General features: G+C 58.2%; 212 protein-coding genes, 20 pseudogenes and 2 other annotated features (1 of these 234 cut by a window edge). Of the genes and pseudogenes, 98 read left to right on the forward strand and 134 right to left on the reverse strand.

All coding sequences use genetic code 11. From position 1 onward, the window contains the following. Positions 1–151: 151 nt before the first annotated feature. From atzF to ACSQ2Z_RS22295, 8 genes are read right to left on the reverse strand one after another with little or no spacing between them, the layout of a single operon-like run. Positions 152–1957 carry an allophanate hydrolase gene (gene atzF, locus ACSQ2Z_RS22260; RefSeq protein WP_436083423.1) on the reverse strand — a complete coding sequence of 602 codons (1806 nt, stop codon included), beginning with the start codon at positions 1955–1957 and terminating at the stop codon, positions 152–154. Further along, positions 1954–2307, reverse strand: coding sequence for a cupin domain-containing protein (locus ACSQ2Z_RS22265; RefSeq protein WP_436083424.1), 354 nt, complete (start codon positions 2305–2307; stop codon positions 1954–1956). The genes atzF and ACSQ2Z_RS22265 overlap by 4 nt, the downstream gene beginning before the upstream one ends. Next, a complete protein-coding gene (locus ACSQ2Z_RS22270; RefSeq protein ID WP_436083425.1) occupies positions 2300–2968 on the reverse strand; it encodes a cysteine hydrolase family protein in 669 nt (222 codons plus the stop codon). The genes ACSQ2Z_RS22265 and ACSQ2Z_RS22270 overlap by 8 nt, the downstream gene beginning before the upstream one ends. Then, the gene (locus ACSQ2Z_RS22275) at positions 2968–4518 is read right to left on the reverse strand and encodes an ABC transporter ATP-binding protein (protein WP_436083426.1); all 1551 of its coding nucleotides are present in this window, start codon (positions 4516–4518) and stop codon (positions 2968–2970) included. Before ACSQ2Z_RS22275 ends, ACSQ2Z_RS22270 begins: the two co-directional genes overlap by 1 nt. Beyond that, entirely contained in the window at positions 4515–5234 is a 720-nt protein-coding gene (gene biuH, locus ACSQ2Z_RS22280) for a biuret amidohydrolase (RefSeq protein ID WP_436083427.1), read from the reverse strand. Before biuH ends, ACSQ2Z_RS22275 begins: the two co-directional genes overlap by 4 nt. A gap of 11 nt (positions 5235–5245) precedes the next feature. After that, positions 5246–6172, reverse strand: a complete 927-nt coding sequence (locus ACSQ2Z_RS22285) for an ABC transporter permease (RefSeq protein WP_436083428.1) — start codon at positions 6170–6172, stop codon at positions 5246–5248. Next, entirely contained in the window at positions 6172–7338 is a 1167-nt protein-coding gene (locus tag ACSQ2Z_RS22290; RefSeq protein WP_436083429.1) for an ABC transporter permease, read from the reverse strand. The genes ACSQ2Z_RS22285 and ACSQ2Z_RS22290 overlap by 1 nt, the downstream gene beginning before the upstream one ends. Positions 7339–7355: 17 nt before the next feature. Further along, on the reverse strand, positions 7356–8486 hold the full coding sequence (locus ACSQ2Z_RS22295) for a BMP family ABC transporter substrate-binding protein (protein ID WP_436083430.1): 1131 nt from the start codon (positions 8484–8486) through the stop codon (positions 7356–7358). Positions 8487–8546: 60 nt separating this feature from the next. Between ACSQ2Z_RS22295 and ACSQ2Z_RS22300 the strand changes: the two genes are divergently transcribed. After that, positions 8547–8765, forward strand: a complete 219-nt coding sequence (locus ACSQ2Z_RS22300; RefSeq protein WP_436083431.1) for a hypothetical protein — start codon at positions 8547–8549, stop codon at positions 8763–8765. Positions 8766–8887: 122 nt separating this feature from the next. Continuing rightward, the gene (locus ACSQ2Z_RS22305) at positions 8888–9517 is read left to right on the forward strand and encodes a GntR family transcriptional regulator (RefSeq protein ID WP_436084127.1); all 630 of its coding nucleotides are present in this window, start codon (positions 8888–8890) and stop codon (positions 9515–9517) included. Positions 9518–9813: 296 nt separating this feature from the next. Here ACSQ2Z_RS22305 and ACSQ2Z_RS22310 read toward each other — a convergent pair. Further along, a pseudogene (locus tag ACSQ2Z_RS22310) lies at positions 9814–11290 on the reverse strand (SulP family inorganic anion transporter). Between the two features lie 68 nt (positions 11291–11358). Next, positions 11359–11414: a sequence feature (sul1 is cis-regulatory element that is thought to sense ions involved in sulfur or methionine metabolism; They are found in Alphaproteobacteria), on the reverse strand. A 490-nt stretch (positions 11415–11904) separates the two neighbouring features. On the opposite strand from ACSQ2Z_RS22310, the gene ACSQ2Z_RS22315 reads away from it, so the two are divergent. Further along, a complete protein-coding gene (locus ACSQ2Z_RS22315; protein WP_436083432.1) occupies positions 11905–13632 on the forward strand; it encodes a cation:proton antiporter domain-containing protein in 1728 nt (575 codons plus the stop codon). A 528-nt stretch (positions 13633–14160) separates the two neighbouring features. After that, positions 14161–14241, forward strand: a pseudogene (locus ACSQ2Z_RS22320) (arsenical resistance protein ArsH); the annotation flags it as partial. A gap of 497 nt (positions 14242–14738) precedes the next feature. Here the strand turns inward: ACSQ2Z_RS22320 and ACSQ2Z_RS22325 are convergent. From ACSQ2Z_RS22325 to ACSQ2Z_RS22335, 3 pseudogenes are all read right to left on the reverse strand, one after another. Continuing rightward, positions 14739–14900: pseudogene (locus tag ACSQ2Z_RS22325) on the reverse strand (aldehyde dehydrogenase family protein); the annotation flags it as partial. 638 nt (positions 14901–15538) lie between these two features. After that, a pseudogene (locus ACSQ2Z_RS22330) lies at positions 15539–16344 on the reverse strand (D-amino acid dehydrogenase); the annotation flags it as partial. 31 nt (positions 16345–16375) lie between these two features. Then, positions 16376–16507, reverse strand: a pseudogene (locus ACSQ2Z_RS22335) (alanine racemase C-terminal domain-containing protein); the annotation flags it as partial. A 187-nt stretch (positions 16508–16694) separates the two neighbouring features. Between ACSQ2Z_RS22335 and ACSQ2Z_RS22340 the strand changes: the two are divergent. Further along, positions 16695–16863 (forward strand): annotated as a pseudogene (locus ACSQ2Z_RS22340) (sulfite exporter TauE/SafE family protein); the annotation flags it as partial. A 385-nt stretch (positions 16864–17248) separates the two neighbouring features. Here the strand turns inward: ACSQ2Z_RS22340 and ACSQ2Z_RS22345 are convergent. The 4 genes and pseudogenes from ACSQ2Z_RS22345 to ACSQ2Z_RS22360 form a co-directional block, all read right to left on the reverse strand. Continuing rightward, positions 17249–17572 (reverse strand): annotated as a pseudogene (locus ACSQ2Z_RS22345) (Fic family protein); the annotation flags it as partial. Between the two features lie 433 nt (positions 17573–18005). Beyond that, positions 18006–18482, reverse strand: a complete 477-nt coding sequence (locus ACSQ2Z_RS22350; RefSeq protein WP_436083433.1) for an MgtC/SapB family protein — start codon at positions 18480–18482, stop codon at positions 18006–18008. Beyond that, positions 18454–18675, reverse strand: coding sequence for a DUF1622 domain-containing protein (locus ACSQ2Z_RS22355; RefSeq protein ID WP_436084128.1), 222 nt, complete (start codon positions 18673–18675; stop codon positions 18454–18456). The genes ACSQ2Z_RS22350 and ACSQ2Z_RS22355 overlap by 29 nt, the downstream gene beginning before the upstream one ends. Positions 18676–18685: 10 nt before the next feature. Then, complete coding sequence (locus tag ACSQ2Z_RS22360; RefSeq protein WP_436083434.1) at positions 18686–19357, reverse strand: protein-L-isoaspartate(D-aspartate) O-methyltransferase; 672 nt, start codon at positions 19355–19357, stop codon at positions 18686–18688. Positions 19358–19991: 634 nt separating this feature from the next. On the opposite strand from ACSQ2Z_RS22360, the gene ACSQ2Z_RS22365 reads away from it, so the two are divergent. Both ACSQ2Z_RS22365 and ACSQ2Z_RS22370 read left to right on the forward strand, forming a co-directional pair. Next, positions 19992–20936 (forward strand): complex I NDUFA9 subunit family protein, encoded by a 945-nt coding sequence (locus ACSQ2Z_RS22365; RefSeq protein ID WP_436083435.1) that lies wholly within the window; start codon positions 19992–19994, stop codon positions 20934–20936. 67 nt (positions 20937–21003) lie between these two features. Beyond that, positions 21004–21240 (forward strand): hypothetical protein, encoded by a 237-nt coding sequence (locus ACSQ2Z_RS22370; protein WP_436083436.1) that lies wholly within the window; start codon positions 21004–21006, stop codon positions 21238–21240. Here the strand turns inward: ACSQ2Z_RS22370 and ACSQ2Z_RS22375 are convergent. Both ACSQ2Z_RS22375 and ACSQ2Z_RS22380 read right to left on the reverse strand, forming a co-directional pair. Beyond that, positions 21221–21796, reverse strand: coding sequence for an integrase core domain-containing protein (locus ACSQ2Z_RS22375; protein WP_436083437.1), 576 nt, complete (start codon positions 21794–21796; stop codon positions 21221–21223). The genes ACSQ2Z_RS22370 and ACSQ2Z_RS22375 overlap by 20 nt on opposite strands. Before the next feature lie 150 nt (positions 21797–21946). Further along, complete coding sequence (locus ACSQ2Z_RS22380) at positions 21947–23008, reverse strand: LacI family DNA-binding transcriptional regulator (RefSeq protein WP_436083438.1); 1062 nt, start codon at positions 23006–23008, stop codon at positions 21947–21949. Positions 23009–23243: 235 nt separating this feature from the next. On the opposite strand from ACSQ2Z_RS22380, the gene ACSQ2Z_RS22385 reads away from it, so the two are divergent. The 9 genes from ACSQ2Z_RS22385 (at position 23244) to ACSQ2Z_RS22425 (ending at position 32431) form a co-directional block, all read left to right on the forward strand. Next, positions 23244–24221: a substrate-binding domain-containing protein gene (locus ACSQ2Z_RS22385; RefSeq protein ID WP_436083439.1), complete on the forward strand. Its 978-nt coding sequence runs from the start codon at positions 23244–23246 to the stop codon at positions 24219–24221. Between the two features lie 96 nt (positions 24222–24317). Then, a complete protein-coding gene (locus ACSQ2Z_RS22390) occupies positions 24318–25832 on the forward strand; it encodes a sugar ABC transporter ATP-binding protein (RefSeq protein WP_436083440.1) in 1515 nt (504 codons plus the stop codon). Next, positions 25825–26826: an ABC transporter permease gene (locus ACSQ2Z_RS22395; protein ID WP_436083441.1), complete on the forward strand. Its 1002-nt coding sequence runs from the start codon at positions 25825–25827 to the stop codon at positions 26824–26826. Before ACSQ2Z_RS22390 ends, ACSQ2Z_RS22395 begins: the two co-directional genes overlap by 8 nt. Next, the gene (locus tag ACSQ2Z_RS22400) at positions 26823–27818 is read left to right on the forward strand and encodes an ABC transporter permease (RefSeq protein ID WP_436083442.1); all 996 of its coding nucleotides are present in this window, start codon (positions 26823–26825) and stop codon (positions 27816–27818) included. The genes ACSQ2Z_RS22395 and ACSQ2Z_RS22400 overlap by 4 nt, the downstream gene beginning before the upstream one ends. 5 nt (positions 27819–27823) lie before the next feature. Beyond that, positions 27824–28672: a sugar phosphate isomerase/epimerase family protein gene (locus tag ACSQ2Z_RS22405; protein WP_436083443.1), complete on the forward strand. Its 849-nt coding sequence runs from the start codon at positions 27824–27826 to the stop codon at positions 28670–28672. Positions 28673–28734: 62 nt separating this feature from the next. Further along, positions 28735–30222, forward strand: coding sequence for an FGGY-family carbohydrate kinase (locus ACSQ2Z_RS22410; protein ID WP_436083444.1), 1488 nt, complete (start codon positions 28735–28737; stop codon positions 30220–30222). Then, the gene (locus ACSQ2Z_RS22415; protein WP_436083445.1) at positions 30219–30923 is read left to right on the forward strand and encodes a class II aldolase/adducin family protein; all 705 of its coding nucleotides are present in this window, start codon (positions 30219–30221) and stop codon (positions 30921–30923) included. Before ACSQ2Z_RS22410 ends, ACSQ2Z_RS22415 begins: the two co-directional genes overlap by 4 nt. A gap of 689 nt (positions 30924–31612) precedes the next feature. Further along, positions 31613–31915, forward strand: a complete 303-nt coding sequence (locus ACSQ2Z_RS22420) for a DUF1778 domain-containing protein (RefSeq protein ID WP_436083446.1) — start codon at positions 31613–31615, stop codon at positions 31913–31915. A gap of 27 nt (positions 31916–31942) precedes the next feature. Then, positions 31943–32431 (forward strand): GNAT family N-acetyltransferase, encoded by a 489-nt coding sequence (locus ACSQ2Z_RS22425; protein WP_436083447.1) that lies wholly within the window; start codon positions 31943–31945, stop codon positions 32429–32431. Between the two features lie 57 nt (positions 32432–32488). Here the strand turns inward: ACSQ2Z_RS22425 and ACSQ2Z_RS22430 are convergent, their stop codons facing one another. Continuing rightward, the gene (locus ACSQ2Z_RS22430) at positions 32489–32866 is read right to left on the reverse strand and encodes an EamA family transporter (RefSeq protein ID WP_436083448.1); all 378 of its coding nucleotides are present in this window, start codon (positions 32864–32866) and stop codon (positions 32489–32491) included. Between the two features lie 800 nt (positions 32867–33666). Here ACSQ2Z_RS22430 and ACSQ2Z_RS22435 point away from each other — a divergent pair. Together ACSQ2Z_RS22435 and ACSQ2Z_RS22440 are read left to right on the forward strand one after the other, a co-directional pair. Then, the gene (locus tag ACSQ2Z_RS22435; protein ID WP_436083449.1) at positions 33667–35679 is read left to right on the forward strand and encodes a HAMP domain-containing methyl-accepting chemotaxis protein; all 2013 of its coding nucleotides are present in this window, start codon (positions 33667–33669) and stop codon (positions 35677–35679) included. A gap of 103 nt (positions 35680–35782) precedes the next feature. Next, positions 35783–35875 (forward strand): annotated as a pseudogene (locus ACSQ2Z_RS22440) (chemotaxis protein CheW); the annotation flags it as partial. 200 nt (positions 35876–36075) lie between these two features. On the opposite strand, the gene ACSQ2Z_RS22445 reads toward ACSQ2Z_RS22440, so the two are convergent. The 14 genes and pseudogenes from ACSQ2Z_RS22445 to ACSQ2Z_RS22510 all read right to left on the reverse strand — a co-directional run bounded on the left by ACSQ2Z_RS22445 (position 36076) and on the right by ACSQ2Z_RS22510 (position 49442). Continuing rightward, complete coding sequence (locus ACSQ2Z_RS22445) at positions 36076–36162, reverse strand: Tn3 family transposase (protein ID WP_436084129.1); 87 nt, start codon at positions 36160–36162, stop codon at positions 36076–36078. A gap of 302 nt (positions 36163–36464) precedes the next feature. Then, positions 36465–36896 (reverse strand): annotated as a pseudogene (locus tag ACSQ2Z_RS22450) (IS110 family transposase); the annotation flags it as partial. 131 nt (positions 36897–37027) lie between these two features. Beyond that, complete coding sequence (locus tag ACSQ2Z_RS22455) at positions 37028–39049, reverse strand: type IV secretory system conjugative DNA transfer family protein (RefSeq protein ID WP_436083450.1); 2022 nt, start codon at positions 39047–39049, stop codon at positions 37028–37030. Next, complete coding sequence (gene virB11, locus ACSQ2Z_RS22460) at positions 39046–40074, reverse strand: P-type DNA transfer ATPase VirB11 (protein WP_436083451.1); 1029 nt, start codon at positions 40072–40074, stop codon at positions 39046–39048. Before virB11 ends, ACSQ2Z_RS22455 begins: the two co-directional genes overlap by 4 nt. Next, complete coding sequence (virB10, locus tag ACSQ2Z_RS22465) at positions 40040–41290, reverse strand: type IV secretion system protein VirB10 (RefSeq protein WP_436083452.1); 1251 nt, start codon at positions 41288–41290, stop codon at positions 40040–40042. The genes virB11 and virB10 overlap by 35 nt, the downstream gene beginning before the upstream one ends. Further along, on the reverse strand, positions 41290–42099 hold the full coding sequence (locus tag ACSQ2Z_RS22470; RefSeq protein ID WP_436084130.1) for a TrbG/VirB9 family P-type conjugative transfer protein: 810 nt from the start codon (positions 42097–42099) through the stop codon (positions 41290–41292). Before ACSQ2Z_RS22470 ends, virB10 begins: the two co-directional genes overlap by 1 nt. After that, on the reverse strand, positions 42099–42791 hold the full coding sequence (locus ACSQ2Z_RS22475) for a virB8 family protein (protein ID WP_436083453.1): 693 nt from the start codon (positions 42789–42791) through the stop codon (positions 42099–42101). Before ACSQ2Z_RS22475 ends, ACSQ2Z_RS22470 begins: the two co-directional genes overlap by 1 nt. 36 nt (positions 42792–42827) lie before the next feature. Further along, positions 42828–43853, reverse strand: coding sequence for a type IV secretion system protein (locus tag ACSQ2Z_RS22480; RefSeq protein WP_436083454.1), 1026 nt, complete (start codon positions 43851–43853; stop codon positions 42828–42830). 205 nt (positions 43854–44058) lie between these two features. Beyond that, entirely contained in the window at positions 44059–44760 is a 702-nt protein-coding gene (locus ACSQ2Z_RS22485) for a type IV secretion system protein (protein ID WP_436083455.1), read from the reverse strand. Positions 44761–44771: 11 nt separating this feature from the next. Next, complete coding sequence (locus ACSQ2Z_RS22490; protein ID WP_436083456.1) at positions 44772–45854, reverse strand: lytic transglycosylase domain-containing protein; 1083 nt, start codon at positions 45852–45854, stop codon at positions 44772–44774. Continuing rightward, positions 45851–48265 carry a VirB4 family type IV secretion/conjugal transfer ATPase gene (locus tag ACSQ2Z_RS22495; protein WP_436083457.1) on the reverse strand — a complete coding sequence of 805 codons (2415 nt, stop codon included), beginning with the start codon at positions 48263–48265 and terminating at the stop codon, positions 45851–45853. The genes ACSQ2Z_RS22490 and ACSQ2Z_RS22495 overlap by 4 nt, the downstream gene beginning before the upstream one ends. 5 nt (positions 48266–48270) lie before the next feature. Continuing rightward, a complete protein-coding gene (locus tag ACSQ2Z_RS22500) occupies positions 48271–48570 on the reverse strand; it encodes a type IV secretion system protein VirB3 (RefSeq protein WP_436083458.1) in 300 nt (99 codons plus the stop codon). Positions 48571–48573: 3 nt separating this feature from the next. Further along, a complete protein-coding gene (locus tag ACSQ2Z_RS22505; protein ID WP_436083459.1) occupies positions 48574–48912 on the reverse strand; it encodes a TrbC/VirB2 family protein in 339 nt (112 codons plus the stop codon). Between the two features lie 17 nt (positions 48913–48929). Beyond that, on the reverse strand, positions 48930–49442 hold the full coding sequence (locus ACSQ2Z_RS22510) for a lytic transglycosylase domain-containing protein (RefSeq protein WP_436083460.1): 513 nt from the start codon (positions 49440–49442) through the stop codon (positions 48930–48932). A 136-nt stretch (positions 49443–49578) separates the two neighbouring features. Between ACSQ2Z_RS22510 and ACSQ2Z_RS22515 the strand changes: the two genes are divergently transcribed. From ACSQ2Z_RS22515 to ACSQ2Z_RS22540, 6 genes are all read left to right on the forward strand, one after another. Then, positions 49579–49857 (forward strand): hypothetical protein, encoded by a 279-nt coding sequence (locus ACSQ2Z_RS22515; RefSeq protein ID WP_436083461.1) that lies wholly within the window; start codon positions 49579–49581, stop codon positions 49855–49857. Between the two features lie 162 nt (positions 49858–50019). Continuing rightward, entirely contained in the window at positions 50020–50601 is a 582-nt protein-coding gene (locus tag ACSQ2Z_RS22520; RefSeq protein ID WP_436083462.1) for a hypothetical protein, read from the forward strand. Next, positions 50598–51137 carry a thermonuclease family protein gene (locus tag ACSQ2Z_RS22525; RefSeq protein ID WP_436083463.1) on the forward strand — a complete coding sequence of 180 codons (540 nt, stop codon included), beginning with the start codon at positions 50598–50600 and terminating at the stop codon, positions 51135–51137. Before ACSQ2Z_RS22520 ends, ACSQ2Z_RS22525 begins: the two co-directional genes overlap by 4 nt. Beyond that, positions 51134–51802 carry a thermonuclease family protein gene (locus ACSQ2Z_RS22530; protein WP_436083464.1) on the forward strand — a complete coding sequence of 223 codons (669 nt, stop codon included), beginning with the start codon at positions 51134–51136 and terminating at the stop codon, positions 51800–51802. Before ACSQ2Z_RS22525 ends, ACSQ2Z_RS22530 begins: the two co-directional genes overlap by 4 nt. Positions 51803–51828: 26 nt before the next feature. Continuing rightward, entirely contained in the window at positions 51829–52380 is a 552-nt protein-coding gene (locus ACSQ2Z_RS22535; protein ID WP_436083465.1) for a hypothetical protein, read from the forward strand. Between the two features lie 154 nt (positions 52381–52534). Beyond that, the gene (locus ACSQ2Z_RS22540) at positions 52535–53014 is read left to right on the forward strand and encodes a helix-turn-helix domain-containing protein (protein WP_436083466.1); all 480 of its coding nucleotides are present in this window, start codon (positions 52535–52537) and stop codon (positions 53012–53014) included. A gap of 384 nt (positions 53015–53398) precedes the next feature. On the opposite strand, the gene ACSQ2Z_RS22545 is transcribed toward ACSQ2Z_RS22540, so the two are convergent. The 6 genes from ACSQ2Z_RS22545 to ACSQ2Z_RS22570 all read right to left on the reverse strand — a co-directional run bounded on the left by ACSQ2Z_RS22545 (position 53399) and on the right by ACSQ2Z_RS22570 (position 59514). After that, positions 53399–54643: an aminotransferase class I/II-fold pyridoxal phosphate-dependent enzyme gene (locus ACSQ2Z_RS22545; RefSeq protein WP_436083467.1), complete on the reverse strand. Its 1245-nt coding sequence runs from the start codon at positions 54641–54643 to the stop codon at positions 53399–53401. 109 nt (positions 54644–54752) lie between these two features. Then, entirely contained in the window at positions 54753–55466 is a 714-nt protein-coding gene (locus ACSQ2Z_RS22550) for a winged helix-turn-helix transcriptional regulator (protein WP_436083468.1), read from the reverse strand. A 98-nt stretch (positions 55467–55564) separates the two neighbouring features. Continuing rightward, complete coding sequence (locus ACSQ2Z_RS22555; protein ID WP_436084131.1) at positions 55565–56569, reverse strand: ABC transporter substrate-binding protein; 1005 nt, start codon at positions 56567–56569, stop codon at positions 55565–55567. Positions 56570–56631: 62 nt separating this feature from the next. Beyond that, a complete protein-coding gene (locus tag ACSQ2Z_RS22560; RefSeq protein ID WP_436084132.1) occupies positions 56632–57354 on the reverse strand; it encodes an ABC transporter permease in 723 nt (240 codons plus the stop codon). 157 nt (positions 57355–57511) lie between these two features. Further along, positions 57512–58405, reverse strand: a complete 894-nt coding sequence (locus tag ACSQ2Z_RS22565; protein WP_436083469.1) for an ABC transporter permease — start codon at positions 58403–58405, stop codon at positions 57512–57514. After that, positions 58405–59514: an ABC transporter ATP-binding protein gene (locus ACSQ2Z_RS22570; RefSeq protein WP_436083470.1), complete on the reverse strand. Its 1110-nt coding sequence runs from the start codon at positions 59512–59514 to the stop codon at positions 58405–58407. The genes ACSQ2Z_RS22565 and ACSQ2Z_RS22570 overlap by 1 nt, the downstream gene beginning before the upstream one ends. A 214-nt stretch (positions 59515–59728) precedes the next feature. Here ACSQ2Z_RS22570 and ACSQ2Z_RS22575 point away from each other — a divergent pair, with 214 nt between their 5' ends. The 5 genes from ACSQ2Z_RS22575 (at position 59729) to ACSQ2Z_RS22595 (ending at position 65056) form a co-directional block, all read left to right on the forward strand. Beyond that, positions 59729–60385, forward strand: a complete 657-nt coding sequence (locus ACSQ2Z_RS22575) for a GntR family transcriptional regulator (protein WP_436083471.1) — start codon at positions 59729–59731, stop codon at positions 60383–60385. A gap of 103 nt (positions 60386–60488) precedes the next feature. Continuing rightward, positions 60489–61844 (forward strand): aspartate aminotransferase family protein, encoded by a 1356-nt coding sequence (locus tag ACSQ2Z_RS22580; RefSeq protein ID WP_436083472.1) that lies wholly within the window; start codon positions 60489–60491, stop codon positions 61842–61844. A gap of 5 nt (positions 61845–61849) precedes the next feature. Then, a complete protein-coding gene (locus tag ACSQ2Z_RS22585; protein ID WP_436084133.1) occupies positions 61850–63556 on the forward strand; it encodes an acetolactate synthase catalytic subunit in 1707 nt (568 codons plus the stop codon). Beyond that, complete coding sequence (gene fabG / locus ACSQ2Z_RS22590; protein ID WP_436083473.1) at positions 63556–64329, forward strand: 3-oxoacyl-ACP reductase FabG; 774 nt, start codon at positions 63556–63558, stop codon at positions 64327–64329. Before ACSQ2Z_RS22585 ends, fabG begins: the two co-directional genes overlap by 1 nt. Before the next feature lie 16 nt (positions 64330–64345). Continuing rightward, on the forward strand, positions 64346–65056 hold the full coding sequence (locus tag ACSQ2Z_RS22595; RefSeq protein WP_436083474.1) for a winged helix-turn-helix transcriptional regulator: 711 nt from the start codon (positions 64346–64348) through the stop codon (positions 65054–65056). On the opposite strand, the gene ACSQ2Z_RS22600 is transcribed toward ACSQ2Z_RS22595, so the two are convergent. Continuing rightward, complete coding sequence (locus ACSQ2Z_RS22600) at positions 65046–65273, reverse strand: hypothetical protein (RefSeq protein WP_436083475.1); 228 nt, start codon at positions 65271–65273, stop codon at positions 65046–65048. The genes ACSQ2Z_RS22595 and ACSQ2Z_RS22600 overlap by 11 nt on opposite strands. A 740-nt stretch (positions 65274–66013) precedes the next feature. Here ACSQ2Z_RS22600 and ACSQ2Z_RS22605 point away from each other — a divergent pair. The 3 genes and pseudogenes from ACSQ2Z_RS22605 (at position 66014) to ACSQ2Z_RS22615 (ending at position 68229) form a co-directional block, all read left to right on the forward strand. Then, positions 66014–66931, forward strand: a complete 918-nt coding sequence (locus ACSQ2Z_RS22605; protein ID WP_436083476.1) for a nucleotidyltransferase and HEPN domain-containing protein — start codon at positions 66014–66016, stop codon at positions 66929–66931. Beyond that, positions 66909–67204: pseudogene (locus tag ACSQ2Z_RS22610) on the forward strand (SIS domain-containing protein); the annotation flags it as partial. The gene ACSQ2Z_RS22605 and the pseudogene ACSQ2Z_RS22610, both read left to right, overlap by 23 nt. A gap of 122 nt (positions 67205–67326) precedes the next feature. Then, positions 67327–68229, forward strand: coding sequence for a nucleotidyltransferase and HEPN domain-containing protein (locus tag ACSQ2Z_RS22615; protein WP_436083477.1), 903 nt, complete (start codon positions 67327–67329; stop codon positions 68227–68229). Between the two features lie 217 nt (positions 68230–68446). Here ACSQ2Z_RS22615 and ACSQ2Z_RS22620 read toward each other — a convergent pair whose 3' ends face one another. Together ACSQ2Z_RS22620 and ACSQ2Z_RS22625 are read right to left on the reverse strand one after the other, a co-directional pair. After that, complete coding sequence (locus tag ACSQ2Z_RS22620) at positions 68447–68890, reverse strand: hypothetical protein (RefSeq protein WP_436083478.1); 444 nt, start codon at positions 68888–68890, stop codon at positions 68447–68449. A gap of 228 nt (positions 68891–69118) precedes the next feature. After that, complete coding sequence (locus ACSQ2Z_RS22625; protein ID WP_436084134.1) at positions 69119–69313, reverse strand: helix-turn-helix domain-containing protein; 195 nt, start codon at positions 69311–69313, stop codon at positions 69119–69121. Positions 69314–69881: 568 nt separating this feature from the next. On the opposite strand from ACSQ2Z_RS22625, the gene ACSQ2Z_RS22630 reads away from it, so the two are divergent. Continuing rightward, on the forward strand, positions 69882–70715 hold the full coding sequence (locus ACSQ2Z_RS22630; protein ID WP_436083479.1) for an IS5 family transposase: 834 nt from the start codon (positions 69882–69884) through the stop codon (positions 70713–70715). 44 nt (positions 70716–70759) lie between these two features. On the opposite strand, the gene ACSQ2Z_RS22635 is transcribed toward ACSQ2Z_RS22630, so the two are convergent. The 18 genes from ACSQ2Z_RS22635 to ACSQ2Z_RS22720 form a co-directional block, all read right to left on the reverse strand. Continuing rightward, the gene (locus ACSQ2Z_RS22635) at positions 70760–71446 is read right to left on the reverse strand and encodes a DUF1796 family putative cysteine peptidase (protein WP_436083480.1); all 687 of its coding nucleotides are present in this window, start codon (positions 71444–71446) and stop codon (positions 70760–70762) included. 387 nt (positions 71447–71833) lie between these two features. Beyond that, positions 71834–72793 carry an NAD-dependent epimerase/dehydratase family protein gene (locus ACSQ2Z_RS22640; protein WP_436083481.1) on the reverse strand — a complete coding sequence of 320 codons (960 nt, stop codon included), beginning with the start codon at positions 72791–72793 and terminating at the stop codon, positions 71834–71836. A 52-nt stretch (positions 72794–72845) separates the two neighbouring features. Then, positions 72846–75347 carry a glycosyltransferase gene (locus ACSQ2Z_RS22645; RefSeq protein WP_436083482.1) on the reverse strand — a complete coding sequence of 834 codons (2502 nt, stop codon included), beginning with the start codon at positions 75345–75347 and terminating at the stop codon, positions 72846–72848. A 21-nt stretch (positions 75348–75368) separates the two neighbouring features. Beyond that, positions 75369–77063 (reverse strand): glycosyltransferase, encoded by a 1695-nt coding sequence (locus tag ACSQ2Z_RS22650; protein ID WP_436083483.1) that lies wholly within the window; start codon positions 77061–77063, stop codon positions 75369–75371. Between the two features lie 50 nt (positions 77064–77113). Beyond that, positions 77114–77980 carry a glucose-1-phosphate thymidylyltransferase RfbA gene (gene rfbA, locus ACSQ2Z_RS22655; protein ID WP_436083484.1) on the reverse strand — a complete coding sequence of 289 codons (867 nt, stop codon included), beginning with the start codon at positions 77978–77980 and terminating at the stop codon, positions 77114–77116. A gap of 53 nt (positions 77981–78033) precedes the next feature. Continuing rightward, positions 78034–78369 carry a hypothetical protein gene (locus ACSQ2Z_RS22660; protein WP_436083485.1) on the reverse strand — a complete coding sequence of 112 codons (336 nt, stop codon included), beginning with the start codon at positions 78367–78369 and terminating at the stop codon, positions 78034–78036. After that, complete coding sequence (locus ACSQ2Z_RS22665; RefSeq protein ID WP_436084166.1) at positions 78369–78596, reverse strand: hypothetical protein; 228 nt, start codon at positions 78594–78596, stop codon at positions 78369–78371. Before ACSQ2Z_RS22665 ends, ACSQ2Z_RS22660 begins: the two co-directional genes overlap by 1 nt. 86 nt (positions 78597–78682) lie before the next feature. Then, positions 78683–79585: a glycosyltransferase family 2 protein gene (locus ACSQ2Z_RS22670; protein WP_436083486.1), complete on the reverse strand. Its 903-nt coding sequence runs from the start codon at positions 79583–79585 to the stop codon at positions 78683–78685. 54 nt (positions 79586–79639) lie between these two features. Continuing rightward, entirely contained in the window at positions 79640–80473 is an 834-nt protein-coding gene (locus tag ACSQ2Z_RS22675) for an IS5-like element ISRm4-1 family transposase (protein ID WP_436080270.1), read from the reverse strand. A gap of 36 nt (positions 80474–80509) precedes the next feature. Beyond that, on the reverse strand, positions 80510–80752 hold the full coding sequence (locus ACSQ2Z_RS22680) for a glycosyltransferase family 2 protein (RefSeq protein ID WP_436083487.1): 243 nt from the start codon (positions 80750–80752) through the stop codon (positions 80510–80512). A gap of 234 nt (positions 80753–80986) precedes the next feature. Continuing rightward, positions 80987–81319, reverse strand: a complete 333-nt coding sequence (locus ACSQ2Z_RS22685; protein ID WP_436083488.1) for a hypothetical protein — start codon at positions 81317–81319, stop codon at positions 80987–80989. 271 nt (positions 81320–81590) lie between these two features. Beyond that, positions 81591–82286, reverse strand: coding sequence for a cytidylyltransferase domain-containing protein (locus ACSQ2Z_RS22690; protein ID WP_436083489.1), 696 nt, complete (start codon positions 82284–82286; stop codon positions 81591–81593). Between the two features lies 1 nt (position 82287). Continuing rightward, positions 82288–82605 (reverse strand): hypothetical protein, encoded by a 318-nt coding sequence (locus tag ACSQ2Z_RS22695; protein WP_436083490.1) that lies wholly within the window; start codon positions 82603–82605, stop codon positions 82288–82290. A gap of 40 nt (positions 82606–82645) precedes the next feature. After that, entirely contained in the window at positions 82646–84634 is a 1989-nt protein-coding gene (locus ACSQ2Z_RS22700) for a hypothetical protein (protein ID WP_436083491.1), read from the reverse strand. A 282-nt stretch (positions 84635–84916) separates the two neighbouring features. After that, complete coding sequence (locus ACSQ2Z_RS22705; RefSeq protein WP_436083492.1) at positions 84917–85888, reverse strand: hypothetical protein; 972 nt, start codon at positions 85886–85888, stop codon at positions 84917–84919. Positions 85889–85905: 17 nt separating this feature from the next. After that, positions 85906–86949 (reverse strand): GDP-mannose 4,6-dehydratase, encoded by a 1044-nt coding sequence (gmd, locus tag ACSQ2Z_RS22710; RefSeq protein WP_436083493.1) that lies wholly within the window; start codon positions 86947–86949, stop codon positions 85906–85908. Positions 86950–86963: 14 nt separating this feature from the next. Next, positions 86964–87878, reverse strand: a complete 915-nt coding sequence (locus ACSQ2Z_RS22715; protein ID WP_436083494.1) for an NAD-dependent epimerase/dehydratase family protein — start codon at positions 87876–87878, stop codon at positions 86964–86966. 13 nt (positions 87879–87891) lie between these two features. Then, positions 87892–88899, reverse strand: a complete 1008-nt coding sequence (locus ACSQ2Z_RS22720) for an STELLO glycosyltransferase family protein (RefSeq protein WP_436083495.1) — start codon at positions 88897–88899, stop codon at positions 87892–87894. Between the two features lie 278 nt (positions 88900–89177). Here ACSQ2Z_RS22720 and ACSQ2Z_RS22725 point away from each other — a divergent pair, with 278 nt between their 5' ends. Then, on the forward strand, positions 89178–90443 hold the full coding sequence (locus ACSQ2Z_RS22725) for a polysaccharide pyruvyl transferase family protein (protein ID WP_436083496.1): 1266 nt from the start codon (positions 89178–89180) through the stop codon (positions 90441–90443). Between the two features lie 54 nt (positions 90444–90497). On the opposite strand, the gene ACSQ2Z_RS22730 is transcribed toward ACSQ2Z_RS22725, so the two are convergent. From ACSQ2Z_RS22730 to ACSQ2Z_RS22760, 7 genes are all read right to left on the reverse strand, one after another. Continuing rightward, entirely contained in the window at positions 90498–91172 is a 675-nt protein-coding gene (locus ACSQ2Z_RS22730) for a hypothetical protein (protein ID WP_436083497.1), read from the reverse strand. Between the two features lie 51 nt (positions 91173–91223). Beyond that, positions 91224–92555 (reverse strand): glycosyltransferase family 4 protein, encoded by a 1332-nt coding sequence (locus tag ACSQ2Z_RS22735; protein WP_436083498.1) that lies wholly within the window; start codon positions 92553–92555, stop codon positions 91224–91226. Positions 92556–92958: 403 nt separating this feature from the next. Further along, a complete protein-coding gene (locus ACSQ2Z_RS22740; protein WP_436083499.1) occupies positions 92959–93744 on the reverse strand; it encodes an ABC transporter permease in 786 nt (261 codons plus the stop codon). 30 nt (positions 93745–93774) lie between these two features. Next, on the reverse strand, positions 93775–95073 hold the full coding sequence (locus ACSQ2Z_RS22745) for a hypothetical protein (protein ID WP_436083500.1): 1299 nt from the start codon (positions 95071–95073) through the stop codon (positions 93775–93777). Between the two features lie 161 nt (positions 95074–95234). After that, a complete protein-coding gene (locus ACSQ2Z_RS22750) occupies positions 95235–96392 on the reverse strand; it encodes a polysaccharide biosynthesis/export family protein (RefSeq protein ID WP_436083501.1) in 1158 nt (385 codons plus the stop codon). A gap of 166 nt (positions 96393–96558) precedes the next feature. Next, positions 96559–97617 carry a polysaccharide pyruvyl transferase family protein gene (locus tag ACSQ2Z_RS22755; protein ID WP_436083502.1) on the reverse strand — a complete coding sequence of 353 codons (1059 nt, stop codon included), beginning with the start codon at positions 97615–97617 and terminating at the stop codon, positions 96559–96561. A gap of 4 nt (positions 97618–97621) precedes the next feature. Further along, positions 97622–98692, reverse strand: coding sequence for a polysaccharide pyruvyl transferase family protein (locus tag ACSQ2Z_RS22760; protein WP_436083503.1), 1071 nt, complete (start codon positions 98690–98692; stop codon positions 97622–97624). A 253-nt stretch (positions 98693–98945) separates the two neighbouring features. On the opposite strand from ACSQ2Z_RS22760, the gene ACSQ2Z_RS22765 reads away from it, so the two are divergent. The 7 genes from ACSQ2Z_RS22765 (at position 98946) to rfbA (ACSQ2Z_RS22795) (ending at position 107752) form a co-directional block, all read left to right on the forward strand. Further along, entirely contained in the window at positions 98946–100073 is a 1128-nt protein-coding gene (locus ACSQ2Z_RS22765; RefSeq protein WP_436083504.1) for a glycosyltransferase family 4 protein, read from the forward strand. 10 nt (positions 100074–100083) lie between these two features. Beyond that, entirely contained in the window at positions 100084–100797 is a 714-nt protein-coding gene (locus ACSQ2Z_RS22770; protein WP_436083505.1) for a hypothetical protein, read from the forward strand. Positions 100798–101099: 302 nt separating this feature from the next. Then, a complete protein-coding gene (locus ACSQ2Z_RS22775; protein ID WP_436083506.1) occupies positions 101100–103850 on the forward strand; it encodes a glycosyltransferase in 2751 nt (916 codons plus the stop codon). A 435-nt stretch (positions 103851–104285) separates the two neighbouring features. Beyond that, entirely contained in the window at positions 104286–104843 is a 558-nt protein-coding gene (gene rfbC / locus ACSQ2Z_RS22780) for a dTDP-4-dehydrorhamnose 3,5-epimerase (protein ID WP_436083507.1), read from the forward strand. Positions 104844–104883: 40 nt separating this feature from the next. Further along, a complete protein-coding gene (gene rfbB / locus ACSQ2Z_RS22785) occupies positions 104884–105948 on the forward strand; it encodes a dTDP-glucose 4,6-dehydratase (protein ID WP_436083508.1) in 1065 nt (354 codons plus the stop codon). Next, entirely contained in the window at positions 105948–106880 is a 933-nt protein-coding gene (gene rfbD / locus ACSQ2Z_RS22790) for a dTDP-4-dehydrorhamnose reductase (RefSeq protein WP_436083509.1), read from the forward strand. Before rfbB ends, rfbD begins: the two co-directional genes overlap by 1 nt. Then, positions 106877–107752 carry a glucose-1-phosphate thymidylyltransferase RfbA gene (rfbA, locus tag ACSQ2Z_RS22795; RefSeq protein ID WP_436083510.1) on the forward strand — a complete coding sequence of 292 codons (876 nt, stop codon included), beginning with the start codon at positions 106877–106879 and terminating at the stop codon, positions 107750–107752. Before rfbD ends, rfbA (ACSQ2Z_RS22795) begins: the two co-directional genes overlap by 4 nt. Before the next feature lie 284 nt (positions 107753–108036). Here the strand turns inward: rfbA (ACSQ2Z_RS22795) and ACSQ2Z_RS22800 are convergent, their stop codons facing one another. Together ACSQ2Z_RS22800 and ACSQ2Z_RS22805 are read right to left on the reverse strand one after the other, a co-directional pair. After that, positions 108037–108192, reverse strand: a complete 156-nt coding sequence (locus ACSQ2Z_RS22800; protein WP_436083511.1) for a hypothetical protein — start codon at positions 108190–108192, stop codon at positions 108037–108039. A 66-nt stretch (positions 108193–108258) separates the two neighbouring features. Next, positions 108259–108548: pseudogene (locus ACSQ2Z_RS22805) on the reverse strand (transposase); the annotation flags it as partial. Here ACSQ2Z_RS22805 and ACSQ2Z_RS22810 point away from each other — a divergent pair. Further along, a pseudogene (locus ACSQ2Z_RS22810) lies at positions 108525–108666 on the forward strand (IS3 family transposase); the annotation flags it as partial. The pseudogenes ACSQ2Z_RS22805 and ACSQ2Z_RS22810 sit on opposite strands and share 24 nt — an antisense overlap. Positions 108667–108956: 290 nt before the next feature. Here the strand turns inward: ACSQ2Z_RS22810 and rpsU are convergent. After that, positions 108957–109190 carry a 30S ribosomal protein S21 gene (gene rpsU, locus ACSQ2Z_RS22815; RefSeq protein WP_436083512.1) on the reverse strand — a complete coding sequence of 78 codons (234 nt, stop codon included), beginning with the start codon at positions 109188–109190 and terminating at the stop codon, positions 108957–108959. Between the two features lie 195 nt (positions 109191–109385). Here rpsU and ACSQ2Z_RS22820 point away from each other — a divergent pair, with 195 nt between their 5' ends. Continuing rightward, positions 109386–109583 carry a hypothetical protein gene (locus ACSQ2Z_RS22820; protein ID WP_436083513.1) on the forward strand — a complete coding sequence of 66 codons (198 nt, stop codon included), beginning with the start codon at positions 109386–109388 and terminating at the stop codon, positions 109581–109583. A 40-nt stretch (positions 109584–109623) separates the two neighbouring features. On the opposite strand, the pseudogene ACSQ2Z_RS22825 reads toward ACSQ2Z_RS22820, so the two are convergent. Further along, a pseudogene (locus ACSQ2Z_RS22825) lies at positions 109624–109725 on the reverse strand (transposase); the annotation flags it as partial. 40 nt (positions 109726–109765) lie between these two features. Here ACSQ2Z_RS22825 and ACSQ2Z_RS22830 point away from each other — a divergent pair. Next, entirely contained in the window at positions 109766–109966 is a 201-nt protein-coding gene (locus ACSQ2Z_RS22830; RefSeq protein ID WP_436083514.1) for a hypothetical protein, read from the forward strand. A gap of 149 nt (positions 109967–110115) precedes the next feature. On the opposite strand, the gene ACSQ2Z_RS22835 is transcribed toward ACSQ2Z_RS22830, so the two are convergent. After that, entirely contained in the window at positions 110116–110853 is a 738-nt protein-coding gene (locus ACSQ2Z_RS22835) for an SDR family NAD(P)-dependent oxidoreductase (RefSeq protein WP_436083515.1), read from the reverse strand. Positions 110854–111001: 148 nt separating this feature from the next. Continuing rightward, positions 111002–111397: an Ohr family peroxiredoxin gene (locus ACSQ2Z_RS22840; RefSeq protein ID WP_436083516.1), complete on the reverse strand. Its 396-nt coding sequence runs from the start codon at positions 111395–111397 to the stop codon at positions 111002–111004. A gap of 365 nt (positions 111398–111762) precedes the next feature. On the opposite strand from ACSQ2Z_RS22840, the gene ACSQ2Z_RS22845 reads away from it, so the two are divergent. Further along, the gene (locus tag ACSQ2Z_RS22845) at positions 111763–112185 is read left to right on the forward strand and encodes an Ohr family peroxiredoxin (RefSeq protein WP_436083517.1); all 423 of its coding nucleotides are present in this window, start codon (positions 111763–111765) and stop codon (positions 112183–112185) included. Between the two features lie 104 nt (positions 112186–112289). Further along, positions 112290–115139, forward strand: a complete 2850-nt coding sequence (locus ACSQ2Z_RS22850) for an ATP-binding protein (protein WP_436083518.1) — start codon at positions 112290–112292, stop codon at positions 115137–115139. A gap of 66 nt (positions 115140–115205) precedes the next feature. On the opposite strand, the gene ACSQ2Z_RS22855 is transcribed toward ACSQ2Z_RS22850, so the two are convergent. The 11 genes from ACSQ2Z_RS22855 to ACSQ2Z_RS22905 all read right to left on the reverse strand — a co-directional run bounded on the left by ACSQ2Z_RS22855 (position 115206) and on the right by ACSQ2Z_RS22905 (position 125672). Further along, a protein-coding gene (locus tag ACSQ2Z_RS22855; RefSeq protein WP_436083519.1) for an IS5 family transposase occupies positions 115206–115969 on the reverse strand; the annotation gives its coding sequence in 2 pieces (ribosomal slippage) (positions 115206–115654 and positions 115654–115969; 765 coding nt in all). Positions 115970–116710: 741 nt separating this feature from the next. After that, complete coding sequence (locus ACSQ2Z_RS22860; protein WP_436083520.1) at positions 116711–117178, reverse strand: hypothetical protein; 468 nt, start codon at positions 117176–117178, stop codon at positions 116711–116713. A 52-nt stretch (positions 117179–117230) separates the two neighbouring features. Next, the gene (locus tag ACSQ2Z_RS22865; RefSeq protein WP_436083521.1) at positions 117231–117566 is read right to left on the reverse strand and encodes a hypothetical protein; all 336 of its coding nucleotides are present in this window, start codon (positions 117564–117566) and stop codon (positions 117231–117233) included. A 28-nt stretch (positions 117567–117594) separates the two neighbouring features. Further along, the gene (locus ACSQ2Z_RS22870) at positions 117595–117801 is read right to left on the reverse strand and encodes a hypothetical protein (RefSeq protein ID WP_436083522.1); all 207 of its coding nucleotides are present in this window, start codon (positions 117799–117801) and stop codon (positions 117595–117597) included. 266 nt (positions 117802–118067) lie between these two features. After that, positions 118068–118826 (reverse strand): FadR/GntR family transcriptional regulator, encoded by a 759-nt coding sequence (locus ACSQ2Z_RS22875; RefSeq protein WP_436083523.1) that lies wholly within the window; start codon positions 118824–118826, stop codon positions 118068–118070. A gap of 5 nt (positions 118827–118831) precedes the next feature. Then, complete coding sequence (locus ACSQ2Z_RS22880) at positions 118832–119935, reverse strand: four-carbon acid sugar kinase family protein (RefSeq protein ID WP_436083524.1); 1104 nt, start codon at positions 119933–119935, stop codon at positions 118832–118834. Then, entirely contained in the window at positions 119932–120924 is a 993-nt protein-coding gene (locus ACSQ2Z_RS22885) for an ABC transporter ATP-binding protein (RefSeq protein WP_436083525.1), read from the reverse strand. Before ACSQ2Z_RS22885 ends, ACSQ2Z_RS22880 begins: the two co-directional genes overlap by 4 nt. Beyond that, a complete protein-coding gene (locus ACSQ2Z_RS22890; RefSeq protein ID WP_436083526.1) occupies positions 120924–121958 on the reverse strand; it encodes an ABC transporter ATP-binding protein in 1035 nt (344 codons plus the stop codon). Before ACSQ2Z_RS22890 ends, ACSQ2Z_RS22885 begins: the two co-directional genes overlap by 1 nt. Beyond that, the gene (locus ACSQ2Z_RS22895; protein ID WP_436083527.1) at positions 121958–122920 is read right to left on the reverse strand and encodes an ABC transporter permease; all 963 of its coding nucleotides are present in this window, start codon (positions 122918–122920) and stop codon (positions 121958–121960) included. Before ACSQ2Z_RS22895 ends, ACSQ2Z_RS22890 begins: the two co-directional genes overlap by 1 nt. Before the next feature lie 3 nt (positions 122921–122923). After that, positions 122924–123880, reverse strand: a complete 957-nt coding sequence (locus ACSQ2Z_RS22900) for an ABC transporter permease (RefSeq protein WP_436083528.1) — start codon at positions 123878–123880, stop codon at positions 122924–122926. A gap of 139 nt (positions 123881–124019) precedes the next feature. Further along, positions 124020–125672: an ABC transporter substrate-binding protein gene (locus ACSQ2Z_RS22905; protein ID WP_436083529.1), complete on the reverse strand. Its 1653-nt coding sequence runs from the start codon at positions 125670–125672 to the stop codon at positions 124020–124022. Between the two features lie 298 nt (positions 125673–125970). Here ACSQ2Z_RS22905 and ACSQ2Z_RS22910 point away from each other — a divergent pair, with 298 nt between their 5' ends. The 6 genes from ACSQ2Z_RS22910 (at position 125971) to ACSQ2Z_RS22935 (ending at position 132395) form a co-directional block, all read left to right on the forward strand. Further along, on the forward strand, positions 125971–126876 hold the full coding sequence (locus ACSQ2Z_RS22910; RefSeq protein WP_436083530.1) for a dihydrodipicolinate synthase family protein: 906 nt from the start codon (positions 125971–125973) through the stop codon (positions 126874–126876). A 12-nt stretch (positions 126877–126888) separates the two neighbouring features. Continuing rightward, on the forward strand, positions 126889–128079 hold the full coding sequence (locus tag ACSQ2Z_RS22915) for a sialidase family protein (RefSeq protein WP_436083531.1): 1191 nt from the start codon (positions 126889–126891) through the stop codon (positions 128077–128079). A 427-nt stretch (positions 128080–128506) separates the two neighbouring features. Continuing rightward, entirely contained in the window at positions 128507–129640 is a 1134-nt protein-coding gene (locus ACSQ2Z_RS22920; RefSeq protein ID WP_436083532.1) for an iron-containing alcohol dehydrogenase, read from the forward strand. A gap of 65 nt (positions 129641–129705) precedes the next feature. Further along, on the forward strand, positions 129706–130686 hold the full coding sequence (gene pdxA / locus ACSQ2Z_RS22925) for a 4-hydroxythreonine-4-phosphate dehydrogenase PdxA (protein ID WP_436083533.1): 981 nt from the start codon (positions 129706–129708) through the stop codon (positions 130684–130686). Positions 130687–131248: 562 nt separating this feature from the next. Further along, entirely contained in the window at positions 131249–131542 is a 294-nt protein-coding gene (locus tag ACSQ2Z_RS22930) for a hypothetical protein (RefSeq protein WP_436083534.1), read from the forward strand. A gap of 226 nt (positions 131543–131768) precedes the next feature. Next, positions 131769–132395, forward strand: coding sequence for an imm11 family protein (locus ACSQ2Z_RS22935; protein ID WP_436083535.1), 627 nt, complete (start codon positions 131769–131771; stop codon positions 132393–132395). Between the two features lie 148 nt (positions 132396–132543). Here the strand turns inward: ACSQ2Z_RS22935 and ACSQ2Z_RS22940 are convergent, their stop codons facing one another. From ACSQ2Z_RS22940 to ACSQ2Z_RS22955, 4 genes are all read right to left on the reverse strand, one after another. Next, positions 132544–132957, reverse strand: a complete 414-nt coding sequence (locus ACSQ2Z_RS22940) for a hypothetical protein (protein WP_436083536.1) — start codon at positions 132955–132957, stop codon at positions 132544–132546. A 111-nt stretch (positions 132958–133068) separates the two neighbouring features. Then, positions 133069–133272, reverse strand: a complete 204-nt coding sequence (locus ACSQ2Z_RS22945; protein WP_436083537.1) for a hypothetical protein — start codon at positions 133270–133272, stop codon at positions 133069–133071. A gap of 39 nt (positions 133273–133311) precedes the next feature. Further along, a complete protein-coding gene (locus ACSQ2Z_RS22950) occupies positions 133312–133542 on the reverse strand; it encodes a hypothetical protein (RefSeq protein WP_436083538.1) in 231 nt (76 codons plus the stop codon). Positions 133543–133847: 305 nt separating this feature from the next. Next, the gene (locus tag ACSQ2Z_RS22955) at positions 133848–134306 is read right to left on the reverse strand and encodes a WYL domain-containing protein (protein WP_436083539.1); all 459 of its coding nucleotides are present in this window, start codon (positions 134304–134306) and stop codon (positions 133848–133850) included. Between the two features lie 99 nt (positions 134307–134405). Here ACSQ2Z_RS22955 and ACSQ2Z_RS22960 point away from each other — a divergent pair, with 99 nt between their 5' ends. Then, positions 134406–135221 (forward strand): M10 family metallopeptidase C-terminal domain-containing protein, encoded by an 816-nt coding sequence (locus ACSQ2Z_RS22960; RefSeq protein WP_436083540.1) that lies wholly within the window; start codon positions 134406–134408, stop codon positions 135219–135221. A gap of 103 nt (positions 135222–135324) precedes the next feature. Here ACSQ2Z_RS22960 and ACSQ2Z_RS22965 read toward each other — a convergent pair whose 3' ends face one another. Beyond that, positions 135325–135762, reverse strand: a complete 438-nt coding sequence (locus tag ACSQ2Z_RS22965) for a hypothetical protein (protein WP_436083541.1) — start codon at positions 135760–135762, stop codon at positions 135325–135327. Positions 135763–136317: 555 nt separating this feature from the next. Here ACSQ2Z_RS22965 and ACSQ2Z_RS22970 point away from each other — a divergent pair. From ACSQ2Z_RS22970 to ACSQ2Z_RS22980, 3 genes and pseudogenes are all read left to right on the forward strand, one after another. Beyond that, positions 136318–137081, forward strand: a pseudogene (locus ACSQ2Z_RS22970) (IS5 family transposase). Positions 137082–137483: 402 nt separating this feature from the next. Next, positions 137484–137786, forward strand: coding sequence for a cupredoxin domain-containing protein (locus ACSQ2Z_RS22975; RefSeq protein WP_436083542.1), 303 nt, complete (start codon positions 137484–137486; stop codon positions 137784–137786). Between the two features lie 37 nt (positions 137787–137823). Then, a complete protein-coding gene (locus ACSQ2Z_RS22980) occupies positions 137824–138006 on the forward strand; it encodes a hypothetical protein (RefSeq protein WP_436083543.1) in 183 nt (60 codons plus the stop codon). 3 nt (positions 138007–138009) lie between these two features. Here ACSQ2Z_RS22980 and ACSQ2Z_RS22985 read toward each other — a convergent pair whose 3' ends face one another. Then, positions 138010–138192, reverse strand: coding sequence for a hypothetical protein (locus tag ACSQ2Z_RS22985; protein ID WP_436083544.1), 183 nt, complete (start codon positions 138190–138192; stop codon positions 138010–138012). Between the two features lie 764 nt (positions 138193–138956). Between ACSQ2Z_RS22985 and ACSQ2Z_RS22990 the strand changes: the two are divergent. From ACSQ2Z_RS22990 to xth, 10 genes and pseudogenes are all read left to right on the forward strand, one after another. Beyond that, positions 138957–139378, forward strand: a pseudogene (locus ACSQ2Z_RS22990) (hypothetical protein); the annotation flags it as partial. Next, positions 139172–139251 (forward strand) — a sequence feature (AL1L pseudoknot). (Overlaps the previous pseudogene by 80 nt.) Before the next feature lie 320 nt (positions 139379–139698). Beyond that, on the forward strand, positions 139699–140001 hold the full coding sequence (locus ACSQ2Z_RS22995) for a helix-turn-helix domain-containing protein (RefSeq protein WP_436083545.1): 303 nt from the start codon (positions 139699–139701) through the stop codon (positions 139999–140001). Further along, positions 139998–141230 carry a type II toxin-antitoxin system HipA family toxin gene (locus ACSQ2Z_RS23000; RefSeq protein WP_436083546.1) on the forward strand — a complete coding sequence of 411 codons (1233 nt, stop codon included), beginning with the start codon at positions 139998–140000 and terminating at the stop codon, positions 141228–141230. The genes ACSQ2Z_RS22995 and ACSQ2Z_RS23000 overlap by 4 nt, the downstream gene beginning before the upstream one ends. A 122-nt stretch (positions 141231–141352) precedes the next feature. Continuing rightward, a complete protein-coding gene (locus tag ACSQ2Z_RS23005; protein ID WP_436083547.1) occupies positions 141353–141685 on the forward strand; it encodes a hypothetical protein in 333 nt (110 codons plus the stop codon). A gap of 112 nt (positions 141686–141797) precedes the next feature. Then, complete coding sequence (locus tag ACSQ2Z_RS23010; protein WP_436083548.1) at positions 141798–142007, forward strand: dodecin; 210 nt, start codon at positions 141798–141800, stop codon at positions 142005–142007. A gap of 151 nt (positions 142008–142158) precedes the next feature. After that, entirely contained in the window at positions 142159–144609 is a 2451-nt protein-coding gene (gene ligD / locus ACSQ2Z_RS23015; RefSeq protein ID WP_436083549.1) for a DNA ligase D, read from the forward strand. A 38-nt stretch (positions 144610–144647) separates the two neighbouring features. Beyond that, a complete protein-coding gene (locus ACSQ2Z_RS23020; protein WP_436083550.1) occupies positions 144648–145523 on the forward strand; it encodes a Ku protein in 876 nt (291 codons plus the stop codon). Beyond that, the gene (locus ACSQ2Z_RS23025; protein WP_436083551.1) at positions 145523–146608 is read left to right on the forward strand and encodes a tetratricopeptide repeat protein; all 1086 of its coding nucleotides are present in this window, start codon (positions 145523–145525) and stop codon (positions 146606–146608) included. The genes ACSQ2Z_RS23020 and ACSQ2Z_RS23025 overlap by 1 nt, the downstream gene beginning before the upstream one ends. A gap of 1 nt (position 146609) precedes the next feature. Further along, positions 146610–147251: an alpha/beta hydrolase family protein gene (locus tag ACSQ2Z_RS23030; RefSeq protein ID WP_436083552.1), complete on the forward strand. Its 642-nt coding sequence runs from the start codon at positions 146610–146612 to the stop codon at positions 147249–147251. A gap of 13 nt (positions 147252–147264) precedes the next feature. After that, complete coding sequence (xth, locus tag ACSQ2Z_RS23035; protein ID WP_436083553.1) at positions 147265–148035, forward strand: exodeoxyribonuclease III; 771 nt, start codon at positions 147265–147267, stop codon at positions 148033–148035. A gap of 177 nt (positions 148036–148212) precedes the next feature. Here xth and ACSQ2Z_RS23040 read toward each other — a convergent pair whose 3' ends face one another. The 5 genes from ACSQ2Z_RS23040 to ACSQ2Z_RS23060 all read right to left on the reverse strand — a co-directional run bounded on the left by ACSQ2Z_RS23040 (position 148213) and on the right by ACSQ2Z_RS23060 (position 151733). Further along, positions 148213–148617, reverse strand: coding sequence for a type II toxin-antitoxin system VapC family toxin (locus tag ACSQ2Z_RS23040; protein WP_436083554.1), 405 nt, complete (start codon positions 148615–148617; stop codon positions 148213–148215). Continuing rightward, positions 148614–148874: an antitoxin gene (locus ACSQ2Z_RS23045; protein ID WP_436083555.1), complete on the reverse strand. Its 261-nt coding sequence runs from the start codon at positions 148872–148874 to the stop codon at positions 148614–148616. Before ACSQ2Z_RS23045 ends, ACSQ2Z_RS23040 begins: the two co-directional genes overlap by 4 nt. A 164-nt stretch (positions 148875–149038) precedes the next feature. After that, positions 149039–149251, reverse strand: coding sequence for a hypothetical protein (locus ACSQ2Z_RS23050; protein ID WP_436083556.1), 213 nt, complete (start codon positions 149249–149251; stop codon positions 149039–149041). Positions 149252–149325: 74 nt separating this feature from the next. Further along, positions 149326–149802 carry a chemotaxis protein CheW gene (locus tag ACSQ2Z_RS23055; RefSeq protein ID WP_436083557.1) on the reverse strand — a complete coding sequence of 159 codons (477 nt, stop codon included), beginning with the start codon at positions 149800–149802 and terminating at the stop codon, positions 149326–149328. Next, positions 149802–151733 (reverse strand): methyl-accepting chemotaxis protein, encoded by a 1932-nt coding sequence (locus tag ACSQ2Z_RS23060; protein WP_436083558.1) that lies wholly within the window; start codon positions 151731–151733, stop codon positions 149802–149804. The genes ACSQ2Z_RS23055 and ACSQ2Z_RS23060 overlap by 1 nt, the downstream gene beginning before the upstream one ends. A 386-nt stretch (positions 151734–152119) precedes the next feature. Between ACSQ2Z_RS23060 and ACSQ2Z_RS23065 the strand changes: the two genes are divergently transcribed. The 4 genes and pseudogenes from ACSQ2Z_RS23065 (at position 152120) to scpB (ending at position 155715) form a co-directional block, all read left to right on the forward strand. Continuing rightward, positions 152120–153127 carry an AraC family transcriptional regulator gene (locus tag ACSQ2Z_RS23065; protein WP_436083559.1) on the forward strand — a complete coding sequence of 336 codons (1008 nt, stop codon included), beginning with the start codon at positions 152120–152122 and terminating at the stop codon, positions 153125–153127. Positions 153128–153382: 255 nt separating this feature from the next. Then, positions 153383–153671, forward strand: a pseudogene (locus tag ACSQ2Z_RS23070) (Tn3 family transposase); the annotation flags it as partial. Positions 153672–154066: 395 nt separating this feature from the next. Then, complete coding sequence (locus ACSQ2Z_RS23075; RefSeq protein WP_436083560.1) at positions 154067–155017, forward strand: DUF1403 family protein; 951 nt, start codon at positions 154067–154069, stop codon at positions 155015–155017. A gap of 2 nt (positions 155018–155019) precedes the next feature. Then, positions 155020–155715 (forward strand): SMC-Scp complex subunit ScpB, encoded by a 696-nt coding sequence (gene scpB, locus ACSQ2Z_RS23080; RefSeq protein ID WP_436083561.1) that lies wholly within the window; start codon positions 155020–155022, stop codon positions 155713–155715. Positions 155716–155991: 276 nt separating this feature from the next. Here the strand turns inward: scpB and ACSQ2Z_RS23085 are convergent, their stop codons facing one another. From ACSQ2Z_RS23085 to ACSQ2Z_RS23110, 6 genes and pseudogenes are all read right to left on the reverse strand, one after another. Next, on the reverse strand, positions 155992–157092 hold the full coding sequence (locus ACSQ2Z_RS23085; RefSeq protein ID WP_436083562.1) for an ABC transporter substrate-binding protein: 1101 nt from the start codon (positions 157090–157092) through the stop codon (positions 155992–155994). A gap of 50 nt (positions 157093–157142) precedes the next feature. Continuing rightward, on the reverse strand, positions 157143–158207 hold the full coding sequence (locus tag ACSQ2Z_RS23090) for an ABC transporter permease (RefSeq protein WP_436083563.1): 1065 nt from the start codon (positions 158205–158207) through the stop codon (positions 157143–157145). A 22-nt stretch (positions 158208–158229) separates the two neighbouring features. Beyond that, positions 158230–159726, reverse strand: a complete 1497-nt coding sequence (locus ACSQ2Z_RS23095) for a sugar ABC transporter ATP-binding protein (RefSeq protein ID WP_436083564.1) — start codon at positions 159724–159726, stop codon at positions 158230–158232. A 283-nt stretch (positions 159727–160009) separates the two neighbouring features. Next, positions 160010–160552: a gluconokinase gene (locus ACSQ2Z_RS23100; RefSeq protein ID WP_436083565.1), complete on the reverse strand. Its 543-nt coding sequence runs from the start codon at positions 160550–160552 to the stop codon at positions 160010–160012. Further along, positions 160521–160628, reverse strand: a pseudogene (locus tag ACSQ2Z_RS23105) (gluconate 5-dehydrogenase); the annotation flags it as partial. The pseudogene ACSQ2Z_RS23105 and the gene ACSQ2Z_RS23100, both read right to left, overlap by 32 nt. A gap of 288 nt (positions 160629–160916) precedes the next feature. Further along, the gene (locus ACSQ2Z_RS23110; RefSeq protein ID WP_436083566.1) at positions 160917–161945 is read right to left on the reverse strand and encodes a LacI family DNA-binding transcriptional regulator; all 1029 of its coding nucleotides are present in this window, start codon (positions 161943–161945) and stop codon (positions 160917–160919) included. A gap of 122 nt (positions 161946–162067) precedes the next feature. Here ACSQ2Z_RS23110 and ACSQ2Z_RS23115 point away from each other — a divergent pair, with 122 nt between their 5' ends. Further along, complete coding sequence (locus tag ACSQ2Z_RS23115) at positions 162068–162994, forward strand: SMP-30/gluconolactonase/LRE family protein (RefSeq protein ID WP_436083567.1); 927 nt, start codon at positions 162068–162070, stop codon at positions 162992–162994. 154 nt (positions 162995–163148) lie between these two features. On the opposite strand, the gene katG is transcribed toward ACSQ2Z_RS23115, so the two are convergent. Continuing rightward, on the reverse strand, positions 163149–165341 hold the full coding sequence (katG, locus tag ACSQ2Z_RS23120) for a catalase/peroxidase HPI (RefSeq protein ID WP_436083568.1): 2193 nt from the start codon (positions 165339–165341) through the stop codon (positions 163149–163151). A gap of 226 nt (positions 165342–165567) precedes the next feature. Between katG and ACSQ2Z_RS23125 the strand changes: the two genes are divergently transcribed. Beyond that, the gene (locus ACSQ2Z_RS23125; protein WP_436083569.1) at positions 165568–166500 is read left to right on the forward strand and encodes a LysR substrate-binding domain-containing protein; all 933 of its coding nucleotides are present in this window, start codon (positions 165568–165570) and stop codon (positions 166498–166500) included. A 306-nt stretch (positions 166501–166806) separates the two neighbouring features. Here the strand turns inward: ACSQ2Z_RS23125 and ACSQ2Z_RS23130 are convergent, their stop codons facing one another. Beyond that, positions 166807–167397 carry a 6-carboxytetrahydropterin synthase gene (locus tag ACSQ2Z_RS23130; protein ID WP_436083570.1) on the reverse strand — a complete coding sequence of 197 codons (591 nt, stop codon included), beginning with the start codon at positions 167395–167397 and terminating at the stop codon, positions 166807–166809. A 178-nt stretch (positions 167398–167575) separates the two neighbouring features. Here ACSQ2Z_RS23130 and ACSQ2Z_RS23135 point away from each other — a divergent pair, with 178 nt between their 5' ends. The 5 genes from ACSQ2Z_RS23135 to ACSQ2Z_RS23155 all read left to right on the forward strand — a co-directional run bounded on the left by ACSQ2Z_RS23135 (position 167576) and on the right by ACSQ2Z_RS23155 (position 171685). After that, positions 167576–168142, forward strand: coding sequence for a phosphoribosyltransferase (locus tag ACSQ2Z_RS23135; protein ID WP_436083571.1), 567 nt, complete (start codon positions 167576–167578; stop codon positions 168140–168142). Beyond that, complete coding sequence (locus ACSQ2Z_RS23140) at positions 168139–168804, forward strand: HAD family hydrolase (protein ID WP_436083572.1); 666 nt, start codon at positions 168139–168141, stop codon at positions 168802–168804. The genes ACSQ2Z_RS23135 and ACSQ2Z_RS23140 overlap by 4 nt, the downstream gene beginning before the upstream one ends. A 73-nt stretch (positions 168805–168877) precedes the next feature. Beyond that, positions 168878–169582, forward strand: a complete 705-nt coding sequence (gene queC / locus ACSQ2Z_RS23145; RefSeq protein WP_436083573.1) for a 7-cyano-7-deazaguanine synthase QueC — start codon at positions 168878–168880, stop codon at positions 169580–169582. A gap of 205 nt (positions 169583–169787) precedes the next feature. Then, positions 169788–170993: an IMP dehydrogenase gene (gene guaB / locus ACSQ2Z_RS23150; protein WP_436083574.1), complete on the forward strand. Its 1206-nt coding sequence runs from the start codon at positions 169788–169790 to the stop codon at positions 170991–170993. Next, positions 170990–171685: a 7-carboxy-7-deazaguanine synthase QueE gene (locus ACSQ2Z_RS23155; RefSeq protein ID WP_436083575.1), complete on the forward strand. Its 696-nt coding sequence runs from the start codon at positions 170990–170992 to the stop codon at positions 171683–171685. Before guaB ends, ACSQ2Z_RS23155 begins: the two co-directional genes overlap by 4 nt. A gap of 54 nt (positions 171686–171739) precedes the next feature. Here ACSQ2Z_RS23155 and purB read toward each other — a convergent pair whose 3' ends face one another. The 6 genes from purB to ACSQ2Z_RS23185 form a co-directional block, all read right to left on the reverse strand. Further along, positions 171740–173038: an adenylosuccinate lyase gene (gene purB / locus ACSQ2Z_RS23160; protein ID WP_436083576.1), complete on the reverse strand. Its 1299-nt coding sequence runs from the start codon at positions 173036–173038 to the stop codon at positions 171740–171742. Then, positions 173035–174042, reverse strand: coding sequence for an adenylosuccinate synthetase (locus ACSQ2Z_RS23165; protein ID WP_436083577.1), 1008 nt, complete (start codon positions 174040–174042; stop codon positions 173035–173037). The genes purB and ACSQ2Z_RS23165 overlap by 4 nt, the downstream gene beginning before the upstream one ends. After that, complete coding sequence (gene folE / locus ACSQ2Z_RS23170) at positions 174042–174668, reverse strand: GTP cyclohydrolase I FolE (RefSeq protein WP_436084135.1); 627 nt, start codon at positions 174666–174668, stop codon at positions 174042–174044. The genes ACSQ2Z_RS23165 and folE overlap by 1 nt, the downstream gene beginning before the upstream one ends. 31 nt (positions 174669–174699) lie before the next feature. Further along, positions 174700–176154, reverse strand: a complete 1455-nt coding sequence (locus tag ACSQ2Z_RS23175) for a S8 family serine peptidase (protein WP_436083578.1) — start codon at positions 176152–176154, stop codon at positions 174700–174702. Continuing rightward, complete coding sequence (locus tag ACSQ2Z_RS23180; RefSeq protein WP_436083579.1) at positions 176151–177566, reverse strand: hypothetical protein; 1416 nt, start codon at positions 177564–177566, stop codon at positions 176151–176153. Before ACSQ2Z_RS23180 ends, ACSQ2Z_RS23175 begins: the two co-directional genes overlap by 4 nt. A 158-nt stretch (positions 177567–177724) precedes the next feature. Beyond that, complete coding sequence (locus ACSQ2Z_RS23185; RefSeq protein WP_436083580.1) at positions 177725–177991, reverse strand: hypothetical protein; 267 nt, start codon at positions 177989–177991, stop codon at positions 177725–177727. Positions 177992–178341: 350 nt separating this feature from the next. Between ACSQ2Z_RS23185 and ACSQ2Z_RS23190 the strand changes: the two genes are divergently transcribed. The 3 genes from ACSQ2Z_RS23190 to ACSQ2Z_RS23200 all read left to right on the forward strand — a co-directional run bounded on the left by ACSQ2Z_RS23190 (position 178342) and on the right by ACSQ2Z_RS23200 (position 181327). Beyond that, the gene (locus ACSQ2Z_RS23190) at positions 178342–179130 is read left to right on the forward strand and encodes an EAL domain-containing protein (protein ID WP_436083581.1); all 789 of its coding nucleotides are present in this window, start codon (positions 178342–178344) and stop codon (positions 179128–179130) included. Then, positions 179118–179540 carry a helix-turn-helix domain-containing protein gene (locus ACSQ2Z_RS23195; protein WP_436083582.1) on the forward strand — a complete coding sequence of 141 codons (423 nt, stop codon included), beginning with the start codon at positions 179118–179120 and terminating at the stop codon, positions 179538–179540. Before ACSQ2Z_RS23190 ends, ACSQ2Z_RS23195 begins: the two co-directional genes overlap by 13 nt. Positions 179541–179737: 197 nt before the next feature. Further along, positions 179738–181327, forward strand: coding sequence for an ABC transporter substrate-binding protein (locus tag ACSQ2Z_RS23200; RefSeq protein WP_436083583.1), 1590 nt, complete (start codon positions 179738–179740; stop codon positions 181325–181327). 401 nt (positions 181328–181728) lie between these two features. On the opposite strand, the gene ACSQ2Z_RS23205 is transcribed toward ACSQ2Z_RS23200, so the two are convergent. Genes ACSQ2Z_RS23205 through ACSQ2Z_RS23215 form a run of 3 tightly spaced genes read right to left on the reverse strand, consistent with a single transcriptional unit; the run spans position 181729 to position 185326 of the window. After that, positions 181729–183471: a TRAP transporter large permease gene (locus ACSQ2Z_RS23205; RefSeq protein WP_436083584.1), complete on the reverse strand. Its 1743-nt coding sequence runs from the start codon at positions 183469–183471 to the stop codon at positions 181729–181731. Then, a complete protein-coding gene (locus ACSQ2Z_RS23210) occupies positions 183468–184184 on the reverse strand; it encodes a TRAP transporter small permease subunit (RefSeq protein ID WP_436083585.1) in 717 nt (238 codons plus the stop codon). Before ACSQ2Z_RS23210 ends, ACSQ2Z_RS23205 begins: the two co-directional genes overlap by 4 nt. Then, on the reverse strand, positions 184184–185326 hold the full coding sequence (locus ACSQ2Z_RS23215) for a TRAP transporter substrate-binding protein (RefSeq protein WP_436083586.1): 1143 nt from the start codon (positions 185324–185326) through the stop codon (positions 184184–184186). The genes ACSQ2Z_RS23210 and ACSQ2Z_RS23215 overlap by 1 nt, the downstream gene beginning before the upstream one ends. 476 nt (positions 185327–185802) lie before the next feature. Here ACSQ2Z_RS23215 and ACSQ2Z_RS23220 point away from each other — a divergent pair, with 476 nt between their 5' ends. Next, positions 185803–186009: a cold-shock protein gene (locus tag ACSQ2Z_RS23220; RefSeq protein WP_027511051.1), complete on the forward strand. Its 207-nt coding sequence runs from the start codon at positions 185803–185805 to the stop codon at positions 186007–186009. A 199-nt stretch (positions 186010–186208) separates the two neighbouring features. Here ACSQ2Z_RS23220 and ACSQ2Z_RS23225 read toward each other — a convergent pair. The 7 genes and pseudogenes from ACSQ2Z_RS23225 to ACSQ2Z_RS23255 all read right to left on the reverse strand — a co-directional run. Further along, positions 186209–186528, reverse strand: a pseudogene (locus tag ACSQ2Z_RS23225) (integrase); the annotation flags it as partial. A 45-nt stretch (positions 186529–186573) separates the two neighbouring features. Further along, entirely contained in the window at positions 186574–187005 is a 432-nt protein-coding gene (locus tag ACSQ2Z_RS23230; protein ID WP_436083587.1) for a CHRD domain-containing protein, read from the reverse strand. 675 nt (positions 187006–187680) lie between these two features. Then, positions 187681–188640 (reverse strand): BA14K family protein, encoded by a 960-nt coding sequence (locus tag ACSQ2Z_RS23235; protein ID WP_436083588.1) that lies wholly within the window; start codon positions 188638–188640, stop codon positions 187681–187683. A 260-nt stretch (positions 188641–188900) separates the two neighbouring features. After that, entirely contained in the window at positions 188901–189677 is a 777-nt protein-coding gene (locus tag ACSQ2Z_RS23240; RefSeq protein WP_436083589.1) for an ABC transporter permease, read from the reverse strand. After that, positions 189661–190491 carry an ABC transporter ATP-binding protein gene (locus ACSQ2Z_RS23245; RefSeq protein ID WP_436083590.1) on the reverse strand — a complete coding sequence of 277 codons (831 nt, stop codon included), beginning with the start codon at positions 190489–190491 and terminating at the stop codon, positions 189661–189663. Before ACSQ2Z_RS23245 ends, ACSQ2Z_RS23240 begins: the two co-directional genes overlap by 17 nt. 15 nt (positions 190492–190506) lie before the next feature. Further along, positions 190507–191508 carry an ABC transporter substrate-binding protein gene (locus tag ACSQ2Z_RS23250; RefSeq protein WP_436083591.1) on the reverse strand — a complete coding sequence of 334 codons (1002 nt, stop codon included), beginning with the start codon at positions 191506–191508 and terminating at the stop codon, positions 190507–190509. 47 nt (positions 191509–191555) lie between these two features. Beyond that, on the reverse strand, positions 191556–192638 hold the full coding sequence (locus ACSQ2Z_RS23255) for a 4-oxalomesaconate tautomerase (RefSeq protein ID WP_436083592.1): 1083 nt from the start codon (positions 192636–192638) through the stop codon (positions 191556–191558). Between the two features lie 109 nt (positions 192639–192747). On the opposite strand from ACSQ2Z_RS23255, the gene ACSQ2Z_RS23260 reads away from it, so the two are divergent. Beyond that, positions 192748–193650 carry a LysR family transcriptional regulator gene (locus tag ACSQ2Z_RS23260; protein ID WP_436083593.1) on the forward strand — a complete coding sequence of 301 codons (903 nt, stop codon included), beginning with the start codon at positions 192748–192750 and terminating at the stop codon, positions 193648–193650. Positions 193651–194417: 767 nt separating this feature from the next. Here ACSQ2Z_RS23260 and ACSQ2Z_RS23265 read toward each other — a convergent pair. The 3 genes and pseudogenes from ACSQ2Z_RS23265 to ACSQ2Z_RS23275 all read right to left on the reverse strand — a co-directional run bounded on the left by ACSQ2Z_RS23265 (position 194418) and on the right by ACSQ2Z_RS23275 (position 198385). Continuing rightward, positions 194418–195542: an acyltransferase family protein gene (locus tag ACSQ2Z_RS23265; RefSeq protein ID WP_436083594.1), complete on the reverse strand. Its 1125-nt coding sequence runs from the start codon at positions 195540–195542 to the stop codon at positions 194418–194420. A gap of 456 nt (positions 195543–195998) precedes the next feature. Then, positions 195999–196663: pseudogene (locus ACSQ2Z_RS23270) on the reverse strand (ISNCY family transposase); the annotation flags it as partial. A 294-nt stretch (positions 196664–196957) separates the two neighbouring features. Next, positions 196958–198385 carry an ISNCY family transposase gene (locus tag ACSQ2Z_RS23275; RefSeq protein ID WP_436083595.1) on the reverse strand — a complete coding sequence of 476 codons (1428 nt, stop codon included), beginning with the start codon at positions 198383–198385 and terminating at the stop codon, positions 196958–196960. Between the two features lie 435 nt (positions 198386–198820). Between ACSQ2Z_RS23275 and ACSQ2Z_RS23280 the strand changes: the two genes are divergently transcribed. The 3 genes and pseudogenes from ACSQ2Z_RS23280 to ACSQ2Z_RS23290 form a co-directional block, all read left to right on the forward strand. Next, positions 198821–199411 carry a hypothetical protein gene (locus ACSQ2Z_RS23280; RefSeq protein ID WP_436083596.1) on the forward strand — a complete coding sequence of 197 codons (591 nt, stop codon included), beginning with the start codon at positions 198821–198823 and terminating at the stop codon, positions 199409–199411. Then, positions 199411–199830 (forward strand): type II toxin-antitoxin system VapC family toxin, encoded by a 420-nt coding sequence (locus tag ACSQ2Z_RS23285; protein WP_436083597.1) that lies wholly within the window; start codon positions 199411–199413, stop codon positions 199828–199830. Before ACSQ2Z_RS23280 ends, ACSQ2Z_RS23285 begins: the two co-directional genes overlap by 1 nt. 235 nt (positions 199831–200065) lie before the next feature. Beyond that, positions 200066–200426: pseudogene (locus ACSQ2Z_RS23290) on the forward strand (integrase); the annotation flags it as partial. 225 nt (positions 200427–200651) lie between these two features. On the opposite strand, the gene ACSQ2Z_RS23295 reads toward ACSQ2Z_RS23290, so the two are convergent. Continuing rightward, complete coding sequence (locus ACSQ2Z_RS23295) at positions 200652–203072, reverse strand: putative bifunctional diguanylate cyclase/phosphodiesterase (protein WP_436083598.1); 2421 nt, start codon at positions 203070–203072, stop codon at positions 200652–200654. Between the two features lie 87 nt (positions 203073–203159). Here ACSQ2Z_RS23295 and ACSQ2Z_RS23300 point away from each other — a divergent pair, with 87 nt between their 5' ends. Then, complete coding sequence (locus ACSQ2Z_RS23300; RefSeq protein WP_436083599.1) at positions 203160–203963, forward strand: transporter substrate-binding domain-containing protein; 804 nt, start codon at positions 203160–203162, stop codon at positions 203961–203963. 309 nt (positions 203964–204272) lie between these two features. Here ACSQ2Z_RS23300 and ACSQ2Z_RS23305 read toward each other — a convergent pair whose 3' ends face one another. Then, complete coding sequence (locus ACSQ2Z_RS23305; protein ID WP_436083600.1) at positions 204273–204632, reverse strand: hypothetical protein; 360 nt, start codon at positions 204630–204632, stop codon at positions 204273–204275. 153 nt (positions 204633–204785) lie between these two features. Then, a complete protein-coding gene (locus tag ACSQ2Z_RS23310) occupies positions 204786–205358 on the reverse strand; it encodes a TetR/AcrR family transcriptional regulator (protein WP_436083601.1) in 573 nt (190 codons plus the stop codon). Between the two features lie 449 nt (positions 205359–205807). On the opposite strand from ACSQ2Z_RS23310, the gene ACSQ2Z_RS23315 reads away from it, so the two are divergent. The 8 genes from ACSQ2Z_RS23315 to ACSQ2Z_RS23350 all read left to right on the forward strand — a co-directional run bounded on the left by ACSQ2Z_RS23315 (position 205808) and on the right by ACSQ2Z_RS23350 (position 214892). After that, positions 205808–206905, forward strand: a complete 1098-nt coding sequence (locus ACSQ2Z_RS23315; RefSeq protein ID WP_436083602.1) for an ABC transporter ATP-binding protein — start codon at positions 205808–205810, stop codon at positions 206903–206905. Between the two features lie 3 nt (positions 206906–206908). Then, on the forward strand, positions 206909–207811 hold the full coding sequence (locus tag ACSQ2Z_RS23320) for an ABC transporter permease (RefSeq protein WP_436083603.1): 903 nt from the start codon (positions 206909–206911) through the stop codon (positions 207809–207811). After that, a complete protein-coding gene (locus ACSQ2Z_RS23325) occupies positions 207804–208628 on the forward strand; it encodes an ABC transporter permease (protein ID WP_436083604.1) in 825 nt (274 codons plus the stop codon). The genes ACSQ2Z_RS23320 and ACSQ2Z_RS23325 overlap by 8 nt, the downstream gene beginning before the upstream one ends. 37 nt (positions 208629–208665) lie before the next feature. After that, positions 208666–209688, forward strand: coding sequence for an extracellular solute-binding protein (locus ACSQ2Z_RS23330; RefSeq protein ID WP_436083605.1), 1023 nt, complete (start codon positions 208666–208668; stop codon positions 209686–209688). Positions 209689–209770: 82 nt separating this feature from the next. Continuing rightward, positions 209771–211444 carry an amidohydrolase gene (locus ACSQ2Z_RS23335; protein WP_436083606.1) on the forward strand — a complete coding sequence of 558 codons (1674 nt, stop codon included), beginning with the start codon at positions 209771–209773 and terminating at the stop codon, positions 211442–211444. A gap of 175 nt (positions 211445–211619) precedes the next feature. Further along, positions 211620–212978: a glutamine synthetase family protein gene (locus ACSQ2Z_RS23340; RefSeq protein WP_436083607.1), complete on the forward strand. Its 1359-nt coding sequence runs from the start codon at positions 211620–211622 to the stop codon at positions 212976–212978. Between the two features lie 2 nt (positions 212979–212980). After that, a complete protein-coding gene (locus ACSQ2Z_RS23345) occupies positions 212981–214285 on the forward strand; it encodes an NAD(P)/FAD-dependent oxidoreductase (RefSeq protein WP_436083608.1) in 1305 nt (434 codons plus the stop codon). 40 nt (positions 214286–214325) lie between these two features. After that, positions 214326–214892: a cysteine hydrolase family protein gene (locus tag ACSQ2Z_RS23350; RefSeq protein ID WP_436083609.1), complete on the forward strand. Its 567-nt coding sequence runs from the start codon at positions 214326–214328 to the stop codon at positions 214890–214892. Between the two features lie 185 nt (positions 214893–215077). On the opposite strand, the gene ACSQ2Z_RS23355 is transcribed toward ACSQ2Z_RS23350, so the two are convergent. Continuing rightward, positions 215078–215500: a TetR/AcrR family transcriptional regulator gene (locus ACSQ2Z_RS23355; RefSeq protein ID WP_436083610.1), complete on the reverse strand. Its 423-nt coding sequence runs from the start codon at positions 215498–215500 to the stop codon at positions 215078–215080. 96 nt (positions 215501–215596) lie between these two features. On the opposite strand from ACSQ2Z_RS23355, the gene ACSQ2Z_RS23360 reads away from it, so the two are divergent. Beyond that, a complete protein-coding gene (locus ACSQ2Z_RS23360; RefSeq protein WP_436083611.1) occupies positions 215597–216145 on the forward strand; it encodes a DinB family protein in 549 nt (182 codons plus the stop codon). 279 nt (positions 216146–216424) lie between these two features. On the opposite strand, the gene ACSQ2Z_RS23365 is transcribed toward ACSQ2Z_RS23360, so the two are convergent. The 7 genes from ACSQ2Z_RS23365 to ACSQ2Z_RS23395 form a co-directional block, all read right to left on the reverse strand. Next, positions 216425–218197 carry a carbamoyltransferase family protein gene (locus ACSQ2Z_RS23365; protein ID WP_436083612.1) on the reverse strand — a complete coding sequence of 591 codons (1773 nt, stop codon included), beginning with the start codon at positions 218195–218197 and terminating at the stop codon, positions 216425–216427. Between the two features lie 45 nt (positions 218198–218242). Beyond that, complete coding sequence (locus ACSQ2Z_RS23370; RefSeq protein ID WP_436083613.1) at positions 218243–219001, reverse strand: phytanoyl-CoA dioxygenase family protein; 759 nt, start codon at positions 218999–219001, stop codon at positions 218243–218245. Between the two features lie 25 nt (positions 219002–219026). After that, positions 219027–219869 (reverse strand): YqcI/YcgG family protein, encoded by an 843-nt coding sequence (locus ACSQ2Z_RS23375; protein WP_436083614.1) that lies wholly within the window; start codon positions 219867–219869, stop codon positions 219027–219029. 154 nt (positions 219870–220023) lie between these two features. Continuing rightward, on the reverse strand, positions 220024–221376 hold the full coding sequence (locus ACSQ2Z_RS23380; protein ID WP_436083615.1) for an ATP-grasp domain-containing protein: 1353 nt from the start codon (positions 221374–221376) through the stop codon (positions 220024–220026). A 15-nt stretch (positions 221377–221391) separates the two neighbouring features. Next, positions 221392–222582 (reverse strand): MFS transporter, encoded by a 1191-nt coding sequence (locus tag ACSQ2Z_RS23385; RefSeq protein WP_436083616.1) that lies wholly within the window; start codon positions 222580–222582, stop codon positions 221392–221394. Positions 222583–222684: 102 nt separating this feature from the next. Then, positions 222685–223314, reverse strand: a complete 630-nt coding sequence (locus ACSQ2Z_RS23390; RefSeq protein ID WP_436083617.1) for a pyridoxal 5'-phosphate synthase — start codon at positions 223312–223314, stop codon at positions 222685–222687. A gap of 37 nt (positions 223315–223351) precedes the next feature. Beyond that, positions 223352–224194, reverse strand: a complete 843-nt coding sequence (locus tag ACSQ2Z_RS23395; protein WP_436083618.1) for a hypothetical protein — start codon at positions 224192–224194, stop codon at positions 223352–223354. A 717-nt stretch (positions 224195–224911) separates the two neighbouring features. On the opposite strand from ACSQ2Z_RS23395, the gene ACSQ2Z_RS23400 reads away from it, so the two are divergent. From ACSQ2Z_RS23400 to ACSQ2Z_RS23410, 3 genes are read left to right on the forward strand one after another with little or no spacing between them, the layout of a single operon-like run. Further along, a complete protein-coding gene (locus ACSQ2Z_RS23400; protein WP_436083619.1) occupies positions 224912–225538 on the forward strand; it encodes an isochorismatase family protein in 627 nt (208 codons plus the stop codon). Then, positions 225535–227490, forward strand: a complete 1956-nt coding sequence (locus ACSQ2Z_RS23405) for an anthranilate synthase family protein (RefSeq protein ID WP_436083620.1) — start codon at positions 225535–225537, stop codon at positions 227488–227490. Before ACSQ2Z_RS23400 ends, ACSQ2Z_RS23405 begins: the two co-directional genes overlap by 4 nt. Before the next feature lie 55 nt (positions 227491–227545). Next, the gene (locus ACSQ2Z_RS23410) at positions 227546–228400 is read left to right on the forward strand and encodes a PhzF family phenazine biosynthesis protein (protein ID WP_436083621.1); all 855 of its coding nucleotides are present in this window, start codon (positions 227546–227548) and stop codon (positions 228398–228400) included. Between the two features lie 10 nt (positions 228401–228410). Here ACSQ2Z_RS23410 and ACSQ2Z_RS23415 read toward each other — a convergent pair whose 3' ends face one another. Continuing rightward, a protein-coding gene (locus ACSQ2Z_RS23415; RefSeq protein ID WP_436083622.1) for an ABC transporter ATP-binding protein crosses the window boundary here: on the reverse strand, positions 228411–229837 show its 3' portion. The gene runs 337 nt beyond the window's last position; 1427 of the gene's 1764 nt are visible here — the last part of the coding sequence; its start codon lies off the right edge, out of view; its stop codon occupies positions 228411–228413.

Raw genomic sequence — 229837 nt, forward strand, 5'->3', positions numbered from 1 at the left:
GTCGCTCGCGTTTGCGTGAAACGCTGTTGCAAACATCACTTTGGCACATTGCGATGCCGTCGGAGGGGAACCTCAGCTCCAGCAGTTCTGTGGAAATCGACGATATGTGGACTGAGATGTGGACTGAGCGACTCATTCACCAGAGCGAACGTTACGCTGCAATACTGTCGATGAAAGCGCGCCAGCCGCCATAATCGGAGATATCGGTGGCGTTCTCAAGGCCGGCGGCTTCCACCAGAAAGCCCTTGGCGTGGCTACCGTCGCTGAGTTTGATGGTGCCGATGCCGAGCGGCGGGGGGATGGCGGCTACAAATTGGCCGAAGGCTGCGGCAGACAGTCGCCAGACTTCGACGGCGATCATCGCGCCTTCATCATCTGGACAGCGGATCAAACCGGGCTTCGCCGGCGTCTGCCCCGCGAGACTGAAAAGCCGGTAGGCGGGAGCGGTTGTCGCCGTTCTGACAAACCTTGCCTTCAGATCCATCAATTGGCCATTCAGCGGCATGCCGGAGAGATGTGCGCCAACGACAACGAGGTCGATCATCCCGGACTCGTTGACGTCCGCAGCGGTGTTCCTCACAGGCTGTGCCCAGCCGGTTGCGCCGAGCGTCAGGCCGGTCTTCTTGTGGATATTTGCCGCAAGCGCCGCCGTCAGCCCGTCCTTGCCGGACGCCGCCAGAAGAGTCACGCTGGCGGGAAGGCCATCGTTGCGGGTGCCGGTCGGCACAGCGATGCCGCACATATCGAGCAGATTGACGAAATTGGTGTAGGTGCCGAGCCGGCTGTTCTCGCGGATCGGTTCCGCATCTAAATCAGCGCGTGTGTAATGGCGCGGAGCAGTCGGCACGCAGAACAGATCGACGGACGCCATCAGCGGCGCCACCTTCTGCTTCAGCGCCTGTAGTGCATAAAGACCGTTGAACGCGTCGGCGGCCGAGAGCGACTTTGCGCCGCCGTAGATCTTGCGCGTGACCGGATGAAATGACGCTTCATTGGTGTCGAAGAAATCCTTCACTGCCGCGTAGCGCTCGGCCACCCAGGCGCCTTCGTAGAGCAGGTTGGCAGTGGCGTAGAAATCGGAGAAGGGCACCTCGACAATCCGGTGGCCGAGGCCGGCCAGCATGTCGAGCGATGCCGCATAAGCGGTCTCCATGACACCGTCGCCGAAGAACTGCCGATCTCCCTTCGCAGGCACCCCGATCGTGAGGACCGGCGGGAGAGGGCCGTAACCAGTCGCCGGGATCGATTTGGAGTAGGCATCGGTATGATCATGTTCGGCGGCGACGGAGAAAACGCTCCAGGCGTCGTCCACCGTGAGCGCGAAGATCGAGACACAATCGAGCGTGCGGCAGGCGGGGATGACGCCGGTGGTCGAGAGCGCTCCGAGGGTCGGCTTCAACCCGACGATATTGTTGAGACCCGCCGGGACCCGTCCCGATCCCGCCGTATCGGTGCCGAGAGCAAAACTGACGACGCCGTGGGCGGTGGCGACGGCGGAACCGGAACTCGAGCCGCCGGGCACAAGGGAAGGATCGATCGCATTGCGCGGTATGGGGTAGGGCGATCGCACGCCGACGAGGCCCGTGGCAAACTGGTCGAGATTGGTCTTGCCGATAACGATGGCGCCAGCCGCCCTGAGTAGGCGCACGACCGTCGCGTCCTTTTCCGGCATATAGGAATAATCCGGGCACGCGGCCGTGGTCGGCATGCCTGAGACATCTATATTGTCCTTGACCGCGAAAGGGATGCCCCAGAGCGGGCTGGCCACCGGGTCGAAGGGGCCAAGTTTCGCGCTTTCCGCGAGCAAAGCCAGCCGGTCCGCGAGATACAGGAAGATGCCTGGATCGGCGACGGCCTCGATGCGGGCGAACACGGTTTCGATCATTTCCGAAACCGGCCATCCCGCAGCATAGGCGGCATGCAGGGAGCCGATATCGAATGCCTGATTATCAGTCATGCCAGTTCCTCTTGCAGTATTTTTACCAGCCGGTCCCATTGGATCAGCACGACGCAGCCCGTGTCGCTCCAGACCGAATGCTCGGTGCCTTCCTTGTTTACGACGAGGCTGCCCGGACCATAGTCGCCCGCTTCGTCCGACTGGGTGCCTTCGAGCACAAGGATGGTTTCGAGCCCCATGTGCCGATGGCGCGGCACGGAAGCACCAGCCTCGTATTTCAACAGCGCCACGCCAGGCTGATCGCCCTCGAAAGGCTGGATCCAGTGGATCGTCACCTCGTCGCGGAACGGTTCGAAGGGCAGTGTCCGCCATCCCCCGGTCGTCAGATTTTCACGCGTCGTTTCAGGCATGAGCGATTCCCTCCATTATGGCGTCCACCGAAGCGACCCAGCCGACGATGGCACCCTGGGCTGTGATCATCGCGATCGCTGCCTGCTTGAATTCGGGAAAATAGCTCTCGGTTGCCTCCTCGGCGAGCAGGCATTCATAGCCGCGGTCGTTAGCCTCCCTCATCGTCGTCTGGACGCAAACTTCGGTGGTAACCCCGGCAAAGACGAGTTGCTCGATACCGCGCGCCTTGAGGACATCTTCAAGCGGGGTGGCATAGAAGGCGCCCTTGCCAGGCTTCTCGATGACGATTTCGCCGTCGATCGGCGCCACTTCGGAAAGGATCGCGGTTCCGGGCTCGCCTGATATCAACACCCGGCCCATCGGCCCTTCGTCGCCGATCTTCAAGGCTGGATTGCCGCGATTGCGCTTGGCAGAGGGCAGATCGGAGAGGTCGGGGCGGTGGCATTCCATGGTGTGGATGACCGGCAGGCCCGCCGCGCGAAACCCCTCGATCAGCCGCCTGACGTCCGGCACGATCCTGGTGATCCGATTGACATCGTTGCCGAGGCTGGCACCGAAGCCGCCGGGTTCGGCGAAATCGCGCTGCATGTCGATGACGATCAGCGCCAGATTGTCGCGCCGCAGCGGAAAGGCAAACGGTTCGGCCTTGATCTCCCTCATCAGTGATGTCCCGCCATATGGGCGCCGATGACGGAAATGTCGGCCGACAGCGCCGGCGTTTCATAGACAAGCCTGCCGTCCGACATCACCATGATCCGGTCCGACATTTCCAGCAGTTCGTCGAGGTCCTCCGAGAGAAGCAGAACGGCAGTGCCGGAATTGCGCGCCTTCATGATGCGGGCGCGGATTTCGGCGACGGCGGAGAAGTCGAGGCCGAAGCAGGGGTTGGAAACGATCAGGAGATCGACATCGCCCGTCAACTCACGCGCGAGCACCGCGCGCTGGACGTTGCCGCCAGAAAGAGAGGCAATCGGCGAGGAATGCGACGCCGTCTTCACCTTGAAGTCGGCGATCAGCGAGGCCGCGCGCTTGCGCATCGATTTCATGTCGAGCCATAGAGCATCGCCGCCCTGCTTCTTCACGTCGAAGGTGCGAAAAGCGAGGTTTTCCGTGACCGTCATTTTTGGCGCACAGGCGTTGTTCAGCGGCTCTTCCGGGATGAACCGGACGTTGTTGATCCGCGTTTCCAGCCGCGTGGCGCCATAGAACGAGCCTTTCACGGTGATGCTGCCGGCTTCCGGCGGGCGCTGGCCTGCGAGGACCTCGGCGAGTTCCTTCTGGCCGTTGCCGGAAATGCCGGCGATGCCGACGATCTCGCCGGCATGGACCGCCAGGTTGCCGATATCGATCATCTTCAGGCCGGTGCGGTCCGGCGCCTTGACGTCACTAACGACGAGGATTGGCTTGGCATCGGCTGGTACCGGCAGGCGGGTGTCGAGTTCGGCAAGCTTGACGTCACCGATCATCATCGCCGCCATATCCTTGGTCGAGAGGTCCTTGACCAGCCCGCTACCCGCCATCTTGCCGCGCCGAAGAACGGTGACGGCGTCGGTGAACTTCGTCACTTCATGGAACTTGTGGCTGATCATCAGGACGGTGAGTTCCCCTCGCTCTGTCATGCCGCGCACAAGGTCGAGCATTTCGTCGGCTTCGGCCGGGGTCAGCACCGACGTCGGTTCGTCGAGGATGAGGAAGCTGCGGCCGAGATAGAGCTGCTTGACGATTTCGAGTTTCTGCTTCTCGCCTGCCGCAAGCGCGCTCACCGGCCGGTCGAGCGGGATCTTGAATGGCATGCGATCCATGAAGGCTGCAAGGTCCTTGCGCTCCTTCGCCCAGTTGATGATGGCAGGCACATGCGCGCGGTTGATCACGAGGTTTTCGGCGCCGGTCAGCGACGGTACCAGCGTGAACTGCTGGTAGACCATGCCGAGCCCGTAGGTCGCGGCATCTTTCGGGGATTGCACCGACACCTCATGGCCGTCGACCGAGAGCGAGCCGGAGGTCTGGTGGTAGAAGCCCATGATGCATTTGACGAGCGTGGACTTGCCGGCGCCGTTTTCGCCGAGCAGTGCGTGGAAGGTGCCGGCCGGAATGTCGATCGAGACATTGTCTAGCGCTGTAAAGCTGCCGAAGCGCATGGTCATGCCGACCGTCTGGATGCCGACGGCCTTGCCGGCCCTGGGCAACGGTGTATCGCGGATCTGGATCATGGCAATTGCCTCACGAGATTTTCGGAGTTCGAGACGGAGCCGAAGACGCCGCCCTGCATTTTCACCATCTTGATGGCTGCCAGATGATTGCCGTAGTCAGTGGCGCCGCAGCAGTCTTCAAGCAGCAGGCATTCGAAACCGCGGTCGTTGGCCTCGCGCATGGTGGTGTGGACGCAGACATCGGTGGTGATACCGGTGAGGATGATGTTTTCGATGCGCTTCTGGTTGAGGATCAGCTCGAGATCGGTGGCGCAGAAGGATCCCTTGCCGGGCTTATCGATGATCGTCTCGCCTTCGATCGGGTAGAGTTCGTCGATGATGTCCCAGCCGGGTTCGCCGCGCACCAGGATGCGGCCGCAGGGCCCGAAGTCGCCGATGCCGGCATTGATCCGCCGCGAGCGCCAGCGCTTGTTGGCGGGCAGATCGGCGAGGTCGGGCCGGTGGCCTTCGCGCGTGTGGATGATGTGGTAGCCTTTGGCGCGCATGGCGGCGAGCACTTTTTTGATCGGCTCGATCGGGGCGCGCACCAGCGAGAGGCTGTAGCCCATGTGATCGACATAACCGCCGGGGCCGCAGAAATCCGTCTGCATGTCGATGATGATCAGCGCGGTGTTGTCTGGACGCAGGACGCCGTTATAGGGCCATGGGTAGGGGTCGGCGTCGATGTGGCTCAGGTTTTCGCCGGTAGGGACTGCGCTTGCGGCAAGAGGGGTCATGGCCGGATATCCTATTTCGTGATCGACAGGGCGCCGGGTGCGCCTGCGAGCGAGCGGGTGGGCGAGGAAGTGGCGACGAGGATGAGGAGGGTGAGGACGTAAGGGGCGGCATAGAAGAGGTAATAGCCCTGCGTGACGCCGACCGATTGCAGGGCGGGGCCTAGCGCACCGGCGCCGCCGAAGAGCAGGGCGGCCAGGAAGCAGCCGATCGGATTCCAGCGAGCGAAGATGACAAGTGCGACGGCCATCAGGCCCTGGCCCGACGAGATGCCTTCGTTCCAGGAGCCGGGATAGAACAGGGAGAGGTAGGCACCGCCGACCGCTGCGAGCGAGCCGCCGACGGCGGTTGCAAGCAAGCGTACTGTATCCGGATTGAGACCCATGGCGCGGGCGGCGTCGGAGCTGTCGCCGACGACACGCAGGATGAGGCCAACGCGCGTGTTCTTGAAGGCCCACCAGAGCACTACCGATAAGAGCGCACCGATGATAAAGAGCACGTTTATGTTCAACGCCGACTGGATCTGCGGCAGATCCGACCAGCTGCCGAGCGGAATGGATGGGAGATGCGGCGCGACGGGCTGGATGAAGGATTTGCCGAGGAAGAAAGCGAGGCCGAGGCCGAACTGCATCATGGCGATGCCGATGGCGATGTCGTTGACCTTCGGGAACTTGCAGATAAAGCCATGGATAAGGCCGAAGACGGCCCCGGTCGCCATGGCAGCAAGGACGCCAAGCCAGGGCGAATTGCTCATGACGGCGATGGCGTAAGCCGTCATGGCGCCGAAGACCAGCGTGCCTTCGAGGCCGAGATTGATGCGGCCGGAGCGCTCGGTGATCGATTCCCCGAGGCTGACGAAGATGAAGGGTGTCGAGACGCGGATGGCGCCTGCGAAGATGGCGAGCGGGACGCCCCAGATGCCGATGCCGGCTTCGACCATCACGCGATCCTTTCTGAGAGGTTGGGCCTTCCTGAGAGGCTGGGGCTTTTCCAGAGGTCGGGATTGAAGATCTTGAGGCGGCCGTAGAAGGTCTCGCAGAAAAGGATCACGACAAAGAGCGTGCCCTGAAGCACGAGCACCGTCGCGTCCGGCAGTCCCATGCGACGCTGGATCAGCCCGCCCGAGGCGTCGATGCCGCCGAGAAGGATGGCGACGGGGATGATCGCCAGCGGATTGTGCCGGGCGAGGAAGGCAACGAGGATGCCGGTGTAGCCGTAGCCGGCGGCGATCGAGGCATTGGCGGACCCTTGCACGGCTGCGACCTCGACCATTCCCGCCAATCCGGCGAAGCTCCCTGCAAACGCGGTAAACCCGACGATCAGCCGTCCCACAGGCAGGCCTTGAATCTGGGCGGCGCGGACATTGCCGCCGGCGATGCGGGCGGCAAAGCCGAAGCTCGTTGCCTCGATCAGGGTATAGGAAATGATGCAGGCGGTGATGCCGATGACGAGACCCCAGTTGACATCCATGCCGGGGATATTGCCGAGCATATATTCAGCCGGAAGCGGCGCGGTCGAGGGCTTGTTGAGGCTGGCCGGATCGCGCAGCGCCCCCTCGATCAGATGGTTCATCAGCGCAATGGCGATATAGGCGAGAAGCAGCGAGGCGATGGTTTCGTTGACGCCGCGATAGTGCCGCAAGAGGCCGGCAAGGCCGATCCAGATGCCGCCGGCGATCATCCCGGCGATGGCCATCAGCGGAAGGACGACGATCGGCGAGACGGACGCCGTCAGCGGCAGGGCGATGGCGGCTGCGGCGACACCGCCGAGTACCACCGCCCCTTCGCCCCCGATGATGACCAGGCCGAGCCGGGCGGGCAGGGCGACGCAGAGCGCCGTAAGCAGCAGCGGGGCCGCACGGCTGAGGCTGTTCTGGATGGAAAACCCGCTGCCGAAGCCGCCGGTATACATCAGCTTGAAAAGGTCGGCCGGCGATTTGCCGACCACCAGTATGAATATGGAGAAGAGCGCCAGGCCGGCAAGGATCGCGCCGAGCGAGATCGCCACCGGTTCGGCCCGTCGCGCCAGCCATTCAAGCAGAGGCCTGAGGCTGTGCGCATCGGTGGACAAAGGAGAAAGCGTTGGTGTGTTCACCTCGATCGTCATGGCGCTCTTCCTTTCGCTCAGGACGTCGAGCCGACGACGCCCTCGACGAGATAGGCCATGCTTTCCAGCTCGATCGCGTCCTCGGCGAAGGCCTGGCCGGCGGTGACGGCATCGCCGCCCTTGTTGTCCTTGATCGGTCCCTTGAAGACGGAGAAACTGCCGGCCATCATTTCGGCAAGCGTCGCGTCGAACTTTTTGCGGGCTTCCTCCGAGACGCCAGGTCCCAGCGGGCTCATCTTGACGAAGCCGTCCTTCAGGCCGCCGCGGACGAAGTTGCCGAGCGGGGTGCCTGCCTGGGCCTCGGTTACGAATTTCGTGTAGACGTTGCCCCAGGCCCATTCGGCGCCGGTCAGATATTTCTCAGGAGCAAGCGGGCTCTGGTTGGCATGGTAGCCACAGACGAAGGCACCGCGTCCGGCAGCCGTCTCGGCGACCACCTTCGGGCTGTCGACATGGCAGGTGATGACGTCGGCACCCTGGTCGATCAACGCGTTGGTGGCCTCGGCTTCCTTGACGGCCAGCGACCATTCGCCGGTGAAGATGACCTGGCAGGTGATGGCCGGATCGACCGAGCGGGCACCGAGCAGGAAGGAATTGATGTTCTGCAGAACCTGCGGGATGGGTTTTGCGGCGACGAAGCCGATCTTCTTGCTCTTGGAGGCATAGCCGGCGGCAATACCGTTCAGATATTGCCCCTGGCCGATATAGCCGAAATAGGAACCCGTGTTCATCGGGTTGGTGGCCTCCTTCCAGAGACCGCCGCAATGGCGGAACTGCACGTCGGGATATTTCTTGGCCATTTCCAGCATGTGGGGATCGAAGTAGCCGAAGGAGGTCGGGAAGACGAGGCTGGCGCCGTCGAGGTTGATCATCGATTCCATCGTCTTCTGGACGTCGACGGTCTCCGGCACGTTTTCCTCTTCAACGACGGTGACGCCGGACATCGCCTTGATGACGGCGGCGCCTTCGGCATGAGCCTGGTTGTAGCCGTAGTCGTCCTTGGGGCCGACATAGATGAAGCCGACGGTCAACGCAGCCTGGGCGGCGGCAGGCGTCGAAAAGAGCGAAGGCACAAAGCCGATGGCGGCGGCGCCCGAGACGGTTGTTTGCAGGAAGCTGCGGCGATTCATGGGAAGGAGTTTGGTCATGGCAGGCTCCTTGCGGCGTGGGTAGCCGGGGTTCGAAAAGGTCACAGGAAACTGTATGCAATGGGTGTGCCAATCGGTAATATACTGTTCTCAAAGGATTTCGCCGACTGCCTGAAATTCGCTCAGCGTAAACTGTATGCAATTTTACAAGCTGCTGATTTATTTTTAAGCAGAGAAGAAAATTTTACCAGAAATGTGAATCCTGAGTGTCGTTCAATGGGCCAACAGTTGAGAGCAGAATCTATATGCAGTAATAATAATGTAAAATCATGTAGTTGAAGTGCGTATTGACAATGACGGTCACGCATTGCATCTGTATACAGTGTAATTTCAACCAGATTCGACCCGTGAAGCTCGCCAGAAAAAAAGAAGTCATTCGGTCCGGAACAACCGTCGAGCAGATGGTTCGGGCGATTGCCGATCTGATCATCACCGGCGCCATGCAGCCTGGCGAGCGGCTGGACGAGATTTCGCTGGCCAATCGCTTCGAAGTGTCGCGCACACCTGTGCGCGAGGCTCTCGGTCAACTTTGCGCCATCGGTCTTGTCGAGCGTGAACCCAACAAGAGCGCCGTCGTCACCAATGTGTCACAGCAGCACCTCGCTTCGATGTTCGAGGCGATGGCGGAACTCGAGGGGATCTGCGCGCGCCTGTCGGCGGAGCGCATGACTGTGGACGAACGCAGAATGCTGGAGTCCGAACACAAGGCATCGGCACGACTTGTCCATCGCGGCGCGGAAGACGAGTATGAGGCCCACAATACAGAGTTCCATACACGTCTTTACCGAGGCGCGCACAATGACCACGTGTTCGAACTGGTGACGCAAACCCGCGCCCGCCTTGCCCCGTTTCGCCGCGCTCAATTCCGGCTTCCCGGTCGCCTTTTGCGGTCCTATGAAGAGCACGACGCCATCGTCCTGGCAGTCTTGCGGGCAGATGCAGTTAATGCAAGTCGCGCGGCCTACGCACATGTTGCCACCGTTAGTGACGCCAGTATTGTTTTTGCACGCGATGCGGACTCTGCCAGTTGATGATCACCTAATTTTGCATAGGTGGAGATGGCTATTGTGATTTCATCATAAAGTACTGCCGGAGAGATCTCGCCTCAGTCCAACACAACAAGGGTCCAAACGATTTCACAGAGCGATTAGTCGAATTAGCACTTCAGATTGTGTAGGCCTGCGGTTTGAATGCATTCAAGGCGACCATCATGAGGGCCGCTGGCACCCAAACGGACATCAACTTGAAAATAGGAGGGCTACGGCAGCACTCGCGCTCTTCGCGGCCCTGGTGGCGAAAATCTGACTTTGGCAGCCGCCGATTTGAGTCAAGCCTCTTTCAGTTTCATCGACCCGTCGAGGCTACCGATGAGCGTCGAACTTGCCTGGTTCAGTCCCACCACATCCACGGGAATACTGTGCGCCTGGAACCGCTGCGCCACCCGGTCGAGGGCCGCGACGGCGGTGATGTCCCAGAAGTGCGCTTGCGACACATCGACAAGGACCCTCATGCCGCTCGCGTCCTGAATCTCGAACGCCTCGATGAAGATGTCTGCCGATGCGAAGAAGACTTGGCCCGAGACACGATATCTCAAACGACCAGCAGCAGCGTCGGTCTCGATTTCCACCTGCAGCAGGTGGGCAATCTTGAACGTGAAGAACACACCGCTCAGGAGGAGACCCACCGTAACACCCAGTGCCATGTTGGTGCTGAACACCGTGACGAGAACGGTTGCAATCATGACGGCGCTCGACATCTTGGGATGGATGACCACCGTCCGCAATGACGACAAGCCGAACGTGTCGATCGACCACCATCACCATGAATGGCCACCAGTGCCGCCACGGGAACCTGAAAAACCCACGGCTTGAGCAAGACCATCAGAACCAGCAGGAAGGCACCAGCGAACAGGGTGGAGAGACGACCGTGTCCGCCGTACTTCACGTTGCCGACAGTTTGGCCGATCATGCCGCAGCCGGCGATCCCGCCGAACAGGCTCGCCGCAGCGTTGGCGATGCCGAGGCCCGTGCACTCCCTGTTCTTCGAACTCGGCGTGTCGGTGAGGTCGTCAACGACGCTGGCCGTCATCATGGATTCGAGCAAGCCGATCATGGCGATGGCGATGGCGAGTGCAGGTGCGGCGATGGTTGTCAGCGTTTCCCAAGTCAGCGGAACCGCTGGCCACCCGAAGATTGGAAGCGAGTCCGGCAGCTTCCCGAGATCGGCAATGGTCATGACCGGAAGCTGCAAGGCGATCGAAGCGACGATGAGAACGACAATGCAGATCAACGGCGACGGGATCGCCGTCATAATTCTTGGGACAAGGTAGATGACCGCCAGCCCGGCTGCCAGCAGGGCGTAGGCAATCCAGTCTCCGCCGATGATGATGTGCGGAAGTTGAGCCGCGAAGATCAGGATCGCGAGCGCGTTGACGAAACCTGTGCGACCGATTTTGAAACGAACCGCATGAGGACCCCAAGACGCAAGAGGCCGAACAGGATTTGGAAAACGCCCGCCAGCAAACCGGCGGCTAAGAGGTAAGATAGTCCGTGTGCGTGGATCAGGGGCGCCGCAACAAGTGCGACCGATCCTGCGGCGGCAGAAATCATGGCGGGGCGTCCACCCGTGAAGGCGATGACGACGCCGATTATGAAGGATGCGAACAGGCCGACCTGAGGGTCGATCCCCGCAACGAAGGAAAAGGCGATGACCTCGGGGATCAGCGCAAACGTCGCGACTGCTCCGGCGAGCATTTCGCGTATGGGATTGGCGAACCAATCCCGACGGATGGATGAAAGTTGCATATAATGAATTCTCGCAAAGCATGGCGAACGCGCTCTGTGAGCGCGTATCTAAATGGCAGCAGGTTTTGCGTTATCTGGCGGATCGGCGGCCAGAAGAGCCACCCGGAGTTTCACTGGGTCCGTGATGAGTATTTCGTTTTTTTGCCGCAATGCAACTTGAATCGCCTGTCGTTGCTTAAGGGCCAGTGACGGTGCCATCTAATCGCAATGAGTGATACTGACAACAAACCCGTAGAGTACCAGCCGGGTATCATGGTGCCGGGCGGTTTCATCGGGAAAAAGCTCGAACCCGTGGTCCCCCCGACACCAACACCCGTTCATTCGCCCTTCCAGAGTGGACATGGCGACGACCACTACGCGCTCGATATCACCCGTGTTAGTTGCTTGGCAGGGAACCAGCCCACAACGAGCTTCCCGCTATCGTCCCGGCTGAAAGCTGACCTCATTGGCCTGGCACGAGGCTAACGACGTGCCGCCGCCCGCTTGGCTGCATTGGGGATCAGGCCTGCTGTGACCGATAATCGGTGCAGGCAAAAAATACAGCTTGCTCTCGTAATGCCGAATATCTCTATTGAAATAGTTCCCACACCTGAATTCCATACTATGGGGCGGCTTTGGCCAGTTCGATCAATCTGAGTATCTACAGTGACGTAATGGTGGTCCTTGCAACGGCCGGCGTGATCGTCCCCATGGTCAGTAGGTTAGGCGCGAATCCGATTGTCAGTTATCTCGTATTAGGTGCACTTTTGGGCCCCTTGGGCCTTGGTTCTGTTATGGACCAGATGCCGTTTGTCTACTGGATTACGATCGTCGAACCGAAGAACGTCGCCGGCATCGCCGAGTTCGGCGTTGTCTTTCTACTTTTTTTGATTGGGCTCCAACTGTCGCTGTCCCGGCTTCTGGCTTTGCGTCGGCTTGTTTTTGGCCTTGGAGGCCTGCAAGTCGTGATCACGGCGGCCACGCTGACATTCATGGCGGTCTCCTTCGGCGTGAATACACAGCAGGCATTGGTGGTCGGTTTAAGCTTGGCCCTTTCTTCGACCGCGACTGTGGTCGAATTGCTTTCTGCCACGCGGCGTATGTCAACGACCACGGGGCGCGCCACTTTCTCGGTACTTCTCGCTCAAGACCTAGCGGTAGTGCCGCTGCTGCTGCTCGTGGGGATCCTTGCTTCAGACACCAGCGCTAATGTTGCCGCCAATCTCGGAATGGCCTTGCTACAAGCCGCCGCCTCGCTCGGAATGATTGTTCTATTTGGCAGAGTCTTTCTGAGATCGCTATTCCATCTTGTGGGATCATTAGATTCTTCAGACGTTTTCTTGGCTGCCGTTTTGTTTATCGTCGTGGGTGCCGGCTTCGCGGCCGCAATATTTGGGCTGCCCATGGCATTGGGTGCTTTTGTCGCAGGAATACTCCTCTCGGAAACGGAATATCGCAAGGCTGTCGAGGCCATAGTCGAACCTTTCAAAGGCCTGCTTCTCGGTGTCTTCTTCTTCACCGTCGGCATGTCAATCGACATAATCGAATTCGTTAAGGCACCAGTCTTGATCATTTCACTGCTTTGCCTGTTGCTCCTAGTCAAGATCATCGTGCTGGCGCCGCTGGCTCGGCTATTCGGCATCGCCCTGCCAAAGGCGGTAGAGATGACGATGCTATTGGCTGCCGGTGGAGAATTCGCCTTCGTCGGCGTTGGAGCCGGTGTCGCCGCCGGTATCGTATCGCCTCATGTGTCCGGTTTGATTTTAACGACAGTGGCAATCAGCATGGCCCTAACGCCCCTCCTGGCCATGGCGGGTGAAAATTTAGCGAAAAAGATCTCCAAAACCGAGCATGGACCGGAGTTGGACGAAATACCTGATGTAATGACAGGACATGCTATTGTCATCGGTTACGGACGCGTCGGTACGGTGGTGGCAGGTATGCTGGAACGCCATGGACTGGCATACGTGACGGTTGACGTCGATCCGGCGCTGGTATCGCGTGAAAGGCGCAAGGGCAACGCCGTGTTTTTTGGCGATGCTGTTAATAGCGGCTTCCTAAGGACGTGTGGCCTTTCGGAAGCCAGTGCGCTCATTGTTACGATTAATGATGATCATGCTACGGACCGGTTGATCGAAATTGTACGGGCAGCAAGATCCGACCTGCCAATCGTTGCCCGCGCCAGAGATGCTACCCATGCCCGTCATCTTTACGCTATGGGCGTAACGGATGCTGTGCCGGAAACAATTGAGGCGAGTCTCCAATTGTCGGAAGCAACTCTGATCAGCATGGGCATTCCGATGGGTAAGGTTGTTGCCAGCATCCATGAGCGGCGGGATGAGTTCCGGCAGGAGTTGCAATAAACGCCTGATTGTTTCCGCAGATAGCCAGGCCCAACAGATCGGCTGTCCGCAATGTTTCGCAGTCACGTAGCTAGCGTTTAATCGACAATCGTCCCCGACCGAAATCACTTCTCCAGCGCCGTCGGTCATCGGAGTGCGGCCGTCGGCGCACGGTATTTTCCCAGCACCACCATATATCCGAAGCGGCACCCTGGCGACGGTTGGCCACTTGCGGTGCAAGTCTGGAGATCACGCCCGGTGTGGCTTTTACTTCGCGATTTCAATTAAAGCCGTAAGCTGAAATTTCGGCGCGCAGTCTCGACCTTGCGGCTTCCCGCGGGGCAGGGGAAGGGGCGTCTCAAGGCCCGGATGCCTTGGTGAGACTGGCCCGGAATCGGTTGCGCTGGCGTTGGTACTCGCGGGTCATTTAAGCGCTGGCATGGCCAAGCTGGGGGACCGTTCGTCAAGGAGGACGGCGAAGCGGTTCTCGACGAACAGGGTCGGGGTATTGCTTGATCTTCCCGCTGCCAATCCACGCCACCTCCGCAAGCCGAGGAGGCCGGGTGGTTGCTCGAACACTTCGGGGCCGAGGTTCGCTTGTTCGATCCGTCCGGGCTGCCGTTGCCGGACCACAAGGTTCGAACAAAGATCGTAAGCCTTGTGAAGGCTCTCGCCGGCCAGCAGCGATAAGGCCTTCCGCAGATCCGTGTGATATTGCGGCATGAGGCGAGGAACTTGCGTTTCTCATTGTTCGCGCCCTCGGCGTAGATTCTTGCTGTGGCTCAGCGATCAGGCTTTTTGTCGCCTACGAATGGTAGTTGATACAGAATTCGGTGTTTGCATTGGTGGAACGACGTGAATATCGGCTCGAGGGTAATGTAGGCAAGCGCCGAGATCGGCCGTATCGCAGGCTGCGATGACCGGGTGAAGATCAGGTGCAAGCGCAAAGATGCCTTCATCATTGTCGGCTACGAGATCTCTGGCTCGAGCATTTGGCGCAGAACGCGTAAGCGTTTTTCCAGTCGGTACCCTCGGACGATCGATGACGCGGAGGATCGCGCAGGCCGAGGACGACGCGATCCGAATCGATGAATGACGGCACCGGTTGGGAGCAATCCCCCGGCCTATCAACCGCTGATCAGCTTCACCTCAAGGAAGTCCTCGAGGCCCCATTCGCCGCCCTCGCGGCCGTTGCCGGATTGTTTGTATCCACCGAATGGCGTGCCCGGCGCGCGCGCCGCACCATTAACCTGGATCATGCCGGCGCGAATGCGTCGCGATACGCGCTTTTAAGAAGCACGGATTCGACGTGTTGCTCCGCCTTAAAAAATGTCAAAAAAATACCGCCCGGGTGGGCGGCGATTTAAAAAGACGGAGGCAGGTCGGCAAAAAACATGACACCTGCTAAAACGCGATTTTTCTCGCAGCTCCATGCTTCGCTTTGGCCTTCCGGACGCAGCGCTTCATCAACGAGACAGGTAGCCCCCCGATCCCCTGACTTTCCCGAAAATCACCAATACGGTGCGTGACCATTTTCATGCAATATTCGCCACAACGGGCGCACACCTATTCCAACCTCCCTTGCTGCCGAGGAAACGGAATGAAGACGTCGATAAGGAATCTCGCCCAGAAATTTCTCGCCAGGTACAATGGGTTGGTGGATGGTCCACGCAGCGAGCCAGGAGACGCATCGCTCGATCTCGTTCAAGTACTTCAATTCCGGCCTCATCAGCTTCCCCCCTTTGTCACCGTTGTTCCGCCCGAGCCGGGCTTTACAGATCAAGCCGCAGCACACCCGTTGCTCGCGACCTACCGGCGTCAGACGCGCATTCTTATGGACGTTCATTCGGGGAGGTCCGCTGAAGATGGATTGGTTTCGCAACCCCAGCTTCTCAGTTCCTTTCCGAATGAAAACCCCAAAGCTCCCCGGCAGCTTGATGCCGTAGCGCTTGAGGAGCAGTGGCGAATAGCTGCCTAGTGCCACGACAACAGCATTGGCTGCGAGCCTTTCCCAGTTGGTCACGACACCCCGCACCCGGCCGGCCTCGACATCCAATCTGTTGACTTCAGTGCCCCAGGAGAAGCGAACGCCAAGCTGTTCGGCCTTCTTCGCGATGCATTGGTGAACTTGAAACAGTCGCCGGTTTCATCCTTCGGCGTCAGCAGACCGCCCGCAATCTTGTCGCGCACGTGAGCAAGCGCCGGCTCCGCCCGGACGCAGCCGTCGCGATCGAGAACCTCATACGGAACGCCGTCGGCGGCGAGCGCCTTGACGTCTTTGCCGGACGCGTCGAGTTGTGCTTGCGTGCGGAAGAGCTGCAGCGTGCCCTGCATCCGCTGGTCATATTCGATGCCCGTTTCGTTGCGCAGAGCGGCAAGCGAGGTCCGGCTATAGTCCGCGAGGCGGAGCATGCGGCTCTTGTTGATCGCATATCGCTCTGAAGTGCAGTTCGAGAGCATCTTTGCCAGCCAGCAGAGCATGGCTGCGTCCACCTTCGGCCGCAGGATCAGCGGCGCATGCTCCATGAACAGCCATTTCATCGCCTTCAGTGGAATGCCCGGCGCCGCCCAGGGCGAGCAGTAGCCGAAGGATACTTCGCCGGCATTCGCGAAGCTCGTTTCGAGCGCTGGGCCTTTCTGCCGGTCGATGACCGTTACCTCATGGCCCGCTTTCGCCAGTTGATAGGCGGAGGTGACGCCGACGATTCCGGCCCCAAGAACTAAAACTTTCATGATGTCCCCAATGATCGAGCCTCAATGGCTCCTAGCGGTATTGTCGGTGGTAGCGATCACCGAGATTGGTCAGGATTTCATAGGAGATGGTGCCTGCATCGCGGGCCACATCTTCGATCGTTTGATGTGGACCGAGCACCTCGACCAGACTTCCCAGAGTCAAAGTCCTTGTTGCTTTCGTAGCAGGGCAGATTCACAACACATGCAGGCATTGTTGTGCGGACTATTTCGATGGTTTGTTGCTTCTCTCCATCCACCGGCACGCCCGGAATGAGCCGCTGAATGACTGTTTGCTTTTCCATCGACGTACGCGTTTCAGATCAATAGGTTTGGCCGACTACATCGCTCAAATGATTCCAGGATGGCCGAACCCGATCATCGGCACGCTGGACGGCCTGATCGGCTTGGGCGGCGCTGAGTTCCGTCTTCCTCTGTTGATTGGCGTCTTCCGTTTTTGCGGCGCTAGAAGCGGTCATCATGAACAAGGCCATGAGCTTGGCCGTCGTGGCTTCGGCGTTGGTCGCACAGACAAGGTACCCGATGCAATGTCCACGGTCGCTTTGGCGAAGGCATTACTTGACCAAGGTTGCACGGCGGTCCTGGCCTCACCGTGACCCCGGGGTTCCCGCGTTACGTATCATTGGCTTCCAGCGTTTTTAGATTCGTGGACCCACGGAAGTTCGCTTGCGGAAGCGAACTTCCAGGCGAACAGAGCTGTTGCGAATGGTTTGGGCGGCGAACCGGCAAAATGTCTCGCGATGACTTTATACGGCGATCCCTTAAGGACATGCTTGCAATCCGCAGTCGGTCTCAGTTGAACTTACCGCTGATTGGAACCCTCCCGAATCGCCAAGTTTCGTGGGCGTGGGTATTGTTATTGCACCACGTCCGAGACCAGATGATTTTAGGCTGCCGTACTCGTCGACCAAGATGTGCGCTCCGCGATGAGCTCCGCGAACGGTTTGACGTTCATGTGGACGCTCGCCTGCTCAAGGCCAGCCAAATAAGTCGACCGATTCTCAACCCTAACCACTGTCCATGGAAACCCACCCGAGGCGAACATGACGTTCATTAGGAAGCGCGCCATCCGTCCGTTGCCGTCAGGATAGGGATGAACATAGCCTACCAGCCAGTGGCCAAGCACTGCCCTAACTGCTGGTTCGCTTTCGTTCTCCAGTAGGTCGAATAGGGCCTCCATTCCATCCGGAACCGCTTCGGAACGCGGTGGTACATGCCATGATCCGCGGAGATATACAGGGTGAGGAGTAACGCTGTACCCTTCGTCACGGGGTCACATCGGCGATCTCCTCGTCTTGGTAGGAATATTTGACGTCGGACGTCGAGGCATTTGGCGCGCGTCAAAGGCGCCGGTGAAGAGTGAGGATGACCAATGCCCAACGCAAACAAGAAGCATGCCGGTGCAGGTTGACCTGCTCGACATAAACCTGAACGGAGAAACTCCTCCCGCCCCATATGTCGCGAGGAGACGTTCCAGATCGCATTTTGAGCCTGCCGTTTTTAGCGGATCTGCGGTGCCCTTCAAGCGAGGGATGAACAATCGCCTCCTGGCTGACCCATGGGCCAGAGCGTCCCCGGTTGGGCGATACCGGTCGCTCGACCATCCCTCTTCCGGGGCCGGAACGCGCGACCCAAGCGGACTGTTAGTCCTTCTTACTGGAATCACCCTTTAGTTCCGCCGGCTCCTGCTTCCTCTCCCTGACCTCGTCTGGAAAACTGTCGGCAATGAAAAGCACGGCCGCCGTCACGATGCCGACGACGATCCCCAGGCCCCAATAGGAGGTCCCGATCGCAAGGCCGAGTGCACCGGTGATCCAGACCGCTGCCGCTGCTTTGATTCCCCTTACGTCGAAGCCGCTCCTGAAGATGACGGCGCCGCCGAGAAAGCCGATGCCGGAGAGAAAACCCTGAAGGGTGCGGCTGAGAGAACTCGGATCAGTCTCAGCGAGGTGGCGACCAAGCAGCATATAGGTTGTCGACCCGATCGCGATCAGCACCATGCCGGCGATGCCGATCGCCTTGTGATGTACGCGGCGCTCGAAGCCAATGGCAGCGCCGAGCACGGCTGCGGCACATAGCCTAAGTAGGATCTCAAGCGCTTCGGCCGGCAGTTCGGTCATGCGCAGCACCCCTTTTATCCTTCCTGCCGTCCTGCCACGGCCAGCAACCCTCGATCTCGACAGTGAGCGAGACGCTGAGAAAGGTTCTAATCAGAACGATGAATGCGAGGACCAGGACATTTTCCAGCGTCGGCTCCACAGCGACGGTGCCGACAATGTCGGCGGCGACAAGAAGCTCGAGGCCAAGAAGTATCGCCCGTCCATTAGGCCGCCTCGAGCTGGCTGAACCGAACCGAGATCAGTTGCCGCGCCTCGAGCTGTCCTGCCGCATCCTTGTCGATGACAGTCAGCAACTGCACTTCGGATCCCACAGGCAGAACCAGGCGTCCCCGAGGCTTGAGCTGCTCAAGCAAAGCCGGCGGCGGCTCCTCAGCCGCCGCGGTGACCAAGATTTTGTCGAATGGCGCGTGCTCAGGCCAGCCGCGCGATCCGTCGCCGATACGAATGCCGACATTTGATATGCCGAGGGCCTGCAGGAGAGCTTCGGCATGGTTTGCGAATTCCTCGATGATTTCGACGCTCCAAACCTGGCCGGCGAGTTCAGCGAGGATCGCGGTTTGATAGCCTAGTCCGGTGCCGATTTCGAGCACTGCCTCATGCGGTTGGGGATCGAGGAGATCGGTCATGAGAGCGACGATGAAGGGCTGCGAGACGGTTTTATCGAAGCCGATCGGCAGTGGCATGTCCTGGTAGGCAAAGGGCGCGGCCGGGGCCGGCACGAAGAGATGCCGGGGCACCCGCAGCATCGCTGCCATCACCCGTTCATTGAGCACCGCCTTGCCGAGTTCTTCGCTTTCAAGGTCGGCATAGATTGCAATCACCTCGACCATGTGCCTACGCAAAACAGCGAGATGCTCTTCGTTCATTGGCTTCATGCGGGCGGCCTTTCCTCGCCATTGTCATCAGCGGCCATAAGATTGCCTTTCGATAGAGGTGAGTTTGTCCACAACATAGATGGTCGGCATGGACTGGACGTCGGCAACTGTTTGCAATCGTTCGCATGGTTCGTACCTCATCGTTGGCTCTCACCATTTTAGAATACTCTGTAAGAGCTATGGCGCTTAGAGACCTCGACAAGTGTCGGTATGGGGAGAAGCTTGCTGCGAGTTGCTTTGTAAGTGGCATTTCTGTCTGATTACATCGATCGAGCGGCGTTGGCGTCGGCGCTGGTCTCAGGAGAAGGCGGCGGCTCATACCGGAGCATTTCGGAGATCGCGCGATCAGCTGGCATCCATGTGCGCCAACTTCGCGCCCGCGACAGACCCGGAGCCGACCTTCATCAATTCGGCCTATTTGGGGAGGTTCGCGGAACGGATGCCAGTTGGAAACGTTTCCTCAAATCGGCCGTGGAATGGCACGCTGCCGTAAGGTTCGGTAGCCACCGAGGATTCGCGCAACCAGAAGCACTCATTCCGCCGAGCGGATCAAGCGCCTGATGCGGGTATTCCGATAACCGGAGAACGCGACTGACGACGCGCGCCGCTAGTCAGGAGAACGTCAGAGAGCACGATGACTAACCAACATGGTCGAAATGATTTAGCTGACAAGAACATTGTGACGGTGTTCGGCGGAACAGGCTTCGTTGGGTGTCGGATCGTGAGCAGGCTTCTGGATAAGGGTATCAATGTACGTGCCGTCTCGCGTCATCCGCGCAAGAACAAGTTGGACAACAGGGCCGATCAGAGGCCATTTCAGCAGATCGAGGCGGACATACTGGATCCATCCTCGATCGCCGCTGCCGTGGCTGGATCTCGCGCTGTTGTGAATGCGGTCAGCCTTTATGTTGAGCGCGGTAAGGAGACCTTTGAGCGTGTCCATGTAGAAGGCGCGGCCGCTCTGGCGACCGCTTCGCGGGATGCCGGCGTCGAGAGGTTCGTCCAGATTTCGGGCATTGGATCGGATTCGAAGTCCCGTTCGAATTACATCCGGGCTCGGGGCTGCGGTGAGGACGTGGTAAAGGCGGCATTTCCAGGCGCGGTGATCGTCCGTCCCGCTGTCATGGCGGGCCCCGACGACGCGTTCATCACAACGATCGTGAGGCTGGTACGCCTCCTCCCGATCTACCCGCTGTTCGGCGAAGGGGGCACTCGGCTGCAACCCGTTCATGTCGAGGACGTGGCCGAAGCCGTGAGCCGCTTGGCCTCGGGGCAGAATACCACGAATGCATTGATCTTCGAGTGCGCCGGTCCGCGCATTTATTCGTATCGGGAACTCGTCCGGGAGGTCGCCACTCAACTCAAGGCGCGAGTCAGGCTGGTGCCCGTGCCCTTCGCGGTATGGAGCCTATTGGCGACTGCTGCGGAGTTTCTTCCCGCGGTGTCGCTCACGCGCAACCAAGTCGATCTCATGCGTCGTGACAATGTCGCGGCAAGCGATCTGCCGGGCCTGGAAGAACTGGGCATCCAACCCCGCGGCATCGAGGAAGTCGTCCACATGATCGCGCACGAGGCTTGAGCTGGAACCTACGACGGAACCTATCGCTGTTCGCGACGTTGGTCACACTGAACAGGAGGATGCAGCCATGGGCAGATGCGACCAGTGCGGCAACGACTATGACAAGGCTTTCCGGGTGGACCTGGGGGATGTAACCTACACTTTCGATAGTTTCGAATGCGCGATCCAGAAACTCGCTCCGGCATGCCCGCATTGCGGCGTCCGGATCATCGGACATGGAGTCGAGCAGGGCGACATCATTTACTGCTGTGCGCATTGCGCCGAACAGGAGGGAGCCGACGCTCTTACCGATCGCGCGCCTTGAGGCCGTCTGCGCGCCCTGGCCGAGGCCGTTGGGAACGCTTCCCCCTGAGGGAGGTGTCAATCGGCGCCCAAAATTCACCCCTTATTGGAGTGCGCCCCTGAGGGTGGACAATGATCAGGCCCGCGGTTTTGCCAGTCTGCCGGATGTGATGATCCTCGAACTGCTGCGGGCTCAGATAGCCGAGCGCTGAATGAAGTCTGCGTGTGTCGTAAACCTCCTCTATAAAGTGGGGAAGGTGTTCGGTCACCTCTTCGAATGTTTCATAGGCCATCGGGTAGACCGCTTCGACCTTCAGCGTCTTCGTGAAGCTTTCGGCCTTGGCATTGTCATAGAGGTTCCCCCCTGCGGCCCATTGAGCCGACGAGATCACCGCCAGCCAGTGCATCCCGGTATACCTGAGCTGCGTATTGGAAGCCGCGATCGCCTTGTAGTTCGTCGGCGGCAGCGATTCGTGGCAGCGCTGCTGCAGAGGCCGGACGTCTCCCGCTGGCGCGCGGGCGAGGCGGGCAGGGCCAAGCTTGCTGTCACAGTGACCGACACGCTTCCTCGGCAGCAATATACTGGCCGCCGCTTGTAGAGATAGGCGAAGCACACTCCGTGCGTTTGCCCTTCGGCCATGAATCGGCGTCCAGTCTCAATCGCGGGGATGCCGTTTCGCTCGGTTTCGATCCGGCCAGCGCGCATGCCTTTTTGGCGTAGTTGATGCCTAGGCATCGACGTCCCGGATCGAATCAAGCGGCCCGTTCAGCGCCGTTCGCGGATGGACCAGTTCGGGCCGTATCAGGTGAATTTTAACAGCGGGACGGCTTTCCTCGATGAGTTCGAATGCCTTGGCGAGCATGCTTTCGCTATCCTGCCGGATCATGATGACGGGGAAGGGCAGGAAGGATCCGAAGGGATCATAGTCGAAGCAGCCGACGACGATGTCGGCGAAGGTCTCGTGGGGGTGTTGCGCCATGAAGCGGAGCAGGCCCTCGAAGTTGATCGACGAGTTGATGAACATCCCGCGCGGCAGTTTCCCTTCGCGCTCGTAGAAAGCTTCGAAGGCCCTTTGCGTCATGTTCGGCGAGTAGCCTGTCGGCTGGATACAACTATCCGTATCGCCGCCGAGCAACGCTGTCTTGACGTCGCGGAAACCTCTGATGCGTTCCCGGCTCGCATGGTCGTTGCGCCCGCCGAACAGGAAAAGCTCTTCCGGTTTCAGGGGATGGGCGGCGCTGAAACGCTGGGTGATCGCCTCGGTCAGCATCCGGGCGCCTTCGTAGTTGTCGCTGATAACGGATGGGGCCTTAGTCCCAGGGAGATCGATATTGATATGGCGGATGCCGGCCGCCTCACAAAGAACATGGACGCTATCCGGATCGGTTGCGCCGGCGATGAAAAGCTCGTCAATGGAATAGGAAATCAAGGTTTCAACGGTCGACAGTTCTTCCTGGGGATCGCGGCAAGCACTGACGACGATCGGACATTTGCCATGACTGCGCACCTGCGCTTCGAAGGTCTGCGCCATCGACGAGAAGTAGCGGTTGTCATGCACCGGCAGAAGCAGACCGACGAGTCCGGAGCGGGATTTGCGTAAGCCCCGGGCCTGCAGGTTGGCGGTGTATTGATGCTGTTCGGCCAGATTCTGAATGAGTTCGGCCGTGCTTTCCTTGATCCGCCGCTTGCGCCAGGTCCCGTTGAGCACCGCGCTGACGGTCGAAGCAGAGCAGCCGGACAGGATTGAAAGATCGTAGATCGTAGCCTTCTTCTTGCCCTGCTGCTTCATGAAATCCTCCAGCTCCTTAGTGCCAATTTCCTCTTGACGAAAGTTTAAATCCAAAACATATTAATTGCACCATCGATTGTGCAAAAAATATCGATTGTGCACTCGAGGCCCGCTTGAGGAGGCGGTGAATTGGAGGATGAGATTTCCGCGTCGACTTGAACTGGACTGAGAGGGACCGCCAGTGGGCGGCCCGGGAGTGTTTCCCTGTGCGGAAACGTTTAGAGGAGGAAGAAACATGAAAAAGTTTATGATCGCAGTGCTTGCTGCATCATTGTCGCTTGGCGTTTCGTTTGCGGCGATGGCCGCCGACAAGGTTGGCGTCGTCGTCAAGATCGGCGGCATTCCGTGGTTCAATGCCATGGAAGCGGGGATCAAGGAGCAAGGGGCCAAGCTCGGGCTCGACGCCTTTATGATCGGCCCGACCAGCGCCGATCCGGCGCTGCAAGTGCGCGCCATCGAGGATCTGATCGCCCAGGGCGTCAAGGTTATCGGCGTCGTTCCGAACGATGCCAAGGTGCTCGAACCCGTCCTGGCCAAGGCCAAGGAAGCCGGCATCTTCGTCATCACGCATGAATCGCCAGGTCAGAAGGGCGCCGACTGGAATTTCGAACTGGCCTCGTCGACCGGTTTCGGCGAAGCGCATGCCAAGCTTCTGGCGGAGAAAATGGGGGGCAAGGGTGAATATGCCGTGTTCGTCGGCTCGCTCACCGTTCCCCTCCACAATGCCTGGGCGGATGCGGCGATCGCCTACATCAAGTCCAATTATCCCGACATGAAGCTGGTCGGCGAACGATATGGCGTGGCCGAAGACGTCGACAAGAGCCGTTCGACCGCCCTCGATCTGATCTCCGCTCATCCGGACCTCAAAGGCTTCCTGGCGTTCGGCAGTCAAGGACCGATCGGGGCCGGCCGCGCTGTCGAAGAGCGCCGCAAGACCGGCGAAATTTTCGTCCTCGGGCCTTTCTCGCCCGGTCAGGGCCAAAAACTGATCAAGTCGGACGCGATTTCCGGCGGCTTTATGTGGAATCCGAAACAGGCCGGCGAAGTCTTCGTCACCATGGCCGATCGCCTGATCAAGGGCGAGAGCGTCAAGGAGGGAGACGACATTCCCGGTCTCGGCGTGATCAAGCCGGTCGGCAACGACATCATCGTAGATCAGTTGCTGCCGATCAACAAGGACACCGTGGACGAGCTTGCAGGCATGGGTCTGTAACCTTCCCGAACGTGTTCTCCCGGGCTGCTGGGCTGGCTTCGGCCGGCTCGGCGGTGCCCCGGAATTTTCACAGGATAGCATTTACAGGTTAGTGCGATGAGTGGACGTGCGAGCGTGGGGAGCGGCCAAAAGCCCCTTTTGTCTCTGCGCAACATCAATATGACCTTCGGCGGCGTCAGGGCGTTGAAGAATGTCAGCTTCGATGTGCTGCCGGGCGAAGTGCATTGCCTGGCGGGAGAAAACGGCTCGGGCAAGAGCACGCTGATCAAGATCATCACCGGTGTCTATCGGCCACAGGATGGCGCGGTCATCGAATACGACGGACAGACCTATTCGCATATGTCGCCGGTCACGGCCCAAGCCGCGGGTATCCAGGTCATCTGGCAGGATCTTGCCTTGTTTCCGGAAATGACGGTTGCCGAAAACATTGCTTTCCAGACCGTTCTTGGCCGCTGGCCGCGCTTTGTCGACTACAACAGTATGCGCGAGACCGCGGAAAAGGCGCTTGCGCGGCTCGGCGTCACGCTCGATGTCGATCGACCGCTGAAGGACTATCCGATCGCCCAGCGCCAGATCGTGGCAATCGCGCGGGCGCTTATCGGGGAAGCCAAGCTCGTTTTCATGGACGAGCCGACCGCCTCGCTGACGCAATCGGAAACCGATCATCTGCTTGACATTGTACGCACGCTCTCGGCGTCCGGCGTGGCCGTGGTGTTCGTCAGCCACAGACTGGCCGAGGTGCTGGAGATTTCGAGCCGCCTGACGGTGCTTCGGGACGGCGCGCTCGTCGGCGTCTATCCGACCACCGGCATGACCCAGTCGCGCATTACCGAACTCATGACCGGCAAGACCTTCGACCAAATTATCCGCGCCCGCGACGTTAGAGATAATCCGGTGGTGCTGGAGGTCGAGGGTCTCTGCCGCCCCGGCCAGTTCGAGGATATCTCCTTTACCGTGCGGCGCGGCGAGACACTGGGCATTACCGGCCTGCTCGGCGCCGGGCGCACCGAACTTGCGCTGTCCCTGTTCGGCATGCTGAAACCGAAAGCCGGCACGATCCGGCTCGAAGGCAAGTCAATTCATTTCTCATCCAACCGCGACGCCATTGCTGCCGGCGTCGCCTATCTTTCCGAGGATCGGCTGTCGCTCGGTCTCATCCAGCCGCAGTCGATCGCCGACAATCTGGCGATTGCCTCGCTCGACCGGATCACCTCTGGCGGGTTGTTGTCCGATGGCAGCAAGCGGAATCTCGTTGCGCAATGGATCACCGATCTCGGCGTCAAGATCGGCAAGCAGGGCGATGCCATTTCGACGCTGTCAGGCGGCAACCAGCAGCGTGTCGCCATCGCCAAATGGCTGGCGACGGATCCGAAATTGCTCATTCTCGATGCCCCGACCGTCGGCGTCGATGTCGGCGCGCGTGCCGGCATTTTCGATATCGTCGCGAAACTGGCCGACAGCGGCCTTGCGATTATCCTGATCTCCGATGAGGTGCCGGAAGTCTATTTCAATGCCGATCGCGTGCTGCACATGGCCAAGGGCCGTATCGCCAATTGGTTCTTCCCGCGCGACTGCGCGCTCCAGGATATCGAGGCTGCCGTCTATGCGTAAGGTTGTTCAATCCCACGCAACCGAATTTGCGCTGCTCGCGGTGATCGCGGTCATCAGCCTGTTCCTGTCGATAGCTACCGACCGCTTTTTTTCACTCGGCAACGCGTTCGATCTGCTGAATACCAGCTCCGTCAACATCATTTTCGCCGTCGGCCTGCTGGTCGTGCTGATCGCCGGCGGCATCGATATCTCCTTCGCCGTCGCGGCGTCCGTCGTTCAATACGTCACCGCAATCCTGCTCGGATGGATGGGCGGTGGCGGATGGGTGAGCGGCTTGCTGATCGCCGGCTCGCTGGGTATTCTACTAGGCGCGATCAATGCCTTCCTGATCCACAAGTTCCGGATTATCTCGATCGTTGCGACCATCGCCACCTTCAACATCTATTTCGGCCTGTTGATGTTCTTCACCCGTGGGGTGTCGATTTACAATTTGCCGGACTGGCTCACCTCGCGCGTCGTCCTGTTCGAACATGAGATGGCGAATGGCAGCTGGATTGAAATCACCCTGCCGGTGCTGGTCATGCTCATCTGCGTCGTCGCGACTTGGGTGTTCATCACCCGAACGACCACGGGAAGGCAGCTCTATGCCTTTGGCGACAATCCGGAAGGGGCACGGCGGTTCGGCATCAATATCGGCGCGATGCAATTCATCGCTTTCGGCTGGCTCGGCCTGATGGCGGGTATCGGCGGTCTGATCCAGGCACATTATGCGCAGGAAGTCGTTCCGAATGCGCTTTACGGCCGCGAACTCGATGTGCTCGCCGCCGTCGTGCTTGGCGGTGCCCGTCTTGGCGGCGGCAAGGGGTCGGTGCTCGGCTGCGTACTCGGGGTGTTGCTGATCTCGATCACCCAGAACGGCCTTAACCTCGCGGGCGTCTCGCCCTTCGCCTTCAAGATGATTGTCGGCGCCATTATCCTTGTTGCGATTACTCTATCGAACACCAGCATCGAGAAGTTGCTGCCGTTCATGCGCCAGGACGGAGGCCGCAAATGACCGCAATCGTCAATCGCACCAGGACTTTCCTCGGACCGGAAATGGCCGGGCCGGGATTTGCCCTGTTCGCCGTGCTGATCTTCTTCAGCCTGGTGTCGCCGCAGTTCTTGAGCCGTGCCACCTTCGGTTCCGTTGCCTTCCAGCTGCCGGAACTGGGCCTGCTGACGCTCGCCATGCTGCTGCCGGTACTGACCGGCGGCCTTAACCTTGCCATCACCTTCACAGCCAATATTGCCGGCCTGACAGCAGCCTGGGTACTTCAGCAGAATGGCGGCGCGGATGCGGGACCCTTCGCCTTCCTTCTCGGCTGCACTCTGGGTATCGGCGTCGGGGCGCTCAGCGGCGTGGTGATGGGGCTGGTGATTGCCTATACCCGCGCCCATCCGATCCTCGTGTCGCTGTCGATGATGATCTTTTTGCGTGGGCTCGGCGAGTTTTTGACGCGCGGCGGCGATGTCTCGGGCTTTCCGGCCTTCCTCCGGCCGCTCGGCCACGGCAGCATCCTCGGTTTTCCGGTACCGCTGCTGGTCTTCATCGGCTGTGTGCTGATCTGGCATCTGCTTTTGGTGCGGATGAAGCTCGGGTTCAACACCTACATGATCGGCTCGAACATCGAGGCGGCACGATATTCGGGCGTCAATACCCGCAAGGTTCTGGTGCTGGTCTATACGTTGTCGGGCGCGATGTGTGCGGTCGCCGGCATCATCATGCTTGCCCGGTTCAACTCGGTGCGTGTCGGCCACGGTGAATCCTACCTGCTCATCACCGTGCTTGCCTGCTTCCTCGGCGGCGTCAATCCGTTCGGCGGCTTTGGCCGGGTCATTCCGGTCTTCGTCGCGCTCGTCGTCCTGCAGCTTCTGGCGTCCGGTCTCAATCTCATGGGCGCCAACCAGCATCTGGCGACGGCAGTCTGGGGCATCCTGCTCATTGCCGTGATGATCCTGCGCTTTGCGGCCGGGCATCTCAAATTTCTCAAACGAAAAAAAGGATAAGGCACATGGAAGGTTTTGGTGTTCATACCAGCATGTGGACCATGAATTGGGACCGCGCGGGAGCGGAAAAGGCGATTGCCGCTGCGGTCAAATACGAGATGGATTTCATCGAGATAGCACTTCTGGACGCGCCGGCTGTCGATGCGGACCATAGCCGCAAGCTTCTCGAGAAACACAAGCTGCGCTCGGTCTGTTCCCTTGGACTGCCCGAGCATGCATGGGCCTCGGTGCATCCGGAAAAAGCCGTCGAACATCTGAAGGTCGCCATCGACAAGACTGCGGATATGGGGGCGGAAGCGCTCTCCGGCGTGATCTTCGGCGGTATTGGCGAGCGCACCGGCGTTCCGCCAACCGAAAAAGAATATGACAATATCGCCCGCGCCCTGCAAGCGGCGGCAAAACATGCAAAGACACGCGGCATCCAGCTGGGTGTCGAGGCGGTCAATCGCTACGAGAACCATCTGATCAACACCGCTCGCCAGGCTGTGGACATGATCGAGCGCGTCGGCGCCGACAATGTCTTCGTGCATCTCGACACCTATCACATGAACATCGAGGAGAAGGGCGCTGCCAACGGCATTCTCGATGCGCGGGAATATCTGAAATACATCCATCTTTCCGAAAGCGACAGGGGTACGCCGGGCTACGGTAATGTGCCCTGGGACGAGATCTACGCGACGCTCGCAGCAATCGGCTTCAAGGGCGGGTTGGCGATGGAGAGCTTCATCAACATGCCGCCCCAGGTGGCTTACGGCTTGGCCGTCTGGCGCCCGGTGGCAAAGAACGAGGAGGAAGTCATGGGCAACGGCCTGCCGTTCCTGCGCAACAAGGCGCGACAATACGGGTTGATCTGAGCGTCAACTTTTCCCGCTTCGGCGGGAACAGCTGCACATGCAGGCAAGTTCGGGACGCGGAAATGACGGCAGGGCAGACGAACGATCGGATGGAAGGCGCGCGGCCCGCGACGGTCGCCGTCCTTGATGTTGGCAAGACCAACGTGAAGTTCAATGCCGCCACGGCGTCGGGCGCCATTCTTGAAACCCTGTCTGTTCCCAATCCGGTGTCGCAGGACGGGCCATGGAAACATCATGACCTGCAGGCCCTGAGCGGCTGGGTATTCGATACTCTCGCCTATCTCGCGAGGCGCCATCCGCTATCAACCTTCGTTTCGTCCGGCCACGGCTCCGGCGGCGTACTGGTTGGTTCGGACCCCGACGATGATGACGGAACGGCTCTGCCGATGATCGACTACGAACAGGCCTTGCCGGACGAGATCCGCGAACGATACACGCCACTGGCCGGATCGTTCTTTGATCGCGGCAGCGCCATGATGCACGGGGCCACCCATCAGGCCCGGCAGATGTTCTGGATGCAGCAAACAGAGCCACGGGCTTTCGCTCGTGCGCATTGGTTTCTTGGCGTTCCGCAATACTGGGCTTGGCGGCTGTCGGGCGTCGCCGTCTCGGAGGCAACCGTTCTCGGCGCCCAGTCGCATCTCTGGAACGTCCCGGAAAAACACTGGTCGCCAATTGTCCGCTCGCAAGGCTGGGAAAATCTGTTGCCGCCTTTCGCCAAGGCGTGGGAAGCGGTCGGCACCATCCGTCCGTCCCTTGTCAAAAGATATGGCCTGCCGGGGGAGATGAAGGTGCTGGCCGGCATTCACGACAGCAGCGCTAATTTCTACCGTTACCAGGCGGCCGGATTCGATAATGCAACCGTCGTGTCCACCGGCACCTGGATTGTTGCGTTGAGTGGTAAAACGCCGCTCAACCGGCTGGACGAACATCGGGGAATGACCTGCAACAGCGATGTCCATGGCAGGCCGGTCGGTGGCGCGTTGACGATGGGCGGACGGGAATTCACGCATATCGCCGGCCGTGACGACGACCGCCCCAACGCCGATGCAGCGCTTATCAGGCAGATGATTGCGCAGGGCACCATGGCCCTGCCGTCCTTTGGCGACGACGACGGCCTTTTCCCCGGCAGTGCCGGCAAGGGGCATATTACGGGGCCTCAGCCGGTCGATGCAGCCGAGCGAAAAGCTTTGGCGGTGCTCTATACCGCGCTGTTGACGATCGAATGTCTCGACGCTTTGGGCGGCAGCGGTCGGGTTATCCTCGATGGCAGCTTTTTGCGCGATCCACTCTATGCGGCGCTCGTCGCTGCACTGCGCCCGCAGGACGATCCGGTCTCCAACCTCGATACGTACGGCGTCGCATCCGGCGCAGCGCTTCTTGCACGTCATGGAACCCGTGCGGCGCGCGCGGCGATCGCTCTCGAAAAGCCGCCGATTTTTCAACATCCGCCGGCCGAACTGCCAGCCTATGTCCGCCGCTGGCAGGCCATGGCAAGGCAATCGGCAGAGGCGAATTTTAATGCACTTCGTAAAAGGTCCATCCAATGAGCGACAAACACACCGATACAGCGGCGCTGCGCCGGGACATGGTCGATACCTGCCGGCGGATGAATTCGAGCGGCATCAACCAGGGAACGGCCGGAAACCTGTCCGTGCGGGCCGGCACCGGTTTTCTCATAACGCCGTCGTCCTTGCCTTATGAGACCATGACGCCGGCCGATCTGGTGGAGATGGATTTCGACGGCACCTATGCTGGCCGCCGGCCGTCGTCGGAATGGCGCTTCCATCGCGACATCCTGAAGAACCGCCCCGACGTTGATGTCGTGCTGCATTGTCATTCGATCTATGCGACGACGCTTGCCTGTCACCACAAGACCATTCCGAGCTTCCATTACATGATCGGCATCGCCGGCGGCACGACGATCCGCTGCGCCGAATACGCAACCTTTGGAACACAGGCGCTATCCGATCATGCGCTGGTGGCGCTAAAGGACCGGCTCGCCTGCCTGCTTGGCCAGCACGGTCAGATCTCGCTCGGCAAGACGCTCGAATCGGCGCTGTGGCTGGCGATCGAGGTCGAGACCCTGTCGCGCATGTATGTGCAGGCCCTGACCCTCGGCGAGCCGCCGGTGCTGCCCGACGATGAAATGGCGCGGGTGATCGAGCAGATGCGCAAGATGAGCTACGGCCAAGCGCCGGACGCGGAAGGGATCAGCGATGTGGCCCGGCCGCGGGCAACCGCGTCTTGAAACGAAAGACCGCGAGTGCCGGCGCCTGCTGGCATGATCGGCCGGCACGGCCTGATGTCTTTTCGAGGTTCTCGCCGTTTTCGTCCATAGACGAACGGGATGCTGAGATGGCCGAACCGTATGGACAGGTGCACTTCGGCCGTATCCTCGTTCATTGGCAATCTGAAGCAGGCAGACGCCCGCCGGAAGCTGGCTTTTGGATGGATCGCCCTACCGCCAGACATACCAGCGCCGCACTTCGGCTGCGATTTAGAAGTAACGAGAGCGTCGGCAATCGAGAGAGTCAAGATGGCCAGGCGAGCCAACGGAGGAACAGCGATTCTTTACGGTCGGAGTTGTGCAACCCTATGCGCTTGACATTGGGCTTGGCCCGGTGCTCTGGCAGGGAAGCGCGTGTCCCCGGTTTGCGGCCTATTTTCTATACACATCCGCTTAGAGGCGACCTCAGAAGGAAGTAAGTGATTCCAGCCAGTTGTGATTCCCTCGGATTTGCGAAGATTCGATGGAGATCATCATGGCCTGGACTGAAACCACCCGGAAGATTTATGCCCGTAAGACGTTCGGCTACGCAAGCGAGGTCCTTAATGGGGTGCCGGGACCGACAGGACTGAAGAGCGATGGTAGTCATCTCGGCGGACGCCCTTGCAAAGTCCGGCCATTGGCCGTACATTACGGCGAGGAGAATGATGATGACTACACCTGCTTTGAACACCCCTCGTGGTCGAGTCCGTAGTGAGCGTTTGGAAACGCGCGTTACAGCAGACCAGAAGAACCTTATAGAACACGCGGCGGCGCTCCAGGGCCGGACAGTGACGGATTTCGTGCTGACCAGCGTGCAGGAAGCTGCTCGCCGGGCCATCGAGGAGCATCAGCGCCTCGACCTGTCCCTCCGCGACAGCCAGGCATTCGTGGATGCCCTTATGAACCCGCAGCCGGTCAACGACCGCTTGCGCGATACGGTACAGCGGTATCGTCGGGCCACGGGCGTCTGACGGGTGGGGGAGCATGCTGAGGATTCCTTGCGGGTTGAGGTGCTCGGTCTGCAGCACGACCGAGCATCGTTCGATAGCGGCGTAGAGCCGCTCGATCGATATTTCCGCACTCAAGCGGGGCAGGATGCCCGCAAGAACATGGCGGCGCCGTTCGTGCTGGTGCTGCCCGATAGCGCTATCGCTGGCTACTACACGCTGTCCTCGACGGCCGTGAATGTAGGTGAATGGCCTGCCCAGACCGTCCGCAAGCTCCCGCGCTACCCGTTCATTCCGGCGACGCTCTTGGGGCGGTTGGCCGTCGACCGACGTCATCAGGGAAACGGCTATGGCCGTTTTCTTCTGGCCGACGCACTATTTCGGGCGGTCAGCAGCGAGATCGCCTCCTTCGCGGTCATAGTCGACGCCAAGGACGAGAATGCACGTCGCTTTTATGAGCGAGAGAGTTTTTTACCGTTCCCCGAGCAGCCCTTGAAGCTGTTCCGGCCGATGGCGGACATAGCTGAACTATTCAAGTAACGGGGTTGGGGGGCAATTTGGACAATCCGGGAGAGGCCGAAAAGCCAAAGCAGACATTCATTCGCGGAAGCGACGCCGATAATCGCGAGTACGATTGAAGCCGCCGAGCGCTTCGACGCCGACGATCAGGCATGTTCCGATCGACCCCGCCGCAATGCCGAACAGCTTGCTGCTCGTGACAGCTTTATGGCGCGTGATCAGCGCCGTCAGCATGAAGGCGAAGATTGGTGAGGTGGAATTTAGAATAGTAGTAAGACCGGCATCGGTCGTCTGTTCGGCCCACGCGATGAGCGTGAAAGGCACGCGATTTGTTGCCATAGGTTGTTGGAAAAAATATACTCCCCTGATTTCACAACAAAGATAACGCTTGATGATGCCGTCGCATCCTTCGGGGCGGCTGCCGGCGATGCTGGAACGGTTTTGCATCGAAGCCATGGCGGGCCAGCAACTTCAATCGATGGAAATCGCGTTGGCCAGCATTCGCTTCCCCACCAAGCGGGCAAAGGACCGCCGCATTATCAACGGGATCAGATAGGACTGGAGATGAAGCCCAGGCGGCTGCGCGGCATGTAGTGTCCGCCGATTTTCTTTGACCACTGTTGCAACGCAATGGTGAGCGGCAGCGACGAGTTGCCCTCGGTCTGTCATCTACGATTGTTGAAACCTGCAAAATGACTGGTCTGGTCTCAACCCGGGAAGCTATCTCGTCGACATTATCGACCGCATCGCAGAACATCCCACAAAAAGATCGACGAATTGCCCTGGAATTGGACGCCACGGTCACAACGCCGCTTAAATCAAATGTGGACATTTCACCCGTCCTCCGCCCCAGCGGGCGGTCATCACGCCACGCTTACTTGGAGCCGGGGCCATGGCCTGTTCTTCAATTTGGCCGAAATCACATAAGCTGCGGACCGAGTGGCCCTACATTCCGCAGTCCTGAGAAAATTAATATTTTTCAGTTTTCTTTGCTCGTCATGGCCAATGGGTACAAAACAGAAACCGGTCAGCTCTTCGCACTCGGTAACGCATTGGTAATTTTTTGCAGTGCACAATACGTGTAGTGATCCGCCGTCATGCAGCCATAAGTCGTGACGGGCCGCCCGCGGCGATGACTCCGGGGGCCAATGGACACGACCGCTGCCGAGCGAATGACTCGATCGGGATCATTTCTGAGAGTTCTTCAAACAGGAGGCATGACGACTTCCTGTTCTTCGTTTGCACAGGAGTGTCGGATGAAACGCGTATCCCTTTCCTTGAACGCCTCACTCACAGGAGCCTTTGCCCTGCTGCTGCTGCTATTGGTCGGCCAGGGCCTTTTCGCGCTTTCGTCGATAGACGGCGTTTACGGCGAGGTTCAGATTTTGGCGACCAAATGGGTGCCGAGCGTCGACATCGCCAACAAGATCAACATAACGATGGCGGATCTCAGAGGATCGCAGACACGCCTGCTCCTCGCGTCCGATGCGGCTGCCGTAGAGAAGACGGAGCATGCGATTGGCGAGGACACAACCGCGCTTCGCGAGCGAATCTCGACCTATGGAACCCAGATTTCCGCGCCGGAGGAGCGAACGGCGTACGAGGCGTTCAAGGAAAAGGTGGACGTATACCTGAAGCTCAATGAACGTGTCGTTGCACTCTTCAAAGCTGGGCAACGCGAAGAGGCTGGCAAGCTCGTGTTGGGGAATGTACGCAATGCTTATCTTGAGATGGAGGACCTTATCCAGAACCTCGTTCGGATAAGCACCGCCGGAACTGAAAAGAGCCTCGATGACAGTTCCGCCGACTACGCGACCGCCCGCATCGCGGCCTTCGCGTTGCTCGGCATCGCCTGCGTGGTGGGCCTCGGCGCGATGGTCTTTGCCGGCGCCGGCATCTCGCGGCCGATCAACCGGACCACCGACGTCATGCGCACGCTCGCCGACGGCGATCTGTCGGTTGAAATCCCCTTCACCGACCGGACGAACGAAATAGGCGAGATGGCCCGCGCCGTCGAGGTGTTCAAGCAGAATGGCATCAAGGTGCGCGAGATGAACGCGCAGGAGGCGGCGCTGCAGGCCAAGAGCGCCGACCTGCAGTCGGACATCGGTCAGGTGGTGTCGGCGGCGGTCGCCGGCGACTTCACGAAGCGCATCAGCAAGGACTATGACAACGCCGACCTCAACCGGTTTGCGACAAGCGTCAACGAACTGGTGTCCTCGGTCGATCGCGGCATTGCCGAGACCCGGCGGGTGGTGTCGGCGCTGGCCGAGGGCGATCTGACGGAGACGATGCGCGGCGAGTTCCAGGGCGCCTTTGGCGAGCTCCAGGGCAACGTCAATACGACGATGGCCAACCTCAAGTCGGTGCTCGGCGAGGTCCGCGCCGCCATCGACATGATCAACGGCGGCGCCGGCGAGATGCGCACCGCCTCCGGCGACCTGTCGAAGCGCACCGAACAGCAGGCGGCGTCGCTGGAGGAGACTTCCTCGGCGCTGGAGGAGATCACCGTCGCGGTCAAGAGCTCGACCGAACGGGCGACGGAGGCCAGTCACATGGTCGACGAGGCGCGCCGCTCGACCGAGCAGTCCAGTGCCGTCGTCAAAGACGCGGTCTCGGCGATGGGACGGATCGAGCAGGCCTCCGGCGAAATCGGCCAGATCATCAACGTCATCGACGAGATCGCCTTCCAGACCAACCTTTTGGCGCTGAATGCCGGCGTCGAGGCCGCCCGTGCCGGTGATGCCGGCAAGGGCTTTGCCGTCGTCGCCCAGGAGGTGCGTGAGCTTGCCCAGCGTTCGGCCGGTGCCGCCAAGGACATCAAGGCGCTGATCTCGCGCTCGAGCGGCGAGGTTCAATCCGGCGTCAAGCTGGTGACGGCGACCGGCGAGGCGCTCAGCCTGATCCAGGGCCACGTGGTCAAGATCAACGAACATGTGCATTCGATCGCCACCGCGGCCAAGGAACAGTCGACCGGTCTGTCGGAAGTCAGCACCGCCGTCAACCACATGGACCAGGTGACGCAGCAGAACGCGGCGATGGTCGAGGAATCGACCGCAGCGACCAACCGGTTGGCCGAGGAAGCCGCCAACCTCGCCCGGCTGATCGCCCGCTTCAAGCTTGATGGCGCCACGTCGGAGCGCCGTGCCATCGGCCACGACAGCAGGCCGGTTGCCTCGCCCGCCCGCGCGCTTGGCCAGAAACTGGCCGGTGCCTTTGGCGGCGGCAATGCGGCGCTGGCGACCAAGGCTGATTGGGAGGAGTTCTGATGAACGGCGCGACGTTGGAAATCATTGCCTCCATCTCGGCGATCAGCTTTCTGCATCAAGACAACATCAATCTGCGAAATCCGCGGACGGGTAGCGTCGTCGCCTGGTTGTCGATCAGGTCTCGGATATCCTCTCGATCCGAGGCGATCAGATTCAGCCAGTGCCCGATCTCGGAATCGCCTTCGATCCCAGCTTCTAGTAGGGGGCTCCGTGGGCATTTCTGCAATAACACTCGCTAAAGGGGATTGAAGCGGTTGGCGCGGATTGGCCTGAAGCGTTCGATGGGTCGGTCAATTTCACTCCGGAGGTAATGGCCGGTCCGCGCGATATGTGCCCATGGCAGCGGTGCGCCTGGGAAAGCACTTCGTCGGGGATGACGATGCCATGGCTGCGGATTTAATCGACAGCGCGGCTGAGATAGACGGTGTTCCACAGGATGACGGCGTTGACGACGAGGTTGAGACCGGAAGCCCGGTAGGCCATGGTTTCGGCGACACGGTTGCGCAGGGCGAGGCCCTCGGTTCCCCCATCATAGCAAGGGATCTCGCGCCCTAGCGCGCCTAGACCGGCGAGATCTCGCCGGCAGCACGAAGGATCTCACCGGAACCGGCGGAAACCCCTCAGGGGTTCCGTGGAGCTGCGGCAAGGCCGCGGCGGAAAGAGCCTGGTCACCACGGACGGGCCCTTTGGCGCGGAACTTGCCTGCCTTGTGCAGGAACCAGCCATTTTCCCGTCACGCCGCGTTACTTATTGTTTTTTTAGTGTTCCATTGGGTTCAATTGATGTCGCAGACTACGCACGGCAGTCAAGCGCGCCCGAACCAGATCGCGCATCGCCTCATGTGCGCGATCGGGTATCCAAACTGCGCTCAGTTCCCCAGCGCGATGATGCCTTGCCAGATTGTTGGCATCCCGACGGTCTGTCTTGATGCGATCGCCCGGCTTGCGCGGGATCAAAGAGGGGGCGACAACCACGTAGTCATGACCTGCGGCAGACAGCTGCCGTTGAATGCCATAGCCGCAGGGTCCTGCTTCGTAGCAAAACTTCAGCGTCCGCCCTGGCTGCGAAAGCTTCGCCGGCATGCGCGCCAAGGCTGCTGGCGTGATTACGATCTGGCCAAACGTGCGCACGTCACCACGCTTGTCGCCATCAGCAAGTGCGACCGAAATCGTTTCTTCGTGAACATCCAATCCGACATACGTGATAGTCTCTTCCACAACCCGTCTCTCTCCTATGCATGAGGCTCTGTGCGAGGATAACTTCTGCCTTATGCGTCTCGGTTCCCTTCTTTTCGCCATGCCGAAAACAAGGCAGATCGTTGAAGCCTTGAGCGTTGTCGCCTTGGCCACTATACGAGACCTATTTCAACCGCATCGGGAACTGTCTGCTTGAGAACTTCGGCAATACTCAACCGACCACGCGCTGAAATGCTGGGCTCTTGAGCGATTTTAGCCTCAACCATTTCTCGGAGCCGTTCTGCCGTGGGTTTTAGTCGCGCCTCTATCTCAACAATCCGAGCAGCTTCCGTGCGGCCCCCCGTTGTGGCAATACCTTTCCTATAAGGATCTTTTCCAGCCTCGTCGCTCGCCGACAAACCTCGTGCGATCATCAGAGGCACATCCTCATGGTTGATGGTAGCAGCGCTTGGTGTAACGTCGGCGTCACCCGCACGCGGAGCGCCACCGTACTCGGCTTCGGTTGCCGGTACTGGAAGCGAGGGAACAAAATCCGCTTCCGGAACGACGGGCTGGTACTCGACGGATAGGCGCGCGGCCATCTTGAACGGAGCGACTGCGTGGTATCTGAGCTTGCTGCCGAATATAGGACGCTGACCTTCAACCAGCAGGATCATTCGATCCTCGGGCATCTGTCGGACTTCCTGTGGCATCATCAGGTCCCGTTCGCGAATTTGCTCGACTTTTGTCCGGCGCGGCAGGCCCATCAATTCCAGCGTACGGGATTCCGAGTTGTACCGGATGGTTTTCTTGCCAAGCGCGCGGGACGCGTACTCGGCCGTGGCCTGGTCATTGGCGCCGAGTATAAGCTGCAAACCGCAATTGCCGAGGAGGGAATGACGGGACGTCTCGCCATAAATCTCGTCGAGGTTTTTCAGGTCCTGAATGATGAAGGCCATCTTGATGTTGTAGCCAGCTACATAGGGCAGCTTGTTCATGATCTCGTCCATCTTCTTGAGCTGCCTGAATTCGTCGAGGAGGAAATAGGCGGGCACGGCGCCCGGATCAAACTCACGTGTGAGGAGATCCATGCTTTGCTGCACGAACAGGGTGAGGAGCGGCCGCAGGATGGTAATGTCGCTGATATTCGGAGCAAGGTAAATCGTCACGGGCCTGCGGCGAATTGATGCAAGATCGATGTCGGTCACGTTGGTTGCGGCGATCACCCGCTCATTGCGAAACGGCTGCATCGCCCTCTGGATATCCAGGAGCGCTGATCGCGCTGCGCGCTCATTCAGGGAGATATAGGCGTTGAAGCTGTCAGTCGTGAACCTGGAAAGATCGGGTTCCTTCTCCTTGATCAGCTTCATCAGCGTCTGCAGATCAAGGCCTGCATTGAAGATACTGTTCACCTCGCCCAGGTTGCGCCGGTTCTTGTAATGGGTGCTTTCAAGCACGTAGCTGATGACGCCGGCGATCACCTGCTGGGCGGTGCCCTGCCACACCGCGCTTTCCGAACCGATGGTTTCGGGAATGAGGATGCTCGCCATATTCTGGATATCGATCGTGCGGCTTCCGCGATCTTGCCGGACGAAGTCCAGTGGGTTCCATCGATGCGTCTTCTTCCCGCCCGGCGAGAACAGAAAGACCTGATGGCCATTCGACTTTCGATAGCCAGCCGTATGCTGGAAGATCTCGCCCTTGAGATCTGTGACGATCATGGATCCCGAAAAGGTCAGCGCGTTAGGGATGACATAGCCAACGCCCTTGCCAGAGCGCGTCGGGCCGATGACGAGATGGTGCCGATCATCCTGCCGTCGCAGAATGTTGCGGCCGAGCCGTCCCAATATATGGCCTTCCCTGCGAAACCACTTCCCGCGCCGGAGTGAGGCGACGTCCTGAAACGCAGCGTCGCCGAGCGGATTGGAGGGTCTGCGAAGACCAAAGACGGCGGCCGCGCTTGCAATCACCAGCGCCGGCAACAAAGCACCAAGGGCCGCTACCTGCAGAGACCGATTGTCGAAATAGCGCATGAGCTGTTGGAACGGCGCGAACGGATTTGCGGTCACCGTCAACTGCAGCACGCGACCATCGTTGTAGTGGAGCTGCAGGATGACAGCGTAGCTCAGCATCCATACCGCAACCGCGATGAGGCAACAGAATAGCAGGTAAGCCGCCAAAAAGGTCCTGTTCATGCGGCATGCCTGGAGAAGTAAATCTCCGAAACACCGCGGCGTCCGCCATCGCGACGAAGCTGGATGACGACCGGAATGACCATCCGGATGTAAGACATCAGATCCTGCTTGGAGTAACCGGACGACAATCCCGCTTGCTGCATCATCATCGCCAGCTGTTCGTAGGCACCGAGCGGCGTGTCGGCGTGGACGGTCGACATGCTTCCTGGGTGACCGGTATTGATCGCGCGAAGGAAGGCAAAAGCCTCCGCCCCCCTGATTTCGCCGACGAACAGCCGGTCAGGCCGCATACGCAAAGACGCCTCGAGCAATGCCTGGATGCTGACATGTGCTGTGCCTTGATCGCCTCGCGATGCCAAAAGATGGACGGCATTCTTCTGCGGCGGAAACAGTTCGCGCGTATCCTCGAGTGTCAGGATGCGCTCGAATGGGTCGATGGTCTTCAGGCAAGCGTTCAGGAACGTCGTCTTGCCAGTCGAGGTGCCGCCGCTGATCAGGATCGAGACCCTTTTGCGAATGGCAGCGTGAATAAAGTCGTAGATGCGCTCCGCGCGCAGGAGTTCGATCAGCTCACGTTCGACCTCGCTCAGACCGCCAACGGCGACCGACACCTTTTCCAGCGAGCCATTGTCGCGATACTCCTCAAGGGTGAAGTTGTTGGTGACCTGTTTGCGTATCGAGATCGCGCCGCCCTCGACTGCTGCGGGCGGGAGCACGATCTGGATGCGCTCGCCTGACGGAAGTGCAGCGCTCAGGATTGGATTGATGCGGCTGATGAACTGGTGCGTCGCGCCGGCGACGCGCTCGCCGATATTCTCGATCTCTGCCGCTGTGAGCGTTGGGATATGATGATGTTCCATCACCTCCGCGCCGAGACGCTCTATATAGACATGGCCCGGCCGATTGATCGAAATCTCAACGATCGTGGGATCGGCAAGGAATGTGCGCAGCGGATCGAGAGCCCGCTCCAGGAAATAATAAGGACTGTTCTCAGCGGCTTTGATTTTGGAAAAGGCCTCGCTCATGCTTGATCTCCTTCAAGGCTTCCTCGACCGGATCCGGATACATGGCGGAGAAATCGAGGTCCTGGCGGACATAGACGAAGATGCGCTCGCCCTGGTGAACGCTGATCGTCGGCGGGATCTTGAGGTTTTCTGCGAGCGCCTGATTGGCCATGTCAGAGAAGGTCTGGGCGATCGTCTCGCGGGCAAGTTCCGCGGCGCGATCGGAATCAGTCTCGCCGTCCCCGCGGCTACTGAATTGGCCGCTGCCATAGCCGGTCAGGTAGCTTGATCCGGCACCCACAATCGACAAGAGGATCGCCGATCCGAAACGCTCGCGCCATTTGTTGTCGACGAGCCCGGTCAGCCCGGAGCGACCAAGGCTATCGGTGCCGATGCTGTTCAGACGGACCGACACGCCATCGTCGCGAAGAAGACGGGTCCAGATGACAAAGACGCGTTTCTGACCACGGGTGACCTCGGACTGATATTCGCCGATGAGCCGTGTGCCGGTCGGGATCAGCACCCGGCGTCCATCGAAAGAATAGACATCCCGCGAGACGATGGCCCGAATCTGGCCTGGCAGATCACTGTTGATCGCGGTCTCGAGCAGACCAGGAATCAACGTTCCCTCGGGGATCATCGCATCCAGGCGCCCGATTTGCCGCGCCTTTGCCGATCGGTCGCCAATTGCCGATGCGGTCGCGAGGAACTTGCTGTTGCGATCCTCACCCGCGACGATCGGCCTGCCTTCGTCGTTGCCGGACGTGAGAGATCCTTGTCCATTGTCGGCTTTTGCAGTGTCCACCACGACCTGCTTTGACAGGAAACGCTTCGGAAACTCTTCTGCTTTCACAGGCTGGACCGGCGTTTCATCCTCAACCGCAACGACACCTGGCGGAGGCGGAACGTCAAACTCGGTCGTGTCTGCTGGTTCCTCCTTTTTCTCCTCGGGGGGAGGATCCGGCAACGTGATGACCGGATCGGGTTCTCTTTCCGGTTGCTTCTGATCGTCACGCAGAAATGAGGGCGGTCGGAAGGTCGTGGTCGTAAACTCCTCGTCGCCTTTGACACTTTCTGGCAGGCGTTTTTCGGGCGCGAAGACGACGATATAGGCGAGTGCCGCGCCGCCAAGCACAAGTGCTGCACTTCCGACGAACTGCTTTCGCCGTGCTCGGGTGTCCTCCACCGCTGTCTCGTCGCCGGCCAGCATTGCTTCGAGTTCGGGAGACCGTTGCATCAGTTTCCACTCCTGCGGCGTGTCGTCGCCTTTTCATCCGTTGCCGGTGCCATGATGTCGGGGTCGGACATGCCGAAGTTCGGTTTTTTCAGATTGAAGATGCAGGTCCATTGATCGCCATCGCGCAGCGTGTACTGGGTCGCGGTGCCGTCGATGACGAGGTAGTCGCCTTCACGCCTGAAGTTTCGGAGCGTCTCGGTAAAGTCGGCATTCACCGCGAAGATCGCCGGCACGCGTGCGCCGAATTTAAAGAAGGTCTTTTTACCGTCGTCGAAAACCATTAGCGGCTTCAGCTTGCCGTCGCCGGAAAACGAGTAGTCGATATTGACGTTGGCCTTGTCGATCCCTGAGATATTTGGATTGGCCGCGCGCGCTTCAGCCTCCCGTCGCAACGCGGCATTGAGATCCTTTTCGGGGTAGACGAAGCGGATGCCGAAGACCTTCTTGCCGTCCTCGGGCGCATAATCGTTGAGCTCAAGGTAATAGATGCGCTTGGTCGTTACGACATTCATGTTGGTCGTGACTTTTTTCGCCTTGGGTTTGACGAAGAGGATGTTGCCTCTGTCCGTCGGCACGACATCCCAGCTGTCAGTGTCGCCCAGGGCAAGCGTCTCGAATTTTTCGTCTTCGTCGAAGATGATCATTGTCGAGATGCCATAGGTGGCAAACACGCGGACAACATTGTTCGGCTGATAGACGACGCTTGTAACGCGCGGATCGAGGCGACCGGAGGCCGGGGTCTGGGCTGCGAAGGCGGAGGGAAGCGAGACGATTATCACCGTGCCAACAAGAAAACTAAGCCGTATCATCATCGGTTCCCCTCAGTGACCGTCTCCTGGTCACGGCGATAATCGTAGACCTGGAAACCGAGTGGGTTCTCGAAGCGCCACTCATTTGTGGCCGGCGTGTCGGTATAGCGATAACGGACGACAGCGATCCAGTGACGCGGAATGGACTCCGTTTCCGACTGTTCAACGGTCGCAAAGCGCACGATGCCGGTACTGGCGTTGGGAAAGGTGACCGATGCGATATCAGTCGTCACCCGTTTGATCCTGCCGTAGATCCTGGCCGGGTTCTGGACATTGGCGGCACTATACAGGTCCTGCAGCTCGCGAGCGGCATTTCCTGTCGATAGAAGTGCGGCGATACCGAAATTCTGCTCGATCGCATACGGATCATAGCCTTCGCGCGACCGGATGTAGCGGACGATATTGGCCTGGGTCACAGCCTGCTGATCGGTCAGATTGGTCGGTCGCGTCAGGCCAGTCTTGACCTCGACATAGCCGGTATTCCTGTCGACTTCGACGATATAGGGCTCGAAGCTCTTCAAGGGGACGAGCATGGCGAGTGTTGCCAGACTGACGAGGGTAATGGCGCCAAAGATGGTCGTGACGAACCAGGCGAGTGTTTTCGATCGTTTGGCTTTCTTGACGATCTCCTGTTCCCAGATATCCCCGCTTTGATAGTAAGTCCGTAGACGATTATCATTCGTATCCGCCATTGCCGCTCATGCCCTTCAGAAGATTGATCTGGCCGCTCAGGCCGGCGTGCTGTGTTGCGTTATTTTTGTTTGCATCGCAGCCTTGGTGCCGGAGTCGTCGTTGTCGTCATCACCGCGGTATCGATCGCGCAAGGAACGGCCGGCTCGGTAAGCCGCTCGGCCGGCAGAGTTGGCTCCTCGTGCAGCCGCCATGGGCGCCTTGATGCCCACCTTTTTCACCACGATGGTCCCGACGGATCCGACGCCAGCGGCAATGCCGCCAGCGATACCCTGTCCGATCGAGTGGATGTAAAACATGACGAATGCGCCAGCTGCGCAGAGAAGCAGGAACCCGGCAATGTCGGCGAGCCTCAGCGTCCTGGCGCCGCTCGCAGCATCGATCTGGGCGAGCTCGGGGTCCATGGCCGCGATCAGAAACGAGGCGACGACATAGATGAACAAGGGGATCAGCGCGTAGGTCAGGACCTGATTGAACCAGCCGACCCCGTACCCCCTCGTTTTCTCGAACAGCATGCAGGCGATGAAAATCGGCGCGGTCCCGATCAAAACCCACAGCATTACCTTCGCCAGAATGAGGATCGCAAGCGCGACGGCGATGAATATTCCGGCGCCGATCATGATCAACACGCCGATCATACTGGGAAGGACGGAAAAATAGCCGGATTGCTCTGCAAAGGCGGAAGCGGCCTGATTGGCGGTCCTCCAAATCTGCGACAGTCCGTTGGTCGGCTCGGTGATGCCGGTACCGGACGCGGCAAGGATCGCGCGACCGACGTCTTCGGGTGTGTCGTTGATCCAGTGGTAGAACAGATTGTTGAAGTTTGCCCAGGAGCTGACGAGCGCCAGAATGATCATCATCCGGACGATGCGCCCGATGATTTCGGAGACGCCGATCCGGGCGGTGCCCAGAAACAGCTGCAGACCATAATAGGCGACATAGGCCACCAGCATGATTTGCAGCAGCGGCATGATTTCCTGGGCAACGACCGTGTACGCCCTTTCCGAAAACGTCGTCCCGGAATCTTCAATACGCTGCAGCAGGGCGCCGAGAAAGTCTTCCATCGCCTATTGTTCCATTCCAATGGCGGCGAAAGCGGCGGCGGGATCGTTGACGGCGCGCATCGCCCCGCAGGCCTGCCGCGGATCCACAAACGAGCTGAGCTCAACCGGCCGCTTGCACGGAGCGGTCTTTTCCTTGACGGTTCCGCACCCCGATAGGGCTGTCATGGCAAGGATGGCGCTCAAGCAAACAAGCGGCCGCATCGGGTCAATTTCCATAGGTGAGGGCTTTTTTGCTGTTCGAAATGTCTGTCAGGCGGCGCTGGTTCTCCGCCTGCAGCGATGTCACGGCGCCGTTCATCACCCCGATCATTTCATTGAGAGTGAGGCCCGACTGCACCTGCAGCTGGGTGTTCTGGTCGATCGACCCCTTGATATCTTCGGCCTTGCCGATCTGTTGTCCAGCCGCCTCAAAGGCACTGCGCCGTGTTTGCGTTGCCTTTTGCGCCCCATTGATCAGCGCTGAAACGCCGAGCACGGTATTGACCAGTTGTTCGTAGGATTTGTCGCCGGAAAAGTCGCTGTTCTCCTTGCCGGAGAGTGATTTCACCAACCGCAGGCCGTTGATGAAGGCAGTGGCGACTTTCGAGACGTCACCACTCATGTTGCCGAAATCCGGGACGCCGCCTTTGATCAGGCTATCGACGGACGGCATGGACGAGACGCTGAAGCCCTGGCCGATCGCCAGGTTTTGCAAGGGCTCGGCAGTGCTGCCCCGATCGCCGGTGACGGCCTTCAGCGTGTCCTCGACCGTCGTCAGGATATTCTTGTTGGTGTTGAGGATCCGGTCGGTCGTCTCCGCCGTCTGTTTGGCGATCTCGTAATTTTGCCTGTCGATGACCGGCACATCGGCAAGGGCAGTGGCAAATGGCAGAAGGACAAACGCAGCGGTTATCATCGCAGGCTTCATGATCGGCTCCTCTATTGGGGTTGCAGCAACAGTTGAACGTCGGTTTCATCTTCGCGCTTTTCCACGCAAGGCTTGTTCACGGGATCCCAAACCAGCTTTTGTCGCGGGTCGCAGAGACCCGTCGGATCGTCCGGTTCGTCTTCGTCCCGGCCACGCTCCGTGGATTGCGACGAACTTGACAGATCGGAAGCCGCAACAGCGTTGCGGGAATTGATCAGATCGGCCATCGCCGCGCCAAGTTTGATGACGTTGTTCATCATTTCGAGATTGGCGTTGCGCGCGGTGGAGTTATGGTCCCAGCTGTCCTGGATGGTCCCGGTCTGCAGACCCGCCAACTGTTGATACCAACGTCCCACACTGGCAAGGCTCTCCGACGTCGCCGTTGTGGTCCCCATGGCGTTCAGGGTGGAATCCCGCATGGCTGTGTAAGCCGCTTGGCCGCCACCGTAATTCAGGGGGATGCCCGACTTGTCCGAGCCGCCGAAGGCCGGCAACCAGTCCTGGGTGATGCTGCGGACGTAGCCTTGTGTCTCCTTGAATGGGGGAATCCCACCGTACTTGTTGACGTTGCCTGGACCGGAGTTATAGGCGGCAAGCGCAAGGGAGACGTTCCCGTTATAGCGCCACAGCTGCCGCCTGTAGTAGAGGGCGCCGCCTCGCAGATTGTCCTCGATGTTGTTTTCGTCGACGCCAAGGTCGTCTGCGGTGCCGGGCATCAACTGCGCAAGCCCGGTCGCGCCAGCGCCGGATTTGGCGCAAGGGTTGAACCGGCTTTCCTGATAGACGAGCGCGAGGAACTGGTTCTCGTCGATGCCTTCTTCGCGTGCGACACGGCGCACCAGACCCGAAATCTCCGCGTTCTGCCGGGCGGCGCCAACCGGATCGTTTCGTCGGGAGGGGCGGTACATCGAGCAGGTGACCGACGTGTTGATCGTGTGGCGGTCTGTGTCGGTATCCTCGATTTTGCTCGTCGTCTCGTCGCGCGCTGTATCCTGGTCGAGGATCGTCTTGTCGATGACGGGAACGTCGGCGGAGGCAGACCTCGGCATCGCGACCGTGGCAACCATCAAAAGCGGGAGAGCAAGCCGTTTCATGGCCAGGCCTCCCAACTGCAAAATTGCGGGAGCCAGGCAGCCGGAGCATCACCCAGTTCGTGCCTGAGCCGCGCGCATTCCTCGATGGTCTCCTTGCGGCCGGACAACACTTTGATCATGTCCGGCATCGTGCCGAGGTCGAGCCTGGCAATAACGCTGTCGTGGCCATGCTTGATGAGAAATGTTCGCTTCTCCGGCGGCGTGGTCCGGATGAAGTTGAATTCCTTCACCGTCAGCCCGAAGCGCCTGATGTAACTTTCCTCGTCGGCGCGCGGATTGGGGAAATGGATATTGGTCGATGACTGCTCGATCAGCGTGTGGGAGGCGGCCGCGCGCACGATATCGGCCGCCGACTGGGTGCCGAACCCGACGATCCCGTTCAGCTTGCGGATCGTCTTCATCTTGTCGACGATGAAATCGCTGAAAGTCGGATCCCGTAAGAGCCGCCAGCCTTCGTCCATGAAGATCATCACCGGCGAACCATCAAGGAGCTCGTCGAGCCGGTGGAAGATGTACATCAAGGCCGGTGTTCTGAGCTCCTCGTTGTCAAGGATATTGGTCATATCAAACCCGAACACCCTGCGGTCGGACAGGATGAGGACGTCGCGCTGGGCGTTGAAGAGCCAGGCCTTTTCTCCGTCGATCCATGGCCGCAGGCGCGCATGCAGGTCGTTCGGGCCAGCCCGCGATCGCCCGATCAACAGGCCCGAGAGGTTCGCGAGATTTCGCTGGGCCGCCGGCTCCTGCATCAGCCGCAGCAAAGCGCGCTCAAGAATGTCATGCTCTTCCTGATCGAAGTCGCTGCCATCGCCACGGCGAAGCATTGCCTTCAGCAAACGCAACAGGAACTCCCGGTTCGGCCCGGTATTTTCGAGCTGAAGCGGATTGAAACCGGTGGACGTTCCAGGGGTCAGAACCTCATATGCGCCATTCATTGCGCAAACGAAGATCTCACCGCCTCGGTCCTTGTCGAAGAAGACAGCCTTGGGTGTGGGCTGAACCCGGAAGGCCTGGGCAAGCAGGAAGGTGAGGGCGACGGTCTTGCCGGAGCCAGTCGGGCCAGTCACCAGGAAATGGCCGATGTCCCTTCGATGAAAATTGAACCAATACGGCGTCTGGCTGGTCGTCTCCAGGATGGTGATCGGCGTGCCCCAATGTGTGCCGTCGGTCTGACCGGCGGCAAAGTTGTGCATCGAGGAAAGGCCGGCAAAGTTTGCGCTCGAAAGAAGGGCCTTTCGGGCGATGTAGGCATGATTGCCGGGGAGCTGCGCCCAGAACCCGGCCTCGAGGTTAAGGTCTTCTCGCAACCAGTTGACGTTCATATCTGTCAGGCAGGCGCCGAGATCCGAGACGGCCTTGTTGACGCCGTCCAGGTCGCGCGACAGGCAAAGCAGGGTCATGTGATGGAGGCCGAACACCGCCTCCTGGTTCATCAGGCTGTTGAGAGCGAAATTGATATCGTTCTCGACGTCACTGCCTGCTTCGTCGGACGCTGCGATTTGCCGCTTCAGGCGTGAGATGCGCTCCTGAGCGATCGGCTTATCGGCAATCGTGAAGGACTGCGTCAGAACGAATTCATGGTTGACCTGCAAGAGGCCGTCGAGCATGCCTGGACCCGTGAACGGCGGATACTCCTTGATCGACAGCATGGCACCGAAACGGTCGTCAGCGTTTGTCGATCCCTGCGCCTGCAGCGTGCGCCTGGAGAAGTGCAGGCGAGAGCTCCCGACATAATTTGCAATGCTCATGCGGGGCAGGCGCATCTTGCGGGGAATGCCGCAGCTGAGCAGGGCATTGAAGAATTCGCAGGGCTCGGAATAGGGCTCATCATTGCGGCGGGTGATGCCAAGCGGACGAGCGCCGTACTTTTGCAGATCTCGGCAAATATTGCCGACAAGCTCTTCGAGCTCGCTGACGGGTTCCCGCAACTGATCCTCTGCCGCTTGGCGCGATCCTGCCCTGTTTACGAGGCGACGCACCTTGTCGCCGGCCGCAAGCGCTCCTCGCATTCCGGCGCACAGCACACTCAGGTAGAGTTCATTGGCGAACATGCGCTTTTCGCTGAGCTGCGCCATGTAGCGGCGGTTGAGCAGGGCACAGAACGGATCCGCGAATGTGCCCGCGAGTTCACCCTCGACCTGTCGGCGGATTACGGTAGACCACAGCGAGAAGCGGCTGGAGCCAAGTGCCCGGATCATCGTATTTTGGACGACGGACCGCATATTCAGTTCGGCCTGATCCTCGGTCTGAAAAAACAGGCCGTTCAGGCGAATGACGGAGAGGAGAGCACCGCTCTCGAGTTTGACCACCGTGTCGGCGACATGCCGCAGATAGGGGATGTGCTTCGACATCGGCCTTTCCCGACCGGCGATGGTTCCGAAGCCAAGCTCTTCGCGGATGAGTTTCAGCATGACTGTCACGGTCCGTAGGAATTGGCGCCCCAGAACGGCTTGTTGGGCGTCTTCGGGGTCATGCGCGTCGCAACTTGCAGCACGTCGAGAATGCGGCTGTCCCAGGTGCAAAGCGTGAAGAGAACGAGATAGGCAACCGGCGCGGTCAGCAGTGCCCATACGGTGTTGGTCGCCAGCCACACGATAATCGTGAGCCCGATGACAACCACGATGGCCATGTAGGGAACACCCCACAGCGTGGGCGAACGGGTAAGGCCGATGATCACGGGCGTGAGGGTCGGCTTGTCGTCTTTGAACTCGGCCATGACTCAGTTCCCGACTGTCGACATCAGCTGGTCGACGATAGCCGGCGCGCCGAACACAAGCCCGATGCCGAGGACAACTGCTCCTGCCGTGAACCAGCTCAGACGGCCGGCAAATGCCAGGAACCCAAGGCCGATGACAGCGATGATGGCGACCAGGCGACCGAACGGACCGGTGATGAAATCAACCACCGCCTGGACCACCGTCTGGAGTGGCGCGAATGCCTGGTTGGTGGCCTGTGCCATTGCGACATCTGCGGCAACCAGCTGGGCTATCGCAAGCGCAGATACGACCGCAGTGATCTTCCACGCCTTCTTCTGCTGGGCGGACATGACGATTGTCATTTTCTTATCCTCTTCGTTTAGAAGTGCATGACACCGTTGACGAACCGGCTACCTCGTCCACCAATGACGTCGCTGGCCTGCCCGTCGGACAGGGGTGCCTTATTTGCGGTGATCGCTGCACGGGCTTCGCGCTCCGGGGCCTGCAGTTTCAGGCCAAGCTGGCGGTTGATCACCGCCGCCACGTACCGGATCGTTTCGCCGTAGGGCGGGATGCCGCCATTGTCATAAACGGCCTTACTGCCGGCGTTATAGGCCGCGGCCGCAACCAGCGGGTTCTTGAATTCGTCGATGAGGGCTTTGAGGTGACGGATCCCGCCGTCAACATTGGATGCTGGATCGCACAGGTCTCGCACGCCGAGACTTAACGCGGTGTCGGGCATGAGTTGCATTGGCCCGCGCGCACCTTTCGGGCTGTTGCGGGTCCGATCGAACCGGCTTTCCGCCCACGCGATCGCCTTGGCAAACTCGGGATCGACGCCGTAGGCCTTGGCCGTGAAGCCGACAAGATTTTCGATCTCTCCTGGTTTCATGGGAGAGGCGCCGCATGCGCTCCCAGGGCTCGGAAACTGAGCCGGAAGTGAATATAATATCTTCATCATCCTGGGTGAGTGTAGTGGCTCTCTCGTGAGGTCGAGAGCGGCGGTTGGACTTTCATGTGACCATGATGTGTTCATCCATCGTGCCTGCTGGGCTTTGACAACGGTCCCGAAAGGATCGAGCACAGGATCTTCGGATGATCTCGAAGAGCTCCTCTCAAAGATCCGTACTCGTGCGTTGAAAGCCGGGGATGTGCCGGCAGAAAAATGTTTATTATCAGCTGAATATGCACTGTCGACCGGAAAAGCCAGAAGGGCCAAGGCGGCAAAAATGCTGATCCGTTTCAATCTCAAGGCTCGTCCTCCTATTTTTCTGTTGCTGTTCGATCTCGTCCTCAAAGGCAGGTGAATTTCGGGAAAGCGTTGCAATTTTCCCTTTTAATCAGTTACCGAATATGTTCATATCTACAATGAAAATTAAAAGTAGCAAAGAGAAAAAATGCGTCCGAGGGCTGTATCGATGTCAACGAGATTGGTAACGCGAATTTTCCGGAAACGAATAGGCCTTGTCGTGCCAGCCGTTTTCCTGGCCACCCCCGCATGGGCCGGTGGCGCAGTCGATCCCGCTTATGTGAAGTCGCTTGCCGCCCCCGGAAAGGTGGTTCTGGTGGTCGAATACTATGACCCCGCAGGAAAGGTCGTGGATCGAAAGGGGTTCGCCTCACCGAGCGGATTTCGGGCAAAGTCGCCCGTCGATATCGCCGTCGATGCCGGAGTTGATCTGCACCTGTATGGGCTTGAGCCCTGCCGGGGCGAGATGGTCAACCAGAGGGAAGGCTTTGCAGGTAGCTGTGGTGACTATGCGCGTGAGGAACTGGATATCATGCTGAAAGCGGCCAAAGTCATCTTTTGCCGTGCGTTCCTAACCGAACGAAATGCGCCTCTGCAGGATGCCACCTGCTTCGGATACTTCAATTATCCAGGCACCCTGGACACGGTCGACAACCTTGAGGAACAACTCGTTTCGCTTGGAGCCCTTCGACTGTCAAAAAAGCAGGACGGTACTCTGATGCGACCGGATCTCGCCAACGCAGAGAGAATCGGCCGGGGCGGATTTGGCATGTGGGCTGACCCGAGGGTGGCGGCGCAATGAAGCCTGTCCTGATCAAGGGCGCGATTGCGGCCACCCTTTCCGTGACCTTGGCCCATGCTGCGCCTGCGGGTTACTTCGAGCTCCTTCAAGGTGCCGTGTTCGAAACGGGAGGCACCGTCGTTATCGGGGGCAAACGCATAAGGCTCTATGGCCTCCAGTCCTGTTTGCGAGGCACCTCCTACACGGACCGGTCCGGAGCCAGGCGCGATTGCGGCGAAGCGTCGATCGCAGTCCTGGCCGCCTTCATCAAGGGCACAAAACCCGTCTGTGCTCCGGTGGCCGAACGCAACGTTTCAACCTTTGTCGTATGCTACGCCACGGTTGGGAAGCAGCGTCTAGACCTAGCAATGATGATGATCACGGAGGGATACGGCTTCGCGACCCTGAAAGCCGACGGACTGCCGGTTCATGCTCCCTATGCTGTCGCTGAGCAGGACGCACGCGAGAGGCGCAGAGGGCTCTGGCGGTTCTCGGACGTCCAGCATCCGGCAGTTTTCCTCAGCCGTACGGCGAAGAACCCACAGGGGGTACTATGATCCGGAAGGTGATTTTCGCTCTTTCGGTCTTGATGGCTTCCGGCGAGGCCAGGGCGGCCGACGTGATCGGTGGTTCGTCGGACAAGCAGGCGGTTGCCCGACGAGGTACGCTAAAGGGCCAAGTGGCTGTGATCGATGGACGAACGCTATGGTTCGGCAACCACCGCATGCTTTTACGGTTGAGCGAAATCGACAGCTGTGAACTGCCGCAATGGGCCTTTGATCCAAGGGCAACCCAATCCATCAATGGGACTCTCGCCCCGGTGCCATGCGGCGCCCTGGCGAAGGCTTGGTTGAAGCGCACGGTTGGCGGCCACGTCGTCAGCTGCAGCTTTACCGTTCAGAACCCTTCTGGTGTGGCGCGCGCCGTCTGCAAGGCAAACGGTCTGGATCTCGCTCACGAAATGCTGCGTGTCGGATGGGCGAGACTGATCACGCCAGCGCGCAACAGTCGATACATTGAGGCACAAAGCCATGCCGCCGCCGCCCGCTATGGGATGTGGGCGACCTATGTACTCGACATGGCCGAGTGGCGTCAAAAGGCAATCGACAAGACGGTGGGCCGCCGGCCGCTGGCGGATCTCAACCTGCTGTCCGAGCGCCGCAGCGAGATTTCACCGCCGTTCGCGGACGCCCGACGCCAGCCGTCTCGGCGTGACCGATAATCGTTCGTCGCTTGAAGGAAACTTCTATGAAACATCTGCTCGCAGCGATGCTCTCAATCACCCTCGTCAGTTTTTTGACGTCGCCTTCCAAGGCCACTGAATGGGGCTGCGAAGTCCTCCTCTGCGCGGCGTCCTCCAATCCGTCCTGGCACGACGTTCCGGCGTGTCATCCCCCGATGGAGAAACTGATTTCCGCGATGAAGAGGCCCGGATTTTCCTGGCCAACCTGCCCCGAAGGGCGCGCCGGCAAACCAGGTTATGAGAAATATGCGGAGTGCCCGGCGGGTTGGACACCAACCGCCGGCGACGATGGGCGGGGTCAGGGATTTTCGCGTGAACAATCGCAGTGCGCGCGCACAGTGACGACCTGCAAAGGCGGACGCGGCTCTTCCGGCTTCTCAAGCCGCAGCCGCACCGAGACGACCGCCGATGGCATCACGCGGGTCTTCTCCAGAAATAATGCGTGCGTTTTCACGGAATTTAGGCAGCGACCCAGGCGCAGCGATCCCTATTATTTCGATATCAAGGACGGCGCGACCGATCGGTCAGACCGGTTGTGGTTCAATCTGCAAAAGTGACCCGGGTTGAAACGAGCGGTCCGGAGGCGTGTTCAAGTTTCACCGGGGTCGAATCTGACACATCGCTTCAATTGACCACCCCCAACGAAGTGCATAGCCATTCGGCCGCATCGTAATGTATGACTCGCGCCTTGCGGATTGGGTTTAGTGGAATATGACGACAAAATTGGAAAGTCACATCGCGGACTTGGGACTGGTGAAGACATCGGATCCTGAAAATGAAAAGCCCGTCTACCGACGAGAGGGGTTCGACGGTATCTCTGCTTTCACAGAACTCGACGACAAGATCGGTGAGGCTCTCAGGAATTGTCGCCACAGCAAAAACCTGAGTAGAGCTGAGCTTGCGACGCTCGTTGGCCTGAGTGAGCAGGTCTACGGCCGATACGAACGCAATTCATCGAAGATGCATGTCAGCAGACTGATCCATCTGAGCGAGGTTTTGGGCGTCTCACCTCTTGCTATGCTATTCGCGGCAGCCCCCCATTTATGGGGCGCGACCGAAAAGGAAGCCGACACCCGCTTTCGAATGATGAAGTTGCTGGAAGATCTTCCGAATGACACGATGTCATCGATCGTCACGCTCCTCGAGACAGTTTCCGTTCTTCAGGATGGGACCACGACACCCAGCAAGTGAGCTGCGTGCCATGCCGCCATGTTGCCGGAGGTGGTCGACGGTTTCCTGGATTTTCGCGATCGTGGCTGTGTCAAAAGAGCCCTTCGTACTGGCCAGGAAATAGACGAGATAAATCAGCTTCACCTGTGCGTCGCGGACAGAGGGTGGTCGCCAATGGATTATTTCGTTCCGGACCAATTCCTCTTCCGCCACCGCCTGCCCAAGCTTTCCGCAATCCTGGGCGCCATTGGCGACATGCTGCCTTAGGGTTTTCACCGACGCGACGATGTTTGCGTGATGCACCGTTAGCCAAAACAGGTTCTTGCCGGGACAATCGTTCATGGGATCACCTTGGTGGGCTTTGAGCCGCGCGTCGACATTCTGCTTGTCGGAGACCGCATTCGCTCATGCGCCGGCGTGGCGGATCTCTTGCCTGATCCCGTCGATTGCGACGCATAGATCCCTGATCTGCTGCTCGGTATGTGAGGCAGTCAGGCAAATTCGTAAACCCGCCTCGCCACGGGAGACGGTCGGAAAGAAAATTGCCGATGCATAGAATCCGAGCTGCAGCAGTTGCCTTGCCGCAGCGACGGAAAGCAGCTCATCTCCCAACCGTATGGTTCGGATCGGCAGGTCGCTTGTCATGTCCTTTGTCGGGATCAGCCGGTCAAGGAGTGCAAGGTTTCGCCTCAACGTCTCCTGCCGTATGGCGAGCTCATCCGTTCGATGAATTCGAGCCGACGCCTGTGCCGCGCCGATCGCCGCCGTGTTCAAGGATGCCGAGAACGCGTGGGCGACCGCAAAGCGTCTGAACAACAACTCCTGTGCAGCGGTTCCGAGCATCAACATGCCGCCGGATGCGCCAAAGCCCTTGCCGAGTGATGCGGCGACGATCGTCCGCTCGCCAAGCTCCTCAAACACGGATCGCGCAAAACCTGAGCCATTCTCACCGATGATGGAAATCCCGTGTGCGTCATCGATGTAAAGAAAGAGACCGTACTTCTCCTGAAGCGCACGAAGTTCGGCAAGAGGAGCGCTTCCTCCCATCGAATAGGCACCATCACAGACATAAGCGACGGACCTATGGGTACGGCACAGTGCCTCGAGTGCCGCGAGGTCATTGTGAGGGATCGTTTCCACCCCGGTTTCTTCTGCGACCGTTCCCTTGTGGTGCGCAAGCGTCGCATGAGCAAGGCGATCGAAGGCGATCAGCGGCTTTTGCCCTGCCGTCAGGTGACCCGAGGCAAGCAATGGCAAGGCACTCATGTTGGCTGCAAGGACCGTGGTGAATGTCACGACCCGTGCGCGGAACAGGTCGGAAAGATTCTCTTCAAGTTCGCCGAGAATGCTGAAATTGAGGCGCGTCCGGGCGCAAGACCAATGCAGGGAGCCAGCTTCGCTGACCGCCTGCGCCGCGCCGGCGACGATGCCGGGGTGATTGTCGAGACCGAGATAGGAGCACCGCACGAAGTCGACGACTGTCGAACCGTCATGGGCCAACCGGACGCTGCGATCTGCAAGTGGCATCGCATACAGCGCCATGATGCCCTGGTAGTGGGCGGCATCGAAATTGGAGGCAGCCGCGCTGATCATCGCCGCTGTATTGCGAAACTGACCCTGGCGGCTGGTGGGTTGGGATGTATGGCTCATATGACAATCTCTTTCGCTACCTATGCGAGAAGAAGGCCACGGCACACAAGGAATCACAACGAAGCTTCTGTGAAAGAAAATTCAAGATTTGTAGAAGGTGAAAACCGGCTTATTGGTCGTCGTCGGTGACATCTGCAACGTATCCGTTCGAGCGGATCGTTCGGATGATCGTCCGTCCAGTCGCCTGCGCAAGGGTGCGGCGGAGATTTGCAATATGAACATCTACAGTTCGGGCATTGACGTGATGGTTCGAGGGCCAGGCCGTTTCGATGAGATCAGCGCGTGAAAGAACGCGGCCCGGCGCTTCGAGCAGCCGCTTCAGCAATCGGAACTCGATCGGGCTCAGCTCAGCGCAGCCGGACTTGCATCTGACGAGGCGCGTCTGCTCGTCGAGTTCGAGATCGCCAAAACGAAGCACTGGCCGTGTCGGGGTCGAAGACATCGTGGCACCCTTCGCCGTTCCCAAAATTGCGCGCAGGTAAGAGAGGATCCGTTCGGGCGAAACGGGCCGCACGAACGCCTCGTCAATACCGGCTTTCAGAAGACCGAGATAACTGTGCTCGTCGCGGCCCGGAATGAGCGCAAGAAGCGGCAGCTTCGCTGTCGCAGGATTTGCCTTCAGAGCGATGCAGAACCTTGTTCCACCATCGATATTGTCGCCGGTGTCGACAAGCACTGCGACAACGGCCGGCACGTCAGAGGCCACGACAGCGTCGAAATCTTCGGCCAGCAATACACGAAAACCCGCCACTGCCAGGATATGGCTCATCAGAATGTAGAAGTCTGGATCACTGGTATGGATAAACACGAGGTTAGTTGGCACTGGTGAAGCCCTCTTGAGCGGACTGTGTCTTGGGAGCCGGCCGTTTGATCGTTTTTACGATAATCAGCCGGCCAAGCTGTCGGGGTGGCGCCCGCGGATCATCGCACCCAGTTGTTCCACCGCTGCAGCAGCATGGCGGCGTTGGCATTGATCCAGGCTGCGTCGGGAACGATGACGCTATCCTTGATCTCCGCTGTCGTCGGCATGGATTTACGGGCTTCCTCCGACATCAGGGAGATCGCCTCCGTGCTCGGCGGTGTGCAGGATAAAACGTCGCAGGCTTTTGCCTGAACGGCGGGGTTGTCGAGCCAAAACGCAATGAGCTTCAGCGCATTGTCGCGGTGCGGCGCGCCTTTGATCAGTGCAATCCTGTCGCCGACGAGAAACGAGGCTTTGTAAGACCAGCCGATCGGCAAGCCATCATTCTTCATGGCTTTCGCCCGCGTCAGCCAGATCTGGCCGAGGTCGTACTCGTTGTTGCGAAACCCTTGCACGCTCTGATCACCGGTTTTCCACCAAAGCGTGACGTCGTCGCGGATTTCGTCGAGCTTGCGGAAGGCCCGATCCACATCAAGCGGGAAGAGTTCGTCCTTTTTGACGCCGTCGGCCAGCAATGCGGCGGCAAGGACGCGCCAGGGATCGTCGAAATTTGGAAACGCCCGGCCACCGGGGAACCTGCCAAGATCCCACATGTCCGCCCATGTTTCCGGTGCCGCTTGCGATCCATCGTCCTTTCGGTAGACGAGCAAGGTCGCCGTCGACTGGAGGAGCGCGCCTCCCGCCTCGCAAGCGTTGGCTGCCAGGTCCGCCTTGGTCGAAAAGCGCGCGCAAAAGGCAGTGAGGTCTTCGGTGACCTGGCGATGGGCCTCGGAGGCTGATTGGATTTCTCCGTCGAGATAAAGGTCCCAGGTCACATTGCCAGACTTGACCATAGCCGCAGCCTTGGCGCGCATTTCCGCGTTTGTCGCCGATACGATGGTCACGGCGACGCCCGTGGCTTTGGTAAAAGGATCAAACCACGCCTCTTTGAGAGCGCGGTCATAGGCGCCGCCGGTTGAGGCGATGACTACTTGACCCTGGGCGTTCGCCGGGAGTTGGGTCATAAGCGCGGTAGCGACGATGACCAGGCCGCCCAGACTGTATACGTGGTTTGTCCGTCTACTTTTCATTGCTCTTCTACTCCTGTTTGGATTTGGGTGGTTCCGGCCTTCGACAGAAGCTGGACGAAGCCGATCAGAAAAAGCGAGGCGACGACAACCACAGTGGACGCGGCCGCAATGACGGGCGTCAGATTGAAGTCGATGTCTTCGAACATCTTGCGCCCGATCGATTTGCCGCCGACGTCCGAAATGAAGAACGCGACGGTTGCCTCGTCAAACGACGCAAGGAAGGAGAACACGGCTCCCGACGCGACACCTGGGGCAATGTTGGGCAAGGTGACATGGAAAAAGGTCTGCGCCCGGTTGGCGCCGCAATTCAGCGCCGCAAGCTCAAGCGCCGGGTCAAGCCGCTGCAGCGCTGCCGTCACGGTGATGACGACGAAGGGGACAGCAAGAACCGTGTGACCGATCAGAAAGCCGGTGAGGGTTCCGGTCAACTGCAGTGGCGAAAAGACGAGATAGAGTGCGACGCCGAGCACGATGTGAGGAACGATCATCGGACCCAGTGATAGCGCATGCAGCGCTGACTTGAACGGCACATCCCCCCGGACGACGGCGAGCGCCGTCAGCGTGCCGACGACGGTCGCCGTCACCGAAGTGGCAATTGCGACGCGTAGGCTAAACCAGGTTGCCGCCATCCAGTCAGGGTCGCTGAAATAAGCTGCATACCATTTCCAGGTCATACCTTGAGGCGGGAATTGAAGGTGTGACGTCGTGCTGAGCGACATTGGAACGATGATCAATGTCGGCAGGATGAGAAAGAAGAGGATCAGTGCCACGATGAACCCGGCCAGCAGGGTGAGAACGACCTGTTTGGCGGGGCGGCTTCGAGACCGATGCATCGTCGCAGGATGAGTGGCGGCTTCTTGGGCCAGGATGTTTCGGTCAATGAACATTGTGAAATCCTTTGCTGAGCGACAGGGCCCTGCGGAACAGGAAGACGATCAGGAGAGCGACGGACAAGAGAACCGTCGACAGCGCTGCCGCGAACGGCCAGTCCAGAAGAACGGTCGTCTGCTGACCGATGAGCGTGGCCATCAACATGGAACCCGGGCCACCGATGAGGGCAGGGGTGATGTAGAACCCGAGTGCGAGAACGAAGCAGAGGATGGCGCCCGCAAAAACGCCGGGCAGGCTGAGCGGCAGGGTGATCAAAAGGAAGGTCCGCGCAGCTCCCGCACCGAGATTGGCGGCAGCGCGCGCCAAGTCGGGTGGCAGCGTCCGCAACGTCGCATAGATCGGAAGAATGGCGAACGGCAAAAGGATATGCGTCATCGCCAAGACCACAGCGCCCTGCGTGTAGAGGAGCTTTAGCGGGTGAACCGACAGCCCCGCGTCTTGCAGCACATCATTGATGATACCTTTTCTCTGCAACAGGACGATCCAGGCATACGACCTGATCAGAACCGACGTCCAGAGGGGCACGAAAACGCAGGCAGCGGTGATGAGTGCCGCCTTTCCCCGAAGCCGGGTCATGGCCAAAGCGACCGGATATCCGAGCACCAGGCAAAAGCCGGTGACGGCTGCGGCGGTTATCACGGTCGTCGTCATCACACCGAGGTACAGGGCATCCTGTCCGAGCCGGGCGTAGCTTTCGGCGCCATTTTCAAAGCTGAGCGCCACGAGCTTGGCTAGTGGGTACAGAAAGCCGACTGCGAACGTCGCAACCAGCGGAAGGGTCAAGAACCACGAGGTGAGGGGTGCGTAGCGGCTGGCGTCGCGGGGTCTTGTGATGGTGGCAAGCCGGCTTTGCCTCCGGATGGATGCCTGGATGTTCATCACGCAGCCCCCTCGGCGTCAAAGACCCTGAGCGCGTCAACGGAAAAGGAAAGCGCGACATTGGAACCGCGGTCCGGAAGAGATCGAATGCTAGAAGGTAAATCGGCGCGCAGCACGAGCTCCGGAACTTCATGCAGACGCACGAGCGCGGTTCTTGAGGCGCCGGCAAACACCATCGTCTCTATCGTTCCCGACAGGCTCAATGCGTCGCGATCGCGGTACGGCGCGATGGCAATATGCTCAGGCCGAGCGGCAACCCGGACCGTGGCGCCCTCCTCGTGCAGGTGGGTTTGACGCCCTTGCGACTTACGGACCTGGACGAGGGCGTTGCCGACCTTAATCGCCACGTGGAGGTGATCCGTGCCGCAGACGGTGCCTGGAATGAAATTGACCGATCCGACGAAGTCGGCGACGAAAGCGTTGTCGGGATTGGCATAAAGGTCGCGCGGCGTCCCGATCTGCTCCAGCCGGCCCTTATGCATGACGGCCACGCGGTCCGACATGGTGAGCGCCTCTTCCTGGTCATGTGTCACATAGATGACCGTTGCGCCGATCCGTTCCTGAAGCCGTTTTATTTCAAACTGCATCGCCTCGCGCAGCTTCTTGTCGAGCGCGCCCAGCGGCTCGTCCATGAGGATGACAGGAGGGTCGAAGACAAGTGCGCGCGCCACGGCCACCCGTTGCTGCTGACCGCCGGACAGCTGGTGGGGATAGCGGTGCTGTAACGCGCCGAGCTGGACGAGGTCCAGCATCGCATCGACGCGTTTGGCTAAGTCGCGGCCCCTTGCCAGGCGCCGCATGCGCAACGGGAACTCGATGTTCTGGCGCACGGTCATATGCGGGAAGAGCGCATATTTCTGGAACACCATGCCGATGTTGCGCCGGTTCGGCGCCAGCATTGTCACGTCCTGGCCGCCGACCATGATCGAGCCGGCGGTCGGGGTTTCGAACCCGGCAATCATCGTCAGGAGCGTCGTTTTACCCGACCCGGACGGGCCGACGATCGAAACGAATTCGCCCTTGCCGATCTCAAGATCCGTCTCACGCACCGCCCAGACCGCGCCGTAGCTCTTCTGCACCCGGCGAAGTGTCATCTGTTGTCCGATCAAGTCGTTTTTCCTCCTTGCTGTTGGGTTCCCTCATGCGCTGCTGTGAGCGTGTCAGTTCCGGACGGTTCGGGCTCTTTCCGGCGTACCGCGTGAGGAGGCGTGACTTTGCCACCACGAATCGCTACGCTTTGATGCGCCAAAACTTTGCAAAACCTTCACACTTCAATTTTTGTTGCATCAAAAATATGCTGTGTCAACACGTTTAGGATGAAATATGAAAGACGCAAACCTTGGGGATGCAGCCTATGCCGAGTTGAAGGACCGGCTGAGCAGGGGCGCCTACAAGCCTGGCGACAAACTGACTGTGCGTTCGGTCGCCGAAACGTTGGACGTCAGTTCGACGCCGGCGCGCGATGCTATCAATCGTCTGGCCACGGAAAACGCCCTTGTGTATGCAGGGCCGAAAACCGTCATCGTCCCCATCCTCACGGAAGCCGACCTGCGAGAGATCACCCTCATTCGCATCGCGCTCGAGGGTCTGGCTGCCCAACTCGCGGTCGATCACGCCAAGCAGGAACACATTGAAAAATTGCGAGAAATTCAGCTACGCATCAACGCGGCCCTCGAAACTCGGGCTTACGAGCGGGCGCTATGGCACAACAAGGAATTCCATTTTCTTGTGTACCGGCTGTCCGGATTGCCGCATCTCGTCACGTTGATCGAAGCCCTGTGGCTGCGTGTCGGCCCGTCCTTTTATGGCCTCTATCCTGAGTTTGCCGAGGCAAAATACGGGGTGCGCAACCATGAAATGGTGATTGAGGCGCTCACTGATCGGGACAGGGACGGATTGCGCGCGGCGTTCGAAAATGACATTCGTGATGGATATCGACGGTTGCGGTTTGCCGTCCGGGAGCGCGCCGCAGTTCTTTAAGTTTTTTGATATGCCGTCTTGACGAGCGCCAATTTTGTTGCAACAAAAATAAAGCTTGCGCAAAGCTTCTGATTTTCCCTTGCAACAGAAGGCAACAACCCAGATGTCTACAGCAACAGCTGCCGGTGCAGCCGAGCATGTTCGACCGCGCTCGGCCGATCTTTATCATCGCGGCCGCGGGGTATTCCCGAGCGGCGTCACCCGGTCCACGGTCGATCTCGATCCGTATCCGACTTATCTCTTAAGGGGTGAGGGAGCCTATGTCGTCGACGTCGACGACAACCGCCTGCTCGATCTCAACAACAATTTCACCACGCTCCTCCATGGGCACGGCTTTGCGCCGGTGGTTGACGCCGTCACCGATCTGCTGCGACGGGGAACGTGCTTCTCAAACCCGACCGATCACGAGATCGCGCTCGCAGAGCTTTTGGTATCGCGCATTCCGGCAATCGAGCAGGTTCGGTTCGTCAATTCGGGTACGGAGGCCGTGATGTTCTCGATCAAGGCGGCCCGCGCCTTCACGGGCCGCCCGGCGATTGCCCGCTTCGAGGGTGCCTATCACGGCGCCTATGACTGGGCCGAAACCGGGCAGTACGGTTCCTTTGACAGCGCAAGGACCGGTCGCCGCACGGCAAGATCGGCCTACACCGGAGCTCCCGGCACGACGGCCGACACTGTCGTCGTCCTCGATTTCAACGATGTCGACGGGCTGGAAGAGAGCCTGATACCTCATGCCAAGAGCCTGGCGGCAATCCTCATCGATCCGATGCCGAGCCGGGCAGGGTTCCTCAAGCCCCTTCCTCAGTTCATCGAGCGCGTCAGCGCGCTTGCGCAGGAACATGGCATCCTCATCATCGCCGACGAGGTGCTCAATCTCAGGCAAGACTATAACGGAGCCTCGTTTCGCTACCGGCTTGCGCCAGACCTCGTGACGGCTGGCAAGATCATTGGCGGAGGGTTCCCGATCGGCGCCGTCGGCGGACGCCGCGACGTCATGTCGGTCTTTGGTTCGGACGGAAAGGCGCCGCTTGTGCCGCAGGCTGGAACATTTTCTGCCAATCCGGTCTCGATGGTTGCCGGACGTGTCGCAATGGAAGCCATGACGTCGGAGGATTTCGGGCGGCTGGAACGGCTTGGCGACAGGCTGCGTAAACAGTTATCTGAACTTGCGGTAAAGCATGACGCTTCGTTTTCGATCGCGGGAGCGGCATCGCTCTTTCGCATCCATCCAAAGCGCAAGGTTCCCAACACCTATGCCGATGCCAGGATGACGCCGGCGGAGGCAGCGCGGATGCGCAGTCTCAGCCGCTTCTTCCGGGAAAACGGTATCTTGCTTCCGGCCGATGCGGCAGCTTGCCTTTCGACGCCTATGACCGACGGTGACATCGATAGCGTGTCGTCCGCTTTCGAAATGTTTCTGACAACCTCTGACGGTGGCAAAGAGGAGGCGCAGCAGTGAATACCATGTCCATCGAGGAGACTGTGGCCGATCGTGTCGCAAACGCCCTTCTGCGTCACGAGGTCGAATTTCTGTTCGCCCAAAGCTTGCCGTCGGCGGTCGTCCTTGCCGCGGAAGCACGTGGCATCCGTCAGATTTCCTACCGACAGGAAAACATGGGGGGCGCGATGGCCGACGGATATGCCCGGATATCCGGAAAGGTCGGCGTCGTTGCCGCGCAGAACGGACCGGCCGCAACCCTTCTGGTGCCGCCGCTGGCCGAAGCCATGAAGGCAAGCATCCCCGTTGTGGCGCTCGTTCAGGAAGTTGAACGGGACCAGACCGACAGAAATGCCTTCCAGGAGCTCGATCATATCGCGCTCTTCCAGTCCTGCACGAAATGGGTGCGCCGCGTCCAGGCCGAAGAGCGCATCGACGACTATATCGACGCGGCCTTTACCGCGGCGACATCGGGTCGGCCCGGCCCAGTAGCGATACTGCTGCCGGCCGACTTGCTTCGCTCGACGGTCAAGCCTGCGGCAACGGTGCGCCGCGCCAGCCTCGGGCGCTATCCGCTCGATCGCGGGCGACCAGCCGACGAGGCGATCGGACAGGCAGCCGGATGGATCGCGGCTGCAAAAATGCCGGTCGTTCTCGCCGGCGGCGGCGTGCATGGCGCAAACGCCTGGACGCAGCTCGCGCACCTGCAAGAACTGGCGAGCTTGCCGGTTTGCACGACCAATATGGGCAAGGGCGCGGTCAATGAGCATCATCCTCTTTCGCTTGGCGTCCTTGGCTCACTGACGGGCCCCCGGTCTCTTGGTGCCCAGACGCGGCAATTCCTGGAGGAGGCGGACCTGATCATCCTGATCGGCACGCGCACCAATCAGAACGGAACGGACAGCTGGGGCCAGATCCCGAAAACGGCTCGTGTGATCCATATCGATGTCGACCCGATGGAGATCGGACGCAACTTCGAGGCGCTCCGGTTGGCTGGCGACGCGCGGGAAAGTCTGAAAGCGCTGAATGCGGCCCTCGCAGAGCGGAACCTGGATCTCCGGCACGCTGCCCGCCAGGAGCTTGAGGATCGGATCGCCCGCTGCTGGGCGGATTTCGAGGAAGCGCGTCAGCCGGTTGCCCGGTCGAACCAGTCGCCGATCCGGCCGGAAAGGGTCATGCGCGAACTTCAGCCCTGGCTTGACGACGATCTGACTGTTGTCGCCGATGCGAGCTACTCGTCCATGTGGGTCACAGGGCAATTGCGCGGCACAGGCGAGGGCACGCGGTTCATCACCCCGCGCGGGCTTGCCGGGCTGGGATGGGGGCTTCCGCTGGCGATTGGCGCAAAGCTTGCGCAGCCGCAGACCCCAGTCGTGGCCGTGGTCGGTGACGGCGGCTTTGCCCATAGCTGGGCGGAGCTTGAAACCATGGTGCGCCTCAACATCCCCGTCACCACGATCGTGTTGAACAACGGTATTCTTGGCTTCCAGCGAGACGCCGAAACCGTCAAGTTCGGCCGTTATACCTCGGCGTGCCATTTCGCGCCTGTCGATCATGCCCAGATTGCTGCTGCGTGCGGTTGCCGGTCCGCGCGCGTCGATGATCCGGCCGATCTGGCGGACCTGATCAGAAAGGGTATCGAGGCGGATGGACCATTCCTGATCGAGGTGATGACGGATCCGGACGCCCATCCGCCGCTCTCGCTTTTTGCGGGGATGGATCAGGCGGCGTGATGATCGACTTCTCGCAACGCGTTGCAGTGGTGACCGGCGGCAGCTCCGGCATTGGACTTGCCGCCGTCACCCATCTTCTTCATTCCGGCTTCAAGGTTGGTTTTTTCGGGCAAAGTGCCGCCCATGTGGATCAGGCCGTCGCCAGGCTCAGCCGCCAGTTCGATGGCGGGCGCTTCCTCGCACGATGCGTCGATCTGATGTCGCCGCAACAGGTTGCCGGCTTTTTTTCTGATGTCGAGGACCGCTGGCGTGTTCCCGACACACTGATCTGCAACGCCGGCATCTCGCCAAAGAGCCCGGATGGAGCAACGCCCTTTGCGCAAGCCAGCCTCGATGAATGGAATACCGTTCTTTCCGTCAACCTAACCGGAGCGATGCTGTGCTGCCAAGCCGTCGTGCCGGCCATGGCACAGCAGGGGTTCGGGCGCATCATCCTGATCGGATCGATTGCGGGGCGGGCGATCCCCAAGGTAGCCGGAACCGCCTATGTCGTCTCCAAGGCCGCGTTGTCGGGTCTGTCGCGTTCGTTGCTGGCTGCCTGCGCCGGAACGGGCGTGACCGTCAATATCATCGCACCGGGCCGCATCGCAACCGACATGGCGGGCGCCCCCGACAGCGCGGTCAACCGTGCAGCGCTGGCACGCATTCCGGTCGGACGGCTCGGCGAGCCGGCGGACGTCGCCAGCACGATCGGGTTTCTCGTCTCAAGCGATGCTGGCTTCATCAATGGAGCAATCATCGATGTGAATGGAGGGGAGTTCTCTCCCCTCTGACAACCGGAGCCAGGCCATGCCAAAGATCCTCGTCTGCGTGGAGGACGTGCAGCTCTTCCTCTTGCTTCGCCATGTGCTGGTGAACGAAGGTTTTGATGCTCTCCTTGTGACGGAGCCTTCCGAAGTGGTGCGCCATTGCCGGCGCGAGGCGGTCGCGGCCGCCGTGATCGATTGGTCGGAAGGGTCGATTAACAGGGGAGCCCTTTTGGCAGCGGTGAGGTCTGTTGCCCCGCCTGTCGCCGTGATCCTGCTTTTACGCAATCAGGCAGGGCTGACTGTCGCCCCACCCAGCTGTGAATTGCGCCTCGAACGTCCCTTCAATCCGGTCGCTCTGCTGCAGTTCCTGCGGCGTCTGCGCAATCTGCGCCTTGCCGCCGGCCATCCAGGCTCTGCCGGAACGGTGCTTCGGTTTGCCGACCTTGAAATGAACCTTTCGACGGTGAAAGTGCAGCGGGGCGGAAACGATGTCGCATTGACGGCGTTGCAGTTTCGGCTGTTGCGTCGCCTGCTCCAGGCGCCCACGGTCGTTTGCCACCGCAATGATCTTATAGAGAATTGCTGGCCGGAGCATGCCGAAGTCGAGCCGCGAACCGTCGACATCCATATCGGCCACATCCGCCGGGCTCTAGATGCACTCGGCCCGGAACTTATCCGCACGGTGCGCGGACGCGGCTATGCCCTTCAGATGCCATCCGGGATTAAGGCTTCTAAGTCGTCTAGTTCCTGAGCCGCCGAAACAATCCGGCCAGGCGTCGGAATTCCGCCTCCTCGCCGTCGAACCAGGCATCCAGCCCACAGAAGGCGATGGCGGTTGCTGCTTCACCGCCGTAGAGCGCATGGGCGTGGTCGATGATGACTTCATCGGCATCGGCCTGACTGCCTTCGTTGACGATCTCACGGTTTGTTGGCTGCGGTCTCTTCGACCGGGATGGATTGCGCGACATAACAGTCTCCCCGCATCCGGCGCAGGAAGTGATTTTAGTAGATCGCCGGACGTTGCCGCACCCATATCGTCGCATCGTTTGACGCTCGTGCCGTCCCTGGCGAATGTTTCGTCGCGGCATAATCGTAGAGGGCCGTTGCCGCGACGGCAAGCGCAAATACTTCCGAAGTCGTCGTGAACGGCGCAACAGGCATGGCGGCACCCGGATGGCTTGGAACCGGCAGAGCAGGGGCGACACGAGACGGTGACTGCGCTGGCTGTCATCTTGCTTGCCTGGTCGGGGCGTACAAGAGTATTGGGTACCTGAAAAGCGAGATGGGTCCGGGCCACACGGAAGACCAACTTCGTGCGCGGTCGATCCCGATTTCGCTGAGCCGTCGGCGTTGCGATAAACCTCTTGGGGTTGCCTTGGAACCGACGTTGCCTGCGCGAATTCACGAGCCCTGGCTCTGCCGCCGCGATGCTCGATTTTCTGACGCGCTCGTCTTGTCCGGTCGCGTTCACAGCCCGGTTCCTGGGTCCAATCTGTCGCTCGCAATGCAATAACGGATCCGCGCGGCAAACGCGGGCCGTGCGGTGTCGCAAGTCGGATGCGTACGGCTCGGCTTTGTTTGCAAAGCTTGCGTGAAAACATCTTTGCAAACCCTTCGTTGAAACGCGGGCCAGCTTCCGGCACTGTCCCTTATGCCGTAAACCGGCATAGTTGGTTCGAATCAGAGCCGAAGGGGTTATTTATTGCCGATGAAGACGAGCCTCGATCACCTGCCGCCAGTCAAGCAGCACGAGCTCCGCCGCGTCGTCGAGATCATCCTTGAGGAGTTCGAGGATGCGCTGAAAGGGGCCTCGGCAGATTTCAAGAAGCGTGGCCGGATCCTGAAAATCATCCTATTCGGCAGCTACGCCCGCGGCACCTTCGTCGATGAGCCACACACAAAGAAGGGCTACCGCTCCGATTTCGACATTCTTGTCATCGTCAACAATCGCAAGCTCACGGATTTCTCCACTTTTTGGCATAAGGCGGATGAACGATTGATGCGGGCTCCCGAGGTGAGTACACCGGTCAGTCTGATCGTGCATTCGCTGAGGGAGGTGAATGCCGAACTGCGGCGCGGGCGCTACTTCTTCGTCGACATTCGCCGCGATGGTCTGGCGCTTTACGAACTTGACCACGAGCCGCTGGCACTGCCCGGGCAGATCAGCCCCGACGAGGCGTGGCAGATGGCTTCAGGGTATTTCGCGGATCGATTGCCGCATGCGAGAGTATTCCTGAAGACAGCCCGATTTTGCGTAGAGCAGGGTGACTTGAAGGAAGCGGCATTCCTGCTTCACCAAGCGATTGAACAAGCCTATTCGACGCTGCTTCTCGTGCTGACCAACTACAGTCCGGCCTCCCACAATCTGCGATTTTTGCGCAGCCTTGCAGAGGAACAGCACCGCGATCTTGTCGATGTTTGGCCGCGTAGCCAGCAGCGATATGTTTCTTGGTTCAATGTTTTGAACGAGGCCTACGTCAAAGCTCGATACTCGCCGCACTTTGAGATTTCGGGGGAGGCCCTGCAGTGGCTGAGCGAGCGAACAGATGCTTTGATAGCGGCTGTGGAGAAAATTTGCAGAAGTCATCTCGATCGGATTCGTCCCGTCGGAGGCGAGCCACGGTGATTTCGGCATGATCGTGTCGGAAGGCCTTGCTCATTCTCCTTTTCTGGTCGGGCGAGACCGTCGAGCTTGGAAACATGCTGGCCTATGCCAAGCGCTTCAACGTGCTGGTCATTTTCCTTGACATCCAATTCGGAAAGCCTGCCTGGCGCGCAATTCCAGCGTCGCCATCATCCTGCCGAAGTGCAGGAAGCCTGAACGCACGGGCTGGCGCCGACGACATCGGCGATGCTGCAGCTTGTCGTCCGTGATGCGCTAGCAACCGCGCTTCTCGAAAGCTTGTGTGAAAACATCTTTGCAAGCCCTTCGTTGAAACGCGGACCGGCTTCCGGCACTGTCCCTTGTGCCGTAAACCGGCATAGTGGTTCGAATCAGAGCCGAAGGGGTTTTTATTGCCGATGAAGACGAGCCTCGATCACCTGCCGCCAGTCAAGCAGCACGAGCTCCGCCGCGTCGTCGAGATCATCCTGGAGGAGTTCGAGGATGCGCTGAAAGGGACCTCGGCAGAGTTCAAGAAGCGTGGCCGGATCCTGAAAATCATCCTCTTCGGCTCCTATGCCCGCGGCACCTTCGTCGATGAGCCTCACACGAAGAAGGGCTACCGCTCCGATTTCGACATTCTTGTCATCGTCAACAATCGTAAGCTCGCGGATTTTTCCATGTGTTGGAGCAAGGCGGATGAGCGATTGATGCGGCATCCCGAGGTGAGTACACCGGTTAGTCTCATCGTGCATTCTCTCAGAGAGGTGAATGCCGAGCTGCGGCGGGGGCGCTATTTCTTCGTCGACATCCGCCGGGACGGTCTGGCGCTCTACGAACTTGACGATGAGCCTCTGGCGCTGCCGGGGCAGATCAGCCCCGAAGAGGCGTGGCAGATGGCGTCAGGGTATTTTGAGGATCGATTGCCGCATGCGCACAAATTCCTGAAAGGGGCAAGATTTTATCAATCTGAAGGCGATGGCAAGGAAGCGGCATTCCTGCTTCACCAGTCCATCGAGCAAGCCTACGCTGCGCTTCTCTTGGTTTTGACCAACTACAGTCCTTCCTCACACAATCTGCGGTTCCTTCGCGGGCTTGCCGAGGAGCGAGCTGGAGAACTTGTCGGAATTTGGCCGGATAGCCAGCAACGGTACACGTCTTGGTTCAATGTCTTGAACGAGGCCTACGTCAAGGCTCGATACTCCCCACACTTTCAGATTTCGGGGGAGGCCCTACAGTGGTTGAGCGAGCGCACAGAATTGCTGATCGAGGCTGTGGAGAAAATTTGCGAAGATCATCTCAATCGGATTCGCCCCATCTAGACTAAATGGTCGCTCTGGCGCAGTTAGCGAGCAAACCGCGCCACTCACAATTGAAAGGAATGGCTGTCGACACGAGCCGATCGCGCTTCGGCGGTATTTGGGGGATTCGGATCGGAGATCCGCAGTGGCGACCTGCTCCGTGCCGGCTTCACGTAGGCAGCGCAATCGGCGCGGGGCCGGCAAGTCCATGCAATTTTCGACGGTCGCGCGACGTATGTCAGATCACTCTGACGCCGTTGAAGATTACGAGGTACGAAGGGTCGATGAGATGACAGCACTCAACGCCGAGAAGCGTCGCCACGTGCTGGAGCTGGCAACGCAATTCCCGCGGATCTGGAACGACCCGTGTGTCGATATGCGCGAGCGCAAGCGTATCGTCCGCATCCTCGTTGCCGACGTGACGCTCGTCAGGTCCGACAAGATTACTGCCAATGTCCGCCTCTCCGGAGGAGCTACCCGGACGCGGCCTCTGCCGATCGCCCAGATTCGCAAATTTAAGCCTGAGCTTGTTAAAGAGGTCGATGCCTTGCTCAATACTCATTGTGATCGTGAGATCGCTGATATCTTCAACCAACGCGGCCTCCTGACCTGGGAGAAGAAGCCCTTCAATTTGAAGAAGATCGCTTTTATCCGCACAGCCTACAATCTGGCCAGTCGTCATCAGCGCCTGCGCGAGCGAGGCATGCTCAGCACCGAGGAAGTAGCTGCTCGCTGTGGCATTGCTGAGACCACGGTCAATGCCTGGGGCCGACAGGGCTTGATCACAAAGTGCTATAGCGACAGTCTCAATCGCGGCCTGTGGGATATTCCATCTGACCGAACAGTTGCCAAGGGTTGTGGCGGCCGTGGTGCCCGCCCAGCTCGCCTGGTCACTTCCAACGCGCCATTATCAGGACAGGATGCAATCTTGCACCGTGCTTCGGGCGATCCCGAGCATTGCCGCAATCTCGCGCACGCTTGTCCCGCCGGCCGAGAGCCGGAGCATCAGTAATATGTGTCGCATGGTCAGCCTTCCTTTGACGGCATGAAATTCCGCTCGTGAATACCGAGGAGCTTGATGCCAAGGTTGCTGACCCAAAGGCATCTTCAGGACGGAAAAACCGTCCAGCAATTGATTGGAATGCTGTCCGGCTTCACGTCGGAACGCTGTCCGGCTTTTGATCGGAATCCCGTCCGGTTAATTCCCGGAATCCGCAGGCTTTATGGGCAGATGCTGGTGGCTGATGCCCCCGATAGCGGAATGAAGGCGTTATAATTACGATTGGGACGGGGGTCGGTTACGAATGGGAAGCGCATCAGGCGCATGAACATGATGCAGAGTATCGCTATCGGCGCCGTGATCTTGCTCGGGTCCACGTTTTTCGCCGCCGCCACGGCACTCGTGATGGAGTAATCACCGCGACCCAGAGGCCCGGCTCTCGCGTGATCTGCGTAGCTGTCGTTGAACGCACGAGAAAAAAAGCCCCTATTCGGCTAGGGATAGGCGTTATAGATGCGGACAGAGGGACCCCGACCACGCTTCTGGCTCATGCACCAAGATCGTTACTGTCTAAACGGAAAGTTTTGAGGGTTTAGAGCCTGACCGAAAAGGAGTTGAGTGAAATCAGCCAGTTGTGATTCTGTCTGTTTGCTTAGGACGAACGGAGACCACAATGGGCTGGACTGATTTCACCCGTCGGCAATATGCCCGACGCGCAATGCGGTATGCAAGCGATCTGACGGATCGGGAATGGGGATTGATCTCGCCTTGCCTGCCTGGGCCGAGGCGGCTGGGCAGGCCGCGCAGCACCGATCTTCGCGAGGTCGTGAATGCGTTGCTTTACATCGCCACGACGGGGTGCCAGTGGCGGATGATGCCCAGGGATTTTCCGCCTTTTACAACTGTGCAGGCCTATTTCTACGAATGGCGAGCGACAGGCTTATGGGGTCGGATCAACCATCATCTTGTGATGGAGGCGCGTGAATTGGAAGGCCGGGAAGCCTCGCCGTCTGCGGGCGTGATCGACAGTCAAAGCGTGAAAACCACGGAAAGCGGCGGAATTTCGGGCTATGACGCGGGCAAGAAGATCAAGGGACGCAAGCGTCATATCGTCGTCGACACGCTCGGACTGATGGTCGGCCTCATGGTTCACAGCGCCGATATTCAGGATCGCGACGGCGCACCTGCCGTCCTCAAAACCATTCTCAAGCGCTGGCCGTGGCTGAGACATATCTTCGCCGACGGAGGTTATGCCGGACCGAAGCTGAAGGGCGCACTGCAAAAGGTCGATGCGTTCACTCTCCAGATCGTCAAGCGGACCGACAAGGCCAAGGGCTTCGAGGTTCTGCCGCGTCGCTGGGTCGTGGAGCGCACCTTCGCATGGCTTGGCAGATGCCGACGATTGGCCAAGGATTGGGAAAAGTCCGTCGCATCAGCGGAGGCCTGGATCACTATCGCCCACATCCGGGTCCTGACACGACGCTTGGCAAGGTACGGATATTGTTGAAACCTTTTCGAGTCAGGCTCTTAGCTTAGTCGAGATGTTCGCCTTTAGGCCCACCCATGAAAAACCAAATCATCCGCCAAAAATCTCTGCTCCGAAACCGCTGGACGGGATGAACCGTAGAAGAAGTTCTGCATGTCTGAATTAACTATCCGGTCGATATCGAGAAATTCCGAAACTTTGATTTTGAATTTCAATTCGGGGAATTTGGCCTTAATTGCGTTCGCAACCACTCTCCCGTCATCCGGATTTACTCTCATCAGGAATACAATTTCTCTGTTATTTGCGATGCTGTGTTTTATTGTTGAAAGAAAAGCTTCTATCCGCCGGGCATATCGCTCGCGAAACTCATGAAAATCGTTCTGACAAAATCTTATCTGAGACCCCCAACTTTCGGTCGTCGCCAAGAATGGATGCCCGGGAGATTCATGATTAAATATCATCCCGTGTTTAGTATTTACAATCAGATCTCCGTAGGAAGCGTCTCCGACAAAGCTGTAGAGTAATTCTCCAGTGGGCGAGTTAAAGTCTCCCTTGGGGTTACTGATCAACGAGATATCGTTGAAGAAATCGGTGAACTCGGTCTGAATAAAGTGGCAGAGAGCCTCAGTCGTGGTCAAACACAGATCGAAAACAGATGTAAGCCGCCCTCCCGCGCGATCTGGAACGAGCCGGTTTTCGATCGCATGCATGATGGGCTGGCAATTCAGTCCCAGCGACAGGTAGGTTACCATAAATGTCACCGTTACGTGGCGTTAGCGGAAAGCAACTCATTCACTACTGGAATTCCTGTAAAGCGGCAACGTAAATGACTGACCTTTGCGCGGCGATATCCACCAATTAGAGCCTGACTGGAAAAGGGTTCACCGGCGCCGAGGCCTTGAACGTGTCCATGGAAAACGCCGAGCACCGGGCCGTGCAGATGATCGCAGACCCCGTCTCCCGCAAGGCGCCTCAGCTCGGATGCTTGGATGCTTACCAACCATTCAGCACTCAGCTACGGCACTACGCCACTACGCCACCGTAAGCGGTGTGCCGCTGACACACCGACCGACACCCTCGATGTCGGCTAGACGGCCCGTAGCATCCTTCCGATCGGGTCACCGGGGGTATTGGATAGCTCAAGCCTGAATAGCGTTTGGGGGGAAGGTCATAAAGTGACGGTGCTGCATCCATTCTAAAGTCTTCGCTAGGCCTTCCTCAATCGAATGCAAGGGTTCCCAGGCGCACTCGCGCCCAATCAGCGATATGTCCAGATAGTTTTTGCCAACGTCAATGGTGCGATGACCGACATATTTGATTGCAGGTCTACGATCTAATATATTGTTGGCACAATCCATTAATTCGTTAATCGTGAATCCATGTCCACGACCAACGTTAAATATTTTATGCGGCCCCTCATATTTCACTACGCATTCGAAGGCTCGCGAGACGTCATCCACATAGATATAATCTCGCGTAGACGATCCGTCACCAAATATAACGAACTCGTTTCCACTAATAGAAGCGTATAAGTACTTTGCGATTATACCCTGGCCCGTGAAAGGAGACTGCCCCGGGCCGAAAGGATTTGCTATCCTCAATATACTGTATTTTAGGCCATAATTATGGTGAAATAGACTAATATATTTTTCACATACCAATTTATTAATTCCATAAGCAACCAGGGGATTAGTCTGGCTTTCTTCTGATATCGGAAATGATTGCGCGGATCCATATACGGTTCCGCCGGATGAAGCGAAAATGTAATTACGTATATTGTGCCTGATGCACATTTGCATTAAACGTATATTCAATCCAACAGTTCTATTTATATCCTCCATTATTTCGTTATTAGAAAGTGCGGGGATGTTAGCGTTTGCTAGGTTGAAAACCACTTCATTTCTCGAAATCTCATCTTCAAGCGCTTCATTTTCCGTTTCACACGCAGCGACGTAGTGAACTCCGGGATATTGATCAACCTTTTCCGGTAAGCGCCTTGAATACGAAGAAACCGTCCATCCACGCTGAGACAAATGGATGCAAAGCGCACGTCCAAGGAATCCCGTTCCGCCTACAACAAGTGCTTTGCTCAAAGCCATTCTCTTTTCGTCCGCATATGTGTGTGTCAATCTGCCACTACAGATGATCTTCTCAGAAGGCTCTCTCAGAAAGATATTTAGAGCGAGCCTTTTCGAAGCTAAGTTTATACATCTTCGCGATATTCTGCCCGGAATAATCGCGCAGAATGCTACTAGACGCGTTCTCCGCGACTTCTTTTAGCGTTGATAAATTTGCTACGTCGTTGACGAAATTCGTATACAAATCATCAATGTCCGAGTGCACCGGATAAACGTTCCGGCTGTGGTACCGTTCAAGAACTACAGCTATATCGCCGACGTCAGTCGAAAAGACGGGTACGCCGGCGCTCATTGCTTCCAGCATGGCCAGCGGGACACCCTCATACTCGGACGTAATCACCAGCAAATCTGTTGCCGCATAAAGCTCTTCGAGCGGATCGACGTTTGACAGCCGGATCACATTCTCCAGGCCCTCTTCACCAATTTTGTTCCTGATGCTCTCAGATAAATCGCCTTGCCCCACCATGACAAATTGCAGAGGAAGTTTGTCCCTTTTCGCGCGGGCCGCAAGTTCCAGATAAAGCCACGGCCTTTTTTGAGGCGTCATACGCCCAACGAACGAAACGACCCTTAGGTCGGGAGATAGGCCGAATTTTTCTAAAGAGGATCTCCGGTTGAAATTAGGCAAATTTTTGGCAATTCGCTCAGAATTGATCGGATGTGGAATGAGATCGACCTTTGATGTTTCCAGGCTCAAACCGTCGAGAAAGTGCTTCTCGATTCTCTTCGTAACGGCAATAAAGCGATCAGCTGATCGGGAGCTCGGATATTTCAGCCATTCTACCCATCCAAATTCTGCGTCGTAAACCTGTTGATCAACGATTGCCACATCACGGAACAATTTACGCAGCTGCCAGGCGTTGTGAACCTGCCAAGTGCTACCGTTAGTCAAAAATACCATCCGTGGAGAATATGCGGCCTTTAGCCAGGATACTACGCCCATGAAGTTTGAGTGTGAGCTCAATTGTGTCAAATCAAAATAGCCCTCGGCGTGCTCCAGAGCCCTGCCGACCCAGCTGCCCTGGCTCTGTGTAAGCGCCTCTGTGCAGATAATGACAAACCTATACTCATTTTTAAGTTGTTTCATAACCTCGATTAGGACGTTCTCTGCCCCCCCTACGGCGATGACGGCAGGAAACACAAAAATAACCGCGCGTTCGTCCTGAGCACTTACCAACTCGCGGGGAGAAAGGTCCCCGACCTCATGCGCCGGCGATGTCACGGAGCCGGAGAGAGAGGAGCCCGGCAGAGAAAGGAGAATATCTTGGCCTATTTGCTCAAAGTCATGCGAACCAAAAGCATTTTCCAGTGCACTACTACTTTTGCCCTGTATTCTGGGAATGCGAACCACTCTTCCGCGAGCGCCTACAATGGTACGGCCCGCGGCAAAATTCCTAAAAACAGCAGGCCGCCAAATGCTTACATCGCGAATATCACCAAAGATCTCATTCTCGGCTCCAGAAACCAGCGAGCATATGCAGAAATCAAGGTTGTTAATCGTTGCAGCCAGTATGAGGTTCCTGAGGTCATTCGGCTGCAAGAGGTTGTCGCAAGAATTTGGCGAATAGACAAACTGCGCGGCATCTGACAACTCGTCGAATTTTTCCACAATCTTGCTGTTTGGGAAGCTTTGAGCCAGACGAACAGCTTGCGGATGATACGGCTCCGGTAGAACAAACGTTATCACTGCGTCTTCAATGAGATACCTGTTGTATTTGAGAGACGATTCGACCAGCTGCGAACTGTATCGCGACGTCAATGAATGCGATATCGATGGCTGGGCCAAAAGGTCCGCCATCATCTTCCTCACTTCGCTTTTAACCTTAAAAGCGCTTTCGGAAATTGTATTCGATGGGTGGATTCTATAATTTGTCCACATATTGGGATTGTAGGCAACGTTATAGAGTGCCGCCGCGCGGATCATAAAATCCCAATCATGAATATACCTATAGGCCGCAAAGCCATGCAGATCTTCGAATAGCGTCTTCCTGAAAACAATGTTTGAGGTTGTTGCAATAAAATTCTGATTCAATAACGCCAAAAGCCAAAGATTTTCTCGAACTACGCGACCTATATCTAGTGGAGGGGGCGTTTGATACTCAGGATTATAAAGACCGTATTTGTAGCCAAGTAATTCGTTATCTGGACCAACAATTGCGCAGTTCCCAAAAACGAGATCAGCGTTCGTGTAGCGTATAAATTCTTTGAAATTTCTGAAACGCCCAGGTTCAAAGCGGTCATCGGAATTGAGTACCGCTATCCACTCGTTACTTGCCTCTGCGCAAAGTTTGTTGATTCTGTTGTGAGCACCCACATTTGTTGCGGGTTCGTCAGTTAGATCTCGTATCCTTTCAGGAAACTTTTCGGCAAAAAAACGAATGATCTGTCTGCTTCCATCTGTTGAGCCGTCATCTGCGATAAGAATTTCGGAGACTTCGCTGCAAATTAAACAGGAGTGGATCGCATCAGCCAAGTACAATGCATGATTGTATACAGGTATAACGGCAGATATCATCGTAAACCTTTCTTTTGTCTATCAAATCAGGTTCGCGATGGAGAAGTCTCCGAGCAATTCGTTTGCCACGGCCCTTCCCATCTGCATCCTAAAATCGGATATTAGATATCGATATGCTGCAGCCTGTGCGGTTGGGTTCTCTCCCTGCAACATAATGTAGCTATCAAGCAGAGAAAGACGAAACACGGCGCTCAAAAAATCCGGGTGCCAATTTTGGCTTCCAAGGCCATAGTGATGATCTATTACAAGCGCCCATGCCCGTATGCCTTCAATCATCGTTGAATAGTAATGCGTAGGGGCTTGATTTACATGTGTCTGATGCTCTGTTTTCAATATGCGCGATAAATCCGGACCTAGAACGAGTGTTTCCAGTTCAGGATGCTTTCTAACCAGGACGTCAATCATCATTCCACAAGCAACCTGCCGACGCATAAATCCAGCAGTGTTGTATTCATGATAATGCTCAACTATAGCATTTGGCGTGTAAAATACACCAAAGTTACCATGAAGTTTACTCATTCTATATGCAAACTCGGAATCTTCAAATCCGTAGAGAGTAAAATCTTGATCAAACCCTTCAGAGTGCCAATTATTTATGATATTCCTCTTTACCGATACGTTCGCAGTGTAAAAGAGCCAAGGGCCGTATTTCTGCCATGGCTTCATGAATTTGTAACCGAACTGTTGTTGCCCGTCACCTTGGATTAAAGACATTACGGCGTTTGGCATGGTTATTTTGTCATCAGGCCATATGATCTTTCCGAGGACTGCATGCCCTAGATCCTTGTTCACCATATGCGCCTGATAGTGGGCACGGAACAAATCCGAGTTTACCGGTTGTGTGTCATCACCTAGGAAGAGGATGATTTCTCCCCGCGTTAAAGTTGCCCCAATGTTTCTAGCGCTGCCCGGTCCAGCATTCTTGACCGACTTATATGTTAATTTCGCATTCTGAAATGCGATCACCGCGAGGATGTCCGGCGTATTGTCGGTCGAACCGTCGTCAACGACCACGATTTCCACGGGGTCGTCCCTAACTATATCAAGCAATCTGCGTAACGTTTTTTCCAACAATGCGGCACGATTGTACGTAGGAATAACAACGCTCAGCGCGATCCATTCTTCTGAATTCTTTACTGGCCTGGCTTCGGTAAATGGATCGCTCGTAATTGTGTAATGTGTTTCGGCGGCCTTACGCCGTTCCCGCCAACCATAAACTATATAGTGAATCTTTGGATTAACGCCCGATTTCGCAACGTCGGGATTGCTCTTAAGGTAAAATTCCTCGTCAAAGGTATCTTCGATAGCGGATATAAACGCATCATACGATTTCGTAGTGCCCATCAAACGACGGAGTTCATCTTCGACTTTGAGGTCTCGGGTACTCTCATAAACTACGCTTAGCTGGTCAAATGCGCCGATGAGATCGCCCTGACTTTTTAGCAAGTGGCCGAGGTGAAGGCGAGCATCTGGGTTGGCCGGATCTTTGGCGATCGCTGTCTGATAGGCAAGACTTGCCTCTTCAGCCAGTCCTCTTTCTTTCTCCATATGACCCAACTGAACCCAAATCGATGAACGATTGCCATCGATCTTTAATGCTGCGCGATAAAACCGCGCGGCAGACTCCCATTGTTTCAGTCTATTGTGATGATCAGCGAGAGCGATACTGTCGTCTGTCCTGGTTTTTTTCTTTGATTTAAAAGGGTTTTTAAGCATTTCTATAGCCCATTATTTGACTTGTTTACGAATTTGCCGCAGCGATTTGATCAGGCACTTGTTAGTTTCAGAAGATACCTACCGTAGCTGCTCTTGCCATATTTCGTTCCCAGCGCTTCCAATTGGATCGCGTCGATAAAGCCCTTACGATAGGCGATTTCTTCCGGGCAGGCGATCTTGACGCCTTGCCGGCGCTCCAGCGTTGCCACAAACTCGCATGCTTCGAGCATGCTGTCGGGTGTGCCGGTGTCTAGCCACGCGTAGCCGCGGCCCATTAGCTCCACACTCAGCTTGCTGCGTTCTAGATAAGTTCTGTTGATATCGGTGATCTCAAGTTCTCCTCTTGCAGAAGGCTTGAGGTTTGCTGCGATGTTCACGACCTCCTTGTCGTAGAAATAAAGACCGGTGACGGCCCAACTGGAGCGCGGCTTTTCTGGCTTCTCCTCGATTGATACGGCCTTCACGTTCCGGTCGAACTCAACGACGCCGTAGCGCTCCGGATCATTGACATGATAGGCGAACACTGTAGCGCCGTCGGTCCGGGCAATTGCGTTCTGGAACAGGTCGTTAATGCCGTGACCATAGAAAATGTTATCGCCCAGGATGAGGCATGAGCTATGCTGCCCTACGAAATCAGCTCCAATGATGAAGGCTTGTGCTAGGCCATCCGGTGAGGGCTGCTCCGCATAGGAAAGTGAAATACCCCAAGCGGAACCATCGCCGAGCAGGCGCTGGAAATGCGGTAAATCGTGCGGAGTGGAGATGATCAAGATGTCTCGAATGCCCGCCAGCATCAGCGTCGATAGCGGATAGTAGATCATGGGCTTGTCATAGATCGGCATGAGCTGCTTCGAGGTCACCAGCGTCATGGGATGAAGCCGCGTACCGCTGCCGCCCGCCAGAATGATGCCCTTCATGTGACTTTGCTCCTTCATGTCCAGTCCTGACGCGCCCGTGCGGACCAACTGTCTTACATCAATATCAGTGGATGGTAGCCTGGCCGGCAGCGTGACGCCGCAATAGCGGCGAGTTTGCGGCGATACAGCTGAGAACTAGCCCGCCGTCGCACCGGATTTCGGTAGTCGCCACCCAGAATGCGGTTCGATTTGACAACAGCTGTATAGCCAGTCGCAAAAACGATCGCGTCCGGTTTACCCATGCCCCAAGCGGCTTGGGCATCGACCGCTTTGAGCGCTGGGCGTCCGGAAGCAATGATTTTCACCTCTAACCATGCGCGGGCGCGTTCGATCAGCGACCGCCCGACCGGGCCTTCGAACCGAGTCACGAGATAACGTCCGAATGCCATTATTTCGCGCTGGCGGTTTTGAGAAGACCGAGGCGGCTACCGTCATATCCTTTACATAATGGCTGCCACCGCCAATGGTTTTCCAGATACCATTTCACGGTCTTTTCGATGCCCACTATCATGATGGTGACGATGTCGGCAATCTTAAGCGTTTCGAACGTCAACGGCACGGTTCCATCAAAGGCAATCTCGATGGCCGTCTTACACGCCAAAATTATGTCAATCAACCCAAGAGTTTGCCTATGGAATTAGTCTTGATGTGAGCGCCGTCCATTTCTGAATGAAGTGACGGTGTTTCTCCCTGCGCCCATCATTAGCGGCGCAGCATGGATGGCACACGCTGGAGCAACATATGCAACTTCCAGGCTGCGGTCGACCGCATCGCTTCTATCTCATGCGACTGGACGTCGATCCTCTCATTGGCCTCAGCAAGCATTTCACACAGCTTCTGATTAGCGCTTTGCGCCTCCAGAGCATCACCTTCGGCTCGCGTGAGCTTATTTTCCGCGGAACTGGCGCAATCCCACATCTCCGCAAGTTCGCTCTGCATGGTCGAGAGTCTCTCCTCCAACTGCGCCATGGATGGCCGAACCATCTGAATGTCTTCCCATGCCAACCGTGAGATAAGGTCCGCCGTCGAGCTGCGAATTCGCCCGCTCCACCCCTGCGGATCCGCACGCATCAGACCTGCGTAGACGTCTTGTTCAGTTTTCCCGGCGGGCACCGAAACACGCAGGGGAGATGGCCACCAGTTTGCGCGATCTGCAACCTCCAGCGCTGTCGCAAATTCGGGCATTCTCGCGTACCGGGACGCCATTCTTTTGGCGCTGAAATGAAGGATGATTGGCACACGGCAATAGAAGATGGGCTGGCTGGAATTTTCCGATATTATTCTGCGCCAAAGGATCCAGTCAGCGGCAGATTCCACATCCTCAGGCCAAGCAGCTCGGTCCGGAAGGCTATCCGCGCGATAAAGGAAGCAACTTGCCGGTATGCTGTTCCGGCGTTCCATAAAGGTCGCCAGCTCATCGGCGACAGTTAAGTTCGTCATGAACGGTGCGGCAATACCGTCCGTAGAGACCCAGAGAGCTTGACTGTAAGCCAGCGCGGCGCCCGTTTTTAGTCCGTTCAACAATAATTCTAGGTGGTCGGGGAACAGTAGGTCATCGTCGGCGGCGAACCCAATGAACTTCCCTCGCGCCTCCCTCAGCGCCACGTTGCGGTTGGCGTATCCGAACGAAGGTGCCTTAGAGTCGGACTCGAAAAGGCTTCAACGATATCCATATCTTGCAAGGCGTCTTGTGAGCATGCGGATGTGGGCGATGGTTATCCACGCTTCTGCTGAAGCGACGGATTTTTCGAAGTCCTTGGCCAGCCTGCGGCATCGCCCCAGCCAGGCGAAGGTCCGCTCGACGACCCAGCGGCGCGGCAGGATTTCAAAACCCTTGGCCTTGTCGGAACGTTTGATGATTTCGAGTGTCCATTTCCCGATTTTCTGTAGCCGCTTTTTGAGCTTGTCGCCCGCATAGCCGCCATCAGCGAAGACATGAAGCAACCACGGCCACCGGTTTTTGACGGATTTCAGGAGATCGGGAGCGCCGTCGCGATCCTGGATATCGGCGCTGTGCACCATGAGGCCGACCATCAGCCCGAGCGTGTCTACAATGATGTGGCGCTTGCGGCCCTTGATCTTCTTCCCAGCATCAAAGCCACGGATACCACCGCTTTCAGTCGTTTTAACGCTTTGGCTGTCGATCACGCCTGCTGTCGGCGAGGCTTCTTTCCCCTCCAGTTCCCGCGCCTCCATGACGAGGTGATGGTTGATCCGTGGCCAAAGACCCATTGCCCGCCATTCATAGAAATACCGCTGCACCGTCGAACAGGGCGGAAAGTCCTTCGGCAGCATCCGCCACTGGCAGCCTGTCGAAGCGATATAGAGAAGGGCGTTTAAAACATCGCGCAAATCAGTCTTGCGCGGACGGCCCAGACGCCGTGGCGCAGGCATGAACGGCGCAACAAAATCCCATTCCCGATCCGTGACATCGCTTGCATATCCGCTCGTCCGCCGGACATAATTGCGCCGGGTGGTTTCAGTCCAGGCCATCGTGATCTCCATCGAATCTTTGCAAATCCGACGGAATCACAACTGACTGAAATCACTCAAATCTTTTTGAGGCAGCCTCTTAGGAAGATCAAAGAACAGAATTCTCGGGTCGCGGTAGCTAGCGACAATTTCGGCCGTTCCTGGCGCGCAACCGTCGCCGACCACGAGCAGCTCAAAATCACCGACTGATTGAGCTAACACCGCCTCTATCGCGAATCCAATTACGTCAGTGCGAGAGTGGGTCGGCATGAGGATTGAAACGCTAGGGCTACCTACCATCCCTTTGCGTTTCCAAAACTGTAAGGGATCAGATCTGTGTCCAACGGGAGGCGGTACTTGTCGGGGTTGGCATGATCGTATCGAATTGTTGGGAAGTTGATTACCACCACATCAGATGTCCCGATGTTGCGGTCGGCATGCCATACGAACTTCGGGACGTTGATCAACCGAGGGCGGCTACCAGACAAGTAAACCTTACAAACCTTGCCGCATGTGCTCGACTCGGGTCTCGGATCAAACAGCACAAGTTTCCAGCCCACCACTCAGAACGAAGTAGCGGTCCTCATGCAACTTATGTAATCCCCACCCCTTCACGATGCCGGGGCGGATTGTAAAAGCATATGAGAAGACAAGCGGATCACTGTGCCAGCCCCATCGTGGATCGAATATTTCAGTTACGCTGCCGCGATCATCGTCATGTCTGTTGGTATCGTAGAAGGACATCCCATCCAGCAAAGGTGCAGTGCTTCGGCGTCGGTCGTCAACCGTTCGCTGATCCTGAGCCGAGGCTGCCAATGTAGACTGAAGTAACTCTTCTTGATCGGTTGCATCGACGCCGACTCGCATGATCTTTCTTCCTCACATACACACCGGTTTGTTCGCTGCTTGTTCAACCGTTCCCAGTATTTCATATTTCATAGGTGATCTTCGGTATGCCTTTAATGTTCGTGACCTGCTGCTTGAATAGGCTCAAAGCCAAATACCGCTTCCACGGCCCCGAGCGTAGAAAACGTTGCGATTAGAGGGATTTCCTTCCAAACGTGGATGTTTGCAAGGAAATTCAAATAAAAGATGCTCAAATTGTCTGATTGCAGGCATATCTGAAGTATTCAGCGGCTCATTGAACTGAATCATGATAGCGAGGGTCTTCTCCGCTTGTCCTCATCAATGCCTCTGCCATCCTGAAATCTATATCATAGTCAATATCAACGGATTGTTCTTCCGTCATATGCATGAACTCGAGCTTTCCTTTATACAGAAAACTACCAGTCCTTTCATAATGTTCTATTGCGGTAGCTGATCTGAATATACATATTATAAAATTAATGTATACGATTGGCTCAAGATCTTGTGTTCTGGGGCTTGGTCCAGATGGGTCAAAGTTAAGTGGGATCCCATTCATAAGGGCGTGTTTGCGCAAAGTATTTGTACTGAAAAGTGCGTCAGCGCGAGTGGACAAGAACATCTCGATCGCAGCGTCAATAGTCTCCGGCTTTAAAAATGGTGCCGTTGGATTGACTAGAACGACTGCGTCGCAAGGATTCCGTCTGAGAAAGTCTATGACAATTTCATCCGTTTTAGTTTGGGAACCAGCCAATGCTGGATCGCGCAAATAAACATCCATTCCAAGTTCGCGACTTACGTGCGCAATTTCATCGGATTCGGTGTTGACGAAGAATTGCGAGATCATTTTTGAGCTTTTACACGTTTGGATTACGTAGGAAATAAGTGGAGCCCCATTTAAAAGTCTAAGGTTTTTAGCCTTTGTTCGCTCACTTCCAAGTCGAGCTGGAATGTATCCAAGTATATTCATGTCATTCTCCGACATTCATCGTCATATCCAAGATATCCGCTACAGGAAATGTTTCTCGCCCCTCATGCTTACCGTAACGAATATAATGCAACAGAGAGTTCACGTTTGCTGCGGCTACATCTGGATAGCGTTTAATGTAGTCTTTCGTAGAAAACAGAAGCGATGGATTCCGGTTCATTAGGTGCCCAATCCAAAGGAAGTGGTAAGCCGGAGTCATTTTTATTGCGGCTACATCTCTGTAGTAATTACCGTACCAGTTCGCATCAAACAGGGGTGACGAGTTAATTAAATCGATATCCTCCTGATTTATGTTGCGCATATGCTTTTCCAATCAAATAGTATATCTGAATTCCGCATACTTATTCCAATAAACTGTTGGGTGGAATCCCAGTATTTAGACCGTGATTGAGGAAGTGCTTTACCGACGAACCGGATTGAACTCCCCCATATTTTGAACCATACCAATCTTCATCGAACAGACCTGAGGATACCAAGCCGTGCTCCAGCTTTTTAAGTCGATAGTTTTGCAGACCGGGAATAGCCTTGCAATCGACCACAGATGCACTCAGGAATTGGCCGATTTGCCTAGCCAGAGAGCGCTTGACCGTGGCCCAAATCTTCCTTTCGTTTACGAATTCTGTCGTCTCTTGGTCCAAATAATTGGTCAGTGAAGCTATTTCAGCAAACCGCTGCTCAAGACTGGCGGCAAGCTTGTGACACATCGTTTCCGCTGCGCGAAGTGCTTTTTGACTTTCAGCATTCGAGGAAGCGAGCCTATGATTTGAGAGCCGTGATTGCTGCAGTTCCGATCGAACTTGCTCGATCTCAACAAGGAGATCATCTAATTCAATCTTTTGGCGAGCTCTTAAATCTTCGCACTCATTTAGATTTGCAAGGGCCTCTTCGCGCGCCCTAAAAGAATAACTGTTGCTTTCTTCTAATTTAGAAACCTGCAAAGTTAATCTATCAATCTCAGAGAATGGATTTGATCTATTAAATGTTTCGCGAACGCTTGAAACATCAAGTGCGGAAGCGGCGAAATCGATAAAGCTAGCAATTCTGTCTTTCGCGCTCGGGATATCGGACGGTGCGTACATGGCGAAGCGCCAAATTAACTTGGAAAAGTCGGAAAGATCAAATTGGGTCGGCGCGCCTTTCGCAATGCCGACGTGGGTTTGACGATATCCGGCAGCAATAATTGCACGCCCTCTTTTTAGCCTTTCCTCCCATCCGTCTCTGTTCAAGGCTTGCAACAACGTTTCGGACAATTCTTGATGAGATCTGGCTTCATAACAAATGTCGCGGCCTGTTAATTGTCCGTTGCCGAGAGTTACAACAGGTTTGCCTTTAATCAGCGAGAGGATTTGCGTCGAAGACGTTAACGTGACGCAGATGTCCGAGTGTTCAACTAGGCTGTAAACATCTATGTTCGGCATCGCAGCTTTGTAGAATGGGGCATCGCCATTGGAAGCATCAAAGTAAGAGGCGCCGTGAGGCTTGATCCAAAGGCTACCGCCAAAATTTAGTTCAGTCAGCGATTTTTCGACGGCGGCAGCGCCATCCGAACTGCTTTTTATCCAAGTTCCCTGGAGATCTCCGAGAACATCGGGGCTGAAAGATGCGCCGCTGCCGATATCATGTGATCCCAGATAGAGAACACGTGGACGAGGGGAGTTCACAAAATGTGAACGCACCTGGTCGTCGGGCTCACGGTTTATCTCGGGGTAATGGCGATCTGTTGCTGAATTATAGTATTTCTGGATGGCATACCAGGCACTTGATATTTCGGGATCATCCAGGTCTGGATCCACCAGCGCCAAAGTCGTGTTAAAATTAGACAACGTGCCCTGTCCGAGAGACGAATAGGAAATGGTATCTTCAAGCAGCCCTCGCTCAAAAACAAAGGCGGGTCGCTGAAATCGTCTGGCGATATTGAACATCATGCGCGCCATCGGGGCGGTTGCTCCCCAGGATAACATCACTGACGGCTGCATAACCGCGAAAGCCTTCTCCCAGAAAGCGTTCGCACGCAAAACCAGCAACTCAGCTTCCAAGTCCGAGATCTTGCTTCCCCAAGCGCGGTCAATTCCAATCAATTCCGTTAGGGACAACGAAGATTGCGGAAAAGGCACCGCCGCTGCATAGGCTGCATATCTCCGGCCGGTTTCCGCGATATAAAAAGGCACGTCTATAACTGTGATGTTGGGATAGTGCTGTTGGATCGCCGGATCTCCGAACAACACTAGCTCTACATTTTTCTCAGCGAGGTGCTGCTGGATCTCCACAATTGCGTCGTAAACCTTGTTGGGCGGAGACAACCAACAACAGGCCCATGCGACAGCACCCAAGCTAAGCCTCCTCAATCCATGTCACGCATAAACGTTCGTTTCATAACACGAGTTGCGTTATCACTGATATTCCATCCGGGCAATCAGCGCGGTAGGCCTTGTCCCCCCACGTTTGTTCGTTTGTTCGGTGTTGAGTTTGCTCATATGGTTACGGCTGGACCTCACGGACAGGGTCAATTCCGTCATTCCGTTCAATCTGGGCCTTTGGTTAGAAGGAAAAAGGCCCCATTGTTTAGAGGGCCTTTGGCGCAAAGAGAAATGGCGGATATCGTCCAGGGGGTATCAATATCTCAGCATGTTCAGGTTCTTATCGCAGAATCGGACAAGCGCCTGCGGCGAACGATCGAATTCCACCTGTTGATTTTCCCCGTACCGCAGAAAAGCGAAATCCGGATCGCCCTCGTCATTTCTGATAATCACTAGATTGGGGGTCAGATTTGTCAGGCTAGAGTACAGTCCAAAATGCGTATCGGCTTGGCGAACCATCCCAGATGTCCGCGACATCAAGACAATATCAACCAGAGCGTCGCGAGCCGATGACGCCTGGCTCGTGTCCAACGCATTCGAAGACTTCTGGTAGGTTATGATCCTTTCGCCGAACCGTTGCTTGATGAATGACTGCGTTTCATCCGAATTAGTACAAAGTAACACATTAATTTTATCGTCCTGGCGTATCATTTTCTCGATTATGCTGCAGAAATAGTCATCACTGATCGAGCCATACAGCCGCTGTTCATTGGCATGGGCACCATCCGAGATTTTCACTTCCCGGCTATACGGGCGGCGAATATGCAGCGACACGGTATTTCTGGGGTCAAATTGAACTCTGTCGGCGATGTCCGAAACACTTTTTGACGGCCTCAAGATCCGAGCATAACGACCGATGTCGAAAATAACGCCCGCGTCAGGAAAAAAACTTCTATTCCTGCCTTCGTTAGGGTGGGTAATGATAGCATGTGTTGTCAGCCAAAAATCACTACCTGCAGGTGGTTTGGGTAGAACGGGTTCATTGTCCCATCCCGCGCCACCAAATCCTATACGCGTACCATTGGAATACTGTGAGCGCTCCCTGGGCGAAACCAGATCGAATTTATTATCGAATAGTTCCTCGAACTCGGCCCCGCACTCTGTGGCAGATTCCCAAGAAAGCTTAAAACCTAAGCCATAATAGTTTGCTAGACGGAGCCCGGAGGTCAAAGCCATAAGGCGGTTCGTTAGACCGCCAAGGCATTCCACGATCAGATTGTCAACCATTTTTACTAACCTAAAATTCAGACCCTAGGAATGACACCGCTCAAATCAGCATCAACCATTTCCTTAACGAGATCACCAAAGCTTGTGGTATGGCTCCAGCCGAGCTCAGACCTTGCCTTCGAGGGGTCCCCCAAGAGAAGATCAACCTCGGATGGGCGAATGTACTGAGTATCGATACGAACAAGAATCGCGCCGGTCGACGTGTTGATGCCGACTTCATCAAGACCATACCCGCGCCACTCGATTTGAATGCCGACATGGCCGAAGGCCAACTCTACGAACTCCCGCACCGTGTGCGTCTCGCCTGTCGCAAGAACAAAATCCGAGGGTTCGTTGTGCTGCAGGATCCGGAACATGCCTTCAACGTAGTCGCGGGCGTGCCCCCAATCTCTCTTCGCATCAAGATTACCAAGATAAAGGCAGTCTTGGCGCCCTGACGAGATCGCAGCGACAGCGCGCGTAATTTTCCGGGTAACGAACGTCTCGCCCCGAAGTGGAGATTCATGGTTGAACAGGATCCCGTTGGAAGCGTATATCCCATAGGCCTCGCGATAGTTTACGGTGATCCAGTAGGCGTAGAGTTTGGCTGCAGCATAAGGACTGCGTGGATAGAACGGCGTGGTCTCACTCTGAGGTACAGCCTGCACCTTGCCGTATAACTCGGAAGTAGAGGCCTGATAAAATCGGGTCTTTTCCTCAAGCTTCAGAATCCTGATAGCCTCCAGAAGCCGTAGTGTCCCAACAGCATCCGAATTCGCTGTGTATTCGGGCGTCTCGAAACTAACGTGCACATGGCTTTGTGCCGCAAGGTTGTAAATTTCATCAGGTTGGATTTGCTGGACGAGTCGAATGAGATTTGCAGAGTCAGTTAGATCGCCATAATGCAGAAACAAGCGTGTTTCTGATGAATGAGGATCCACATACAAGTGATCAATTCTGGCGGTATTGAAGGAAGACGACCTTCTCTTTATGCCGTGGACCTCGTAACCCTTGGAAAGTAGGAGCGATGCCAGATAAGCACCGTCCTGTCCGGTTACACCGGTTATCATAGCTTTTTTCATAAAGAACGTTCCTGTTATGCTATGGAATTGTCTAGATACCAGCTCCAAGTCTCGCGCAGTCCTTCACGGAGATTGGTGCTTGACGCAAAACCAAGAGATCGGATGGAAGAAAGATCGTATTGACGGAGTAGCTGTCCGTTAGGCTTGTCAGTCGCCCACAGAACTTCACCTGGGAAACCGGAAACCTCCTTCAGCACGTCTACAAGTTGTCTTATAGTACTTGTTGTCCCGCTCGCAATGTTAAATGGGCCGATACCTCTCTCCGCAACAGTGATTAGCGCATCGGCCGCGTCCTCCACAAACAGGAAATCCCTTTGGGGCGTTCCATTTCCCCATACTTCCAACGGAGTGCCTGCCTTCATGGCGTCGTGAATTTTACAGATCAGCGATGGGACAACATGGCCATAATCTTTATCGAACGTATCACGAGGGCCGTAGAGGTTTGTGAGAATGCCGTACCCGTAGTCTAGGCCATATTGCCTCTGATAAGCCTGTAACTGCGTCAGCATGGCTCGCTTAGCGACGCCATAGGCGACCTCAGAGTGATGAGGAGGTCCCTCCCAAATGTCGGCTTCCTTCATTGGGAGCGGGACGGTGTCGGAATAAATTGCAGCAGTCCCAACGGCGACGATTTTTGATGCACCAGCTAGCCTTGAAGCCCGCACAACGTGTGTGTTGATCAGAATATTCTCGTCAAAGAATTCTGCAGGGAAAGCACTGTTGCCGCCAAGGCCTGCTACTTTTGCGGCGCAGTGAAACACGATCTCTGGATTAGACCTCTTAAAGAACTCGATGACATCATCACAGCGGAGAAGATCAACGTCCGATCTACTAGCTGAAATTACACTATATTTTCCGGAACTGGAAAGCCTACGGACGAGCGCCGACCCAAGCATTCCAGATGCGCCAGTAATGAGTGCGACTGTCATTTTGACCTGCCCATCAGAGAAGATGTTCGATGTCGTGCGACCAGGCCAAGAGGAGTGACTTTTCTTCTTTTCCGACCAAGCCCTGACCTATCAACATATCATAACACTTGGCCAAGTTCTCAAGCAGGTTTCCAGCCCCAGGTATGAGTGCCAAATCGAGCAGCTTATTAGCTATTACGTTGTTATTTAGATATCCTGGAACTTCTTCAGCAAAATCGCGCAGAAGGTCATGTTCATTTCGGTCCTGATAAACCGACGGGCTGTGGAATGAAAGTGACCAACCGCATTCCCAGCCAATGCGCTGCGCGATCAAACTCCTCCAAATGTCACACACGCGCCATGAGCAATTAAAGGGCAAATACATGAGTGGGAACGCGTCTCGCCACCAGGTCGTATTTTGGCTGTTGAACGGACACCATACGCCCTGCGCCAGAGAAACCCTCTTGTTCTGATCAAATTTAACGGGAAGCTCGAACAGGAAACGGTAAACCGCGTCGACGTCAGGATCATCATCTGCCAACCCCTGTTGGATCGGGCTGTCGACTTTCACCTCCGAAATCGTGAAATTGCTTTGCTTCGCGGCCTTTACATTTTCTAAAGGCAGACCACGAGGCCAAATGGGGCCCTCGGTGAAATGATTGTATGCGTTGAACCACTTCCCGCCCGCAGCGCTTGGGGATGTAAATTCCCTCTCCCTCGGGCCCCAGAAGTTCGCCATCGGTATATTGTCATCGTCAGTCTCAACGATGATTTCAGAACGCTGCGCAATGGCTTCCAGATAGCCAATATTCTTTCGAGCATAGTGTTTCGTGGGCGCGATACCAGCCAGTCTGTGTCCCAGCTTTCGTTGCTCGTCGACGGAATAGTACGCGCACCTGTCCAAAGAGAAGTCGGTCGGGCTTTTAGTGTCTCCGATCACGATGAATCGCGAATGAAAGTCCGCTCCAGCAGATGCAATTTCCTTCAGAGCTTTTGTCGGATGGTTGATTGACGTCACAACAACGGAAATATTATGTTTCATTTCAAGCCCTTAGAATGAGTTTCGGCAGCTGGATTGTGAGCGCTTATCGCATATCACCACAGTTAAATCCAGCCGCTCCAAATCTAGACCGTGAGTTTATGGCGTTGAAGAATAGAAGGGTGTCTTCCACACAGTGTGCCGGTAGAAGCGGCGATGGGTCGGTCAATCCCGCGCAAACGCTCTTTAAAGCTGACCAACGGCGACGCCCGGCGTACCTCCAACCGGCGGCACCTGCCCGGGCGCTCCTACAGGTATCCGTTCCCAGGACCCGTCGCGAGATGGGCTCAGCTTACCACTTACGGCGGTGCTTGCGTTTGGATCGAACGAATTTGTCCGTCAGCTCTCAAAAATGTCTGCCCGTTCGAGAGCGACTTCAGGTCCATCTTGCAGAAAAGCGAAAGGCCTCGTACGAAACGGACATGAGAGAGCATCTCGGGAGAAACTCAGTGAAGTCGATCTTTAAGGCGCTAACAGCACGCAAAACAGGCGGAAAATCGAACGGGCTGGCAGAATATGTGCGTCGTCATGGTAAGGTTCCCCTGTCCTGGGCCGGCTCCACTTCCAGCATGGACTATCTCAACATCGGTGATGCTCTCAGCGCAGTCATGGTGGCACTTTTGTCGGGTCGCGATATCGAGCGCGTCCCCTCAAAATCGAATTCGCTGCGCATGGCGTGCGTCGGGACGATCGGCCATGGGTTTGCCGGTGGAGAAGTATGGTTCTGGGGAACGGGCGCGTCGATGTGGAAAAATCCCTCCGCACCGCGCAAAGATTGGCAAGGCTTCAGCGGTGCCGGTGAAAAAGGGTTTACAGTGACCGCAACACGCGGCCCGGTGTCGGAGCATCTACTGACGGGCAAGCCGGAGGGAACGGTCGGTGTCTATGGCGATCCGGTGTGGTTGCTGCCACGATTCTATGCGCCGGCGCCGGTCAAGAAATGGAAGTTGGGCGTTATCGTCCATCTGTCCGAATTGGCGGATCGCGATCCCGAGACCCACGTGAAGTCCGAGCTCCAGCGCTATTCCATCCCAGAGAGCCTGAAGGACCGCATCCATCTGATCAATACGGTGACGCCAATCAGCATGACGTCGATCAAAGATAAGATCGATGAGATTTTGGCCTGCGATCGAATCGTGTCCACGAGCCTTCACGGCATGGTCTTTGCCGAAAGCTACGATATCCCGTGCCTGCACTTTCCGCCGCACGGTCCGAAGCAGGGACTTCATGTCCGGAGTCTCGACGCCAACTGCGATCTCGATTTGCGTATCATCGACCTTTATCGAGGCCTGGGAATGACCGAACTGCCGGTTTACGCTCAGGACCGCAACCATGTGACCAATTGGGATGACCTGATGGCTGCGATCGATAGCGTCTGGGTGCCCAAGACATTCAATGCGCAGGCTCTTCTCGATGCCTTTCCGCTCGATCTTGCTCCGATAACGTCACCGGCCGGCGGAACGATCTGGGATCACCCGATCCTGCAAAATCTGGTTCTGCAGCATGACGTCAACGAACTGAAGCGCATGGACAAACTGCGCGCGTAGAGAAAACGAAGGCGCAGCTTTCGAAAACGCTTTTGAGTGTCTTGCACGGCGGCGTCAGCGCGATTTGCTGCTTTCAATCAACGTCAGCACAAGCGCGGAAAGCAACGTCAATGGCGTTGTGGCCGCCGTCTGGGGTTTGGAGCTTTGCGTTGGGGTAAGGCCGACCTTCCCGACCGGTTTGTCACTTGCGTCAACGCCACTATTGCCGAGAGTCCACCAGCCCTCGCGCAGGAGTTTTTCAACAACGAACGCGGCGGCGTCGAGTGATCGCGATGGAGAGCCAGGCGGTAGAATATCAGCGGATGTCGGACTACGATCGGTCATCACCGCGTAATAAACGCGCCTGATATCATTATCGATGTCGTCATTGCCCTCAGGCGCGGTGTTTATTTTCTGCCGCAGTTTGCGCAGATCGTTGACCGTGACCGCCGTACTGCCCGCTATGCCAGACAATTCATCCGCAAAAATGTCCGGATTGCTTCCTTCACCCGTAAACAGTTCGGAGAGCGCTGAACCGGGTGCCGCCTGACGGTTCCGGATCACTTTGGCGGCTCCGCGAATGCCATCCCGAAATGCTTCTTTCCGCATTTCGGCCTGTTCTGCGACCAGGGCCGAAGCTGCGGAACAGATCTCAAGAAGAAGGGCTGCGGCCTGTTGATCACCCATGGTCTGCGCCGCGTTCCTCGCCTTTGCGAGAAGATCGTCTAGGGAAGACTTCTGATCGGTCATCGGCGGTCTGATTTCTTCGTCACGAGAGTGCGTCTGGCGATCCCAAACGTGTCACTTGAACTTGGCATAGAGATTCTGAAGACGCTCAGCGTATTTCTGTGGAGAAAACAGCTTGGCGCGCTCTAGACCGACCGTCTCGTAATGCTCCATCAAGCCGTCGTCGTTTGCCAGGTCTTTGATCGCTTGCGAGATGGAATTAACATTGTACGGATCAACGATCAACGCGCTGTCACCGGCGACTTCTGGGTTTGCGCCTTCGTTGCCTGTGATCACCGCCGTGCCCAATTGCATCGCCTCGAGGATCGGCAAGCCGAAGCCTTCGTACAGCGAAGGAAACACAACTGCCCTGGCGCACCGGATCAATGACGTCAGCAGATTGAGGGGCAAATATTCCAGTCGAATGACCGACGATGTCTTCGAGACATGGCTGATCGTCGGATCCAGAAACGGTTGCTTTCGCGCCGATTTTCCCAAGTCCTGCGGAACGCCGAGAAGTCGGAGCTCATTGGCATTTTTCCAGACCAGCTGACCGACAATCACCAGCGGAAGGCGGGTCTGGCTGGCGAGGTAGGCTTCGATAATCCGAGCGACGTTCTTTTTTGGCTCGATTGCGCCAAAGAAAAGAAAATATTGCTTGTGTTGGAGGCCAAAAATCGATGAGACCTCTTCGCGGACGTCGTCCTCTTTCCGGTTCAAAATGTAGCTGGGAAGATTGACCGCCTGATAGGTGTTCGTCACGCGGCTTTCGTCAACCCCCAGAAGTTCGATGATATCTCTCTTCGACACTTCCGAAACGGTGACGATGTGATCGGCTCTTTCGCTAATACGCCGAACCTTCTTCAAAAACTCCTTCTTGTTGTCGAGCGTCGCATAAGGCAGCCGCAGCGGAACAAGATCATGGATTGTATAAAGATTGGCTGCATTCTTGAGCGTAACCGCCAGCGGATAGGTCCAGTGGGCGATATCGGCGCTGCCCGGATAATCCACGTTCAGAAACTGACCATAGGTCCGAAAATGCCAGCGGGAGACCGTGTACAGATTGCGTGAATTGAAAATCCGGTCGTGTGCGGGAAGGCCGCCTGGCGTGTTTCGGGCGATGACTTTGCCGGTGATCGGGACACGGTTTGCGGTGACCCCAAATGGCGATGTTATCAGACGCTTGACAATGTCCTGCGTCTTCATCGGTTTGACAGATGGGTCAAAAAAGCTCACCTCCGCAAGGAGTTCGTTTTTCCCGGCCGATGACCGTACGCCATACATCAAATCCACCTGATGCCCCAGCGCCGACAGCTGCGCACTCAGGTTTCGGGCGTAAGTGGCAATCCCCGTGCCTTTCTCCAAGGCGAGATTGTAGCCATCGACCATGACACGAGCTTTAGGCATGAAACGTAGATCCTACTTGTGGCTTGTTGCATCGGCCTGCAATGTGCTGAGGCCAGGCCGAGCGATGGTTGTTCGTCTTTAGGCTTAAATGACGGAACCGTCATTGCTGGCCTGAAGAGATGCGACCCGCTATCTATGCGATTGCCATTTTGGAAGCAACCTTAATGCTGTCGCCGGGAATGGTGCGCAGCCGCGATAGAGAGCCTGACCCGCGCCTGGACAGCGTATATCGTGTGCTGGAATGCGCCAATCAGACAAATCCTCATCTATGTCAGCGACCCTGACCAATTCCGGATCTGAACAATACCCGTTTGGCAAAGCCGTGGCGTCATCTGTCTGGACCCTATTTGATAAGTCCGGATGTTCATTTAACTATCGGAGGCCCACCCAAACATTTCTAGCTTTAATGTACCCTGTGGTTTCGCAATGCCCGTTCCAATGCTAATCCAAGCATCATGACGGCAAATGTCCAGCCGAGCATGTAGTTCATTGACATCAGATGGGTGGGGTAGGTTGGATAAAACGCCGTCCGGAACAGGGCGACGAAATGCATGATTGGATTATAAGCCAAGATATCCTTGATTTGCGGCGGCATGTATTCAGGAATGTAGAAGACAGCGCTGAAGAATATTTGGATACGAGAAAAAATCGCGAAGCAAAACTTCCACAAGGGAAACAAATAGGTCAGAAAGGAATTAATCAACCCAATTCCGAAAGAAAACATCGTGATTAATACGAGGAACTGTACGATCGCAATCGGATTGTATGGTATTGCATAGCGCGACAGATCAAAGGCGCTAATCATTGCAAAAAAGCCGAGAAAGGCGAGGGTGAAGGATAGAAACTCTACGACACTACGCGCGATAGAATAGTCAATCGCCTCCACGAACGGAATGCTCGTCACTGCTTTGGATGCCTCGATCGCCGTGGCCGCCTTTATGCTGATCGTTCGGAAAAAGAGAACCGGAAGAATCCCCGTTGTAATAAACAACAGCAGACTGTCTCCGATCATCAAATTGCGGTGTAGAAACGTAAAAATGATCCAGTGACCAATAATGAAAAACAGTGCTTCCAACAAATCAAACAGCTGCATGAATGCATGCTTGCTGTTGCGCAGTCTGACTTCCCGGATCGTCAGCGCACTGACGATCCTCATTTGCCTGGACAGACCGAGCGCAAGTGCATTCATTGACGTAGGAGCTCCAGCTGCCAGCAGCAATTAAGCATGGTCACGGATGCTGTAGTAGACGAGCGTCAATACCACCCAGGCACCAAACACGGACAGAAACACCAGGAGCGTGTCAATAAAGGTGCGCGGATATGACGCGATCTGTGGTAGCCCCGGCTGAACATAGGTGGCGAGATAGGTCTGGTTGCTGTTGGCTCGCATACGGGCATTTTCATAGTTCGTCAGAGACGACTCATAGAGTTTTGTCGCGATTTCGACATCCGTCTGCAACTGATCGTATTTGGTCACCCGTTGCGCATCGTCCAATGCGCCAGGCTTTGATGCGTCGACATCGGTGATCTGGGACTGCAGAATTTCGATCTGTTCTTTCGCAGCGGTGATCTGATTCTTGAGGACGGTAAGCCGCGGAGACGTCGGATCCATATCGCTCGAAAGCGCGGAATATTGCGCTTCCAGCGCCGACAAATCGCCCCGCAGCTTGTTGTTCAGCAGCATCTTTCCTTCGGCTTCCTTGCGAACATCAATACTCTTCTGGCCGGAGCGCAGTTCGGTTTCGCGCTGGCGAACCTCCTTGAGCCGCGCCTCGGCGCGATCCAGTTCATTTTTGGCGAAAGCCATCTGGCTCTGACGTGCCTTTTCGGAAATGTCGTTGACGAGCTTTTCGCATAGTGCCTGCAGTGCGGTGGAAATCTTGAGTGCGTCATGCGGAGAGAACGCCGTGACCTCAATCGTGTTGATGCCCGTCATGATGTCGTAGCTCGTCGAAACCCGCTTGCGCCAGTAATCAATCAGACGTTCGAGAGAGACGTCATCAGAAAGACGGGAGAATCTGTCGGTGTTGTCTCTGGAATAGACTTCGCGCAAACCGACGCTCTTCTCCAGCGCTTCGACAGCATCACGGCTGAGGGCATAGTCGGATACAATATAACTGTTCGACATCGCCAAAGCCGTATCTGCGGCGACGGAGGAGGATGTCATAAAGGCGCTATCCGTTGGCCGAACGGAGAAGCGGAACTCTGACATATACTGTGGAGACGCCACGAAAGCGAAATAGAGAGCGCCAATGATCGTCGGCAGGATGACCATCAGGAGAAAAGAAATCGATGTACCAGAAAGGCCACTTTTAACTTTGGCAGCCATACCCGTAACGCGTACCGATTTGTATGTTACGGTTGTTTTGCGAGGAAATTGCTTGGGAATGGCGACTGGCGCTGCCGCGGGCTGTTGACGGACCGGCCTTACCTCATCGAGCCGCAATACCAACGCGCCCGTCTCATCCGGGCGAGCATGAGACTTTTCGAGCTTCGCCGACCGGTTCGTATCCTTCAACGTCGTCTCCTGAACTGGGCGCAATCATCGCGGCAAGGGAGCCTCATAACACAGTTCCACCAATGGGAAAAGCGCAACGGGAATACCACCGCCAAAGACGTTGACCGATGGCGCTTTAAGCTTAGTAAGTTGGCAGCTTTAAGACGGATCGTCTCTCAATGCTAATTTCTCAAATCAACGAGGGTGTTTGAAACAGATGCAGCTTGCGCGACCGGCGCAGCGGTCGAGCTGACGAGCGTTGCAAACTTGCGAACCTCGGCAAGAGACGAGTTTGCGATGTAGATGAGGTCACGATTGCGCAGATTAAAACTCTTCAACAGGAAGAAGCCACTCGGATCGCTAAGATCAACCTGGTAAATGACGTTGGTGGTCGGTCCATACGCAGAGAAACTCTTTTCCGGCATGAGCTGACGGAGCAAATCCGTCGATTCCGTCCGATAAATGAAGACGCCCTTCGCATTCGCCCGCTCGTCGTTCAGACCGCCGACTTTCGCCAATGCCTGGTTCAGGTAAAGTTGGGACTCGTCAAACTGGATCGATGCGTTGGCCGTAGACGCGCCAAAAACCGTAAAGCTCCGCGGCTGACGGATCAGTGCGACGACATCATCCGGCTGAACGTAGATGTTTTCGTTCGGATCGGAGATCAAGCGCTCCATCGGAATGGTCTCGGTCCGACGGCCACGCGTGATCTGGGCAGAAAGCTGATGGGATTCGATACGCGGGCCTCCAGCCATGGCAATGACGTCGAGCAGTTTTTCACCGCGTGGGGAGAGCGGAATTCGCCCGCTACTTGCCACTTCGCCCGTCACCGTGACCGTGTTGGACACGTTCTTGACCACACTCACAAGAACCTGAGGCTGAACCGCCATGCGAACGAGGGCCTGTTCAATCGATTCCTTGACCTGTTCCGGCGTGCGGTTTGCAGCCTTTATAACACCGGCATAAGGAACGGAGATCGTGCCGGATTCCGAAACCGGCTGCTCGGGTATCTGGGTTCCGCCGCCGCGGCTCGAACTTGAAAACAACCCCTCTGGTGACGCTTCCCAGATGGAAATAATGACTGTGTCACCGACGCCGATTAGCGCGGAGCTGCGTTTTTTGGCATTTCCAAGCGACGCAGCGAGCTGTCTGTCAAAGCCCTGGGCCAGAACGGAGACGACATTGGGTGTCACGTTGATGAGCGTGTAGGGCGCATATTGATCTTTGGCTTCGGCCTGGATCTTGTTCGCGCTTGGGCCGGAGCTCGGCATCGTGCACGACGACATGACAACACAGGCAACAGCCAATGAAAGTTTGGCGAATTTATCCAAAAACAGCATATGAACCCTGTATCGCCGGACTTGCTGCCAAGCCCATTTTCATAATCAAATTCCGATGCCGCATTGGATATATCAACACCAGCACGTAAACAATGACATCAAAGCCGCACTTCAAGAAAACAACAGTTTTGAGTTAAAAGTGACGCAACAGGGTTTGCCATTGCGATCAATAGCGGTTTCCCTGCAACACGTCTTGTGAATACTGCCAAACCTTGTCCTTGAACTGAACCGCGCGAGGAAGGGGAAACGCATTGAAGAGCGCTTCTCCTGTGTAGCTCAGTGGCTGCCAATGATTGTCGATGAACGCCATTGCCTTTTCCCAATCCGTTCCCTGATGAAGCGGGTGAAGATAGCTCAAGACCGTATCCCGATCGGCGCCGCCATAAAAATCGATCATACGATGATCGATCGACCGCGAACCGTCGATGGGCAAAAACCCGGACGCGCCGTGATTGGTTGAAAACCAGGCGCAGGGGATGTTGTACGTCTCAGCAATGACCAAACCGTGAAGACTGGTGGAAAGAATACGCCGACAGGAGACGATCTCCTGAACCTTCTCGCGCATTCCAGCAATATCGGCGCCGGTATATGTATTGATTATCTTGATGTTTTGGGAGAGTTCCGGTGGGATCCTGTAGCGTTCGAGGTTCTTGCGCACGCATGCGCGCGCGGTTGCCTCGTCCAGTTCGGAAATGTGGACGATCACACCCAGTTCGAATTCCTTCTTGAGATCGGCAAACGGAAACACGCGTGGCAGGAACCAGACCGGATCGCCAAAAATGTCGGGAACCTCCACACCGAGCTTCCGCAATCCGGCCGCCGTCTGTTTCCCTCGCACCGCATGGACGACCAGTTCCGTATTCTCCGGAACCTTATACTCGCCGATGACGCCGGTCGGTCCTCGCTTCAAATCGAAGCCGGTGCCCCAAACGTGGACCTTGGCCCCATACTGGGCATGGCCGATGGTTCCGACAGCAGTCATTCTTTCGTTGTCGTGATTGAACGCGGCAGGCTCTATTTTCCGCCCGGAAATGGCCGATACCATGACTGCACTGAGCGCGTCGCCGAGGTTCGCATCGGGATGCTGCCCGGTAGTCCAGACCCAGGAGAGACGGATGCGCTCGCTCTTCGTTTCGTTGTCCTTCGAAAGCACGCCCTCCGCGGGCGACGTAACCTTCCGGCGAAACAGCCGTTTTGCAGCGCCCAGACCCACCGAAACCACCATCCTCTTATCGTGCCCGCCGCAAAATGCGCGAAAGCAGACCGTTCCTAGCACGTACGACCAGCCCCGCTTCTCGTTTCGTCGGGACGGAACGAATTAACGGATGATCGAACGCGCTGCCGGTCGCACCTTTTTCCAGCATGGCCAAAGGAAGCGGAAACGATTCGATGAGTGGATCTTCAGAGAGATATTTCGGCTCCCAGACGTCGTCGATGGTCCGGATCAGGGCGTCCCAATTCGTTTCTTCGGTACGCGGCTGGTACCAGACATCGAGATGATCCTGCCCTAAACCGCGATAGAGATCGACAAAACGCAGATCTAGCCCTTCTTCGCTCACCAGATCGATGCGTCCGAGCCCTGCTGTTTTCGCTCTCGGAGAGAAATAGAGACAGGGGATACCGTAGGATTCTGCGAACACCATTCCATGCAGGCTTGTGGAGACAATGCGTTTGCAAGCCAGAATTTCGTCTAGACGCTCCCTTAGGCCAGCGATCGAAACCGGCGTTACCGTATTGATCAACTTGATCGCCTGGCGATCTTCGGCCGCGATATCGTGGCGCTTCGAACCGGCTCTGGGATGCGCATCGTGCTCACGGTCCGCCAGTTCCGACAAATGAAGAATGACACCCAGCTCATAAGTCTTCTTTTTAGGGGCTTCGTGAAAGCGCGGCAGAAGCCATAGGGGATCACCGTAGACGGCCGGACCGGTTGCATCCGGCGCAAGGATGCGCCGGCTAAACGGTCCGCGGGTAGCGTAGGCATGGATCCTGGTATCTGCAGGCCGGACGTAAGGGACTTTCGGCTGATCGGTTTGATTTGGGTTGGCGTTGGGCGATGTTCCGGTTCCCCAAAACGATACGTTTCCGCCAGCAAACATATGACCGATGGTGCCGACTGCCGCCAGCCGCACCATATTCGACTTGGATGCGGTATGATCGACGGCCAATCCGGACATCATCGATACGATGACAGGTGACAAGGCGTCGCCCAGATTGAGATAATTCTGATCACTGCTGGTCGTCACCCATGAAAGGGGAATTGACTTTTTGGAGTGAACGATTTCAAGGAGTTCTTGCAACAAATTTCACCATTTTCGGCTTTTCCGGATAGAACTGGGATCGTTGATATTCCCGCAGAATCCACCGCCGTTTCAGTTGCGGCGGCGTATACCATATCGATTTAATATGCGAAAGTGGCGCTTGTGGGAGCAAAAAAACGAGCGGTTGGCTGAGACGTCGTTCTCTTCCAATTGTTGAAAATGGCCGTTTCTAGACTTGTAGGCATAGATGTATCGTCTTTCAATGAGGTCACTTTCGATCGAAACACCTCGGGTGCTTTTCGACATTTCACGCCTTGTACGCGGTTACGAGCAACCTTTTGGCACTGGTGTTGACCGAATCGATCTGGCGATAGGCCTGGACCTGGCAAAGCGATTTGGCTCTGAGTGTTATTTCGTACATGCCGGCCGTCATGGCGTTTGCATTCTGCCGCAGGACCTTGGCAATGCCGTTCTCCAACGCCTCCAGCATATGTGGAACGGCGATCCCTCTTCATTGCAAGCGGCAGGCCGGTTGACCAAGCTCCGCCTCAAATATGAACCTTATGTCCGCAGCCGTTTTCTTCCCCAGGGCGACAAAATCGTGTCGCCGCTAACAACCTACGTCGTGGCTTCGCATTCTGGGTTGGGAAAGGTGAAGGATGGGATGAGCCGCCTTGATCCGCTTCGGAAAATGCAGCGTCTGATTTATATCCACGATCTGATCCCCATTGAGTATCCGGAGTACCAACGGCCGGAGACGAAGCAGCAGTTTTCAGACTTTTTGAAGGAGTTGACGAACGCGCCGGTGATTGCCGTAAGCAATTCGAACGATACCGATCGACGCGTCAAGAAATTTGCGGCGGAAAATGCGTGGCAACTCGCTGCAACCGACGTGGTTGTGCCGACGCTGGATTTCAAAAAGACGCCGGCCACGCCCTTGACGCCGCCTGTCAGCGCATTCCTGCAGAACAACAGCCCCTATTTTGTCATTCTTGGAACGATCGAACCTCGAAAAAACCATCTTCTGTTGCTCCAGATTTGGCGAGAACTGTCTCAACGTGAAAACCCGCCGCGTCTCTGCATTATTGGAAAGCGGGGCTGGGAAAACGAAAATGTGGTAGACATGCTGGAGCGTTGCCCGGCCATAACGGACACGGTATTCGAATTCGCTGATCTATCCGATTTTGAAGTTCAAACAATGCTGCAACACGCAACCGCGCTTTTGTTCCCCTCCTTTGCAGAGGGGCTCGGGATTCCCATGTTGGAGGCGGCAGCCCTCGGCGTTCCATCCGTCGCCTCCGACATTCCGGTGTTTCGTGAAATTGCACCAGCCTGCACGACCTTTTTGAATCCTCTGGATGGAGCAGGCTGGCTCGCGGAGATCGTTTCGCGGGTGGGCGATTGCACAGCAACCAGATGAAAGACCAATCTTGACCGTCAGTTTTACGAACGTTCACAAAACGCTGCGCAAGAAGACGTCGCGGACCAAGGTCCTTGAGGGCGCGGATGCGGAATTTGCCGGCGACCGTCTCACCGGCATCCTTGCACCTCCCGGCAGTGGCAAAACGACGATTGCAAATCTGACGACGGGTAAACTGCGCGCCGATACTGGCCGCGTGCGACGATCATCGCTGGTTTCGTTCCCGGTTGCCTCCGGTGGTGTTTTTAACGGCGCTTTGACAGGTCGAGAAAATCTCGCGTTCCTTTGCCGTGTGTTCGGTTTCGATCCTGTTCCAATCATCCGCTTCGTCGTGGATTTCACCGAGATTGGAAAGGCAATCGACAAGCCGTTCAAGGACTTGAACCGCGATGAGCGCACGAAACTTCTGTTCACATCCTGCTACGCTATTCCGTTCGAGACATACATCGTCGATGAAAGTTTGATCGGTGGGCGCGGTTCCTTTCGGGCGCGATGCGAGGAGCTTGTTCTGGAACGAATGCAGTCTGCCGGCTTCCTGATCCTGACTTCCTCTCCCAGCCTGATCAGAAAATACTGCAATGACGTTTTCGTTATCAACCGGTGTAAAATATTGGAGATGCACTCGGTAGATGAAGCGGAATCACTGCTAGGCGCCAACCGTCTGCGCGAGGGAAATGGTGAACTTGAACTTGTCGGTGACACGGAAGAAAGCCAATTTTTGTAATAGACGTCATTTCCGTCATCTGGCTATCTTTCCCGCTCATTCGAAGTCACGAGATTTATCTTTTGCCGTGTCGTGACGTGTGCCCCCAGGGTTTCTTGAAGCATTCGCTTTGATTGTCCGCGGAATCGCTTTGAGTACGCATAAGGGATGCTGTCGAGTTGGTGACGACTATCGCAGTACAGCCCTGCAATTCCGGCACTAACAGAATGGATCGCTCCCAGGCGCAGATCAAAATTTGATAACCCATTCAAAGTGAATTACTCAAACCGGAACCATTTGCGGGTCGAGACAGGCTTTTCTGCATGAGTTTGAACGAAAAGACATCGTCAAATATTGTCGATCAGGCAGATCGCTTTCGAGACCAAGGACATTGGCTGGAGGCCGCTGCACTGTACGGCAGCGTTCTGGAGCAGTGCCTCTCTTCCGGGCAAACCTGGACGCAATACGCCCATATGTTAAAAGAAGGCGAGCTTTTCGAGGAGGCCGCCAGCGCTTATGCGTCAGCCGTGTGTTGTGATGGAACCGACCCTGATCCGCGGCTTCATCTCGCTCATCTACTCAAACGTCTTGGTCGGAGTGCGGAAGCGCTTCAGGCTTTTCGTGCGCTAAGCGCGTTACCGGATGCACCGCAGGTCGAACAGGAAATAGCGGGCCTTGCCATTCAACTGATGCAGACGGAGCAGAAGGCGCAGGCTTTTTTTGCCTCCAATGAAACTCGGCCCGGCTTTGATCTCTGCCTCTCTGGCTTTGAACGTTTGCAAAGGCTTGAAAAGAAACGTGTAGCGGATATCGCTCAGAAAAACAGCCAATACGAGGCGCAAGATAAAGAGCGCAAATTTCCGCTTGCTGCGGCATTCATCGAGCTTCGACGCCTGATGAAGCAACGCTTCATACAAGCGCGCCTCGATCCGAAAGCGAATCTTGTGATTCGTGATGATCTCTATGTCGCGACAACTGGAAATCCGCAATTTGCGGTACGCGTCGATGGCTATTCCCTGCAGCCTGGATGGTTCGAAGTCGAGATTGATCTTCTCGGACACTCTTCCATGTCTTTCGATCCAATCCTCTATATCGAGCACAGGTTTGAATGGGCCGCGTTTTCGACCTTCCGGCTGAAACCGATGGGTGAAGGCAAGTTTCACGCGACCGGGGTTACCGAAAGCCCCGTTCTTCGTCTTCGGCTGGACCCCGCTAGCCGTGAGGGTTTTTTCACCGTCCGGGCCTTCAAACTGCGGCAAATCAGCTTGGCAAAAGGCCTTTGCCAAGCGTATCGCCAAAACCGGGACACTGCGCAAAAGGCACTCCGAGCGGTGGTAACGCACAAGGGTCGAAAACGCTTTGCGCGGAATATCGCTGATAGTCTAAAATATGTCGGCCCTGATCGATATCACGCCTGGATCGCTTTGCACGATACGCCAACCAGCGAAGAAACTGCGCGGCAACGACGAGCTATCGTCGGTTGGCCGACGCAACCGCTGATCTCGCTGATCATCGATACCGAAGACCTTCTCCTGCCCGAGCTGGAAGCAACTCTTCGATCGCTGAAGGATCAAAGTTACGACAATTGGCAGCTGCATCTTCCGGTACCTTCCACTTTTCCAAAAGAAGAGCGCCGGTACCTGATGAGTTGTGCTCAAACCGATCCGCGGATGGTTGTGCATTGGAAAGATAATCAGCCGACGATGAAAAGCGTGCTGTACAAATGCGACGGCCGCTTCATCGTTTTCGCCAAAGCGGGGGACGTTCTGGCACCCTCGGCTATTTATGAAATCGCTGAACGTTCCATAACGAAACCCGAGGCCCGGCTGATCTTCAGCGACGAGGATTCCATTGAAGCAGGCGCGCGGCACTCGCCGCTGTTCAAGCCGGATTGGGATCCAGACTACTTCTTTGCGTCCAATTATCTCGGTCGGTTCGTGGCGTTTGAGGCGGCTCTCATCGAAACCTGCTGCCTTCCATTGCTCACGCTGCCTGAACTCGATGTCCACGATCTCATCTTGCGCACGACCGAGATACTTTTGCCCAATGAGATTACACACATACCGCATGTCCTTTACCATCGAAGATCGCCGGCGCGCGCAAGTGGCCAAAATGTTCTACCCTATCCGATGACGTCTCGCCGCCTTCAAGCGCTGGGCGCCAGCCTGATACGACAAGGCAAACAGGTGACTGTGGTGGAAGAGAAAGGCGGTCTCGCCAGAGTGATCTGGCCGCTGCCAACCCCGGCGCCGCTGGTCACGCTGATTATCCCGACGCGCGACCACCTTCCTCTTCTCCGAGGATGCATCGAGTCTCTTCTGAGCAAGACGGCTTATCCCGCCTTCGAAATCATCGTTGTCGACAATGGCAGCGTTGAGCCTGAAACACTCCGTTATTTCGATGTGTTGCGTGCGATGGACAATGTTCGTGTTCTCAGTGCGCCAGGCCCTTTCAATTTTTCCTGGTTGAATAATCTTGCTGTCGAGCAGGCGCAGGGAAGTGTCGTTTGCCTGGTGAACAACGATATCCTGGCAATCAACAGCGAATGGCTTCAGGAAATGGTATCGCACGCCATACGGCCAGACATCGGGGCGGTGGGAGCCAAACTGTTGTACCGGACCGGACAGGTACAGCATGCAGGTGTCGTCTGCGGGATCGGTCTGGTGGCGGCACATCCCCATAAATATCGCTCTGGCGATGACCCTGGCTATATGGGACGCTTGGCGGTGACCCAGTCGTTTTCGGCGGTCACTGCCGCATGCCTTGTCGTCGAGAAATCGAAATACAATGAGGTCGGCGGCCTTGATGCCGAAAATCTGACGGTTGCTTTCAATGATGTCGATTTCTGCCTGAAACTGGACAAGGCTGGATATCGCAACCTCTACACGCCGTATGCCTCGCTTGTTCATCTAGAAAGTGTAACGCGTGGCCTTGATACCTCGCCGGAAAAAACCCGGCGCTACAAGTCAGAGGCTGATTTCATGCTGAGAAAATGGGGTGATCGAATTCACAACGATCCATTTTATAACGTAAATCTAACAGCCGATAGGGAAGATTTTTCGATTCGAGACTAGGCATCACCCTTCCGCTTCATCAAGGTATACGGTTCGATCAGCCGGAAGGGAATCTTGCTAGAATGAAGGTCGCGCGGGCAGGCAAAGGAGTGGCTTAGACACATTATGTCCGCATTGGCTGGTGGAGAGAAATCAGGCAGGTAGTAAATCTTGCCGGCGTCCTCATTGGACACGAGATTATCATCCGGAGTACCTATCTCGACGGCTTGCGGCGAGATCGCAATCCTTACGACGGACGCGGATCATTTGACGGATAAGTGGGGTACGCAATTGACCTCGGACGGTTTCTATAGTCCATGCCCACTCACACTCATGGAGGAGTTTTCTGTGGTTGTCAAAGATATATGATAACGCGCTTATATTTAAACGCATTGAGCCAAAGAATGGATTTTATTGAATTCTATGGGATTCTTTGCGGAATGATTGGGGGAGTGAATGCACTTTGATAACCTGACCCTGCCGGAGGTCGTACTTATTACACCGAAAAAGTTTGGTGATAACCGTGGATATTTTTCCGAAACATTCCGTGCGGATTTGTTTGAAGAGAAAATAGGGGCGTTCCAATTCGTTCAGGACAATCAGTCTCTTTCGACTGAAGCTGGGACGGTTCGAGGGTTGCACTTTCAACTTCAACCCCGAGCGCAGGGGAAATTGGTACGTTGCATAGCAGGCGCCATCCAGGATGTGGCTGTTGATATTCGCAAGGGGTCGCCGACCTATGGACGCTATGTCAAGGCGGAGCTATCGGCGGACAACGGCTGCCAGTTGTGGGTTCCTCCCGGGTTTGCTCACGGCTTTTGCACACTGGAGCCGAACAGTATTCTGTACTACAAGGTCACCGATTATTACAGTCCGGAGCATGACCGCGGTCTTCTGTGGAACGATCCGGAGATTGGAATCCAATGGCCTGTTATGCCGGAGAGGGCTGTACTTTCGGCTAGAGACGAAGTGCAACCACGCCTCGCTGACCTTGAGACGAATTTCATCTACTAGGATTGAAGTGTCGTCAGGTTGACTGTTTTTGGAGATTTTTATGCGTGTACTTGTTACCGGAGGGGCTGGTTTCATCGGTTCAGCCGTCGTTCGCCATCTCGTCTTGAACAAAGGTTACGATGTCCTGACGGTCGACAAGCTGACCTATGCCGGCACGTTGACGTCGCTTTCGAGCCTCGACAATCAATCCAATCATCGTTTCCTAAGGGCCGACATTTGCGATCGACAGGCGATCGCCGAAGCGTTTAACAGTTTCCGGCCCGACCGGGTGATGCATCTAGCCGCGGAAAGCCATGTCGATCGGTCGATCACCGGCGCCGCCGACTTCGTGCAAACCAATGTGATCGGCACATTCACGATGCTCGATTGCGCCCGTCTCTACTGGCAGTCCCTGGAAGGGCAGCAAAGAGACACATTCCGTTTCCTTCACGTATCAACCGATGAGGTCTACGGCTCGCTCGGCGACGACGGGCTGTTCACCGAGACGACGCCTTATGATCCAAGCTCGCCCTATTCGGCCTCAAAGGCCGCGTCGGACCATCTTGCCAAAGCCTGGGCGCGCACTTATGGCCTGCCGGTCGTGGTATCCAACTGCTCGAACAATTACGGACCGCACCACTTTCCGGAAAAACTCATTCCGCTCGTCATCCTCAATGCGCTCGAGGGCAAGCCGCTTCCGGTCTACGGTAACGGCGCCAATATTCGCGATTGGCTCTATGTTGAGGATCATGCGAGAGCGCTGGACCTGATCGCCGAACGCGGCGTCATTGGTGAAACTTATAATGTTGGCGGCCGCAACGAGCGGCGCAATATTGATGTCGTCACACGCATCTGCGAACTGATGGACATTCATCATGCGCAAAGCGCACCGCATGCCCGCTTGATTACTTACGTTACCGACCGCCCTGGCCACGACGCGCGCTATGCGATTGATGCGACGCGGCTGGAAAGCGAACTTGGCTGGAAGGCTAAGGAGGATTTTGACAGCGGCATCGAAAAAACGGTCATATGGTATCTCGAAAACCGTTGGTGGTGGGAGCCCTTGCGAAATGGTTACGATGGATCGCGCCTTGGACTGCTGCAGCCCGCGCAAACGGGGTCGTGATGACGGTGCAAAAACGGCTTTTGGTGACCGGCCGTGAAGGTCAGGTTGTACGTTCGCTTCTGGAGCGCGCCACCCTTCACCCGGATATCGAGGTTCTTGCCCTCGGTCGGCCCGAATTTGATTTGAGCACTCCCGGAACGCTCCCGGCTGTCATTAAAGACCTCCGCCCCGATGTCGTCATCTCGGCTGCGGCCTATACGGCTGTCGATCAGGCCGAGACCGAGGAGGAATTGGCGAGGGTCATCAACGCGCACGCCGCCGGTGTGATTGCCGAGACTGCCCAGGTGCTGCAAATCCCAATTATCCATCTTTCCACGGATTACGTCTTCGACGGTAACAAGCTGTCGGCCTATGTCGAGACAGATCCCGTCGCCCCGGTCAGCGCCTATGGCCGCACGAAATTGGCAGGCGAAGAGGCCGTTGCATTTGCGACGGACAATCATGTGATTTTGCGCACTGCTTGGGTGCACAGCCCGTTCGGAAAAAATTTTCTCAAGACCATGCTTCGAGTGGCTGAAAGCCGAGACGCCATTAATGTCGTTACCGACCAGTTCGGCACGCCGACATCCGCGCTCGATATCGCCGATGCAGTGATTGCGGTTGCCCGCAATCTCATGGCAAACCGTGACCCGACGCTCAGGGGCGTCTTCCACTTGACGAATTCGGGAAGAGCCAGTTGGGCCGATTTCGCAGAGGAGATCTTCAAGGTCTCTGCCAGCCTTGGCGGGCCATTTGCTACGGTTGGACGCATTCCGGCAACGGATTATCCGACCCCGGCCCGGCGCCCAGCCAATTCGCAGCTCGATTGCACCAAGCTCGCTGCCGTTCACGGCGTGAGACTGCCGGACTGGGCTCAGTCGACCAAAACGGTGGTGGGTCGTGTGCTACAGCCGCTCCCTGCTTCAATCCTGACCGGAGACACACAGTCATGAAGGGTATCATCCTCGCAGGCGGCAGTGGCACCAGACTTCATCCGATGACGCTGGTCACATCCAAGCAGCTTATGCCCGTCTACGACAAGCCAATGATCTATTATCCGCTATCGACGCTAATGCTGGCAGGCATCCGGCAGATCTTGATCATCTCGACGCCGCACGACTTGCCGCATTTTCAACGGCTTTTGGGTGACGGCACGCAATGGGGCATCGAACTGTCTTATGCCGAACAGCCATCGCCGGATGGCTTGGCGCAGGCCTATATCATCGGTGCCGATTTCGTTGGCTCGGATCCATCATGCCTGATTCTCGGCGACAATATCTTTTACGGGCATGGCATAACTGAGTTGTTTAAGAATGCTATCGGCCGGACGCAGGGCGCGACGGTCTTCGCCTATCATGTCAATGATCCGGAGCGATATGGCGTGGTCGACTTCGACAAGGAAATGAAGGCGGTTTCGATTGAGGAAAAACCCGCTGTGCCGAAATCGAACTGGGCGGTGACTGGCCTTTATTTCTACGATTCCGACGTCGTCGAGATCGCCGCCAACTTGAAGCCGTCGCCCCGCGGTGAACTTGAAATTACCGATGTGAACCGCGCGTATCTGGAGCGCGGTAAACTGAGCGTCGAGCTCATGGGCCGTGGTTACGCCTGGCTCGATACAGGCACCCCCGATAGTCTGATGGAGGCCGGAAACTTTGTTGCAACTCTTGAGCGTCGCCAAGGGTTCAAAATTTCCTGCCCAGAGGAGGTTGCATTCAATAAATCCTTCATTTCCCAAGAAGAACTTATTGAAATTGCTAAGAAATATGGAAAGAGCGACTACGGAAAATACCTAATGCAAAAGGTACATGCTAAGGTTGGATGACGGACTGCGCGAATAGCCCAGTATCGGAGACACCCTTGATCTGTTCGGGAGCTCGCATGAGCCCGCCAGAAAAAGGATCAAAAAGCGGCCATGAGCCCGGGATCACGTTCGGCACTGTCTGGCCATCCCAGGCTCAAGCCACATCTCAAAACGGACTGGCTATGGATAGCGTGCCGGTTTCATATCGCGAGCGCTGATTCGCTTCGGTCAACGTTTCTGTGCCACTTCCATCCTTGCCTGCAATCGTGCATGTACCGTCCAATGAGCCATCACCGTTGACTTTGTTAGACGATCAGGCCGAGTGCATCTCCCAGGACATCGGCTGCCGCGAAAGCATTGCCGTTGAGCATGCAGACTCCGGTTGATTTCACGCCTGCCGTGTCCCCCTCGATAACGCAGGTGGTTTCGTTTGCGAGCGTAATTGCGGCTGTTCCAAACACTGGATCCATCCAAATTCGTGCCTTCGATCATGTATTTCCCGGCGTTGACGGTCTGAGCACCTGCGGATGTCTCAGCCACGGCCAGCGCTTGAGAATGGTTTTGAGGACGGCAAGCGCGCCGTCGCGATCCTGAATATCGGCGCTGTGAACCATGAGGCCGATCATTAGTCCAAGCGTGTCGACGACGATATGACGCTTGTGTCCCTTGATCTTCTTGCCCGCGTCATAGCCAGAAATTCCGCCGCTTTATCACGCCCAGACGGCGAGGCTTTCCGGCCTTCCAATTCACGCGCCTCCATCACAAGTGTCGCTCGCCATTCGTAGAAATAGGGCGCGACCTCGCCAACGAACGGCGGCGTTTCGGATACCATAGGCTGTACATCCCTGCTTCGACGAGATGGAGAGCCGTCCGGCGTCAATCGCGAGGCCCGACGGCGGGCTGTCGGCACATCTGCCCCGATCATGGTCGAGGCGTACGACCGTATGTCCTACTTCAGGAGTGTGGCTCGCCCTACACTGTCTTCCGAGGGTTACTCGGACGGGTCGACGGCCAACGAGACAGAGCCTGACGAACCTGCCTCCGGATACCCACACGACAATCGCGCCTCGATCATCTCGTATGCTGGCGTGTCGCGCATGGGTGTTTTGAAGGCTACGGTCGTCTGTGCCCCAAACTGGAGGTAGACAGCGCCTGTGAAAAATCGGTTCCACGAACCAGCCTCGCCCCCCTTGGAGAAAAGGCTCGGTCGCGACGGGTTGCCGGTTTAACGGCTCGGCTTCTTTTTTGGACCCGGCAGAAGGCCTTCCCGCTGCATCTGCTTTCGAACGTTCTTGCGTTGACGGCTGATCGCCTCCGACTTCTGGCGCGCCTTCTTCACCGACGGCTTCTCATAGGCTTCCCGCAAACGCATTTCGCGGAAGACGCCCTCGCGTTGGAGCTTTTTCTTCAGCACGCGAAGCGCCTGATCAACATTGTTGTCGCGAACCAATACCTGCATTTGAAACCTTTCGACGTTTGCAGTCCTGAATAGGGCCGGCGCAATCTATCGCTTTCGCTGAAATTTGCTAGCCCGGTGAGGCCATCATTTTTCGCGATATTCAGCAGCGGGTAATTAGACTAAAGTCGCATCGCTGAAGATCGCGACAGACGATCGATGCACAGCTCTGATGTTGTCGTCCTGGGAGGGATACCGATGCAGCATTTTATCACCGCCATACCACCACAAGATATCACACTGCTGCAAACTGTTCTCGATGCCTGGTGCAGCCAAAACAATATGCCTCGAAGCAAAGCGGACAATGAGGCGAAAATCTTGATCGCCGAATACAAACGCGGCGTTCGGTCGCAAATCGGCCTGGTCGATGCACTGGTGGCGAGAGAAAAGCATTAGGGTCGGGACCCAATAATACGGCCTCTCATTGATCAGAACCTCGGTTCGAGAACCAGTTCTCGCGCATGAAGAGCCAGAGGTTTTCGACCGGGTTGAGTTCGGGTGATTTCGGCGGCAACGGCAGGATCGTGACATTTTCAGGCACGATTGCCTGAGCCCGAGGATGCGGTGGGATTCGCGCGATGATTGTCGAGATGACTGCTGTCGCGCGGCACTCGTCGAACCTATACCTCGGGCAGGTAATCGAGCTCCAGCGCCTGGATATGCGTCATCGCCTGCGACTCCCCGAGCCCTGGAATAGCCGGCATGGTGGCGAGCGTGCCGACATTGACGAAGACCTGATCGGGAGAAAGAATGCGCTTTGCCGTCGTGGTTTACCATGACCAGCTCGGGGCCTTTTTCGCCGTCCACAATGTTCTGCTTGCGGCCCCGTCTTCGCCATGTGGTGACAAGACCAGTGATCGTGCCAAACTGTGCTGCCTGCCGTGCAAGTATACGCCACCCTTGCGCTTCAGAACGCCCGCCTCTTCGGTTAAAACTGGGCCACGCCGCCGTCGACGAAGAGCTCAATGCCGGTGATGTAGCTGCTGTCGTCGGAAGCCAAGAAGAGGGCTGCCTTGGCGAGATCGTCCGGTGTCCCCATGCGGCCAAGCGGCACGTTCGCCTTCATCGCATCGCGTACCGCCTCATCGGCGAGAACTGAAAGACCGGGCGTTTCCGTATGACCGGGGCTTAGCACGTTGATACGGATGTCGCGTCCCTTGAGGTCGACGATCCAGCTACGGGCAAACGAACGGATCGCCGCTTTGGTGGCATTATAGACGGACAAAGACGGGAAGCCCTTTATCGACGCAATCGATCCCGTCAGGATCACCGATGAGCCCGCCGCGAGCAGCGGGAGCGCCTTCTGCACGGTAAATAGAAGACCGCGCACATTGGTATTGAACGTCTTGTCGAAATGCTCTTCGGTGATTTCGCCGAATGTGCCGAGCTCGTATATGCCAACATTGGCGAAGAGGACATCGATGCGGCCGGCCTTTGTCTTGACGACCTCGTAGATCCGATCAATATCGGCGAGGTTCGAGGCATCGGCCTGGATTGCGATGGCGTTTCCTCCAATCTCGGCGACGGCCTTGTCGAGTTCCGAGTGGCGGCGACCCGTAATGAACACCTGCGCGCCTTCCTCGACGAAGCGCTTTGCCGCACCAAACCCGATGCCGGCGCTGCCGCCCGTGATGACTGCTACCTTACCTTCAAGTTTCCTTGTCATCGTTCCGTTCCTTCTAATGCGCATCGGCTGTTTGCCCGACGCTGTGCGTAATGATCCGCAGTTGGTTGATGGCCCAATTTGATGCCTTGACGTTGCCATCAGTTGGTCGGGTCTGTCTGTCTGTACAGGCAGACCCGACAAAAGCCGTTCAGACCAGATTGGTCGCAACGTTCACGTGGCCGTGCGTTGCCTTGGAGTACGGGCAGATGCTATGTGCGGCCTCAAGCAATTCGCGCGCAACGGCGGGATCGACACCGGGTACGCTGACATTGAACCGAGCGCTCAGAAAGTAATTGCCCTCATCTGCGTTCAGATCGATCTCGGCATCGACCGATGTTCCGGCCGGCAGCTTGATTTGCCTTTGCGATGCGGCGAGCTCGATCGCGCCCATGTAGCAGGCCGACCAGGCGGCACCAAACAGGTGTTCTGCAGCCGGATGCGGCTGCTTGAACCTGATGTCCAACTGACCGTCGCTGCTGCGTGTTCCGCCGTCGCGACCGTTGGTGTTGTGCGTCTTGCCAGTAAAGATAACCTTGGTGGTCATAGCGAATTTCCTTTTGTAGCTGCTGATGATTGAGCGTCTGCACTTCTGTGCTGCCCAAAGAACTACTTCGCCGGGACCGGAATCGCACGTTATGCGTTGTTAGACGTCAATAGCTGCGATTAGCGCTGTTTTCGCTCGGACATGGTTAGGGGTGGCGGACTTACCGTCCGCCAAAAATGAACGCGGATGGACGGTCGATTTGCAGTGAGGAGCGGCCGCCTATGAACATCTAACAATGTCTAACGTGTGGTTTCGCCCCACCTCGGCGTACCTCTTGGGCTGCACGGAAGTTTAAACGCACATTGGCGCGCGCACCGCGCGCCAATGTGCCCAACGGGGCATTCGCAATCCAAGAGAAAATGTCCATGACCAAGACAATGAATTTGATCTACACGGCCACGACCGAAACCACTGGTGGACGCGAAAACGGCATTGCCCGCAGTTCAGACGGTGTGCTCGATGTCAGGCTTTCTGACCCCGGTTCGACCCGGGTTGGGACCAATCCCGAGCAACTTATGGCCGCAGGTTGGTCCGCAAGCTTCGCCAGCGCCTTAGCGCAGGTTGCCAGCGACGATGGGGCCAAACTATCCGGCGACGTGAGAATCCATGCCGAAGTGAATCTGACATCGGAGGATGACGATGCATGCCTTATTGGTGTTCGGCTTGCCATTCATCTCCCTGGGCTGGAGCGCGATGTCGCAGCGACACTGATCGAACGAGCCCAACGTATCTGCCCTTTCTCCAGGGCCACTCGAGGCAACGTCGAAATCGCTTTCATTATTGTTTGAGGCATTCTCCTTCGTCGTTGCAAAACCGTGCCCGTCTTCCTCGATAGCGTCAGCGAACCCCTTGGAGTATAAGAGCTTGGTTGGGGAATGCTGTAGGTAGCGCCATGACTGGAACCGGGGACGATACGGCTGATAGACTCACCTTCGGTCCTTTCAGTTTGAGTGTGAACCAGCGCCTCCTTGTGAAGGAAGGGGTTTCGATCGAACTGGGCGCGCGGGCCATGGACTTGCTGATCACGCTCGTCTCTGCTCCGAACAAACTCGTCAGCAAGCAAGATCTGATTTTACGGGTCTGGCCCGATGTCATCGTCGAGGAAGGCAGCCTGCGCTTTCATATGACGGGGCTGAGGAAGGCGCTTGGCGACGGCCAGGATGGCGCGCGCTACATCACGACGATCGCAGGCCGAGGCTACTGTTTCGTAGCGCCGATCGCTCGGTCGAGCCCCTTGCCGACGGTTCGGTCAGACGCCGATTTCCCCCATGCCATCCTTCCGAGCCGCCTCGATCGGATGGTCGGCAGGGAGGAAGACATCCTCCGCTTGTCTGACAAATTGATGAAGTCGCGGATGGTCACCATTGTTGGCGTCGGCGGCGTCGGAAAGACTACCGTCGCCACGGCAGTGGCGCATCATCTCGCCCCAAACTTCAAAGGGGCCGTGTTGTTCGCTGACTATGGCATGTTGAGCGACTCTGGTTTGGTAGCTGCCGGGATCGCCTCGATGCTCGGGCTGTCGGTGGGATCTGACGATGTGCGCCCCAGTCTGCTTGCCTATCTGCGCGACAAGCAAATTCTGCTTGTCCTCGATACCTGCGAACACCTGATAGACCCAATTGCGGATCTCGTGGCAAACATAATCGAGGCCGCGCCGCAGGTGTACCTCCTCGCAACAAGCCGCGAGGCCTTAAGGATCGAGGCCGAAAGCGTTTACAGGCTCGACACCCTCGCTTGCCCACCGGATGATCCAGAAATTTCGACCGAGGCGATTTTGTCGTTTCCCGCAATTCAATTGTTCATGGAACGGGCTGCGGCCAGCGGAGCAACTCTCGATATCAGCGACCGCGATGTCCGCGTCATCGCGAGCATCTGCCGAAAACTTGACGGCGTGGCACTTGCTTTGGAATTGGCTGCTCGCCGGGTCGAGACGTATGGTCTGCTTCAGACCGCCACGCTTCTCGATCGGCACCTGACATTGGGATGGGCGGGATCCCGAACAGCGCCACCGCGCCAGAAGACGCTACAGGCTACGCTCGACTGGAGTTTCGGGCTTCTCACAGACGTGGAGCGCGTCGTGCTTCGTCGGCTGGCGATCTTTGTCGGAGACTTCACGCTTGATGCGGCACTGGAGGTGTCTTCCACTCCGGATTTGGATCAGCGCGCCATCTTTGGCGCAATTGACAGTCTTGTGGGAAAATCGTTGCTTGCGACCAATCCAATCGGCGCGATGATGCGCTACAGGTTGCTGGATACGACACGTGCCTATGCACTTCAACATCAGACGGATGAGGATCGCGCCGGATTGGCCGCGCGCCACGCTATGTACTATCAGCGTTGGCTGGAGCAATTCGGCTCAGATTGGCCAACCTTGTCGACGGGTCTCGAGCGGGTGCCATACTTCATCAGCATAAACAACGCTCGAGCAGCTTTAGAATGGTGCTTTGGCGAGGACGGTGATGTCGATGTCGGCATCAAGCTTGCGGCTTCTGCAGTGCCGGTTTTCCAGGTGATGTCGCTTTTCCCCGAATGTCAGCGGTGGTCTGAGCGCGCGCTTCTCGCACTGGACGACGCCTCGCTGGGCAGCCTCGAGGAAATGCACCTTCAAGCGGGTCTTGGAATCTCCTGGATGTATATGCAAGGCGGCCGCGACACGTCGCAAGTTGCCCTCAGACGAGGCCTTCAGATCGCCGAGGAGCGGGGCAATGCGCTCGATCAGTTGCGGATATTGGGCCCGTTGAACATGTTCAAACTGCGCACTGGCGACTTCAACGCCGCCCTTCACTACGCAAGACGTTGTTCGGAAATCGCCGCCACGATGGCGGACGCTGCAACGGTCGAGCTGGGGCATTTCTTTCTAGGGAATTCGCTGCATTTCACAGGCGATCTGGACGCCGCGCGCATCGAACTGGAGGCGGCGGCGAAGGGCGAGCCACGACCGCGGCGGACACCGGCGAGCTATATCGGGTTCGAAGGAAGGCACTTGGCGGGAGGGAATCTCGGGAGGAACCTGTGGCTACAGGGTTATCCCACGCAAGCCGACAACCGTGCGCGTCAGACGATCGGTGACGCCGCCGAGCTGGATCATTCGCTGACCCTATGCATTGCATTGCTCGGGGGAATTGCTGTCTTCCTATGGCGAGGTGACCTTCGGAGCGCCGAAGAGCACATCGAATGGCTGATTTCGCGCGCTGGACTGCATTTTCTGTCGCCGTACGTCTCTGTCGCCAGAGGGTTCGAAGGAGAGGTCGCAATTCGCCGGGGGGACGTAAAGCTCGGCATCGAGACATTGCGACGATGTATCGAAAACCTTCATGCAGCTACTTACGAGGTATTCACGACCATGCTCGAAATCTCGATCGTCAAGGGACTGGCAGCAATCGGCGAATTCGAGGAAGGCATGACAAGAATCAACAGGACTATCGGACTCGTCGAGAAAAACGGGGACCTCTGCTACATGCCGGAGTTGTTGCGCATCAGAGCGAACCTGCTCTTGTCAATGCCGCCGGCCTTGGCTGATGATGCACAGACATGCTTCATGCGCTCACTCGAGCACAGCCGGAAAATGGGCGCACGTGCATGGGAGTTACGAACGGCGACCGATCTTGCTACGCTCTGGGTCGGCGACGGACGGATGAGCGATGCGCGGGCACTGTTGCAGCCGGTATTCGAACGGTTTGGCGAAGGCTTGGACACTGCGGACGTGAAGGCCGCCGAACGACTGTTGGCAAAACTGTATTGATCTCAAGCGACTCGAGTAGCGCACCTGCCATGCCAATTAATCGGCCATGTCGTCTAGGGCGTAGACTCATAACGATCTGATCCAGATGCGTATTGCGGCGAGTTTGACCGCTGCGAGAAAGTTGCGTGGGTCTTTGTCATATCTGGTTGCAATGCCTCGGAACTGTTTGAGTTTGTTGAAGAAGCGTTCGATCAGGTTGCGTTGACGATAGACCCAGCGGCTGAAAGAGAAACTGGCCTTGCGGTTTTGTTTCGTCGGAATGTTGGCCCAGGATTGTTTTTCTTTGGCCAAATCGCGTAGCACATTGGTGTCGTAAGCACGATCGGCGAGCAGGATGGTGCCTTTGCGCATGTCCTGCAACATCGGCTCTGCCATCCTGATATCGTGAGCTTGCCCTGCTGTCAGATCGAGGCGGATCGGTCTGCCGTCTGCGTCGACGACGGCGTGGATTTTCGTCGTCAGGCCGCCACGGGAACGTCCCATGCAGCCATCGTCTCGATCCCCCTTTTTCCCGTGGCCGCATGCTGATGAACGCGAACACAGGAACTGTCGATCATAATGATATCGCCGTCGAAGGCCTTTGCGATCTCGTGCAAGACATGATCCCAAACGCCGGCCTTTCTCCAGCGCACAAAACGATTGTAGCACGTGGTGTAAGGGCCATATCGCTCCGGCACATCCGCCCAGGGTGAGCCCGTGCGGAAGCGCCACAGGATGCCGTTGATCACTCGCCGATCATCAACGCGCGGCACGCCGCGTGGCTTGTTCGGCAACAAGGGCTGAATAATCGCCCACTCGAAATCAGTCAGATCGAAACGACGACGCGTCACAAAAGGCCTCCAAATCAAAGCCCCAGTGAATCATTATCTCGTCGCTGACGAAACCCCGTTTATGAGTTTACGGCCTAGTAGACCCTGGCGCCGCATCGTGTGCGTTGCGGGGACCGGAATTGTCATTAAATCCCTGAAATTTCCATCGTCATTCTGCCGTCACATCAACTGCGACGGGATCGGGCACCGTTGCGTCGAAAATATCCATGAAGTTGCGGCGCGTGATCGGAGACCTGTCGCCAACTTTTCGACCTTCGTTCCGACCACTTCCTTGAGCCGTGCGGCCCTTGGCTTCAGGCCCTCCTCAATCGGCCAAAAGGGAGCCGGCCGCTGTTGCGTGAAACCATTCTTGCCGGTGAGTTTGCACGCTCACAAGTACAAGCCCTGACAGGGTATCAAGAACGGCAGGCCCGAACGGTGCTATCGAGCCTGCTGGACTGCGGTGTACTCACGTCTCCTAGCAAAAAGGGAAAAGTCCGTCTCGGATTCCCGGTTGATGTAATCGAGCGATGGCTTCCGCGTCTTTACCCGACCGTTGGTTAGTGATCGGCTGCTGAGCCGCGGCGGGTTGTCGCTCGGGGCATCGTTCCTCGACGGTTTCGCCATCTTGCCGATAGCGAAACCGTCAGCCGGAATGCGGCGGGCATTTTAGCACCCAACCCTTTGGACTCGCCCTACACTGGGAGGCTCTGTTTGGCCCGGGTTGGGCTTCAACCGACGCGGCCAGCCACCGCAGGACAATCACTCCTTCGGAGTATGCTGGTCCTCAATCATCAACTGGTTGATCTCGGTTTCGAGGTCAAAGGGCTGTTCGGTTTCCGGACCGCTCGGATCCTGGATGTTTTCTACCACAGGAGCAGCGGCCCGGACTTGCCGCTTGGCAGATCGTTCGCTGAGAAGGGAGCGGTAGCGCCTGGCAACCTCCGGCATCTCGATGTGCCCGGCGATCCATTCTTCGATCCACGCATGGAAACGGTCGTCCTGTTCAACGGCGTGCCCAGCCTCATGCGCCCGTTGAAATGCATTCTCCGCCGCTCGTCGCCTGGTTTCAGCTGACATGTAACCCTCGCGCTGTATCGTCGCCTGTTGGAACATAGGCGTGGCCGTTGCGATTTCCATGACCCCTAATTGTAGCTCCAACAAGGCGCGCGGGAAAAAAGGCGATGATCCTTTCGGGGCCGTACGCACCACCTCTTCCGCGATACACATGACGCCGTTATGGACGCGTCGCATGGCGTCGTTCGCAAGGTGTACGGCTAACCTACGAGGTCGGCCGCTCTAAACCGCGGGCGCTTTTGACGATCACCTCAATCTTCGAATCCATTACAATGCGCAGATCTCGGATCATACCGGCCGCTTCGAGCAGGGCGGCGCGGACGTCTGTATCAGGTCTGCGACCGGCCGACCCGGCCAAGGTGCCCATCGTTATCAATGAATCGGCCGCGGAGCCGCATGCGGGAAATCCAACGATGTCCCGCATGTACCGGATTGTCGCAATAACCCGCTTCAACAGCCTGCCCCTCTCCACAGGCGGCAGCTTTGCCACCTCATTGGCGGCACGTACCAACTCTGCGATGAAATCGGTGGTCGCGGTCATCGGCAGATGCTCATGCCTCCTCGAACACTCATTCAGAAATCAGGCCGTCAAAGACCTCGAGCATCGCATCGCTGATTGCTTTCCCAAGCTTTGCGGCGGTTGCGGCAAGTGCCTCTTCGTTCATATCACGTGCCGCTATCGCAAAGAACGCACCCTCGGTCGTCACGATTTCCTGCGCACGCTGAATAGCCCAAAGTGCAAAATCGCTGCGACTGCCAATCTCCGTTGTTTCCACGCGTATTCTCCTGATTTGTCTCGATGACTAGCTTATATCCAACTTGGCGCTCCACGACAGCAGGTCCTCAAAGAACGTCGCCTTTTCGTGCAGCTTGGAAAAATACGAACCTGGACCATGCGGTTCAGCCGAACGGCATGGCTTCGACCCCTCCGGCAGAGTGCAATTTTGCCGGCGACGATTTTCGAACTCACGTTCAGCAGCTTGACAACAGACTTCAAAGCCAGCGTCTTGCAAGGAGCGCCGGCTTTTTCTGTTGGGGGCGATCAGAAGGAAAGATCGAGGACGCGGTCTTCAAAGAGGCGATTGCGGGAACCTTCGAGATGAAGTCGCATCGCCTTTTCCGCGTCCTCCGCGCGTCCATCTGCAATCGCCTGATAGATGGCGTTGTGCTCCTCGAACACTTTTTCCAGTCCGAGCCTCGGTCCCATCAGCGATAGGCCATGCAGGTGCATGCCGACAGCGATGTGCGGTTTGAGGGCCTCGATCGAGGCCGTATAGTAGTGATTGTTGGCCGCTTCGGTGACGCATCTGTGGAACACGAAATCCGCGTCGGTGCGATGAAGCTGATGGCTCGTCGCCTCGCGCAGGTCGGCAAGGGCCGCGGCAATCTTCTGGAGGGCGGCTTCGTCGCGCCTCTGGGCGGCGAAAAAGGCCGCCGCAGGCTCGATCGTCAGGCGAAACTCATAGCAGCGCTGGATGTCGGCGATCGTCTTGACCGGCGAATAGGCAAGATGCGTGGCCGGCGACGCCTGGGCACTGACGAAGGTGCCGGCGCCCTGCCGCGAATAGACCATGCCTTCTTCGCGCAACCGTCCAAGCGCGTCACGCACGATCGGGCGGGAGACACCCATGATCGAAGCCAGCTCGTGCTCCCCCGGCAGGCGGGAGTCCGGCGCGTAGTTGCCGGAGCGGATGCGCTCGCGCAATTGGTCGAAGACGCGATCGACCAGCCTCACGGATTTCCCACGCTCTGGTTTGGCGGCCTGGCCGGGCTCTCCGATTGAGGGGGCATCTTGCGCCATTTTCTTCACCACGCCTGTTTTTCGATCCTTGTCTCGTTGGACATCTTTTTTCGTAGCAGATTCTCCGGAATGAGTTTTAGCAAAGAATTGATATTGCCGAAGCCCCCCGATTTTACGGCACAACGGATTGTCCGGCCATGCATATCTTCGATCTCGAACCAGGGGATGCCCGCATCGATTTCGCCGTTCGGGATGAGCACTGTTGCGCCCAATTCCTTCAGGATCGCCAGCGCCGTATCGCCGCCGCCCATCATGATCATATCCGGCTTCGTCCTTTCGACGGTTTTGCCGATACGCTCGGCGAAAAGGCGAACCACGTCTTCGGCGTGCCCGGCCTGTTCGCCTGAGCATTGCGCCACGGCAGGAAGCCTGGTGATAAGGTGAGGCGGCAGGTCGCCGGCAGGCGCTCCCACAACGGTAACGCTCTTGCAATTTTCTATGAGATGCTCGATCTGGGCCGCTGTGATCGGATCCCGCGACCCGAAAGCGAACAGTGTTTCGATCGTTGGCGAAAATACCGGGTAGGCCCCGGCCGATCTTGCCAGTGACCGGGCAAAGGCGCGGCCAAGGCCACGCGCGCCGACAGCAATCGCCGCGGACCAATCGGCGCGGGCGACCAGATGATCCAGGTCTGCGTCGCTGGCGGCATCGCAGATATCGATCGGCAAGGATGTCTCGGGAAATAGCGGCCGAACCGGCGAGGGGACGTCCACGCCACGGCCCGTGACGACGCCATTGATCGTGAAACGCTGCTGATCGGGGATCGCGGGCGCCACGATAATCCGGCCGCGACCTGAAACCTGGGCGAGGGCCATGCTTTCAGCGGCAACGTTGCCCTTGAGCCGGGAATCGATCTTCTTGAACAGGATGTGCGGCCCTGCCGGTCCGAGCCTCGTTAAAGCTGCCACGATCCGTTCGGCGGCTTCCCCCGGGGGCAGCGCCCGCGACGCAGTATTGACCACCACGACATCCGGCGCGCGGGCCAATGCCTCGCCCAAGGCCTCTACGTTAATCGCCACCGCCACCTTCAGGCCGGCCTCGATGAAGGGCGTGCCGGTATCGAGCGCACCCGTCAGGTCATCGGCGATGATGGCAACCTGCAGCGTCATCCGGGCAAGCCCTCGGTGACAGCGTGGCAGGCGACCATGTGCCCGGGCCGGGCCTCGCGCCATTCCGGCACCACCTTGCTGCAGACATCCATGGCGATCGGGCAGCGCGTGTGGAAACGGCAGCCGGACGGCGGCGAAAGCGGGCTCGGCACGTCACCCTGCAGGATCTGGCGTTTGCGGCTGCGCTCATGCGCCGGATCGGCCTCGGGCACGGCGGATAAAAGCGCCTTGGTATAGGGATGCAGCGGATGCTCGAACAGTTCCTCGCGGCTTGCCAGTTCGGCGAGGCGGCCGAGATACATGACGCCGACCCGGTCGCTGATATGGCGGACCACCGCAAGGTCATGGGCGATGAAGAGGTAGGTCAGTCCGTATTTCTGCTGCAGATCCAGAAGCAGGTTGATGATCTGTGCCTGGACCGAAACGTCGAGTGCCGAGATCGCCTCGTCGCAGACGATGAATTTCGGCTGGCAGGCAAGGGCGCGGGCGATCGCCACACGCTGGCGTTGGCCGCCGGACAGTTCATGCGGGTAGCGCGAGGCAAAACGTGGCGGCAGCCCGACATCGGCAAGCAGTTCGGAAATCTTCTGCGGCAGTTCCGCCTTGGTTGCGAGCTTGTGAAACAGGATCGGTTCACCCACAGCCTCGCCGATGGTCATGCGCGGGTTGAGCGTCGAATAGGGATCCTGGAAGACGATCTGAAGCTGCCGCCGATAGGGGCGCATCGCCTTTTCATCGAGCTCGACGATGTTCCTTCCCTGATAGATGACCTTGCCTCCGGTCGCCCGGTGCAGGTTGAGAAGCGTGAAGCCGGTGGTCGACTTGCCGCAGCCGGACTCGCCGACGAGGCTCAACGTTTCGCCTTCGAGTATTTCGAAGCTGACGTCGTCCAGCGCATGCACGGTCGCGGCCCGCTCGCCGAAGGCGCCAAGCCGGACGTGGAAGTGCTTGACCAGATTTTCGATGCGCATCAGCGGTTGGGCGCCCATCACGCAGCCTCCAGTTTTCGTTGCGCGACAAAGCAAGCAACACGATGCGTGCCGACTTGGCCGATGCCTTCGAGCGAGGGAACGCGATCGTGACAAATCTGCTCGGCCAGCGGGCAGCGTGGCGCGAAGGGACAGCCCTTCGGACGGCGGCCCGGTTCCGGCGGTGTACCGCCGATCGAACTGAGGCGTGTCGAGCGTTCGTCGGTAAGCTTCGGGATCGAGGCGAGAAGCCCCTGTGTGTAGGGATGTCTGGGAGTGGCAAACAGCGCATCGACCGGCGCATCCTCAACCACGGTGCCAGCATAAAGCACGTTGATACGATCGACGAGACCGGCAATCAGCGCGAGGTCATGGGTGATCCAGACGACGGACATGCCAAGCTTGTCGCGCAGCTCCTTCACCAGATCGACGATCTGCGCCTGGATCGTCACGTCGAGCGCGGTCGTCGGTTCATCGGCGATCAGAAGCTGCGGATTGCAGGCAAGACCGATGGCAATCATCACGCGCTGGCGCATGCCGCCGGAGAGCTCGTGCGGATAGGCGTCGAGGCGTTCCTCGGCGCCGGGAATACCGACAAGCTTCAGGAGTTCGCCAGCCCGCTTGCGCGCCTCTACCTTGGTCATGCCGCGATGATAGATCAGCGGCTCGGCAAGCTGCTGGCCGATGCGCATCACCGGGTTAAGCGAGGTCATCGGGTCCTGGAAGATGAAGCCGACCTCGCCGCCACGCACCTTGCGCAGATCGGCGTTCGACATCTTCTGCAGGTCGCGGCCGGCGAAATTGGCTTCGCCCTTGGTGACGCGGATCTTGTTGGGCAGAAGCCGCATCAGGCTGAGCATCGTCAGGCTCTTGCCGCAGCCGGACTCGCCAACAATGCCGAGCGTCTCACCCTTGTCGACATGCAGGTCGATGCCATCGACAATGGTCGCGGGACCGTTTCGGGTCTCGATCTCGATCGTCAGGCCCTTCACGTCCAGCAGACGCTCACCGGTCTTGGCTGTGGGTTGGGGGCGAATGTCGTTGGCCATCATCATCACTTCGCTCCGCGCGGATTGAGGGCATCATTGAGACCATCGCCGAGGAAGGAGAAGGCGACGGAGGCAAGGCCGAGAACGGCGGCGGGGGCTGCCAGCAGATGCGGATAATGCTGCCAGACACGCAGGCCGTCCGAGATCATGTTGCCCCAGCTCGGGGTCGGCGGGTTTACCCCGACGCCGAGGAACGAGAAGGCACTTTCCAGCACCATGGCTGTTCCGAGACCGGCGCTGACGGCGACGATCAGCGGTCCGAGCGCATTCGGCACGACATAGCGCATCAGGATGATGCGGTTGGTCAGGCCAAGCGCCTGCGCCGCGGTAATATAGGGCCGTGAGCGGATCGACAGCACCTGGGCGCGCACAAGGCGGGCATAGGGCGGCCAGGAGATCAGCGCCATCGAGCCGAAGACGAGCAGGAAATCGACCCAGATGGTTTCGCGATAGATGGGATTCAAGGTCGCCAGATAACGGCTCTCCATCCAGCTGGCGATCGGCGATTTCAGCGAGGCATTGATGACGACGACAAGCAGCAGGTTGGGGATCGACATGGTCATGTCGGTGAGCCACATGACGATCCTGTCGAGCAAGCCACCGAAGAAGCCGGCCATCGCGCCCAGGGTAACGCCAATGAGAACGGCGATGAACGTGACGACAACAGCCACGAGGAAGGCGGTGCGCGTGCCGTAGATGACGCGGCTGAAGACGTCCCGTCCGAGATCGTCAGTGCCGAAGAGATGCGACATCGACGGCGCCAGGTTGCGCGCGTCCAGATCCTGGCTGAGAAAGTCGTAAGGTGTCAGATATGGGCCGAAGGCCGCGGTGAAAGCGAGAATGACGACGATGACGAGGCCAAAAAGGGCAAGCCGGTTGCGGCGCAGCCGGTGCCAAGCATCGCGCCACAGGCTGACGGGTGGTTCGATATCAGTGCCGACAGGGCTGGTCAGAGGGACGATGGACATGGGTCAGCGGCTCCTTCTGGTGTCGTTGGCGCGCGGGTCGAGCAGCGGATAGAGCACGTCGACCAGGAGGTTTGAGATCATCACCAGGAACGAGCCGATCAGCGTGACGGCAAGAATGACGGGATAGTCGGTATTGGTCAGGGCCTTGACGGTGAGGCGGCCGAGACCCGGCAGGCCGAAGACGAGCTCGACGAAGATGGCGCCGTTGACGATGGTGATCATGATCAGACCAAGCTGGGTGACGACGGGTGTCAGAACCGGGCGCAGGATATGGCGAAGTGCCACCATGGTTTCCGGTACGCCCTTGGCCCGGGCGGTGCGGACGAAGTCCTCCGACAGCACCTCGATCACCGCTGCGCGGGTCTGGCGCACGATGAGCGCGATCGGCTGGAAGGAAAGAACGAGCAGGGGAAGCAGAATGCGCACGTCGAAAATGCCGCCCCAGCCATAGGGAACGGCCGACCCGGGCAGAACCATGATCAGGAGCACCATCAGCATCGGGCCTGCAACGTAAGCGGGGATCGCCCAGAGGAACAGGGCCGAGCCGAGGATGGCATAGTCGGTGCGGGTGTTCTGATTCAGCGCCGCGATCAGCCCGAGTGGAATGGCGACGACGGCCGTCAGAACGATGGAACAGAGTGCCAGCTTGAAGGAAACGGGGGCGGCGGCCGAAATCATCGCCCAGACGGAGCGGCCGGAACTCAGCGAATTGCCGAAATTGCCATGCAGCAGGTTCCAGATATAGCTGCCGAACTGGACGAGGAACGGCCGGTTGAGGCCCGCACTTTCGCGGATCGCCTCGATGCGCTCGGGATTGTAGGCAACGTCGCCGGGCGCGCGCAGGAAGATCAGTTTGATCGGGTCGCCGGCACCATAATAGGCCAAGGCATAGACGCCGAGCATGACAAGCAGGACGGATGGAATCCAGACGACGAAACGGGTCGTAAAGTAGCGCAGCATGGCAGTCTCCCACCCTGGTTTTCAGAAGATGAAGCTTCGAGTTCTCGCTGTGGGTAAGCCTCGCGCTATCATACTCCAGCAATCGAAATCTGTGCGGAGGCGACGCGCGCCCCCGCACAGGAAATATATTCATTTGGCCTCAAGCGACCGAGATGTCCCAAGGTGCCACGACCTGCCAGTCGAGGTTCTTTTCCATACCGGTCACCTTGTCGGTGGCCCAGCGCGACATGGCCTGGGCGTACCAGGGGATAAAGCTCCAGTCTTCACGGAAGGCCTTCTGGGCTTCCAGCGCAAGCGCGACACGCTGCGGATCATCCACCGCCTTGGTTGCGGCCTCTGCCAAAAGGCTGTCGACCTTGTCGTTCTTGTATCCGCCAAGCTTGTTCTGCGCGTTCGAGGAGGTCGAGGCGATAGAACCGGCGAGATACGAGACGGCGTCTGGAACACGCGTGCCGACATCGTCGCGGAAAATCTGCACCGCGTTCTGGTCGGGGCCGGCATAGGCATCCTGCTGAGGCTTCATGTCGACGGCAGTGATGCCGAGGTTCTGGCGCCATTGCTCTGCGATGAACTGCGCTGCCGCCTCGATGGCCGGACCGGAAATGCCGACGAAGAGAAGCTTGGGCAGGCGTTCCGGCCCGCCATAGCTTGATTCCGCCAAAAGCTTCTTTGCGCCTTCCGGATCGTAAGGATAGGGCTCGAAGCCGGAATTGTCGGCGCCGGGCACGGAGTTGAGAATCTGGTCGGCCTTCTTGTGCGGGCCATCCGGGAAGGAGGCCTTCATCAGGCCCTCGCGATCGACGGCCATGATCAGTGCCTGTCGGACCTTCGGATCATCCATGGGCGCACGCGACGAATTGAACCAGAAATGCTGGCTGGTCGGGATCAGCGGGCCCTCTGCGAAACTGGCGCCGAGGTCCTGCACAATGGTCGAGGTGACGAGTTCGGTGTGGGCGTTGTATTCGCCGGACTTCAAAAGCGAGGTCGCGGTGACGTTGTCCTCGATCGAGTCGATCTCGATGCGCGCGAGTTTCGGTTTCGGTCCAAAGAAGTTCTCGTTCGGCTCGAACACCAGCTTGCCGGCATCAAGGTCGATACTGGTCAGCTTGAATGGGCCGGAGAAGACTGCACCATTGTCGGGCATGTACCAATCGGCGACTTCCTCGCCGTCTTCGCCACGCGACTGCGACGCCTTGGTGATCGGGGCGATATGGTTGCCCAGGCGCATGAAGAAGATCGGGTCGGCATCGGAAAGGGTAACGACGACAGTGCCTTCGTCCGGCGTCGCAATGCCGGAAATTTCCTTGGCCTTGCCGCCGCTGACGTCGGCATAGCCGGCGACCTTGCTCAGCACCTGGTCGGCGCGCTGGTTCTTGGTGTTGGGCATGGCCGAGACGTTCCAGGAGCCCTTCACATCCTCGGCGGTAATCTTGCTTCCATCCGAGAAGACGGCCTTCGGGTCGATCTTGAAGGTCCAGATCTTGTTGTCGGCATCCGGCTCCCAGCTTGTAAAGACGTAAGGATGCAATTCTCCCTTGCTGTCGAAATACATCGGTGACGCCCACCAGGCGGAATTCCAGCGATATGGCACGCCGCCGCCGCGCAACGGCGACCAGTCCTGATTGAAGGCTGGGTGTGCGACCTTGAGCACCTGACCTTCCTGCGCCACGACGATGCGGGCATTCAGGCCGAAAAGGCCAAAGGCCACGCTCGTGCCGAGGCCGAGTTTCAGGGCGTTGCGGCGCGTCATCTGCAGCTGTGACGTGCCGTTTCCATTGTTTCGATTAGACATCTGATCCTCCCATAGATCCAGTCATCGCGCCCTCCATCTGTCTGGTTCCTGACAGGTTGCCGCGCAATGATGAGGTCAGAGACTGGATTGATATTGTAAATATGTCAACATTAAATCTTTCAGACATTCACTGCCGCATTCGATTTTCGGATAAAGTCTATATTATTCAATAGGATATTTTCCACGCTGATTTTCACGCGCTGAATTTTCCTTGACAAGTTGTCATGATTGCGGAAAAAACGGGTGCCTTTAGCGGTTCACACCGAACGCGTCAGGCAGAGCAGGAGGAGTTCGCAGGATGACAATTCAAGGGATAAGCGGCGTCTACAGCGCTGCCACCACGCCGCTCAATGCCGACTATACGCCGGATCTTGGCCTGTTCACCGCCCATTGCCGCCGTTTGATCGAGGAAGGGTGTCACGGCGTGGCGTTGCTGGGCACGACAGGCGAGGCCAATTCCTTCTCCTCGGCAGAACGCCGTGTCATCCTCGAGGCGGCGCTGAAGTCCGGTATCTCCGGCGGTCAGCTGATGCCCGGCACTGGCGTTGCCGCCATCCCTGAAACGATCGAACTGACCCGGCATGCTTTGTCGGTCGGTGTTACCCGCGTCGTCATGTTGCCGCCGTTCTATTACAAGGGCGTTTCGGACGACGGGCTTTTCGCGGCCTATGCGCAGATCATCGAGACGATCGCCGACGACCGGCTTCGGATCGTGCTCTATCACATCCCGCAGGTTTCGGGCATTCCGCTGACACTTCCGCTGATCGGGCGTCTGATCAAGGCCTTCCCCAATACTGTTGTTGGGATCAAGGATTCCGCTGGCGATTTCGCCAATATGCAGGCGCTTGTGGCAGCGTTCCCTGGGTTCTCCGTGCTTGCAGGCGCCGATCCGCTGCTCCTGCCGCTGATAAAGGCTGGCGGCGCGGGCTGCATTACAGCGACGTCCAATCTGGTCGCCGATTCCCTGCGGGTCGTTTACGACAACGCCAACGATCCGGCCCGTGCGGGTGAGGTCGAAGTGGCGCAGGCGCGCATCAGCGCCTATCGCTCACTCTCCAATTCCTATGTCCAGATCCCGACGATCAAGGCTATGGTGGGATTGAAGAACGGCAATGTCGCCTGGGCGCGCCCGCGACCGCCATTGATGGCGCTGAGTGCGGCCGAACAGGCAGATCTCGCAACCAAGTTCGCGCAACTACCGTAAGGGGCAATGGCCATGCTCACCACTTCCGGTCTTCGGCCCGACGAAATTCCGGCGTTGATGAACGGTGCAGTCTCGGCGCATCCCCTGGAGAAAGGGCGCTTCGAGGCATTTTTGCCTTCGCCTTGTGTGCAAAATCACGCCGCAAATCTCGCCTTTCTGCCCGACGGAACGCTCGCTTGCGTCTGGTTTGGCGGCACGATGGAAGGCATGGGCGACATCTCGATCTATATGTCGCAGCTCGTGGCGGGCTCATCCCGCTGGTCTCAGCCCGAGAAGATGTCGGACGATCCGCAGCGATCGGAGCAGAACCCCGTTCTTTTCGCAGCACCGGATGGCAAGGTCTGGCTGATCTTCACGTCACAAACCTCGGGAAACCAGGACGGTGCCATTGTCAAGCGACGGACCTCCGTGGACGGCGGCCGAACATTCGGCCCAGTCGATGTCCTCTGCGATATTCCGGGCACATTCGTGCGTCAGCCGATCATCGTCAACGCCCAAGGAACCTGGCTTCTTCCGGCCTTCCGATGCATAGGGGTGCCTGGAGCGCGCTGGACAGGTGACGTCGATACGGCGGCCGTTCTCGTATCGCGCGATGCCGGTGAGACCTGGGAGATGGTCGATGTGCCCGACAGCGTCGGAGCAGTGCATATGAACATCGTCGCGCAAGACGGGGGGCGGATGGTGGCTTTTTATCGTAACCGTTTTGCCGAGCAAATCTTGCGCAGCGTCTCCGCCGACGGCGGTATGAGCTGGAGCGCGCCGGAACCGACGGAGCTGCCGAACAACAATTCGTCGATCCAGGCGGCCGGCCTTTCAGGCGGACGGATCGCCATCGTCTATAACCATTCCAATGCCTCGACGTCGGATGATCGGCGCCATTCGCTCTATGACGAGATCGAGGCGGAAGACGGCGTGCGAAGCGAGAAATCCGAGCTTGTCGCGGATTCCCTGGCGCACAAGGCAATCTGGGGCGTTCCGCGCTCTCCGATGAGCCTCGCCTTCTCCGATGACGGAGGCCGGACTTTCGCACGCCGGCGCGATCTCGAGACTGGCGATGGCAATTGCCTGACCAACAATTCCAAGGATGCGCTCAATCGCGAATATTCCTATCCCTCGATCGTGGAAGGGGCGGATGGATCGCTGCATATCGCCTACACCTATTATCGTCGCGCCATCAAATACGTGCGCTTGGCGTTCGGTTGAGGGTCTGAAGTCTGCCGGGCGCAACGGGCTTCGGCAGGCGGTTAGAATTCAGAAAAATCGCCTCTTTAGGCCAAAACTTTTGACAAGTTGGCCAAGAACCGCTCGTTTTAGCGTGCGAAAAGCGCAAAAAATTCATATTTTTACATGGTAATGACGACCGGCTTATGCCGACTTTGTGCCGCGTTACAGGTATCGGGTAATATATCGTGCAGTTTGCAGTCCATGTGCCAACTAGGACGAATTATAATTAAAACAAATAGATAATGCTATATCCAAAATAAAACGCCGCGGGATCATCGCACCGGAGATGCGGAAACGACAGACGATCGCAAGTTCTCTCTTGCAAAAAAAGCTCGGCTTGTGTAACAAATTTACATGTTACTGCGACCGTCGGATGGGCGCATATACCTAGATACGAGGATCCATCATGACAAGCCTGAGCGCGCCCATCACGATCGTTCGACCTGAAATCATCGAGTTCGGCGTTGGTGTCGCGGCAAAACTCGGGAGTTGGGCGGCCGCTCGGGGCTTTTCGCGCGTTCTCGTCGTCTCCGATGCTTTCAACGCGTCCCGCGTCGATAGTCTCGAGTTGCCGGGCGACGTCACCGTCTTCTCGCAAGTCAGGCCCGAGCCTGACACGAATAATCTCGATTTGCTTCTGTCCGTCGCAAACGAGGCGCGCGCCGACCTGATCGTCGGTTTCGGCGGTGGCAGCGCCATGGACCTCGCCAAGCTCGCATCAGTGCTCGCCGGTTCCGTGCAGACATTGCGAGAGGTCGTCGGTGCTGGCAAGGTTGCGCAACCACGCCGGGCAGGACTTGCGCAAGTGCCGACGACATCCGGCACCGGCAGCGAGGCGGGCATTCGCGCCCTGGTTACCGATCCGCAAACCCAGGCCAAGCTTGCGGTCGAGAGCATCCACATGCTTGCCGACATCGCCGTCATCGATCCCGCGCTGACCTTTACGGTTCCGGCGGCGACGACGGCGGCGACAGGCGTCGATGCCATGGCGCATTGCGTCGAGGCCTTCACCAACCGCAAGGCCCACCCGATGATCGATCTCTATGCGATCGAGGGGGTTCGCCTGGTCGGGCGTTATCTCGCCCGCGCGGTCGCTGACGGTTCAGATGCGGAGGCGCGGGCAGGGCTCTCGCTTGCCTCGCTCTATGGCGGCTTCTGTCTCGGTCCGGTCAATACCGCCGGCGGGCACGCGCTTGCCTATCCGCTCGGAACCCGCTGGCATATCGCCCACGGCGCAGCCAATGCTCTGATCTTCCCGCATGTGCTGGCCTTCAACACGCCGGCCGTTACTGAAAAGACGAAACAGGTGATCGAAGCGCTGAACCTGAAGGCGGGCGCCGACCAGGCATCGGTGTTCGACGCTTCGTTCGGTTTCTGCGCCGGGCTTGGCATCGAGATGCGGCTCTCCGGCCTTGGCGTGCCCGCTGACGATCTCGGTATCATGGCCGACGACGCCTTCGCCATTCGCCGCCTGCTCGACAACAATCCGCGCGAGCTTGGCCGGAGCGACATTCTTTCGATCTACCAGGCCGCCTATTGAGACAATAGGCCCGCGCTCACCATGCCGGACCGCAGAGGCAGCAACGCCCGCAGAGGATATCGATCATGAGCACATCACGCATAGCCGTCACACTCGGCGATCCGGCCGGCGTCGGACCGGAAGTCATCGTCAAGGCGCTGGCAGCCCTGCCAGAGGCCGATCGTGCAAACTTCGTCATTATCGGCAATGTCGCGGCGCTGGAGCGGGCAAACAGGGTGACGGGAACGGAATTGCGGTTTTCCGAGATGCCGGCTGCCGGTGTCGTTGCGGTCGATGAAGTGGCGATCGACGGCAGTCTGCCGGAGATCGGCAAGGTCAGTCCCGTGGCGGGCGACGCGTCCGTGCGCTACATCAAGCGTGCGGTCGAACTTGCCATGTTCGGCGATGTCGATTGCATCGTCACGGCACCGATCAACAAGGAGGCGATGAACCTCGCCGGCCACCATTTCGATGGCCATACCGGACTTCTCGCCCATCTCACCGGGTCGAAGAGCTCCTTCATGCTGCTCGCTTCCGAGCGGCTGAACACGATCCATGTCTCGACGCATGTGTCGCTGCGCACCGCCATCGAACGGGCGACAGTCGAGCGGGTGCTGGCGACGATCGAGGCGGGGCACAAACATTTCCTGCGGCTTGGCCGCAGGGCTCGCATTGCCGTCGCCGGCATCAATCCGCATTGTGGCGAGGGCGGCCTGTTCGGCGACGAGGACATGAAGTTCCTGGCGCCGGCGGTCGAACTGGCGCAGGCGAAAGGCATCGACGTCGTCGGTCCGATTTCAGCCGATACCGTCTACGCGCGCGCCTATGGCGGCGCCTTCGATCTGGTGGTGGCGCAGTATCACGACCAGGGCCATATCCCGATCAAGCTCGTTGCCTTCGAGACTGCCGTCAACGTCTCGCTCGGGCTGCCGATCGATCGTGTCTCCGTCGATCACGGGACCGCCTTCGACATTGCCGGCACAGGCAAGGCAAACCACGCGAACATGTTGTCGGCAATCGACTATGCGCGACTGGTTGCCCGCTCACCGAGAACGATTTTGGAGTAAAAACCCGACACGAACCTCCATCGGGATCACCGCGCTCGCGCGACCGACGCCTCATCGGGATGCCCGCCTCCAGTTTGCCAATCGCTTCCGTCACCAGCTCTGGCGCTACTATCCGCACGTTGATCCCGACACCTGCCAAAGCCCGAACGGTCAGAGCAACAACGGTGGCTGCGCAAGCGGAGCAAGGTGAAGAAGTGGTCAGCGGAAACTCTGCTGGCGCAGCGCCGTCGCACGCCAATCGCCGCCGCCGCAGGCGTGGCAAGTACTTTCCTTTTTAGACAGACCGGCGTCCTCTGTTAGCGCAAATTGTCCGTTTATGTGTGGCGCAAAGGCGACGGCTGAAACCAGCACGTCCTAGGCCGCAACGGGCGGACAGCTGACCTTTCCCTGGCCCCGGGGGGGGCGAAAACATGAAAGACAAAGCAGCCAGGATCCGCGCGCCTCTCACGCATAGATTTTTTCCTAGGCTGCGAAAAATCGCCGAGAGTGACAAGCACAACCGCGCCGTAGCCTATGTTCTTGGCCGAGAACAGGTTATTTTTCCACCGTCATGGAAAAACGATTGAGAGGAAGGCCAACGCATCTGCCGGACGCCGTGAAGCGGCGCTTCGTCGAAGCGCTGGCAGGTGCAGCCGTGCCGCAAGCGGAGATCGCCGCCGTGCTCGATGTGACCGTGCCGACCTTGCTGAAGCACTACGGCGATGAGTTGCGGCGCGGCAGTGCCGTGATGCAGGCGAAGCTCGTTGGCAATCTGTTGCGCATTGCCAGCGGCAGCGACGGCACCGCGTTGAAGGCGATCATATTTTCTTTACAATGCCGGTTCCGTTGGTCGCGGTATCTGCCGCCGCCGCGCTGAGCACTACCCGCATGCTCAACAGCAGCCTTCAATCTCGTTCCTGACCCACCATGAGTGAGGCTCCGCTTAGGTGCATGGAGCATCGGGTGTTGTTCGCCCTCGCCACATCCATATTGAGTAGTTTTCAGGTTCCTGAAAATGGCTACAACTTAGACCATTCACGAAGCTGAGCTGCCCCCCAGAGGAATGGCGGAATGTGCACCGAATTGCAGGAGACTATTGCCCTATGACACAATCTAAAACCGCACGGATCTGGGCCAGCCGCGCCTTCATGGATTCATCGCGGATCAAGGGGTTTACAGCTGATCCGTTGCCGACGGGGATGAATCTCGGCCAAGTGGCCGAATTGAACCAAGCCGGCGAGCGGATGTCTGCCGAGCATTTCCCAAAGGAGATCTTTGCCGAATATCCTGACAAGAAGGAAATGAAACAGGCGGATCTCGTGGTTGCCGCCGGTGCGGTGGTGGTTTCTGCTGCCTGTGCCGATGTGCTGCAACAATTCGATCTCGGCCATTCCTCGCTCTATCCGATCAAGCTTTTCCAGCATGACCGCAAGACGCCGGTCGAAGGCGAATACTTTTGTCTGAATATTGGCGAGCGCAAGGACACTTTCCTGCGTGAGCACTCACAAAGGGTCCTTGAATACGGGGTTGGCGGTTTCAGAATGCGGTCAAATCTTCTTGACGACGAAGTGGCTGTCAGCCCGGCCTCACTTGAGGGCCCTGATCTGTGGGTGAGTCCGCCCTTGAAACGCATTTTTTTCCTGAGTGATCGCCTAACCCAGGCCCTGCGGGCGGCAATTATGAGCAGGGTCTTCGGGTTCCGCACCTGCCGCATGGTCAAATTCCACTGATTTTCCCGCGCTCGGCCGGCAGCTACTCGCCGTCAATTCATGCGATGGATCGAGCAGAAGTGCGGCATCACTCACACGGCCGCGCAGAGGCTCATGCGCCTGGCGAAGGAGGCGGACACAGCGTAGGAAGCCTCAGCGATACGCTCGCTCATTGATAATCAGCCTCCGTTTTCTTGACGTGAATACTGGTCGACATCACAGGTATTTCCCTGGTCTGCAGATCGATTGCAAAATCTGCGACAAGGGTATCACTAGCAAATCTGAAGGCTTCGCTTTTTTCTACTTTTTGGGAATGACGGAAGTATTTGGAACTGCGTGCAGCTTCACGCACAGCTTCAACGTCGCATTTTCCAGTCGGTACATGTTGCCTAAGGAATTCGACTCTGTATTTGACCTTTGGAGGCTGTGGCGACATCAGTAGGTCGATCCATGCGACAAAGTCTCTGCAGCGCCCGGGCTCCACCGTTTGAGTGACCGTATCTTGGGCCCAAGCTATCGGCTGCAACGTCAAGCCGAGAGCGGCCGCAACGGCTGCGCTCCAGACCTGTTGGCGATAGCTCATCGACCAGCCTCCCATGCCCAGCTTCCAACTATTGCCCTGCCAGTACGCGCGTCCGTGAAACGGGTTGCGCCCAGGAAGCCGTTACGCCACACAATCAGCGGCGTGACCCTGTCAGAGGCAGGTGTCGCACAAAGGATTTTCGAGGTCTGTGGCATCCCATGATCGCATTGGGTTGCCACAGTGGAGGCATCTTGTGTCTGCCTGCTGCAGGTCAGCATGACGCTTCGCTGCTTTTCTCGCTTCCTCTTCCAATTTGATGGCATCGTCGCGGCGCTTCATTTCTGCCGCTATTTCTTCGTCAGTAAAACCGCCCATTGCCCATTCTCCATCCGTTTTCACTCGCGGGCCGCCGCCTCAATAATAGTAGCAGCGCCAGCGGCCGCACCAGTAGCTCGGATAGCGCGGCGAGGTTGCAGCCGCCGCGGCCGCGAGCCCCACGACGGCCGCGCCCACCAGCACCGCCGCCGCTGCCTGATTGTTGGCGACCGTCCGACGTTCGCGCTCGCCGTAAGTGTAGAACATGCATCGCCGATGGTCATCGGTGCCTGCCTTGTAGCCGAACATCGTGCACTTCTGATCGTCCACGCCCTGTTCCATGGCGGTATACGTCGTGGCTGACTGGCACCCGCATAGCAAGGCCGCACAAATGGCTAGACACAGTCCCCGCCTCAATTCCCCAAATGTCGCTTTCAACTTGAACGCCCCCATACGCTTACTCTCCACGCTTAATTCAAATCCTCAATGAAGCCGGCCGCCCGGTCGACGTTCATCGCTGCATCCTCCAGTTGACCTGGTCGCCAGCCCGCAGGGTCGCACAGCGCACCTGACAGTCAAGGATTAGGGGCATCGCCAAAACGAGGTAGGAAACGGCGCTGCGGAAAGAGTGGCCTTCAATATCTTGAGCGAAGGTAGGCCCCGAGATCGTTAATCACCCTCTTGGTTTTGAGATTACGCGCGAACTGGATGCGATCACTTCGGAACGTGCGCTCATCGTTGCGGAGATGGCATTGCGCCTTGATGAACAACCACTTTTGGCCGCGCATCAGGTGAATGCTTTTGGGTGTGATCACACGTTCGCTTATTTCTCCGTCGCGGTTCACGTACTCGATGAAGAACCGAAGATCGTGTGTAATCGCACGGTTGAATGCTTCATCCCACGTCTGAAATCGGGGGTTGTCCGGTCGACTATCGCCGGCAGCCGGCGACGCCTTGCGGAACCAGAGGTAAATCGCACCAGCAAATACCATGAATCCCAATAGCAATAGCAACCACACCTTGAGAATCCCTATCCCCGTGGAAGCAGAGTGTGCCGCGAAAATTCGTGGCAGCATGTTAGTCAAAGGTTGCACTTACCCTCATAAATAAAGTTACGCGGGCTCGCGAATGGTAGCGATTGCCCTGCAACCTGAAATGGACTTATAGGTTAACTAATAACGCTGGGGGGATTTATGGGCGCGTCTATTTCGGTAAACAGTAATCTTGGACTTGACATCAGGCAGCTAGATTTCAGTGAAATCTATTACGCCTACTCCTATACCTACGGATCCACCATCTTTCGCGCGGACTACGGTGGCGGAGACGTTGACGAGTTTCGTGGCGCAGGCTTCCAATACAACTCCAACGGAGAGCCAATTAGCGGCACCGTGAACAGCTATACCGCTGTCCGTGATGGCACGAAGTTTTTCTCGGTCGATGGTGTCAGCATCGCGGCGACGAGTATTGTGAATGCCGCAAGAACCTCTTCCACGAGCGATGACCCAGTCGTGATTGCCAATGCGCTGAGCGGAAATGACATTTTCAGAGGCGGCAACGGCAACGACTATGTCAAGCTATTCGGCGGAAACGACACGCTGATCGGAAACGGCGGTAATGACTACCTCTATGGCGGGTCAGGAGCCGACAAGATCACTGGAGGCCGCGGACACGACTACCTCCGAGGGGAAACGGGCAGCGATACATTCATTTTCAGATCGATAGCGGAGTCTACCTACGCCACGGCCGGCCGTGACACGATCTACGATTTCACCGGGGGCAGCGACAGAATTGACCTGTCTGCAATTGATGCCAGCACGGTATTAACGGGGAACCAAACATTCAGTTTCATAGGCACCAAGCTGTTCACCGGGAAAGCAGGCGATTTGCGATATGAAAAGACGAGTTCGGACACCTATGTTTATGCTGACGTGAATGGCGACAAGAAGGCTGATTTCGCAATCCATCTCGATGATGCCGTGACTCTGCAGAAGGGCTACTTCGTTCTCTGATATCTTGTAAATCGCTTTGAAACAGTCCCTCCGGCCACCCGGTGCACCAACGAAATACCCAGCCCGGTAAAGTTCCGCATAAACCGGATGCAGAGGGAGGGGGCTAGTTGCTTCGTCGTACCGATTGGGGCACCAGCTCTAAACACTCGTGGGTGCTCTTCTCGGGCATCATGCAGGTTAAGCAGTAACCAAAGTCAAGCTTCTTGAAGCCTGGGCCTAGATCCTCTACCGCAAAACCTGCCCCGCCCGTCTGTGGCACCGACCAGAATTCGGAAAAGCCGACGTAAGCGCCATAGCGGTTCTTTGCGTTTAGCAGCCCGCAGTAAGCCACAATCGGTTTCTTTCGCTCCTTTCTCAGCGTTCTCTTGCAGACGTTTGCAAACTTGGCGCTATCGCTGTCGAAGAGTTCGAGCTTGAAGGTTTCCCGGACCTGTTCAATTTCCGTCCCCGTCGCAGGCACGCATGTCGTTTCAGCATGAGCCGACGTGACCGCGACCAGCATACAGACGACTGCGCCAAAACCTGCAAACACCACCCTCACGGCGGAGCCCCTCCCAAAATGGCAACCGACCTTCGAGCGCCCTCGTCGTTCAGCTTTCTGGCGACATCCGCAAATTCGAAAAATGGCGAAGGCGCGCTGTGTTACCAACGTGAATTTAATGCCATTGAAAAGCGGGCCAAGCAACTCTCAGTCGCAACCTCAACGATGTAGGTATGGATACCGCTCGCAGCGGGCGAGTGCGACGCAAGCGGATCAAGGAACTACAACCCGAGGCGGAACAGCGCAAGATCGCGAGAGTGCTGGGGGTGGATCATAAGACGATCCGCAATGATTTGAGGGCTGGGGAAAATTCCCCACCGCGCGCCGAAATGAGCGGCACCGAGGCGGCAGGGCTGGTTAAGAACGCGGCAAGAATGCCGCCGAGGTGCGCGACAAGCGGCTGGCGACTTTGGCGGCGGTGTCTTTGGTGAAGCGGTCGGTGACGGAGCCTTCGAAAAGTTGGCGGACCCTCGTGTGCTAGGCCGTAAACTCATAAACGGGGTTTCGTCAGCGACGAGATAATGATTCACTGGGGCTTTGATTTGGAGGCCTTTTGTGACGCGTCGTCGTTTCGATCTGACTGATTTCGAGTGGGCGATTATTCAGCCCTTGTTGCCGAACAAGCCACGCGGCGTGCCGCGCGTTGATGATCGGCGAGTGATCAACGGCATCCTGTGGCGCTTCCGCACGGGCTCACCCTGGGCGGATGTGCCGGAGCGATATGGCCCTTACACCACGTGCTACAATCGTTTTGTGCGCTGGAGAAAGGCCGGCGTTTGGGATCATGTCTTGCACGAGATCGCAAAGGCCTTCGACGGCGATATCATTATGATCGACAGTTCCTGTGTTCGCGTTCATCAGCATGCGGCCACGGGAAAAAGGGGGATCGAGACGATGGCTGCATGGGACGTTCCCGTGGCGGCCTGACGACGAAAATCCACGCCGTCGTCGACGCAGACGGCAGACCGATCCGCCTCGATCTGACAGCAGGGCAAGCTCACGATATCAGGATGGCAGAGCCGATGTTGCAGGACATGCGCAAAGGCACCATCCTGCTCGCCGATCGTGCTTACGACACCAATGTGCTACGCGATTTGGCCAAAGAAAAACAATCCTGGGCCAACATTCCGACGAAACAAAACCGCAAGGCCAGTTTCTCTTTCAGCCGCTGGGTCTATCGTCAACGCAACCTGATCGAACGCTTCTTCAACAAACTCAAACAGTTCCGAGGCATTGCAACCAGATATGACAAAGACCCACGCAACTTTCTCGCAGCGGTCAAACTCGCCGCAATACGCATCTGGATCAGATCGTTATGAGTCTACGCCCTAGTTTGAACCGTTCCTCGTCTCCGGGTGCAATCGACAACGCCCGATTGCCCGCCGATATTTCTGCAAGCCGCTCTTCCCGACTTCGCTGGTTGCGGCAATTTTTACCAGGAAACCTGGACCCGGGCGGGGTAGTTCATCACGCGGTTCAAGTCCCATAACGAGCAAGCAAGACGAGGAATCCGTACAGCATCGGCAATAACATTTTCTTTACTCCTTTGACGAATCGTCCTCCTACCACCGCCGTTTGGCAATCAGTCACTTCGGGGGTGGTTGGAGGGTAAAACGGCAGCAGGTCGGGAATAAATCATCCATCTGATGCGTCAGTAGTAATCGCCCTCGTCGCAGAGCACCGCCGCCCACGCGGCAAGGGAACCAGAGGAGGAACATCACGTGCGCATTGCCCTGACAGTTGCCATGCTTGCCCTTGCGTTGCCCTCTTTCGCTGCCGGTCATGCCGTCCAAATCAAGGGCATGAAATTCAGTCCGGCCAGGCTGAACGTTGCCGTCGGCGACACGATCACCTTCACCAACGGCGATTCCAACCGCCATACCGCCACGGCGCTGGACGGCTCCTTCGACACCGGGCGGCTTGCCACGGGCAAGAGTGCCACCGTGAGGATCGGTGCCGCTGGCAAGCATGATTTCAAATGTATGATTCACCCCTCGATGAAAGGCAGTGTCTCTGCGAAATAGTTTCGAGCGGCGGAACCTATCAGCAGGCCAGTGAGCTATGGCGCGGGCGATGCTCAAGCCGGAAGTCGAAAACAAGGGCGGGCGCGGGAAACTGTCCCAAGATCGGGACAGTTTGGAGAAATCAGAGCGCAATGCACTCGCCCAAGCCCGCTACCTCCTCCGCCATGATGAACATGCGCGGGAAAACCGCCCGCTGACCACGGGCGGTTCCCATTCATGAGAGTCAGCCGAAGATGGCTGGATTCTCGCCGTCGCTGTCCTGATCCATTACGAAGTGCGTTAGGAAGTAGGCGATTTCTTCCCGTGTGCGCGGAAGGTACATCGCCGCATTGAGCTGATCGTTTATCAGGCGATCTTCACCGTTGATACGACGGATCGAATAACCATAGCGGCGTGCGATCTTCACGAGTTCATTTCGCGTGTACATTTGGGCATACCTTTTCTTTGTCCGGGTCGAGAAATCGACCCAGAACGATTAATAGGAAAGGAAGAAAAGTCTGGGACCCCGATCACGCTCGTCCCGTGCCCATGCCATACCGCGCCAATTCGCCACCATCAGGCAGCAAATACCCCTCACATCTCGGATCGGGTCGATGCAGGAGCAGTTGGAGACATCCAACCCATATGCGAGGATTCAAGTCAATTGCTTCCCTCTACGCGGCCCTTTCCGCCTGCCGCTACTTTCCCGGCCAAGGCAGGAATCCGCGCTGACGGTGGCCGCAGGCGGCAAAGCGGGCCATCAGCGCCGCGTCGCTAGGTTCCAGAGTTCACAAGCATATCGAGACAAGAGCGGAGATCGTCGGCAGCGTTGAGCTTCGCCCTCTTGGAGCTGCCAGGGCGCACGACTTCCCCCAAGGAATACCCTTCGCCACATATCCGCGACACAAGCAAGTAACCCTGCTCGCGAAGCAGAGGGCGGACGCGCCGAAGCTGGTCGGCAGCGTGCGGGTTTGTGGCGTCGCCAGCATGGGCGCGGCTATAGAACGGGTTTTCGACGATCACGCCGCGCAAGGTGCGATGCGGATCGGCGGCGGGGCGGCGGTGCTTTGTTTTCAAGCGCGCGGACATGTTTGCAAGGATGCCACATGCCTTATTTCAAGGCTAGGAAACACGCTAGGCAAAAATGGGCTGAATTTATTTTATTAATAAAATCAATATGCTATAGGCAGCATGGCGCCGGAACATGGAGCCGAAAATCCATCGAGATGGTCGGCAGTCTCTTCGATAGCCGCCAAGATTGGCTGCTCGGCGCATACGCTCAAGAAAGCCGAGGTGGACAGTGGTTCGCGGCCCGGCATTCCGGGCGACGTTGCCGAGAAGATGAAAGTTCTTGAGCGGGAGAACCGCGAGCTCCGTCAGGCCAACGAGATACTGCGCAAAGCATCCGCTTATTTTGCCCAGGCTGAGCTCGACCGCCCACTGAAGCGATGATTTCCTTCATCGATGAACATCGCTCCAGGTCCCGCCGCATCGTTGGCTGGCGAGTGAGCCGAACCGCCCATGCGAGCTTCGTCCTCGATGCCCTGGAGCAGGCGCTCCATGATCGGCGGCCCGTCCACTGCGGCGGGCTTGTCCACCACTCCGGTCCCGGTAGGGACGATGGTTACCCATCGCCCCCGGTCAGATCCGTACGTGCGGCACTACCGCATACGGCTCCTATCGGATGTTGTGACGGTAAGGCCCGTTACAGAAGCGGGTGTTATTGCAGAAATACCCACGGAGCCCCTAGGAGACGCCGTCATGGAAGCTGCAACTTCCCAACCGCATACGCCGGCCGCTATCCGGGCTGATCCTTGCGCAATTTTCATATCATTGGAACTCAGTCGTTCAACCTGGTTGATCACGTCGCAGCCTTGAATAATACAAATCTTATGATACATTAAGCCACGCAACGTTTCATAAGATTTGCATTATGAAGACAAAAATATCGATAAGCCCAGCCACTAAACGTGAGTTGCGCATCTTGGGCGCGCAGCTCCGCGCCGCTCGCTTACGTCGAGAGCTTCCCCAATCCCTTATAGCCGAAAGGGCGTCCATAAGCCGACCGACCATTACGCGGATCGAAAATGGCGATCCCAGCGTAAGCATCGGATCATATGCGATGGTGATGCAGGCACTAGGACTGATCGATGGATGGGGCACCGTCGAAGACAAGCTCGGCGAAGTACTAGCCGAGGAGCAGTTGCGCAAGCGCGCACCGAGGGACGGGACATGACGATCGATGTCTACATTGACGCATATGGCGTCCGCCGCAAGGTTGGAACACTGCGCCGACATGCAGGCGCAGGACGCGAGCGCGTCACATACGAACACGATGACGCATGGCTCAACTCCCCAGAGGCGTTCCAGTTCGACCCGACGCTCCCGCTAAGACGCGGCGTGTTACACCCGGGCGCGAATAAGCTGATGTTCGGCACTTTGGGAGACAGCGCCCCCGATGCGTGGGGAAGAACCCTTATGCGCCGCCGGGAAAACCGAGAGGCGAAGCGGGAAGGCAGAGCGCCACGCACTCTCCATGAAGCCGACTACCTTCTAGGGGTAGCAGACGAAACCCGTTTAGGCGGCATACGATTTTCCGTGGGAGGTGCGTTTCAGTCGCCGCAGTCGAAGGGAGTTCCGACGACCGTGGCTTTGGGCGATCTCCTGTCAGCGGCCCAAAGGATCGATCGAGGCGAGGAATCCGATGAAGACTTGATCTTGATTTTCGCCCCTGGCTCGTCACTTGGTGGAGCGCGGCCAAAAGCATCCGTGTACGATCAACACGGCAACCTCTCGATCGCGAAGTTCCCGAAGGAGCTGGACAAATACTCGGTGGAAACATGGGAGGCCATTGCCATGGACATTGCCGCCGCAGCGGGCATCGAAACGGCGCGCCACGAATTGGTTCAGGCGGCTGGCCACACAGTGTTCCTGTCCCGGCGCTTCGACAGGATGAGACGAGCTGGGGAGGAAACGCATCGGATTCCGTTCATGTCGGCGATGGCGGTTACCGAACATAATGACGGGGATACGGACTGCAGCTACCTTGAAATCGTTGATGCCATCAATACCTACGGAGCGAAACCCGCTCACGACCGTGCCGAACTCTTTCGCAGGATAGCGATCAACATCCTGATATCGAATGTTGACGATCACTTCCGCAATCATGGGTTCCTGTGGGCCGGCAAGAGGGGATGGCAGCTCAGTCCCGCCTATGACTTGAACCCCAACGCGAGCAGCATTCGGGTTCTCTCCACGAGGATCGATTTTGAAGATGGGACCGCGTCGATCGATTTGTTGCGGTCGGTTGCCGAGTACTTCGTCACGATGGTCGATGCCGACGCGATCATCGCGGAATGCAGAGCCGTGACATCGCGGTGGCGTGACTTCGCCCACGCGCGAGGCGCGTCGCGATCAGAGGTCCGAATGATGGAGACTGCTTTCGAACACGAGGACACCCGCTGACGGACGAGGACGTTCGCCATTATGTCGATGCCTCCGTACACGGTAAAGGCAGTCCTTGCGCCATTTCTGTTCACGTACATTCACCCGACGGAGACGGGAACGGTAGGAACGCAAGATTTCTAATGAACACGTTGCTCGCCGAGGGAGGGTTTAGCTGGACCGTTGTTCCGTTTGATCGACGCGACGACTACATGTCAGCTCTCAACGCAGCGAGTTCCAAAGTGGACATTTACCCCCTCGCTGCTTTCCTCGCCCATTGGTCGGCTCTCCGCCAAGCCTACACGGACCGCTTGGCCAAAATGGAAATGATGGCACCCAACGGTCGAAAAATTGTTGAAGGATGCACCAGCAGCACTACGGAGCTGATCATCTCGATCCCGCCGCCGACAAAGCTTTCTTGTCTCAGGCCGTTTGACAACGACAGACTATTGCCGGATCGTTGGCGTTGGCTGTGAAGTTGCATGCCGGCAGCCTTTTGGCTGACGGCGTGATGATGCAGTTCGACAGGGCAGTCCCGTAGAGCGCCTCAGAAGCCAAACACAGCCTGAAGCAAACCGGGAGGATAACGTGAGCGACCATGTCTATAAGAAGGTGGAACTTATCGGTAGTTCGAAGGTCTCGCTGACCGAGGCGATCGAAACAGCGATTTCGAGAGCCTCGAAAACCATGAGAAACCTCGAGTGGTTCGAAGTGGATCAGATCCGGGGACATATCAAGGATGGCGTGGTGGCGCACTATCAGGTCGTCATGAAGGTTGGATTTCGGATCGACGATTGATGCGGCTGAGCCGGTTGTCTGTTACAGCCCGAGAGCTGGCCTGTCGATCGGTTTTCGACAGGCGAGGACAAACCGCTTCGCGCAGCCGTAGCGAAAAACGTTGCTTCCACTCGATATTGCAGGTTTTCCGGGCAAGCCATGGCGTGGAGAAATGGCGACATCGAAACTGACGGCCTATCGCAAGAAGCGGGACTTTTCGAAGACGCAGGAACCGGTTGGAAGTCTTGCCGGCGGCGGCAACCGCTTTGTCGTGCACAAGCATCATGCCACCGCAGATCACTACGATTTGAGGCTGCAGATCGGCGGCGTGCTGAAGAGTTGGGCTGTCCCGAAGGGGCCTTCGCTCAATCCGGCGGACAAACGGCTGGCGGTAGAGACCGAGGATCATCCGCTGGAGTATATCGACTTCGAGGGCGTGATCCCCGAAGGCGAATACGGCGCCGGTCCGATGATTGTCTGGGATGCCGGTGTCTGGGCGCCGATGGACGATGTCGAGAAAAGCTTGCGGACAGGCGCCTTCAAGTTCCGGCTTGCCGGCGAAAAGCTCAATGGCGGCTGGATGCTGGCGCGGCTGAAGCCCAAGCCGGGGGATGAAGACCAGCGCAACTGGCTCCTGTTCAAGGAGCATGATCTCGCTTCAAACGACACCATCGACATCCTCGCCGCGCGTCCGGAAAGCGTCAAGTCCGGCCGGCGGATCGAGGAACTCGTGGAAAAGCCAAAGCCTGCGACCAGACCGGTAAAACCCAACCCCGGCGCGCTTCCCGGTGCGGTGAAAGGCATTGCGCCAGCGCGCATCGAGCCGCAACTTGCGACGCCGACGGCTATTCCGCCCGGCCGCGCCGACCAACGCGAGGTCTGGCTGCACGAGATCAAGTTCGACGGCTACCGGACGATGGCGCACCTCTCCGCCGGTGCGGCGCATCTGATCACCCGCGGCGGACTGGATTGGACGAAGCGCTACGGCGACCTGCCTGAGGCTTTTCGGCAGCTTCCGACCCGCGACGCCGTCATCGACGGCGAAATCGTTGTGCTGGACGACAAGGGGATCAGCCAGTTCGCGTTGCTGCAGGACGCGCTCGCCAAAGGTGCAGACAACAGGCTTGTGTTCTATGCCTTCGATCTCCTCCATCTCGACGGCTGGAACCTGACCAATGTCCCGCTTGAAAAGCGCAAGGCGCTGCTGGCGCAGTTGCTCGAGGGGCACATATCCAGTCACTCCGCCATTCAGCTCAGCGATCATGTCGTCGGCGATGGGCGGGCGCTCTACGAGCAGGCCTCGGAAATGGAGCTCGAAGGCATCGTCTCGAAGCGTGCCTCGGCCCCCTATCAGAGCGGCCGATCGAAAACCTGGACCAAGACCAAGGCGTTGAAAGCCGGCGACTTCGTCATCACCGGATACACCACCTCCGAGGCTGCCGGGGGCCTTGCCGCGCTCGCGCTCGGCGAATGGGTGGATGGCGAACTGGAATATCGCGGCAAGGTTGGCACGGGCTTCGACGCGGCCATGCTCAGGCAATTGCTTGCGCGGCTGGCCCCGCTGCGCGCCGGCGCTACTAAACTCGACGGCGCGCCAAGGGACGTCATCTGGGTCCGGCCGGTGCTCTCGGCGCATATCCACTATGCCAATCGCACTGCCGACAATGTGCTTCGCCATGCCGTCTTCAGGGGGCTTCGCGATGTCGCGCTCTCCACGCCGGTCTCCGACCGGCGTGAACGGCTGATCTCGGACGCCGATCTCGCAAGCATCTCCGTCACCAATCCGACGCGCCGGCTGTTTGGCAAATCGGGTCCCACCAAGCTCGACATTGCGGTCTACTACGCCTTGGTCGGCGATTTCATGCTGCCGCATATTCTCAGCCGCCCGGTCTCGCTCGTCCGCTGCCCAACGGGAAAACCTCAGGACTGCTTCTTCCAGCGCCATCCCTTCACCGGCATGCCATCGTCGATGGCGACATTCGAAACCACCAACTCCGAAGGCGAAACGAAATCCTATCTCTCGGTGGAAGACGCAAGAGGGTTTCTCGCCCTGGCCCAATTCGGCGTGGTCGAATTCCATAGCTGGGGAACAACGCGAAAGCGGCTGGAAAAGCCGGACCGCATCGTCTTCGACCTCGATCCCGGCGAGGGCATCGCCTGGCGTGAGGTGGTCGAGGCGGCCGTTCACATCCGCGGTCAACTCGAGGCGCTTGACCTTGTTCCGTTCGTCAAGACATCGGGCGGCAAGGGGATCCACGTGGTCGTGCCGATCAGGCCGGAGCACACCTGGAAGAAGGTGCACCGGGCGACCAGCGACATTGCCGCGCGCCTGGCGGCGACTGCGCCGCAAACGTTCACCACGACAATGGGCAAGGACAATCGCATACGGCGAATTTTCATCGACTTTCACCGCAATGCCCGCGGGCACACGTCGGCTGCTCCCTATTCGCTTCGCGCCCGCACCAATCTGCCTGCGTCGACCCCCGTCAGTTGGACCGATCTTGAAACTATCGACGCTCCGGGGGATTTGAACTATTCTTCATTGCCGGGCCTTCTGGCCACGTCCGGCGATCCCTGGGCCGATATCGGCGAATTCTCCAGGGATTTACCGTTGTTGCCTTAAGGCCGGAAAATAATCGCATTGCCGCGCAGGAGATGATCATGGCGCCCAGGGCAAGTTGGAAAGGTTACCTCAAACTCAGTCTCGTGAGCTGTCCGGTGCGGCTCTATCCCGCAACCAGTTCGAGCGAGCGCATCAGCTTCAATCAGCTTCACAAGGATACCCATAACCGGATCAACATGAAGCCTGTCGATCCGGAACTCGGCCTGGTCGAACGGTCGGACCTGGTGAAGGGTTACGAGTACGAGGACAAGAAGTACATCATCATCGAGGACGCTGATCTTGAGAGCGTCCGGATCGAATCCAACCACACCATGAACATCGAGGCTTTCGTCGACGAAAGGTCGGTCGACATCATCTATCAGGATGCCCCCTATTATCTGGCGCCGGACGGGGCGATGGCCGAGGAGACCTTCGTCGTGCTGCGGGAAGCGATGCGAAAATCCGGCAAGCTGGCGATCGCGCGTCTGGTTTTGTCCAGTCGCGAGCGGGTGGTCACCATTGGCGCGCGCGAGACCGGTATGTTCGTGTGCACGCTCAGAAATCCCAGCGAGGTGCGCGGCACGGCCGAATATTTCGGCAATATCTCCGTCGGAAACCCGGATCCTGAGATGCTGCAGCTTGCCGAAGCACTCATCCAGCAGAAGCTGACGACATTCGATCCAAAGAACTACGAGGATCGCTACGAAATCGCGCTGATGCAGATGATCCGCGAGAAGCTCAAGGGTCACAAGCCGATCATCGCAGCCGCTCCGGAACGCGGCAATGTCATCAACCTCATGGACGCGCTTAAGGCGAGCCTCTCGCAATCGAAGCCTCCCGCCAAGAGCAAGACCAAGTCGGAGCCGGCGGCAAAGCCGGCTGCGAAGGCAGTCACTTCCGCAGCGGCCAAGCCAGCCGCCAAGAAGAAAATCTGATGGCGGTTGCTGGCCAGACATTCGGCATCGTCGGCGCACTGGCCGCGTTCCCGCGCCGGTTGGCGGCGCGGGAAGTCGAACGGCAGGGTGGGCATCTGAGGCGCGGTGTGACGCGCCGGACATCGCATCTGGTCTTCGGCAGAGGTTTGCTTGCAAAGGCAAACGAAGCCGAGATCGAAGCGCGGTTCGACACGGAAATCAGCCACGGCAGGTGTTTCCTTAGCGAGAAGGGATTTCTTCGGTTGCTGGGTTTGATGACATCACCGGAAACATCTGCCCTGACACGGCAGGCGCTGATCGACCAATCCCGGCTTTCTCCACGGAGTTTTGATTTTCTTTCCCTGTTTGATGCCTTCGAGCACGACGCGGAACCCTACTCCTTCCGCGATCTGATCCTCGCAAGGAAGTATGCCGGCCTGATCGCCAGTGGCGCTCCCTGGAGCGCGATCGCAAGGTCGGTCTACCGCTCCCGTTCGGTGGCCTCGCTTACGGCGCTGTCGCTCCATCACGAGGGCTCGGACACGATCTATGTGCGCGATGCCGAAGGTTTGAGCGAACTCGACGGCCAGTTGCTGTTCGATCTGGGGACGCCTGACGACGCCGAGCTTGAGGACCTTTTTTCTCGGGCCGAAGCTGCCGAAGGTGATGATCAATATGATCAGGCTGCCGCCTTCTATCAACGTTGCCTCGCCATCGATCCGACGGACTCCGTTGCCGCATTCAATCGCGCCAATTGCCTCAAGGCCAGTGGCCGGCAGCTGGAGGCTGCGCATGACTATGCGCGCGCCCTCAAGCACGACCCGAGCTTCGTCGAGGCCTGGTTCAACCTCGCCGGGCTTATGGGCGATCGTGGGCGGGTCGATGCTGCGCGCCGGCACCTGCAAAAAGCGATCGAACTCGACGGCGACTACGCGGATGCCATCTTCAATCTGGCGAAACTTGAATTCGATGCCGGCAATCTCAGCGAGGCGCGACGCCGGTGGGCGCGCTATCTCGAACTCGACAACGATTCCGAATGGGCACGAGCAGCCGCCCGTGGCGTGCAGTTCGTCGACCTCCAGTTCATCGCAAAAACGGCGGGCTGAGATGGGCGAGCGATTTCTGTTCGACGGACCGGACGATGCCACCGTCACCATCCTACTTGCACATGGTGCCGGCGCGCCGATGGATTCCGCGTCGATGACCGCGACTGCCAAGGCTCTCGCCGAGGCGGGCTTTCGCATCGCCCGTTTCGAGTTCGGTTACATGGCGGCCCGCCGCTCATCGGAGGGCCGCAAGCCACCGCCCCGCGCGGAAACGCTTAATCCGGAGTATAGGGCGGCCGTCGCTGAACTTGTCGCAGACGGCCCCCTCGTCATCGGCGGCAAGTCGATGGGCGGGCGGGTTGCCAGCATGGTTGCTGACGACCTTTACTCTGCGGGGAAAATCGCCGGGCTTCTTTGCCTCGGTTATCCTTTTCACCCTCCCGGCAAGCCGGAACAACTGCGCACCAAACATCTCGCCGGGCTGATGACGCCGACATTGATCTGCCAGGGGACGCGTGACGAGTTCGGTACCCGGGGGGAAGTTCCCGGCTATGCACTCTCAGACAGAATCGAAATTCTCTGGCTTGAAGATGGCGACCATGACCTCAAACCTCGCAAGAGCATCTCCGGTTTCTCGGCCGCCGATCACCTGGCGACCATGGCCAAGGCGGTCGTGACGTGGGCCGAGAAGCTGGCGCGCTGACAATGCGGCCCGCATGAAGATCGCAACCTTCAACATCAATGGCGTCAACCGGCGGCTCGAAAACCTGCTTGCTTGGTTGAACGTGGCCAGGCCCGATGTTGTCTGCCTTCAAGAACTTAAGGCAACGGACGGACAGTTCCCCGAGGCGGCGATCGAGGCTGCGGGCTATGGCGCGGTCTGGCGTGGACAACCGGGCTGGAACGGTGTTGCGATTTTGGCGCTTGACTGTGAGCCGGTTTTGACCCGGACCGAGCTGCCCGGTGATCCGTCCGATACGCAGAGCCGCTACATCGAGGCGGCGGCAAACGGCATTCTGATCGCATCGCTCTATGCACCCAACGGAAATCCGCAGCCCGGCCCGAAATTCGACTACAAACTTGCCTGGCACGACCGCCTCGCGCTGCATGCCACAGCGTTGTTTGCGACCGGCGTGCCAGTCGTGCTTGCCGGCGACTACAACGTGGCTCCGGAACCGCGGGACATCTATCCCACCCGTTCCTACGACGACAACGCCCTCATCCAGCCCGAAAGCCGCGCTGCGTTCCGGCGCCTTCTTGATCAAGGCTGGCTCGACGCCCTTCGCAAAGTTCATCCCAACGGAGCAATTTATACGTTCTGGGACTATCGCCGCAACCGGTGGCAGCGCGACGCCGGACTGCGCCTCGACCACATCCTTTTGAGCCCGAAACTGACGCGCCGGCTCGGTGACGCGGGCGTCGACAGGGATATCCGGGGCCGGGATGGAGCAAGCGACCACGCACCAGCGTGGATCATTTTACGGTAAGCGCGGGTCAGGTCTTTGATGGCCGGATCGCCCAGGTCGGCAAATTCGGCAATCCCGCAAGGGAGGAATGGATAGCCACCGCCAATTGCTCCAGGGTTTACGGATGCTCCATCCACATTTGGAACATGAAGTCATGAGCTTGCATCGGACTGCGGCGTCTTGCTCAAGGGCTCTGTCTCAACGCATCCAGTCTTCGACCTGCAATCCCTTCACCCGTTCAAACTCTCCGATATTGTTTGTGACAAGGGTCAGGCCACGGGCCTTGGCCTGGCCTGCAATCAGCACGTCGTATGGCCCGATTGGTCTTCCCTCCACTGCCAGCGCAGCGCGTATCTCGCCCGAGACGAAAGCGTCTGCCTGATCGAAGTCGAGAATTGGAAAGTCAGCAAGCAGCAGCCTCAGCGTTTCCAGATTATGCTCGACCTTCACGCTCTTGTGCGCCCCGTAATAGAGTTCATGTACGACGATCGAGGATAGCCCGATGCTGCCGGGAGGGCTATCAAGCAAGCGGCTGACCAGTTTTTCGGATTTCCGGACAATGAGCGTAATCACCGCATTCGTATCGAGGAGATAAGCAATCAACTGAACACCGCGTCGAGTTCCGGCCGTTCCTGCGATCCCGGTTGTTCACGGCCATTGGCCATGAAGTCGTCGCTCACGCCGCGCGCCAGCGCTGCCTTCAGTGAAGACCATGCCTCCTTGTGCTCGACATGCGGACGCAGAATGAGTGCATCGCCCTCCTGCGTCACCTCGACGCGATCGACGTCGAAGCGAAACTCTTTGGGCAGACGTACAGCCTGTGAATTGCCGGACTGGAACACCCGTGCGAGATGGGGCATGGTCGCCTCCTGTTTCGTATATACATGACCGTATATACGCGCCTTCCGCGCTAGCCGCAAGGAATGATTCGGGTCTGGCGTCTCCGGCGAGCCGCCGGTCGCGTGACGCAGCAAGGCGACTTTCAAAGGCGTAAAACTCGTCGCCGTAAGAGATCGAGTTGGCCTCAGACGGTTTGGGTTGAGTTGTGCCGCGTCGCGTCGGCGATCATGGCGAGGGCTGTGCTGCCCTTGGTTTCGGCCAGCAACCTTGCATGTAGAGCCTCCAGATAGTTGGTTATCTGGAGTACCTTGTTGCGTTCTTGTTGGAGCATTTTCTGTACTTCGAGGTCCGCCGAAGCGATTGTATCGGCGTCCTGCCGACGATTTTGGTGGGACATTTGATATTCCCTTTTGGCTATTGGCGGTGCGGGCGGCTTCGGTAAGGAAGCGGCCCGCGTTTGACGGTCAGAGCTCAGGCAGCACTCGCGGTGTCATCGAGATTGGCGAACATGTGGTCGAGGTCGAGGAAACAGACCATGCCGCGTTCGAGCGGAATGATCCCGTGGGAGAAGCTGGGATCGAAGCTTACCCCGAGATCGGGCACCGGTTGGATCTGGTCGCCTCGGATTGACAGGATGTCCGACACCTGGTCGACGACAAGACCAATGATACTTCGGCCCACTTCCGCGACGACGATGGCGGCGCGGGCTGTGTCGACATTACTGCGAACCCCGAGCCGGGCGGCCAGGTCGATGATCGGGATCACCGATCCACGAAGATTCATCACGCCAATGACATCTGCCGGAGCGTGGGGCAGCGGCGTTGCCGCTGCCCATCCCCGGATTTCCCGGATCGAGGTGGTCTTGATGCAGAACTGCTGGTCACCGAGATGGAAGGCGATGATTTCCAGCGTTTCCGCCTGTCCGGGGGCCGAGGACGAAGGCTGCATCAGAAATCCTCCCACTCGGAGGCGACTGCCGTCGCGGCTGCGCCCCGGCCATCGAAGGCTCGCGCAATCTTGTTGCCAAGCGCCCGAGCGGGAGAGGCGACAGGCTTTGCCGTCTCAGCGGCTGCGCGCGGGCCGGAGGCACCTTCGAGCTTGAAGCGAGCGACCAGGTCGCGAAGCTTGGCCGCCTCTTGTGCGAGGCTCGCGGCCGCAGCGGTCGATTCTTCCACCATCGCCGCATTCTGCTGCGTGCTCTGGTCCATCGAATTGACGGCGGTATTGATTTCGGCAAGCCCAGTGGACTGCTCCTTCGCCGAGACGGCGATCGAATTCATGTGGCTGTTGACATGGCCGATGAAGCCGCCGATGACGTTCAGCGCCTCGCCGGTGTCGCGCACCAGCTTGACACCGCTTTCCACCTCCGTCGACGAGTTGCGGATCAGGCCCTTGATTTCCTTAGCGGCCTGCGCCGAGCGCTGGGCGAGTTCGCGCACTTCCTGCGCAACGACGGCAAAGCCCTTGCCGGCGTCACCCGCACGCGCCGCCTCGACGCCGGCGTTGAGCGCCAGGAGATTGGTCTGGAAGGCGATCTCGTCGATCACGCCGATGATGTTGGAGATCTGCTGCGAGCTCTCCTCAATCCGGCGCATCGCCTCTTCGGCGTGCGAGACCACCTCGGCGGATTTAGCAGCACTCTGGTTGGCCTGGGTCGCGACGGTGCGCGCCTCTTCCGTCAGCTTGGTCGAGGAGCCGACATTGGCGGTGATCTGGTCGAGAGCGGCGGCGGTCTCTTCGAGCGATGCTGCTTGCTGCTCCGTCCGCTTGGCGAGGTCCTGCGCGCCCGACGCGATCTCGCGGGTGCCATTGTTCATCGTGTCGATGCTTTCGGCGATGGAAGACAGCGCGGTGCGGAGCTGGCTGATCGACTGGTTGAAATCCTGGCGTAGCGGTTCGAAGGCAGGCGCGAAAGCCTCGTCAAGCTGAAAGGCGAGGTCACCGCCGGCGAGGCGCTTCAGACCGGTGCCGATATTTTGCGTGGCGAAGGCCAACTGACCGGCTTCGGTTGCCTTGATTCGGTCGATCTCCGCCTGCTCCCGCGCCTGCCGTTCCCGAGTGGCGGCAGCTTCCGATTCGAGTTCGCGATTCGTGATCGCTGCCTGACGAAACACTTGCAGAGCGCCGGCCATTGCGCCGACTTCGTCCTTCCGGTCCGCGCCGGCAATGGCGATCGAGGTGTCGCCTTCGGCAAGCTTGCCCATGGTGCCAGTCATGCCGACGAGTGGACGGACCATGGCTCGGTTCAGCACAAACAGCATGAAAAGGCTGAAGACGATCAGGGCGACGGAGCCAGTGGTAATTACGGTGCGAGCGGTTGCCGCCGCCTGTGCCGCTTCCTCCGAGCGCTTCACGAGAAGCTCCTGCTCGACGGCCTTGATATCCGCCGCCTTGGAGCGGATCTGATCCATCCATTTCTTGCCAACGCCGGAAACTTCCAGATCGCGCGCTTGCTGAATAGTCTCCTTTGAAGCCATCAACTTGGTTTCGTGGACGACAACATCCTGGGTCCATCCGGTGACCAGAGTATCCAGTTCATCGAGACGCTTCTGCTGCGCAAGGTTGTCGGACGTGAGGCTGCGGATCTTCTCGAAATTATCCAGATAGGACTTGGCGCCAGCCTCTTGCGGGGCAAGGAAATCCACGTTTGCGGAAAGAAGATAACCGCGCATGCCGGTTTCCTGGTCGACCATCGCCGCGACGATGTTATCGACGGTGCCGAGCACTGCATGGGTGTGCTCCGTCCATCCGGCCGCCGCTTCCTGCGTGGCCACGGACCTGTAGCTCACGACGTTGATAATTGTCCCAACGCCCAGCAATAGAAAAAACACTAGGGCGATCTTGCCGAGAATTCTGATGTTGTTGAAAAAGGACAGCACTGGATACTCCAATTCAGGCTCGACGAGCGCATCGTTCCGGCGCCCGCGGATCTTGGATCGGCGGGGCGGATGGTGACAGGGCATGTGTGGAGAAAGCCGCCACGAATCATTCAAGCGGCAGAAACAGGCCTACGGTGGGAATAGCGGCACTTGACTCTGAGGCCCATTACCGTCCGCGTGAGTTAAGAAAACGCTACCGTCTCCGCGCGACGGCACCGAATCTGCAAGACGGGGACATGGGTTGCAAGAATCGGATATGCAATTCCGAGCAGGCTGGATCATTTTGAGCTACACCATTGCCATCGCGAATCCGAGCGAGGGCGCAAGCGTGATACACGAATGGGTGGTGGCGGGTTTACGCCGACACTCGATCACTGGGGCGAATTTTGAACAAGCAACAATTGCATATATGGCCGACATTATCCGGCACTGGATTTGAGAACCTACTGACGACGTTTCGACCGAACGTGCCTCAGTTTAAAGCCGAACCGGAGAGCCATCGAGGTTCGGAATTCCGTTGGTGGTCGGAGATCGTCGCCTGCCGTGACGTGGTGATGCTGCACAAGGCCTATACCGGCGACTGGTGGGTGGTACATGAAACCGATGACGAAGCCTTGCTCGTCATCCTGCCGTTATCCGGGGGACGGTCCGACGCCAGGATCGGCGTCGAAGACGTGACTGCCGGTCCGGGTGTCGCGATCCTAACGCCAGCTTCGCTGCTGCGGCGTCTGGATGCGCGCTGTCGACCACGACTGGCGACTGCAACGCTGGTATTTCAGAGCGCGGCGGTCGCGCGGGTTCTATCTTCGATGTTCGAGGTGGCGGTTCTTAGCAAGTTCGCACTTGCGCCTCTTTTCGATCTTTCGACTGGGCCAGGCATCACATTCCGACTGCTATTCGAAACAATCGTTTCAGGTCTACGCGGAGATCGGGCTTTGGAACGATCCCCCAAGGCAATGGCCCTGCTCGCCGAAGCGGCCCTCCGGCTCGTCTTTGAGAACGTCCCTCATCGCTACAGTGGACGTCTGCATGGGCGCCTCCTGACCGTGGCGCCGCGTCATGTCATAGCTGCAATGGATTTCATGCACGCCAACATCCATCTACCGATAACAGTCATCGACATTGCCGCAGCGGCCGGTACAAGCGAGCGTTCACTGTATAACGGATTCACGCTATTCAGGGATACGACGCCCATCGCTTATCTCCGTCAAATCCGCCTTCAGGCCGTGCATGCCGAGTTGTCGCTATCACAGAATCGCCTGCCGATCAGGGAGGTGGCATTGAAATGGGGCTTCTGCCACATGGGGCGCTTCGCCATGCAATACAAGGCAGCCTACGGCGTTAAGCCGTCCGAGACCGCGAGATCGGCTGGAAGTGAGATATCCGAGCGGTAGCGGACGTCAAATTCGAACGCCGCCTGTGTCGACCAACGCATTGGATCAGGCGCCCGGCGCTGGAGTGCGAGCCGCCGCGGCGATATTTGGAGCCATTCCGGACTCATACCATATGTGGAACGTATATGGACCCCGCCCATTGCAACAGGTTAGCAAGACGATGAATGTTGGTCACAACTGCTGACTATATTCGGCTTCTTGATGCAGCGCGAATGACGTCGCCGCGAGCCTCGATGGGTTTTCGCTCGCTTCCACCTCAACAGGCGAGCCCACCATGCGCTCAAGAACGCGTTGCGCATCGGTCGCCAGGGCGAAATCCGTGACCGCACCACTGAAGGCCAGCACTATCGTATCGCCGGCCTCAACCTGCTCACCGCAGTCATCATCTATTGGAACACCGTCCACCTCGGCCACGCGGTCGCCGAGCGGCGAAATGAAGGGCTTGATGTTCCGCCGGAACTCCTGGCGCATATCTCTCCGCTGGGTTGGGCGCACATATTACCTGACCGGCGAATATCTTTGGCCGAACAGCGCAAGCGCGTAGAGTGTCATTTCGCCCCCAGCCGGACCTGACCCTTCTCAGTTGCCACTAAGCCGGTCGGCGTCGTACGCGAGGCATTTGGTAGGTAGCGTATCGCTCTTATTGGGCGCGGACATCAGGTAACTCCGCCTGATACTTATTATTTTACCTCCGGCCGCATAGACAGCGCAGTGGAAGCCGCTTCTTACGCCGCAGCTTCCGGACGGGCGCGTCAGAGCGATCGGCCGTCCGTCGAACAATCGGATTTGCGACGGCGTGCGCGATTATGCTGTGGCGATCGTGCGCGAGCGGTATGCGGATTTCGGTCCGACGCTGCGGCTGACGGTGTCGCGCGAAGTTGTGGAACGACGACAGGCGGTTGTGTGGCACAAAATGATCTCTTGAACTAGGCTCCAAGGATGCCGAAGCCCGATTCGCCGACTGTCCGCACTGATCGAATGCCTGCTGTTCCGGCATGGGCGGCTCCGCGCGGCCCCGTGACCAGCGATACGGACGCCGCCTTCCTGGCAGGGGCGGCTCTGAGTACGCTCGACAATCTGGTGCGGATGCAACCAGATTGGGCCGGTGTCTGGCGTCAGCGCCTGGCACTAAAATGCGCCGTATCCGCCGTGCGACTTACCGGCCGATCCGAGGATGAAGCGGCCTTGCGCGATGCCTGGGTCCTGCGCGGTTCCGGCGATGAACTAGGGCCGGCCGGTTGCATCTTCGCTGCCTATAAACGGCTGGCGGCTCGGCCGGCGCCGATCGATACGACGATGCTGCGCGAACTCGCCGATCTCTTCGCTATTCGCTGGAGTGACGAGCTTGCCACCATCCCGGCCATGATCGATAACGTCATCCAAGCGGCAAGGATGGCTCCCTTTGCCGCCGCCGCGATCGTCGCGCAGCTTTGGGCCATCCGCCCGGATGCCGAGGCGCTCGCCTGGTGGCTGGCCGACTGGATGCTGGCGCAAAGACTGCGCTGGGACCGCCCGGTCCCGATCTTGATGGCGCAGCGCGCCTCGACTGCGTTTCGTCTCGAGGCGGGGCGGGGCCGTGTGCGTCCGGGAGAGCCGCGATTTGAGCAGGCGGTATGTCTGGCGCTGGTGCAGGCGTCGGCCGAGGCATGCCGGCTGGCGGCGGAGCTTGCCAGACGTGCCGATCGGCTGGCGGTCGTTGCGCCGAAGCTGCGGGCCAAGGGGGCAGGCGAGGCAATCCGCCTTCTGCTCGACGAGGATGCTGTCTCCGGCGCGCTGCGGACGGCAAAGCTGTCGCGCTGGGCGAGCCGCCGACTGTTTGAGCGCCTGATTGAATTCGACGCCGTGCGTGAATTGTCCGGGCGCTCGACGTTCCGGATCTACGGATTGTGATCATGGCAAGACAAGCAGATGCGGCCAGGGCCGGAAGGGCCGAACGCCCGCGGAAGCGTTCGGACAATGTGCCACTCGACACCGAACTCGTCGACCTGCCGCCGGAGCTGCGCTGGCGCGAATGGATGCAGCGTGTCGAAGCCGTCATCTTTGCCTCGGCGACGCCGGTGCCTCGCGACACGCTGGCGCGGGTCGTCGGCCGCAATTGCAGTATTGAGCTTTTGATCGATGATCTGCGCGAGGAGCTGCGCGGCCGGCCGTATGAGCTGGTATCCGTTGCCGGCGGCTGGCAGCATCGCACCAAACCCGCCCACGCAGGCGTGATCCGGGCGTCCGGTGCGCCAACGCGTGCAACCGCCGATCTCACTGCCGGTGAAGCGGCCGTGTTGATGGCGATCGGCTATTTCCAGCCAGTGACGCGCGCAGAGCTTTCAAAGATCTTCGGGAAAGAAATCAGCCGCGACCTGATCGGCAACCTGCGTTCGCTCGAGCTTGTCGCTTCGGGTCCACGCAGTCCGCAGCCCGGAGCGCCTTACACCTACGTGACGACGCCGGCATTCCTGTCAGCCTTCGGCTTCGACACCCTGCGCGATCTGCCCGACATTGAGATGCTGGAGGACGCAGGGCTACTCAGCCGCGATAGGATGATGGCCGCAGATCTCGGAACGCTAATGTCTGAAGAAGGCGATGAGGAATAAGTCGCCGCCGTTGGTGTCTGCGACAAGCATCCTCCTACGCCGCCGGATATCCGTTTGCCGTGAAAACATGGTGATGGACGCGCACCCCTGCGCGCCCGCAAACGGGCCTCAGAGCGGCACGCGTTTTCCTCCACATCTGCGCGGAATTTAGCTTCCTTGCCTGCTCCCCTTCGAACAGGGCATAGCGAATGATCCTGAGCCTGCTTCCGACTGGCGGGATTTCACAAGCTGAGGAAAAAAGGGCACCATTCGCGGTGCCCAGCTGCTGGGAGGCCGTTACATCTTGCCCCAGAGTTTCTTGTATTCGTCGCGATAGCCATTGTCCGGGTCGAAGGTGTTCTTCGGCCCGCCGTCGAACTCGACATTGTCGGCGGTGACGACGTGGAGTGGCGAGAGGTAGCCCGACCACTGTTCGCCTGCAAAGGCACGGTTCAGTTCGTCGACAAGCTGCCAGCCTTGCAGGTTCAGCGGTTCGGCGACCGTCACCTTCTGGAACTGGCCGGCGCGAATGCGCTGATAGGCCGATTCCGAGCCGTCGCCGGCCGCGACGTTGATCGGCGCATCTGTGCCGGCCTTGCCGGCGGCTGCGAGCGACGGGCCCATGAAGTCGAAATAGAGGTCGTTGATGGCAAGCGAGTGCGTCCACTGATCGCCATATTTCTGCAACAGCGAGGTCGTCAGCTGCGGCATGCGTTGCGAGGTTTCGGCAATTGGCGTATCCACATATTCCAGCACCGTGCCGCCGAGCGCCTCGATCTCGGCCTTCATCTTGTCGGCCTTGGCGATCGCGATCGCATAGGTGCTGTCGGTGAAGATGATCACACCCGGCTTGCCGCCGGCATCGGCATAGGACCAGTTCGCTGCTGCCTTGGAAACCTCCATCGCGTCCGTACTGACATTGGCGAAGAGGCCGGTCTTTTCATCGGGGCCGATCACCGGGCCGGCGTGCCAGGCGACCAGCGGAATGCCGCCAGCCTTTGCTTGTTCGAGTGCGGGCGCCTGTTCGACGGCATCAAAGCCATTGATGATGATGCCGGCGGGCTTCAGGGCCATCGCCTGGCCGAAGGCCGCAGTGCGGCCACCGATCGAGCCCGCGCCGTCGAGAACCTTGACCTCCCAGCCGATTGCTTTGGCTGCTTCCTCGACGCCGGTGGTGACGCCGAGAATGCCGCCGTTCTTCAGGTCGCCGGCGAGAACGACGATTGTCTTGCCCTCCTGCGCCTTCGGGCTCGCCTTCGGTCCATCCCAGGCCGTGACACGGGTCGCGTATTTATTGACGATCGCCTTGGCATCCGCCATCGCGTCGGCCAGGGCAGGCCATGCGGCCATCAGCGCAAGTGCTGCAATCGAGCCCTGAAGTAGTGTTCTGCGTTTCATGGTTCTTCCTCCCTTTGAAGATGGTGCGCTTCGCACAGTTCCGTGTTCTGTCAGTTCTGTTGTATTTTAGCCGGTAACAGGCCTGGCGCGGCCGCCTTGCCGGCCGCACCGCGTTTGCGCTGGGCGTAACCGGCGATGCCGATGGCAACGAGGAGGGTGACGCCGTTGAAGAGGGGCTCGACGAAGAACGACCCGCCAATCTGCTGGATGCCCGAAATACCGACGGCAAGAATGATGACGCCCGTCATCGTGCCCCAGACATTGACGCGGCCGGGCTTGATGGTGGTGGAGCCGAGAAAGGCGCCGACGAGTGCCGGCAGCAGATATTCAAGCCCGACGCTCGCCTGGCCGATGCGCAGCTTCGAGGCAAGCAGCACGCCGGCAAGAGCGGCGAGCGTTCCGGACGAGACGAACGCGCCAATGACGAAACGGCGGACCGGGATGCCGTTCAGCGCCGCCGCTTTCGGGTTGGCACCGATGGCATAGACGTAGCGGCCGATTGGTAGATATTCGAGAATGATCCAGAGAGCGCCGGCAAGCAGCAGCACATAGAAGCCGGTGATCGGCAGGCCAAGGACCATGGTGCCATTGAGCGCGTAGAAGCCTTCCGGCAGGACGCCGACCACCTGCCTGCCGCCCGTGTGCCAGAGCGCCAGTGCATAGAGGATCGTGCCGGTGCCGAGCGTGGCGATGAAACTGTCGATCCGCGCGACCTCGACCAGAAGACCATTGAGGAAACCGGTGAAGGCGCCGAGCGCCAGCACGATAACGACAGCGATCGGCCATGGCACGCCGAACATGGTCTGCAGGCTGATCGCCAGGATGTGCCAGAGTACGATGCCGTAGCCGACCGTAAGGTCGATCCGGCCGGACGCCATCGGGATCATCGCCGCCAGTGACAGGAGCGCGATGATCGCCTTGTCGGAGACGATGGACCGCAGGTTGAGAAGCGTTGGAAAGGTCGCCGGCAGGAGGATCGAAAACAGCACAATCAGCAGCACCGTCAGGATCACCAGACCGTAGACCGGGATGTAGCGGACGATCTTCTGGCTCGCGGTCAGCCCGGCGAGTTCGCTGCGCGTCGGCTCAAGCGCGGTGGATTCGATCGATTGCATGGTTCTTGGCTCCCGTGGTCTCTCAGGCGGCTTCCGATGCCGAGGCGGCGGAAATGACGGCGGATGTGGTGAGGGCGTCGCCCTGAAGTTCGGCGACGATGCGGCCGCGTGAAAACACCAGCGCGCGGTGGCAGATATGGGCGATTTCCTCGAAGTCGGTCGAGACGACGACGACGGCAAGGCCTGCTTCGACCGCCCGGGCGATCAGCTTGTAGATCTCGGCCTTGGCGCCGATGTCGACACCGGCCGTCGGGTCTTCCGCGACGAGCAATTTGCGGCCTGTTCGCAGCCAGCGGCCGACGACCACCTTTTGCTGGTTGCCGCCCGACAGCGCTTCGATCGGCAGGCTTTGGTCGTTCGGACGAAGACCGACGGTCTCGCCGATCTTGCGGGCCTCTTCGGCTTCGTTCGCTGATGACAGGAACGAGAACAAGCCACGGCCCGATGCGCCTGGGTTGAGGAAGGTGTTCTCCCGAAGCGACAGCGACATCGCGACGGATTCTTCAGTGCGATCGCGCGCGATCAGCCCGATGCCGGACCTCATTGCCGCGACGGGGTTTGCCAGATCCGGTTCCTCGCCGTTCAGGTGGATGGTGCCGCCAAAGGCCTCGCAGCCGAACAGGGCCCGGCCGATCAGTTCCTGGCCCGCGCCGCGCAAGCCGACGAGCCCGAGAAGCTCATTCTGGCGGATGTCGAAGGAAATCGGCCCGGTTCCCGCGCAAACGAGATCGCGGGCGGCGAGCACCGTCTTTCCCGGCTTGCTGGGCGCTTTCATGAAGAGCTGGTTGGCCGGGCGACCGACGATCATCTCGATCAGCTCGTCCGGCCTTGTCTCGGCAACCGGGCGCTGACCGACCAGACGGCCGTCGCGCAGTACGGCAACCCGATCGGCGATACGGAAGATCTCGTCCAGGCGATGCGACACATAGATCATGCCGACGCCGCGCTCCTTGAGCGGGCGGATGGCGTCGAAGAGCCGCTCCACTTCGTCTGCGGGCAAGCTGGCGGTCGGTTCGTCGAGTACCAGCACGTCGGCTTCGACAGCCAGAGCACGGGCGATTGCGACCAGTGATTTTTCGGTGCGGGTCAGGTCCTGCACCCGCGTACTCGGATCAAAGTCGCAGCCGACGAGCTTCAGCGCTTCGCGGGCCCGCTCTTCCGTGCGGCGCCAGTCGATCAGTCGCGAGCGCAGGGAAAAGCCCTGTGCGAGGCCGACATTCTCGCCGACCGTCATCCATTCGACGAGACCGAGATCCTGATGGATGAAGGCGACCGGCTGGCGCTCGTTCGGTTTGGGCGGGCGATGGCTGTAGGGCTCGCCGCGAAACAGGATCTGGCCGCCGTCTGGCCTATAGATACCGGCAAGTGTCTTGATAAGGGTCGACTTGCCAGCGCCATTCTCCCCAAGAAGGGCAAGAATTTCGCCGGGGAACAGGCTGATGGAGACATTTTCGAGCGCGCGGGTGCCGCCGAAGACCTTGGTGATCCCGTTGAACTCGATGAGTTTGCGATTGTCCATCCCTGCTCCTCCCAAAGCATCGATTGAGAATATGTTATCGATAACATATCGGCGTAGTCAAGGACCGAAGTGACTTCGATCAGAATTTTCTCAGGCGGGGTGCCGTCGAGCGGTTGCATCCTTTCGGCGCAATCGCGCATGCCGAGCCCGGCGGCGGATATCGATGAGGATCTTGGTCGCATCCGCGCCCGGTCCGTCCCGTCTCGATCAATCGTGTCGCAACCGCCGATCCCACGATCCTGGCGCTAACGACGGCGATCTTGCAGGCTTGCGTGTCGGTCGGTCATGGTTCGACTTCGTTCTGGGCGGCAAGGCCTTCGAGGGCATTTGCGACGATGCTGTCCGGCGTGGGGGCAATATCGACGGTCACGACACGATCCTCGCCTTCGGGGCTCTCCAGCGTCGCCAACTGGCTTTCGAGCAGCGAGGCCTTGAAAAAATGACCTGGACGTTCGGTCATCCGGTCCAGCAGAATGTCTCTCGTTCCCTTGAGGTAGACGAAGACGAGGCGGCTGCCCGCCGCCCGCCGCAGCGCGCTTCGATAGACACGCTTCAGCGCCGAGCAGGAAATGACGATGCCCGTGTCGCTTGCTTCTTCAAGGCGTTTTCCGATGATTTCCAGCCAGGGCCAGCGGTCGGCATCGTCCAGCGGAATGCCGGTTGACATCTTGGCGATATTCGCTGCCGGGTGCAGGCTGTCGCCCTCGAGAAAGGGCAGGCCGAGATGATCCGCCAGCCGTTCACCGATCGATGATTTGCCGCAGCCGCTGACGCCCATGACAACAACGGGACCTTTAAAGGCAGGTATTGATGTTGCCGTCGACATAGAGCGTGTGTCCGTTCAAGAAAGAGGATGCCTTGCCTGCGAGAAAAATCGCCGATCCAGCCAGTTGATCGACATTTGCCTACGCGGGCGGTTTCTTTGGAAGGTATGTTATCGATAACATGCCAAGTCAAGTGAGAAAAAATTCGGCTGGAAGGACGTGTCGAAACCAGAGGCAAATCGGACTCCTATCCCTGGTGTGCTGAAGGAGATCGGCATAGGCGGCGCCTTTTACCTCCATGACGCGTCCGCGCTTGCCGTCGATCTCATCCCTCGCCACGCGGTGGCGGCGTTCGATGTCGCTGGCGACCGAGCTGCCTCGATGAAGGTACAAATCGCGTTTTAGCGGCCTGTACTCAGCGTCGCGTCAGGTGCTCTCGCGCTCGATGACGCGAAAGCCGATGACAGTGATGGGGTTCGGCATTGCGAGCCCCTGAATGGTTTGTATCAGTTTGAGCGCTGCCAGGCGGCCGATGCCATAGCAATCGACGTTGATGGTCGTCATGCGCGGGTGACAGCAGGCGGCAATTTCGTAGTCACCGAAACCGGCAATGGCAATGTCCTCCGGGACTTTCATGCCCCGGCGCTGACATTCCATCAGCGCGCCAAAGGCCGAAAGGTCAGAGACGCAAAGGGCCACCTGCGTATCCGGCCAGCGCTCCAGCATGCCGACGATCGCCTGCGCGCCCTGTTCCATGGATATTGGCGGGACGCCAAAGGAGATCACCCGATCGGATGGCAGGCCCAGCCCTTCCAATGCGCTGACAAACCCCGCCCGGCGCTGGCTACCGCGCGTGTCTCGCGCCGTCGTGCCGCCGATATAGCCGAAGCGCTGGTAGCCCTTGGCCGCCAGCGTTTCGACCAGCAGTTCCATCGCCTCGCCGTTGGAGAAGCCCACGACCTTATCGATCGGCTGGGCCGGCCGGTCCCACGTCTCGATGACGGGGATGCCTGCCTGCTCCAGCATACGGCGGCCTTTCGGCGTGTGGGAGCCGCCGGTCAGGATGATACCCTCGGGTCGGCGCCGCAGCATAGCCTCGATCAGTTCTTCTTCCCGCTCGACCGAATAATTGGTGTAGCCTAGCAGCAGCTGAAGGCCCGTCCCCTCAAGCGCATCGGTAATGCCGCGCGCCGTATCGGAAAAGTTCGAATTGTTGATCGAAGGGATGATGGCGGCGACGAAGCCTGTACGCCGGGATGAAAGGCTACCGGCCGATTGGTCAAGAACATAACCGAGCTCGTTGATGGCCTGTGTGATCCGCTCGCGTGTCGCCTTGGAAACATGGCTGCCTTCTTTCAGCGCGCGCGATACGGTCATGGCCGAAACGCCGGCCCGCCTGGCCACATCGCTCATGGTCGGTGCTTCCGCCATCTTGCCATCGGGTGTCTTCGTCATTGCTGTTTCCGCATGGGCGATTGCGTTAAAAATCTGTTTGTGCATGCCTATGTTATCGCTATCATCCAAAAGAAACAACGGCAGTCGCCAAGCGGCGAATTCGCATTGGAAAAGGAGAGGACATGTTCGGAGAGATCGAGGGAACGGGGTTTGACGTTCTGGATACGCGCTTTGCCGCATGCTTTGTCGGCCATGCCCGTGTGGAGCGATTGTGGACAGGCGGTCGCTGGCTGGAGGGGCCGGCCTGGTTTGCTCCCAGCCGTTTTCTCGTCTGGTCGGACATTCCGAACAATCGCATGATGCGGTTCGACGAGACTGGCGGTTCCGTGTCCGTCTTCCGGCAACCTTCGAACAATTCCAATGGCAATACCGTGGACAGCCAGGGCCGCCTGGTAACCTGCGAGCATTTGACGAGGCGGGTGACGCGCACGGACTTCGACGGCACCGTGCAGGTGATTGCCGACCGATACCAAGGCAAGCGCTTCAACTCGCCAAACGACGTCGTCGTCAAGTCCGACGGCTCAATCTGGTTTACCGATCCATCCTACGGCATCATGCATGACTACGAGGGCGAATGCGGGGAAGAGGAGATCGGCGGCTGCCATGTCTATCGCGTCGATCCGCAATCCGGCGACGTGAGGAAGGTGGCCGGTGATTTCGAGAAGCCGAACGGGCTTGCCTTCTCGCCGGACGAGCGGCTTCTCTATGTCGCCGACACCGGTGCCAGTCATCTGGAAAACGGGCCGCGCCATATACGGCGGTTCTCGGTTTCGGATGAGGGAATGCTGTCGGGTGGCGACGTTTTCGCGGCCTGCACCAGCGGCCTTTTCGACGGCTTCAGGATCGATAGGACAGGGCGCATCTGGGCCAGCGCCGCGGACGGCGTTCACTGCTACGACCCGGACGGAACGCTGATCGGCAAGATCCGCATTCCAGAAATCGTCTCGAACCTCACCTTCGGTGGCGCCAAACGCAACCGGCTGTTCATCACGGCGACGAGTTCGCTCTATGCCGTGTATCTGACGGCGAATGGTTCGAAACTCGGCTGAGGCTTGGTGCGGGGCTACCTGAGGATATCTCACCCCGCGCTGAACCGGGCGCTTCGAGGAGGACACCTGCTGCCCTCAGGCAGCAATAGGCGATCTGTCGCTGGCCTCGGGCGCAGTTGAAACTCAACCGCGCCCGAGCGCCTTTTCGCCCGGATCAGGCGAGATCGAAGCGATCCGCGTTCATCACCTTCGTCCAGGCCGCAGCGAAGTCACGCACGAACTTCTCTTCAGTGTCGCTCTGACCATAGACCTCGACAAGTGCCCGAAGCTGCGAGTTCGAACCGAAGACGAGATCGACACGGGTGCCGGTCCACTTCATTTCGCCCGTGTTGCGGTCGCGTCCCTCGAACACGTACTTCGAATCCGGGGCCGCCTTCCACACCGTGCCCATGTCGAGCAGGTTGACGAAGAAGTCGCTGGTGAGAGCCTCGGGACGCGTGGTGAAGACGCCGTGATGGGACTGTCCGGCATTGGCGTTCAACACGCGCATGCCGGCGACCAGAACCGTCATTTCCGGCGCAGTCAGCGTCATGAGCTGCGCCTTGTCGATCAGTAACTCCTCAGGCGAAATGGAATACGCGCCCTTCTGATAGTTGCGGAACCCGTCGGCGATCGGTTCGAGAACTGCAAACGAATCCGCATCGGTCTGCTCCTGCGTCGCGTCGGTGCGGCCGGGTGTGAACGGAACGTCAATGTCGTAGCCGGCGTTTTTCGCCGCCTTTTCGATGGCCACAGAGCCGCCGAGGACGATCAGGTCTGCGAGCGACACCTTCTTGCCGCCAGGCTTTGCGCCATTGAACGCCTTCTGGATACCCTCAAACGTCTCGAGCACGACTGCCAACTGGGCCGGCTGGTTGACCTCCCAGTCCTTCTGGGGACTGAGACGGATACGCGCGCCGTTTGCACCACCGCGCTTGTCGGAGCCGCGGAAGGTAGACGCCGACGCCCAGGCGGTCGAGACCAGCTGGGAGATGGAAAGTCCCGACACAAGGATCTTGTCCTTGAGATCGGCGATGTCCTGCGTGTCGATCAGGGGATGATCGACAGCGGGGACAGGATCCTGCCAGATCAGGTCCTCTGCGGGGACTTCCGGGCCGAGATAGCGCACGCGCGGACCCATGTCGCGGTGGGTCAGCTTGAACCAGGCGCGGGCAAACGCATCTGCGAACTGATCCGGATTTTCGAAGAAGCGCCGCGCAATCTTTTCGTACGCGGGGTCCAAGCGTAAGGCGAGGTCCGTGGTCAGCATGGACGGCGCGTGACGCTTGGACTTGTCGTGCGCGTCCGGTACCGTACCAGCGCCGACGCCATGTTTCGGTGTCCATTGATGCGCACCGGCCGGGCTCTTCGTCAGTTCCCATTCGTAACCGAACAGGTTCCCGAAGAAGTTGTTGCTCCACTTCGTCGGCGTCGTCGTCCAGGTGACTTCCAGGCCGCTGCTGATCGTGTCGCCGCCCTTGCCGGTTCCAAAGCTGCTCGTCCAGCCGAGGCCTTGCTCCTCGATACCGGCCCCTTCGGGCTCGACGCCGACATGTGAGGCGTCGCCCGCGCCGTGGGTCTTGCCGAAGGTATGCCCGCCGGCAATGAGGGCGACGGTCTCTTCGTCATTCATCGCCATGCGCGCGAAGGTCTCGCGGATGTCGCGGGCGGCGGCCAGTGGATCAGGACTGCCGTTCGGTCCTTCCGGATTGACGTAGATCAGCCCCATCTGCACGGCGGCGAGGGGATTTTCGAGGTCTCGTTCACCAGAGTAGCGCTTGTCGGCAAGCCAGGTGTCCTCGGCGCCCCAATAGACGTCTTCTTCGGGCTCCCAGACATCCGGGCGGCCGCCGGCGAAGCCGAACGTCTTGAAGCCCATCGACTCCAAGGCAACGTTGCCGGTGAGGATCATCAGGTCGGCCCAGGAGATCCTGTTGCCGTATTTCTGCTTGATCGGCCAGAGCAGCCGGCGCGCCTTGTCGAGGTTGACGTTATCAGGCCAGCTGTTGAGCGGCGCGAAGCGTTGCTGGCCGGCTCCGGCACCGCCGCGGCCGTCGCCGGTGCGGTAGGTGCCGGCGCTATGCCATGCCATGCGGATGAAAAGCGGGCCATAATGGCCGAAGTCGGCCGGCCACCAATCCTGTGAATCGCTCATCAGCGCGTGGAGATCCCTTTTCAGGGCCTCCAGGTCGAGCTTCTTGAACTCCTCCGCATAGTTGAACGCGTTGCCCATGGGGGAGGAGAGGGAGGAGTTCTGGTGGAGAATCCTGAGATTCAACTGGTTCGGCCACCAGTCCCGGTTCGACCGACCGCCGTGAGCCGTGTGTGCGACCGGACACTTGCCCGCGGTTTCGACTTTTGAATCCATAGTTCTCTCCCTTGTGTAACTTGAATTGGGCCATCCGGAGGAAGACCGCCCTGAAGCAAAGGAGCGTAGGGTGTCAGGCGTTCTGGATGGTCTGAACGTCAACGAGGTGCGCACCGCCAGCGGACCGGCTTGACGGTGGCTGCATCTCATCTCTGGTTAGGCACTATACCCAAACCCTTCTATTAATTTAAGTTGGATTTTCTGATCGCCGCGATAAGGTGCGGTTATGAAAAATTTGACACTCAAGCAGCTTCGCTATTTCGAGGCGTTGGCGCGACAGGGGCATTTTGGACGCGCGGCGGATGTCTGTGCGATCTCCCAGCCTGCGTTGTCGATGCAGATCAAGGAACTGGAAGCATCGCTGGGCACGGAACTCTTCGAAAGAGCCGCCCGTCAAGTCCGGCTGACCAGTTTCGGAGAAGCGTTTGCCCTGCGCGTCCGCGACATCCTGCGCTCTATCGATGAATTGGGAGACCTGGCGCGCGCCTCGCAGGACAGGCTGGTGGGGCGGTTGCGGATCGGCGTCATCCCGACGATCGCGCCCTACCTGCTGCCTGCGATCATCGGCAACCTCAGCCGCATGCATGACGGGCTTGAAATTCACGTGCGCGAGACGCTGACCTCGAAGCTGGTTCAGGAGCTGGCGGAAGGCCGACTCGACACGGCAATTGTTGCGTTGCCGGTATCCGAACCTTCGTTGAGCGAGGTTGCGTTGTTTTCGGAGAATTTCGTGTTGGTCCGGCCCGGCGAGGATGAGGGCAAGCCAGTGCCCAATCGCGAAGCGCTCCGTGAGATGAGGCTGCTTCTCCTCGAAGAGGGCCACTGCTTTCGCGATCAGGCTTTGTCGTTCTGCAATATGCATTCGGCGCTACCGCGAGAGTTGCTGGACGGTAGTTCTCTGTCCACACTGGTCCAGATGGTCGGCGCCGGCATTGGTGTCACCTTGATCCCGGAAATGGCCGTCGGGGTGGAGACACGTTCCGCGTCAGTGTCTGTCGCTCGCTTTCAGAGTGTCCAGCCCTCGCGAACAATTGGCATGATCTGGCGCAAGACAAGTCCCTTGGCCAAACAGTTCCTGGAGATTTCTGAAGTCGTTCGTCAGTCGGCCGATGCGATGCGCGAGCGCTGCAATATTGTGGATGCCAGTGCCAGGACCTAACGGCCACATACTGTCGACCTCAAGCACATGCATCGCCGCCGCGCCTTCCTATCTCAATCAATGCCCGTGGGCCCGCTGGTGTGTCCGGCCGGAACGTTTCCGCGCGCCCCAGCCGGTAGGATACGACGACCCGTTGGAAAGCGCAGCCCCGCTCCTTTGGATGTTGTGCAGTAAAATTGCAACTGCGTCTATTGGTAGAATTGCTGATCAGGGCCAACAACCGCTTGAACTTTGTGGTCGGTGCGCCGGCTGCAAACGGAGCGAGCATGCGGGCGCCTGGCATCGGCCCGCGAACGTTAACTCCTCCTAGCTTGGGATCACCAAGTGACTCAACTTGTCGAAGCTCAGCTTCGGCACCGCATCGAACGCGAACCAGTCGGGATCCTGGGTGTGGTATGTCGCCATGCAGTTGGGCGTTTCCCAAACCTCTACCCGCAGGAGATGGGCGCGGTCATGGCTACGGAGCCTGACGCGGGGGCCCAGCCTGTTGAACCAATGCTTCGCGAGGTTTTCCGCAGTTGGGACACTCGCCAGCAAAAGCGTCTTGCCGAACGGACCTTCGATCAGTTTCTGACCGGCATGGGCCACCTCAGCGCGGCATTCCCGCAGAACTGCAGCGACTTTGGCCGCCGATTCGTTTTCGGGGAGAAAGGAACTGATCCAGGGATCGTCGACCCAAATCATCATGCCGTGATCGCAGCAGGCATCGATCTCGCTCATCATTTCGTCTTTCAGAAAACCGAAATCGAGGACCATGCCGGTCTGTTCCCCATCGCCACATAGGGGGCCCACGCAAGTCGCGGCAATCTTATATCGATGTCCGTGCAAGTTATGACATTTCGACTCGTGATGCGGGATGCGGTGGGCCGCATCGATACCGATTTCACGCGTGATCAAATGATGTTCCGGCATGGTATCCCCACTGCGCTAGGGTTCACGACTTCTTCGGGAATATTCTTGCATTGCAATCTGAAATATGCAACCAATAATCAATAATCGTTTTGCTTGTATTTCTGACACGGGCCGGAGCAGGTTTCAATTTCCATTCAAGCATTGACATAAGTAGGAGGGCGCCATGGATCTTTGGCTGGGGAAGCGGCTTCTGCAATTGAGCTGGGAGGAGTTCGGCAGGTCGGTCGATATTCTCTGCGAGCGGATATGCCAGGATGCAGTGAAGCCGGATGCAGTGGTCGCGTTGGCGCGAGGCGGGCTGCCGCTCGCAGCCGCGTTGTCTCATCGGCTGGAGTTGCGCGACTTGCGTGTGATTTCGGTCACCCGAAATGCCGGCGACGAGCGCTATGCCGAGCGTAAAGCGCCCAAGATCGCCTGGGTGGCGCCGGCGAAAGACGACTGGTCCGCTCGCCATTTGCTGATTTGCGACGACATCGCCGGCGATGGCGGTACCCTGAGCGTAACCGTCAGGCGGCTCCGCGGGCTGGGCGCGAAATCCATCCGATCCGCTACGGTCGTCTGCAACGTCAACTGTCAAAATCGCCCCGATTACTGGGCGGTAGAATCCGACGATTGGGTTGTATTTCCGTGGGAGAGCCAGAAAGCGGTGATGGAGGGACCTGTCGAGCGGCTCGCCGCGCCGTCGAGCCCGGGCGGGCGGCGGGTGGACGAAGTCCCGGTGCGCGGATGATCCGGGCCGTGATTTTCGATCGGGACGGCACGTTGCTGGATTTCTCGGGTATGTTCCTGGCTTTTGTCGACGACTTGCATGTCCGGCAAGGTTTGTCCGTACCCAGTGACCGCGATCATGTGTTGAGCCTGGACTATTGGCATAGCATTCAGGAAGGGCGGAAGATCGGCGACATTCTGGTAATGGATCATCTGGATCATATCCCGCAGTCATATATGGACCGGGCGCAGTTTTTTCCCGGAACATCCGACGCTATCCGCAGCTTGAGCGATGCCGGAATGCGACTTGCCATCGCCAGTGCCTGGGTCGCCACAGACCAGACCAAACATCTGCTGGCGCGGGAGCGGATTGCCGATTGCTTCGCTTCGGTTCTGACGCGTGACGACCTTGAGGCGGAGGCGATTGCGGGCACTTCCAGCAGCCTGGAGGTGAAACTCGCGCTGGTGCAGCGGAGCCTCAAAGAGCTGGATTTGGATCCGTGGGAAGTCGCCATCGTCGGCGACGCACCGGTCGATATTCAGGCCGGTAAGGCGCTCTCCATGCGAACGATTGCCGTTCGAACGGGCAATTTCAGGTTCTTGGGCCATCACCTGGAGGTGCTAGCGCCGGATCATGTCGTGGACAGCGTCGCGGAATTGAACGCGAGCCAACATCTGATTTGATTTGGCGATTGGGGTTCGGTGGAAAGCAAGATTGCCAACGGGATTTTTCAGAGCCGACATGAGGGGGTAGGCCATGCCAAAATCGAAAGCCGTCGTTTTGTTGAGCGGAGGATTGGATTCCACAACGACTGTGGCCATTGCAAAGCAGCAGGGCTTCGACCTGTATGCATTAAGCTTTCGGTACGGTCAGCGCCATATCACCGAGCTTGAGGCGGCCAAGAAAGTTGCCGCCGAAGCAGGCGTCAGGGATCACCTGATCGCGTCGATTGATTTGCGTCAATTCGGCGGGTCGGCACTGACGCAGGATATCGACGTTCCCAAGGGACGGGCGACCTCCGAAATGAGCGAGGGAATTCCGGTCACCTATGTGCCCGCACGCAACACGATCTTCCTGTCGTTCGCATTGGCTTGGGCAGAGGTGCTGAAGGCCTCCGACATCTTCATCGGCGTTAATGCGCTGGATTTTTCCGGTTATCCGGATTGCCGGCCGGAATATATCGACGCTTACGTCCGCATGGCCAATCTCGCGACGAAAACAGGCGTAACCGGCGAAACGACGATGACCATCCATACGCCGCTCATTCAAATGACCAAGGCACAGATTATTCGACGCGGCACAGAACTGGGCGTTGATTACGGGTTGACCCACAGTTGTTACGACCCGACGGCAGAGGGCCTGTCCTGCGGGGAATGCGATTCCTGCCTGCTTCGACTGAAAGGGTTCAGCGAGGCTGGCTTGAGGGATCCGGTGCGTTACGCCCAACGCGGTGCCGCCTGATGCGTGATCTAGATGTTCCATCCTCGGAGAGGGTTTTACCCGCTGGCGCGACTTTGGTGGCGCGCGCCTGGCGTGACCCCTCGGCTGGAGGGCAAATTGCTGGTGAGAGACGTCCCGGCCGGTGAGCCAGTCAATGGATGCCTCCCTAACCTAACCACGACTGCGAGCATATCCATGATCACAATGTCGGAGAGCGGAACAGATCATGACATCAGATATTATTCCTCTGGGTCTATCTTTCGACGATGTCTTGCTGGTCCCGCAACGCACCCGCGCCTGGAGCCGCAAGGACATTGACATTTCCAGCCGGGTAACGCGTCGAAGAAGACTTGCTGTGCCGATTTTGTCCGCCAATGTGCCGTGGTGCACGGATGCCCGGATGGCGATTGCGATGGGGCGGTTGGGCGGACTTGGCGTCCTCCACAGAATGATGCCGATTAAAGACCAGGTGGCGGCGATACGGGACATGAAAGACGCCATGATCGAGGCGGCGGTGGCACGCATTGCGACACGGTCGGACGATGGTCGCCTGCTGGCGGCTGCGGCAATCGGGGCAAAGCCGGAAGCGTTGCAGCGAGCTGACGCTCTGGTCGAGGCGGGGGCTGAAATCCTCGTCTTGGATATCGCCCATGGACACGCAGATTACGCGATAGAAACGGTTGTGCGCCTCAAGGAGCGATATCCCGCCGTCGAGGTGATCGCCGGCAATGTCGCGACGGCGGAGGGGACCCGTGATCTGATTGAAGCGGGAGCCGATGCCATCAAGGTCGGCATCGGGCCCGGCGGCATTTGCACGACGCGACTGGTGGCGGGGGCAGGTGTACCTCAGTTGACAGCGGTGCGCGATTGCGTGGCGGTGGCGCGCGTACACGATGTTCCGGTGATCGCCGACGGGGGAATACGAGGATCCGGGGAAATAACGAAGGCCTTGGCGGCAGGCGCGTCGACCGTGATGCTAGGAAGCGTCCTGGCCGGCGCCGAGGAAAGCGCCGCCTTTACGGTCGAGTGCGACGGCCGGCGTTACAAGATCTCGACCGGCTTTGTCTCCCTTGGCGTGAACCTGACCATACGCAGGACGGAGGGTGACCTCGTTTTCGACGACGAAATTGCCGATTACGAGCCGGAAGGCGTCGAAGCGACCTTCGAATATCGCGGTCCCTTGGTGCAGGTGCTGCGGTCGCTTTGCAATGGGCTGAGATCCGGAATTTCCTATTGCGGCAGCATGGATATCGCCGAAATGCATGGAAAGGCGCGTTTCGTCCAGATCACTGGGGCAGGCATCGCCGAAAGCAAACCACATGCAACCGGGCTCGTCGCACAGGTTCAGCCGAATTATCGCGAGCAATTTCTTCGGGAGGCACCGGCTGCCAAGGCAATAAAATCGTCGCAAACGGTGGAGTTTTCGCCATGAAGGGCAAGAATAAACTACGGCACCAAGAATTGACCGACGGTCGCGAACTTTGGATTCAAGAGGTGTTTTATACGCTGCAAGGCGAAGGGCCGTTCAGCGGGCAGCCCAGCGTTTTTGTGCGCACCTGCGGCTGCAACCTCAAGTGTTTCTGGTGTGATACGGATTTCGAATCCTCCACATGGCGACCGAGCCTGGATGAATTGCTTGAGACGATCGAAAACATGCGGCCGCCGTTTTGCGATTTGATAGTCATCACCGGCGGCGAACCTTTTCGGCAAAATATCGCTCCGCTGGTCGAAACCTTGTTGGCGCGGGGGTTGCGCGTTCAAATCGAGACCAATGGAACCCTGTGGATCGAGCTGCCGGAAAGCGAACGCCTGACCATTGTGTGCAGCCCGAAAACCCGTGGGTTGCATCCGGATATCGTGCCCCGAATATCCGCTTATAAATATGTTCTGTCTGTCGACGAGGTCGATGCAGAGGATGGGTTACCGGCCCGATCCACGCAGAACGAAGACTATGTCATGCGGCTATTTCGCCAGAAAAAAGCGGTGGCGCCGATCTATGTCATGCCGCGTGACGATGGCGACGAGAACCTGAACGCACGCAACCGCGCCCTTTGTGCTGATATCGCCATGCGCCACGGCTATACGTTGTGCCTGCAGACACATAAGATGTTAGCGTTGCGGTAGGAACTTGCTTTCGGTCGGTTCCTTGAGTTGCTGAAGAGCGCTGGCGAGTGTGCCTCACAGGCTGGCAAAAACGCGCTCAAAAATAAAGTCGACATTCACCAAATAGGAGGCGGGATCGGTGGCCGCGTCGATTTCCTTCACGGATATGCGGCTCGCCAATCCCGGCTCCAGAAGGGCGGCTTCCCGGAAAGCTATGCCTTGATCCTGCGCGCGGGCCGCGGCGTGTTGAACCATCGCGTATGCTTGCTCTCGGCTGAGGCCTGTATCAATCAAGGCCAGCAAAACGCGTTGTGAGGCGAAAAGACCCCGCATGGCATCCAGGTTTGCGCGCATTTTTTGAGGGCGAACCTCCAGCCCGTGCATGATCCCGGTCAGGCGCGCGAGCGCAAAGTCGCACAGGATGAAGGCATCGGGCAGGGCCACGCGTTCAACAGAGGAGTGGGACATATCGCGCTCATGCCATAGCGCGATATTTTCCAGGACGGGCATCGCCGACGCCCGGATGAGCCGGGCGAGGCCGGTCAGGTTCTCGCAAAAAATGGGGTTGCGTTTATGGGGCATCGCCGACGAGCCCTTTTGCGTCACCGAAAAACCTTCCGCAACCTCTTCGACTTCCTGTCGCTGGAGATGGCGCAATTCGATCGCCAGACGTTCGACCGCGCCCGCTAGGATCGCCAGGCCGTTCATCACCGAGGCATGCCTGTCGCGCGCGACCGCCTGGGTCGCGACGGTCTCCGGCGTAAGGCTCAGCGCGGCGGCGACGAAGTTTTCGACACGAGGGTCGATAGTAGCATAGGTGCCGACCGCGCCCGCCAGTTTGCAGACCGCCATTTCCCGTCTGGCTTCGGCGAGGCGGTGCGCACTTCGACGGAATTCGGCAAAAAAACCGGCAAGTTTCAGCCCGAAAGTCGTCGGCTCGGCGCCTCGTCCGTGGGTGCGGGCAAGGCATAGGGTTCGACGATGTTCTTCCGCCCGTTGGCGGAGCGTTTCTGTGAGATTGCCAATCCCGGCAAGAAGGAGATCGATCGCTTGGCACGTCTGCACGGCAAGCGCCGTGTCGAGCATATCCGAAGAGGTCATGCCGTAGTGAATAAAGCGCCCCTCGATGCCGACCTGTTCGGAAATGGAGGTCAGGAATGCGATAGCCTCGTGATGGATTTGCGCCTCCAAAACGGCGATGCGCTCCACGTTGATCACAGCGGCGGCACGAACGAATTCGGTGGTGCCCGGAGGGATCTTGCCGATCGCCTCCATCCCCTCCAAGGCCAGCAATTCGACCTTCAACCACAGGGAATAGCTATGTTCCCGCGACCAAAGCTGCGTCATTTCCATACGGCTGTAGCGCCGGATCATAGGATATGCCGGCGGTCGACAATGTGATGGGTATCCGGCCCCGTGCCGAGCAGCGTCGCGGGGACGTTACAGGCTTCCTCCAGATGATCGATGAAGCGGCGCAGGTCCGAATTCCAGCGATCCATCGGACGGTGGTTGCAGTCAGGATCCAGCCAATCCAGATGCGTCACGGCCAATTGTGTTGCGCCGTTGACGCGGACGGCGTCGGACGCCAGCGCGAAATCGAACTCGCCGACGCGGCGAGGGCGTCCTGTGACGGTCCCGTATTGGATGAACCCGCGCCTTTTTGCCTCCTCCTCCGGCATTTCGGTCGGGAATGGGCCAGCGCCGACACGGGTTGGAAAGGCTTTGAAGGTCACGATGACATGATCGACGCGGGTTGGCCCGATCCCGATGTCGGCGGCAGCGGTGCTGGCGCAGGAGTCCTTACCTACGGCATAGGGATAGGTGCCGTACAGGACGGACAAAAGATATCCATTGGTCCCTTCGATCAGAACATGCTCGCCGCGGTCGAGGCAGGCGTTGGTCTCCTTCGACACGTCAACCAGGAAGTCGTGCAACCGAGGCTCATCAGCGGAAAGACGCGCCCGGCGCATGGCGCGATCGGCAAGGCTTGGGCCGTGGCCGCTGCCGGTGGAGCCGATGGTCTTCGTCAAATTGGCGTTTTTGACTTCGGCCGCGCGGTGATGTGGCTCGACCAAGGTCGCGCGCGGATCGATGCCGATACGTTTTTCGATGCCAAGCCGCATGATCTCGTCGATCAGAACGTCGCTGTTAACCAGAATGCCCGCGCCCAGCAGAAGGCGCGTATTCGGGTTGATGAAGGCGCTGGGCGATTGGCGCAGTTTGAAGTCGCGGCCCTCGTAAACCACGGTATGGCCGGCGCCCGGGCCTAGCCCGGCCCGGCAAGCGACCGAGATTTTATCGGCAACCGCCAAATAGCTGCAAATCTTGCCTTTCGCTTCGTCGCCCCATTGTCCGCCGACAACGATGGAACAGGTCATTATAGCCCCCTCGAACCGAGCCCATCGCAGCGAATACGTTGATAAAATTCTTGCCGCGTGCGGTCGTCCGTCATGAATGCGCCGGTGAGATGGCTGGTCGCCATCCGGCTTCCGTTCTTCCTGACGCCGCGGCACTTCATGCAAAAATGCTCAGCTTCGATGACACAGGCAGCGCCCCGCGGTTTCAAGACGTCGTTGACCGCTTCCGCGATTTCGACCGTGAGGCGTTCCTGGATTTGCAGGCGGCGCGCATAGCCGTCAACCACGCGGGCAAGCTTGCTAATGCCAACCACACGCCCAACCGGCAAATAGGCGATATGGGCGTTGCCGATGATGGGAGCCAGATGATGCTCGCACATGGACTCGAACGGAACATGCCGCAAGACGACCATATCGCGGTATCCGACGATTTCCTCGAAGGTGCGATCGAGAACATCGCGTGGGTCTTCATCATAACCCGCGCAATACTCCTTGAATGCGGTGGCGACGCGTTTCGGTGTATCCCATAAACCTTCACGGGCCGGATTTTCGCCAACCCATACCAACAGGGTTCGGATGGCGTCTTCGACCTCTTCCCGGGTTACGTCGCGCTGAAACGTGTCTCTTTTGGTGGCAATAGTGTCCATGATATCCAACCTTCGTTTGTACGGAGAAAAATCAAAGCACTGCACCAAGCTCCCGCAGCGTCTTATCCGCATCGACCAATCCGTATCCCGTTGCCAGGTTCGGTACAGGCAGTCCGGCCGGGTTACCTTCGGCCGAAACGCCACACAGAACAGGTCTTGTGCATCGGGCGAGAAGTTCCTTCGCCGTTTTCTGATCCAGGCTGGGTTGAACTTGTTTCAGCATCGAAATGACTCCGGAAACCTGCGCAGATCCCGAGGAAGTCCCGCTGATGACGACCCAGCCGTCATCAGGCCGTTCCGTGCCGTCGCCATGGGCATAGGGTTTTTCGGCGAAGGCGATGTCGATTTCCGATCCAGGCATTGTCGGCATCATGAGATAGACGCCTTCCGGCTTCATACCGACGAGCCCGCAAAAATCAGGCACGATGCGCCCGGGGAAGAGGTGGCTCTCGTAGCCGCTGGCGTAGCTGGCGGCCTCCAGTGATCCGTCGCGATGAACGAATGCGCCACCCACCGCGATGGTTTGGTGCATCTGCTGAGGAAACAGCTTCTTTTCATTCCCCCCGGCGAACACGACGATTATCCCATGATGAACGGCGTAGAGCACGGTAAGGGCCACGAGTTTCTGCGCCGCGTTCAGGGGACTATGAGCTGCGGGCATACCCCAGGTATTTTGGATAATGGCAGGGGCTCGATCGATCGCCATTTTGAATGCGGTGAAGGCGTCCTCGCCGGCCTGCTTTATCATGGTGACCTTGGCGTTCGGCGCCAAGGACATCAGACTTGCACATACCATTGTCCCGTGGCCGACTTCGTCCAATTCCGGCGCTGTCGCGCCGGGCGCGAGAACGACATTCACGTGTAGGCCGCGGTCTTGAAACCAGGGATGATTCCACCAGCCGCTGTCGACGACGACAACGTCGATATCTTGCCCGCAGATGTTTTTGGCGTGTGCTTCATTCGCGCGTAGATTGGTGACGAGGTCCCTCGGGGCGTCCAGATGATAGTAATCGACCTCGGGTTTTGGCAGGTACCGGACATGATTTTTGTCGCTGTCGGGGGAGCCGATATCGGAGGACGCGCTATAGCTGGCGACGGGGATCAGGACGACGCCTTCGATCTCTTGCCAGCGGTTGCCGGCGGGCACGTGCAAGGAGGGGTCCTCGTTGGCGAATGCGAGTCGTGCGCGGTTATGCGGCGCATCCGCGAATCGGCACCCGAAAGCCTGCACGAACTGCCGCGGCGTCCCCTCGATCGTGATCGAAAATGGACCGGCGTGATGTATGTTGAAACCATTCGCTTCCAGGAGTCGGCTCACCCGGCCAATTCGATCGGGAGCCGCTGGTTCCGGAAGCTTCCGTAATTCGCCAACATCCATCGCCAAGAGTGAACGCTCGGGGGGTGAGACAATAACTTCCGCCGTCATGCGAAAACCCGCATTGTTTGACCCGGGCGGTCCGTTTCCGGAGGTGCGTTCGTCGCTCATATCTTTATCACGATCGGCTCGTTGAGTTGTTCGGGTCCGCAAAAGCGGATATCGAAAACGACTTCGCCCGCATCCATTGCTGTGCTCAACACCGTGTCAGGAACAGCACGCATGGCGGCGATAATGTCACTGCGGAGTTGATCGCAGCGCTTCCGATGGAGATGCGGTGCGTAGCGAAGTTCCAGCGAAAGCTTGACGGCCACAACGTTGCCGCGCTCTTCGGTTCGCACGGACATGATGGGAAGCGATCCGACCGTGCGATCCTTGGCGACCCTGACATTGGCGAACCAGTCATAGACCCGGATATCGGGGATGGTGGCGAGCGTGTTATTAAGAGGTGCCGAAAACAACAGCCATTCCCGCTTGCCGTCCTTCATGCGGGACAAGGCGTTCTTGATGCGCCCCAGGAAGTCAAAAACGACGCGGCCGTTCGCTGAGGGGATGCGTCGCACCAGATCGCCGTTCTGATAGCGGATCAATGGTTGCATTTGCACGAACGGATAAAGATTGGTCAACACCAATGCGCCGACCCCCGCTTGGAGCGGCCCTCCGTTGTCGACATCGACAACCTCGCCAATCAGGTGGGGATCCAGAACAAATCGGCTGGTGGGTTCGATGCAGGTGGCGCCGCCAATGGTTTCGGTCATCGAAAAACGGATGTTGATGGGGCATTTCCACGCGTCGCGCAGGAACTCGAACATCTGCACGGACAGGAACCCACCGGTCAGGTTGATGCATTCCATGCGATAGGCGCTCAGGTCCACGCCCTGCTCCAACAGGTAGCTGGTGAAAAATAGAATATGGTGCCCAAGTCCACCTAAGATGCGAATGCGGCTGTCATAGCCCTTGAAATGATAGGTCGTATCCAGAACGCGATGCGCGTCCTGGATCAGCGTGTCGTCGGTGACGCCGCTGACGAAACTCATGCCGATGCTTGGCATCGGCACTGCGACTCCATGATAAAAATTGGGAAAAGACAGGCTGAGCGGTTTAGGCCCTCCCGACTTCAGGAGTGAGCGGAACATGTGGGAGAAATAGTCATTGATGAAACGCACTTCTTCGAATGACTTATGAACGTCCAGTGGTTGGCCCGTTGTGCCCGACGTATGGCAGGTTGAACGCAATTGAACGTCGTCGGCTATGAACTCTTCGAAATTTTCGGAAATCGCCTTCCGGGACAGGATTGGCCAGGCCGACAGGTCGGGCGCGGCGTCGACTTCGCTCGCCGGAAGCGATGCGTAGGCCGGATTTTTGCCGTAAAATTTCGTGTGCTTATGGGCGTGACCAACGGTCCATTTCAGCAGGAATTTCTGCAAGGCGAAAAGTATCAGGCGGTGGGCGTCGTGAAACCCTTCGGATGTGCGAAACAGATCCATCAGGGCCGCAGGATCGATTTCCGCAACCGCGTTCAATCGTCCGGTCAGTTCTTCGGCGAAGGTGCGAATGTCGGTGTGATCACGCGGTTCGATTTCGAGAGAATTGAGCATGCTCCACCCATCAAGCGCGATGCACCCGGCTTCGCACCTTGCCAAAATTGCTTGATCTGAAGTTCCACTTGAAGCCGGACCTATCAGTAGGGCCGGCGGATCCCAGCCAATGCAGCCTCCCCAGCTGCTTCGTGGGCCGCTTCCATGGCAGCTTCCGCCGCAGCTTCTTGATTGGCTTCGCTTGAGGTTTCGCTGTTCGCTTCGCCAGCGACTTCCAAATTGGCTTCCGATTGCGCCTCGCTGGAGACTTCCGACGCTAGTTCCAGCGCGAATTTCTTCAGGTCCGCGTCGGGGATCTTAAGCCCGAGATCACTAATGTACTTTTCTACACCTTCTGCGATGTCCCTCATGACACCCTCCCGTTTGCTGATGGAAAAAATAACATCATGATGAGTTGTGGGCCTCTCATGCTGCCTCGCAGAGTATGCAGTGGTTTCGACTCGAATGCAACCTATCATTTAGTAAATTTTATATCACTACCATACCGCGATCATTGAGGCATGAAGCGACGTGACCGGTCGTCAGGCGTCCCTCCATCAGGAACCTGCCCCGTCGGCTACCAATAATTGTGCACTTGATGCGAGCTAAATTGCACTGATTGCAAAACAGTCTCTGTTGCGACAGGCCTGCCATTGCGCCATCGTGACAATCTCATTCACGGCGTAATTGGAATGATATCTCATATTGGACAGTTCAAAACATGAAGGTTGAGAAATTCAACAACGCAATCGGCATCGTCGAGCAAGCAATGCAGAACGGCCGGATCGGATTTGCCCTGCAACAGGTAAACGCGGTAGATGACTCCAGAACTGTACTTTATTCTGAATGCTTGGGAAGGCTTATCGAGCCTGACGGAACAATAAGAACGGCGGGAGAATTTACGGCAGTCCTCGACGCCGCCAGACGTTCTGCCGGCTTTGACAGACATATGCTAAGTCTCGCTTTTGAGTGGCTGTCTTGCCACCCATCAGGTATGTTGGGTTGCAATATCTCGGCCGAGAACATCTCTCCGCAAAATTGGACAGCTCTTTATGAGCTTCTTTTCCGACATCGTTTACTAGCGTCACGTCTCGTTTTAGAGATAACCGAAAGTGTGCCGATCACACCGCTCTTCGCCGCTGCAGAGTTGCTTCAGATCATTCGGGGATTGGGATACAAGATCGCGGTGGATGATTTTGGAACAGGTTATTCAACCACCGAATTATTGTTTTCCATTCCCGTCGATATCGTGAAGATCGACGCATTTTTCGTCCGGCACCGGCGTGATGATTCGGAGCGTTTCCTCAGACATATGGTGGGTTTGGCATCCTGCGCCGCATCGACCGTCATTGTGGAAGGCATTGAAACATATGCTCAGTTCGAGGCAGCCAAAGCGGCTGGCGCCACGCATGTTCAGGGATTTCTCCTGTCGGAACCAACGCTGGCCCCCGTCTATTGCAGTCCATCAACGCCTCTTCGAAATGCAGGCATTCCCAAATGGGTCATGTAGCAGATCTCGGGAGGCGGCCAGAGGCTGACACAGCCCCGTTGCTTGCGGTTCAGTTCCTGGAGGTTCCGGGGAAAGCGGAGCGGCTGGCTGTCATACCGGAGAGCGTGTACCGTGTGCTGGAGGAAATCGTAAGATCGCGACAGCTGGAAAGGCAAGCCAAATCGGCTGCTGACCTGCCAAGTGACGTACAGCGGGAATTGCAGCTTGGCATGGCTCCGGTTCGTGTGATCAGAAAATGGCGGAATCTATCAGGGGCGAAACTGGCCCGGATGGTTGGCATTACTCCGAGCATGCTCAGTCAGCTCGAATTACATGGCAAGGCCGGCTCCATCGAGACGTATGCGAAACTCTCAAACATTCTCAACGTTCCGATTGACCTGCTACTCGCGCAAAAGGACTCTCAAAGATAGCTGACCAGCCGCAAGTTCGGTGTCGAAGTACGGGCGCCTGGCGGCGAGGCAGGCTCAAGCTTGAGGTTGCCGTAAACGATGGAGCATTTCAGCGAATTCGCCCGTGGCAAGGCCACCGAGGCTGTCAAACAACACGATGGGCGAAGACGGCGAAATTCGACGTACCTCACAGATCCCGCAAACACGAATTGGCAAAAATGAAGAAACTCGCTCTGGCTATCGCACTTGTTTCGGCCGGCTTTGGCACAGTCGCCCAGGCTAAAACCCTTGTCTATTGTTCGGAAGGCTCTCCGGAGGGTTTCGATCCGGGTCTGTACGGCACCGGGACGACCTTCGATGCCTCGTCGCGTACCGTCTACAATCAGTTGGTGGAATTTAAACCCGGCTCCACTCAGATCGAGGCGGCTCTCGCTGAAAGCTGGAGCATCTCGCCCGACGGAACCGAATATACATTCAGGTTGCGTCCGGGCGTGAAGTTCCAGAAAACCGCGTTTTTTACTCCGCGTCGCGATCTCAATGCGGATGACGTCATCTTTTCCTTCGAACGGCAGTTCAAGTCGGATGACGCGTGGAACAAGTATGTCCCGGGGACTTCGTGGGAATATTTTGCCGATATGGGATTTCCTGAATTGATCGCGTCGATCGAAAAAGTCGATGACCTTACAGTCAAGTTCGTCCTGAACCATCCCGAGGCGCCGTTTTTGACGGATCTTGCCATGGACTTTGCCTCGATCCTGTCAAAGGAATATGCCGACAAGCTGCAGACAGACGGCAAGATGGAACAGATGAACCAGCAGCCGCTTGGCACGGGTCCGTTCAGCTTCGTTACCTATCAGCCCGATGCGTCAATCCGCTACAGGGCACACCCGGACTATTGGGCAGGCAAGCGGCCGATCGATGATCTCGTCTTCGCGATTACGCCGGACGCGGCTGTGCGCGCGCAGAAGCTGAAGGCCGGCGAATGCCACATCATGGCTTTCCCCAATGCGGCCGACGTTGCCGGCTTGAAGAACGACCCAGAGTTGACTGTTTTGGAGAAGGAAGGCTTGAATGTGGCCTTTCTCGCCTACAACACCACACAGCCACCGTTCGATAAGGTCGAGGTGCGCAAGGCCCTCAACATGGCTGTCAACAAGCAGGCAATCATTGATGCCGTGTTCCAAGGAACGGCGACGGTCGCAACGAACCCCATCCCGCCAACCATGTGGTCCTACAATGACGCGGTGGAAGACGACAAATACGACCCGGTGAAAGCCAAAGCGATGCTCGAGCAGGCCGGCATCTCCGGGTTGAAAATGAAGATCTGGGCAATGCCCATAGCTCGCGCCTACATGCTGAATGCCCGCCGTGCGGCCGAATTGATCCAAGCTGATTTTGCCAATGTCGGCGTGGAAGTCGAGATTGTCTCACACGAATGGGCTGAATATCTAAGACTTTCGAAGGAAAAGAATCGTGACGGTGCGATCATCCTGGGGTGGACCGGCGACAACGGCGATCCCGATAACTTTCTGGGCACGCTACTTAGCTGCGGCGCTGTCGGTGGCAACAACCGCGCGCAATGGTGCAATCAGGAGTTCGACACGTTGGTGACGAAGGCCAAGCATACTACCGACATTGCCGAGCGAACGAGACTGTACGAGGAGGCGCAGATGGTGTTCAAGCGCGAGGCGCCGTGGAACACACTCGACCACTCACTCGTCGTGATGCCGATGTCGAAAAGTGTTTCCGGTTACCGGATGAGTCCCTTCGGGCGTCATTCTTTTACCGGAGTAGACATCGCCGAGTAGCGAAGCGCCGCCGCCGCTGCCCCATCACCAGCCAGAGCAAGCTCGAAACCATGAATGCCAAGTTACAGCTCCTGGCAAAGAGTCTTGAGTCACAAAGGCATCCATAGACGTCGACGACATTGGCGGCATCTTTGGATACGTTTGTTCCTGATTTGCTGCGGCATATTTTATTCGCTTCGATGAGTTTGCACGCCAGAAAATGCTCCACTCGAACTTTCGTCCCGCGTTCCAGGTTCAACCTTTGAGCAGATGGTCGAAACTTTCGCCGAGACCTTCGGTCCCTTCGATGCGTGCCTATTGGCCGGGGTGCGAACATTCGACTGGAAGGCCGATTTCTGGCAATGACACCCGGTGACGACCGAGCTGATGCCGCCGGACATTCCCAGACGATTTCAAAACGCTTAGCCGTAGAGATAGTTCGGAAGCCAGAGAGCCATGCCCGGCCAGATATACATGATGACCATGCAGAGGATGACGATCAGCATGTAGGGCATCATGCCGGCGAAGATCTGATTGAGGGTGACGTGCGGTGGCGAGACGCCCTTGAGATAATAAGCCGACATCGCTACTGGCGGCGACAGGAACGCCGCCTGCAGATTGACGAAGACGAGGACGCCCCAGAGGACCGGATCGATGTCGAAGTGCCTCAGCATCGGCAGGAAGATCGGCACGAAGATGATGATGATCTCCGTCCATTCGAGCGGCCAGCCCAGAATGAAGATGATCGCCTGCGACAAGATCATGAACTGCACCGGCGTCAGGTCGAGCGCCAGCACCCATTGCTCGATCAGCGCCTGGCCGCCGAGGATGGCGAAGACGGCCGAGAAGAGCGCCGATCCGACGAAGAGCCAGCACACCATCGCCGTCGTCTTCGCGGTGAGGAACACCGCTTCCTTGGCGCGCTTCCAGTTGAGCGTCCGGGCCTGGAATGCCAGCAGGAAGGCCCCGGCAGCGCCGACGGCAGCGGACTCGGTCGCTGTGGTGATCCCGAACAGGATAACGGCGAGCACGACGACAGTGAGAATCCCGAGCGGCATGACGGAGGAGACCAGAAGCTTCACGACCTGCAGGCGATCGGCGGTCATGTTGCGGTAGTAACGGACGAGCACGACCGCGGCGATGGCTGCGATAACGCCGAACATCACGTAAAAACTCGTTGCCGGCCCATCGACCGCCGCCGGCCCCGCATCGACCGCCGGCGCGCCGAGCTGCTCAAGCCCTTCCGGCGCTTCGACCTCGGCCGAAGCTTGCGGATGGATGGCGACATACCACCACAAGAGCGCGAACGTGAACACGGTCAGCGAGATGGGCACCAGCGCAGCGCAGGCATTCTTGATCAGCTTCCAATAAGTGAGTCGCCCCTCCTCGGTTTCAATCGCCATCGCCTGCGACGGCGAGAAGAGCGCGCAAAGCAGCCCGGTCAGCATGTTGCGCGAATAGAGGCCCTCAAAGTTCCTCATCCAGGCGGGCACCGGAACTCTTGTCTGTTCCTCAGGCAAGGCGGGCGCAATCTTCGGATTGATTGTTGCCCAGCCGAGAATATAGGCGAGATAGAGAAGCGCGAGGAAAAAGCCGGGGAACATCGCGGCCGCGTAGAGTTTGACGACCGACTGCCCCGCAACCGCCGCGAAGACGATGATCATCACCGATGGCGGGATCAGAATGCCCAGTGTGCCGCCGGCGGTGATGACGCCCGACGCGAGCTTCACGTCGTAGCCGGCGCGCAGCATCGGGTTCATCGCGATGACGCCCATCAGCACCACCACGGCGCCGACGAGGCCGCTGGCAATGCCCCAGAAGGTACAAACGATGAGCGTCGCAACGGCAAGCGACGCGGGCACCCGCCGGAAAGAAAGCTGGATGCTGTAGAACATCTTGTCGACCAGCGCGCCCCGCTCCATCACGTAGCCCATCAGGACGAAGAGTGGGATGGAGATCAGCACGTCGTTGGTCATTGCGCCATAGGTGCGCTGAACCATTAGGTCGAAGACGCGATTGTCGATCCAGTGCTCAGCCGGATTGTAGAAAGCATAAAAGCCGAAGAGCATGCCGAGCCCCATCAGCGTGAAGGCTGTCGGGAATCCCATCATGATGACGATCACGATGAGGATAAGCATCGTCAGTCCGAGGAACGGATCGCTCACGTCTCGATGTCTCCCCCCAGGCCCCGTTGCCGCGCCGCCTTGTCGATGTCCTGGGCGCGCTCGATCGCGGCCTCGCGCGTCTCCGCGTCTATGTGCTCGCTATGGGCAAGCTGCTCGGTGACGACGTCCATCTCCTCGACATCCTTGATGCGGCTCGGCCATTCTCCGGTCCTGAGACAGAGGACGCAGCGCATGATCTCGGCCAGTCCCTGAAGCATCACGAGGGCACCTGCTATCGGAATGACGGTCTTGAAGTAGTAGATCGGCGGTCCCTCCGCCGTCACGGTCGAATGCTCGCCGATCCGCCACGAAAGTGCCGCGTAGTCGTAGCCGGCATAAACGAGGGCGGCGACGCCGGGCAGGAAGAAGAGGATGTAGAGGAACAGATCGAGCCCGGCCTGTATCCGCGGCCTGAGCGAGCTGTAGAGAAAGTCACCCCGCACATGGGCGTTCTGCGCCAGCCCGTAGGCTCCGGCGAGCATGAACAGCGTACCGTAGAACATGTTGCTGGCGTCGAAGATCCACGCCGTTGGCATGTTCATGATGTAGCGCTTGAAGACTTCGACGCAGACAAGCGTCATCAGCCCGATGATGAGCCACGCCGCGGCTTTGCCGACCCACACGCTGATCGCATCGATCCTGAGCAGAAAATGCTGAACGTCCACGGGTACCCCCTGATAACCATCACCGGGTCGATTGCCCGGTGATGACATCAGAATTCCTTCGCCACCCCGTCCTGTCCGAAGTAGTGATCGAAGGCCATTCGACGGTTGACGACGGTGTCCTGTTCCCATCGCGTCGCCCGCTCTGCAAAGGCAAGCTGGGACTCGAGGATCTCCTTGAACAATGGGTTTTCCGCCGCCTTCTTCTTCACGACTTCGTCGTAAACCTCCAATTGCTTCTTGAGGATCGCTTCAGGCGTCTTGTAGAATTTGACCTTGTCGGTCGTCTGCATCTCCACATAGTCTTTCGAATAGCGGTCGATCGCCTTCCAGGCCATGTCCTGCGAAGCAGCCTCGACGGCGTTGGAGATGATTGCCTTCATTTGTTCAGGCAGCGCGTCGTATTTCGTCTTGTTGAACATGACCTCGAACTGCTCCGCATTCTGGTGATAGCTCTGCAGCATGCAGATCTTCGAGACGTCCGGGAAGCCAAGCACCCGGTCGGACGAGGCGTTGTTGAATTCGGCCGCGTCCAGAAGGCCACGATCCAATGCCCCGACGATCTCGCCGCCCGGCAGCGCGTTGACCGCGGCCCCGAGACCCGTGAAGACGTCGATCGAGATACCGACAGTGCGGAATTTCAGTCCCTGGAGATCCTCGACCTTGGCCACGGGCTTCTTGAACCAGCCGAGCGGCTGTGTCGGCATCGGCCCATAAGGGAACGAAACGACATTTGCGCCAATGGATTCATAGAGTTTGGCGAGAAGCTCCTTGCCACCGCCATATTTGTGCCACGCCAGCAGCATGTTGGCGTCCATTGCAAAGCCAGGCCCGGAACCCCAGAGCGCCAGTGCCGTCTGTTTCCCGTAGTGGTAGACGAGCACGCCGTGGCCGCCGTCGAGCGTTCCTTGCGACACTGCGTCGAGCAGGCCGAAGGCAGGCACGACAGCGCCCGCCGGCAATACCTCGATTTTCAGGTCGCCGCCGGTCATGTCGTTGACCTTCTTGGCAAAATCGAGCGCGAATTCGTGAAAGATATCCTTGGAGGGCCAAGTGCTCTGCCAGCGCATGTTGACCGGCCCCTGCGCCTTGACGACACTCGGCGCGGCAATCATCGCCGCGCCCGCCATGGCTGCGCCGCTCAGGAATCCGCGACGCGACGTCCTCCCTCCAATCTGGGTCCTTCCTTTCATCTCGTCCTCCCGAAAACACCGGTTTCCCGCCCATAACCAAGCGGGACGAAGAGCCGGGTGACGTCAGCCGCGTCCCGCTCGTGATCTAGGGTGTTAACCCTGAACAATACTCCTCAATGAAGCCCCAAGCAAAGATTGCATGTATGTGGTGCTTACTGTGAGCATGCGCTCGAAAAGTCTGCCGCGGCTGCGCGCACGGTAGATTTTGCAGGTCGAAAGAGCGAAAACTCAGCGATCTTATCCGCAAGACCAACCAGGTCGAGGTTCGCCAGGCCGAGGGCGGTCCCATCAGTATCAGGCAGAAACAAGGAGGCAAAAAGTAGCGCCCACCGCCGCGGCGATTTGTGAGCGCGGGAGACGCCATGACAGGTCGTATGGCTTCCCCCTGTGGCCAGAAGCGTCTATCAGTATGAGCGTAAAGAAAAGCGTCAGCTGAGCCACAGGTTCGGCAAGACAGATGATCAAAGGAAGACGTTATGGCGACCGGTACGGTAAAGTGGTTCAACGCAACGAAGGGCTTCGGTTTCATCCAGCCGGACGACGGCAGCGCCGATGTCTTCGTCCACATTTCCGCGGTGGAGCGGGCTGGAATGCGCGGACTCAACGATGGCCAGAAAATTACCTATGAGCTGGTGAAGGATCGCAAGTCCGGCAAGATGTCGGCGGACAACCTACAGGCCTGAGCCTGACTGCAATGCGATCGTCGAAAGGCCGGGTTTGCCCGGCCTTTTTCCGTTGTCGCTGATGCAGCGCGCCGAAGACTGGGGCAGGGCAGAGCTTGCCGCCGATCGTGGCGCTCAAACCGAGACAAATGGGGCAGAGGAAGAACCATTCGACAGGTTAGCCGATACGCCCTTCGGCGGACTCGGCGCCGAGTCGCACTCAGACGATCAGCCGCGTCGCGCGCCAGTTCTTGCGTTCAGCACGTCACGGACCTGTGCAGCAACTGCTGCATGGCTTCCGGCAAAGGAATGCCACGGTTGGCGGCCTCGGTCAGATAGCCGGAGCGCAAGCGAATATTTTTCCGCGTCGAGCCCGGCCTGCTTGCAGCGCGCTTTGACAATCAAGTTGACCGACTGCGGCATCAGCGCCCGCCGATCGAGATTGCCCCATTGATCGATGCGCCGGAACACCGGCCCGCTATCGATGCCGGCTTCTGTCAGCCAGCGCTTCAGCACGCAATAGGAAGTGATGAAGCGACCGCCGCCATTCTTCAACGGCGATCGCAGGTGCGTGGCGTTAAAGTTCTATTGAACCTTCATCACCTGGCCGCGGATTTCCCCGTCGGGGTTGGCGGCAGTGTGCAGGTTCAGGTACCAGCGTCCTTCGCTAAGATCGGTGGCTTGGGCGTCGTCGAGCGTGGCGGAACCCTTCGCCAGCGCCGACATGTCGATCGGCACGACAGGCGGCGCGTTCACCCCGACCGCGGCCGGGCCGTGGAAATGGGCCGCCGTCACGTCGCCGCTCAGTCCGGTGTACTCGATCGTCCAGGAAAGATTTTTCGTTGCGGAATCGTAGGTGATGTCGGCCGTGCCGGTAGCGCTGGTCTGGACCGGGGGCACCTCCGTGCTTCCCTTGAGGTCAGCCTTGAACTTCATCTCCTCGGCAAAACCGGTTGCTCCCACAGCGAGAAACCCCACAAGTGCGATGGCACCGACTTTCAAAGCGCTCAATTGCATGGTTCATTCCTCCCGTTCATTTTGCTGCTGGTCCATTTGCTGAATTGTGCTCCGCCAGCAGAAGCTAGGGCATGTAGATAAGGCGCGTATTGCTGGCGACCAGTAGCCGCCAACGCGCGGGTGCTGCGATCTCGCTGCCGGTCCGGATTCTCCATTACCGGGCCTACGACAACACCTATCAGCCGAACTACTGTCCACGGCGCCGATCATCGAACGGCCCGGCCAGAGGCAATCTCGTTGTATCCGAAGCCGACTTGTGCTTGCCGATAACCCGGATAAGGCGGCGGCTATCGTATGATCCGGGAGGCGTACGAGCCACGTGCAGGGCGTCGCATTTCCTCCGCGGGCGTCCTCATAACTGATGATAAGTGATGATAGTGATGATAGTGATGATAGTGATGATATTGCATATATATTCCGCAACGCTAAAATAAAACGCCGATCAGAACCGCAAACCTTCGATCGATCGGGTGGAGGTTTCGTCGATCCCCTCACGAAGCCTCAACGTGTCGCTGCCATCAATTGGTGGAATAAGGGACCAGGGACCTGGGCGGTCAGTCTCGCACGCCGCTCGGGCCCACGATTGCCTTTGGCTGCTCAGCGGACCTACCCGATCGGGTTGCTCAAGTTTCTCCCTGTGACAAGGCTGTTTGACGAACAGCGCGCCAAAGAGCCTCAAAGGGCAGAGACTGACATTCGAAACGATCTCTGCTGCGTGCCATCTGTCGCGCCCCGGCGCTCGGTCATCTGGGTCGAGTGGACCCGTTCGGCGCAAGCGTCCGCTCTCACTTTACAGTCGCGCAACTCCGTCATTAAACGCCACAATGCCTCGTCGATCGCGCGGTGGGCATCGGCGAGAACCCGGCCCGTTTTTCCGCTGTGGCGCAAACAGCTGTAGTTGACCGCAGTCTTGATGGCGATGTCGGCAAGCCGACGACAAGCGGGCGTGGCTTCTACGCATAGCAACGCGGTTCGGACGTTGACGGCAAACGCGAGTTCGAACTCGATTGAAACGAATTCGCGGTCGAGCGAGGTTGGCTGAAGGCGCTCCAGAAAGGCACACCATCGCGGCTCGGTGTTCGTCTCCATCACTCGCCTCCGGTCATCGTCGCGCCCGATCGAATCGAGCTCCTTTGGGCGCATACTGGCCTGGATCCAATCCGCTCGCTTCAGCCTTTGGTCCGAATGGCAGGGTGACTTAAGTCCTAGTTCGAGAAATATCTCCGTTGAGGAGCGATAGGCATTGTCGCGGGCGTCATAGGAACGGTACCGAGCCGCGCACCATTGCTCGTGCATATCGTTTCCATAAGCGGTCGTTTCTTCGCCAACTCGCGCTCCGATGCCCGCCCCGGTGACCAGCGTGTGATCGACCGCGGCCGTCTCGAAGCTGTCCCCGACCGCATCTATTGCCTGCGGGTCCCGGCCATCGCCTGATGGCGCCGCGGCGGTTTGCCGGACATCTTGAGGGCGCGGGTTCCGCGGAGGCAGACACTCGAATTGCTGTGCGCCGCGATCTACCTTCACCGGATGGGTGGTCCAGAGGGACGGGACGTCGATATTGGCGAAGTCGTGCGGCTTCGGCTCCGGCAGCAAAGAAGAAATCGCACCGAGGCTCGCGACAAAGAGCGTGAGCAACGATTTTCAGAAACGAAAACCTGTCTCATGGTCATTCCAACTCACGCCGGGCCCTCTGGCGCGTTCAGAGCCCGCCGCCATTGGGTCTGGCCGGCAGTGGACAAGTTGGATTTTTCGGAATCGTCATGGGACATTTCTCTCTCCTAACTTGGATGCAGCTACAGGGAAATCGCGCCGCGTTCGAACTCAAGGCCGAAAAAGAATGGGGTGCCGATGGCGGCACCCCAATTCCAACTCTCATGAAAACTGGATCCGGTTAGCTACGCCGCTCTTTCTTCCGCGGCGTTCGGTCTCCACTTGATGAGCCGGCCTTCCAGTACATCGAGAATTCGGTCGATGATGAGCACGAAGATTGCCAGGATGATGATGCCGGCAAACACGCCGACCGCGTCGAAGTTGCCTTCCGCCTGCGCGATCAGATAACCGAGCCCTGCGGAGGAGCCGAGATATTCGCCGATGATGGCGCCGACCACCGCGAAGCCGACAGACGTGCGAAGGGAGGACAGGATCCAGCTTGCCGCTGCGGGGAAATAGACGTGCCGCAACAGATCGGAACGTCTGGCCCCGAGGATCCTTGCATTTGCGAGAACCACCGGGTTGACTTCGCGGACGCCCTGCATGGCGTTGAAGAAGGTGATGAAGAAAACAAGCGTTACGGCAAGCGCCACCTTCGACCAAAGGCCGAGTCCAAGCCAAAGCACGAAAATCGGTGCAAGCACGACGCGCGGAATAGCGTTCAGGCCCTTGATGAAGGGGTCCAGAATCCGCGCCGCGCTGCGGCTGAGACCAAGCCATACGCCTGCCGCGACGCCCAATCCGGTACCAATGACATAGCCCAGCACAGTCTCCGTCAGTGTGATTGACACATGACGATAGAAGCTGGGGTCAACGATCCAGCTGACGATCTGGTTGAAGATGTCGAGCGGGGCTGGAAAGAAGAAGACATCGATGAAGCCGGCGGTCACGCCAAGCTGCCAGCCGCCGAGGATAAAAGCCAGCATACCGAGCTGGATGATGCGTTCAGTCACGACGTTCATAGCTTTTCTCCACTTCGCCGCGCAGGGAAGCCCAGATATTGCGATACAGATCCATAAAGCGTGGATCGAGTTTGATCTCAGCCACATCCCGTGGCCGCTCGAGATCGACCGGGAAACTCTCGATAACCCGCGAGCGGGGGCCGGCGGCCAGAATGGCAACGCGGTCTCCAAGGGCTATGGCCTCTTCGAGGTCGTGCGTGATCATGACGACGGCGCGACGTTCTTCCTGCCACAGACGCAGCAATTCATTCTGCATGAGGTGCCGCGTGTGGATGTCGAGCGCGGAGAAGGGCTCATCCATGAGGATGACCTTCGGACCGGCAATGAGCGCTTGCGCCATCTGGACACGCTTGCGCTGGCCGCCGGACAGTTGGTGCGGATAGCGGTGTTCGAAGCCCTTCAGCCCGACCTTTGCAAGCCAGCTCATCGAACGCTCGCGGCGCTCGGTGGCTGCAACACCCCTGAACATCAGGCCGAGTTCGACATTCTCAATGGATGTCTTCCACGGGAGCAGCGCGTCCTGCTGGAAGAGATAGCCGATGTCGTTTTGGACGCCCTTTACCGGCGTACCGTCGATCGACACCGTTCCGCTCGCGGGTTTCAGAAGACCTGCGATCGCGTTCAAGATGGTACTCTTGCCGCAACCGGTTGGGCCGACGATGGCGAGAAACTCGCCATCGGCAACCGTCAGGTTGACGTCCTGCACCGCGACGTAGGCACCAAACGACATTGTCACGGCGTCGATCGATACCATCGACTTTGCGTTTGCCTGTCCCGTCGGGATAGACATGGGTGTTACGACAGCCAAAGACATGGCCTCCTCCTCGGATCAGTTGGTGGTCTTATCCGTCACCTTGTCCACGAAAGCGTTCGTGTAGGTTTTTGAAAGATCGATTGTTGCGGCAGCAACCTTTTCGTTGAAGCTCTTGAGAACGGCCAACGGCGTCTGCGTGTCGGCCTCGCTGAATTTGCCGTCTACCGAGAAGATCGGTTTGGCATTCTGGACGGCCTTCACATAGGTGCCCCGGTCGCCGGAAATGAATTCTTTCGGCAGTTTGTCGACGATCTCTTCAGCGCTATGTGTGTTCATCCATGCCAGTGCCTTGACGGTCGCGTTCGTGACCTTCTGGATCGTTTCCGGGTTCTCATCGATATAGGCCTGTGTCGCATAGAGGACGGAGGTCGGGTAGATTCCACCGTAGATCTCCTTGGCACCCTCGTCACTGCGGGCGTCGATCAAAATCTTGCCGACACCCTTGGCTTCGATAAAGGTTGCTGCCGGATCGTAGTTGACCAATAGATCAACTTTCCCCTGCTCGAGCGCCGCGACTGCGGCCGCGCCTGAGCCAACGCCGATCAACGAGATGTCGTCGGCCGAAAGATTGTTGCGCTGCAGATAGTAGCGGACGAAGAAGTCCGAGGATGAACCAGGGGCAGTGATGCCGATCTTCGCGCCCTTGATCGTTTCCGGTTTGGTCGGATCGAAGGTTGCGTTTTTCCCGCCGGCCAGAACCAGGCCAGAATTGCGCGCAAGCTGTACGAAGCCGACGACCGCCTTGTTCTGCGACTGCATCTGGATCGTATGGTCGTAGAAGCCGACAGCGATATCCGTGGAGCCGGCAACAAGCGCCTGCAGCGTCTTGGAGCCGCCAGAGGCGAAGTTTTCGACGGTCACCTCAAGACCTTCCTTCTCGTAGAGACCTAGGCCAGTTGCGACCGGGAAGGGCAGGTTGTTGAGATTGTAGGACCCGACGCTGATGCGGACGGGCTCCGCAAAAGCCGAACCGGCGAAGGCGACCGTTGCGGCAAGGGCGAGCAAAAGTTTACGCATGTGTATTCCTCCCTGATGCGTGGCGCCCTCCCGGCGACCACTTTCGATTATGCCGCGCAAACCATTTGCGCGATAGGTTTTGCAAAGACCTGGCCCTCGAAGAGGCGCCGGGCCGTCCGCAGGATTCCTGCAACTGTCTTGCCGTCGCGGGCATCCAGTTTCACTTCCAGGCGACCGCTTGGATGTTCCAGAACGAGAACGACCGGCGGCTTGCGGTCGCCGATCAACCGCGAGGCGACGGTTCCGTCGCTGATGCAGGCTGTCGCAATCCCAACTGCGCCGGTCGTTGCGAGAGACGGGTGGCACTGGTGCGGCATGAAATAGCGCACGCCGAGATCGCCGCCCTTATTGGGCCTCGCGATCAGAACCGGTTTTGGCGCGACCTGGTTGCTGACATCGCCCATGCCCATGCGCCGGCCGGCCTCGAGCCTGAGAGTTTCGATGCGCTGCAGCAATGCGCCATTGCCATTGAGCTCGGCGGTTGATTCATTGCCAGTCACGCCGAGCGCGGCGGCCTCGAGCAACATCATAGGCATCGCGCAATCGATGCAAGTGACGTCGATGCCATCGATCATGTCGCTCGGGTTGCCGGTGGGAAAAAGCTTGCCTGTGCGCGCCCCGGCAGCATCCATGAAGGTCAGCGCGATCGGTGCGGCATTGCCGGGCACGCCATCGATCGAAGCATCGCCCATATAGACGACCCGACCATCGGGGGTCGGAACCTCGGCTTCGATCAGTTTGCCGGTATTGACGTTGTGTATACGCACGCGGGTTACGCCGGTCGTCGGTTTGACCAGTCCAGCCTCGATGGCAAACGGCCCTACGGCTGCCAGCATGTTTCCGCAGTTGGGTGAGGTGTCGACGAATTGCTGATCGATGCGGACTTGGGCGAACAGATAATCCACATCGGCATCCGGTATGGTTGCTGGACCAATGATGGCGACCTTGCTGGTGACCGGGTTGCCACCGCCGATTCCATCGATCTGCAACGGGTGACCGGATCCCATGACCGAAAGCAGGATCTGATCACGTTGACGCGAATCCGACGGAAGGTCGGATGCGAGAAAGAACGGCCCCTTGGACGTGCCGCCTCGCATCAGAACACAGGGAATGGAAATCAGGTCGTTCATGGTTGTGCTCGCTTACTGATGTGATTTAAAGATCAATCAGCTTCTTTGTTGCAGTAAGCGGCAAAATGATTGATATGTGAAATGCGAATATCAGAGGGAATGATGCATTATGGGCATTAATTGCGAGATATTGGATTTGCGCGCGTTTTTAGCGGTCGTCGAACTGGAAAACTTCCATCGTTCTGCCGAAGCGCTCAATCTGTCCCAACCGGCACTCAGCCGGCGAATTCAGAAGCTCGAGCTGGCAATCGGGGCGCCCTTGCTCGAGCGCACGACGCGGCATGTCTCGACAACCGCCCTTGGGGCGGAGCTGATCCCCCTGGTACGGCGCATGCTAGAGGAATTCGACACGTCACTGTTTGCGGTGCGCGATGTCGGGTCCCAGCGCAGCGGTCTGGTGACGATCGCTTGTCTGCCGACGGCCGCTTTCTATTTCCTGCCGACCGTCATCAAGCAGTTCAGCGCCGAGTACCCCAATATTCGTTTTCGCATCCTCGACCTTCCGGCCACCGATGGCCTGCAGGCTGTCGCCCGCGGGGAAGTCGAGTTTGGCATCAATATCATGGGCTTCTCGGACCCCGACCTGGTGTTCGACCGGCTGATTGAGGATCCCTTCGTTCTCGCGGCACGCAAGGATCATCCGCTGGCGGCGAAGAGCGAACTCGAATGGGGTGATCTGGCGCCCTATCAACTGATCACCGTTCACCGGTCCAGCGGCAATCGCACGCTTCTCGATGCAGCATTGGCGAAGTCGAACCTGAAACTGCGCTGGTCCTACGAAGTCACGCATCTCTCGACGTCGCTCGGTCTCGTCGAGGCCGGACTCGGAATCTCCGTTCTGCCAAAACTCGCGACACCCCAGGAAGAGCACCCGTTCCTCGTCACGAGACCTATTCGCAATCCTCAAATCTCGCGAACGATCGGCATTGTACGCCGTCGCGGTGGGACGCTTTCGCCTGCAGCCGAGCGCTTCATGACCATGTTGATTGGGACGTGGGCCGAAGGAAACTGAGCAACTAAGAAAGTTAAGATGCCGGTGGCTTCCAACCGCCGCCCGCACTGTTTGCCGTGGCCCGGAGGGTTCGATGTGGCGACAGGACAACGCCTGCGGCATTGTTACGTCTGGACATAAGGCGGGCCGCGTCACCGGCTGTTGCATGAGGGCCTGCTTGAGCTCTTTGCACGCGGAAAACAGATGCTCAACATTGGCAAACGGATCGCTCGGAATTCTCTCTGTCGATACATATCTCGTGCTTTGGCGCCGGCGGCATTGCTGTCAATGTTGAAGCGCTTCGCGGGTGATAGGCAAGGCAACTTTGCCATCATGACTCTCTCCTGAGCGCCATTCTCTTGGGTGCAGCGGGCGGTGCAGTCGACTTCGGTCATGGCCTTAGCGTAAAAAGCGATCTACAGGGTGAACTTGATGCATCGTGCTGGCGGCTGCCCACGAGCCCGAAAGCGACAAGATCGCCCAGGCAGAAAAGCTGTTCACGGAACTAACATCTCCCCTGGCCGGGTGCACACCAAGCGCTCGCTTCACGATCGACGCAAAGGGCGCCCTGACCGCACTCCTTCGGCCTCGGTGAACACCAGTCTTTTGAACTCGGAAGGAGCGGGGGCCGCTACCGGTTTGCGACTTACCCATTGACAGAATGGGTCGGTTAGCGCGCCAATGCCCCAAGGCGTCGTTCCAGGGAGCGAGGAATTCCTTGCCCTAATGGCGTCTAAGCATTTGCTCGAGCAGAGCATAACTGCCAAGAAGCGTCGACTGGGATTGGCTTAACCTCGCGTGCGAAAAACCGGCAGCACGCCACTCGCCCCGAAAGGCCAGCCTGACCGAAAGGGGTTCTCGATGAACCGAAAGGTCAGATATGAGAAAGCCAGCACGACGGCCACCGCGACGAGTGTCACCAAGGTTCCGAGGCCCTGATCGACTGCCAGCATCGTGTCACCGTTCGCAGCCACTTGAGTCGGCATCTTCATACCGAAGCGCAGAACCTGGGTGACCCCCCAACCGATAATCGAATGGGTCAGGTAGACGCTGTAGCTGACGGTCCCCAACCAGACGAAGAATGGCCACTCGAGAAAGCGGCGCAGAGCCGTATCCTCATGCAGGTTGGCGACGGCCACCACTGCCAAGGCGAAAAGAGGTGGCAGAAGAATCTCCGCACGTGTTCCGCCGAGACCCCAAACCGCCACAACGACGAGCGCCAGAACGCCTGCCGCTATCGGCGCCGGCGTTTTTCGGGGGAACCGGTCTTGACGCGAAGCGGCCCATGCGCCCAGAAAAAAGGAGTAAATGCAGCGGATGATCGCAAAAATTGGATCTGTTTGCAATTGCCCGCCCTCAAGCGCCAGCAAGATGATCGCCGCCAGGCCAGCCAGTACAAGGCACCACCACATGCGTAGCCGCAAGAGACCCATCGTCAGCGCGAACACCAGGTAGGTCCAAAACTCGACAGAGATGGACCAGCTCGGGATATTGAACGCAGGCTGGTTCAGAACCACGCCCTGCAACAGAAAAACACTGGCAAAAAAAGCGCTTGCGTTGGACACAACAAAGGCAGGGTTATTGGAAACGATACCGGTCTTCTGTTCAAAGACGTATTTGAGACACTCTATGCCAAAGAAAACCAGGAGCGTGAACAGATGAAGCGGATAGAGGCGCCAGAACCGCCGGCGCTGGAAGCTAGCGAAATCCAAGGGGCTCGACAATCTGTTCGCGTAATTAAGAGCGATGACGAAGCCGCTGAGCACGAAGAAGAAGTCAACCATCAGGTAGCTGTGCCGGATGAAGGCGTTTTCGCTCAGCAGGCTGCCATAACGGAAATGATGGAGAGCGACGGCAAGGGCTGCGAAACCCCGCAAAGATTCGAGCGCCAGAAGTTTGGGTTTCTTCGCCATTGAGGAGGATGCTCCATCTTGACAGCTATCGCCGCCATTTCATCACGCTGCGTCCGACGTTCGGATTTTCTGCTTCGACGGAGGCAGCCCCCGCAAGGACAGTTCATGCAAGCAGTTTCGCCCGGGAAGACTTAAAATCCGGTGTATGGGTGTCCGGCAACGGTTACGCCATGGTGGCTATCGACTAGCCATAAGCTCGGTTCCGATAGCTACGCAGCGCTGCTGCAAGGAATGACGGCTGCCAGCCCAGACACCTCCACACCGGTCTCCTGACAATCCAATTTGGTACGCGCATTAGTTGCGAATACGGGCTTCAACTCACAGGGGATCAAATGGCAAAAAGCTGGAACGGACCTTTCCAGGCGGCGGACTATGGGAATGCGTTGGATCTGTCGATGGATTTTTATTGCGCGCGGTATTCCGGTGATTTGCCGTCCAATTTTCCAGTCGGATGACGTGGACGCAAAGAATCTCGATGTTTAACACTGAAAGCGCCCGGCCGAACTGGGTCAGGCCCAACAGGAGCGCCGTGATCCTTCAAATAAAACTCCAGCGCCTCGAAGTAGCTGAACGCACTTTCCGAGCGCACGAAGCGCGACTGCATCAACTTTCCGGTGGCATCATCGATAAAGACCAGCAGCGAGCAGGCCGGCCCACGATCCTCAAACCAGCGATGCTCGGAGCCGTCAATTGCACGAGCTCGCCGTAGGCTTCTCGCCGCAGCCGCGGCTGATGGAAGCTGCGCCGCTGCTTGCGTGACAGCCACAGGCCGGCCTCAGCCATCCATTTGCGCAAGGTCTCGCGCGAAACCGTCAGCCCATGCTCTTCGGCGAGCTTCTCGGCCGCCAAGGTCGGACCGAAATCGGCATAGCGCTCGCGCACGATCGCCACGGCATAATCACGCACACCGTCGCAACCCGATTGTTCGACGGCCGGCCGCGCGCCTTGTGCCGGATCGCCGCCGCGCCGTGCTGCTCGAACACGTCCAGCAGCCGACGCACCTGACGCGTGCTCACCGCCAGAACACGCGCCGCCGACACGATCGTCATCCGGCCGTCGACGACCTTCGACAAAACCTCGATCCGCTGCAGATCACGCTCGCTCATCGCAATCAATCCCATCCGCAATCTCCCACGTCATCAAAACCCGGGCAGAGTGACATTCTTACTTTGCAGAAACAGGACACTTCAACTTTGCGGCTACACAATTTGTGGCAGCTATTTAAAGATGAGACAAAGTAATCAATGTAGAAACGCGACATTCATCCTATTCGTTATTACCGATTTTGCAAGATTCTATATTTGTAGATACACAGAACTGAGCCGCCGCCCGGGTGGAGCTGGTCGGGGTTGCGTAGCCCGGGCGGTGGCGGGTGGCTCCAGCTGAAAAAGTAAACTTTAGCTTTGACACCCCGATCACTCCGCCGCTTTCAACTGCGCAAGGGCACGCTCGCGCCGGGCGATGACGGCGGGATCATTGGTAAAATCCGTCTTCCTGCCAGGCTTGGTGCCGCGCTTTTGGTAGCCATTGCTTTGGCTGCCGTCGGGAATGCCGAACATATGGTCCGTCTGGCCGGTGCGGCGCGGTCCGCTTTTGCTGCGTTGTTGTTGGCGCCCGGCCTGCAGCTCAGCGACGATCGAGAGCATGTCATCCAGCCGTTTGTTCTCGACCACCTCGGAGCGATGCACGGACCGTAAGGTGTCGAACGTTCTGTAGGGCAGGGAGGCTTCCCCGTCCGTGATCTCTAGGCGTCCGTCGGGATAGTCGCAAACGACGACCTTCTTGCCCGCCAGCGCCGTTGCGCGCTCTGTCGGATCGAGAATGAACATCACCTTGTCATAGCGCAGCGTCAAGGAATTCGACAGCTTACGAACCTCCTTGCGGCACATGGCGCCATCGAGGTTCTCGTGATCCGCCAGCGGCCGATGCATGTCCTTGGGATTGCGTGGTGGCTTGCCGAAACGAAAGTTGAAATCCGCCATGAACTCCGGCGCATAGGCGTTGGCCGCCGCGATCGTATCGATACCGCGCAGCCGCAGTTCCTTCACCAGCCGATCCTGCAGCGTCTGATTGGCCCTTTCTACGCGGCCTTTGGCCTGCGGGGTATTGGCGCAGATGATGTCGATGTTGAGCTCATACAGTGCCCGACCGAACTGCGTCAGGCCGCTCGTCCGGTCTTTCTCCGACGCGTGAGTCGAGCGAAAGACGCCATGCTTGTCGCTGTAGAACGCGATCGGCTTGCCCCATTGCTGCAAGTAAGCCTTCGTCGCGTGCAGATAGTCGAAGGTGTTCTCCGAGCCGGCAAAGCGCAGCTGCAACAGCTTGCCGGTGGCATCGTCGATATAGACGAGCAGGGCGCATTTGGGACCGCGGTTCTCGAACCACCAATGATGCGATCCATCGATCTGGACCAGTTCGCCGAAACAATCGCGCCGGCCGCGCGGCTGGAAAACCCGCTTCTTGCGTTCGCGTCGCGCCACCCAGATGCCGGCTTCCATCATCCACTGACGCAGCGTCTCCTTGCTGACGGCAATCCGGTGGCGTTCGATCAGCTTCTCGGCGGCCAGGGTCGGTCCGAAATCCACGTAATGCTCACGCACCAAGTCGAGCACCAGGTTGCGGAAGTCCTCGCTGTGACGCCGGTTGCTCGTACGGCCGCGCTTCTTCGAGACGAGACCATCGGCGCCGGCCAGGTCATAGGCTTGCAACAGCCGGTGGACCTGACTGCGGCTGAGACCGAGCAACGCAGCTGCCTCGACGACAGTCAGGCTCCGCCCGCGAACCTGCTGGATCAGTTCAAGACGATGCAATTCTTTCTGCGACATAGTGATCAAACAAGACATGACGACTCCGAACGCTCATGGTCTCAACCACGCTTCACGTCGCCAGTCTTCCTTCCAAACCTTGACATTTGACCAGTATCCCAAGAGGCGACGACTGTCGCATCTCTAACTGGCCCATATGTCGCATCTCTAAACTGCCGCTACATAATTTTGTCGCATAACATAGGTTATGGAACTGGAAGGCGGTTTCCCATGTGTTGCTTTTCGCATTCAAACCGCCGTTTACGCCGCTGTGGATTACTTCGGTAAGAAGCGGTTTCGGCTGTTGCTTTTTTCATGGAACATGGAAGGTTCGCTTCGTCTCTGAGTGCGGATCATCATGCCGGTCAATCTTGCGTCGCCATCCATCCCACCAACCATGTCCGGCATGGCCAGCGTCGGCGCGTCCGGCGTCCCACGCTTCTGGGCGACCGTCTGGTCCGACGTCCTAAAAACATGGCTGTTGCCTTCGACAATACGGAAGCATCTTTCCGCACTGGACAGGCTTTATGCCGCCGTCCAGCAACAGCGTGGCAGCGTGGCAGCGACTGCCTCGACCGGCTGATTGCCGAGGCCGACGCCGATGCGCTCGAAGACTGTCTCGTCGGATTCCTAGCCCAGCTCCGGAACGAGGCCGACGTCGCTAACATTGACAAGACGTCCACCTGGACGTCGGCGATCAGCTTCGTGACGAACATGCTCCGCTTCGCCGGAAGCGCTTCCGGCGCTCGGGCCTCGGAAATGGAAGCCAAGCTCCTGAGGCTGGACACGCTCTATCGCCAGCTTGTACCGAACCCGAAAACGCCAGCGCCGCCGGTCCGGGCGCTTCCGCCGCTGGTGATCGAAGACCTCTATGAAATCTTCAACCCGGACTCGCCGCACAAAGCCTACTTCAAGACCAGCCTTGCCGAAGTCTGGGACGAGAAGTTTGACACCTTCGTAAGCGCCCTGAGATCAGGCGGAGGATGCTCTACACTGCGATCACCCGCGCGGTCAAAAACGGTCGTGCTGGTCGGCGACGCCGAGGTAGTCTCTGAAACCATCTGATGTCGTTCATTCTTGATGCATCCATCGCTGCAGCCTGGTTTCTTCCGGACGAACAGCACGACGCTGCCGACCGGCTGATAGCCGAGTTGCGCGCGACTGTCGGGCTGGTGCCGGCCTTGTTCTGGTTCGAAACCCGCAATCTGTTCCTGGTCGCCGAACGGCGCGGACGGCTTCGCCCGGGTGAAGCGCTTCTGTTGATGACACAATTGCGAGGGCTGTCTTTGGAAGACGCGGGATCGGGCGGCGACGGATTGGTTCTCGATCTGGTGGCCCGCCACATGCTGACGGGATATGACGCCAGCTACGTCGCGCTGGCGAAAACGCAGGGCCTGCCGCTAGCGACCGGCGATCGCAAAATGGCGACCGCGGCACGAGCCGAAGGGATTACCATTTTGGGACCGCTTGAGCATGAGCACTGATCAGAACTCCGGCAATCCTCCACCTCAGGCGCTGGCCGAGCCAAAAAGCATCCGCGGCGATAAATGCAGTGTGGGATCTTGTGGCCAAATCCAAAAGCGCGGTGCCAGCCAACGCTGCGCATGCGCACGGTAATCTCTATGATGAAGATGGGTCGCCGCGATAGTAAAGGCCTCTCTTCAAAGGCCATGACTTCGGAAGGACCGACATGAAATGCCATCCGCTGTCATCGCGTCAATGATCGACAGTCCAGTCGGAGCACTTCTCAAGCGCGCCGAAGACGCGCTCGACGCCATCCTGCCCTTCGATCGCCGCGATCAACTGGCCGCACTGTTGACCGATGACGATGTCGCGAACCTCAAACATCTGGCGCAGGAGGGCATGGGCGACAATACCCTGCGCGCCACGCCTCCGACCTTGGTTATCTCGAGGCCTGGTGCCAGCTTGCCATCGGTGCTCCCCTGCCCTGGCCGGCGCCCGAAAGCCTGCTGCTGAAATTTGTCGCCCAACATCTCTGGGGATCCGGTCAAGCGAGCCGAGATCAGGCCATGGCATGCCGGTGGAGATCGACGCTGGCTTGCGCGCCCAAGGGCTACTTCCGCACTTTGCCTCGGCGCGTGTGGCCTCGCCGGCGGCAAGCTCTGCCGTGGCCCAGGCCTCGGCGCTCTGCATCAGCGACACAATCTCGCCCTTGAAGCGATGTGATCGTTGCAGGTCGCCAGCGTGGTCCACGTTGCAGCGCGGATCATAGAATACCTCGATCAACTCGCTGGCCGCTTATCGCGCCAACTGCGCCTTCAGAATTTCCAGCTCGGCCTTCGCATCAACCGCGGCGCGGGGCGAAAACAGCGCCTGGAGCGATCGTCAGCAATCCCGCGGCGCTTTCAGGTTTCCGGAAACAATCAAGTTCGCGAAGAGGAACTGGTTTGGAGAAGAAGTAGCCTTGGAGATCGGTGCAGCCGAGGGCGGATAGAAAATCGCGTTGATATTCGGTTTCAACCCCTTCCGCCGTCGTCGAGATACCGAGGTTGCGGCTAAGTGCGACGATGGCGCCAATGATAGCCGCCCCGTTGGCTTTTGTGCCGAGCAGCGAGACGAACGATCGATCGATCTTGATGCGGTCGATGTCGAAGCGCATCAGATGGCTGAGGGATGAAAAGCCGGTTCCGAAATCATCGAGTGAAATCTGAACACCCTGGCTGCGCAGCGACTTCAGTACCGTATAAACGTCCGAATTATCCTCGATGAGCGACGACTCGGTGAGCTCGAGCTCAAGCCGGGAGGGCGGCAGGCCGCTCTCCTGAAGCACGGCGAATACTTCCTCGGCAAAATTTGGTCTCCTCAACTGGGCAGGAGACACGTTGACCGCAACAAATGCGTTTTCAGGCCATTTGCAGGCGGCTCTGCAGGCTTCGCGCAATACCCAGAAACCGAGAGCGTCGATGAGGCCGCCCTCCTCGGCTATAGGGATGAAGCTGGCAGGCGTCAATAGTCCGCGCTGACTGTGACGCCAACGCACGAGAGCCTCCGCGCCCAACGCCGAGTATCCTTCCTGAGCGCGGTGTACCGTTTGGTAATAGACCTCAAGTGATCCGAAGTCTGGCCTGTTCGCAATCAGATCGGACTGTGGACCGTCAGCGGATGGGGCCGTGCCTCTAGCCAGAACTTCCCGCAATTCGTTCTTGAGAATGTCGCGGGCATTCCTGCCGCCGTCCATGGATGGCGAATAGACGCGCCACTGGCCTCTCCCGCCCATCTTTGCCTCGTACAGCGCGACGTCGGCGTAGCGCATGATGTCATCGGCGTTCCGTCCAGCGTCCGGCACGATGGTCACGCCGATCGAGCCGCCGACCCGTGCGACCGCCTCGCCCCTCAAAAGCGGGAACGGTTTGCCAAGTTCGTCAACGATCGCTTCGCATATTGCCGGCAAAACTTGATCATGATCTTTGATGTCCCGGAGAAGCAGGGCAAATTCGTCCCCTCCGAGCCGGGCAAGCGTGTCGCGCGGACGAAGCAGGGCGCGTATCCGCTCCGCAGCCATCCTGATGAGTTCATCGCCGGCGGCATGGCCGAACGTGTCGTTCACGGCCTTGAAGCGATCGAGGTCGAGAAGAGCGACCGCCGAGCGCTCGGTCGAATTCTGTGTCTCGGCCAGGCACTCGTCGAACCTCATCGCGAACAAAGCGCGATTGGGAAGGTCCGTGAGCACGTCATGCAAGGCAAGCTGCCTTGCATGCAGCTCGCTTTTCTTCAACTCGCCGAGACTGCTTCGCAGGCGCACCAGCAGGACCGAGAACAAGATCGCGATCACCAAGGCGGCAATCGAAAGTGCCGGCATCAATCGGCCGATCACCCTCGAACCTGGAAGATCGGGCCGCCATACGATGAAGCCGATCGGTTCGCCATTTGCCGTGGCGTCAATCTGGAACGCAACCTCGTTTTCGTCTGCATCGGCCGTGCGCGCGAAGCGTGCGCCGTTGAGGCCCTGTTGCCGGCTCAATTCGTCCAGCGCCGCTCCATCGATAAACCGCACGACGACCAGGAATTGCCGCATTGGCTGCTGCTGCCCCTCGGCCTCGTTGATGGCGACTACGCCCACGATCGTCGGCCGACCTTCCAGCCGCATCAGATTGGCCAACGCACGATTGGAACGGGCTGCGCTCTCAAGGCGGGTTTTCGTTGAGGAAGGCGTTCGTTCGTTGGAAACCGTGCCTTGTCTCACCTCGAGGCGGGCATCCTGAAGGAGAGGCAAAAAGAGAGGCTTCATCCAGCGATAACGCTTTTCCGTTTGGGCGTCCGCCAGCATGAGCAGTTGAGCCTTCTCGTCTACGACAAAAGCCTGATCATAGCCGAAGGCGGACATTGCGGTGTGGCTGATCGCACTCCCGGCCGCCGCCGTCAGAACTGCATCGAGGGTGGAAGAGCCTCCCGTTGACCGGGCAGCAGGATAAACACGTGTGAGGTAACCGTTGCCGAACTGGCCTATAACATGCGCGACTTGATCGACCTGTTCCCCCAGGCGCGCATTGACAAGTTGGTGCTGTCGATCAAGGGCGGCAGCGTCGCTCTCGGTTCCCGCCCAAAGTGCCGAAAGCACGACAAGTCCGATCGCTCCAAGCCCGCTGACGGCAATAAGAAACAGAATTCTCCCTGAAGCGATCCAGGATTGCTGAAACGTGTTGGAGCTGGAAGGAACAACGATGTGCAAGCGTAGACCCCTGAACACCACGACACGGGCGCTCATCGACGCTAACAAAGAAGCGTTCACGTAGAATTAAAGGCTGCGGCGCACTATGGGGCGAGATCGACTACGCCCCAAGGAGCCCCGACGATGCTGCGCCTATCCATTCACACTATATTGCGCGGAACGTTGGTGGCGAGCGGGATGGGTAGTTTTTTGGGCGCGACCTCGCTCCAGGTGGCTGCGCAAGATCGCACGCCTATGAGAGTTGCCGTCGAAGGTGCATTTCCGCCCTTCAACTATGTCGATGTAAATAGCAAGCTTCAGGGCTTCGACATCGATATTGCCAACGCCCTCTGCGAGGTCGGCAAGTTCGAATGCCAATTCATCATCGAGAAGTGGGACGACATGATTCCCAATCTCGTTGGCGGAAAATACGACGCGATCATCTCATCCATGTCGATGAGCCTTGAGCGGCGTCAAAAGGTTGCCTTCACTGAAAAATACTACAGCAGCCCGTCGGTGTTCATCGTCCGGAAGGATTCTTCGATCAATGACGTCAGCCCCGCCGCCCTGAGCGATAAAAATCTTGGGTTGACGTCGTCGACAGTCCAGGAATCCTTTGCCAACAATCTCTATCCGGAAATGAAAAAGACGGTTTTTCGGTCTTCGCCCGAATTGTACAACGGTCTGGCGGATGGAAGCGTTGACGTTATCCTGGAGGACAAACTCGCCATCTACGACTGGATGGCCAACACGAAGGCGGGAAGCTGCTGCGAGTTCCAAGGACCGGATCTGCTCGACGTCACATACTTTGGCGAAGGTGCCGGAATCGCGCTGCGCCTGGATGACAAGGAGCGTCTTACGCGCTTGAACGAAGCGTTGAAGAGCATCAAGGCGGATGGGACCTATGACATGATCAACGCAAAATATTTCCCGTTCAGTATCCAGTAGTTTCGCCGACCAAATTCCTGTGATGCAGCGGTCCCCTCCCAATGCCAATGGAGCAATCTCACCTTCGTCCAGTGCACCAAGCGTCAAGCTGGGCGTTTGTTGCATTTGCGCAACTTGATGACCTTGAAAAGCCCAACGGCAAAGGATGATAACCAATCGGTCAGCTAGATCAGCGCAGTCGCGAGCAAGGCTATGAAAGAGGGCGTAATAGGCTGCTCTCACCCCTCTTTTCAGGTCGGACTGGCGCGGCCGTTGCGGACTGGCCTTCGCAAGCCGGCGGGCGGTAGCAATTAGATCGATCGACACGGGCTAGCTTGCGATCTTCTGCTGTTCGTTCAAATGGTGTCTGATCTGCGGGAAGTGGCTCTCGCCAAGCGAGATCAGAGCCTTGCGGACTTCTGTCGGAAGTCCGAAGGTGATTTTCGAGCTGATCGGCCGGTCGACGAAATTGTAATTTACGTCGACAAGCAGGATTGGATCGCCGTCGAAGTCGCGATCCGCGCGAATATCCGCACCCGCGAAACCGGCCAGCCCCAGGCGGTCGCGAAGAACCTTCTCCACGGCGCGCTTTACGTTGTTCGGAATGTCCTGATCCTGGTTCGCCACCACACGGGTTGCTTCGCGGACAAATGCTCGCTTTCTGCTCGATCGTACATCCGGGTCGGACATGCCCTGCGGTTTCCCTACTGCGGCCCGCTTGCTTTAACCAAAAGCCCGGGGCGGGAGGAAAGGCACCGCGGAAGAAGGCCGGGGTTACCGGGGTCTCGCCAACCAGAACGACCTTGGACTTCGTGTGTCGGCACTCTTAGCCGGTTCCTGGAGCTACTCCTCGCCAAAGATCAAGCTTAGCAGCTCCCTAATTTGCGGCAGGAGCGCCTCGAAATGACTGTCCAGACTCATGTCGTCATCCTTGATGAAAGCAATGTAGTGCGCATTCCAATGGTTGTAGATAACGGCCGCGAGAGCCGCAGCATCGAAGGCGCCCCCCCTACGCGTCTCGCTCGGCTGATCCCTCAGGACGCTTTCGATTTCGTCCCTCAACACCGCGTCGATTTGCACATAACGCTGAACAAACTCCGATTTCGGCTGGCGGATGGCTGCTGAGTCGGCGTAGCGCCAGACCGGCTTGTTGAAGATCTGCATCGAGTATTTTGTGAAACGCGTGAGCAGGTCGGTTAGGTCTGCCGCCAGCCCCTTGCCGCTTCGTCTCGCAATGCGCCTGTTGCTCTCAACCGCCCGAACGTGTCCGTCAAGAATGATGGCGAGCAACAGTTCGTCCCTGGTGCCGAAATAATTGAAGACTGTCGGCGTCGAAACACCGACCTCCGCGGCAATGGCAGCCATCGTCGTGCTTTCGATTCCGTTCTGTTCGAACAGCCGTTTCGCGACGGTCAAGATGGCGTCCCGACGCTGACTCTTCTGCCTCGAACGCAGCCCCGGCGGATTCTCCTCAACCGACCTCTTCCTCATTTCATGCCTTTCTTTTATTCAATAAAATATTTTATTGACACAAATTATTTATCGCATACGGTATGCGCATAGACAAACATAAAAACAAGAATGGGAACGATGGAAATCAAGCAGATGATGAGGTTCCGCGCCTGAGAAAAACGGCAGCGGTAGAGCGCTGACACTGCCAGCACGTCTGGCGGTGGCGTTCTGCGACCTGCCATATGCATTTCAGGTTTGGCATAGGTGCCCCACCGCGCAACGAGGTTTCTCGTTGCAGCGCGAGTGCTCGTGCGTCCGTCGGCACCTTGGAGATCAAGCGAAGGCCTTCCCGCAAGGAAGTACCCGACCGCATGCCGATTTCGCGCAGCAATTTGAACTGAGCTGGGGAGCAGATGACTGTACAATCGCGCGCCACGTCCGGAAGTGCCGTCAACATACTCGGCGTCATCAAGGATTTCGACACGTTCCGGGCTGTCGATGGTGTCACCCTGCAAATTCAGCCCAATGAATTCTTCACGCTGCTCGGCCCCTCCGGATGCGGCAAGACCACCCTTCTCAGGTTGCTGGCCGGATTCGAGACCCCGACATCCGGCGGCATTCTACTCGGCGCAAAGGACATTTCGCGCCTCCCGCCCAACCAGCGGCCGATCAACACGGTCTTTCAGAACTATGCCCTGTTTCCCCATTTGACCGTTGCCGAGAACATCGGCTTCGGACTGAAGATGCAGGGTCGGCCGAAGTCCGAAATCGCAACGACCGTCGAAGAAATGCTGCGCCTGGTCCGGCTGGAAGGGCGCGGCGACAGGCTCGTGACCAGGCTTTCGGGCGGCCAACAGCAACGCGTAGCGCTTGCCCGTGCTTTGGCGCCCAGACCACAAGTTCTATTGCTGGACGAACCACTTTCCGCGCTTGATCTCAAGCTGCGGCAATCGATGCAAATCGAACTCAAGCGTCTTCAAGCCGAAACCGGCATCACCTTCGTCTTCGTCACCCACGACCAGGAAGAGGCGCTAACCATGTCAGACCGCATTGCGGTCATGAATGCCGGCCGTATCCTGCAAGTCGGCTGCTCCCGGGATATCTACGAGCATCCGGCCGACAGGTTCGTTGCGGGATTTATCGGCGAAACCAACTTTCTTCAGGCCGAACTTAAAACCGTCGATGGCATCACCGGAGCCGTGCTGCTCAAGAATGGTGTGCAGGTATCGGCCGGCCTTTCGGAAACGGCCCCGCGCCAGGGCACGGTTACCATTGTCATTCGCCCCGAACATATAGAAATCGCAGCACCTGGCGCAGCAGGCTCGATCCCCGCGACAGTCAGGACAGTTGTCTATTTTGGCACCGACACGCACATCCATGCCAACCTTGCCGATGGAACACCAGTCGTTGTCCGCCAGCAGAACCGCAGGGACGGCAATGGCATCCCGCAACCGAATACCGCAATCGGCCTCATAATCCCGGCCGGAGCCTCACAAGTGCTGAGGGATTAAGCCATGACATCCGATGCCGATATCGCGGAAGCTCACATCAGCCACAAACGGTGGCTTACCCTGCCTGCACTGTTTTGCATCCTGGTGTTCGGCGTTGTGCCTCTTCTAACGGTGCTGCTCTATTCCCTCATGAAGCCATCGGAATATGGCGGTGTCGTTCCAAAATTCTCGTTCGATGCCTATGTTTCGTTGCTGTTCCAACGGGACATCTTCGATGATACCCTCACCTTCTCGCCGGACTACCTGCTTATCTTTGCGCGGACGCTGTTGTTCGGTGCGGCCACAACCCTCCTCTGCCTGCTGATTGGGTTTCCGACTGCCTATTACATGGCGACCCGGCCGCAGCATACCCGCAACAGATGGGTGCTGCTGATCACCATCCCCTTCTGGTCGAATCTGCTCGTCAGAACCATCGCCATCATGTTCATCATCCGCGACGAAGGCCTGATCAACATGATCCTGATGTCATTGGGTCTGGTCGACAGGCCGGTCGGCATGATTTTCACCGATTTTGCGGTGATACTCGGCCTGATCTACAGCTTCCTGCCCTTCATGATCCTGCCGGTCTATGCGGCGCTCGAGAAGATCGATTTCCGGCTCGCCGAAGCCGGCTTCGATCTCTATGCCTCGCGCTTCCAGGTTTTGTGCCGGATCATCATCCCGCTTGCCATGCCCGGAATCATCACCGGCTGCGTTCTCGTATTCATCCCCACATTCGGCGCCTATGTGACGCCGCTCCTGCTCGGCGGCGGCCGTCATATGATGATCGGCGACCTTATTGCGCTGCAATTCGGCTCGTCGCGGAACTGGCCGCTGGGCTCGGCCTTTGCCACCGTCCTCATGGGTTTCGTTCTATTGGCGCTCTACTTCCAGGCGCGCAAGGCGATGGAGATCAGTCATGGCTAAGGCTTTCATCAAAGGCGTGACCGACGTCAAACGGCAACCCGGTTTCGGCCTGATCGCCGGCGTCTGTATCGCCGTCCTCTACCTGCCACTGATGATCATTGCGGTCTATTCATTCAACGCCGCGAGCAATATCGGCGCCAGCTGGAACGGCTTCACCGTCGACTGGTATGCCTCAGCGCTGCAAAACAGAGAGTTCTACGACTCGGCCATTCTCTCCATCGGACTGGCATTCGCCGCCATGGTAATATCCACCACTCTGGCGACGGCCGCCGCCCTGGGCACGACACGCGGTAGACCCTGGCGCGGCCAAACGGCCACCTTCGTCGCGATCACCACACCGCTGGTGGTTCCCGAGATCGTGACAGGCATTTCCCTCCTCGCCTTCTTTGCCGCCATCGCTGCGCTTGTCGATATCAATCTCGGCCTCGGCAAACTGTTGATCACCCATGTGACCTTCTGCATCCCCTTCGCCTACCTGCCGATCAAGGCTCGACTGGAAGGCATGGATGACACCCTCGACAGCGCGGCCGCCGATCTCTACGCCACCCGCTGGCAGACATTCCGCTATGTGACCCTACCCCTGCTCGTGCCGGGTATTTCCTCCGGCGCCGCCCTCGCCTTCATCGTTTCTTTCGACGATTTCACCATCACGCAACTGATCGCCGGACCGGGGGAAACGACACTTCCGCTCTACATCTACACCCGCATCCGACGGGCTCTGACCCCGGAGATCAACGCCATGTGCACGCTGCTGCTGTTGATCTCATTCATCTTCATTATCCTGTCCTTCGGCATATCAAAGCGCCGGAGCCAGTGAAGTTCGCGTACCTCCTCCAGAAGAAAGAACTTGTGACATGCTGAAATCTTCCTGGCTTGCCATTGCAGCATTTGCCCTGTCCGCCTACTCGGCCTTGGCCGCAGGAGAGCTGCATATCTACAACTGGGGCGAATACACCAACTCGAAACTGATCGAAAAATTCGAGAAGGCCTACAACGTCAAGATCACCCTGGACTTCTACGATTCCAACGAAACGATGATGTCAAAGGTCCGCGCCGGAGGCTCCGCCTTCGATATCGTCGTGCCAAGCGACTACGCCGTTGCGATCATGATTGACACGGGCATGCTCGAAAAGACCGAGCCAGCCTCGATGGCAAACTTCAAGAACATGGACCCGGCGATCGTCGACATCTATTTCGACAAAGGCCGGCATTATTCCGTGCCCTGGCAGCTCGGGTTGACCTCCTTCGTTGTCGACACCGCCGTCTACAAAGGTGACATCAATTCGTACTCCATCCTCTTCGATCCTCCGGCCGAACTAAAAGGCCGTATCAACATGCTCGACGACATGACGGCGATCATGCATGCGGCGGAACGCTATCTGGGATTCCCGCGCTGCACCTCGGACAAGATGCAGCTGAAGGCCGTCAACGAGCTCCTGAACAAAGCAAAACCTTCCTGGCGCACCTTTTCCTACGACTCGCTCCAGCTGCTCGCCGCCAAGGACGTCGATGCGGCGATGATTTGGAATGGCGCAGCGTTTCGCGCACGTGCTCAGCGTAACTCTCTGGTCTTTGCCTATCCCAAGGAAGGGATCGAGGGCTTCATGGACAATGTGGTCGTGCTCAAGGGCGCTGCCAATCTCCAAAATGCGAAGCTCTTCCAGAACTTCATCATGGATCCGGAAAACGCCGCCCTGATTTCCGACTTCGCCAAGTACAACAACGGCATTGTCGGATCGGAAAAATACCTCTCCCAGGATTTTAGCGACGCGCCCGAGATCAAGCGCCCGGAAGGTGCCACGCCGGAATATGTGGCGCCGTGCTCGTCCGAGGTCGTCACGATGTACAACAAGATCTGGACGAACCTCCGCAAGTAACTCGCCCCAACTCCCAAAGCACCCACCTGCCGGCACCAGGCCGGCGGGCGGTGGCCGATCGCCACAAAATCTGGAAGACGACATGAAGCAAGAACCCGCCGATCTCATCATTCACAGTGCAAAAATTCTCAGCATGGACGATGCCCAGCCGAGAGCCGAGGCACTCGCGCTCCGGCACAACCGGATTCTTGCTGTCGGCAGCAATGACGACATCCTGAAATTGGCAGGCGCATCGACACGTCTGGTCGATGCACGCGGCGCAACCGTCCTTCCGGGGTTCAACGAAGCCCATATGCACATTTTTAGCGGTTCGGTCGGGCTGACCGAACTCTCACTGTTTGGTGTGCAGGGCTTCGAGGCATTTGCACGCACGGTGCGAGATTATGCAGCGAGCAAGCCGGACCTGACGCTGTTGGTTGCCCAACAAGCGGACTACTCGATCCTCGGCCGGAACGAACCGGTGACGCGCCATCATCTCGATCGTATCCTCCCTGACCGGCCGTTCCTCATGTATGCGCCCGATCACCATACGGCCTGGGCGAATACGGCGGCACTAAAGGCGGCCGGCATCCTGGGAGGCCGCGATGTCGGCGTAGGCAACGAGATCGTCATGGGACTAGACGGCCTTGCCGGCGGCGAATTGAAGGAAGCCAACGCGATCAGCCCGGTCGCGCGGCTGAGTCAGACGGGAGGGCGCGAAAGCCTCGGCGTGGTAACCGGCGGCGATCCTCATTCCGTCACGCCGGAGGAAAGGCAAACCGATATCGCCGTCATTCGCGAGGGCCTCGACTACTGCGCCTCGCTCGGCATTACCTCGATCCAGAATATGGACGGTAATCTCTATCAACTTGAAATGCTGGAGGAGATCGAACGCGAAGGCGGCCTGCCGACAAGGATACGTGTCCCGTCCCATATGAAGAACTTCATGCCGCTTACGGAGATCGAAGAGAAGGCTGCATCCTGGCGCGACCGTTTCAACAGCGACCGGCTACGGTCGGACTTCGTCAAGGTGTTTGTGGACGGGGTCACAGAGTCGGGAACGGCGTTCTTCATGGAAGACTATGCCGACGAGCCTGGCTGGCGCGGCGAACCGCTTTTCACACAGGACCATTTTAACAACGTCGTCGCACTGGCCGATCGCCTCGGTCTGCAGGTCGCGGTCCATGCCATCGGCGATGGCGCGGTAAACATGGTCCTGAACGGCTATCAGGCAGCCTCGGAAGCCAATGGTCGGCGCGACAGCCGCCACCGGATCGAACATATCGAAACGGCACTCCCGAGCGATTTTTTGCGTTTCGCGGAACTCGGCGTCGTGGCATCCATGCAGCCGACCCATCCACCCGGCTCCGCCGGCCTGCCGCTCGAACCCTATTTGAGCCGCATCGGCGAACAGCGGTGGCCGCACGCCTTCGCATGGCGCGCACTCGCTGACCTGGGCGTGAAGATCGTCTTTGCGACAGACTGGCCGGTTTCACCGCTCGATCCGATGTATTGCATCCAGTGTGCGATGACCCGCGAGACCTGGAAAGAGGACCTGCCTGACCAGCGCCTCTCGCTCATGGAAACGCTCGCCGCCTATACGCGGACCAGTGCCTGGGTCGAATTCATGGAAGACCGAAAGGGCGTGTTGAAGCCCGGCTATCTCGCCGACGTTGTCGTGCTGAGCGGAGATATCGAGTCGGCGGCATTCGACCAGCTCGCAACGCTTCGACCCGTCATGACCATCTGTGATGGTCGCATCACATACGAGGCCTGATCATATTGACCGCCTTCCAGACCCCAATTCCATCTTTCCGGCAAAGACCATGCCCTTCAACAATTACCTGCGGTTCTACATTGGCGGCCGCTGGGTCGCACCGCTTGCAAAAGACACCGCCCCGCATGCGTTTTCTGCAATTCATGCAGCGATTTGAGGACCGATCTGGTGGATCATGATTGATGAACACGAAGCCATAGAATTCTTTCGCAACAATCCCGATATCGAAGTGCTCGAGGCGTTCGTGATCGACGTCAATGGCGTGCCGCGCGGCAAATGGATCCCGCGGGAACGCGCGGTCGAGGTGTTGACAAAGGGCATGGCGATCCCGCGCTCCGTCTACGCTCTCGATGTCTGGGGCCGGGACGTCAATGCGGCGGGCCTCGCCGAGGGGACGGGCGACCCGGACGGGATGTGCTTTCCCGTTGCGGGATCGCTCGCCCGCATCAGCTGGCTGAAAAGGCCGACAGCGCAAGTGCTGCTCTCCATGCGCAATATGGATGGGACCGGCTTTTACGGAGACCCGCGCCAGGTGCTTGCGGCCGTTCTCGAACGATACCGGAAACGGGGCCTCACGCCGGTCGTCGCAACCGAGCTCGAATTCTATCTCATCGACCCGGTGCGCTCGGCGCTCGATCCGGTGCGCCCACCCAATACGCGCGAGGGCCGCTGGCATACGGGTCAAACCCAGGTCTTGTCGATCGCGGAATTGCAGGATTTCGAGGATGTGTTCCATGAGATTTCGACAACCTGCCGCGCGCAGGCTGTACCGGCCGATACGACGCTGCGCGAGAACGGTCCCGGTCAATACGAGATCAACTTGAAACACGTACCGGACGCCCTGAAGGCCGCAGACTATGCCGTGCTCCTCAAGCGCATCGTCAAAGGCGTTGCGCGCAAGCACGATCTCGACGCCACTTTCATGGCAAAACCCTACGGCACCCAGGCGGGAAGCGGCATGCATGTGCACTTCTCGATCCTGGACGAGAAAGGCCGCAACATTTTCGTCGGCGGCGACCAACCCGCGGAGACGCTGCTCCATTCCGTCGGCGGGCTATTGCAGAACATGGGGGACAGCATGGCCGTATTCGCGCCGCATGCGAATTCCTACCGACGCCTGCGCCCGAGCGAACACGCACCAACGTATGCTTCATGGGGCTATGACAACCGTTCCGCGGCGGTTCGCGTGATCACGACCAGCAAGCCCGCAACCCGGATCGAACACCGCGTCGCCGGCGCCGACAGCAATCCGTATCTCGTCTTGGCCCTTATCTTGGATGCAGCCCTGATGGGCATGAACATGAAAGTGAAGCCTGGAGGCGAGATCACTGGGGACGACCATGCGCTCGATCATGAGCCGCTGCCGACCAACTGGGACTATGCCCTGCAGCGCTTTTCAAAGTCCGGCTTCGCCTATAGCGCGTTAGGGCCGGCCTTTCGTTCGCTCTACGCCAGTTGCAAGCAACAGGAACTGTCGGAGTTCTCGCTCCGCGTCACAGATGTCGAGTACGACGCCTATATCAGGACGGTGTAGTCATGACCACTCACGCACAATTCGCCTCCAATCCGGGCCACGCCGCGTCCTGGTATGCGGCGTCGGCCAATCAAAAATCGGTCCGCCCGGCTCTGCAGGGAGAGATCGCGGCCGATGTCTGTATCGTCGGCGCCGGCTTCACCGGTATTTCTGCCGCGCTCGAACTGTCGGAACGCGGCTACAAAGTCGTCGTCCTCGAAGCCGAGCGCATCGGCTTTGGTGCCTCCGGCCGCAATGGCGGCCAGATCGTCAACGGCTACAGCCGCGATCTTGAAACGATCGAGCGGCGCTATGGCCAGGAGAAAGCTCGCGCGCTCGGGGCGATGTCGCTCGAAGGCGGCGACATCATCCGCGGAAGGATCGAGAAATACGCCATCGATTGCGATCTCCGCCATGGCGGCTTCTTCGCCGCATTCACCCAAAAGCAGATCCGCAGCCTGGAAGCCGTCAAGGCAAAGTGGGAGAGACACGGGCATGAACATCTGGAGATGGTCTCGCATGCGGCCGTGTCCAAATATGTAAAGACCGATCGCTATGTCGGTGGCTTGATCGACAAGTGCGGCGGCCATATTCATCCGCTCAATCTTGTGCTCGGCGAGGCCGCGGCCGCGGAGTCGCTAGGCGCCATCATCTTCGAAAATTCTCGCGTCGAAAAGATCGGAACTGGAAACGACCCGGTCGTTGCCACGTCGAAGGGTACGGTGCGGGCGAAACATGTCCTGATCTGCGGCAATGCCTATCTCGGCAAGTTGTTTACGAAAATAACAGACCGGATGATGCCGGTGTCCAGCCAGGTCATGGTCACCGAGCCTCTGGAACCCAAATTAATCGAAGGACTGCTGCCGGCAGACTATTGCGTCGAGGACGCCAATTATGTGCTCGACTATTACCGCCGCACCGCCGACAACCGCCTCCTCTATGGCGGCGGCATCGGCTATGGCGGCCAGGATCCCAAGAACCTCACCGCGATCATTCAACCGAACATGCTCAAGACGTTTCCGGCATTGGCAAAGGCGAGGATCGAATTTGCCTGGAGCGGAAACTTTGCCCTCACCCTGACCCGCATTCCGCATGTCGGACGCATTTCCGACACCGTGTTCTTTTCGCATGGCGACAGCGGCCATGGTGTCACCACGACGCATCTGCTCGGCAAGATCCTGGGCGAAATGGCGGCCGGCCAGGCCGAACGCTTCGATGTCTGGGCGTCGCTTCCCAGTCTGCCGTTTCCGGGCGGGAAGGCGCTAAGGGTTCCTCTTACCGTCCTCGGCGCTTGGTGGTACGGAATGCGAGACCGGTTTGGGTTATGAAGAAGGCCACCGATACACATCAAGATTTTGCAAACCAGCCATGATCAAAGGAGGAAAAATGTCTCGGAAAGCATTGATTTTGGTCGACTTTCAGAACGACTACTTTGAAGGTGGCGCGCTCCCACTTGTCGCTCCCCTGGCGGCCGCAACCAACGCACGTCGGGTTCTCGATGATTTTCGCTCCAAAGGCGCTTGTGTCATCCACATCCGCCATCACGCAAGGGAGCCCGATGCGACCTTCTTCGTACCTGCAACGTGGGGCGCGGAAATCCACGCCCTCGTTTCACCCGCAGGCGACGAACCTGTTCTGACAAAGTCGAACATCAACGCTTTCCTCGATACCGGCCTGAAGGACCTTCTTGAAGAACGGAGTATCACAAACGTCGTGGTGGCCGGAGCCATGAGCCACATGTGCATCGACGCTGTGGTGCGCGCCGCTTCGGATTTCGGATTCTCGCCAAGCGTCATCCAGGACGCGGTCGCCACCAAAGACATGGAGTTTGGCGGGCGGCTCGTCCCCGCTGTCGACGTGCATGCGTCCTTCATGGCAGCTTTGGCCTTCGCCTACGCCGAAGTGGTTTCTACCGATGACTATCTCGGAAGATAGTTTCGATCCGCGTGGCGCAACAGCATGGTTGTGGCAGGTTGCCTCGCCTTAACGCCCACGCGAAGCCGGATGAGTTCACTCTGCACCATGAGGTCACCCAACATGCCACGGCGCGCTGCATTGTGAATCACCCCGTCTATCGCATCGGAAATGATCAGCGCGTTGGTTCGATCGCTCTTGCCGGGCTAGCGATTTCGACAGCTTGCCTCTGCATAGTAGCCGAGATATTCGATTTCAAATTCAAACTCGCTGTTGGGGTTGCGATAGTCGCCCGAACTTGGGGATTCATCGAACAACACCCTATGCGGTCCAGGGTAAATGCTATGGACGGCAATCATCGCGCGAACGAGGTTCGCCACGAACTGCATGGGTGACAGCCCTGGGGTTTTGGAGTTTCGCACAACGACGAGACGGCCATCGAGATGCCGGCGGCAGATCGCATCGACCAGAGAAAGCTTGTCCGGAAAATACTGATACGGCGAACCGATGACTCTGGCCAAATCTGCGGACCCTGTTGGTCGTAAATCCGGCCCTTCATCGCTCGAGCACCAGCCCAGAGGATCGTTTCGTGTCGCGCGGGAACGGGCCTGCCGTGGCTGCTTGCGCATTCCCGACTGCTGCGTTGAAATGCAAGTAGACAACGGAGCCGCCTTGTACAGAATGTGAGTAGCCTCGTATTCCCCAAACTTGGAAGGGCCGCCCTCATGAGCATGTTGCTCCAAAAACTGTATGGCTATCACGCCTGGGCAAATACTGACCTCTTCGACAAACTGGGGACTTTGGATCAGGAACGGCACAGGGTCGAGCTGCACACCGCCTTGCGGCTGATCAATCATTATTACATCGTGGCCCGAATCTTCGGAGCGCATCTAGTTGGCGCGCAACATGGCTATGCCTCCGACAATACGCAGGAGACGCCAACGTTGGGTGAACTGCGTGCTGCCGTAGCATCTACCGATCAATGGTATCTCGATTACCTTCGCGGCGTCTCGCCGGAAAATCTGGCGGAGACCATTCCCTTCACTTTCACCGACGGCGACAAGGGTTATATGACCAGAGAGGAAATGCTGACCCATGTTGCCCTGCACGGAGGTTATCATCGGGGCGAGGTTGGCCGGATACTCTGGCAACTCTCCATCACCCCGCCTTGGGACATCTTCGCCCTCTATCTTCACCAAAGCGAGCCGGAACGGCGACAGCAGGGTGGCGCTTTTCCATCTCAGATGCGTAATGCTGGGCCCAGTGGTAGTTAACGCCCAATTTGCCATACCAACGCATCGCCCAAAAATCACCTCACCCCCAAAATGAAGCCATTTGAAATCGCTCCTCAAAAATTCCACCAAAAATCGGCCGCACGGTCCGATCAATTTATTGCTGCAGAGCACTCGTGACTTCGTGCGCCTTCCGTTCAAGACTCACACAGCGTATCAGTATTTTCGGACCGCGTGGTCCAGGCGCGGTTTCATTCCACGTGCCGTACGGAGAGGGCCGAAACAAAGGTGCGCGCACAGGCCAGGTGTTGCCTGGATCGGCTAGACCAAATTTAGGCCACCATGGATGCTGAGTTGCGGCACTTGGATACTACGCTCGACGTGAGTTGCCTTCGCCGGCTCCTTTTCCAGCACGAAGTCCCCGATATAGAGAATGTCAATGCCTGTGGAATAGAAGCAGCGGACCGCGTCGGAGGGACTGGCGACGATGGGCTCGTCCATGACGTTGAAGCTGGTGTTCAGGACCACTGGATGGCCAGACAGCTTTCCAAATTCACGGATCAGGTCGTAATACCGTTCGTTACAATCCCGTCGGACCGTTTGTAGGCGGGCCGTGTCGTCGACATGGACGATCGCCGGAATTTTTGCCCGCATTTCTTCGCGAACTGGGAAGACCGTCAGCATGAACGGCACCTCGACCGTCGTCTCGAAGTAATCGCTGGCCCGTTCCGCGATGACGGAAGGCGCAAACGGCCTGAAGGCCTCCCGGTGCTTCACTTCGGCGTTGATCTTGTCCTTCATGCCGGCGCGCGTCGGATCGGCTAGGATGCTGCGTCCGCCGAGCGCGCGCGGTCCGAACTCCATCTTTCCCTGAAACCAGCCGATGATCTTGCCGTCGGAAAGTGACCTGGCCGCCTCCAGGCATACATCGTCCGACTTGCGATAGGTAACTTTCGCGGATTTCAGGAAGCGTTCTATCTCCTGATTGGCATATTCGTCCCCAACGAACGGATTGACGTGATAGAGCTTTTCCCGGTTCCCGAGGATGTCCTTGTAGACATAGGCCGCAGCGCCGATCGCCGTTCCGTTGTCGCCCGCGCCGGGCATGACGTATATGTCGTCGAAGTGGCCGGCCTGGAGAATCTTGCCGTTGGCGACACTGTTGAGCGCGACACCGCCGGAATGGACGAGGAAGGGCAGTTTCGTCTTCGCAGCCAGCATCGACGTCATCTTCAGGACATTCTTTTCCAGAACCGCCTGGAAAGCCGCTGCCGCGTCGCGATGATGCTCGCGAATCTCTTCACCTGGCCCGCGGGGCACCCCCAAAGCGGCTATCAGCTTTTCGCTGCAAAACCGGCCCGTGATGGACGCCGGCAGGTCGAACCAGGAGAGATCGAGCTCCACCGCGCCGTCATCCTTGACCCGCACCATTTCATCGACGATGTCGAAGAAGCGCGTCGGGTCGCCGGTCGGGGCGAGCCCCATCGTCTTGCCCTCGTCATATTCTACCTTGAATCCGCAATATTCCGTCACCGCGGAATAGAAGGTTCCGAGCGAGTGCGGGAAAAGGGTTTCGCTGAATTGCGAGAACGCTCCATTCCTGGCCTCGCCCATCCAGACGGTTCGCCACTCTCCGCCGCCGTCGATGGCGAGCACCGCCGCCTCGGTCCAGGGCGAGACGTGGAAAGAACCGATGGCATGGGAATAGTGGTGATCGACGAAGTGCACGTCCGGCCTGCGCGCCTTGCTCACGGGCCAACTGTGGTTGTACCAGTTCCAGAAGGCCAGATGCTTCTGGTTCTGGCCGCCGATCTCGGAATACAGAAACTCCCGCGCCGCCGCCCCGAGCGATGCAGCATACTGCACTTTCTTCGCAACGGCGATATCCGGATTGACCGAAATCGCGATGTGGTCGATTTCGTCCAATGTCAGATTGGCCTGCTTCAAGCATCTTGCAATAGCGCGTACGGGGAACTTCGAGGTGTGCTTCTCCCGTGAGAGCCGTTCCTCCTCGATTGCGCATTTGATCTCGTTGTTCGAGATGACGCAAGCAGATGCGTCATGAAATATGTAGTTTAAGCCGAGGATATTCATCTATACCTCCTAGGAAATACTATAATCGAATTGCGATGATGACGTTCATTGCAACGGCAAGAAATCGACACCCGCGTCGCCGCGCCGGTTATACTGCTCACCTCCGCCAAGGAAGGTTGGAGCATGGTCGCGAAGATTGAAGCCGAAGAGCTGACGCTGCAGGGGGGCCGTAAGGGCAAGCACCGTTGCCGGCGCCGGCTGAAGGCAGTCGACATCCCGCCGTTTCATCCAGAACCTCCCGAAGATTGGAAAGAGCGCCCAGCAATCGATACCGGGGCCATCCAGCGATGCCCGATGCCAGAGCGCCGAGTCGTGAATGATAGCTGCGCCTCTTTTGACCGGAACCGGGACTTGATCAGGCAGGTTTCCATAGAGGGTGGGGGGGCCCTCGTCGCGGCGGTGCGACCCAGGAACCACCATCAGTGGACCCGCCCCGACCGGCGTGTCCTGTAGATAAATGGCCATGCTGATCGCCAGCGTCTTGCTGCAGGAGAAATCCGTGTCGCGATGCCATTCCGGTTCGGCGTCGTCCGAACGCGTCCGCAGAAGATCGAACTGCAGCAACTGCATGTCCTGCCCGATCAACGCTTCGGCGACCCCGATGGGAAGCGGGGCGTCGAACATGCGGAGAAAATGCGGGCGTCGGAAGCAGGATCGTTCGTTCCAGGAATTGCGGTGCGGTTCGCGCGCACCCATGTCCTGAGCGACGGAGCGAATTTGGGAAAGCGGGTCGTCAAGTAGAATGTCGGGGACCAAGATGTATCCCGACTCGTCGAATTGTCTTATTTGCGTTGGCGTCAGCATGGCAATTCCTTGATCTCGTCGCGGCTTAGCTTTTTGCGTGAAAGGGGCATTGCTTCAGAGACAGGGAGATCGGCGTCTCATTGTCGTCCGACAGGACATATTGGCTGCGCTCTGTCCCGACGGCGCCCTCGCCGTAAGCAGATGAGCTCCACGGCGCGAAGGGCAGGCCGTCGTCATAGTCCTTTGTCCGCTCTCGGATCATGCTTCGCACGCGGCGGCCTTTGTCAGTCGGCCCCGCCACCCGATCGAAGACGTCTCGCGGTGAGATGATGAGAGCCATGCAGACGCCCAGATTGCGGGAGAGCCGGGCGTGATTTGCCGGCGTCGAGAAATTGATGAACAGGCCGCGGCCGGCGAAAGCGAACGACCACAGCGGATCGTTCTCGTCGGTGGGAATTTCGGCAGGCCACGGAGCCGGATCGCATTCGTGCAGTGATTGCAACAGAGCCTGCGCCATCGTTCCGTACTCTTCAAGCGGGCTGTCCATCATCGGCTTGATAAGGACCACCAGGACCTGGAAATCCACCTTGTTCGGCGGAAGATCGGCAAGGCTGTCCAAATAGGCGACAATGGCGTCGGCGATATGCTTGACGTCGCCTTTCTCGGTCGCCGTCTCAGCAAACGCATAGACCAGCTGACCGTTCCGCTCGGCCGTTGTCGCGAAGGTGCAAGGGAACCGTTGATCCAGGACGACCCGCCGGAACGATGTTAAGCCATCCCGAGCCCACTGTGGCAGGTGCCCCGCTTGGAAGCCCCCAAGCACCGCCTTGTCCCAATAGGGCAGACCACTGTTCGGCTTCAGGCGGTGGACGGCCTCGGTCTGAAGTTTCCTCGCCGGCTCGGCAGAGGTATCCACTGCGATGTTCATTGTTCAATCTCCCTATTGAGCGCCGCTTGAAGGGCGCGCAAATGGCCTCCGGCCCGCCATCGCCCATGGCGCCGTCTCCAAAAATAAAATTGCGTCAGTCAGTTACCTGGTCATCGTGAGACGGACCACGCCGAACCCGCAGTGCAGATCCGGATCAGTGCAATTCCTGCTCGATGAAGATCCTTTCCGCACTGTCCATGATCTGCCTCTGCGACTGGATCAGAATATCGACGGTCGGGGCCTTCAGGAAAACGTTGGCAATGTAGTTCATCGACCCGAGATGCGGGTCGTAGGCCCTTGACCGTGAACCATTCTCGATGTCCGCACTCCACGCGATCTCGTATTCCACCTCGGGATCGAGATATCGACGAAGGTCGAGCGCCTTGTTGACCTTCGGGTGCCTTTCCCACGGAACGCCACGGGAATCCTGCGTGATGATCGCGACCGGTCCCGCTGCGCCATTCCTGGCGAGATGCTGGAAGCCCGGAACATTGAAATCCTCTCCGAGGAGCGCCCGGGCGAGGCAGCCGATCATATCCACGTCGAACACTTCCAGGATTTGCCTGGTCATGAGGGCTCCCGGCGTGCGGGCTGCCGATTCCACCATGCAGAGTTCGCCATCGGCCTGCAGCTTGATCTCGGTATGGGTTGCGCAGGTCTCGAGCTTGAGCGCGTCCACGGCTCTGCGCGCAAAGTCCACGATGAGTTGCTGCTTGTCCAGGGACAGGATCGACGGCGTGATCTGCCCGATTTCCGTAAAGGGCTGTACGAGCGGATACTTCGAAGTGACGGCAATGGGCTGATAGACGCCGTTGACCACCAGGCCCTCGACGCTGACCAGGTCGCCAAAAGGCCTGTCGCCATACCACCACGTGGCATCGGCATCGATCATCTCCTCGAGAATGAATTCGGGAGCCAGCAGCCCGTCTACGACGCCGAAAGACCGTTCGGCGGCGAGGCGTTCGATTAACGCGGTGTTCTTCATCCAGATCGCTTCGAGATCGTCGCCGACATCGATGATCGTGTGCCCCGCGGACATTGCGCCCTCGGTCATCTTGAGCACCGCCGGCAGTCGCAGTTCGCCAACCGCTCGCCTCAGCTCGTCAAGGCTCGTCACACGGCGGAACGGCGGGTTCTTCACGCCTGCCGCCTCGAATGCGCTTCGCATCTGCCACTTGTTGCGGGAGAGCTGGACATACTGACCGGCTCCATTCAGTTCCGCGCGCCGCGCTGCCACGGCAACGGGACCGACCGAAAATTCATCCAGGGTTAGAACCCCATCGATCCGGTACGCCTTAATGGCCTCGAGGACCGCAGCGGCAAGGTCGTCCTCGTCTTTGACTGTGCAACGGATCGCCACATCGGCCAGCCGTTGAATGGCCTCGACCTTGGCCGCTGCAAGCGTGTCGGTATAAAGCACGTGCACGCGACCAAGCGGCTTGAGGCGCGCCAGCGCAAAATCGATGGGGGGACCACCGAAGCCGGCAACCAATAGAATGTTCTTCATCGTATCGCTCCAGGTTTAAGCTGCTTTTGCAGCGGCTTGTTCGGAACCCTGCCGCATCAGCTCGGCGGCAAGCGTCGGCTCGTGTTCACGAACCAAGAGCAGGAGCAGGCCGCCAAGCGTCGCCATCACGCCGGAAAGCGCAATCGCCATGCTCGATTGGCCCGCCTGCAGCAGCAATCCGTAGGCGAAGGCCGCCGCAGCGCCGCCGATGTAGAAGGCGAGCTGCCGGCTTGTCGTCGATATGATGGATTGCTCTTTGGTGAAGGCGGAGATCGTCACCGCATCCAAAATGGGCATGAGCATATAGTTCATGGCGATGCGCATGAAGTAGACGACAAGGAAAAGGGCGATGGCCGGCAGTGCCGCCTGTATGGCAAGCGCGAGCGCCGTAATCACCGTGATCAGCAGGATCAACGTGCGGTGCGCGGCCATTCGCTTGAACGAGGGTGCCAGCAGCGCGCCCGTGAGCGCAAAGATCTTTTCGGCACCAAGTACGACCGCGCTCGTGCTCACCGACAGGCCGTAGTCGGACGTCAAGATGATGTTCGAGAAGCGGAAGACGAGAAGGATGGACCCTCCGAGGAAGAACGAGGATACAAACAGCATCAGCAACGGCTGCCAATCGTGCCGTTTCATGCCCTGTATGCGAACACTCTTCACCTCCTCCGGCTCGCCCATTCTGAGGGAAGCTTCGCGAAAGCCGCACATGACGAGCGCAAATCCACCGGAAAGAAGCAGGAGGAGAACGTAGCTCCGTTCCGGCGACATGAGCAGCAACCAGTTCAGGCCGGCGGCGAAGACCGAGCCGAGCATGGTGCAGACCAAGTAGGACGCGAAGAACAGGCTGAACAGCTGGACGCGCCTGTCAGCGCTGACGCGGTTCCCGAAGATGGCGGCGCCGGTCGAAAGCATGCCGATGAAGCCGCCGGACACGAAGCTCAGCACGATACTCGTCACGAGCACCGAATGACACAGCGGGATGAGGAACAGCGTGAGCGCAAACTGCCAGGAGGCCAGCCTATGAACCGGCCGCAAGCCGTAGCGCCGGGACGCGAACCCCTGCAGGAGGACGGCGATCCCCATGCCGATCATGGAGATCGAATAGATCTGCCCGATGGCGACTTTGTCCAGGCCTTGATTTTCAAGGTAGAAGTTGAAGACGGCGTCGAAGCTGCCGTTCGCCAGCCCCATAAAGCCGGATGCCACCAGGAAATTCCTCGTATTTGCATCAAAGTTCGCGTGTGTTTGACCAAAGGGCCGCATCTTACCTCTCCCTGCAATCTGGACCGTGAATCCCGTGAAGGGCCCTCAAGGCTGGAGCCGATACCGGGTCCAGCCCGACCGGGTAGTCTGGTATTTAAGCCGCTTGTAGAGCCGATCGGGCGAAAATTGCCAAAACTCGACCGTTGTTGGGCGAATGAGGTAGCCAAGCCAGCCTGCTGGCCGTTCGAGCCGATCGGACGACGCTGACAACATTGCTGCCCTCGCCTTCAAATCCGCCTCGTCCAGCAACGGCTGACTCTGGCGGGTGGCGATCGACATCGCGCAGGCCTCTCTCGGCCGGCCAAGCCAGAGCCGCTCGGCCTCGGCCGAGCAAAGCACCTCGGCGCGGCCGCTCACGATGACCTGCTGCTTCAGTTCCCGCCAGTAGCACACGCCGGAAACCGTCCCGGTTTCAGCAATGTCTCTGCCCTTCGGGCTGCCCGCATGCGTCGCGAAAACAAGACCGTCACAGCCAACTTCGAGAACCTGAATGGTCCTGCTGGAGAGGGCGCTGTCGACACCCAGTGTCGTCAACGCCATCGCTCCCGGCTCCAACACCTTCGCCGAAATGGCCTGATCGAACCATGCCTTGACGGCATCGAGAGGGTTCTCCGGTTCGGCCAGAAAAATGTCCGTACACGGCACTGCGGCAACGGGTTCGAGAATATGCTTCATAAGTGCTGCCTCTCTGCTGTTTTCGCCCACACGCGGATCACGCCGCGCGCGGGTCAACGCTTTCCTGGGATTGCCAAAGGCCCTTGGTGTATTGCGAAAAATTCAGGTCTTGCCGTAGCGCCACGTGCGACGCGAGGGTCTGCACATCCCTCCAGTGGCGCAGAGCCGGGCTTTGATCGAAATGCGCCTGACTCCCGCTCAGCCGGAAAATTCGCCCGATCGCCGTCAGGATATACTCGATCGCCAGGGAGGAATCGCGCCCGTTCCTGCCGGTATCGATCACCGACAAGAGCCCCGTATCGGAGGCGCGACATGCACGTTCCAGCAGCAGACTGGCCGCATCGAGCTCCGCAAGGGAACGCGCATAGGCGATGCCCATCTCGCTGTCTGGCCGAAAATCGCGCCAACGGCTTGTCCAAAGATCGATCGCGGCGCGGGCAGCACCCAAGGCGACACCTGCAAAGAGGGGCGGATCGCCGTCAACCGGTGAAACCTGGTAGCAGGGTCCGGCCACGGCTCGCGCCTTGCCGCCCCACAGGTCCTGCTTCAGGAATGTGCGATGCTGCGGTACGAATACTTCATTTAGCTGGACGCTGTGGCTTCCCGTCCCGCGCATGCCGAGCGTCGACCAATCGTCGACAATGTGCAATTCCGATACCGGAATGGCAGCATACCGAGCACCCTCGCCGTTTGGAGCGAAACAGACCAGTGCCCAGTCGGCATAGGTGATGCCCGAGAGATAGTGCCAGTGCCCGCTGAGCGTCCATCCCGTGCCCCCTGCGGAGGCACTCCCAGAGGGTCGGAAGGAAGCAGAAATGAGGACGTCCGCCCCCTTCCCCCAGATCTGGCGCTGCCCTTCCGCCGGCAGATAGCCTGCCATTCGGCTGGCGACCGCATATATCGTGGCGCACCACGCCGCCGATGCGCACCCCTGCGCAACTGACTGAACGTCACTCAATAAATCGACAAAACTCGACTTTCCTCCGCCGTAGGGCGCCGGCACGAAGTGGGATGGGAACCCACCTGCACGCAACGCCCGAACCGCTCTTTCTTGGGGCCGGCGTTCTTCGTCGGCCTTGCCCGAGAGTGCCGCGACCAGACTTCGCAGAATCGTCATTTCCGTTGTTCGATGGCTGGATATCGCCGCTGCGCCAAGAAGTGTCACGGGCCAATCCCTTCATATTACGATCTACTACAGCCCCTTCTGGGAGCCGCGCGTCCTTGACGATCCGTCAAGCGGACTGCACCCCTGCACGTCCGAGGCTCACATGAGTTTGCATATGACTGAGGGTCAGTCAATAGTAATATGCACCAAAAGCTAGAAAAAATCCAACAGTACACCCATTGACTTATGACTGATAGTCAGTCAGTCTTCGGTCACCGTCCCGGATTTTCGTCATGAAAGTGCTACATATTCAAGGGTATGCGAGGAAACGTAAGCACCATGATTTTCTCGACGTCGGCACGGCCAATTGATTCCATCCGCTCCTCGATCGCCACCAGCGCCAATGGTGCGACCTGGCGCGTGTAGCGCGGTAGCCACCATGACCTCATATCAGGAGGTTACGATTCAACAAGAACGACAAGGAAAGGTGCCATGCCCGGTATACCGCAGATCGAAGAATATCGCATGCCGGATCAATCCCGATGGCCGGCCAGCCGCGTGGACTGGCAAATCGACCCGAAGCGAGTCGTTCTTCTCATCCACGACATGCAGCGCTTCTTTCTTCGGCCCATTCCGACCCCGTATCCGAAGGATGCGTTGATCAAAAACGCCGCTGCCGTTCAGAGGAATTGCCGTGCCGCCGGCGTCCCAATCATCTTCACGACACAGCCAGGCAGCATGACGCCCACTCAGAGAGGTCTTCTCAAGGCGTTTTGGGGCCCCGGCATGGAGGCCACGGCTGATGACCGGCAGGTGATCGACGAGTTGGCGCCAGAACAACGCGACATGATCTCAACGAAATGGCGCTACAGCGCCTTCTACAACTCGAGCATTCTCGAGGAAATTCGCAGGCAGGGGCGCGACCAGATCATCATATGCGGCGTCTACGCCCATATCGGCATCCTAATCACGGCCGTGGAAGCGTTCTCGCACGACATCGAGACTTTCGTGGTTGGTGACGCCGTTGCCGACTTTTCCCTCGACCGACATCTGGCCGCCCTCGAATACGGGGCAAATTGCTGTGCAAAGATCGTCGCAGCCGACGAGGTTTTGTCATGACGCTGGGATTGCTCGACAGAATTATTCGTTGCGAGGGCGAGCGGGTGCCTTTCGCCTTGATCTTCAGGCCGGAGGGTCCCCACTCCGGTGCATTGGAGGTTTTCTCCGGCAAGGTGGAGAAAGCCGACCTCATCGGTTCCATCGATCTGCCGGACGGCGCGCCGGAGATGGGCACGGGGCAAGCCGACGTGCTTGCCCTCATTCCTTTTCGCCAGCTCGCCGAACGGGGATTTGCCTGCATCGACGATGAAACGCCCTTGCTGACCCTACAGATCGCCGAACGGGATGTTGTCCCTCTGAGCCAAGTCCTGGCGAAACTGCCTGCCGCACCGATCCAGCTGAAGAACGGCCGGTTCGACATCGACGATGAGCACTATGCCGATCTCGTCCGCGCGGTGATCGACAACGAGATCGGCAATGGCGAAGGTTCGAACTTCGTCATCAAGCGCTCGTTCACCGCCCAACTCGAAACCGATGCCGTCGAGGCCGGCTTTGCCGTCTTCAGGCGGCTCCTGCAGGACGAAGCCGGCGCCTACTGGGCCTTCCTCCTTTTTACGGGCGATCGGTTGCTGGTCGGCGCAAGCCCCGAGCGGCAGGTGAGCATGCAGGGTGGCGTCGCGACCATCAATCCGATCAGCGGCACCTATCGCTATCCCCCGTCCGGCCCATCCCTGTCGGGCGCGGTCGACTTTCTCGCCGATACGAAAGAGCGCGACGAGCTTTATATGGTCGTCGATGAGGAACTGAAGATGATGGCCCGTTTCTGCCCCAAGGGCGGAACTGTGGTCGGACCGTTCCTGAAAGAAATGTCCCGCCTCGCCCATACCGAATATCTAATCAAGGGGAACACGCCCGCCGATCCGCGCGAGGTATTGGTCCACACCATGTTTGCCCCAACGGTGACTGGCAGTCCGCTCGAAAACGCTTGCCGCGTCGTTGCAAAATACGAGCCGGCCGGCCGGGGCTACTATGCCGGCACCTTGGCGCTGTTTGGACGGGACCAGTCCGGTACGCGAACGCTCGATTCGGCCATCCTCATCCGAACGGCATCCATCAGCATGGATGGAGGTGTCTCTCTGGGCGTGGGCGCAACGATCGTGCGCCATTCAGATCCGGTCCAGGAGGCGTCGGAAACGCTATCCAAGGCGAAAGCAATGCTCGGCGCCTTCGGGTTTGAACCGCGGCGGCGCCTCAGCGACCACCAGTCGGTGCAAGCGGCACTGAAGCAGCGAAACGCGCTGGTTTCTTCCTTTTGGCTTACAGAGTGCAACGAGCGGGGGAGACCCGACCCCGCTTTGAGCGGCCTCTCCGCACTGGTCGTCGATGCCGAGGACGAGTTTACTGAAATGCTGGCCCAACAGCTCGCTGCGCTTGGGCTGGTGGTAACGAAACGCAGCTTCCAATGCGCAAATGTCCTTCATGGCGAGTGGGATCTGGTTGTCATGGGGCCTGGTCCGGGCAACCCCAACCATACCAAGGATCCCCGCATCGCGGCCATGCAAAGGACGATGGCAACGCTCCTGGCCGAGCGCCATCCCTTCATAGCCGTCTGCCTGAGCCATCAGATCCTGTCGAGGGAGTTGGGGCTTGAAGTGCTTCGTCGGGCTACACCGAATCAGGGTATCCAGCGGGAAATAAATTACTTCGGCGATTGGCAGAGGGTCGGCTTCTATAACAGCTATGTCGCGAATTGCGCTCGGGACTTCCTTTACCTCGTCGATGGGATTTGTGTCGAGGTCAGCCGCGACGAGACGACCGGAGAAGTACACGCCATGCGGTCGGCATTCTTCAGCACTATGCAGTTCCACCCAGAATCCCTGCTTACTCAGGACGGACCTGGAATTCTGCGCCAAGCCATCCTCCATCTGGTCCGAGGCGGTATCCAGGCATTCGATGCGCCCGCAAATCATAAACCAGCGCTCGACTTCAATTCGATTGGGATGGCTGGTTAAACCAGCCATCGCTTCTCCCCAGTGACACACGTTTGCTCCACAACGGAATTCCGACATGCGCACGCGCTCCTATGTCCTTGCAGATGCCTTTTCCGATCGGCCGTTGAAGGGAAACCCGGTTGCAGTCTTCCCTGACGCTGCCGGGTTTCGCGATGCCGACATGCAAAATATCGCCAATGAATTGAACCTGTCTGAGACGGTCTTTACGTTTCCCCCCGACGACGGGGGCGACTTCAGGATCCGTATCTTCACCCCCGTCAACGAGTTGCCTTTCGCCGGTCACCCGGCGTTGGGAGCCGCGGCCGTCCTCGGGCAATCCCAAGCCTCCGGTCGCCTCGTCCTCGAGACCAAGATGGGACCGGTCCCCTTCAGACTGGATCGCTCTCGTTGCGGTGAAATCCAGGCGGTCACGATGCGGCAACCCATACCGACGTGGCAGGACTATGATCAAAAAGAAACAGTCCTGCAGGCCTTGGGGCTGAGCCACTCCCTCTTCCCTGTAGAGATATATCGCAACGGGCCCCGTCACGTCTTCGTCGGACTTGCGTCCATCGAGGCGCTTTCGGCGGTCAAACCCGACCACCATCAACTGGCGCAATTGCCGGATGTCGCGATCAACTGCTTCGCCGGTCAGGGTTTGGAATGGAGGATGCGGATGTTCTCCCCCGCCTACGGCGTTGTCGAGGATGCGGCGACGGGGTCCGCGGCCGGACCGCTGGCGCTGCACCTCTTGCGGCAGGGGATCATCAATTTCGGCGACCAGATAAAGATCCATCAGGGCGTCGAGATGGGCCGGCACTCCCTCATGCATGCCCGCATTTGCGGATCCCGGCCGCTCACGATCGAAGCCATCGAGGTTTCGGGCGCGGTGACCGTCGTCGCGCGTGGCGAGTTTCTGCGCTGGTCCTGAGCATCGCGTCTCATGCCGGCTGGCCGCCTTCCCCGATGAGCCTGGCATAGGCGCCACCCCGTGCCGCTAGCGTCGCATGGGAACCATCCTCCACAATAGCGCCGTCCTGCAGGACGACGATCCTGTCCGCGCGGCGGATCGTGGAGGGGCGGTGCGCGACGAGGATAACCGTCCGGCTACCGCGTACCGAGTCGAGCGCCTGCTCGAACGCTCTTTCGCTTTCCGTATCGAGATTGGACGATGCTTCGTCGAGGAGAATGATCGGAGCCTTGGTAACGAGTGCCCGGGCGATGGCCAGACGCTGGCGTTCGCCCCCAGACAGCTTAGCGCCGCTTTCGCCGCACATCGTTTCGTAGCCGTCGGGCAAGGCTTTGATAAACTTGTCCGCCTGTGCCAGGCGGCACGCCCTCTCGACATCGGCCATCGATGCGTCCGGTCGGCCCAATCGGATGTTGTCCGCGATCGTCTCGTTGAAGAGATGGATGTCCTGCGGAACGTAGGCGATCAGGGACCTGAGCGTGTCGAGCGACAGGTCACGGATATCAAGCGCTCCAATAGAAATCGTGCCTGCCGAGGGATCGCGAAAGCGCAGAAGCAGGTTCATGACGGTGCTCTTACCCGCACCCGACCGACCGGCCAACGCCACCATGCTGCCGGCGGGGATGCCCAGATCAAGGCCTTTCAGGACTTCGCCCCTGTTCGCATCATAGGCGAAAGTCACGTTTTGAAACCGAATCGCCCTGCCGAGCGGCGCGGGTGCCTTGCCGGTGTCGGCGACTTGAGGAAGCTGATGAAGAATGGCGAGGATGCGGCGTGCGCCAGCTTTCAATTCGCCGAGTTTGCGCGCCGTTTGACTGACCTCGACGATCGGCACCAGCGCGCCACCGGCAAGTACGGCGATCAGCGGAAGGAGTGCCCTATCGAGGTTTCCATCGTTGATGCGGGTGATGGCGATGAAGACCGAAACCAGGACGGCAGACCCCGTTAAAAAATCGATCAGCGCCTGTTCCAGGCCGGCGCGCGAACCATATTGCCGCTGCGCTGCTGACACGCTCGATGTGCGGCGCATCAGCCTGTTCAAGAAATCCTGACCACCACCGAAGATGGTCAACTCCCTTTGACCGAGGACGAACTCGACCGTGTCGGCGTTCAACGCGCCGAGATTGCCGAGAATGACACTGCCTTGTCGCTGCGCCCGACGCGAAAACCAGTAGGGAACGCTTGCGACAAAAAAGAGAAAGGGCAGAAGCCCGATACCGCTTGCCGGCTCCACATAAAAAATAGCGATCAAGGCCACGAGCGGCACGAGGACAGCGGCACAGTAGTCTGCCAGCGTATGAGCATAGAAGTGCTCCATCAGCGCCGCGTCCGAAATCGCGACCGATGCGAGCTCACCCGTGTGGAGCCCGAGGATATCTAAAGGGGCAGCGCGTGCCA

Source organism: Pararhizobium sp. LjRoot235, assembly GCF_964254145.1.
In the GTDB taxonomy this organism is placed as follows: Bacteria; Pseudomonadota; Alphaproteobacteria; order Rhizobiales; family Rhizobiaceae; genus Pararhizobium.

Coding starts and splice junctions, on each gene's coding strand:
- atzF (WP_436083423.1), bottom strand. CDS start 1,957: ATGACTGATAATCAGGCATTCGATATCGGCTCCCTGCATGCCGCCTAT.
- ACSQ2Z_RS22265 (WP_436083424.1), bottom strand. CDS start 2,307: ATGCCTGAAACGACGCGTGAAAATCTGACGACCGGGGGATGGCGGACA.
- ACSQ2Z_RS22270 (WP_436083425.1), bottom strand. CDS start 2,968: ATGAGGGAGATCAAGGCCGAACCGTTTGCCTTTCCGCTGCGGCGCGAC.
- ACSQ2Z_RS22275 (WP_436083426.1), bottom strand. CDS start 4,518: ATGATCCAGATCCGCGATACACCGTTGCCCAGGGCCGGCAAGGCCGTC.
- biuH (WP_436083427.1), bottom strand. CDS start 5,234: ATGACCCCTCTTGCCGCAAGCGCAGTCCCTACCGGCGAAAACCTGAGC.
- ACSQ2Z_RS22285 (WP_436083428.1), bottom strand. CDS start 6,172: ATGGTCGAAGCCGGCATCGGCATCTGGGGCGTCCCGCTCGCCATCTTC.
- ACSQ2Z_RS22290 (WP_436083429.1), bottom strand. CDS start 7,338: ATGACGATCGAGGTGAACACACCAACGCTTTCTCCTTTGTCCACCGAT.
- ACSQ2Z_RS22295 (WP_436083430.1), bottom strand. CDS start 8,486: ATGACCAAACTCCTTCCCATGAATCGCCGCAGCTTCCTGCAAACAACC.
- ACSQ2Z_RS22300 (WP_436083431.1), top strand. CDS start 8,547: ATGGGTGTGCCAATCGGTAATATACTGTTCTCAAAGGATTTCGCCGAC.
- ACSQ2Z_RS22305 (WP_436084127.1), top strand. CDS start 8,888: ATGGTTCGGGCGATTGCCGATCTGATCATCACCGGCGCCATGCAGCCT.
- ACSQ2Z_RS22350 (WP_436083433.1), bottom strand. CDS start 18,482: ATGACCGAACTGCCGGCCGAAGCGCTTGAGATCCTACTTAGGCTATGT.
- ACSQ2Z_RS22360 (WP_436083434.1), bottom strand. CDS start 19,357: ATGAAGCCAATGAACGAAGAGCATCTCGCTGTTTTGCGTAGGCACATG.
- ACSQ2Z_RS22365 (WP_436083435.1), top strand. CDS start 19,992: ATGACTAACCAACATGGTCGAAATGATTTAGCTGACAAGAACATTGTG.
- ACSQ2Z_RS22370 (WP_436083436.1), top strand. CDS start 21,004: ATGGGCAGATGCGACCAGTGCGGCAACGACTATGACAAGGCTTTCCGG.
- ACSQ2Z_RS22380 (WP_436083438.1), bottom strand. CDS start 23,008: ATGAAGCAGCAGGGCAAGAAGAAGGCTACGATCTACGATCTTTCAATC.
- ACSQ2Z_RS22385 (WP_436083439.1), top strand. CDS start 23,244: ATGAAAAAGTTTATGATCGCAGTGCTTGCTGCATCATTGTCGCTTGGC.
- ACSQ2Z_RS22390 (WP_436083440.1), top strand. CDS start 24,318: ATGAGTGGACGTGCGAGCGTGGGGAGCGGCCAAAAGCCCCTTTTGTCT.
- ACSQ2Z_RS22395 (WP_436083441.1), top strand. CDS start 25,825: ATGCGTAAGGTTGTTCAATCCCACGCAACCGAATTTGCGCTGCTCGCG.
- ACSQ2Z_RS22400 (WP_436083442.1), top strand. CDS start 26,823: ATGACCGCAATCGTCAATCGCACCAGGACTTTCCTCGGACCGGAAATG.
- ACSQ2Z_RS22405 (WP_436083443.1), top strand. CDS start 27,824: ATGGAAGGTTTTGGTGTTCATACCAGCATGTGGACCATGAATTGGGAC.
- ACSQ2Z_RS22410 (WP_436083444.1), top strand. CDS start 28,735: ATGACGGCAGGGCAGACGAACGATCGGATGGAAGGCGCGCGGCCCGCG.
- ACSQ2Z_RS22415 (WP_436083445.1), top strand. CDS start 30,219: ATGAGCGACAAACACACCGATACAGCGGCGCTGCGCCGGGACATGGTC.
- ACSQ2Z_RS22420 (WP_436083446.1), top strand. CDS start 31,613: ATGACTACACCTGCTTTGAACACCCCTCGTGGTCGAGTCCGTAGTGAG.
- ACSQ2Z_RS22430 (WP_436083448.1), bottom strand. CDS start 32,866: ATGGCTTCGATGCAAAACCGTTCCAGCATCGCCGGCAGCCGCCCCGAA.
- ACSQ2Z_RS22435 (WP_436083449.1), top strand. CDS start 33,667: ATGAAACGCGTATCCCTTTCCTTGAACGCCTCACTCACAGGAGCCTTT.
- ACSQ2Z_RS22445 (WP_436084129.1), bottom strand. CDS start 36,162: ATGGCCTACCGGGCTTCCGGTCTCAACCTCGTCGTCAACGCCGTCATC.
- ACSQ2Z_RS22455 (WP_436083450.1), bottom strand. CDS start 39,049: ATGAACAGGACCTTTTTGGCGGCTTACCTGCTATTCTGTTGCCTCATC.
- virB11 (WP_436083451.1), bottom strand. CDS start 40,074: ATGAGCGAGGCCTTTTCCAAAATCAAAGCCGCTGAGAACAGTCCTTAT.
- virB10 (WP_436083452.1), bottom strand. CDS start 41,290: ATGCAACGGTCTCCCGAACTCGAAGCAATGCTGGCCGGCGACGAGACA.
- ACSQ2Z_RS22470 (WP_436084130.1), bottom strand. CDS start 42,099: ATGATACGGCTTAGTTTTCTTGTTGGCACGGTGATAATCGTCTCGCTT.
- ACSQ2Z_RS22475 (WP_436083453.1), bottom strand. CDS start 42,791: ATGGCGGATACGAATGATAATCGTCTACGGACTTACTATCAAAGCGGG.
- ACSQ2Z_RS22480 (WP_436083454.1), bottom strand. CDS start 43,853: ATGGAAGACTTTCTCGGCGCCCTGCTGCAGCGTATTGAAGATTCCGGG.
- ACSQ2Z_RS22485 (WP_436083455.1), bottom strand. CDS start 44,760: ATGAAGCCTGCGATGATAACCGCTGCGTTTGTCCTTCTGCCATTTGCC.
- ACSQ2Z_RS22490 (WP_436083456.1), bottom strand. CDS start 45,854: ATGAAACGGCTTGCTCTCCCGCTTTTGATGGTTGCCACGGTCGCGATG.
- ACSQ2Z_RS22495 (WP_436083457.1), bottom strand. CDS start 48,265: ATGCTGAAACTCATCCGCGAAGAGCTTGGCTTCGGAACCATCGCCGGT.
- ACSQ2Z_RS22500 (WP_436083458.1), bottom strand. CDS start 48,570: ATGGCCGAGTTCAAAGACGACAAGCCGACCCTCACGCCCGTGATCATC.
- ACSQ2Z_RS22505 (WP_436083459.1), bottom strand. CDS start 48,912: ATGACAATCGTCATGTCCGCCCAGCAGAAGAAGGCGTGGAAGATCACT.
- ACSQ2Z_RS22510 (WP_436083460.1), bottom strand. CDS start 49,442: ATGAAACCAGGAGAGATCGAAAATCTTGTCGGCTTCACGGCCAAGGCC.
- ACSQ2Z_RS22525 (WP_436083463.1), top strand. CDS start 50,598: ATGAAGCCTGTCCTGATCAAGGGCGCGATTGCGGCCACCCTTTCCGTG.
- ACSQ2Z_RS22530 (WP_436083464.1), top strand. CDS start 51,134: ATGATCCGGAAGGTGATTTTCGCTCTTTCGGTCTTGATGGCTTCCGGC.
- ACSQ2Z_RS22535 (WP_436083465.1), top strand. CDS start 51,829: ATGAAACATCTGCTCGCAGCGATGCTCTCAATCACCCTCGTCAGTTTT.
- ACSQ2Z_RS22540 (WP_436083466.1), top strand. CDS start 52,535: ATGACGACAAAATTGGAAAGTCACATCGCGGACTTGGGACTGGTGAAG.
- ACSQ2Z_RS22545 (WP_436083467.1), bottom strand. CDS start 54,643: ATGAGCCATACATCCCAACCCACCAGCCGCCAGGGTCAGTTTCGCAAT.
- ACSQ2Z_RS22555 (WP_436084131.1), bottom strand. CDS start 56,569: ATGACCCAACTCCCGGCGAACGCCCAGGGTCAAGTAGTCATCGCCTCA.
- ACSQ2Z_RS22560 (WP_436084132.1), bottom strand. CDS start 57,354: ATGTCGCTCAGCACGACGTCACACCTTCAATTCCCGCCTCAAGGTATG.
- ACSQ2Z_RS22565 (WP_436083469.1), bottom strand. CDS start 58,405: ATGAACATCCAGGCATCCATCCGGAGGCAAAGCCGGCTTGCCACCATC.
- ACSQ2Z_RS22575 (WP_436083471.1), top strand. CDS start 59,729: ATGAAAGACGCAAACCTTGGGGATGCAGCCTATGCCGAGTTGAAGGAC.
- ACSQ2Z_RS22580 (WP_436083472.1), top strand. CDS start 60,489: ATGTCTACAGCAACAGCTGCCGGTGCAGCCGAGCATGTTCGACCGCGC.
- ACSQ2Z_RS22585 (WP_436084133.1), top strand. CDS start 61,850: ATGTCCATCGAGGAGACTGTGGCCGATCGTGTCGCAAACGCCCTTCTG.
- fabG (WP_436083473.1), top strand. CDS start 63,556: ATGATCGACTTCTCGCAACGCGTTGCAGTGGTGACCGGCGGCAGCTCC.
- ACSQ2Z_RS22595 (WP_436083474.1), top strand. CDS start 64,346: ATGCCAAAGATCCTCGTCTGCGTGGAGGACGTGCAGCTCTTCCTCTTG.
- ACSQ2Z_RS22600 (WP_436083475.1), bottom strand. CDS start 65,273: ATGTCGCGCAATCCATCCCGGTCGAAGAGACCGCAGCCAACAAACCGT.
- ACSQ2Z_RS22605 (WP_436083476.1), top strand. CDS start 66,014: ATGAAGACGAGCCTCGATCACCTGCCGCCAGTCAAGCAGCACGAGCTC.
- ACSQ2Z_RS22615 (WP_436083477.1), top strand. CDS start 67,327: ATGAAGACGAGCCTCGATCACCTGCCGCCAGTCAAGCAGCACGAGCTC.
- ACSQ2Z_RS22620 (WP_436083478.1), bottom strand. CDS start 68,890: ATGACGACTGGCCAGATTGTAGGCTGTGCGGATAAAAGCGATCTTCTT.
- ACSQ2Z_RS22625 (WP_436084134.1), bottom strand. CDS start 69,313: ATGCCTTTGGGTCAGCAACCTTGGCATCAAGCTCCTCGGTATTCACGA.
- ACSQ2Z_RS22630 (WP_436083479.1), top strand. CDS start 69,882: ATGGGCTGGACTGATTTCACCCGTCGGCAATATGCCCGACGCGCAATG.
- ACSQ2Z_RS22635 (WP_436083480.1), bottom strand. CDS start 71,446: ATGGTAACCTACCTGTCGCTGGGACTGAATTGCCAGCCCATCATGCAT.
- ACSQ2Z_RS22640 (WP_436083481.1), bottom strand. CDS start 72,793: ATGGCTTTGAGCAAAGCACTTGTTGTAGGCGGAACGGGATTCCTTGGA.
- ACSQ2Z_RS22645 (WP_436083482.1), bottom strand. CDS start 75,347: ATGATATCTGCCGTTATACCTGTATACAATCATGCATTGTACTTGGCT.
- ACSQ2Z_RS22650 (WP_436083483.1), bottom strand. CDS start 77,063: ATGCTTAAAAACCCTTTTAAATCAAAGAAAAAAACCAGGACAGACGAC.
- rfbA (WP_436083484.1), bottom strand. CDS start 77,980: ATGAAGGGCATCATTCTGGCGGGCGGCAGCGGTACGCGGCTTCATCCC.
- ACSQ2Z_RS22660 (WP_436083485.1), bottom strand. CDS start 78,369: ATGGCATTCGGACGTTATCTCGTGACTCGGTTCGAAGGCCCGGTCGGG.
- ACSQ2Z_RS22675 (WP_436080270.1), bottom strand. CDS start 80,473: ATGGCCTGGACTGAAACCACCCGGCGCAATTATGTCCGGCGGACGAGC.
- ACSQ2Z_RS22680 (WP_436083487.1), bottom strand. CDS start 80,752: ATGGTAGGTAGCCCTAGCGTTTCAATCCTCATGCCGACCCACTCTCGC.
- ACSQ2Z_RS22685 (WP_436083488.1), bottom strand. CDS start 81,319: ATGCGAGTCGGCGTCGATGCAACCGATCAAGAAGAGTTACTTCAGTCT.
- ACSQ2Z_RS22690 (WP_436083489.1), bottom strand. CDS start 82,286: ATGAATATACTTGGATACATTCCAGCTCGACTTGGAAGTGAGCGAACA.
- ACSQ2Z_RS22695 (WP_436083490.1), bottom strand. CDS start 82,605: ATGCGCAACATAAATCAGGAGGATATCGATTTAATTAACTCGTCACCC.
- ACSQ2Z_RS22705 (WP_436083492.1), bottom strand. CDS start 85,888: ATGGTTGACAATCTGATCGTGGAATGCCTTGGCGGTCTAACGAACCGC.
- gmd (WP_436083493.1), bottom strand. CDS start 86,949: ATGAAAAAAGCTATGATAACCGGTGTAACCGGACAGGACGGTGCTTAT.
- ACSQ2Z_RS22715 (WP_436083494.1), bottom strand. CDS start 87,878: ATGACAGTCGCACTCATTACTGGCGCATCTGGAATGCTTGGGTCGGCG.
- ACSQ2Z_RS22720 (WP_436083495.1), bottom strand. CDS start 88,899: ATGAAACATAATATTTCCGTTGTTGTGACGTCAATCAACCATCCGACA.
- ACSQ2Z_RS22725 (WP_436083496.1), top strand. CDS start 89,178: ATGGGCTCAGCTTACCACTTACGGCGGTGCTTGCGTTTGGATCGAACG.
- ACSQ2Z_RS22730 (WP_436083497.1), bottom strand. CDS start 91,172: ATGACCGATCAGAAGTCTTCCCTAGACGATCTTCTCGCAAAGGCGAGG.
- ACSQ2Z_RS22735 (WP_436083498.1), bottom strand. CDS start 92,555: ATGCCTAAAGCTCGTGTCATGGTCGATGGCTACAATCTCGCCTTGGAG.
- ACSQ2Z_RS22740 (WP_436083499.1), bottom strand. CDS start 93,744: ATGAATGCACTTGCGCTCGGTCTGTCCAGGCAAATGAGGATCGTCAGT.
- ACSQ2Z_RS22750 (WP_436083501.1), bottom strand. CDS start 96,392: ATGCTGTTTTTGGATAAATTCGCCAAACTTTCATTGGCTGTTGCCTGT.
- ACSQ2Z_RS22755 (WP_436083502.1), bottom strand. CDS start 97,617: ATGGTGGTTTCGGTGGGTCTGGGCGCTGCAAAACGGCTGTTTCGCCGG.
- ACSQ2Z_RS22775 (WP_436083506.1), top strand. CDS start 101,100: ATGAGTTTGAACGAAAAGACATCGTCAAATATTGTCGATCAGGCAGAT.
- rfbC (WP_436083507.1), top strand. CDS start 104,286: ATGCACTTTGATAACCTGACCCTGCCGGAGGTCGTACTTATTACACCG.
- rfbB (WP_436083508.1), top strand. CDS start 104,884: ATGCGTGTACTTGTTACCGGAGGGGCTGGTTTCATCGGTTCAGCCGTC.
- rfbD (WP_436083509.1), top strand. CDS start 105,948: ATGACGGTGCAAAAACGGCTTTTGGTGACCGGCCGTGAAGGTCAGGTT.
- rfbA (WP_436083510.1), top strand. CDS start 106,877: ATGAAGGGTATCATCCTCGCAGGCGGCAGTGGCACCAGACTTCATCCG.
- rpsU (WP_436083512.1), bottom strand. CDS start 109,190: ATGCAGGTATTGGTTCGCGACAACAATGTTGATCAGGCGCTTCGCGTG.
- ACSQ2Z_RS22820 (WP_436083513.1), top strand. CDS start 109,386: ATGCAGCATTTTATCACCGCCATACCACCACAAGATATCACACTGCTG.
- ACSQ2Z_RS22830 (WP_436083514.1), top strand. CDS start 109,766: ATGATTGTCGAGATGACTGCTGTCGCGCGGCACTCGTCGAACCTATAC.
- ACSQ2Z_RS22835 (WP_436083515.1), bottom strand. CDS start 110,853: ATGACAAGGAAACTTGAAGGTAAGGTAGCAGTCATCACGGGCGGCAGC.
- ACSQ2Z_RS22840 (WP_436083516.1), bottom strand. CDS start 111,397: ATGACCACCAAGGTTATCTTTACTGGCAAGACGCACAACACCAACGGT.
- ACSQ2Z_RS22845 (WP_436083517.1), top strand. CDS start 111,763: ATGACCAAGACAATGAATTTGATCTACACGGCCACGACCGAAACCACT.
- ACSQ2Z_RS22850 (WP_436083518.1), top strand. CDS start 112,290: ATGACTGGAACCGGGGACGATACGGCTGATAGACTCACCTTCGGTCCT.
- ACSQ2Z_RS22860 (WP_436083520.1), bottom strand. CDS start 117,178: ATGTGTATCGCGGAAGAGGTGGTGCGTACGGCCCCGAAAGGATCATCG.
- ACSQ2Z_RS22865 (WP_436083521.1), bottom strand. CDS start 117,566: ATGACCGCGACCACCGATTTCATCGCAGAGTTGGTACGTGCCGCCAAT.
- ACSQ2Z_RS22875 (WP_436083523.1), bottom strand. CDS start 118,826: ATGGCGCAAGATGCCCCCTCAATCGGAGAGCCCGGCCAGGCCGCCAAA.
- ACSQ2Z_RS22880 (WP_436083524.1), bottom strand. CDS start 119,935: ATGACGCTGCAGGTTGCCATCATCGCCGATGACCTGACGGGTGCGCTC.
- ACSQ2Z_RS22885 (WP_436083525.1), bottom strand. CDS start 120,924: ATGGGCGCCCAACCGCTGATGCGCATCGAAAATCTGGTCAAGCACTTC.
- ACSQ2Z_RS22890 (WP_436083526.1), bottom strand. CDS start 121,958: ATGATGATGGCCAACGACATTCGCCCCCAACCCACAGCCAAGACCGGT.
- ACSQ2Z_RS22895 (WP_436083527.1), bottom strand. CDS start 122,920: ATGTCCATCGTCCCTCTGACCAGCCCTGTCGGCACTGATATCGAACCA.
- ACSQ2Z_RS22900 (WP_436083528.1), bottom strand. CDS start 123,880: ATGCTGCGCTACTTTACGACCCGTTTCGTCGTCTGGATTCCATCCGTC.
- ACSQ2Z_RS22905 (WP_436083529.1), bottom strand. CDS start 125,672: ATGTCTAATCGAAACAATGGAAACGGCACGTCACAGCTGCAGATGACG.
- ACSQ2Z_RS22910 (WP_436083530.1), top strand. CDS start 125,971: ATGACAATTCAAGGGATAAGCGGCGTCTACAGCGCTGCCACCACGCCG.
- ACSQ2Z_RS22915 (WP_436083531.1), top strand. CDS start 126,889: ATGCTCACCACTTCCGGTCTTCGGCCCGACGAAATTCCGGCGTTGATG.
- ACSQ2Z_RS22920 (WP_436083532.1), top strand. CDS start 128,507: ATGACAAGCCTGAGCGCGCCCATCACGATCGTTCGACCTGAAATCATC.
- pdxA (WP_436083533.1), top strand. CDS start 129,706: ATGAGCACATCACGCATAGCCGTCACACTCGGCGATCCGGCCGGCGTC.
- ACSQ2Z_RS22935 (WP_436083535.1), top strand. CDS start 131,769: ATGACACAATCTAAAACCGCACGGATCTGGGCCAGCCGCGCCTTCATG.
- ACSQ2Z_RS22940 (WP_436083536.1), bottom strand. CDS start 132,957: ATGAGCTATCGCCAACAGGTCTGGAGCGCAGCCGTTGCGGCCGCTCTC.
- ACSQ2Z_RS22945 (WP_436083537.1), bottom strand. CDS start 133,272: ATGGGCGGTTTTACTGACGAAGAAATAGCGGCAGAAATGAAGCGCCGC.
- ACSQ2Z_RS22960 (WP_436083540.1), top strand. CDS start 134,406: ATGGGCGCGTCTATTTCGGTAAACAGTAATCTTGGACTTGACATCAGG.
- ACSQ2Z_RS22980 (WP_436083543.1), top strand. CDS start 137,824: ATGGCGCGGGCGATGCTCAAGCCGGAAGTCGAAAACAAGGGCGGGCGC.
- ACSQ2Z_RS22995 (WP_436083545.1), top strand. CDS start 139,699: ATGAAGACAAAAATATCGATAAGCCCAGCCACTAAACGTGAGTTGCGC.
- ACSQ2Z_RS23000 (WP_436083546.1), top strand. CDS start 139,998: ATGACGATCGATGTCTACATTGACGCATATGGCGTCCGCCGCAAGGTT.
- ACSQ2Z_RS23005 (WP_436083547.1), top strand. CDS start 141,353: ATGAACACGTTGCTCGCCGAGGGAGGGTTTAGCTGGACCGTTGTTCCG.
- ligD (WP_436083549.1), top strand. CDS start 142,159: ATGGCGACATCGAAACTGACGGCCTATCGCAAGAAGCGGGACTTTTCG.
- ACSQ2Z_RS23020 (WP_436083550.1), top strand. CDS start 144,648: ATGGCGCCCAGGGCAAGTTGGAAAGGTTACCTCAAACTCAGTCTCGTG.
- ACSQ2Z_RS23025 (WP_436083551.1), top strand. CDS start 145,523: ATGGCGGTTGCTGGCCAGACATTCGGCATCGTCGGCGCACTGGCCGCG.
- ACSQ2Z_RS23030 (WP_436083552.1), top strand. CDS start 146,610: ATGGGCGAGCGATTTCTGTTCGACGGACCGGACGATGCCACCGTCACC.
- xth (WP_436083553.1), top strand. CDS start 147,265: ATGAAGATCGCAACCTTCAACATCAATGGCGTCAACCGGCGGCTCGAA.
- ACSQ2Z_RS23045 (WP_436083555.1), bottom strand. CDS start 148,874: ATGCCCCATCTCGCACGGGTGTTCCAGTCCGGCAATTCACAGGCTGTA.
- ACSQ2Z_RS23050 (WP_436083556.1), bottom strand. CDS start 149,251: ATGTCCCACCAAAATCGTCGGCAGGACGCCGATACAATCGCTTCGGCG.
- ACSQ2Z_RS23055 (WP_436083557.1), bottom strand. CDS start 149,802: ATGCAGCCTTCGTCCTCGGCCCCCGGACAGGCGGAAACGCTGGAAATC.
- ACSQ2Z_RS23075 (WP_436083560.1), top strand. CDS start 154,067: ATGCCGAAGCCCGATTCGCCGACTGTCCGCACTGATCGAATGCCTGCT.
- scpB (WP_436083561.1), top strand. CDS start 155,020: ATGGCAAGACAAGCAGATGCGGCCAGGGCCGGAAGGGCCGAACGCCCG.
- ACSQ2Z_RS23085 (WP_436083562.1), bottom strand. CDS start 157,092: ATGAAACGCAGAACACTACTTCAGGGCTCGATTGCAGCACTTGCGCTG.
- ACSQ2Z_RS23090 (WP_436083563.1), bottom strand. CDS start 158,207: ATGCAATCGATCGAATCCACCGCGCTTGAGCCGACGCGCAGCGAACTC.
- ACSQ2Z_RS23095 (WP_436083564.1), bottom strand. CDS start 159,726: ATGGACAATCGCAAACTCATCGAGTTCAACGGGATCACCAAGGTCTTC.
- ACSQ2Z_RS23100 (WP_436083565.1), bottom strand. CDS start 160,552: ATGTCGACGGCAACATCAATACCTGCCTTTAAAGGTCCCGTTGTTGTC.
- ACSQ2Z_RS23110 (WP_436083566.1), bottom strand. CDS start 161,945: ATGACGAAGACACCCGATGGCAAGATGGCGGAAGCACCGACCATGAGC.
- ACSQ2Z_RS23115 (WP_436083567.1), top strand. CDS start 162,068: ATGTTCGGAGAGATCGAGGGAACGGGGTTTGACGTTCTGGATACGCGC.
- katG (WP_436083568.1), bottom strand. CDS start 165,341: ATGGATTCAAAAGTCGAAACCGCGGGCAAGTGTCCGGTCGCACACACG.
- ACSQ2Z_RS23125 (WP_436083569.1), top strand. CDS start 165,568: ATGAAAAATTTGACACTCAAGCAGCTTCGCTATTTCGAGGCGTTGGCG.
- ACSQ2Z_RS23135 (WP_436083571.1), top strand. CDS start 167,576: ATGGATCTTTGGCTGGGGAAGCGGCTTCTGCAATTGAGCTGGGAGGAG.
- ACSQ2Z_RS23140 (WP_436083572.1), top strand. CDS start 168,139: ATGATCCGGGCCGTGATTTTCGATCGGGACGGCACGTTGCTGGATTTC.
- queC (WP_436083573.1), top strand. CDS start 168,878: ATGCCAAAATCGAAAGCCGTCGTTTTGTTGAGCGGAGGATTGGATTCC.
- guaB (WP_436083574.1), top strand. CDS start 169,788: ATGACATCAGATATTATTCCTCTGGGTCTATCTTTCGACGATGTCTTG.
- ACSQ2Z_RS23155 (WP_436083575.1), top strand. CDS start 170,990: ATGAAGGGCAAGAATAAACTACGGCACCAAGAATTGACCGACGGTCGC.
- purB (WP_436083576.1), bottom strand. CDS start 173,038: ATGATCCGGCGCTACAGCCGTATGGAAATGACGCAGCTTTGGTCGCGG.
- ACSQ2Z_RS23165 (WP_436083577.1), bottom strand. CDS start 174,042: ATGACCTGTTCCATCGTTGTCGGCGGACAATGGGGCGACGAAGCGAAA.
- folE (WP_436084135.1), bottom strand. CDS start 174,668: ATGGACACTATTGCCACCAAAAGAGACACGTTTCAGCGCGACGTAACC.
- ACSQ2Z_RS23175 (WP_436083578.1), bottom strand. CDS start 176,154: ATGAGCGACGAACGCACCTCCGGAAACGGACCGCCCGGGTCAAACAAT.
- ACSQ2Z_RS23185 (WP_436083580.1), bottom strand. CDS start 177,991: ATGAGGGACATCGCAGAAGGTGTAGAAAAGTACATTAGTGATCTCGGG.
- ACSQ2Z_RS23190 (WP_436083581.1), top strand. CDS start 178,342: ATGAAGGTTGAGAAATTCAACAACGCAATCGGCATCGTCGAGCAAGCA.
- ACSQ2Z_RS23195 (WP_436083582.1), top strand. CDS start 179,118: ATGGGTCATGTAGCAGATCTCGGGAGGCGGCCAGAGGCTGACACAGCC.
- ACSQ2Z_RS23200 (WP_436083583.1), top strand. CDS start 179,738: ATGAAGAAACTCGCTCTGGCTATCGCACTTGTTTCGGCCGGCTTTGGC.
- ACSQ2Z_RS23210 (WP_436083585.1), bottom strand. CDS start 184,184: ATGTCATCACCGGGCAATCGACCCGGTGATGGTTATCAGGGGGTACCC.
- ACSQ2Z_RS23215 (WP_436083586.1), bottom strand. CDS start 185,326: ATGAAAGGAAGGACCCAGATTGGAGGGAGGACGTCGCGTCGCGGATTC.
- ACSQ2Z_RS23220 (WP_027511051.1), top strand. CDS start 185,803: ATGGCGACCGGTACGGTAAAGTGGTTCAACGCAACGAAGGGCTTCGGT.
- ACSQ2Z_RS23230 (WP_436083587.1), bottom strand. CDS start 187,005: ATGCAATTGAGCGCTTTGAAAGTCGGTGCCATCGCACTTGTGGGGTTT.
- ACSQ2Z_RS23240 (WP_436083589.1), bottom strand. CDS start 189,677: ATGAACGTCGTGACTGAACGCATCATCCAGCTCGGTATGCTGGCTTTT.
- ACSQ2Z_RS23245 (WP_436083590.1), bottom strand. CDS start 190,491: ATGTCTTTGGCTGTCGTAACACCCATGTCTATCCCGACGGGACAGGCA.
- ACSQ2Z_RS23250 (WP_436083591.1), bottom strand. CDS start 191,508: ATGCGTAAACTTTTGCTCGCCCTTGCCGCAACGGTCGCCTTCGCCGGT.
- ACSQ2Z_RS23255 (WP_436083592.1), bottom strand. CDS start 192,638: ATGAACGACCTGATTTCCATTCCCTGTGTTCTGATGCGAGGCGGCACG.
- ACSQ2Z_RS23260 (WP_436083593.1), top strand. CDS start 192,748: ATGGGCATTAATTGCGAGATATTGGATTTGCGCGCGTTTTTAGCGGTC.
- ACSQ2Z_RS23265 (WP_436083594.1), bottom strand. CDS start 195,542: ATGGCGAAGAAACCCAAACTTCTGGCGCTCGAATCTTTGCGGGGTTTC.
- ACSQ2Z_RS23275 (WP_436083595.1), bottom strand. CDS start 198,385: ATGTCTTGTTTGATCACTATGTCGCAGAAAGAATTGCATCGTCTTGAA.
- ACSQ2Z_RS23280 (WP_436083596.1), top strand. CDS start 198,821: ATGGCTGTTGCCTTCGACAATACGGAAGCATCTTTCCGCACTGGACAG.
- ACSQ2Z_RS23285 (WP_436083597.1), top strand. CDS start 199,411: ATGTCGTTCATTCTTGATGCATCCATCGCTGCAGCCTGGTTTCTTCCG.
- ACSQ2Z_RS23295 (WP_436083598.1), bottom strand. CDS start 203,072: ATGAGCGCCCGTGTCGTGGTGTTCAGGGGTCTACGCTTGCACATCGTT.
- ACSQ2Z_RS23300 (WP_436083599.1), top strand. CDS start 203,160: ATGCTGCGCCTATCCATTCACACTATATTGCGCGGAACGTTGGTGGCG.
- ACSQ2Z_RS23305 (WP_436083600.1), bottom strand. CDS start 204,632: ATGTCCGACCCGGATGTACGATCGAGCAGAAAGCGAGCATTTGTCCGC.
- ACSQ2Z_RS23315 (WP_436083602.1), top strand. CDS start 205,808: ATGACTGTACAATCGCGCGCCACGTCCGGAAGTGCCGTCAACATACTC.
- ACSQ2Z_RS23320 (WP_436083603.1), top strand. CDS start 206,909: ATGACATCCGATGCCGATATCGCGGAAGCTCACATCAGCCACAAACGG.
- ACSQ2Z_RS23325 (WP_436083604.1), top strand. CDS start 207,804: ATGGCTAAGGCTTTCATCAAAGGCGTGACCGACGTCAAACGGCAACCC.
- ACSQ2Z_RS23330 (WP_436083605.1), top strand. CDS start 208,666: ATGCTGAAATCTTCCTGGCTTGCCATTGCAGCATTTGCCCTGTCCGCC.
- ACSQ2Z_RS23335 (WP_436083606.1), top strand. CDS start 209,771: ATGAAGCAAGAACCCGCCGATCTCATCATTCACAGTGCAAAAATTCTC.
- ACSQ2Z_RS23340 (WP_436083607.1), top strand. CDS start 211,620: ATGATTGATGAACACGAAGCCATAGAATTCTTTCGCAACAATCCCGAT.
- ACSQ2Z_RS23345 (WP_436083608.1), top strand. CDS start 212,981: ATGACCACTCACGCACAATTCGCCTCCAATCCGGGCCACGCCGCGTCC.
- ACSQ2Z_RS23350 (WP_436083609.1), top strand. CDS start 214,326: ATGATCAAAGGAGGAAAAATGTCTCGGAAAGCATTGATTTTGGTCGAC.
- ACSQ2Z_RS23355 (WP_436083610.1), bottom strand. CDS start 215,500: ATGCGCAAGCAGCCACGGCAGGCCCGTTCCCGCGCGACACGAAACGAT.
- ACSQ2Z_RS23360 (WP_436083611.1), top strand. CDS start 215,597: ATGAGCATGTTGCTCCAAAAACTGTATGGCTATCACGCCTGGGCAAAT.
- ACSQ2Z_RS23365 (WP_436083612.1), bottom strand. CDS start 218,197: ATGAATATCCTCGGCTTAAACTACATATTTCATGACGCATCTGCTTGC.
- ACSQ2Z_RS23370 (WP_436083613.1), bottom strand. CDS start 219,001: ATGCTGACGCCAACGCAAATAAGACAATTCGACGAGTCGGGATACATC.
- ACSQ2Z_RS23375 (WP_436083614.1), bottom strand. CDS start 219,869: ATGAACATCGCAGTGGATACCTCTGCCGAGCCGGCGAGGAAACTTCAG.
- ACSQ2Z_RS23380 (WP_436083615.1), bottom strand. CDS start 221,376: ATGAAGAACATTCTATTGGTTGCCGGCTTCGGTGGTCCCCCCATCGAT.
- ACSQ2Z_RS23390 (WP_436083617.1), bottom strand. CDS start 223,314: ATGAAGCATATTCTCGAACCCGTTGCCGCAGTGCCGTGTACGGACATT.
- ACSQ2Z_RS23395 (WP_436083618.1), bottom strand. CDS start 224,194: ATGGCAGGCTATCTGCCGGCGGAAGGGCAGCGCCAGATCTGGGGGAAG.
- ACSQ2Z_RS23400 (WP_436083619.1), top strand. CDS start 224,912: ATGCCCGGTATACCGCAGATCGAAGAATATCGCATGCCGGATCAATCC.
- ACSQ2Z_RS23405 (WP_436083620.1), top strand. CDS start 225,535: ATGACGCTGGGATTGCTCGACAGAATTATTCGTTGCGAGGGCGAGCGG.
- ACSQ2Z_RS23410 (WP_436083621.1), top strand. CDS start 227,546: ATGCGCACGCGCTCCTATGTCCTTGCAGATGCCTTTTCCGATCGGCCG.